The organism is Micromonospora sp. NPDC049081 (assembly GCF_040648835.1).
Taxonomy (GTDB): Bacteria; Actinomycetota; Actinomycetes; order Mycobacteriales; family Micromonosporaceae; genus Micromonospora; species Micromonospora antibiotica.
In genome coordinates, this window is sequence record NZ_JBEZEK010000010.1 from 1 (window position 1) to 230,686 (window position 230,686).

The window sequence follows — 230,686 nt, forward strand, 5'->3', positions numbered from 1 at the left end:
CACCCTCTCTCCCTCCCCGCCCCTCTACCCCTCCGCCCAGCTGCCGCCCCCCGCCCTGCTGCCGCCCCCCGCCCTGCTGCCGCCCCCCGCCCTGCTGCCGCCCCCCGCCCTGCTGCCGCCCCCCGCCGTGGGGCCGCCCCCCGCCGTGGGGCCGCCCCCCGCCGTGGGGCCGCCCCCCGCCGTGGGGCCGCCCCCCGCCGTGGGGCCGCCGCGCGCCCATGCGGCGACCCCGCCGACGGCTACGGGCGGGTCGACCGGGCGGTGCCGGGGCGGCCATGTGCAGACCGGCCGATGCCGTGGGCAGGTTACGAGCGGACCGACCAGACGGTGACGTCGACCGAGGCCGGCTGCGCCTGGTAGCGGTTGTGGTCGATCCGGACGTAGTTGACCACCGTCGGGTCGCCCGGGTCGGGCTGGCAGTAGGTGACCGGGGTGGGTTCGAGCTGTTCGAGGTCGATGCTCGAATACCGCTGCGCCTTCGGGTTGCGGCAGCCCTCGTAGCTGAGGTCGGTCGGGTCGTCGGTCCAGTCGTAGAGGGCGAGCTGGTGGTGCTGCGCCTGGAAGATCAGGGTGCCCGCGCCGGTGCCCTTCGCCAGTCGGGGCCTCGGCAGGAAGTAGACCGAGTCCCCGTCGAGCAGCTTCCAGTGCGGCGCGTCCTTTGGCGGCACCCAGTCCGGCCCGACCGGCCCGGGGGTGGGCGTCGGCCGGGCCGTGGGGGTCGGGCCGGGGCCGGCCGTGGGCCCGTCCGGGCCGGGGTCCGGGATCGCCGGGGTGGTGGTGGGCGTCGCCCCGGTCGGATCGACGGTGGGTGTCGGCCCGACCGGGGTCGCCGTGACGCTGGGGTCGGCCGAGGAGGCGTCGACGGAGGTCGTGGGGGAGGCGCTGCGCGCGTCCGGCGTGCGGTCCGTCGGCCAGGAGAGCACGGCCACCGTACCGACGATCACCAGCAGCAGCGCGGCGATCCCCGCCGGCAGCCGCCAGCGTCGCCAGCGGCGGCGCGACCCCGGGGCCGACGGAGTGGCGTCTGCTCCGGTCGGTGCGTCGGACGCGGGCGGGGTCGGCCCCGGCGGCAGGGCGACGGCGTCCGCCGCCGCCCGGGACAGCCGTGGGTCGATCGCGCTGAACAGGGACAACAGCCCGAGCGCGCTCGCGGCGAAGACGCCGGCCAGGCCCACCAGGGCATTGGCCTTGTCGACCCCGATCCGCCAGGCCAGCACCGCCACCCCGATGGCGGCCACGGTGAGCAACGTGTAGGCCTTTCGCGGTCCCGTCATGCGAATCATGGTGGCCGGGGGCGACGGGACACGGTGTCGGGTAGGCGACGCCGCGTGCTCGCCGGGTGACATCGGGACCTTCGGCCGACCGGAGGCACCCGGGTCGGCGTGACGACGGGACCTTTGGCCACCGTCGGACGGGTCCTTGCGCCCCACCGCCGAGACGGCCGTCGATGGATGCTGAGGGTGTCCGAGACGCCGCCAACCGCCGAGGTGAAACATGTCGACCGAACTCGCCACCACGATCGACGCCCTGGTCGCCGCCGGCCTCAAGGCCCTGGCCGACTACGACCGGTACGACCAGGAGCAGATCGACCACATCGTCCGCAAGGCGTCGGTGGCCGCGCTGGACCGGCACGCCGCCCTCGCCCAGCTCGCCGTCGCCGAGACCGGTCGGGGGGTGTTCGAGGACAAGGCGGTGAAGAACATCTTCGCCTGCGAGCATGTCACGCACAGCATGGCGAAGACCCGTACCGTCGGGGTGATCGCCCGGGACGAGATCAGCGGCATCGTCGAGATCGCCGACCCGGTGGGCGTGGTCGCCGGGATCACCCCGGTCACCAACCCCACCTCGACCACCATCTTCAAGGCGCTGCTGGCGCTCAAGACCCGCAACCCGATCATCTTCGCCTTCCACCCGGCGGCGCAGCGGTGCAGCGTCGAGGCCGCCCGCACGGTACGCGACGCGGCGGTCGCCGCCGGAGCGCCCGAGCACTGCATACAGTGGATCGAGGAGCCGTCGGTCGAGGCGACCACCGCGCTGATGCACCACCCCGGGGTCGCCACCATCCTCGCCACCGGCGGTAACGCCATGGTCCGGGCCGCCTACTCGGCGGGGAAGCCGGCACTGGGTGTGGGCGCGGGCAACGTGCCGGCCTGGATCGAGGCGAGCGCCAAGCTCAAGCGCGCGGTCAACGACATCGTGCTGTCCAAGTCGTTCGACAACGGCATGATCTGCGCCTCCGAGCAGGCCGTCATCCTCGACGCGGCGATCCACGACGCCGCCCTCGACGAGTTCCGCACCCTGCACGCCCACCTGGCCACCCCGGCGGAGAAGGAGAAGCTGGAGGCGCTGCTGTTCCCCGCCGGCAAGCTCAACCCCGACGTGGTGGGCAGGACGGCCGCCTGGATCGCCGACGCCGCCGGGATCACCGTCGCCCCGGACACCTCGATCATCCTGGTCGCGGTCGACCGGGTCGGCCCCGACGAGCCGTTGACCCGGGAGAAGCTCTGCCCGGTGCTGGCCGTGCTGCGCGCCGACAGCCGCGAGCAGGGCCTGCGGTACGCCGAGCAGATGGTCGAGTTCCACGGGCTCGGGCACAGCGCGGTCATCCATACCGCCGACGAGGAGCTGGTGGAGGAGTTCGGCCGCCGGGTCAAGGCGGTCCGGATCATCTGGAACTCGCCGGCCTCGCAGGGCGGCATCGGCGACATGTACAACGCGTTCCTGCCGTCGCTGACGCTGGGCTGCGGCAGCTACGGCCGTACCTCGGTGTCGGACAACGTGTCGGCGGTGAACCTGCTCAACATCAAGCGGATAGGCCGGCGGAACAACAACATGCAGTGGTTCAAGGTCCCGTCGAAAATCTTCTTCGAGGCGAACGCGATCCGCTACCTCGCCGAGATGCCCGACGTGCACCGGGTCACCGTGGTCACCGACGCCACCATGACCCGGCTCGGCTTCGTCGACCGGATCAACCGGGTGCTGCAACGCCGCCCCGAGCGGATCGCCCTGCAGATCATCGACGACGTGGAACCCGAGCCGAGCGTCGACACCGTCGACCGGGGGGCCGCGCTGATGCGGGCCTTCCGCCCCGACACCATCGTCGCCCTCGGTGGCGGCTCGGCGATGGACGCGGCCAAGGTGATGTGGCTGCGCTACGAGCACCCGGACGTGGTCTTCGACGACATGCGGGAGAAGTTCTTCGACATCCGCAAGCGCGCCTTCACCTTCCCCACCCTCGGCGCGCTGGCCCGACTGGTCTGCGTACCGACCACGTCGGGCACGGGCGCGGAGGTGACCCCGTTCGCGGTGATCACCGACCACCGGACCGGCAAGAAGTACCCGCTGGCCGACTACGCGCTCACCCCGACCGTGGCGATCGTCGACCCGGTGCTGACCGCCAGCATGCCGGCGACCATCGCCGCCGACAGCGGCTTCGACGCCCTCACCCACGCCATCGAGGCGTACGTGTCGGTGTACGCGAACGACTTCACCGACGGGCTCGCCCTGCACGCCATCCGGCTGATCTTCGGCAACCTGGAACGGGCGGTGGTCGACGCCGACCCCGAGGCGCGGGAACGGATGCACAACGCGGGCACCATCGCCGGGATGGCGTTCGGCAGCGCCTTCCTCGGCATCGTGCACGCCATGTCGCACACCCTCGGCGCGACGTTCCACATCGCCCACGGGCGGACCAACGCGGTGCTGCTGCCGCACGTGATCCGCTACAACGGCACCGTCCCGGCGAAGCTGTCCGGCTGGCCGCGTTACGAGAGCTACCGGGCACCGGAACGCTTCGCCGAGATCGCCGCCCAGCTCGGCCTGCCGGCGGGCACCCCGGCGCAAGGGGTGGCGTCGCTGGCCGAGGCGGTGGAACGGCTGCGCGACGCGGTCGGCATCGAACCGTCGTTCGCCGCGATCGGCGTCGACCGGGCGGCGTTCGAGGCGGCGCTGCCACAGCAGGCCCTCAACGCCTACGAGGACCAGTGCGCCCCGGCGAACCCCCGGATGCCGATGCTCGACGACATGCAGCAGCTCATGCGGGACGCCTACCAGGGCACGTCGCGCTGACCGGGTGGCCCGACAGCCCGCCCGGCCAGGGGGCCGGGCGGGTTCGGCGGGCGGCTCACTTCCCGGCGAGCAGTCCCCGGGGGCGGATCGAGCGGACCGGCTCGGTGGCGGCCCCCGCAGCACGCAGGATGTGGTTGGCGGCGATGATCCCGGTCGCCGCCGACCGTTCCATCAACGCGCTGGGGAAGTCGGTGCCGATGCCGTCCCCGGCCAGGTAGAGGCCCTCGGCGTCGGTGCGTACCCCCGGCCGGCCGGGGTGGCTGCCCGGGGTGAACGCCGGGGCCTGCGTCTCGACCCGGGCGCGCAGCTCACGGACGCCCAACCCGGCGACCTCCGGCCAGAGCGCGACCAGTTCGGTGCGCATCCGTTCGGCCAGCTCCTCGGCCGGCACCCCCTCGTCGCAGGCGTACGCGTGCAGCTCCACCACCGCGCCGCCGGTGCGCTGCGCCCACCGCCGGGACTCGTTCTCCAACCGGTGGTAGAGGGTCACCGAGTCCAGGGTGGGCTGGCGGGACACCCCGCTGAACACCGCCCGGTCGGCCCGGACGTCCCCGTCGAGCCAGTACCGCGCCACCGCGTACGGCGGGCCGGGCCGACCGAACGCGGGCATCCGCGCCACCAGTCCGGGCGCCACCGCGACCAGGCCGGGGGAGGCGTCGACCAGTGCCGCCAACGCGGGCGGGTCGACGGCCAGCACCACCTGCCCGGCGGGGTGGACCGTGCCGTCGGCGGTGGTCACCCGCCAACCGTCCGGCTCCCGGTCCAGCCGGGTGACGGCGGCCCCGGTGCGCACCCGGCCGCCGTGCTGCTCCACGTACCGGGTCAGTGGCTGCCAGATCGCCGTGGCGTAGTCCTCGTCGGGGCAGTCGAACGCCAACCCCTCCGGGTTGCCCAGCAGATAGAAGTGGAACTGGGCGATCATCTCGGCGGCCGACATCTCGGTCTCGTGGTTGAAGAACGAGTGCGAGAAGACCTCGAACAGCATGGCCCGCGCCCGGTCCGGCAGCTTCAGCGAGGCGAGCAGCGCGTCGGCGGTGGTGTCGTCGAACTCGGCGTAGGTGCGCACCGGGTCGTAGCTGAGCAGCGGCAGCGCGGCGTCCCGGTCCATGGTGCGCAGGTCGGCCAGGCGCAGGCTGGGGCTGCGCAGCAGTAACGCGAGCAGGTTGGCCGGCGGGGCCGGGGGCAGCCGGCCGAACTCCTCGGTGGGCCACTGCGCGGACAGGATCGGATAGCCGGGGATCGGCTTGAGGAAACCGAGCGTCGGGTCGACCCGCCGCAGGATCGACCGCCAGTTGTAGTACTGCCGGAAGAACGCGTGGAAGCCGTGCTCGTTGACCTGGCTGCCGTCGGCGAGCGCTTCCGGCCACGCGCCGAGCCGGCCACCCAACGTCGGCGCGGCCTCCAGCACCGTCACGTCCACCCCGCGTTCGGCGAGCACCACCGCCGCCGACATGCCGGCGATCCCGCCGCCCACCACCACGGCCGTGGTCGGTCGGGCCACCCGGGGGGTGCCACCCCCGCCAGGGTCCACCACATGCTCGCGTACGCCGATGAGCCGGCCCAGCTTCTGCGACAGCGCCATGTGCACCTTCCGACCCGAGGGACCCCCAGTCTGCCCGACCAGGCGCGATCCGGCCCGGTCAGGACGCTGGGCCGCCGTCGACCGGCCGTCCGGCGGCGAGCGGGGGACGGTCGGACGGCGGCCAGACGTACTCCAGATCGGACGGCACGTCGCCGAACTGCGGGCGGTAGTGCCCCGGGTCCTTGCGCAGCAGCGCCGACCGGTGACTGCGGTGCAGGTCCTCACGACCCAACCAGGGCGGCAGCTCACCGGTGGCGGCCAGCTCGGCCTGGCTGCGGACCCGGCCGTCGCCCCGGGCAGCGGTCAGGTCGGTGACCAGGGTCGACGCGCAGGTGTCCGCCCGGCCCGCCGCCGACCAGACCGCGCACACGTCCAGCCCGTACCGGGTCAACGCCTCCTCGTAGCCGGCCCACATCTTCACCGCCGGGTGGTTGCGCCAGCCGTACCCCGGCCGGGTCAGCCCGCGCAGCACCTGGAGCGCCTCCACCCGCTGCTTGCCCAGCCGCCGCTGGTCGAGGGACCGCGCGCTGGCCAGAAAGTCCGGGTACGGCAGGAACGTCTGCACGCCCGCTGCTCTACCCGCCGCCACGCCCACCATGCCTGCCCGACCGACCGGCACCGCCCGGTGCGCGCACCAGGGCTGCGTCCCCGGCGACCGGCTGGCTACCATCCGGGCATGGCCGAACCCCTGCGGGACCGGGCCCGGCGCGCGACCGGCTGGCGGTTACGGATGAACGGCGACACCCGTCCGCACTACGTGGTCTGCGGCAACGATCCGCTGGCGTACTGGGTGGTGCGGGCGCTGCTCGGCACCGACCTGCCGCACGGCCGGGTGCGGATCACCCTGGTGGTGCCGGAGCGCCGCCGCTCGGAGGGCCCCGACGGGCGGGACGTCGACGGTGTGCAGGTGATCCGGGCCGACCGGCTCGACGAGGCCACCTTCCACCGGGCCGGCCTGGCCGGGGCGGACGGGTTGGCCCTGCTGCACCAGGACGACGTGGGCAACATGCACGCCGCGCTCTGCGCGCAGGAGGTGGAGCCCCGGCTGCGCCTGGTGGTCCGGATGTTCAACACCAGCCTCGCCAACGGCCTGCGGCAGCTCTTCCCCGACTCGGCGGTCCTCTCCGACGCCTCCATGGCCGCCCCGGCGTTCGTCGCCGCCGCCCTCGGTGAGGTGGCCCCGACCCACTTCCGGCACGGCGGTCGCACCCTCTACGTGGCCCGCCGCGCCGACGTCCGCCCCGCCGACGTGGTCTGCGGGCTGGCCGTCACCACCGATCCGGACCTGGTCCGGGTGCTGCCCGCCGACGAGAAGGCCGCCGACGTGGTGCTCGCCGAGGCGACCGGGCAGCCCGCCGGCACCGAGCTGGCGGCCCGCCGGCTGGTCCGGGCCCGACGTCGCCGCCGCCCCCTGGCGGTGCTGCTGCGGGCGGTCCGCAGCTTCGCCACCCGCAAGATCGGCATCGCGGTGCTGACCCTGCTCGGGGTGATCGCCCTGCTCGGCTGGCTCAACGCCCGTGCGGTCGCGGTGAGCTGGACGGAGGCGCTCTACCTGACCCTGGTCACCACGCTCAGCGGCCAGGACCCGGACGTCACCAAACCGGCCGCCGCCCAGGTCATGCAGGTGGTGCTCAACCTGGCCGGGCTGGCGCTGATCCCGCTGATCACCGCCGTGGTGGTCGACGGCATCGTCAACGCCCGGCTGGCCCTGCACGCCGGGCGCATCCAGCCGGAACGCACCGGGCACGTGGTGGTCGTCGGACTGGGCAACATCGGTACCCGGGTGATGGCGCAACTGCACGACTTCGGCGTCGAGGTGGTGGCGATCGACCGCAGTGCCGAGGCGCGGGGTGCGGCGCTGGCCCGGCGGCTGGGCGTACCGCTGATCGTCGGGGACGCCGCCCGGGAGGAGACGCTGCTCTCGGCCTCGGTGGAACACTGCCAGGCGCTGGTGGTGGTCTCCACCGACGACGGGGTCAACCTGCGGGCCGCACTGAACGGCCGGGCGCTCAACCCGGAGCTGCGGGTGGTGCTGCGGCTCTTCGACGGCGACTTCGCCGAACGCATCCAGCGGGCGTTCGGCATCGGCATCTCACGCAGCGTGTCCTACCTGGCCGCCCCGTCCTTCGCCGCCGCCCTGCTGGACCGGGCGGTCATCGCCACCATCCCGGTCGACCGGCACGCCCTGCTGGTGGTGGAGGTGCCGGTGGTGGCCGGTGCCGCGCTGGACGGCCGCCCGCTCGGCGCGGTGGCCCGCCCCGGCGAGGTGCGCCTGCTGGCCCATTCCCGGGTCGGGCAGAAGACCGACTGGCGGGCGGACCCCCGGATGGTGATCTCGGCGGGGGACCGGCTGACCGTGGTGGCCCGCCGGGCCGGGCTGGCCGCCCTGCTCCGCGAGACCACCCCGCCGCCACCGGCCCCGCCGCCGCCCGCCGGGGTGCCGGCGTCGCGTGATCCGCAGGAGTGACTAGCGGGGGCGCAGGGCGTACCAGAGCGCGCCGAGGGCGAGCACCCCGAAACCGGCGAGGACGCTCGCGGTCGGCAGGCTGACCGCGAGCAGCAGGCAGCCGACCAGCCCCAGCGCGGCGAGCGCCCGGACGGGCAGCCGTCGGGCCGGGTCCGGGCCCAGGGTCCACGCGGCGGCGTTGGTGATCGCGTAGTAGACCAGCACCGTGCAGCTGGAGAAGCCGATCGCGCCCCGGACGCCGCCGAGCGCCACCACCGCGACCACCACGGCGGCCACGGTCAGCTCCGCGCGGTGCGGGACGGAGTGCACCGGGTGCACGGCGGCCAGCGTCCCCGGCACGTCCCGACGGCGGGCCATCGCCAGCAGGGTCCGGCCCACCCCGGCGAGCAGGGAGAGCAACACCCCGGTCACCGCCACCGTCGCCCCGGCCCGGACCACCCAGGCCAGGCCGGGCAGCCCCGCGACGGTCACCACGTCGGCCAGGGGCGCGGCGGAGGCGGCCAGCCGGTCGGGGCCGAGCACGCCGACGGCGACCACCGCGAGGAGCAGGTAGACCGCCAGCACCACCCCGAGGGCCAGCGGCACCGCCCGGGGGATCGTGCGGGCCGGGTCACGGACCTCCTCACCGAGGGTGGCGATCCGGGCGTACCCGGCGAAGGCGAAGAAGAGCAGCCCGGCGGCGGTGAGCACACCCCGGGCCGTACCGCCGCCCTCGGCGAGCCGGTCGAGCCGCACCTCCCCGGCGGTCAGGCCGGTCACCGCGACCAGGGCCAGCACCGCCAGCACCACGACCACCAGCACCTTCGTGGCGGCGACCGTGCGGGTGACGCCGCGCAGGTTCACCCCGGTCACCGCGAGCACCGCGCCGACCGCGACCAGCCGGGCCTGCCCCGGCCACAGGTACGCCCCGATGGTCAGCGCCATCGCCGCGCAGCTCGCCGTCTTGCCGACCACGAAACCCCAGCCGGCGAGGAACCCGGCGAACGGGCCGAGGCGTTCCCGGCCGTAGACGTACGTGCCGCCGGACTCCGGGTAGCGGGCGGCCAGCCGGGCCGAGCTGGTCGCGTTGCAGTACGCGACGAACCCGGCCAGCGCCAGCGCCACCAGCAGCCCGGTGCCGCCGGCCGCCGCGGCGGCCGGGGCGAAGACCACGAACACGCCCGCGCCGAGCATCGCCCCCAACCCGACCACCACCGCATCGGGTACGCCGAGCCGCCGCCGCAGTCGATCCACCCCGGCAGGTTACGGGGCGGAGGTGAACGGGCGGCCTCGACCGGGCGACCGGCCCGGGTCGGCGGTGAACGGGCGGTCCCGGCCGCGCAGCCGGGCCGGTAACGGCAGGTCGTCCCAGGGGACGCGGCGCAGCAGCCGGTCCAGCAGCAGCCCCAGCAGCAGCCCGGCCACCGAGTCGGTCAACCAGTGCCAGCCCAGGTAGGTGGTGGTGCACAGGACCACCAGCGGCGGCACCACCCGCACGGCGGTGACCAGTCGGGAGGGCATCCGCCGGCCCACCGTGCGCAGCAGTGGGACGAGCAGCAGGGCGAGCACGCCGTACCAGACGATCGCGTTGGCCACGTGCCCCGACGGGTACGACTGGGCATAGCGGACCGGCAGGTCGTGCTGGAACAGCGGCAGGGTCTGCTCCGGTGACAGGAAGGGTTCCTTGACGCTGGCGCTCGGGGCCGGCCGGGCCGTCCACACCTTGAGCGGGCCGATGGTCAGATAGGTGAGCGCGAAGGCGACCACCGGGGGCAGCACCGGGCGGACCGAGCGGAGCCGGACGGCCAGCAGCACCCCCAGGGCGGCGGCCAACAGCGTCAACGGGGTGCCCTGGCCGAGCAGGTTGAGCACCCGGGCCACCCAGTACGCGGCGGTCGGCCGGTGCGCGTCGGCCCAGTCGGCGACCGCCCGGTCGACACCGAACAGGTGGCCGGTGGCGAGCGCCCAGGTCAGCGCGACCAGGGCGGTGAGCAGCAGCAGGTCGAACCACCAGCCGGCCGGGCGGACCGGTCTGAGCCGCACCCCGCCGCGTACCGTCTTGGTTCGCTCCCGCACGCGATCACGCTACCGGCCGACCACCGGGGCCGTGGTGGCAAGGGGCGTGGCCAGCCCCGGCCAGGCCCCGCGTGGGACGGTGGCGCGGCCCCGGCGGGTGGTGGTACGGCCCCCGGCGGGTGGTGGTGCGGCCCCGGTCGATGTGTGTCGAACCACGAAGGGAGGCGCACGCCGGGGAGCACCCGGCACACTTGTCCCCGTGCGGATCACCTCGGCCCTCGTCGACCCGGCGCTGCTCGACCTCCCCTGGTCGACCCCGCTGGAGCAGTGGCCTGCCCGGCACCTGGTGGCGCTGCCGCAGGGCATCTCCCGGCACATCGTCCGGTTCGTCCGCCTCGGCGACTACGTGTACGCCGTCAAGGAGACCGGGGAGCGGGTCGCCGAACGCGAGTACGACCTGCTGCGGGCGCTGGAACGGATCGACTTCCCGTCGGTGGAGGCGATCGCGATCGTGGCCGACCGGCAGGCCGACGACGGCACCCCGCTGGACCCGGTGCTGATCACCAGGCACCTCCAGTTCTCGTTGCCCTACCGGGCGCTGTTCTCCCGCACGCTGCGCCCGGAGACGATGGGCCGGCTGCTCGACGCTCTCGCCGTGCTGCTGGTCCGGATGCACCTGACGGGCTTCTTCTGGGGCGACTGCTCACTGTCCAACACCCTGTTCCGGCGGGACGCCGGGGCGTTCGCCGCCTACCTGGTCGACGCGGAGACCGGCGCGCTGCACCGCGCGCTGTCCAACGGGCAGCGCGGTGAGGACCTGGAGATCGCCCGGGTCAACATCTTCGGTGAGGCGCTGGACCTCCAGGCCGCCGGGCTGCTGCACGAGTCGATCGACCCGGAGGTGGTGTGCGAGGAGGTCGTGCAGCGCTACGAGCGGCTCTGGCACGAGATCACCTACGAGCAGCAGGTCGAGCGGGAGGCCCGGCACGACATCGAGGGCCGGATCCGCCGCCTCAACGACCTGGGCTTCGACGTGGCCGAGGTGGCCCTGTCGACGGTCGACGACGGGCGTTACCTGGTCCGCCCGAAGGTCGTCGACGCCGGCTACCACACCCGGCGGCTGATCCGGCTCACCGGCCTCGACGCCGAGGAGAACCAGGCCCGTCGGCTCCTCAACGACCTGGACGCCTACCGGGTGGAGAGCGACCTTACCGACGAGCAGCAGGCGGCCCACCGCTGGCTCACCGAGGTCTTCGAGCCGGTCGTCCGGGCCGTCCCCGCGCACCTGCGGCACAAGCTGGAGCCGCAGGAGATCTTCGCGCAGATCATCGAACACAAGTGGCTGCTGTCCGAGCGGGCCCGCCGGGACGTGGGGATGGGCCCGGCGGTGCAGTCGTACCTGGCCGACGTGCTGGTGCACCGCCCCGACGAGCAGGCCGTCCTGGGCGTCGAGGTCCCCACCGCCTGACCGCCCCGCGTTCGGGCCGGGGGACGGTACTGCGTCGACCGGATGACCGGCCGGCTGGCACCGCAACACCGGCTCCGTCAACACCTCCGCCCGTCACACCTCCGCCGTCAACACCGCCGCCGGTCAGGATGTGTGTTGCGCGTCCTTTGGACCTGATGACGTAGACGACTCGGGTACCCGGTGCGGCGCGTTCGCCGCACCGGGTTCGATGCGTCGGTCCGCTGTCGTCGGCCTTCGGGCACCGGCGCCTTCGGGCACCGGCACCTTTGGGCACCAGCACCTTCGGGCACCAGCACCTTTGGGCACCAGCACCTTTGGGCACCAGCACCTTTGGGCACCAGCACCTTTGGGCACCGGCGCCTTCGGGTGCCCCGTGAACCGTTGACGTCATCAGCTTGAAAGGACGTGCACCGCACCCCCGGTGGTCGCCGGTCCGCACCTGTGAGTAGGTCGCCGGGAAGCCAGCGGGCCGCGTCACAAAGTGGCGGATGACCGGGGTCCCCGCCCAGGCCCGACGCGTCGCGTCGCCGCGTAGCACCAGCTGGGCGGGCGCGGCGGAGCGAGGATCCCGACGATTGTCGACGCCCGGCCGGTCAGTCGAGCCAGGTGCCGGCGCGCATCACCCGGACGACGTTCAGCTCGTCGTCGAGCACCACCAGGTCGGCGCGCAGACCCGCCTGGAGGGCACCGACCCGGTCGCCCAGGCCGATGGCGCGGGCCGGGGTGGTGGCGACCATGCGTACCGCGTCGGTGATCGGGATGCCGGCGGTGACGGCGTGCCGCAGCGCCGCGTCCATGGTGAGGGTGCTGCCGGCGATCGCCCCGTCGCGGGCCAGCCGGGCCACCCCGTCGGCCACGGCGACGGCCTGGCCGCCCAGCTCGTAGTCGCCGTCGGGCATGCCGGCGGCGGCCATCGCGTCGGTGATCAGCGCGACCCGTTCCGGGCCGGCCACGGCGGTGGCGAAGGTGAGCATCCCGTCGTGCAGGTGCACCCCGTCGGCGACCAGCTCACAGACCACGTTCGGGGCCTCCAGCAGGGCCACCACCGGGCCCGGTTCGCGGTGGTGCAGCGGGCGCATCCCGTTGAACAGGTGGGTGCCGACACTCGCCCCGGCCGAGACGGCGGCCCGGGTCTGCTCCCAGGTGGCGTCGGTGTGGCCGACGGCGGCGACCACCCCGTGCGAGGTGAGCAGCTTGATGGCGTCCAGCGCGCCGGGGCGCTCCGGGGCCAGGGTGACCATGCGGACCGTCCCCGCCCCCTCGGCGATGAGCTGCTCCAGCTCCTCGGTGGACGGGTCGCGGAGGAACTCCGGGTTCTGCGCGCCGCACCGGGCCGCCGACAGGTACGGGCCCTCGAAGTGGACGCCCGCCAGCACGCCCTCGCCGACCAGCGGCGCGAAGGCGGCGGTCGCCGTGCGCATCAGGTCGAAGGGGGAGCTGACCAGGCTGGCCAGCAGGGTGGTGGTGCCGTGTCGCCTGTGGAACGCGGCGGCCTCCCGGGCGGCGGCGGCGTCACCGGTGGTGAAGGTGTGCCCACCCCCGCCATGGGTGTGCATGTCCACGAAACCCGGCACGATCCAGTGCCCGTCGCGTTTGGCCGGGTACTCGGCGACCGCGGTGATCCGCTCGCCGTCCAGCTCCACGCACCCCTGTCGGACCACGCCGGTCGGGGTCACCACCTTGCCGGTCACCCGCTGGGTCATCGTCTCTCCAGAGTGTCGAGGGCGAGCAGGGCGGCACCGAGGCAGCCGGCCTCGTCGCCGAGGGCCGCCGCGACCAGGCGCGGCTCCCGATGGAAGGTCATCCGGTCGTGCAGGGCGGCGCGGAGCGGGTCGAGCAGTTGCTCGCCGGCCCGGGCCAGGCCGCCACCGATGACCATGGTGTCCACGTCGTAGAGGGCCTGCCCGGTGGCGAGCCCGTCGGCGAGCGCCTCGACGGCCTCCCGCCACACCCGCCCGGCCAGTGCCTCACCGGCCGCCGCGCGCCCGGCCACGTCGGCCGCACTCGCCGCGCCCCGGGCCGGCATGGTGCCGGTCGGGACTGCCACGGGGTCGGTCGCGGGCGGGTCGGGGGGTGTACCGGCGGCCAGTTCGGCGTAGCGGCGGGCGATGGCCGAGGCGGACGAGACGGCCTCCAGGCAGCCGGGCCGGCCGCAACCGCAGCGCGGGCCGTCGGGGCGTACCAGGATGTGGCCGATCTCGCCGGCCGCACCGTGTGCGCCGACGGCGGCCGACCCGGCGACCACGTGCGCGGCGGCGATGCCGGTGCCGATCGCGACGAAGAGCACGTGCCGGGCGTCCCGGCCGGCACCGAGCCGGGCCTCGGCGATCCCGCCCACCCGCACGTCGTGGCCGAGCGCCGCCGGCAGCCCGAGCCGTGCACCCACCAGCTTGCGCAGCGGTACGTCCCGGAAGCCGACGTTGGCCGACCAGACCGCCACCCCGGCGGCCTCGTCGACCACCCCGGGCACGGCGACGCCGCAGGCCACCGGGGTCGACCCGGCGGCGCGGGCCCGGTCGGCCAGCCCTTCGGCGACGGCCAGGACGGTCCGCACCACGGCGTCCGGGCCGCGCCCGGCGTCGGTCGGGTGCCGTTCGGCGTGCGCCACGCTGCCGTCCGGGCGGACCAGGGCGCACTTCATGCCGGTGCCGCCGACGTCCAACGCGACGACGACCCGGTCGTCGCCCGTCGACCCGTCGGTCATGCCAGCACCACTGAGCGGGTCAGGTGCCGGGGCGCGTCCGGGTCCAGTCCCCGGCTGGTCGCCAGGGCCACCGCGAAGCGTTGGGCGAGGATCAGGTCGGCCATCGGGTCGACCGGGGTCCGGCCGGCCGCCCAACTGCCCAGCACGGTGTGGCACCCGTGGTGCCGGCTGTGCACGAACGCCGCCCCGGTGGCCGCCACGTCCTCGGGCAGCCCGTCGGGCAGCTCACCGAAGGCCCAGACCAGCCGGCCGGGGCCGGCGATCGAGATGGGGCCGTGCCGGTAGTCCATCGCCGGGTACGCCTCGGCCCAGAAGGTGGCCGCCTCGCGGCACTTCAGCGCGGCCTCCTGGGCCAGCCCGACCGTCCAGCCGCGACCGAGGAAGGTGGCCTGGTCGATGCGGGCCGGGTCGAGCGGCAGCGGGGCCCGGACGGCGACCTCGGCGTCGGCGGCCAGCGCCTCGACGTTGTCGCCGAGGTGGGCGCGCAGCAGCGCCAGGGCGCTGGTGGCGAACCGGGTCTGCACCACCGAACGTTCGTCGGCGAAGGGCATCGGCACGGCCGTGTCGGCCAGCGTGGCGGCGGGTGAGGCGGGGTCACCGACCAGGACGGTGGTGGGGGTCCGGTCGCGCAGCGCGGCGAGCAGGTCGAGGACCTCGGTGGTGGTGCCGGAGCGGGTGACCGCGATCAGCCGGTCGTAGTGGCGGTCGGCGGGGAACTCGCTGGCCTGGAAGGCGTCGGTCTCGCCGTGGCCGGCGCGCTCGCGTAGCCCGGCGTACGCCATGGCCATGAACCACGACGTGCCGCAACCGACGACGGCGACCCGCTCGCCGGGGCGGGGGAGGCTGGTGGCGACGGTGCCGGCCAGCCGGGCGGCCTCCCGCCAGCAGTCGGGCTGGCTGGCGATCTCCGCGTCGACGTACGCCATGGGGAACTCCTCGCACAGGGGAGGGAGGTGCGCAATACGGCTCATTACCACCGTCTTTCGCGCGTTATTCTGCGCGAAACGGGGTGCGCGTGGCAACCTGCCCCGGGACCGCGCAGAGGCGGGTTTTGCGCACCGGGAGTTTCGCGCACTACTGTGCACGCCATCGATCACCCTTCGTGCAGAGTCGGAGGCCCCCCGTGGACCGGTACGCCAGGTGGAACGCTCTGCTCGAAATGCTCACCGGCAGCGGGCGGGTCAGCGTCGAGGAGGCCGCCGAGCGGCTCGACGTCTCGCAGGCCACCATCCGACGCGACTTCGACCAGCTCGCCCAGCAGCAGATGATCACCCGGACCCGGGGTGGCGCGGTCGCCAACGGCGTCTCCTACGACCTGCCGCTGCGCTACAAGACGGCCAAGCACTCCGCCGAGAAGCAACGGATCGGGGCCGCCGCCGCCGCACTCGTCTCCCCGGGCACCGTGGTCGGCCTCAACGGCGGCACCACCAGCACCGAGGTGGCGCGCGCCCTGGCCGTCCGCCCCGACCTGAACACCAGCGCCGAGGGCGCCCAGCTCACCGTGGTCACCAACGCGCTGAACATCGCCAACGAGCTGCTGGTCCGCTCCCGGATGAAGGTGGTGGTCGCCGGGGGTGTGGTGCGGCCGAAGTCGTTCGAGCTGGTCGGGCCGCTGGGTGGGGCGCTGCTGCGCGAGGTCACCCTCGACGTCGCCCTGTTGGGCGTGGACGCGCTCGATCCGCAGCTGGGTGCCGCCGCCCACCACGAGGGGGAGGCGGCGATGAACAACCTGATGGTGGCCCGGGCCAAGCGGGTCGTGATCATCGCGGACTCGTCCAAGCTGGGCGGTCACGCGTTCGCCCGGATCTGCCCCGTGGAACGGGTGGAGACCCTGGTGACCGACTCCGGGGCGGCCCCCGAGCTGGTCGATGCGTTCCGCGCCGCCGGAGTGGCCGTCATCTGCGCCTGAGTGACCCGTTGATACACCGTCGGTAGTAATTGAGCGCCGATGCATACCGGGTATTGCCCTGGCGGGTATACCGAGTATGGTGACCGCTGTCATCAGCCACCATCGGGGGAGGCGCAGCTTGTCGGCTGTCCTGGAGATCGAAGGTCTACGTAAGACGTACAAGAGCCGTCGGCGCGGTGTCCGCAACGCGCTGGACGGTTTCGACATGCGGGTGGAGGCCGGTCAGGTACACGGCTTCCTCGGGCCCAACGGGTCGGGCAAGACCACCACCCTGCGCACCCTGCTCGGGCTGATCCAGCCCGACGGCGGGCGGATGGCCATCCTCGGCCACGAGGTGCCCGGAGCACTGCCCACCGTCGCCGGCCAGGTCGGCGCGATCGTGGAGAGCCCGCAGTTCTTCCCGCACTTCTCCGCCCGGGACACCCTGTCCCTGCTGGCCGGGGCCGGCGACGTCCCCGCCGTACGGGTCGACGAGGTGCTCGAACTGGTCGGGCTGCGGGACCGGGCCGGTGAGCGGGTCAAGACGTACTCGCTCGGCATGAAGCAGCGGCTCGCCGTCGCGTCCGCCCTGCTCAAGAACCCCAAACTGCTGATCCTCGACGAGCCGGCCAACGGCCTCGACCCGGGCGGCATCCGGGAGATGCGCACCCTGATGCGCACCCTCGCCGAATCCGGGATGACCGTGGTGCTGTCCAGCCACATCCTCGGCGAGATCCAACTCATCTGCGACGAGGTCACCATCATCTCGCTGGGCCGTCGGGTCGCCGCCGGTCCGGTGGAGCAGGTGCTGGCCCAGCACTCGCACGGTGGCGTACGGGTACGCCTGGACGCCGCGGAGGACCTCGCCGCCGCCGCCGAACTGCTCGGCCGGGCCGGTGTCGCGGTCACCCGTCACCCCGACCACCTGATGCTGGCCGGCGTGGACAAGCCGGCCACGGTCAGCCGGCTGCTCGCCGAACAACACCTGTACGTCAGCGAACTGGCCCCGGTCGCGGTGGACCTGGAGAGCGTCTTCCTGGAGATCACCGCCACCGCGCCGGTCCCCGGTCAGCACCGGCAGGTCGACCAGTCCGCCAAGATCGGCGAGCCCGGCCACGCCGGCGGCACCACGGGAGGGTGGGGCGCATGAGCCTGTACGTCACCGAACTGCGTCGGCTGGCCAAGCGCCGGCTCACCCGGGTCATGCTGGTCCTGCTCGTACTCGGCCTGACCGGCATCGTCACCGCCTTCACCTTCTCCAGCCACAAGCTCTCGCCCGCGGTCATCGCCCAGGCGCAGGCCGAGTCGGACGCGAACTTCCGCGACGCCGTCAAGGACTGGGAACGCTCGATCGCCGACTGCGACGCGGCCAAGGCCCGTGGCGAGCAGACCGAGGACCGGTACGGCCCGAACTGCGGCCGGGACTGGAAGCCCACCCCGGAGATGTTCGACCCGAAGTGGAACCTGCCCTACCAGTTCGACTTCCGGGCCGAGTTCGGGGTCTTCATCGCCGTCTTCGCCGGGGCGGTGGCGCTGTTCGCCTTCCTGATCGGTGCCTCCTTCGTGGGAGCCGAGTGGAGCACCGGCGGGATGATGAACCTGCTGCTGTGGCGGCCGAAACGGCTCACCGTGCTCGGCACCAAACTGGCCGCCGTGCTCACCACCCTGACCGGGGTGACCGTGGTGCTCGGCGCGCTGTGGACCCTGGCCTTCTGGCTGATCGCCTCCAACCGGGGGACCACCGAGAAGGTCACCTCCGGGGTGTGGCAGTCCGCCGGGATCAGCGGTCTGCGGGCATGGGGGCTGATCCTCGCCGTCGGCGCGGTGGCCTTCGCGCTGGCCTCGCTGGGCCGGCACACCGCGATGGCGCTCGGCGTGGCCGTCGGCGTGGGAGTGGTCAGCGAGATCGGCATCCGGATCGCCATGACGATCGCCGGGGTCCGGTTCGGGGACCGCTGGGTGCTGTCCACCTATGCGCTCGCCTGGTTCGAAAAGAAGTGGACGCTGGTCGACTACCGCTCCTGCGAGCTCGTCCAGGGTGAGTGCACGCCGAAGGAAATGCTGGTGACCTGGCAGGACTCGGCCCTGGTGTTCGGCATCGGCACCGCCGTGGTGATGGTGGCCGCGTTCTGGATGATGCGTCGGCGCGACATCACCTGAGCCGGATGCCGCCCGGTTCGGGCGGTATCCCGACGCGGCGGGCCCGTGTCGACCGACGGTCGACACGGGCCCGCCCGTCGTCCGCGGTGCCCTCGCCCGTTGCGGGTGGAGCGTCACCCACCCTGGTTAAGCTGGGTTTACCCCGCCCAGCCGCCCACCCTGCCGAGGAGCGCCATGCCGCCCGCCGACGCCGTTCCCCGGTCCGACCCGTCACCGGAGCCGGTCGACACGCCGCCGCAGGTGCCCTCGCCACGGTCGGCCCCGGCCGCCGAGCGGGCGTCGACCCAGACGGCCGAACGGGCGTCGGCCCCGGCCGCCGAGCTGACCGGTGGGCAAGCGTCGGTTGACGGCGACGAGCAGACCGGTGCCGTGCGGGCCGGTGCGCGACCGTCGGTCGATGTCGACGAGCTGTCCGAGCGGGAGCTGCGCATCCTCGCCTTCGAACTGCAGTGGTGGCGGCACGCTGGAGCGAAGGAGCAGGCCATCCGGGACACGTTCGGGCTCTCCGCCACCCGCTACTACCAGTTGCTCAACGGGCTGCTGGACCGCCCTGCCGCACTGGTCGCCGAGCCGCTGCTGATCGGCCGCCTGCGTCGACTGCGCGCCTCCCGGGCCCGCAACCGACGCCGCTGAACCTCCCGGGACACCGATAGCCCATCGAGACGGCGTAATGCCCTACCGGCCGGCGGTCGGTCCCCGCTCCTGGGCCGCACGGTGGTCGGGGTCGCGCCTGCCGGGTCGCGCGGCGGTGGGTCCCCGCTCCCGGGCCGCTCCTGGGCCGCACGGTGGTCGGGGTCGCGCCTGCCGGGCCGCGCGGCGGTGTGACGCCGCTTCGTCGACCGGTGCGTGGAAGGGGTGTGGCGGACGCCTTTGACAGCGGAGCGTGAGGTGAGCTGCGCTGATGGGACGACCGGCCGAGACCTCCGACCAGACCGACAGTCACCTCCCAAAGGGGTGGACGACAGCCGGCAGGGGCGGCAGACTGCGGCACGTGGTAGGCGCGGTACGACTGGAACCGGTCGACGAGACGAACCTGGAGTCGTTGCTATCCGTAGCGGCGGCCGAGGCCGAGCCGAGTGATGTCATGCCCCCGGTGGACGCCCCTGCCGGCTGGTCGCACGCTCGTCGGGAGGCGTTCCGGGAGTTCCACCGGGCCAGCTTCGGTGGCCTGGACGGGCCGACCCGCACCCTGATGTTCGCCGTGTGCGTCGGCGGCGAGGTGGTGGGCATGGTGCGGATGGCCCGCTGCGACACCCCCGGGGTGGCGGAGACCGGGATGTGGCTCGGCCGGTCGGCCCGGGGCCAGGGCCTCGGCGCGGCGGCCCTGCGGGAATTGCTCAACGTCGCGGCGGCCGCTGGTATGCACTCGGTCGTCGCGGACACCACCCCGGACAACGGGGGAGCCATCGCGGTGCTGCGCAACTGCGGCGCGCAGCTGCGCGAAAGCGGTGGCAAGGTGTACGCGGAGATCTCGCTCGACGCGACCCCGCCCGCCGCCGGCTGACCCGCTTCCATCGGGAGTACCGTCGGCGCGGGCAGCGGAGCGCTGGTCGCGGGCGAACGCGACGCGGCCGGTGTGCCACACCGGGCGACGACGGAGCGTTTCGATTGCGGCCCATGGTCTTTGTGGCATACGGAATGCGTCAGCCGAAGCGCCGAAGCGCCGGAGGTGCGGTGCGGCGAAGCGTCGGTGCGGCGGTGCGGCGGTGCGGCGGTGCGGCGGTGCGGCGGTGCGGTGAAGCGTCGGTGCGGTGACGCGGCGGTGCGGTGACGCGGCGGTGCGGCCCGCGCGACACCCATGCTTCCCACGATCAGTGATATGCCAGGCTGTCATATTTATGCCGCTCAGGCATACCGCTCATTGCAGGATCTACTTGTCCGCGGCGACACGCCCGAACGGGTGGACCAGACACCCAAGCCGCCAGGCATCACCCGGCCGGCCAGGCTGGCGGCCGGTTGTCCGGCCCCGAGGTCCGCACCTTCCCGCCCGCAGGCCCCGGCGCGGTTCACCCGTGCGAAGCCCGCCGGCCCGGCCCACCGCCCACAGGCCCCCGGCCCGGTTCACCGTGCGAAGCCCGCCGGCCCGGCCCACCACGCCAAACCCGCCGGCCCGGAGCAGGCCCTGTTCAGCCCGCGTGCTTGTCGGCGTAGGCGGCGAGCCAGGCGACCTGCGCCGGGTCCAGGGAGGGGCGGACCCGGTCGCGGGCGGTGGCCACGTGCGCGGCGGTGACCGTGGCGGCGGACAGCGACTCCCGCATCGCGGCCAGCGCCGCCTCCCGCACCAGCGCCGCACAGTCCGCCGCCGAGAATCCGGTCAGCTCCTCGCCGAGCGCCGCCAGGTCCACGTCCTCGGCGAGTGGCACGGCGCGGGACGCGGCCCGGAGGATCTCCGCGCGGGCCGGTCCGTCCGGCGGCGGCACGTACACCAGCCGCTCCAGCCGGCCGGGGCGCAGCAGGGCCGGGTCGACCAGGTCCGGCCGGTTGGTCGCCCCGATCACCACCACGTTGCGTAGCGCCTCCACCCCGTCCAGTTCGGTCAGCAAGGCGGCGACCACCCGGTCGGTCGTACCGCCGTCGGTGGCCTGGCCGCGCACCGGGGCCAGCGCGTCCATCTCGTCGAGGAACACCAGCGTCGGGGCGGCCTCGCGGGCCCGGCGGAACAGCTCCCGGACCGCCCGCTCGCTCTCCCCGACCCACTTGGAGAGCAACTCGGCACCCTTCACCGACAACACGTTCGCCCGGCCGGTCCCGGCCAGGGCGGTCACCAGGTAGGTCTTGCCGCACCCGGGCGGCCCGTAGAGCAGCACCCCCCGGGGTGGTTGCACCCCCAACCGGGCGAAGGTGTCCGGGTAGGTCAACGGCCAGAGCACCGACTCGGTGAGGGTCTGCTTCACCTCACCGAGGCCGCCGACGTCGTCGAGGGTGACCGAGGCCAGTTCCAGCGTGGACGCCGCCATGGTGGTCGGCCGGACCACCTCCAGCGCCGCCGAGAAGTCGGCCATCGCCACCGTCGGTGTCTCGGCGGTCTTCTGCCGCAGCGCCGCCCGCACCCCGGCCTCACGGACCAGCGCGGCCAGGTCGGCGGCGACGAACCCGGGGGTACGCCCGGCCACCTCGTCGAGCCGGACGTCCTCGGCCAGCGGCACCTGCCGGGTCAGTACGGTCAACTGCTCCCGGCGCAACGCCGGGTCGGGCAACGGCACCGTGATCCGCAGCGACAGCAGGTCGGGCGCGCGTAACCCCGGGTCGACCGTCTCCGGGCGGGACGTGGTGCACACCACCGCCGTACCGGACCGGACGGCCCCGGCGAGCACCTGCCGGAACACGGTGGCCAACGGGCCGGCGTCCTCCGCCGGGGCCAGCGCCTCGACGTCGGTGACCAGCAACACGGCCGGGCCGCCGGCGGCCAGGTCGGCGACGGTCTCGCGCAACCGGCGGGCCGCCGCGTCGTTGGTCAGCGCGGCGAGTTCCGGGGCCCACAGCGGGCGGACCCGGGCCCCGACCGTCTTGGCCACCGCCCGGACCAGCGCCGACTTGCCCGATCCGGCCGGCCCGCTGAGCAGCACGCCGAGCGAGACCGTGGTGCCCAGCCGGCCCAGCACCTCACCGTGGTGGAAACCCAGGTCCAGCAGTTCGGTCAGTTCCTCGGCCTGGGCGCGTAACCCGGGCAGCTCGTCCACGTGTGGCACGTCGTCGTCCGCCGCCTCGGTGACGGTGCCGACCGGTGGCCCACCGGCCGTCGGGCCGGTCGGGGTCCCCGCCGCCGAAACGGAGGTCCCCGCCGCCGAAGTGTCGGTGGTCCGGCCGCCGGGCCGGGGACGGTCGGCACCTGCGGTGGCATCCCGGTGTGGTCGGGCCGGGCCGGAGGAGCCGTGCGTGACGTGGCCGTGTTCCCAGCCGACCACGGTGTCCATGGTCACCAGGGCGCCGGTCTCCGGTTCGGCGGCCACCACGGTCAGCAGGGTGCTCGTCCAGGCGTACCCGACGGTGTTGGCGAGGCTGCGCCGGGCGGCCTCGACCAGGCCGCGCACCGAGGCGTCGGGAAGGACGTCCTGGGGCAGCAGGGAGACGTTGTCACCTTCGGTGACGACCTTGCCGAGCAGGGCGAGTCGCAGCATCTCCGGGGACACCGCGGCGACCACCGCCACCGGGCCGGCCAGGGTCACCCGCCGGGCCGTGGTGACCGGGGCGGGCGCGACCGTCACCTGGCCGCCGTCGCGCAGCCCCAGGTTGCCCAGGGTGAGATCGTCGGCATAGAGCAGGGCGGCGCTCGCGGTCGGTTCGGCGGGCGCGACGATCCCGGCGGTCACCCGCCTGCCGGCCAGCCGTACCGGGTCACCCGGGCGCAGCGCCAGAGCGGTCAGCACCTCCGGGTGCAGCCGGACGATGCCGCGTCGGGCGTCCAGCGCGGCCGGGCGCAGACTGGCGGTCAGGGTCAGGTCCGGTTCGGGCATCGCCCGACAGTAGCCGCCCGCCGCCGCGGACGGTCCGCTGGTCAGCCGTCGTGGTCGAGCAACGTCGGGTCGCGACGGATCAGCTCGGCCAGCCGGGCCGCCGGGTCGACACCGGGCATCTCCCGGGCCGGCGTCCAGGCCGTTGGGGTCCGCTCCGCCAGCGGCCAGGCCGGCGGTGCGGTGTTCCGGGGGTCGCTGCCGCCCCGTACCCCGGGCTCCGCCCGCTCGTTGCGGGCACCGGGCTCGGTCCGCTCGTTGCGGGCACCGGGCTCGGTCCGTTCGATCCGCAGCGGGTACGTCCGCCCGGCGTACTCGACCCGCAGCGCCACGGTCAGCCCGGGGTGGGCGGCGACCACCCGACGTACCGCCTCGGCCACCTCCTCGACCGGGTCGGACCCGCCGGCGGCGGGCTCCCCCGACCCGGTCCACCCGGGCCCGGCCCGGACCAGTTCCGCCGGCGCGGCACCGGGACGCCCCGGACCGGCAGGTGGCACCGGGTGCGCTGGTCCGGTCGGTGCCGTCGCCGGGTGCACCGGTTCCGTCGTGGCCCGGCCGGTGGTCGTGAAGGCCAGGGTCGACACGCCGTCGTCGGCCTCCGCGCCCTGGTCGGTCGACCGGCGACGGCGGGCCTCCTCACGGCGTGCCAGCCGGGCCAGTGTCTCGTCCAGACCACCCCTCATGACGTCCCCCTCTCCCGTGGAAACGGCCCCGAGCGCCGATTCGTTCAGACGCCCTTCTCCCGCACCGCCCGGTCCAGTGCCCGGTCCAGGACGACCAGCAGGGCGTCCCGCACCGAGAGCCGGTCCCGGGCGTCGAACTGCACCAGCGGTACGTGGTCACCGATCGCCAGCGCCCACCGGATCGCGCCCAGCTCGTGCGTCAGCCTGCCGTCGAAGGTGTTCACCCCGACCACGAAGGGCAGGCCGGCCCGCTCGAAGAAGTCGATCGCCGGGTAGCAGTCGTCCAGCCGGGAGCTGTCCACCACCACCAGCGCGCCGAGCGCCCCCCGGGCCAGGTCGTCCCACATAAAGCCGAACCGGTCCTGGCCCGGTGTGCCGAACAGGTAGAGCTTCAGGCTCCGGTCGATGGTCACGCAGCCGAAGTCCATCGCCACCGTGGTGGTGGTCTTCGTGCTGCGGGTCCCCGGATCGTCCACGCCGATGCCGGCGCTGGTCATCTCGGCCTCGGTGGTGAGCGGGGCGATCTCGGAGATCGCGCCGACCGTGGTCGTCTTGCCCACCCCGAACCCGCCGGCGATCAGGAGCTTGACCGGGATCGGTGGGGCGGCGGCCGGCCCGGTACGGGTGTCCGGGGCGGGCACGGCCGTCGCCGCCGCCGGTCGGTACGCCGGTGGCGGCGACGGGTGCGGCGGTGCCGTCGGGGGGCCACCCACCGGCTGCCCGTAGCGGGCGGAGGCGCTGTTCGCGGCGAGCCCGCCGAGCGGGGCGACCGGCCATTCAGGAGATCGCACGGAGTCCATCAATCACTCGCAGGATGAGGTCGGGGTCAAATGCGTCGTCGACGGCGCCGACGTGCACGTCGAGGTGGCCGGCGGCCCGCAGGTCACCGACCAGCACCCGGGTCACGCCGAGCTGTAGCCGCATCCGGGCGGAGATCTCGGCCACCGAGATCGGTTCAGCGCACAGGGCGACGATCGCCTGTAGCTCGGGGGCGAGCAGGGCCGACAGCAGCGCCGCCCGGGCCGGCTCGGACCGGGCGGTGACCTGGGTTTCCAGGCCGATGGCCGGGTCCGCGCCGGCCACCCGTCCAGCGGTCAGTACGAACGGGCGGGGGCTGGCCGGTCGGTCGGTCTGCGGTTCGGGGGCGGGGACCGGTGTCGCTGTCCCGTCCCCCGTCGGGGCGCGCAGGTAGGGGCGGACCCGGACCGACGGTTCGGGTTCCGGTTCCGCACCGGCGGCGTCCCGGGTCATTGCTGAACGGCGTTCTTCAGCTCGGCGATGAGTCTCGGTGTCAGCGCCCCGCCGGCCCGGCCGGCGAAGAGCGTCATCTCGTACGCGACGGTGCCCAGGTTGGCCGACCGGTCGGCGATCACGCCGAGTACCGAGCCGCTGCTGATCGCGGTGATCAGCAGGTAACCGTCGGCCATGTCCACGATCACCCGGTTGAGCCCGCCGAGGGCGTACCAGCTGGCGGCACCGCCGGCCAGGCTGGTCATGCCGGAGACGACGGCCGCGAGGCGTTCCGCGTTGGACCGGTCCTTGATCGACGACATGGCCATCAGCAGCCCGTCGGAGGAGACCGCGATGGCCTCCAGGACACCGGCGGTGCTGGAGGTGAACGAGTCCAACAGCCAGTTGAAGGTGCGCGCCTCCGCGCTGAGATCCCCGGCCGGGTGGTTCTGGTAGTCGACGTTCTCATGTACGTGCGGGCTGGTCACCGTGTCGTTCCTTCTTCAGTGCGGTGGTCGGGACGGACTTCGCGTAGAGCCCGGGCGACGCCCGTCTCGAACGCGTTGATGAGATCGCGGACCTCGCCGGGATCTCCCGGATGCTGGCTGGGCGGTTGCCGAGGGGGTGAGATGGCCAGGTTGGCGCCCGGTACCCGTCGGGTCAGGCGGGGTGTCGCCGGCTCGGCTGGGGGTGCGGCGGCGGGCCTTGCCTGTTCGGCCCGCTGCACCCCGGACTGGAACTGCTCGACCAGGGCGCGGGCGGCGGCCGGGTCGGCCCGGGTGCCGTCCACCGGGCCGACGACGGGGGCGGTGTGCGGCAGGCTGGCCCCGGGAACCCGCTGCCGGATCCCGGGCGGCGGGGCGGGGCGGTCCGTGGGGAGCGGGGTGGCCTGCGTGACCGTGGGGAGCAGGGTGGCCTGCGGGACCGTCGTACGGGTCTGGTCGGCGTCTGCCGGGGTCACCGTGGCGGTGCCCCGGACCGGCAGGGTCGCCCCGGCGACGACCGGGTCGGTGTCGGCGGGCGCGGCCGGTTGCGGGTCGGCCGGCACGGTGCCGAACGCGTCCCAGGGGCCGGCGGATTCCATGCTGCGGGTCGCCTTGCTGAGCAGCGTCGGATCGAATCCGGGCAATGCCGTGGGGTCGACCAGTGGCCAGGTCGGCCCCGCCGCCACCAGCGGCCGGGTCGGCTCCGCGTCGACGGGTGGCCGGGTCGGCTCCGCGTCGATCACGGGCCAGGCGGGGGGTGGGGTCGGCCCCGCCGCCACCAGCGGCCGGGTCGGCGTCGTGTCGACCGGTGGCCGGGTCGGCTCCGCGTCGAGCACGGCCGGTGTCCGGCCGGTCCGGGCCGGTCCGTCGACACCGCGCGCGGCGGTGGTCCCGGCCCGGTCCCGCGACGGGAGTACGGCGGGGCCGGCCGTGGTGGGCCGGTCCCGGGAGGACAGGGCGGCGCGGGCGACGGGTTCCCCGTGACGCCCGTTGGTGGCGCGCACCAGGGCGGAACCGGGGAGCACCAGGCTGGCGGTCACCCCACCACCGGCGGTCGGGGTGAGTTCCACCGTCCAGCCGTGCCGGCGGGCCAGCCGACCCACCACGAAGAGCCCGAGCACCTCGGACGGGGCCAGGTCCAGCCGTTCCCGGCGGGTGAACCTGGCGTTCTCCTCGGCCATCCGCTGCTCGCTCATGCCGATGCCCTGGTCGATCACGGCCAACCGGGTACCGTCGTCGGTCGGTTCGGCGGCGACCACGACCCGGGTGTGCGGCGGGGAGAACACGGTGGCGTTCTCCATCAGCTCGGCCAGGGCCAGCACCAGGTCACCGATGATCGCCGGTACGGCGACCACCTCCGGGGGGACCCGCACGTCCACCCGGGTGTAGTCCTCGATCTCACCGAGCGCCAACCGGACCACGTCGGCCACCGGGACCGGTGCGACGTGTGCGTCGTCGCCCGCCGCACCGGAGAGCACCACCAGGCTGCCCGCGTTACGGCGCAGCCGGCTGGAGATGTGGTCGAGCCGGTACAGGTGCTCCAGCCGGCCCGGCTCGGTCTCCTGCTGCTCCAGCCGGTCGATCAGGGCGATCTGCCGGCCGACCAGGTTCTGGGTACGTCGGCCGACGTGACCGAACATCTGGGCCACGTTGCGTCGGCTCGCCACCTGCCGTTCCACCAGCCGGGCGGCGGTGTTCTGCACCCGTTCGAAGGCGCGGGCCAGGTCACCGATCTCGTCGCGGGCACCCACGTCGACCGGGTCGAGGCGGACCGGTGGGACGGTCTCCGACTCGTCGTCGGCGACCCGGACCAGCTCGGACTCGGCGACCCGGGCGACCCGGTCGGCGGAGCGGGTGAGCCGGGTGAGCGGCCGGGCCACCGCCCGGCCGACCGCGATGGTGAGCAGGATGACCGCGATCAGGATGGTCACGATCAGCAGGGTCACCCAGTACGCCCCGGCGAGCGCGACCTGCCGGTCGGCGCGCACCTCGGCGGTGACGTCGGCGGCGAGTTTCTTCTCCACGAACTGGCCCAGGGTGATCATCGAGGAGACGGTGGGGAAGAGGGTCGCCACGTCCAGCGCGCCGATCGCCGTGGCCGGGTCCAGCGCGCTCTGGTTGATGAAGTTCGGGCCGGTGCGGTTGGCGACCGCCACTTCCTCCAGGGTGAGCAGGTCGAGCTGCTCGGGGGTGACCAGGGCCTGGAGCCGGGCGCTCTCGTCGGAGAGGACGGCGAAGTTCGCCACGTAGGCGGTGACGGTCTGGGCGCTGGGCCGGGCGGCGACCAGCACGATCAGGGTGGCGCCGGCGCTGAGGCTCTCACCGGTGCGCAGCAGGCCGTCCAGGGCCAGCACCTGCCGCCCGGTCGGGGTGCGGGTGTCCGCGTTGAGGCGGAGCTGAAGCGAGTTGATCAGGGCGGTGTTCACCGGCCCGTACCCGGCCATGAGCTGGTCCGGGCCGGTCTGCCCGGCCACCGCCGCCGTCCGCAGGGCGGCCAGTTGGCGTACCCCGTCCAGGGCGGTGTCGACCTCTGCCGGCAGGGCGTCGCCGAACTCGGCGCGCAGGTCGGCGATCCGGTCGTCCACCTCGGCGACCTTCTGCACCAGGTCGGTGCGCTCGACCTGCTTGAGCAGCAGGCCGATGGCGAGCAGGCGTTCCTGCTGGAGGTGTTGGAGGATCGTGCCGACCCGGCTGGCGATCCGGACCCGGTCGGCGAGGTCGCCGGCCCGCTGCGCCACGGTGGCCCGGTCCCAGACCACCGGCACCGTGAGCCCGACCATGCAGAGCAGGGGGACGATCAGCAGCAGGGCCAGCTTGCCCCGGATCCGGAGCCTACCGAGCAGCATCGAAGGGCCTCCACCGGTCGGGTTCGGAGCTCTGGCCCACCGGCTGGAGCACCGGCACCGGTCCGGCCGGTGGCCGACCGGACCGCGTCGGCGGCTCCCACCGGGTGGCGGCGGTGGTTTCGGCCGGGTCGCCGGGTGCGGTGTCCCGGCCGGGCGGGGTGCCGGTGCGGCGCGGCAGCCAACCGCTCGCGCCGAGCGCCGCCAGGAGCAGCACGGCCACCCCGCCGGCGGCGAGGATCAGCAGGTCGTCGCGGTCGAGTTGGTCGATGCGCTGGCGGAGGAGCCGGTCCAGTTCGTCGAGGATGACCGGCTGGAGTTCCCGGGCAGCGGTCTGCGCCTGGCTCCGGGCAGCGGTGAGTTTCGTCAGGTCGACCGCTTGCGTACGGCTGTCGGGCTGGGACAGCGCCGCCAACGCCTCGACCGCCCGCTGGTAGTTGTCGAACGGGGTGAGCACGTCCGCGCCGATGCCGGCGCTCTCCGAGGTCTCCACCACCGTCTGGAGGTCGTCGACCAGGTCGCCCGCCGGTTGCAGGGCGGCGAACCGGAGGGTCGCCAGTTGGCCCAGGGAACGGGCCTGTTCGGCGGCGGGTCGTTGCGGCATCAGCACGGCCAGGTCGACGAGCCGGCCGGCGGCGACCACTGCTTCCGGCATCTCCTCGCCGACGCCGTCCTGGAGGAAGTACGAGTCGGAGCCGGGGTCCCGGATCAGGCCGGAGGTCTCCCGGATCTTGCCGTGCAGGGCCAACAGCAGATCGGTGACCTCGCCGTACGCGGTGAAGGCGACCTCCGGGTCGGTGAGTGACCGGCTCGGCAGTCCCTCCAGTTTGGCCCGCAGCCCGGCCCACCGCTCGGTGCTGCGCAGCTCGCCGCCGATGCGGGTGTCGACCGCCGCGGCTGCCTCCACCGCCCGGTCCAGGGCGTCGCGGGGCACCGACCGGCCGGCGACGGCGGCGGTCTGCGCGTTGACCAGCGCCTCGGTGACCGGGCCGAGGACGCGCAGGTACTCGACGCCGAGGCGCTCCCGTTCGGCCAGCTCCCGGTCGGCGTCCACCAACTGGTGGCCCCGTACGACGAGGAACGCCACCGGCAGCAGCAGCGCGGTGGCGAGTAGCAACGGCAACAGGCGGCCCGGTGTCCTGGGCCGTCGACGGACCCGCGAGGCGGGAACGGTCATGGTGGTCTCCTCCGGCGGCGGCGCAGGGGGTCGGGGATGGCGTGGAACTTCGGTCCCGTGCGTCGGACCGGAACCTAATCGAAGGGCGATCCCTGGCCGGAGGTCTGCACCGGTCAGTTTTGCGTCACTTCGAGTGATGTGACGCGACATCAACCTTCCCGACACGCTCCGTACTGTTGTCGGAGTGACATGCTCGTTTCCATTGTGATATAGCGCATTAAGCGTGAATTCACGGAGTCCGAACTCGTTCTGGGTGAACGCCGGGTGACCTTGTGCGTTTGACCTGTCCGGCCGACGATTGGCCGACCAGGACGGACGTACGGCGGATCTCAGCCAACGCTCAGGTTCCGGGCCGTACCGTGAGCCGAATGAAATCGCCGCTGTCGGCTGCCCGGCTCCGCCGTGCCCTGCCCACCGGCCGCTGCGCGGTCGCCGCGTCGGTGGGCGTCGTCCTGCTGGCGGGGGTCGTCGGCTGGGCGGTCTGGCCGGACCGGCCGGATTTCCGCACCGAGTCGACCGCGCTCACCGTGCGCTCCGGGCCCGGCGGCGACGAGCCCGTCGACCTGGACACCACGTTCTACCTGCCGAGCGGCGCGTCGGCTGACCGGAAGGTCCCGGCCGTGCTGCTGGCGCACGGCTTCGGCGGTACGAAGGACTCCGTCCGCGCCGACGCCGAGGACCTGGTGGGGCAGGGCTACGCGGTGCTGACCTGGACGGCGCGGGGCTTCGGCCGCAGCGGCGGGCAGATCCACCTGGACAGCCCCGACTACGAGGTGCGCGACGCCCAGCGGCTGCTGGACTGGCTGGCCGCCCGCCCCGAGGTGCGTACCGACGCCGCCGGTGACCCCCGGGTCGGGGTGGTCGGCGGCTCGTACGGCGGCGGACTGGCCCTGCTGCTGGCCGCGCAGGACCACCGGGTCGACGCGATCGTCCCCATGATCACCTGGAACGACCTGTCCCGCGCCTTCCTGCCGGAGAACACCGGCAAGCCGGCCACCGAGGGCGTGTTCAAGAAGGGCTGGGCCGGCATCTTCTTCGGCGGTGGCGGCAGCGCCGGTTCCGGGCCGGCCGGCCTGTCCGGCAACACCGCCGCCGCCCAGCCGGAAGGGGCACCCGCGTCGGCCGGTGCGCCCAGTCCCCGGCCCGGTGGCGGACCGGGCAGCGGATCGTCGCGCGCCCCGGGGGCCGCCGCCGACCCGTCCTGTGGCCGGTTCGCCGCCGACGTCTGCGCCGCGTACCTGCGGATCGCCACCACCGGGCGGGCCGACCAGGCGGCGGTGGACCTGCTCCGGCGTTCCTCCCCGGCCGACGTGCTGGGCCGGATCAAGGCCCCCGCCCTGCTGGTGCAGGGCGAGGCGGACACCCTCTTCCCGCTCACCGAGGCGGACGCCAACGCGCGCGGCATCGCCGCCGCCGGCACCCCCGTGCGGGTGGCCTGGTTCACCGGCGGCCACGACGGCGGCACCGGCCCGACCAGCGACTCCGACCGGGTGAAGTACCTGACCGTGCAGTGGCTGGACCACTACGTCAAGGGCACCGGCGCGGCCCCCGGCGACGACTTCACGTTCTCCCGGATCGCCGGTTTCGACGCCCTCGACCGGGGCCTCGTCGCCACCGGCTACCGCACCGCCGACTATCCCGGGGTGACCGGGGACGCCCGACGCGAGGTGCCGGTCACCGGGCCGGCCCAACCGGTCGCCAACCCGCCCAACGGCAACCCGGCGGCGATCTCGGCGATCCCGTTCGCCGGGTCGCTCGGCTCCCTGCTCGACGGGGTCGCCGGCGACGTACCCGGCCAGCACGCCCGGTTCGAGTCGACACCGCTGACCGAGGCGGTGGACGTGGTGGGTGCACCCACCGTCACCGTCCGGGCCGCGTCGGCGACCGGCGAGGCGGTCCTGTTCGCCAAGCTCTACGACGTCGACCCGGCCGGCGCGGCGACGCTGCCCGACGGGCTGGTCGCCCCGATCCGGTTGACCGGCCTGCCGGCCACCATCGACGCCGCGCAGCCGGTCCAGGTGACCCTGCCGGCGATCGTCCGCCGGGTCGAGGCCGGGCACCGGCTGCGGGTGGTGCTCGCCACCGCCGACCAGGCGTACACCACACCTGCCGAGCCGGCCGTCTACACGGTGGCGGTCGACGGGGCGGTGAGCCTGCCGACGGTCACCGCCACCCCGATCCCGACCACCGCCACGGTGTGGCGCTGGGTGCTGGTCGGCCTGCTGGCCGCGATCCTGATCGGGCTCGTCGTGGTCGTCGCCGTGGTCCGCCGTCGGCACCGCCGCCAGGACGACTCCGTCCATCCCGAGTACGCGGGCATCCCGCTCGCCGTCCGTGACCTGCGCAAGGAGTACGCGGACGGGTTCGTCGCGGTGTCCCGGGTGGACTTCGAGGTGCACCCCGGCCAGGTGATGGGGCTGCTCGGCCCGAACGGCGCCGGCAAGACCACCACCCTGCGGGTGCTGATGGGGTTGACCCAGCCGACCGCCGGGGAGATCTACGTCTTCGGACACCGGCTGGTGCCCGGCTCGCCGGTGCTGTCGCGGATCGGCGCGCTGGTGGAGGGGCCCGGCTTCCTGCCGCACCTGTCCGGCCTGGACAACCTGAAGGCGTACTGGCGGGCCACCGGCCGGCCGTGGGCCGACGCGCACTTCGACGAGGCGTTGGAGATCGCCGGCCTGGGTGACTCGGTGCACCGGCGGACCAAGAACTACAGCCACGGGATGCGGCAGCGGTTGGCCATCGCGCAGGCCATGCTGGGCCTGCCGGAGCTGCTGGTGCTCGACGAGCCGACCGACGGGCTGGACCCGCCGCAGATCGCCGAGATGCGCCGGGTCCTCCAGCGGTACGCCACCGACGGCCGGGCGGTGCTGGTCTCCAGTCACCTGCTGGCCGAGGTGGAGCAGACCTGCACGCACGCGGTGGTGGTCAACAAGGGCCGGATCGTCGCCTCGGGCCCGGTGGAGGAGATCGTCGGCGAGTCGCCGAGCACCCTGTTCGAGGTGACCGACCAGGCCGCCGCGCGGGCGGTGCTGAGCCGCCTCGACGGGGTCCGGGTGCTCGGCGCCGATGACGGCGGGGATGTTCCGCCGGGTGCGGGTGCGGGTGCGGGTGCGGGTGCGGGTGCGGTGGCCGGTGTCGGCACGGGGCCAGGTGACGGCGCTGCCGGTGCGGCGTCCGGCGCTGGTGACGGCGCTGCGGCGGGTGCTGGTGCCGCTGGTGGCGGTGCGGGTGGTGGGCTGGTGGTGGACACCAACGGGACCGCGCGCAGCGAGGTGGTGGCCGAGCTGGTCCGGGCCGGGATCGGGGTGGACCGGGTGGTGCCACGGCGTCGCCTGGAGGACGCGTTCCTCGCCCTGGTGGGCGAGAACTCTCGGGGAAGCGGTGACCGGTGATGGCAGGTTCTGCGGCGGGTTCGGCGTCGGGCCGGGGCCCGGACGGCGGCAGCGCCTCTGTCGGCGGGGCGTCGGGCGGCGGGACGGCAGGCGGCGGGGTCGCCGTCGGCGGGGCGTCGGGCGGGGCCGGGCGGGGATCGTTCGGGCCGGGTGGGGCGGCGGTCGGGTACCGGCCGGGGGCGACCCTGCCGTTCGGGGCGGAGTTCCGCCGGCAGGCGTCGCGGCGGCGTACCCAGTTGGCGCTCGGGTTCATGGTGCTGCTGCCGTTGATCATTCTGGTGGCGTTCCAGTTCGAGTCCGGGGACGACGACGGCAGCGGGCGCGGCGAGTTCTCCAGCCTCGCCGACCTGGCCACCTCGGGCGGGCTCAACTTCACCCTCTTCTCGATCCTGGTGTCGGCGTCGTTCCTGCTGGTCGTGGTGGTGGCGCTGTTCTGCGGTGACACGGTGGCCAGCGAGGCGAGCTGGGGCAGCCTGCGCTACCTGCTGGCGGTGCCGGTGCCCCGGGCCCGACTGTTGACGGTGAAGCTGCTGGTGGCGCTGGCGTACTCCGGGCTGGCCCTGCTGTTGTTGGCCGGCACGGCCCTGCTCGCCGGCACCCTGCGCTACGGCTGGTCGCCGCTGACCAGCCAGGTCGCCGCCGAGCTGACCCCGACCGAGGGGCTGGTACGGCTGCTGGCGGTGCTCGGCTACCTGGCGGTGGTCCTGCTGGTGGTGGCCGGGCTGGCGTTTCTGCTGTCGGTGGTCACCGACGCCGCGCTGGGCGCGGTCGGCGGCGCGGTACTGCTGTGGATCCTGTCCAGCATCCTGGATCAGATCACCGCGCTGGGGGCGCTGCGGGACTTCCTGCCGACCCACTACAGCAGCGCCTGGCTGGGCCTGCTGTCCACCCCGATGCAGACCGACGACGTGGTCCGGGGTGCGATCTCGGCGATCAGCTACGCCACCCTGTTCTGGGGGCTGGCCTTCTGGCGCTTCACCCGCAAGGACGTCACGAGTTGACCCGGCAGCCGCCCGATCGGCTGGCGAACGGGCCCGATGTTGCGTGGTCGCTGCCGGCCGGACCCGCCCTGCACCACCAGCACGTCTCCGCGCACACCCGCACACCCGCACACCCGCCCGCCCGCACGCCCGCCCGCCCGCCCGCACGCACGCACGCCGCACGCCGCACGATCGTGCTCGATCCAGGATGTAGTGGTCTCCCGGCGATGCGATGCCACTACATCGTGGATCGAGCACGATCTTGAGCAGTGCATCGCGAGCGCGATCTTGCGCCTACCCCGTCTCCTTGGCAACGGCAACGGCGGCGGTATTTGGCGGGGGTGGCGCGTTCAGGGGGTCAGTCGGCGGTGGGGAGGGAGACGGTGACCACCAGGCCGCCGTCGGGGCGGGGGACGGCCCGCACCGTTCCGCCGTGCGCCCGCGCCACCGCCCGGACGATGGACAGCCCCAGGCCGAAGCCCCGCTGACCGGCGACCCGTTCCCGGTTGAGCCGGCGGAACGGCAGGAACATCGTCTCGATCTCGTACCCGGGCACCACCGGCCCGCTGTTGCTGACGGTCAGGGTGGCCCGACCGTCGACCATGGCCGTGGCGACCGAGAGCCAGCCGTCGGTGTCGACGTTGTGCCTGACGGCGTTCTCCACCAGGTTCTGGGTGAGCCGTTCCAGCAGGACCGGGTCGCCGGCCGTCCGCGCCGGGGCCAGTTCGCGGGTGACGGCGAGCGTGGTGGACCGGCCGGTCTGTTCCGCGACGTGACCGGCGACCTCGGCGAGGTCCACCTCGGTGTGTTCGGCCAGCGCGTTCTCCGAGTCGGCGAGGGTGAGCAGCCCGTCGATCAGTCGTTCGTGGCGTTCGTTGACGGCCAGCAGGGTCTCGCCGAGCTGTCGTAGCTCGGGCGGGGCGTCCGGGCGGGTGATCGCCAACTCGACCAGGGACCGGTTGATCGCCAACGGGGTACGCAGCTCGTGGGAGGCGTTGGCGACGAAGCGCCGCTGCCCGTCGAAGGACCGGTCGAGGCGTTCGAGCATCAGGTCGAAGGTGTCGGCCAGCTCCTTCACCTCGTCGGTCGGCCCGGCCAGGGCGATCCGTTCGTGTAGTCCCCGGCCGGCCCCGTCGGCTCCGGCGATGCGGCGGGCGGTGCCGGTGATCTGCTGCAACGGCTGCAACGCCCGGCCGGCGACCAGCCAACCGAACGCGACCGCGGCGATGGTCACCACGGCCAGGGCCACTCCGCCCTGGGTGAGCAGCGAGTCGAGGGCGTCCCGGCGGGCGTCGTCCTGCACCTGGCGGACGATGGCGCGCAGGTGTTCGGCCTGGTTGGCGTTGATCTGGGTGCCCTGGGGCAGCGAGATCGACTCCTTGCCACCGGTCCCGCGCAGGTTGAACCCGAGACCGTGGGCGAGCCGCTGGTCCACCAGCACGTACGTCACGGCGAGCAGTACCGTGCCGGCGAGCAGGAACAGGCCGCCGTAGATGAGGGTCAGCCTGGCCCGGATGGTCGGTTTCCTCATCGGATCTGGTATCCCACCCCGGGCACCGTCTCGATGACGGGCGGGTCGCCGAGCTTGCGCCGCAGCTTCATCACGGTGACCCGCAGCACGTTGGTCATCGGGTCGATGTGCTCGTCCCAGGCCCGTTCGAGGAGGTCCTCGGCGGAGACCACCGCGCCGTCGGCGCGTAGCAGCTCGGCCAGCACGCCGAACTCCTTGCGGGACAGCGGCACGAAGTTCCCGTCCCGGGTGACCTGCAACCGGGACGGGTCGAGGACGATCCCGGCCCGGGTCAGCTGCGGTGGGGCGGCGGGGCGGGTGCGTCGGGTCAACGCGTGCACCCGGGCGCTCAGCTCGACGAACGCGAACGGTTTGGTGAGGTAGTCGTCGGCGCCGATGGCCAGGCCGGCGACCCGTTCCCGGACGGCGGCGGCGGCGGTCAGCATCAGGATCCGGGTGTCCCGTTCGGCACTGACCAGGGCGCGGCAGACGTCGTCGCCGTGCACGACCGGCAGGTCCCGGTCGAGCACGACCACGTCGTACCCGTTGACGCCGATGCGTTCCAGGGCGGCGTCGCCGTCGTAGGCGACGTCGACCGCGAACGACTCCCGGCGGAGCCATTCGGCGATCGCGTCCGCGAGCAGTTTCTCGTCCTCGCACACCAGTACGCGCACCGTTCCATCCTCGCCTATGCCGGGATAACCACCGCGTTAACGTTGCCGTTTACGCCCTGGATACCGCCTCAGGAGTTGAGTTATCCCTAATGCCGGCTGTCTGCCGGTCGGAAGGGAGACCAACGATGCGACGAAATCAGCTGAGCCTGCTCCTGGCCCTGCCCGTGGTGGCGGTCCTCGCCCTGAGCGGCTGTCAGTCCGATGCCGCCGACGACTCCGGGGTGGCCAGCGCCGGTGGTGGGGGCGCGGAGCCCTCGCTCTCCGCCGCCGCGGCGATGAGCGACGAGGAACGCCAGCTCAAGTTCACCACGTGTCTGCGGGAACAGGGGCTCGACGTGCCGGACCCGCAGCCGGGGCAGAAGGGGCCCCGGTTCAACGGCGGGTCGGACGTGGACCCGGCCAAGGTGCAGTCGGCGCTGCAGCAGTGCCGCGAGTTCGCCCCCAACGGCGGGCAGCCCCGGCAGCTCGACGCGGGCCAGGTCGAGCAGGTCCGCAAGCTGGCCCGGTGCATGCGGGAGAACGGTGTGCCGAACTTCCCGGACCCGGCCGCCGACGGGCGCATCCAGCCCGGTCGGGCCGACATCGACCTGAAGGACCCGGCGGTGCGGACCGCGTTCGACAAGTGCCGGGAGACCGTGCCCAACCTCGGTGAACGTCGGGGGACGTCATGACCGGCGCATCCCGATCGGCTGACCCGTCCGTCACCGGCCCGGCTGCCGTCGGCCCGGCTGCCGCTGACCCGTCCCTCGCCGGCCCGTCCGCGGCAGGTCCGTCCCGCACCGAACTGCCCGGCGGCCCGCTCTCCGGCCAGCCCAGCGGGCCGTCCGCCGGGTCTCCGGGCGGACCGTCCCCCGCCTCCGACCCGCCCTCCGACCCGCCCTCCGACCCGCCCTCCGACCCGCCCTCCGACCCGCCCTCCGACCCGCCCTCCGGGCCGCCCGGAGGGCCGGCTGCGTCTCCGGTCCGGCGGCGACGCCCGCGACCGGTGTTCCTGCTCGGGGCGGCGGGGCTGCTCGTGGTGGCGGTGGCGGCAACGGCGGTCACCTTCGCCAGTGACGGCCACGCCGACCGTGCGACGTCGTCCGACCGCAGGCCGCCGTCGTCCGCCAAGGTCACCCGGCAGACCCTGGTCGACCGGGAGACCAAGAACGGCGAGCTGGGGTACGGCACCCCGCGCGCCCGGGACAGCCGGCTGAGCGGGACGGTCACCTGGCTCGCCGAGGGCGGTGCGACGGTCAAGCGGGGTAAGACGCTCTACCGGATCGACGACGAACCGGTGGTGCTGCTCTACGGTGGCCTGCCCGCGTACCGGGTGCTGCGTTCCGGGGTCAGCGGCACCGACGTCAAACAGTTCGAGCAGAACCTCGCCGCGCTCGGGCACGACGGTTTCACCGTCGACGAGGACTTCACCTCGGCGACCGCCGACGCGGTCCGGGACTGGCAGGAGGACCTGGGCCTGCCGGAGACCGGGCAGGTCGAGCCGGGCCGGATCGTCTACGCCCCCGGCGAGGTCCGGGTGGACAGCCACGGCGTGGAGGTGGGCGACACCGTCGGTGCGGGCAAGGTGGTCCTCTCGACCACCGGTACCACCCGCCTGGTCACCTGCACCCTCGACGTGGAGGACCAGCGGTTGGCCCGCAAGGGCGCGGAGGTGACCATCACGCTGCCCGACGGCACCCGCAGCACCGGCAAGGTCGACACGGTCGAGACGGTGGTGCAGACCTCGGCGGCCACGACGGGCAAGGACGCGGAGACCGACACCAAGATCGAGGTGACCGTCACCGGGGACGACGCCAAGGCGTTGGCCGGCTACGACAAGGCGGCGGTGGACGTCGGCCTCGTCGCCTCGGAACGCGCCGACGTGCTCACCGTGCCGGTCGCGGCACTGCTCACCCTGGCCGAGGGCGGCTACGGGCTGGAGGTGGTCGAGGAGGGTGGTACCCGGATCGTCGCGGTGCGTACGGGCCTGTTCGCCGACGGCCGGGTGGAGGTCTCCGGCGACGCGGTCACCGAGGGGCTGACCGTGGGGATGCCCGGTGACTGAGCCGCCCCGGGCCGACCACCCCGACCACGTGGTCGAGCTGCGTGACGTGACGAAACGCTACGGCGACACGGTCGCCGCCCTCGGTGGGGTGTCGATGAGCGTCGACCGGGGGGCCCTGGTGGCCATCGTCGGCCCGTCCGGCTCGGGGAAGTCCACCATGCTCAACGTGATCGGCACCCTGGACCGGCCCACCTCGGGCGCGGTCCACATCGACGGGTACGACGCCGCCCGGTTGTCCGACCGGGAGTTGTCCGCGCTGCGGGCCAGCCGGATCGGCTTCGTGTTCCAGCAGTTCCACCTGGCTGCCGGCGTACCCCTGGTGGAGAACGTGGCGGACGGCCTGCTCTATGCCGGGGTGCCCCGGCGGGAGCGGCGGCGGCGGGCGGAGGCGGCGCTGCGACGGGTCGGCCTGGGACACCGGCTGGACCACCGGCCGCACCAGCTCTCCGGCGGGGAGCGGCAGCGGGCGGCGATCGCCCGTGCGGTGGTCGGTGAACCGCCGCTGCTGCTGGCCGACGAGCCGACGGGCAACCTCGACTCCAGCTCCGGCGCGGGGGTGATGGAGCTGCTGCACGAGCTGCACGCGGCCGGTACCACCATCGTGGTGATCACCCATGACCGGGAGATCGCGGCGAGCCTGCCCCGGCAGGTGCAGATGCGCGACGGGCTGATCGTGGCGGACTCCGCCGCCCTGACCGAGGGGGTGCTGCGATGACCACCACGCCGCTGCGGTCGACGGGCGCGGCCCGGCGAAGCGGTGCGGGGCGACCGGAGCGGCTGCGACCGGCCCGGATGAGCCCGCAGGACGTGCTGCGGGTCGGTGGCGTGGGGCTGCGGACCCGGCCGCTGCGGGCGTTCCTGTCCGCCCTGGGCATCGCCATCGGCATCGCCGCGATGATCAGCGTGGTCGGCATCTCCTCGTCGTCCCGGGCCGACCTGGACCGGACGCTGGCCGCCCTGGGCACCAACCTGCTCACCGTCGCGCCGGGGAGCACCCTCTTCGGTGCGGACGCCCAGTTGCCGGTCGAGGCGGTCGGCATGATCAGCCGGATCGGCCCGGTACGCCAGGTGTCGGCGACCGCCCAACTGGCCGACATGCCGGTCTACCGGTCGGACCGGATCCCGGCGGCGCAGACCGGTGGCCTCGGCACCCAGGCGGTGGAGCTGGACCTGCTCGACACCGTCGGCGCTTCACTGGCCAGCGGGACCTGGCTCAACGAGGCCACCGGGAGGTATCCGGCCACGGTGCTCGGGTCGGTGGCCGCGGAGCGGCTCGGCCTCGGCGCGGCCGGGCCGGACATCCGGGTCTACCTCGACGGGCGCTGGTTCACCGTGATCGGCATCCTGCGACCGGTCCCGCTCGCCCCGGAACTCGACTCGTCGGCCCTGGTCGGTTGGTCGGCCGCGACCACCTACCTGGGCCTGGACGGGCACCCGACCCGGATCTACACCCGCTCGGCCGAGCAGCACGTCGAGGCGGTCCGGGCGGTGCTGGCGGCGACGGCCAACCCGGAGCAGTCCAACGAGATCCAGGTTTCCCGGCCGTCCGATGCGCTCGCCGCCCAGCAGGCCACCGACGAGGCGTTCACCGGTCTGCTGCTCGGGCTGGGTGCGGTGGCGTTGCTGGTCGGCGGGGTGGGGGTGGCCAACACCATGGTCATCTCGGTGATCGAACGGCGGGCCGAGATCGGGTTGCGGCGGTCGCTGGGTGCCACCCGGGGGCAGATCCGCACCCAGTTCCTCGCCGAGTCGCTGCTGTTGTCCGCCCTGGGTGGGCTGGGCGGGGTGCTGCTCGGTGGCCTGGTCACCACCGGTTACGCCGGTTCACAGGGGTGGCCGACGGTGGTGCCGCTGTGGGTGGTGGCCGGCGGCATCGGGGCGACGATCGGCATCGGTGCGTTGGCGGGGCTCTACCCGGCGATCCGGGCCAGCCGGCTGGCCCCCACCGAGGCTCTCGCCACCCCCTGACCGCCCCGCCCGACGGGTGGCCCGGCGGCCGGTGGGGGACCTCACCGGCCGCCGGACCACGATCAGCCGGGCCGGCTCAACGCCGGCTCACCCGGATCAGTTCCCAGCCGCCCTTCGGGACGCCGGGCGTCGGGTCGGTGCGCAGGTTCATCGGGTTCGCCATCCCGAGGTAGAGCGTGGAGCCGTCCACCACCATGGTGCGGACACCCTGGTTGAGCGGGTTGCCGAAGCCGCCGGTGTCGACGGCGCGGGCCGGCCGGCCGGGCGCGTCGAACGACCAGAGGTCCGCCCCGAAGGTCGGCGGGCTGGGCGCCGTGCCGGCCGGGGGCGTCGGCATCTCACCTTCCAGCGAGATGTAGGCGAAGTCCATGGTGCCGACGTAGAGCCGGCCGCCGGCCACCGCCATCTTCCAGGCGTACAGGTTGAACGGGTCGCCGAAGCCGGAGCCGCCGTAGACCGGGGTCGCCCCGGTCGGGGCCGGGGCCCACGCGCCGACGCCGTTGTTCGCGGTCGGGTCGTACGCCGGCAGCGTCGACTCGCCGTAGAGCGTCTCGATCCGTTCGTGTGCGCCACCGAGGTCCTGGCCGCGGAAGACGGCGAACGCCCGCTGGGTGTTCTGCACGGTGGCCTGGAGCTGCGCCTGACTGCGCGGCGGGTACACCGACAGGTGCAGGGCGGTCGCCTGCAACGGCACGTGCATGGTCCCCCAGTGCAGCCGGCCGCCGTAGGAGGCGAGACCACCGAGGGCGTACGCCCGGCGGACCACCGGGTCGGGCTCGTAGTCGGCGGCGGACCAGACCTGCGCCCAGTTGCCGGCGTCCTCCGGGTTGAGTCCGGGTGCGCCGGCCGCCAGCGGCGGGCTCATCCAGATGCCGGCCAGGTCGGCCGGGTCGGTGTCGTCAACGGCACCGGTGCCCGCCGCCGGGGTGGTGCCGACGGCGCGCGGTGCCTGCTCGCCCACGTCGGAGTACGACGGGCCGACCGGGGGCGGCGTCGGGAGGATGCCGGCTGCGGCGCGTTCGGCCGCCGAGCCGTCGACGATCGCCTTGGGCCAGGTCGAGACGTAGAGCCGCCCCTGGTGCTCGGTGAGGTCGGCGACCTGGGTGGGCAGGTCGGCGACCTCGGTGAAGGCGAACGGGTCGGTGCGGTCGCCGGTCCAGCGCAGCACCCGGCCGGCCTCGCCGCCGTTGGCGCCCAGCCCGACCCCGGCGTAGAGCACGCCGCCGGCCACCACCCAGTGCCGGATGTTCTCGTACGCGGTGAGGTTGGTCGAGCCGAGGTAACGGCCGGTGACGGTGTCGAAGGCGAACACGTTCACCCCGCCGACCACGCTGGGGCCACCGAGCAGTACGACGCCCTGGTGGGCGGCGGCGCTACGCAGGCCGGCGGTGGTGTTCAGCAGGTTCGCGTCCGCCGGGGAGGCGGACGTGATGTCGGCGGTGCGTTCGGTGAGCCGTTCGGTGGCGAGGTCGTAGGTGTAGACCTCGGGGGTGCGGTGGTCGCCGAGGGTGGCGGGCAGGGCGGGGTTGCCCCGGGCCGGTTGGCTCTGACCGAACTCGCAGACGTAGTCCTCGTTGAGGATCGGTTCGCGGACCTGGTAGCCCTCGGGCTTCAGGCAGAGCACGTTCGCCCCGGTGCCGAACCAGAGTCGGCGGCCGGCCTGGGCGAGCCCCCAGACGTACGACTGGTTGACCTTGGGCTGTCCCACGGTGCAGGGCGGCCCGGGTGGATAGTCGACGCCGACGCCGGCAAAACACTCGTCAGCGGCTGCCTTGGCGAGCAGTCGTACCGTTTCGGGGCGAATGTCGGCGTGGGCCGGAGTGGCGAGCAGGGGCAGCAGGATCAGGGTGGCAAATGCGGGCAGCAGTCGTCCCGGTAGGGGTGGTCGACGTCGCACGGTGGTCCTTTCCGTAAACGACCGGTCGGGCTGGCGATAGCCGGGACGGGTGGGCTGGATCGCTCTCGACCAGGGGATATGGGTAATCGGCGGTGCACCCGGAGGGGTGGTGCAGGTTGCCGCATCGCGTCGGTCGACGGGAATGGCAAATTGCCGGCGCGAGGTTACGGGCCGGCTCGGTGGGGTGGTTTTGGCGGGTGATTCCGAGGGTGGTTGTCGCAGTTCCGGGGGCAACGTGGTGCCGAGGCTAACGTATTACGCAGCCCGTTATCACCGGAAAAATTGTTAAGGATTTTTGAACTGGCGGCCGTGCCGGCTACTGCCGTGAGTCGATGTCGAAGCGCGGCGCGGGGTGTCGGGACCGGGCCTCGTGAAAATTGCTGACGGGTGGGGCGTTCCGGGTGTCGCGGGTAAACCGCGCCAACCGCCTGCTGTCGTCTGAAGTTGGCGCGCAGTGCGGGCACCTCGCGCTGGCGGCGGTGTCGGGGCCGGTCCCCTCGCCGCTGGTCGGGTGGGCCGGGCCCGGTCGGGGTTCCCCGGTGACCTCCCGGTGGCTTCCCGCGCGAATTGCGTGCATATTCATTTTCCATAAACGCGGCGTATGAAATTCGTGACAGTTAATTCATAGTTAACAATCATTACATTCTGGCCGCTCCGGCTCGCGGCGGGGAGGTGGTCGGGGTCGACCGGTGGTGGTGGTCGCGGGCGCGTGGGCCCGGCGTCACTCCCGACGAGACGTAGGGGTGACGCCGGGACGTCGGGGTGGGGTAATGTCTCGCGCCGAGACCTTCCCAGTAACAAAGAATTTATCGATTTAACTGCTTCGATGCCTCATCATGAGGGGACGTAATCCCTTCCATGGAGGTTCCCATGAACGTGTCTCGGCTCGGCGGGCCGACCCTCTCGCTGTACCGCATCGTCATCGGCCTGCTGTTCATGCTGCACGGCCTGTCCTCGGTCTTCGGGTTGTTCGGCGGCAACCCCGTGACCGGCAAGGCTGTCCCGGTCGGTGCCTGGCCCGGCTGGTGGGCCGCACTGATCCAGCTCGTCTGCGGCGCGCTGGTGCTGGCCGGGCTCTTCACCCGGCCCGCCGCGCTCCTCGCGTCCGGCTCGATGGCGTACGCCTACTTCGTGGTGCACCAGCCGGAAGGGCTGCTGCCGCTGCGCAACGGAGGCGAGCTGTCGGCGCTCTTCTGCTGGTCGTTCCTGCTGATCGCGGTGCTCGGCCCGGGCTCCTGGGCGCTGGACACGCTGCTCGCCCGCCGCAGCGCCGACGCCCCGTCGGCACCGGTAACGGAGCGAAGCTCGGTGCCGGCCTGACGTACTGACCGGCGTCGCCGGAGCCGCAACGAGGCGGCTCCGGCGACGCGTGCGGTCAGGGGTTGTACGGCGCGTCGGTGTGACTCACCTCGGCGAGGGTGCTGCCGGAGAGCTTGTAGACCGACGTCCGCTTGATGTCCAGCTCGGCCATGCCCCGGCTGGGGCTGCGGGTCAGCCAGACCACGGTGGCCTTGCGCCCGGCCACGCTGATCGAGACGACCGGGGTCCGGTCGCCGAGGTCGGTCAGCGCGCGGAACACCGGCAGGCCACCGCTGTTGCGCCACGCCGCGAGCGTGTAGAAGGTGCCGCTGCCCCCGGTCTTGATCGCCACCGCGCCCACCGCGTCCTCCGCGCCGTCGCCGTCGAGGTCACCGATGCCGCAGGGCTTCTGGAGCGTCACGGTGGCCCCGTCCTCGCCCGACCACTGCCCCCCGGCCAGCGGCAGGTAGTCCGGGTAGCCGTTGTAGGGCGTCTTGCTGCTGCCGAGCCGGGCCTCCGCCAGATGGGCGCAGGTCAACGGTGCCTTGACCGGCGCGGCGGCGGTGGTGGTCGGGGCGGCGGCCGGCGGGGTGGTGGGGGTGGCCTTCTTCACCTCCGGCGAGGGAGCCCCGCTGGTGGGAGTCGCCTCGGGCGAGACCTGACTCAGCACCGAGGCGGTGGAGGGCCCGGTGGACGGGCCGACGGTGGACGCGGCCTCGTCCGTCCCGCCCTGCTCACCCCCGCAGGCGGCGGTCAGTAGGCAGACCATGGTGAGGGTCGCAAGGCTCGACGGGATCCGTCGCATGGGCGGGGGGTCCTCTCTCGACGTCAGGTCTCCCGCACCGTACTGATCGATGGCAATGTCGGTCATCGGCTCGTCGGCCGGCCCCCTACCGGCCTGTCGGAGCGCCGTCAGGGGCCGACCGGAGGGCCGGTGCGCGGATCCGCACAAGGGCGTACTGAGCTGGAAACTTGCCCGAAACATCAATGGCTTCCGGTGCGGCCGGCGCACGCCCCGCCGGCAGGTGGTTCACACCGTGGGAAGCAGACTGGGCGATGGCGGCGAAGCTGCCTAGACTCGACGGCACAACTGCATACCTCATCCAGAGGGGCTGAGGGATACGGCCCGACGACGCCCCGGCAACCACCCCGCGCGCTCATCGCTGAGCGTCCCGCGGGGCAGGTGCCAATTCCGTCCCCGCCGCAGGGTGCGATGCGGGGAAAGATGAGAGGAATCCGCCATGACGTCGACGCTCGCCGCCCCCGGTATCGACACCACCGCCAGCCCGGCCCGCGCCCTGGTCTGCCGCGCCTGCTCCGCCCGCTACCCGCTCGCCGCGCAGCACGCCTGTTACGAGTGTTTCGGCCCGCTGGAGGTCGACTACGACACCGCCGCACTGGCCGCCGTCACCCGGGAGCAGATCGAGGCCGGCCCGCAGAACATCTGGCGGTACGCCGCCCTCCTGCCCGCCGGCCAGGACCCGGCCACCCGGGTCACCCTCGACCCGGGGCTCACCCCGCTGGTGGCGGCCCCGAACCTCGCCGCCGAACTCGGCATCAGCGCGCCGCTGTGGGTCAAGGACGACAGCGCCAACCCGACCCACTCGTTCAAGGACCGGGTCGTCTCGGTGGCGCTGACCGCCGCGAAGGCGCTCGGCTTCACCCGGTTCGCCTGCGCCTCGACCGGCAACCTGGCCAACTCGGTGGCCGCCCACGCGGCCCGCGCCGGAGCGCCCTCGGTGGTCTTCATCCCGGGTGACCTGGAGCAGGGCAAGGTGATCACCACCGCCGTCTACGGCGGCGACCTGGTCGCCATCGACGGCTCGTACGACGACGTGAACCGGCTCTGCGGGGAGCTGGTGGAGACCGACGAGTTCGAGGACACCGCGTTCGTCAACGTCAACGTCCGGCCCTATTACGCCGAGGGCTCCAAGACCCTCGGGTACGAGGTGGCCGAGCAGCTCGGCTGGCGTATCCCGGCCCAGGTGGTCGTCCCGATGGCCTCGGGCGAGCTGCTCACCAAGATCGACAAGGCGTTCTCCGAGCTGGTCGAGATCGGGCTGGTCGAGGCGCCCGCCGGGGGTTGGAAGGTGTTCGGCGCCCAGTCGGCCGGCTGCAACCCGATCGCCGCCGCCCTGCACGCCGACACCGACACCATCACCCCGGTCCGGCCGACCGGCATCGCCAAGTCGCTCAACATCGGCGACCCGGCCGCCGGCCTGTACGCCCTGGAGGCGGTGCGGCGGACCGGCGGCTGGATGGAGTACGTCGACGACGAGGAGATCCGCGCCGGCATCCGGTTGCTGGCCCGCACCACCGGGGTCTTCGCCGAGACGGCCGGCGGGGTGACCGTTGCGGTGCTGCGCAAGCTCGTCGAGTCCGGCCGGCTCGACCCGACCGCCGAGACGGTCGTGTTCAACACCGGCGAGGGCCTGAAGACCATCGACGCGGTCGCCGGCCAGGTCGGCCCCACCCACCGGATCAAGCCGTCCCTGCGGGCCGCCCGCGACGCCGGCCTCCTCTCCTGATCCCCGGGCGAGTTGATCTCCGGGTGACCGGAATTTCGCGGTGAGTGGCGAAAACCCGCCGGGAAGGACTTGACGGCAGGAACCGGGCGGCGCAAGATGCTCCGTGCGGGAGGGCTTTCGCCGGAGACTTTTCAAGTTCTTGCGACCCAACGCCGGAGGCGTTGTGCGAACGTCCCTCCCGACCAACGTGCAAGGGGGCCAGCGGAAATCCGCTGGCCCCCTTCGTCGTCGACAGGCAGACTCCCGGCGTGACCGTGGACATCGCAGCAATCGATCCGACCGACCAGCCGGCCCTCGACGCGGTCTACCGGATCGCGGCCACGGTCGAAGCGACGGAGTCGCCCGACCTGCCGCCGCTGTGCCGTCGCCGGTTCGAGGCGCCGCTGCGGCACCCGATGCCCGGCATCGACACCCGCTGGTCGGTGGCGCGACTGGACGGCGTGGTCGCCGGCTGGGTCCGGCTCAACCTCCACCTGCTGGACAACACCGACAACGCCAGCGTCGAGCTGGTGGTGGACCCGGCGCACCGGCGGGCGGGAGTGGGGCGGGCGTTGTTCACGCACGCCCGCGAGCAGCTGCGGGAGGCCGGCGGCAAGCGGATGGTCGGCTCCGCCGTGGCCGCGCTGCCCGGCGAGCCGGGTGGACAACTGCCCGGGGCGGCCTTCGCGGCGGCGCTCGGCGCGAAGGCGGCGCTGGTCGACGTCCGTCGTCGACTCGACGTCACCGCGCTCGACCGGGACCGGCTGGCGACGCTGCGGGCCGGGGCGCGCTCGGCCGTCGCCGGCTACCGCACGGTCCGCTGGCACGGGCACCCGCCGTCGGAGCACCTCGCCGACCTCGCCTACCTGGAGGGCCGGATGATGACCGACGCACCCCTGGGTGACCTGGAGTGGGAACCCGAGCGGATGGACGCCGAGCGCATCCAGGGCATGGAGCGGGCGCTGGACGCGCGGGGCGTCCGCCGCTACAGCGTCGCCGCCGTGCACGAGTCGTCCGGCCGGTTGGTCGCGTGGACCGTGCTCAGCCTGGCCGCGAACACCACCCGGCACGCCTGGCAGCAGATCACCATCGTCGACCCGGCCCACCGGGGGCGCCGGCTCGGGCTGCTCTGCAAGGCCGAGAACCTCGAACACACCCTGGCGTACGAGCCGGAGCTGAGCGTGGTCGACACCTACAACGCGGCGGCGAACACCCACATGATCGCGATCAACGAGCTGCTCGGGTTCCGGCCGGTTGCCGGGTCCACGGAGTGGCAGTCGACCATCTGATCTGTGACACGCCCCTACTGATCTGGTCATCATCTGTTGCATGATGGCGGGCATGACGGAGACCCCGCACCCGCTGTACGACAGGCACGCCGACACCCTGCACCGCGCGCTGACCGCGATCACCGAACGCGGGTACTGGTCCGCCTACCCCGAATCGCCCAGCCCCCGGGTGTACGGCGAGACCGCCGCCGCCGACGGGAAGGCCGCCTTCGAGGCGTACCTCGGTGGCGACTTTCCGCTCGACCAGCCCGGCACGGCCGACCGGGTCGCCACCGAGACGAGCCCGTTCGGGGTGGCCCTGGACGTGCGCTACCCGCACCCGGGCGCCGACGAGGTGGTCGCCGCCGCCTCCGCCGCCCTGCCGGCCTGGCGCGACGCCGGCCCGCAGACCCGGGCGGGGGTGTGCCTGGAGATCCTCGACCGGTTGCACAAGCACGTCTTCGAACTGGCCAACGCGGTGCAGTTCACCAGCGGCCAGGCGTTCGTGATGGCCTTCCAGGCCGGCGGCGCACACGCGCTGGACCGGGCCCTGGAAGCGATCGCCTACGCGTACGCCGAGATGACCCGGCACCCCGGGACGGCCAGCTGGGAGAAGGCCGCCGGCAAGGGCGACCCGCTGCGGATGACCAAGACGTTCCACGTGGTGCCGCGCGGGGTGGCCCTGGTGATCGGCTGCAACACCTTCCCGACCTGGAACTCGTACCCCGGGCTGTTCGCCTCACTGGTCACCGGCAACCCGGTCGTGGTCAAGCCGCACCCCCGCGCGGTGCTGCCCCTGGCGATCACCGTGAAGTACGCCCGGGAGGTGCTCGCCGAGGCCGGCTTCGACCCCGACCTGGTGCTGCTCGCCCCCGAGGCCCCCGGCGAGAAGCTCGCCTCGATCCTCGCCCTGCACCCGGCAGTGAAGATCGTCGACTTCACCGGCTCCACCGGGTACGGCGACTGGCTGGAGGCCAACGCCCGGCAGGCGACCGTCTACACCGAGAAGGCCGGCCTGAACACCGTCGTCATCGACTCCACCGACGACTTCGCCGGCATGTGCCGCAACCTCGGTTTCACGCTGACCCTCTACAGCGGGCAGATGTGCACCACCTCGCAGAACATCCTCATCCCCGCCGCCGGCATCACCACCGACCAGGGGCACAAGAGCTTCGACGAGGTGGCCGCCGGCATCGCCGCCACCGTCGGCAAGCTCACCGCCGACCCGGCCCGGGGCGTCGAGCTGACCGGGGCGATCGTCAACGACGGAGTGCTGGAACGCCTCGACGAGGTCACCAAGGTCGGCGAGGCGGTGCTGGAGTCGCGTACCGTCACCCACCCCGCGCTGCCCGACGCGGTGGTCCGGACGCCGACCATCGTCAAGCTCGCCGCCACCGACACCGAGGTCTACGGCCGGGAATGGTTCGGGCCGATCTCCTTCGTCATCGCCACCGACTCGACCGCGCACAGCATCGAGATCCTGCGGTCCACCGTCGGAGAGTCCGGCGCGCTGACCGCCGCCGTCTACTCCACCGACGAGGCGGTGCTGGACGCCGTCGAGGCCGCCGCGATCGACGTCGGGGTGCACCTGTCGGCCAACCTCACCGGTGGGGTCTTCGTGAACCAGTCCGCCGCTTTCTCGGACTTCCACGGCAGCGGCGCGAACCCGGCCGCCAACGCCGCCCTCACCGACGGCGCCTACGTCGCCAACCGCTTCCGCATCGTCCAGTCCCGCCGCCCCGCCTGACCCCACCGTCCCCGTCCCACGCCCCTGCCTTCCCGACCACCCCCACCCCCGTCCGCGCTCCGGCTGCGGGCGGGGGTGTTCGGTGTTCGGTGGTCGGTGTTCCGTGTTCCGTGTTCCGTGGTCCGTGGTCGGTGATCAAGAGGTTTACGTCATCCTGAGTGGCTGATTTGACGTAAACCTCTTGATCACCGGCGCGGCCCGGCGCGGCCCGGCGCGGCCTGGCCCGGTCCGGCCCGGTCCGGCGCGGCCTGGCCTGGCCTGGCGCGGCGCGGTCCGGCCTGGCGCGGTCCGGTCCGGCGCGGTCCGGCCCGGGGTTTTGGGGGTGGGGGTCAGGCGGGGCGGCGCATCTGGAGTTCGTTGAGGGCGGGGATCTTGGGGTGCGGGACGCGGACGCCGGTGTCGGTGAAGCCCAGACGGTGGTAGGCCCGGTAGGCGCGGTCGTTGCCGACCACCACCTCGAGCATGAGCTGTGGTCGGCCGCAGGCGCGCGACCAGGCGGCGACCTCGTCGATCAGCGCGCCGAGTAGGCCGGTGCCCCGCCACGAGGGGTTCACGTAGACCGCGTAGACGACCGTCAGGTCCGGCTCGTCGGGGGAGACGGTGCCGCCCGCGTGGCCGACCAGCCGGCCGCCGGGATCGGCCACGAACTGGGCGGTGTGGCACCCCTGGGACACGTACGCGATCCGGGCCGCGTAGTCGGCGTGCGGGCGGGCGGCGGCCTCGGCGACGGTCTCCAGGAAGGCCAGCGGCGCATCCGCGAGCATCTCCAACCGCAGCGCCCGCATCCGGGCGGCGTCCTGCGGGCGCACCCGGTGCACGGGTGCCGTCCGGGTCACCGGTGGGGCCGGGGCAGATGTCATGTGCGCATGCATACCGCAGCGATGAACGCCGATGGGTAACCGGGTCGATACCCGTCCGATTTAGACCGATTTGAGGTCGTGCGCGGTCGTCACTCCTCGTGTAGCGTGCGATTTCGGTCACCGATTCAGCGGCCTTCACCGACCGCCGAAACGGTGGTTCTCCGCTGTCGGCCCGCCGGCATCCCGGGGTTGTGGAACGCCGCGCAGAGTGAGGAAGTGCACCGTGGCACAGGGCACCGTCAAGTGGTTCAACTCCGAAAAAGGCTACGGCTTTATCGCCGTCGACGGCGGGCAGGACGTCTTCGTCCACTTCTCCGCCATCGAGATGGACGGCTACAAGGCGCTCGACGACGGTCAGCGGGTGGAGTTCGAGATCGCCCAGGGTCAGAAGGGGCCGCAGGCCGAACGGGTCCGCGTCATCGCCTGACCTGTCCTGCGGGCCCCACCCGCCGGGCCGCCCGTGGGACGGTTGGCGGCGGGGGTCGGTGCGGGGAAAGATCGTGAACCGTCCAGGCGTCCTCGCTGAGGAGGGTTCATGTCCGACCAGTCACCTCCGGGTCCACCCGGCCCCGCTGCCGGGTCGCCGGGCGGACCATGGGGGCCGCCGCCCGGAGGGCCGCCGTCGGGCCAACCCTCGTGGGGGCCGCCGCCCGGGGGGCCGCCGTCGGGCCAACCCTCGTGGGGGCCGCCGTCGTGGGATCCGTCCGCAGCGGGGCCGCCGGGCTGGAGCTATCCGGCTCCCGGTGGCCCGTACCCGGGCTATCCCCCGGGTGCCGACGGCGGTTTCCCGCCGCTCGGGAGCTATCCGCCGCTCGGGGGCCATCCGCCGGTCGCCGGGGGCGGCTCCTGGGGGCCGGCGGACCCGCTGGTCAATCCGCCGTACGCCGGGCTGGAAGGCTGGTTCGCCCGGTGCACCGGCGCGTTGCGTCGAAGTTGGCGGACCCTGCTGCCGTTGATGCTGCTCACCCAGGTCGTGCCGGCGGTGGCGGTGTCCCTGCTCTCCCTCGGCACGGGGCCCGACGCCGCCCCGCTGCCCGCCGACGGCTCGATTCCCGACGGCTACCTCAGTGACCTGGTGATCTACGGGGTCTCGGTGCTCCTGGTCGCGCTGGCCTTCGGGGTGGTGCAGGGCATCGGCTGGGCGGGTGGCACCTGGGTGGTGGCCCGGCAGGCCGCCGGCCAGCCGGCCGACCTGCCCGGCGCGCTGCGCTACGGCGCGCGCCGCTGCCTCGGCCTGTGGGGCTGGATGCTGGTGCTGGGCCTGCTCATCGGCGTCGGTTTCTGCCTGTGCCTGCTGCCGGGCATCTACCTGGCGTTCGCCCTCGCCCTCGCCGGCCCGGTCTACCTGTTCGAGGGGCAGAACCCGATCGGGCGCTCGTTCCGCATGTTCCACGACCGGTTGGGCATGGTGCTCGGCCGGGTGGCGCTGGTCGCACTGGCGGTGCTGCTCGGCAGCGTGCTCGGCGGGGTGGTGGAGTCGGTCGGCACCGTGCCGTTCGGCACCGACCCGTTCACCGCGCCCGGCACCGCCGTGGGTGCGGTGGCGGTGATCCTGGTGAGCGCGGTGCTGGTCGTGCCGGTCTACCTGGTGCAGCTGGTCGGCCTGGTCGTGACGTACGCCGAGCAGCGCGCGCAGGAGGGGCCGGTGAACGTCGTGCGACTGGTGGCGGAACTCGGCTGACCGGCCCCATCGTGCTTGCACTCGGCAGGGGAGAGTGCTAAACAGGTCATTGGCACTCGCATACGGTGAGTGCCAATGGTCGGGGCGGTAGGGCCACGGTCACATCGGCGTCTCGATGGCGTCGGGTGGCACATGGCCGGTCGTCGCGGGCTGTCCGGCCCGACCGAGGAGGACGTCGTCGTCGCCAGGTGGCGACGTCCCCAAGGTGCGTACACCAGGCGGCCCGTCCGGGGACACAACCCCCGGGTGGCCCGTGAGTGTCCAGGAGGACAACGCCGTATGGCCAAGATGATCGCGTTCGACGAAGAGGCTCGCCGCGGCCTCGAGCGGGGCATGAACCAGCTCGCCGACGCCGTAAAGGTGACCCTCGGCCCCAAGGGCCGCAACGTGGTGCTCGAGAAGAAGTGGGGTGCCCCCACCATCACCAACGATGGTGTGAGCATCGCCAAGGAGATCGAGCTCGAGGACCCGTACGAGAAGATCGGCGCCGAGCTGGTCAAGGAGGTCGCCAAGAAGACCGACGACGTCGCCGGTGACGGCACGACGACGGCGACCGTCCTGGCCCAGGCCCTGGTGCGCGAGGGTCTGCGCAACGTGGCCGCCGGTGCCAACCCGATGGCCCTGAAGCGGGGCATCGAGGCTGCCGTGGCCAGCGTCTCGGAGGAGCTGTCCAAGCTCGCCAAGGACGTCGAGACCAAGGAGCAGATCGCCTCCACCGCCTCCATCTCCGCCGGTGACAGCACCGTCGGGGAGATCATCGCCGAGGCGATGGACAAGGTCGGCAAGGAAGGCGTCATCACCGTCGAGGAGAGCAACACCTTCGGGCTGGAGCTGGAGCTCACCGAGGGCATGCGCTTCGACAAGGGCTACATCTCCGCGTACTTCATGACCGACCCGGAGCGTATGGAGGCCGTCTTCGACGACCCCTACCTGCTCATCGTCAACAGCAAGATCTCCTCGGTGAAGGACCTGCTCCCGATCCTGGAGAAGGTCATGCAGTCGGGCAAGCCGCTGCTGATCATCTCCGAGGACATCGAGGGCGAGGCCCTGGCGACCCTGGTCGTCAACAAGGTCCGGGGCACCTTCAAGTCGGTCGCCGTCAAGGCGCCGGGCTTCGGTGACCGCCGCAAGGCCATGCTCGCCGACATCGCCATCCTCACCGGTGGCCAGGTCATCAGCGAGGAGGTCGGCCTCAAGCTGGACGCCGTCGGCCTCGACATGCTGGGCCGCGCCCGCAAGGTCGTGGTGACCAAGGACGAGACCACCATCGTCGACGGTGCCGGCGACGCCGACCAGATCCAGGGGCGGGTCAACCAGATCCGGGCCGAGATCGACAAGAGCGACTCCGACTACGACCGCGAGAAGCTGCAGGAGCGGCTGGCCAAGCTGGCCGGCGGCGTTGCGGTGATCAAGGTCGGCGCGGCCACCGAGGTCGAGCTGAAGGAGCGCAAGCACCGCATCGAGGACGCCGTCCGCAACGCGAAGGCCGCCGTCGAGGAGGGCATCGTCCCGGGTGGTGGCGTCGCGCTGGTGCAGGCCGGCAAGACCGCCTTCGACAAGCTGGACCTGGCCGGCGACGAGGCGACCGGTGCGCAGATCGTCAAGATCGCGCTGGACGCCCCGCTGCGGCAGATCGCCGTCAACGCCGGCCTGGAGGGTGGCGTGGTCGTCGAGCGCGTCCGCAACCTGGACGCCGGTCACGGCCTCAACGCCGCCAGCGGTGAGTACGTCGACCTGCTGGCCGCGGGCATCATCGACCCGGCCAAGGTGACCCGGTCGGCGCTGCAGAACGCCGCGTCGATCGCGGCGCTCTTCCTCACCACCGAAGCCGTCGTGGCGGACAAGCCGGAGAAGACCCCGGCCGCCCCGGCTGGCCCGGGTGGCGGGGACATGGACTTCTGAGTACAGCTCCAACGCCGAACGGGGCGGGCCGCGCGAGCGGTCCGCCCCGTTCCGTGTCCGGGGACCGTACCCAGCCGGGCCGGCTCACCCCGGCGACCGGGGGCCGGTCAGCGGCGGGCCGCCCGCACCGCCGCGTACGCGTCGACCAGACCGGCCCCGGTCGACGCCGCCACCGGGCCGCAGCTGAGGTCGGCGGGCCCGGCGGGTTGCGCGGTGTCCCGCAGGATGTTCCGGGTCCGGTCCAGGTCACCCACCAGCGCCGGGTTCGCCGACCACATCAGTGCCACCACTCCCGCCACCTGCGGGGTGGCCATCGAAGTGCCGTCCAGGGCGGCGTAACCGCCGCCGGGCATCGCGGAGAGGACCTCCGCGCCGGGGGCGACCAGGTCCGGCTTGGCCGCCCCACCGGCGGCGGGCCCCCGGCTGGAAAACTCGGTGACGCGCCGGTCGCGGCCCACGGCACCCACCGTCAGCACATCGGGGTACGGCGCCGGCGGGTCGACGATCGACCCGCAGTCCGGTCCGGTGTTCCCGGCGGCGGCCACCACCAGAATGCCCGCGGCCGTCAACGCGGCGGTCGCCGGGCGCAGCGCACGCGCGTCACAGCCCTCGACCGGTGGGCACCCCCACGAGTTGGTGAGCACGTCCGGGGCCCGCTCCGGCCGACCGTCGGTGAACGGGTCACCGCCAGCCGGGAACGGGGCCAACATGAACTGGAGGCAGTCCAGGTAGTGCGCCGGGCTGCCCAGGTTGCGGTCGAGGTTGACGCAGCCCACCCACTGCGCGCCGGGGGCGACCCCGATGCCGTCGCGTCCCACCGCGCTGGCCGTGGTGTGGGTGCCGTGACCGCCGGAGTCGGTGGGGGCGCGGGTGTGGTCCCACGGGTCGTACCAGGAGTCGTCGCCGCCCCGGAAGTTGGCGGCCAGCGTCGGATGGGTGCCGTCGACCCCGGAGTCCGAACTGCCGACCACCACCCCGGCCCCGGTGACGTCCAACTCCGACCAGACCCGGTCGGCGCCCAGCATCCGGATGTTCCACTCCGGCCCCGTCGGTCCGGCCCGGTCACCCCGGCTGGCCGGTGCCGGCGCGGGCAATGGTCGGAGCCGCTGGCTGACCAGCACCCGGGCCACCTCCGGCCGCCCGGACAGCCAGGCCCGCACCGCCGGCCCGCCGTCGGTCTCGATCGCGTTGACCAGGTAGTACGGCGTCGGGTCGAGGTGTAGCCGGGTCAGGTCCCGGCGCAACGCGCCCTGGGTGCGTTCGGCGGTGGACACCAGTCGGCGGTAGACCTCGGCGGTCCGCGCCTCCCGGCCGGCGCGACCTGGCGTACCGGCGGGGATGCCGGTGAGGTCGGCCGGCTCGCGGAGCACCACCAGCAGCCGTTCGCCGTGCAGGCCGGGCTGGCCGGCGACCACGTCGACCACACCGACGGTGAGCAGCAGGACGGCTGCGCTCGACGCGGCGACCAGCCGGCGCGGTGCGCGCCCGCGTGGCCGGGCGAGCAGCACCCCGTACCCGATGGCCAGCACGACCGCGACGGCGAACCCGACGCCGGATGCGACCGCGACCCAGTAGGGGACGTCGCGGGTGGTGGCCAGCAGGACCGAGATCTCCTCCGGGTCGGCGAGCGCCAACGGGCCGAACGCCGCCAGACCGACCAGCCACCGGACCGGCGCGGCACCGGCCGGTGCGCCGGCCCGGCGGGCCGCCACCTGGCACGCGCCCAGCACGAAACCGAGCGGCGGGACGAACAGCAACCCGGGCAGCTGGGCGCCGGAGTGGCCGGTGCCCGCGACGACCAGCAGCAGGACCACCCCGGCGACCAGGCCGCCGACCAGCACGGTCCGGGCGGCCCGGGGTGGCCCGTCGCCGGTGAAGGGGGACCAGAACCGGTCGCCCAGCAGCGCTGCGGCCAGCAGGCCGACCGCCGTCGCGGCGAGCGCGGCGAGCGCGGTCTCCAGCAGACCGCCCAGCGCGCCGAACCGCACCCACGGCAGCAGCAGGGCCAGTCCGGCCGCGATGGCCAACAGGGTGACCGCCCTGGGTCGGCCGGCACTGGCCGTGGCCGTGGGGGTGGCCGTGGCTGTGGGGGTGCCCGTGGGCTGGGGTGGGGTGGTGGCGGCCGAGCCGGGCAGTCGGGTGGTCAGCAGTGCGAGCAGGGTCGCGGTGGCGGCCAGCGCGGCCAGGTACAGCTCGTGGTGTACCTGGGGCAGCGCCCGCAGGGAGCCGAGGGCGAGCAGGGCGAGCGCCGCGCCGAGCCAACCCCACCCGGTGGCCCGTACCCGGGGTGAACGGGGGAGCAGGGCCAACAGCAGGGCGGGTAGGCCGACCAGCAGGGCGGTGGCCAGGCTGAGGGCCGGCCAGAGCCACGCCTGCCGGTCCCATCCCGCGGCCACCTGCAACTGCTCGACCGACCAGCCGACCGCCTGGAGCAGGACGGCGAGCACGACCGTCCAGCCGCCGGCCAGTGCGGCCGCCACCACCGGCCACGGGCTCGACGGACGGCCGGCGGCCGATGGTGGGCCGTAGCCCAGCGGAGGTGGTGTGTCGGCCAACATCCGGAAACAGTACGACGCACGTCGCCGTCCGACGGCTCTGCCGGTCCGACGGCGGTCCCCGCCCGTCACTGGTGGCCCCGGGGAAACGCGGACCTGCGCGGTCCCCGCCTCGCATGGGCTCGGCTCCGCGCTGTCCGCCGCTGCGTCCACCCCCCCGCGTTCCGTCGCTGCTCCCCGGTCGCCGGTACCGTCCCGTGGTCACGGAAAGTGACGGAAGGCGGGGGGTGTGGACCACCACCTTCGGATCCTTTGCTCTGCTGCCCTGGACGCACCGGTCACGGAACGTGCGCGTCGCGTGGAGAGCAGCAGAGCAAAGGATCGGAGGGAGGGATGCGGGGGTGGGCGGGGGATGCGGCGATCGGGCTGGTCACGGCGATGTGGAGGCGGTGTGAGGGGCGGAGGGGTCGGCGAGAAGCTGGTGACGGAGAGTCATCGAGCCGATCCGGAGGAGGCTTGCTCAGCGTTACCGGATCGGCGGTGCGGATCTCGGCGGGCTCCAGGCCTGCTGCGGGTGGGACCCGGCGGGTTACGGTGGACGGGTGCGTGACCCCAATGTGACCCGATCCGCCGCTGGTCAACTCTCGCCCGAGCGCCGTGCCGCCGACCTGCGCCGGCTGCGGTCCGAGCGGTTCGACGTGCTGGTCATCGGCGGCGGGGCGACCGGTGCCGGTGCCGCGTTGGACGCCGCCTCCCGGGGGCTCAAGGTCGCCCTGGTCGAGGCCCGCGACTTCGCCGCCGGCACCTCCAGCCGGTCCAGCAAGCTGATCCACGGCGGCCTGCGCTACCTGGAACAGTTGGAGTTCCACCTGGTCCACGAGGCGCTGACCGAGCGGGGGCTGCTCGCCACCCGACTCGCCCCGCACCTGGTCCGACCGGTCCCGTTCCTCATCCCGCTCCCCGCCGGCCGGGGGCTGCGCGACCTGCCGGCCCGGCTGTTCCGCCGCTCCTACTACGGGGCCGGGGTGGCCGCCTACGACGCCTTCGCCGGCCTCTTCGGCACCGGCCGGGGGATGCCGCTGCACCGGCACCTGACCCGGGAGGGTGCCCGCCGGGTCTTCCCCAGCCTGCGGGCCGACGCGCTGGCCGGGGCCATCCGCTACTACGACGGCCAGGTCGACGACGCCCGGCTGGTGGTGACCCTGGCCCGCACCGCCGCCAGCCTCGGCGCGACCGTGGTGACCAGCGCCCGCGCCGTCGGGCTGGTGCGGCAGGCCCGGGAGGTCACCGGGGTCCGGGTCCGCGACCTGGAGGCACCCCCCGGCTCCCCCGACGCCGAGTTCGAGGTACGCGCCCGCACCGTCATCGCCGCCACCGGCGTGTGGAGCGACGACATGTCCCGGATGCTCAACGACGTCGGGCTGCGCCCCGGCATCCGGGTCCGGGCGTCCAAGGGGGTACACCTGGTGGTGCCCCGCTCGGCGATCACCGGCGAGACCGGGCTGATCGTGCGGACCGCGACCAGTGTGCTCTTCGTCATCCCCTGGGGCGGGCACTGGATCATCGGCACCACCGACACCGACTGGCGGCTGGACCGCTCCCACCCGGCCGCCTCCGCCCGCGACATCCAGTACCTGCTCGACCAGGTCAACCTGGTGCTGGACCGGCCGCTGTCGAGTGCGGACATCGAGGGCGTCTACGCCGGGCTGCGCCCACTGCTGGCCGGCGAGGCCGACTCCACCTCCAAGCTCTCCCGGGAACACGCGGTCTTCGAGCCGATGCTCGGGCTGCTGCTGGTCGCCGGCGGCAAGTACACGACGTACCGGGTGATGGCCACCGACGTGGTCGACCGGGCCGCCCACCGGCTCGGCGGCGTACGACCCTCGCGCACCGCCGACCTGCCACTGCTCGGCGCCGACGGGTACGCCTCGATGTGGCGGGACCGGGCCGACCTGGCCCGCCGGCACGGGGTCCCCGTCGGTGTGGTCGAGCACCTGCTGGAGCGGTACGGCACGCTCACCCTGGAACTGCTGGCGCTGATCGCCGCCGACCCGCTGCTCGCCTCACCACTGGCCGGTGCCCCCGAGTACCTGGCCGCCGAGGTGACCTACGCCACCCGCTCCGAGGGGGCGTTGCACCTGGAGGACGTGCTGACCCGGCGTACCCGGATCTCCTTCGAGACGACCCACCGCGGGCTCGACTCGGCCGGGCACACGGCGGAGTTGATGGGGGCGGTGCTCGGCTGGGACGCGGCCACCCGGGACCGGGAGATCGCGCACTACCGGGCCCGGGTCGAGGCGGAGCGGGAGTCCCAGCTCATGCCGGACGACGCGACCGCCGACGCGGCCCGGTTGGGTGCGCCCGACGTCCGGGGTTTCGCCGCCGACCGGGGCGTCGACGGCGTCGAGGACGGCCACGTCGGACTCCCGACGTCCACCCGCTGACCGGTCCCGGGCGGCGGCACCCGTCGATGCCGGGACGGCGGTGGGTGGTCCCACCGGCTGGCGGCGGGCCGGTCGGCCGGTTCCGGACGGCACCCGGGTGGGATAGGTTCCGGCGCGTGGTTCCCCCTCAGTGGTCACGTGCGTTCCTCGTCCCCGCCGCCCTGACGGTCACCCTGGCCGGCTGCACGATGGTCGACCGGGACGGCGGTTCCACAGCGGAGGGCCGGGGCGGGACGACATCCCCGGGGGTGACCGCCAACCGGGTCAGCCTGGTGCAGAAACTCGGCGACGACGGTCCACTGCGGTCCTTGACCGTCGAGCCGGACGGCCGGTGGGAATGTGACGACTGTGCGGGCGACGGGGTCACCTCGACCGGCTCCCTCGACGCCGAGCAGGTGCAGCGGTTGCACAAGCTGCTCGCCGACCCGCGGCTGGCCCAGGAGACCGACCAGGCGCGCAGATACCGGGCGAGTTGCATCGACGCGCTGACCTCCAGCCTGCTCACCACGACCGGCCTGGTCACCTCGCAGGACTGCCCGGGCGAGGAACGACCGGCGGTGGCCGGGGAGATCCTGCTCCTACTCACCCAGGCCACCCCCGCCGAACCCACCCGCTGAACGATCCGGGCCCGCCGCGCCCGGTCCGGCGGGTCGGCTCAGAGCACCTTGCCCGGGTTGAACAGCCCGGCCGGGTCGAGCGCCGCCTTGATCGCCTGGTGCACCCGGACGCCGACCGGGCCGATCTCCCGGGCCAGCCAGTCCCGCTTGAGCAGCCCGACGCCGTGCTCACCGGTGCAGGTGCCGCCCAACTCCAGGCCGAGCCGGATGATCTCGTCGAAGGCCCGCCGGCCCCGTTCCAGGCTCGCCGGGTCGGCCCGGTCCACCACGATGTTCGGGTGCAGGTTGCCGTCCCCGGCGTGGCCGACCACCCCGATCGGCACCCCGCACTCGGCGGCGATCCGGGCCACCCCGTCCAGCAGGGTGGCGAGCGCCCCCCGGGGCACCGCCACGTCGTCGATGATCAGGCCGCCGTTGCCGTCCGGGTAGGTGTCGGCGGCGAACTTCTCCATCGCCGGGTGGGCCAGCCGCCGGGCCTGCAGCAGCGCCGCCGCCTCCACCGCGTCGGTGGCCGCATACACCTCCGCGGCGCCGGCCGCCGTGCAGACCTCGGCGATCCGGGCCAGGTCGTCCGCCGCCCGGGGGCCGGTGTCGGCGGCCGCGAGCAGCAGCGCCTCGGCGTCGGTCCGCAACCCCATCGGCCGGTACGCCTCGATCGCCCGCAGGTGCGTCCGGTCGAGCAGCTCCAGCAGGCTCGGGGTGAGCCCCCGCGCGGCGATCCCGGCCACCGCCGTACCCGCCCCGGCGGTCGAGCCGAAGACCGCCACCATGGTCAGTGACTCCTCGGGCACCGGCCGCAGCGACACGGTGACCTCGGTGATCACCCCGAGGGTGCCCTCCGCGCCGACGAAGAGCCGGGTCAGGTCGTACCCGGCAACCCCCTTGGCGGTACGCCGGCCGGTGCGCAGCACCTCACCGGAGGCGAGCACCACCTCCAGGCCGAGGACGTACTCGGTGGTCACCCCGTACTTGACGCAGCACATCCCGCCGGCGTTGGTGGAGACGTTGCCGCCGATCGTGGAGGACTCCCAGGAACCCGGGTCGGGCGGGTAGTACAGGCCCTGTTCCCGGACGGCGCGGGCCAGTGTGGCGTTCACCACGCCCGGCTGCACCACGGCGATGCGGGCCACCGGGTCGATCTCCCGGATCGCGGTCATCGCGACGGTGCTCACCACCACCGCGCCGTCCACCGCGTTCGCCGCGCCGGCCAGCCCGGTCCGCGCCCCCTGCGGCACCACGGGTACGCCGTGCCGGGCCGCCGCCCGGACCACCGCCACCACCTGTGCGGTGTCCCGGGGGCGGACGACCACCAGCGGCGTGCCGGCGGCGCAGAGGTCCGCCTCGTCGCGCCGGTGCAGCCGCAGCAGGTCCGGGTCGGTGAGGACGGCCTCGTCGCCGAGGGCCGCCCGCAGGTCGTCGAGGAGGGGGGAGCCAGCCATGCGGCCGAGGCTAACCGGCGGCTAGATTGGCCGCCATGCTCTACCTGGACCGGCCCGCCTGGCCGTGGCGCGGTCGGCTCTGGTCGCACCTGATCAGCGACGTCTCCCCGGCCGAGCTGCACGTGTTCGCCGAGACGCTGGGGGTGCCCCGGCGCGGGTTCGACCGGGACCACTACGACATCCCCGCCGACCGGTTCGCCGTGGCGGTGTGGCTCGGCGCCCGGGTGGTGCCCAGCCGGGAGATCGTCCGCCTGCTGTACGCCGCCGGCCTGCGCCGCCCCAAACACCTCAACCGCCCCGGCCTGCCCGGGGACCTCGCCCGCTGACGCCGGCCGGCCCGCACCTGGGGTGCCGGTGACGCCGGACGGTTAGTCAGCGCAGGGACGCCAGCTCGCGGTGGAGGTTGGCACGGGCCGGTTCCTCCCACCGGGCGGCCAGCGGGGGCAGCCGGAACAGGGCGGGCAGGGCGAGCAACCCGTCGAGGACCCGCGCCCGGCCGGTACGGAAGTCCGCCTCGGGCACATGCGCGTACTCGGCGCGGATCGCGGCGGCGTACCCGTCGTACACCTCGGGGGGTGTGGCCAGGATCGCCAGGTCGGCGTCGCAGAGCAGCGCGCCGTCGCGGTCGCCCGGGGTGACCCGGTGCCCGGCGGTGAGCAGCACCAGCCGGCGGACCTCGGCCACCGTGCCGGCCGGCACCCCCAGCCCGGTGAGCAGGGTGCCGGCCAGCGCGGCACTGGCCTGCTCGTTGGTGTCCCCGGCGGCGCGTGGGTCGTAGACGGCGTCGTGCGTCCAGGCGGCGAGCGCGACCCGCTCCGGCCGGGCGGCGAGGTCGGCGTGCCGGTCGACCACGTCCAGCACCGCCCGCAGGTGGCGCTCCGTGTGGTAGCGCCGGTGCGGTTCCCGCCAGCGGGCCAGCAGGTCGACCCCGGCGGCGGTCAGCGCCGGCCCGTCGGCGGCCCCGCAGGCGAGCGCCGCCGCCACCCACCTGTCGATCAGTCCGGTCACCCGGACGATTGTGCCGCAGGGATGAACCGGTGTGACGTGGGTAGTCCCCGCCATGGCGCTGGCCCGGGACCGACAACCGTCGCTGCTGCGTCGGGCCGGGCTGCGTGACGCCGGGAACGACGTCGACACCGCGCGGATCGCCGGTGCCATGGCCTACCTGCGCACCCGGGGCCGGGCCACCCTGCACGACCGGCTGCACCAGGTGCACCTGGCCCTGGGCCTGGCCGTGCAGGCGGGCCTGGCCGCCGCGCTGGCCTGGATCGTGTCGCACCACCTGCTGGGCAACCCGCAACCGGTGTTCGCGCCGATCTCGGCGGTCGGCACCCTGGCCGCCTCGGTGGGCCAGCGGCTGCGCCGGACCGTGGAGCTGATCGTCGGGGTGGCGGTCGGGGTGTTCCTCGGCGACGTGCTGATCTATTTCCTCGGCACCGGGGGCTGGCAGCTCGGGTTGGTGGTGACCGCGGCCATCGTGCTCACCACCTTCTTCGGGGCCAGTGTCGCGGTGGTGATCCAGGCCGCCGCGACGGCCGTGCTGATCGTCACGCTGAGCCCGTCCACCGAGGATCTGGAACTGCCCCGGTTCGTCGACGCGTTCGTCGGCGGCGGCATCGCCCTGCTGGTCACCGCGATCCTGCTGCCGCTCAACCCGCTCCGGGTGATCAACCGGGCGGCCCGGCCGGCGCTGGACCTGCTCGCCGGCCAGCTCGACGCCTGCGCCCAGGCGCTCCGCGACCGGGACCGGGGCGCCGCCCAGCGGGCGCTGGACCGGCTCCGGGAGAACAAGGAGGAACTGGCCACCTTCACCGAAGCGATCGAAGGAGCCAAGGAGACCAGCACGCTCTCCCCGGCCCGCTGGCACCGGCGCAGCGAACTGACCCACTACGCCGAGGCGGCCGACCCGATCGACCGGGCGATGCGCAACAGCGGCACCCTGATCCGCCGGTCGGTCACCATGATCGAGGACGACGAGCCGGTGCCGGAGCCGATGCCGGACGCGGTCGCCCACCTGGCCGAGGCGGTCCGCCTGCTGCGGCACGAGTTCGCCGTCGGAGACGAGCCGGAGCGGGCCCGGGAGCGGTCGCTGCGCGCGGTCAGCGAGGCCGGCCGGGCGTACGACCAGGGGGTCGGGTTCTCCGGCAGCGTGGTGATCGCCCAGGTGCGGACCACCGCCAGTGACCTGCTGGTCGCCTCGGGGATCGAGCAGGAGGACGCCAACCGGCTGATCCGGCAGGCGTTCGGCGACAAGGAGAAACCGGGCGGTAGCCCGGCCGAACAGCACGCCGCGCCGAAACCCCCGGCCGCGCCGCCGCTGGGCTGACCCGGCCCCGGACCGGGCCGACCCGCCGGCCGGGCCGGCCCACCGCGCACCGGGAGAGCCCGGCCGAACGGGCCGGGGATGACTACGCTGATCCGCATGGCCGACACCCCGCCCGGCGGGCCCCCGCTGCCCGCGCCCGCCGTACCGTCGCCGGACGCCGCCGCGCCCCGGATGCCGCTGCGCCGCCTCGGCTGGCGGCGGGTCCTGGCGCTGGCCGGGGTGGTGCTGTTGATCGCGGCCTGCGCGGTCTACATGCTCTACACGCTCGGCTCCAACCTGGGCCTGGACGCGCTGCTGGTCGGGGTGACGGCGGCGATCCTGCCGGTGCCGGTCCTGGTGGCCTGCTTCCTCTGGCTCGACCGGTACGAACCCGAGCCGCTGAAGTACCTGATCTTCTGCTTCGCCTGGGGCGCGTTCGTCTCCACCGCCGCCTCGCTGACCGTCAACAACAGCTTCGCCGCCCTGTTCAAGGAGTGGGGGGTGTCGTCGTCGCTGACCGGGGTGCTGGTGGCCCCGTTCATCGAGGAGCTGACCAAGGCGCTCGGCCCGATCCTGCTGTTGATCTTCCGTCGCCGGGAGTGGTCCGGGATCACCGACGGTCTGGTCTACTGCGGGCTCTCCGCCGTCGGGTTCGCCATGGTGGAGAACATCCTCTACCTGGGCGGCCTCGGCTACGCCTCGGGCGTCGACCAGTGGGGGCCGGCCACCGGCGTCCGCAACGTCATCGTCATCTTCATCTCCCGGATCCTCTTCTTCGGCTTCGCCCACCCGCTGTTCACCTCGATGACCGGGGTGGGGCTGGGCATCGCCGCCCGTACCGCCGACCGGCGGATCCGGGTGCTCGCCCCGATCGCCGGCCTGCTGCTGGCGATGATGCTGCACGGCACCTGGAACCTCATCCCGACGCTCGTGCAGGCCACCGGCCAGGCGGTGATCTTCTTCTACGGCATGGTCGCGGTGATGGTGCCGATCTTCTTCGGCATGGTCGGTTTCGCGGTCTGGTTGCGGGCCTGGGAGGGGCGGCTCACCGAGCGGACCCTGCCGGACTACGTGCGGGCCGGTTGGTTGAGCCCGCCCGAGGTGGCCGCCCTGGGCAGCCTGGCCCGCCGGCACGCCGCCCGGACCTGGGCCCGGCGGGTGGGTGGGGACGCCGGGTTGCGGGCGATGCGCGGTTACCAGTTCGCCGCGACCCGGTTGGCGTTGTTGCGCGACGGGATGCGGCGCGGGCTGGACCGTAAGCCGGCGGAGCGGGAGCGCACCCTGCGGGAGGAACGGCAGTTGCTGGAGACGATCGCTGCGTACCGGTCGTTTTTCGTCGGCCGGGACCCGCAGACGCCGGTGGGGGTCTGGGACGGTCAGCGTTACCACCTGCGGTTCCCGGACGGCAGCCAGCGGACGGTCGACGCCCCGGACTCGCCGGTGGTGCCGATTCCGGTGGTGCTGACCCCACCGCCGCCCCCGGCCTACCCGGCGGGCTACGGCCCGCCCGGCTGGTACGGCCCCCGTCCGGCCGCCCCGTGGCCGCCCGGCCGGTACTGACCGCCGAACGCCGCCCGCGACCGGCAGCTGGCGCCCGTCGGCGTTGAGGCCCGGAGGCGGGTCTGGGCGCGAGGGCCGGCTGCGTGGATGTCCTCCGATTGTGGCTGAAACCCACCTCACGGGTGAACCAGTCGAATACGCTACGAATCGCCCATAGGTGACTTTAGGTCACCGAAAGGTGATTTTAGGTATTCGGGCGGCTCTCTGGAGGGGTTCATGGGTAACAGCCGACGGCTGCGGCGAGGACTGAAGGGTGCTCGCGCCGCTTCAGGGCTGAGTTCTGCCCTGATGGTGGTCGGGATGACGGGGGGACCCGCCGCCGCAGCGCAACCGATGGAAACCGCCTCCTCCACCCAGGGCGTGCGCACCGGCACCCCCGGGCCGCTGGGCCAGCACGGCGGGTGGCCGTCGTCGTGGTCGGCTGTCCGCCTGGACGTTGGCGGACCCGACGACTCGTGGGAAAGCTACCCCGACGAGACACCGGACTGCGGTCCGCAGGGCTGGCAGGGTCCGTGGGGTGGGCACGACGGGGACAAGGGATACCCGCATGGCATCAAGGGTCCCCAGGGCCCGCAAGGTGCTCAAGGGGCCCAGGGTGAGAGCGGTGCTCGCGGCCCGCAAGGGGCCCAGGGCGAGAGCGGTGCCCCGGGGAGTCAGGGCCCGCAAGGTACTCAAGGTACTCAAGGGCCGCAGGGTGTCGCGGGTGCTCAGGGGTTCCAGGGCGCGCAGGGGTCTCCGGGCGCGCAGGGCGAAACCGGTGCTCAGGGGCCTCAGGGTGATACCGGTGTGCAGGGGGCGCAAGGCGTTCAGGGTGATACCGGTGCGCAGGGGCCTCAAGGTACGCAGGGCTTCCAAGGTGCTCAGGGCGCTACCGGTCAGACCGGTGCTCAGGGTGCTCAGGGGTCTCCCGGTGAGACCGGCGCGCAGGGTGCGCAGGGGCCTCAGGGTGAGACCGGTACCCAGGGTGCGCAGGGGGCGGTGGGCGCTCAGGGCGCGCAGGGTTTCCAGGGCGCGCAGGGTGATGCCGGTGCTCAGGGCGTGCAAGGTGAGACGGGCGCGCAGGGTTTCCAGGGCGCTCAGGGCTCTTCCGGTGAGACCGGTGCTCAGGGCGCGCAGGGTGCTCAAGGGCCGCAGGGTGTGACGGGCGCTCAGGGGTCTCCGGGCGAGACCGGCGCGCAGGGTGCGCAGGGTGCGCCGGGGGCGGTGGGCGCTCAGGGTGCGCAGGGTTTCCAGGGCGCGCAGGGTGATGCCGGTGCTGCCGGTCCTCAGGGCGCGCAGGGTGACACAGGTCCTCAGGGCGCGCAGGGTCAACCCGGCGAGACGGGTGCCCAGGGTGTGCAGGGGCCTCAGGGTGACACGGGCGCCCAGGGACCTCAGGGCACGCAGGGTGCGACCGGTGCGGCCGGCGCGCAGGGAGCCCAGGGCGTCGCCGGTGAGACGGGTGCCCAGGGTGTGCAGGGTTTCCAGGGTGCGCAGGGCGACATCGGCCCGCAGGGCCTCCAGGGTGCCCAAGGCGCTCAGGGGCCTCAGGGTGACACGGGTGCCCAGGGACCCCAGGGTGCGGCGGGCCTGCAGGGCGTACAAGGGCCGCAGGGCGACGCGGGGGCGCAGGGTGCCCAGGGCGTAGCGGGCAACGGGATCCAGGCGGCCTACGTCCAGGGCCCGTTGACCGTGATCGCGGACACCCCGGTCGACTTCGGGTGCGTACCCGGAGACATCGCTGTCGGCACCGGTTACCAGCTCTCGGGCGCGGGCGTGAATCCGGTGCTGATCCAGCCGCTGTCGATCAGTGGCTACCAGTTCACCTTCACCGGCGGGGGTGCCGACATCTGGGTGTCCTGCATCTCGCCCAGCACACCGGTGGCGTTGGCCGCCCCTGCGGTCGGCAAGTCGGATCGGGCGACGGCCAAAGGTAGCCGTACCAGCCGACCGAACCGTACGTCGGACCGCCCCGGAACCGTCAAGGAGGAAAAATGAGCACGCGTCAGATTCTGGGTTCACTCGCCTGTGGTGCGGTCCTGCTTGCCGGCGTACCGGCATGTAGTGCCAAACCGGCCGACAAGCCGCAGCCCAGCAGCTCCGGTGGCAGTGACAGTGCGAAGGATGGTTCCCGTGCCGGCACCACCCCGGCGGACCTGCTGAAGCTCGGTGTCGAGCAGGGCCAGGCCGGAGACTACGACGCGGCGAAGGCCAGCTTCGAGAAGGTGGTGGCCGCCGAGGCCGACAACAAGTTCGCCTGGTTCAACCTGGGCTTCATCGCCCAGTCGCGCAACCAGGCGGACGAGGCGATCAGCAACTACGACAAGGCGTTGGCGGCTGACGCGGACTACAAGCCGGCCCTCTACAACAAGGCTATCGCCCTGGAGGGCAAGGAGCCGGCGACGTCGATGGAGATCTACCGCAAGGTCGTGTCGATCGACACGACGTCGTCGACCGCCTATCTCCGCCTGGGCATGCTGCTGTCCAAGTCCGGTGACGAGGCAGCGGCGCGGGACGCCTTCAAGGCGGCCATCCGGTTGGACAAGGAGCTCACCTCTGCGGTGCCGGCGAAGTACCGCCCGACTTCGACCGCCCGGTCCTCCGCCCCGGCGGGCAGGTGACCGGCCCGATGCACACACCGCGCGTCACGGTCTTCACCGGGAGCAACCGTACCCGGTTCATCGACGAGTGCTTCCGTTCGCTGGTGGCGCAGACCTTCACCGACTGGGAGTGGGTCGTCGTTCTCAACCAGGGGTCCCGGTGGCGGCCCGAGACTCACGACGATCGCATCCGGCTCATCGTCCAGGACGACCTCAACGGTGTGGGTGCCGTGAAGGGGTTCGCCTGCGCCGAGGCCGTCGGGGACATCCTGGTCGAACTCGACGACGACGATCTGCTCAGCAGCGACTGCCTGCAGGAGATCGTCGATGCCTTCGATTCCCACCCGGAGGTGGGGTTCGTCTACAGCGACACCGCCCAGATCCAGGAGGACGGTGGTCGCTGTGAGGACCGCTTCGCGAGTTCGTTCGGCTGGCGGCACTACGACGAGAAGGTGGACGGCCGCGAGGTGCTGGTCTGCCGGGCGTTGCCGCCGACGCCGCACAACGTGAGCTACATCTGGTACGCGCCGAACCACGTGCGGGCCTTCCGTCGGGACATCTACGAGAAGGTCGGCGGATACGACGAGTCGCTCGACGTCGCGGACGACGCCGACCTGATGGCTCGGATCTACCAGGTCAGCGAGTTCCACCACATCCAGAAGTGTCTCTACCTGCAGCGCATGCACGCCAAGAACACGCAGCGCATGCCGGAGTTCAATGCCCGCATCCAGCAGCGCACGGTCGAGATCTACGACCGGAACGTCCAACACAACGCGTTGGCCTGGTCGCGGCGACAAGGACTTCTGGCACTCGACCTGGGTGCGGCCCACAACAAGCCGGAGGGTTATCTCGGCCTGGACTGTCGCGACGGGCCGGGCGTCGACCTGGTCGGCGACGTGACGAAGGGGGTCGACCTGCCGGACGGGAGCGTCGGGGTCATTCGGGCCGTGGACTTCCTGGAGCACATCCCGGACAAGATCGCGCTCTTCAACGAGCTGTACCGGCTGCTCGCCCCGAACGGGATGCTGTTGTCGCTGACCCCCAGCACCGACGGCCGGGGTGCCTACCAGGACCCGACACACGTGGCGTTCTACAACGAGAACTCGTTCTGGTATTTCACGGACGCCAACTACTCCCGTTTCGTGCCGGAGATCCGGTGCCGATTCCAGGCGTCGCGGTTGGTCACGTACTTCCCCAGCGAATGGCACCAGGCGCACAACATCCCGTACGTCTCGGCGAACCTCATCGCGATCAAGGACGACGCCCTGCGCAACGGCGGCCTGCTGAACATCTGACCCCGCGTCCCGCGCCGGCGATCGGGTCGTGCCCGGCCGGGACCGGTCAGGTCATCAGGGTGGTGAGGAAGTCGCCGAGGCCCTGGGCCATCGCCATCAGGGCCGCCCCGATCCCCTTGAACAACTGTGCCGCCCCGTCCGGGCGGAACGCCATGAAGTAGATCAGGAAGGCGACGCTGCCCCAGAGCAGCACCTTCTTCACGAGAACCGGCATCGTCCCTCCCCAGGGCACCTGGACGTGCCTGGCTTCCCGCCAGGAAGCCGGACAAACCGGGAAGCAGACCGGGTCGGGGAGACCGCGACGAACCGGGAGGCCGGCCGGGCCGGTGGGGCCGCGATGAACCGGGAGGCCGGTCGAGCCGGGGAGGCCGTTCTACAGGTAGAGGCCGGTGCTGCCGGTGGACTCGCTCTCCACCCGCTCGGCGGCGACCGCGTGCACGTCCCGCTCGCGCAGCAGGACGTACCCCCGGCCGTGCAGTTCGACCTCGGAGCGGTCGTCAGGGTCGAAGAGCACCCGGTCGCCGGCCACCACGGCCCGCACGTGCGGGCCGACCCCCACGGCGGTGGCCCAGGACAGTCTCTTTCCGACGGCGGCGGTGGCCGGGATGACGATGCCTGCGGTGGAACGGCGTTCGCCCTCGCTGCCGTCCACCTTCACCAGCACCCGGTCGTGCAGCAGGCGGATCGGCAGGCCGGTGTCGAGGTTCGGGTCGACGGTCACGCCAAGACGCTACCGTGTGCTGCGGCGGCGTTCACCTGGTGGTGGAGCCGACGGGGTGCGGGCGGTGGGGCCGAGGCGGGCGCGGGTGGCTGGAGATGGTGCGGTTCGGGCAGGTTGAGCCGGTGCCGCGCGGGGCATTGGGTGGCGGAACTGCCCTACGGTGGCGGGCATCCGGGCGTACCCTGTCCGGGCCGTCGCCGTCGGTGATCCGGCGTCGTTCTTCAGGAGGTGCGCTTGAGCCGCTTCGAGCGGGTACGCGGCCGGCTCCGCCGCGCGTACGAGTCCGGACGGGAGTCGGTCCGCGCGGGGCGTGCCGATCCGGTCGACGTACCCGAGGGCGCCGCAGTGGCCACCCCCGCGTCGCCCGGCCCGCCGGCCGCCCCGTCGGCGACGGTGGTCGGGGTCGAGCCTCCGGCGGCCATGCACAACTCCACCTCCAGCCGCGACGACGCGGACGTGCCGCACGCGCTGCGGATCGCCGCCGCCTGGTCGTGGCGGTTGATCGTGATCGGCGTGGTCACCTGGGCGCTGCTGAGGATCGTCGGGACGATCAGCATCGTGATCATCCCGCTGGCGGTGGCGCTGCTGCTCTCCGCGCTGCTCGCCCCGGCGGTGGGCTGGCTGCTGCGGGCCCGGTTCCCCCGCTCGCTGGCCACCGCGGTGGTGATGGTCGGCGGCCTGGTCGCGGTCTTCGGCACGCTGACCCTGGTGGTCAACGAGTTCATCCAGGGTGTGCCGGAGCTGAGCGAGAAGTCGTCGCAGGGGGTGCGGCAGATCCAGGACTGGCTCAAGACCGGCCCGTTGCACCTGTCCGACAGCCAGCTCAACCGCTACATCGAAGAGGCGCAGGGCTGGATCAACGGCAACACCGAGAAGTTCACCAGCGGGGCGCTCGCCACCGCCACCACCCTGGCCGAACTGCTCACCGGTGCCGTCCTGGTGCTCTTCGCCACCTTCTTCTTCCTGCGTGACGGCAACCGGATCTGGCGGTTCCTGGTCCGCCTGCTGCCGGTCGCCGCCCGGTGGAAGGTCGACGACGCCGGTCGGGCGTCCTGGGCGACGCTCGGCGCGTACGTGCGGGCCACCGTGCTGGTGGCGTTCATCGACGCGGTGGGCATCGGCATCTTCCTGGTGGTCTTCGACGTCCCGTTCGCGTTCCCGCTGGCCGCCCTGGTGTTCCTCGGGGCGTTCATTCCGATCGTCGGCGCGTTCCTCTCCGGGGTGGTGGCGGTGCTGGTGGCGCTGGTCGACAGCGGCCCGGTGACCGCCCTGATCATCCTGGGCGTGGTGATCGGTGTGCAGCAGGTCGAGGGGCACCTGCTCCAGCCGTTGATCATGGGGCGGGCGGTGGCCATCCACCCGCTCGCGGTGATCATCGGGATCGCCGCCGGGGTGGTGCTCGCCGGCATCACCGGTGCGCTGGTCGCGGTGCCGCTGATCGCGGTGCTCAACACCGCCGTCCGTCGGCTCGCCGCCCGCAGCGTGCCGGACACCCCGCCCGACGCCGTGGTGGTCGCCGCCCAGGCCCCCTGACCGCAGACCGACGACACCCCGACAGCCGCCCGTCCCCCTGTGGGGCGGGCGGCTGTCGCGTGGTCAGAGCTTGGCGAGACGCTCCAGGGCGCCCTGGGCCACCTCGGGCCGGGTGGTGTACCAGAACGGTGGCAGCGAGCGGCGCAGGAACGGGCCGTAGCCGCGCGCCGTCTCCAGCCGCGAGTCGAGCACCGCCACCACCCCCCGGTCGCCGGTGGCCCGGATCAGCCGCCCCACGCCCTGGGCCAACCGGACCGCGGCGATCGGCACGCTGACCGCCGAGAAGCCGGAACCGCCGCCCGCGTCCACCGCCGCCGCCCGCGCCGCCGCCAGCGGCTCGTCGGGGCGCGGGAAGGGCAGCCGGTCGATCACCACGAGCTGGCACGCGTCGCCCGGCACGTCCACCCCCTGCCAGAGCGACATCACCCCGAACAGGCAGCTCGACCGATCCTCGCGGAACCGGCGCACCAGCAGCGGCAACGCCTCCTCGCCCTGGAGCAGCACCGGCAGGTCGGTGCGCGCCCGGACCAGCTCCGCGGCCTGCTGCGCGGCCCGCCGGGAGGAGAACAACCCGAGGGTACGACCACCGAGCGCGCCGACCAGCCGCAGCAGCTCCTCGCCGGCCGCCTCGGGCAGCCCGGAGACGCTGGGCCGGGGCAGGTGCGCGGCGACGTACAGGATGCCCTGCCGGGCGTAGTCGAACGGTGAGCCGACGTCGAGGGACGACCAGCCCGGCCCCGACGTGGCCGGTACGACGCCGGTGGCGGCCCGGCTGCCCGGTGTGGTGGCGACCCCACCGGCCTGCGGTGCGGCGGACGCGGTGCCCCCCGGGACGACGCCGGTCGACCGGCCGGCGGCGGCGGTGGCCAACGCGGCGGCGGCCGGGGACGGTGGGGCGGGCGGCGGCGCGTCCAGGCCCAACGCCCGGGCCACCGTGTCGAACCGGCCGCCCAGCGCCAGGGTCGCCGAGGTGGCGACCACGGTGCGCTCGTCGTACAGGTGGGTGGCGAGGGTGCCGGCGACCGACAGCGGCGCGACCACCAGCGCCCGGCGGCTGCCGTTGTCCGGCTTCTCCACCCAGGCCACGTCGTGGTCGCCCTCCTCCAGCAGCCGCTGCGCGGTGGTCGACAGCTCGTCGAGCACCGCCTTGGCCTGCTGCTTACGGACCGGGTCCGGGTCGTCGGCCTTGACGTCGCCGATCGCGTCGAGCGCGGCCCGGGTGGCCGCGTCTAGCAACGTGCACGCCTCCCGTAACGGGCCGGGCAGCCCGCCGGTGAGCCGACCGGCGGGGGCCTCGGCGAGCCCGACGGCGAGCGCGTCACCGGCCTCGGTGAGCCGGTCGGCGACGTCCGGTCGCAGCAGCGGGCGGGCCCGCCGGGCGGACCGGTCGATCAGCTCCGGCACCAGCTCGGCCTGCGCGGCCGAGGAGACCCGGTCGGCCAGCTCGTGCGCCTCGTCGACGATCAGCAGCTTGTGCGGCGGGACGATGTGCCGGCCGGCCAGCATGTCCACCGCGAGCAGGCTGTGGTTGGTGACCACCACGTCGGCCTCCCGGGCGCGGGCCCGGGACGCCTCGGCGAAACACTCCTGGCCGAACGGGCAGCGCGACGCCCCCACGCACTCGCGGGCGGGCATCGAGACCAGCCGCCACGCCTGGTCGTCGACGCCCGGGTCCAGCTCGTCCCGGTCGCCGGTGTCGGTCTTCTCGGCCCAGTCGCGCAGCCGTTGGATCTGCTTGCCCATCCGGCCGGCCTCGCCGAGCCACTTCGTCCCGCCGGCGGGCCGCTCGGCGGGGGCGTCGAAGAGGGTGTCCTCCGGCTCGTCCTCGGTGGAGTTGTCCAGCCGGGCCAGGCAGAGGTAGTGGTGCCGCCCCTTGAGCACGGCGAAGGTGGGACGGCGACCGAGCAGCGGCTCGACCGCGTCGGCGAGCCGGGGCAGGTCGTGCTCGACCAGCTGGGACTGCAACGCCAGGGTGGCGGTGGAGACCACCACCGGCCCGTCCACGGTCAACGCCGGGGCCAGGTAGGCAAGCGACTTGCCGGTGCCGGTGCCCGCCTGCACCAGCAGGTGCTCGCGGGCGGCGACGCTGCGCTCGATCGCCTCGGTCATCTGCTGCTGGCCCGGCCGGGTCGCGCCGCCGGGGACCGCGCCGACCGCCGCCGCGAGCAGTTCGGTGCCGCTCGGTCGGCCCCCGCGCCGTCGGCCGGAGCGGGCCGACGGGGTGCTGGGGCCGGCGGCGGTACGGGGCGGAGTCACCGTGCGACGGTACCCGCCGCCGCCGACAGTGGACGCGCCGCTGCCCCCCGCGTGGCGCGGTCACTGTCCGGATTGTCGTGACCTCGGACGGGTCAACTCGCTGCGGCGGGGAGGGGTCGGAATCGGCTAGGGTGCGATTCATGCCGAGCGACGTGGTCCGTGTGATCTACCGCAAGTACGACGGCAGCGCCCACCGTGACTACCCGGCCCGCCGGCTGGCCGAGGACGACCTCGGGGTGTGGCTGGGGGTGACCGAGGGCACCGAGTCGGTCTACCACGGCCGCCCCTCGGTGGAGCGGATCCCCTTCGTCCTGCTGGTGCCGCACCGGGCCTGGTGGACGGGGATGTTCAACCCGCCGCCACGGACCAGCGAGGTCTACTGCGACATCGCCACCCCGGCCCGCTGGGAGGGCGACGACACCGTGCACCTGATCGACCTCGACCTGGACGTGGTGCGCCGCCGGGGCACCGGGCTGGTGGAGTTGCGCGACGAGGACGAGTTCGCCGAGCACCGGGTCCGGTTCGGCTATCCGGACGAGGTGGTGGTGCAGGCCCAGGCGGCGGCGGCCCGGCTGCTCACCGCCCTCGGTGACGGCACCGAGCCGTTCGCCTCGGCGTACCGGAAGTGGCTGGCCCTGGTGGTCTGATCCGGGGCCGGCGGGTCCGCCCGGGGCCGGCCGGTCGACGGGGGCGGGTCACCAGCGCGGTGGCCAGGTGGCGTCGGGGGCCAGCTCGGGCAGCCGGGGGAGCTTGTCCGGGTTGAGCTGGTGGAACAGGCCGGTGACCCGGCCGTCGTGCACGGCGAACCCGGTGACCATCCGCAGCAGCCGACCGTCGGGCTGGACCGTCTCCAGGTGCAGGCCGAGCACCCCGTCGACCAGCACCGGCGCGGCCCGCAGGCGTTGGCCGTACCGGCCGGCCCGGGCGAAGAGGCCGAGCAGGAAGCGGGCCACCGGGTCGACGCCGACGATCGGTCGCCGGGCCGTCGGGAAGTGCCCGCCGCTGTCGCCGATCAGCACCACGTCCGGGGCGAGGACCCGGACGAGCGCGTCGAGGTCGCCGGATTCGGTCGCGGCGGCGAAGGCGGCCAGCACCCGGCGCTGCTCGGCGGGGTCGGCGGTGTGCCGGGGCACGTCGTCGGCGGTGACCGCCCGGCGGGCCCGGGAGGCGTGCTGGCGGGCCGCCTCGGGGGTGCTCGCCAGCACCTCGGCGATCCGGGCGAACGGCACCGCGAACACGTCGTGCAGGACGAAGGCGACCCGCTGTTCGGGGCTGAGCCGTTCCAGGACGACCAGCAGGGCGGTGCCGACCTGGTCGCGCCGGACGGCCCGGTCGGCCGGGTCGGGGGCGAAACCGTCCGGCCCCGGCACGCCACCGCCCAGCGGGGTGACCACCGGCTCCGGCAACCACTGCCCCGGGTACGTCTCGCGGCGGACCCGGGCCGAGCGGAGCACGTCGAGGCAGATCCGGGCGCAGGTGGTGGTGAGCCAGCCGCCCAGGTGCCTGATCTCGGCCCGGTCGGCCGGGTCGGCGAGCGCACCGGAGTACCGCAGCCAGGTTTCCTGGACGGCGTCCTCCGCCTCGCTGCGGCTGCCGAGCATCCGGTACGCCACCGCGGTGAGCCGCCCGCGTTCGGCCTCGAACTCCGTCACCAGGTCCACCGTCACCACAACCTCCCCGGGGTCGAGCGGATTCTCCCCCACCCACCGGACGGGCCGGCCCCGGCGGATGTGACACCGCCCCCGGCCGCGCCCGGGAGGCGGTGGGTGCGGTGGTGGGCGAGGATCGGGGGATGCGCGCAGACGAGCAGACGGAGATCGTCGTACCCGAGGGTGGGACGGTGCGGGAGTTGTTGCGGGTGCCCTCCGGCGACGGGCCGGTCGACCTGGGGGCGGTCGACCCCCGGTCCACCCCGGGTCTGCCGGCGGCGGCGGGCGGGGGGAAGGACCGTAAGCCCTGGGCCCGCCGGCAGGTCGAGCTGATCGGTGCCGGGTTGGCCCGGCAGCAGGAGATGCTCTTCGCCACCGCCAAGGCGGCCGGTGAGCCGGATGCGCCCACCTCGGCTCCGAGCGGTGGCGGGTCGAAGTTGCGGCCGGGGCGGCCGGGGCGGCTGCTGCTGGTGCTCCAGGCGATGGACTGCGGGGGCAAGGACGGCACCGTGAAGCGGGTGGCCGGCGCGATGAACCCGCTCGGCCTGCACATCCGGTCCTTCGGCCCGCCGACCCGGCAGGAGCTGCGGCACGACTTCCTGTGGCGGATCCGCCGGGCGCTGCCCCCACCCGGGTACGTCGGCGTCTTCAACCGGTCGCACTACGAGGACGTGCTGGTGGCCCGGGTCGACGCCCTGGTGCCGGAGGAGACCTGGCGGGCCCGGTACGACCGGATCAACGCCTTCGAGCGGGAGCTGACCGACGGCGGGGTGACCCTGGTGAAGGTGATGCTGCACATCTCCCCGCAGGAGCAGGCGCGGCGGTTGGCGGATCGGTTGACCGACCCGACGAAGTTCTGGAAGTACCAGCCGAGCGACCTCGACTCCCGGGCCCGCTGGGGCGACTACCAGGCCGCGTACGCGGAGGCGCTGGGGCGCTGCGACACGGATGCCGCGCCGTGGTTCCTGGTGCCGGCGGACCGTAAGTGGTACCGGGACTGGGCGGTGGCGCATCTGCTGCGGGAGACGTTCGAGGGTCTTGATCTGGGGTATCCCGCTGCGGCTTTCGACGTGGAGCGGGAGCGCCAGCGGTTGGCGAGTGGCGGCGGTGGCGGCCGAGGTGAACAGCAGGTGAACGAGCGGTGAATCGGGTCTGACCAGGGGTGGGCCGACGGAGGCCCGCTCCGGTGGGGTACCTAGCATGCTTCAGCGGGCGCCCCCTGGGGCGGCGGCCACCCTTCCACCGACACGACGAGGTCCGTGCTGTGAAGTTTTCCTTCCGTCCCACCGAGGGCGCTTTCTACGAGCTCTTCACCAGGGCCGCGCAGAATCTGGTGAAGGGCACCGAGCTGCTCAACGAGCTGGCCCTGCCCGGCGTCGACGTGCAGTCGGTCAGCGAGCGGCTGACCGAGGTCGAGCACGACAGCGACCAGATCACCCACGATCTCTACAAGAAGATCAACTCCACCTTCATCACCCCGTTCGACCGGGAGGACATCTACCGGCTGGGCTCGCTGCTCGACGACGTGATGGACCACCTGGAGGCGGTCGGCAACCTGCTCTACCTCTACGGCCTCACCAAGCTCCCGTCGCTGCCGCGCGAGCTGCACGAGCTGGTCAACGTGCTCGACCTCCAGGCGAAGCTGACCGCCGAGGCGATGCCCCGGCTCAAGTCGATGAAGGATCTCGAGGACTACTGGATCGAGTGCAACCGGCTGGAGAACGACGGCGACCAGGCGTACCGGATGCTGCTGGTCCGGCTCTTCTCCGGCGAGTACGACGCGCTGACCGTGCTCAAGATGAAGGAGGTCGCCGACGAGCTGGAGGCCGCCTGCGACGCCTTCGAGCACGTGGCGAACACAGTCGAGACCATCGCGGTCAAGGAGTCCTGATCCTGTGAGTCCCGAACTCATCGCCGTGCTGGCGGTGATCGCGGTGGCCCTGGCGTTCGACTACACCAACGGCTTCCACGACGCCGCCAACGCGATCGCGACAAGCGTCTCCACCCGGGCGCTGACCCCCCGGCTCGCCCTGGGCCTCGCCGCGGTCGGCAACTTCGTCGGCGCGCACTTCGGTGCCGGCGTGGCAAAGACCGTCGGCGACGGCCTGGTCACCCTGCCCACCGGGGTGGGCAGCCTCGGAGTGGTCTTCGCCGGGGTGCTCGGTGCCATCGCCTGGAACCTGATCACCTGGTACTTCGGCCTGCCCTCGTCGTCCTCGCACGCGCTGTTCGGCGGGCTGGTCGGGGCGACCCTGCTCTCCACCGGCGGTGTGGTGCAGTGGGTCACCATCGGCGAGAAGGTCATCCTGCCGATGGTCCTGTCGCCGATCGTCGGCCTCACCCTCGGTTACCTGCTGATGCTGGCCATCCTGTGGGCGTTCCGCAAGGGGCAGCCGGGCAAGCTCAACCGGGGTTTCCGCTGGGCGCAGACCGCCTCGGCGGCGGCCATGTCGGTCGGCCACGGCATGCAGGACGCCGCGAAGACCATGGGCATCGTGGTGCTGGCCCTCTACACGGGCGGTTTCCAGGACGACAAGACGCACATCCCGGGCTGGGTCTTCTGGACCTCGGCGACCATGCTGGCGCTCGGCACGTACGCCGGTGGGTGGCGGATCATCCGGACCCTCGGTCGCAAGATCATCGACCTGGGCCCGCCGGAGGGCTTCGCCGCCGAGACGGTGGCCAGCGCGGTGCTCTACTTCAACGCCCTGGTGCTCAAGGCCCCGATCTCCACCACCCACACGATCACCTCGGCGATCATGGGGGTGGGTGCCACCAAGCGGCTCTCCGCCGTGCGCTGGAACGTGGCCGGCAACATCGTGCTCGCCTGGATCATCACCTTCCCGGCCGCCGCGCTGATCGCCTGCCTCACCTACCTGGTGGTCCGCCCGCTGTTCTGACCGCCGTCGGGAGGGGCGCCCCGGACCGGGGTGCCCCTCCCGATGTCGTTCTCAGGCGTACTCGACGCCGATCCGGGCCCGGATGTCGTCCAGCAGGGCCATCACCTCCAGGGTGACGGCGTGCGGCACGAGCGGGCTCTCGGTCAGCCCGGCGGCCAGGCAACGCTGCACCTCGGCGGCCTCGTACTGGTAGCCGCCGCCGGCCGGGTCGTCGGTGAGCGTCTCCGGCTCGGCCCCGGCCCGGTGCAGCACCGCCGACCCGGGGCGGAAGAACGGCTCGGGCAGTTCGATCCGGCCGGTGGTGCCGGTGATCGCGGCGGTCAACGGGGTCGCCCCCACCATGCCGCAGCCGAGCGTGGCGACCGCACCCGAGTCGTACCCGAAGACGATGCCGGTGTTCTCGTCCACCCCCTCCGGGCTGAGCTTCGCCCAGGCATGCACGTGCTGCGGCGCACCGAGCAGCAGGTGGGCCAGGCTCACCGGATAGACGCCCAGGTCCAGCAGTGCGCCGCCGCCCAGCGCCGGATTGCGCATCCGGTGCTCCGGCGGGAACGGCCCGGCCACCCCGAAGTCGGCCCGTACACCGGTCACCTCGCCGATCGCCCCGGCCCGGACCAGCTCGACCAGGCGCAGGATCAGCGGGTTGGTCCGCATCCACATGGCCTCCATCAGGAAGACCCCCCGGGCCCGCGCCAGGTCGACCAGCTCGGTGCTGGTGGCCAGGTCGAGGGTGAACGGCTTCTCCAGCAGCACCGCCCGCCCGGCCTCCAGGCAGACCCGGGCGGCCTCGTGGTGGGCGGCGTGCGGGGTGGCCACGTAGATCGCGTCCAGCTCGTCGTCGGCGGCCAGCTCCGCCCAGGAGCCGTACGCCCGGCCGGCGCCGTACCGGGTGGCGAACCGCTCGGCGCTCTCCGTCGTCCGTGAGCCGACCGCGACCAGCTCGGCCCCGGGCACCAGCCGTAGGTCCTCGGCGAACCGGCCGGCGATATGGCCGGTGGACAGAATCCCCCAACGTGTCATGGGTTCACGCTAACCCGCCGCCCAGGCCGGCCCGCCGCCACTGTCCGGTCCGCCCGCCGCCGTCGCCCGGGCCCGCCCCTGCCCCTGCCGCTGCCACTGCTTGGCTCGGCCTACCGCCGCTGTCGGGCCTGCCCGCCGCTGTCGTCTGCCCGCTCGCCGCCGTTGGTCCGGTCGCTGTCCGCCCAACCGTCACCCCGGCTGCGGCCCGGTCGCTGGTCCGCCCGGCGGCGGCGTACCACCGGGGGTCGTCGGCCCCGGGGTGGTCGGTGTGTCGGAGCTAGGCTCGGCCCATGACGATCGACAGTCCCGGTTTTCCCGCCCCGCCGGCCCTGGTCGAGCACGCCCGTCGGTTCCACGCCGAGGGGGCCACCCCGGTGACGCCCCGGGTCGCGGCCACCGTGCTGCTGCTCCGCCCGGCCGGCACCGACTTCGAGGTGTACGTCATCCGCCGGGTCGCCGCGATGGCCTTCGGCGGGGTGTACGCCTTCCCCGGCGGTGGCGTGGACCCGTCGGACTCCGAGGCGCACCTGGACTGGGCCGGTCCCGGTCCGGCGGCCTGGGCGGAACGGCTGGGCGTCACTCCCGACGCCGCGCAGGCGGTGGTGTGCGCCGCCGCGCGGGAGGTATTCGAGGAGGCCGGCGTGCTGCTGGCCGGACCCGGCGGCGGCCCGGCGGTCGCTGGTGTCGGCGGGGGCGGTGCTGTGGGTGGGGCCGGTGCTGCGGGTGGGGCCGGTGCTGCGGGTGGGGCCGGCGTCGGTGGCCCGGTGACCGGCGGGACCGGTGGGCGGGCGAGTGGTGGGGCCGGTGGTGTCGGCGGCCCGGTGACCGGCGACGTCGGCGGTTCGGTGGTGGGCGACGTCAGCGGGGACGACTGGGAGACCGCGCGGCAGGACCTGGAGGCACGTCGACGGGGCTTCGCCGGGCTGCTCGCCGAGCGGCAGCTCACCCTCCGGTCCGACCTGCTGCTGCCCTGGAGCCGGTGGATCACCCCGGAGTTCGAGCCGCGTCGCTTCGACACGTACTTCTTCGTTGCTCTGCTGCCCGAGGGGCAGCGGACCCGGGACGTCTCCGGCGAGGCCGACCACACCATGTGGGTCCGCCCGGCGGATGCCCTGGCCCGCGCACGGGCCGGTGAGCTGACCATGCTCCCGCCCACCCTGGTCACCCTGGCCGAGGTCGCCGCCGCTGCTGCCGACGGCGCTGCCGGTGCCGGCGCCGGTGTTGCCGCCGGTGATGGTGCCCGTTGCATTGCTGCGGTGGCGCGTGCCTCGGCGGCCCGGGACGCGGCCACTCCGGTGACCCCCCGCCTCCACGTCCCCGAGGACGGTACCCCGTACTTCACCCTCGCCTGACCGGCCACGTTCCGCGTCGGGCGGGCGGTCCAGCGGCTGCCGACCTCCACCCGCAGCTGGCCGGTGTGGGCAAGCCTGCCCCGGTCGGTGTGGGTCGCCGTGGTCCGGCCGGGTGTGGGCCAGCCTGTTTCGGCCGGTGTGGGTCGCCGTGGTCCGGTCGGTGCGGGTCGGTGCCGCTGTGCCCCCGCCGCAGCCGGTTCCCGCCGTAGCTGGTGCCGCTGCGCCTCCACCCGTGTAGGTCCACCTCGGGCCCTGTCGAGCTGATGACGCTGGCGGCTCACCAGCACCGCCGGTGCGGGCAGCTCGCCATGACACCGGGGCGGGCCCTCGTCAGGGCGGTGGTACCGGTGACGTCGCCGGGCGGGTGAATCGTCGACGTCATCAGCTCGACAGGGCCCGAAGGAGTGTTCCGAGACCCCGCCCCCACTGCTCCGGCGGTCGTCCCGCAGGGACTCCCACCCCCGCAGCACGCCCCACCCCGCACGCCTTCACCCCCGCAGGCCCCACCCCCACCCCCGCTCGCACCGGCGCAGCGGAGCGGCCGGGGTCAGCCGAAGCGGCCGGTGATGTAGTCCTCGGTCTTCTTCTGGCTGGGGTTGCTGAAGATCTTCTGGGTGTTGTCGTACTCGATGAGCCGGCCGGGGTCGCCGGTCTTCTCGATCGAGAAGAAGGCGGTGCGGTCGGAGACCCGGGCCGCCTGCTGCATGTTGTGGGTGACGATGATGATGGTGAACTTGTCCTTGAGCTGGAACATCAGGTCCTCGATGGCCAGCGTCGAGATCGGGTCCAGCGCCGAGCAGGGCTCGTCCATCAGCACCACCTGCGGCTCGACCGCGATGGTCCGGGCGATGCACAGCCGCTGCTGCTGACCACCGGACAGGCCCGCGCCGGGCTTGCCGAGGCGGTCCTTGACCTCGTCCCACAGGTTCGCCGCGCGCAGCGCCTTCTCGGCGGCCTCGTCCAGGATGGACTTCTTGCGCACCCCGTTGAGCCGCAGCCCGGCCACCACGTTCTCGAAGATGCTCATGGTGGGGAACGGGTTGGGGCGCTGGAACACCATGCCGATCATGCGGCGGACGGCGGTCACGTCGACGTCGCGGTCGTAGACGTCCTGACCGTCGATGGTCAGGCTGCCCTCGACCCGGGCGCCCGGCAGCACCTCGTGCATCCGGTTGATCGACCGCAGGAAGGTCGACTTGCCGCAGCCGGACGGGCCGATCAGGGCGGTGACCGTCTTCGGCTCGACCGTCAGGTTGATGTTCTCGATCGCCTTGAAACCGCCGTAGTAGGCGGTCACGTCGGTGGCGTCGATGCGCTTGGCCATGGTGGTACCTCCGGGGTTCATCGGCCGAGCCGGTTGCGGCGGGCCAGCAGCTTCGCGGCGACGGTGAGCACGAGCACGAGGACGACCAGGGTCAACGCCGCCGTCCAGGCCCGTGCCGGTGAATACTTCGACGCCTCGCCGGCCTGCTGGTAGACGAACAGGGCCAGCGACGACTGGTTGTTCTCGAACGGGTTGAAGTTGATCGCCGCACCGCCACCGGCGACGAGCAGCACCGGGGCGGTCTCCCCGGCGGCCCGCGCGATGGAGAGCATGATGCCGGTGACGATGCCGGGCAGCGCGGTGGGCAGCACCACCCGCAGGATGGTCTTCCACTTCGGCACGCCGAGGGCGTACGCCCCCTCCCGCAGCGGCGCGGGGACCAGCCGCAGCATCTCCTCGGTGGAGCGGACCACCGTCGGGAGCATCAGCACGCTCAACGCGAGTGCGGCGGCGAAGCCGGAGAAACCGGGCTGGCCGTCGTTGAACCACGGGGACACGATCAGTACCCAGAAGGCCAGCACGAACAGGCCGGTGACGATGGACGGGATGCCGGTCATCACGTCGACGAAGAACCGGATGGTGAAGGCGAACCGGCCCCGCCCGTACTCGACGATGTAGATTGCGCAGAGCACGCCGAGCGGGACGGTGATCGCGGTGGCGATGCCGACCTGCTCCAGGGTGCCGACGATGGCGTGGTACGCGCCGCCGTTGGCGTCGCGGGCCCCGATGTTGTTCATCGAGCTGCCGAAGAAGTCGCCGTCGAGCCGGGCGGTGCCCTTGCTGAACAGCGTCCACACCACCGAGGCCAGCGGCAGCACGGCCAGCACCAGGGCGGAGTGGATCAGGGCGCTCCAGAACCGGTTGCGGGCCGACCGGCGGCCCTCCACCGCGTTGGCGGCGGCGAACAGGCCGGCCAGGTAGAGCAGCGCGCCGAGCACCACGACCAGGACCGGGCCGCCGAGGTCGACGCCGTAGACGAGGCCGGCGGAGACCAGCAGGGCCAGCACCGCCAGGGCGGGGGCGGCGTACCCGGGCAGGCGTTTCGCCCGCAGGCTGTCCGGCTGGGCCGGTGGGCGGGAACGGCGGGGGGTGAGGGTGGTGGTCATGCGGCCGACTCCGTGAACTCGCGGCGGCGGTAGATGATCGCCCGCGCGGTGATGTTGACGACCAGCGTGATGGCGAAGAGCACCAGGCCGGACGCGATGAGCGCACCCCGGCCGGTCTCGTTGGCCTCCGCGAACCGGTTGGCGATGTTCGCGGCGATGCTGTTGCCGCCGTTGGCGAGGATGTTGAACGAGATGGCGTACGTCGAGCCGAGGGTGAGCGCGAGCGCGATGGTCTCGCCGAGCGCCCGGCCGAGGCCGAGCATGACGGCGGCGATGATGCCGGGCCGGCCGTACGGCAGGACCGCCGTGCGCAGCATCTCCCAGCGGGTGGCCCCCAGCGCGATGGCGGCCTCCTCGTTGGCGGTCGGGGTCTGGAGGAACACCTCGCGGGAGAGTGAGGTGATGATCGGCAGCACCATGATCGCCAGGACGAGGGACCCGAGCAGGATCGAGTTGCCGTACGGGCCGTCACCGAAGATCGGGATCCAGCCGAAGTACCGGTTCAGCCAGGCCGACAGGTCGGCGACCGGCCCGACGAGGTAGTCCCGCCCCCACAGGCCGAACACCACGCTCGGCACGGCGGCCAGCAGGTCGATCACGAAGCCCAGGGCGGTGCCGAGCCGCCGTGGCGCGTAGTGCGACAGGTAGAGGGCGATGCCCAGCGCCACCGGCACCGCGACCAGCAGGGCCAGCAGCGCGGTGAGCAGGGTGCCGAAGGCGAGCGCGCCGATGCCGAACGTGGGTGGATCGTCGTTGGGGAACCAGCCCTCGAAGGTCCAGAAGTTCGCACTGTTGGCCCGCAGCGCCGGCACGGCCTTGGCGACCAGGAAGACCGCGATGGCCGCGATGACGACCAGCACGGTGACACCGGCGGCCAGGGTCACGCCACGGAACGCCCGTTCCGCGCCGAACGCGCGGGCCCGGGGCAGCCCGCCGCCCCCGCCCAGGCCGTGGTCGTCGTCGTGGGGGGTACGGGTGCTGACTGGTGCCTCGGCCACACGCGCCGAGGCACCGGCGGACCGCTCGTGACCCTGGGTCACGGCATGCCCGCCGGTGCCGGCGTGTGCCGAGCGGTGAGGGGTTTCACCCATCTGCTCGCTCGCTTCGACTTGAGGAGGTGTTGTCGCTCGGGAGGGTCAGCCGAGGTTCTTGACTGCGGTCTCGACCTTGGTGCGGACCGAGTCGGGCAGCGGGGCGTAGCCCAGCTCCACCAGCTCGGCCTGGCCCTCGGTGCTGGCGGCGTGGCCCAGCAGGCCCTTGACCAGTGGCAGCTTGTCGGCGGCGATGCCCTTGCTGCAGACGATCTCGTAGGTCACCAGGACGATCGGGTACGCCCCGGCCTCCTTGGTGGCGTAGTCGATCGACATCTTGAGGTCGTCGCCCTGGCCCTCGATCTTTGCCCCGGCGATGGTCTTGCCGGCCGACTCGGCGGTCAGCTCGGCGTACTCGCCGGCACCGTTCTGCACCTTGGCCTTCTTGAGGCCGGAGTTCTCGGCGTACGACCACTCGACGTAGCTGATCGTGCCCTCGGTGCTCTTGACCTTGGCGGCGACACCGTCGGACTTGGGGGCGCCGAGCCCGCCCGGGGCCTTCCACGCCTTGTTGTTGCCGAAGGTCCAGTCCGTCGCGGCGGTCTTCGACAGGAACTTGGTGAAGTTGTCGGTGGTGCCCGACTCGTCGGAGCGGTGCACCGTCTGGATCGCGGTGGAGGGGAGCGTGGCGTTCGGGTTGTCGGCCTTGATCGCCGGGTCGTCCCACTTGGTGACCTTGCCGGCGAAGATCTGCGCCAGGGTGGCCGGCTTGAGCTGGAGGTTGTCCAGGCCGCCGACGTTGTAGACGACCGCGACCGGGCCGATCACCATCGGCAGGTTGAGCGCCGCGCCGCCGGTGCACTTGGCGTCGGCCTGCGGCTGCTCCTCCGGCTTGAGGGCGGAGTCGGAGCCGGCGAAGTCGGCGGTGCCGGCGATGAACGCCTGGATGCCCGCGCCGGAGCCGCTGGCCTCGTAGTTGATCGTGGTGCCGGCGCACTTCTGCTGGTAGGCCTTGATCCACTCGGCCATGGCGTTCTTCTGCGCGGAGGAGCCCTGCGCGTTCAGGGTGCCCTTGCCACAGTCGGCCGCGCTGGCCGAGCCGGAGGCGGAGGCGCTGGCCGGCTCGTTGTTGTCCGAGCCGCAGGCGCTGAGGCCGAGGACCGCGGTAAGAGCGAGGCAGGCAATGGCGCCGTGCCGCTGGAGCTTCACCTGAGGGGTTTCCCTTCACGTCTTTGGTCAGGTCGCCCGGATTGGGGCCCGAGTGCCGGCGCGCTGACCGGCTGACACGAAAGCTAGAAGTGCCAGGTAGACGGTTCGCCGGTCGGAAGTGAACGGGGCATGAACAGCCCCGGCCGGGAAGGTGACCGCTGCCTGAGGGAGGGTTGTCCGTTAGGTGAACTGCCGTCCCGGTATCCGCATTGATGCGATATATCCGGGCAGCCGTTATCCGGGCGTGGCCCCGCCGTTACCGCACGGAGACCGCACCGGTCGTGCCCCGGCCGGTCACCGGCCGGGGTGGAGTGGACGGGAGAGCGTCAGCCCAGGTGGTAGTTCACGTGCCCGCACCAGCGGGCGAAACCGAGCCGCTCATAGAGCGAGACGGCCGCCGTGTTCGACTCGTCGACGTAGAGCATCACCCGGTCCAGCCCGCGCCGGTCCCGCAGGTAGGCCAGCCCGGCGGTGGTGAGCGCCCGGCCCAGGCCGCCACCGTGCGCGTCCGGGTCCACCCCCACCACGTAGACCTCGCCGATGCGGGCCGAGCCGGGCCGCTCGTGCACCTTGGTCCAGTGGAAGCCGAGCAGCCGCCCGGCAGCGTCGACGGCGAGCAGGAAACCGGCCGGGTCGAACCACGGCTCGGCCAGCCGGGCCCGTAGGTCGGCGGTGGTCCACCGGCCCTGCTCCGGGTGCCCGGCGAAGGCGCGGGCGTTGAGCGCGAGCCAGGCGTCGTCGTCCTCGCCGGGGCGGAAGGACCGCAGTGTCGCCCCGGCGGGCAGGTGGGGTTCCGACACCGGGTCGGTCAACGAGCGGCGCAACTGCCAGAGGACCCGGGCCCGCGCGAAGCCCAGGTCGACCGCGAGGGCCGCGGCGGACGGGTGGTCGCCGTGCGCCCAGGCCCGCACCGGTCCGGGAGTCGCCGCGAGTACGCCCCGGGCCAGCGCCCGTCCGGTGCCCCGCCGCCGGAAACCCGGGCGCACCACCAGCTCCACCCCGACACCGGACGTCGGGTCGGTGGTGTCCAGGTGGGCGTACCCGGTCAGGGTGCCGTCGAGGGCGTGGGTGGTCAGGTGCCGGGCTGCCGCCTGCGGGTCGCGCAGCCGCAGCAGGGTGTGCTCGTCGAAGGGGTCGGCTCCGTCGGTGTCGCCCGCGAGGCGGGCCAGGGCCAGCACCTCGGTCACCTCGGCCGGGGTGAGCCGGTCGCTCTGGGTCAACCGGTCGGTCGTCGACTCGCCGCTGCTCATCTGATCACCGTAGCGGGATCCGCCCGGTCGTCCCGCCCGTCGATCGGTTCAGTTGGCCCCGCCGGGCGGCAGCGCCTCCAGGCGGAACCGGGCGAGCAGGTCGGGCAGGATCCGGCGCAGCGCGTCCACGGTGCCCTGCCGGTCGCCACCGGCGTCGTGCATGAGCACGACCGCGCCCGGCCCGGTGTCCCGGGTGACCACCGTGGTGATCTTCGCGGCACCGGGGACCTGCCAGTCGTTGGGGTCGACGGTCCAGTGCAGCGGGGTCATCCCCAGCCCCTCGGCGACCGACACCACCGGGTACGTCCAGGCCCCGCCGGGCTGCCGGAAGTAGCTGATCCGGGCGTCCGGCACGGCGGCGTGGATGGCCTCGTTGGTCCGGATCAGGTCGGCCCGGATCAGGGCGGGGGAGCGCTTGCCGAGCAGCACGTCGTGGTGCCACGAGTGGTTGCACAGGGTGTGCCCGTCGGCGACGATCGCCTGGAGCAGCTCCGGATGGTCCTGGGCGTTCTCGCCGACCACGCAGAACGTCGCCTTGACCCCGTACGCGCGGAGCACGTCCAACACCTGCGGCGTGTACGTCGGGTCCGGCCCGTCGTCGAAGGTCAGCGCGACCTCGCCGGTGCCGGTGCTGGCGTGGCTGCCGAACGGGCCGTCGCCGCCGCTGGCCGGCTGGGCCGAGTCCGGGTCGGTCCCGTCGGCGGTGGGGGCGCCGGTGGGGCCGGTGCCGTCCGGGCCGGTCGGTGCAGCGTCCGGGTCGGCGGGTTGCTCGCCGTACTGGGCGCCGCCGATCTGCGTCGACGCGCCGATCGGCTGCCGGGGTGGGGCCGGGGTCATGCTGCGCCCGAGGGCGTAGGTGGACCCGAGCAGGGCGGCCAGCACCAGGGTGACGACGCCGACGGTCCCACCGGTCGACCGGGGGCGCATCAGTGCCCCCACCGGTCAGGATGACGGGACGGCCCTCTCGTCGCCCCCGTGGTCAGTGCACGCACCGTCGCCCCTTTCACTCCCGCTGATTACGGCAATAAGAATAGAGCCGACAACAGGTGCAAAAGGGGCGTATCGGAAACAGTGCTACCGGCCGGGGGTGCTGTGGACCGGGATCAGACCGGCAGCGGCGCGGGCTCGGACTCCGGCAGGGACCGGGACGACGGCGGGACGACGAACTTGTAACCCACCTGGCGCACGGTGCCGATCATCGACTCGTACTCCGAGCCGAGCTTGGCCCGCAGCCGTCGGACGTGCACGTCCACCGTGCGGGTGCCGCCGAAGTAGTCGTAGCCCCAGACCTCGCGGAGCAGCTGGTCCCGGGTGAACACCCGGCCCGGGTGCTGCGCCAGGAACTTCAGCAGCTCGAACTCCTTGTAGGTGAGGTCGAGCGGCCGGCCCTTGAGCTTGGCGGCGTAGGTGTCCGGGTCGATGTTCAGCTCGCCGGCCCGGATCGAACCGCCGGCCCCGGAGGTGGCGTTGCTCAGCCGGCCCACCGCGAGCCGCAGCCGGGCCTCCACCTCGGCCGGGCCCGCGCCGGCCAGGATCACGTCGTCGACGCCCCAGTCGGCGTTGAGGGCGATCAGGCCGGCCTCGGTGACCACCGCGACCAGCGGCACACCCAGGCCGGTGGCGTGCAACATGCGACAGGTGGCACGGGCCTCGCTCAACTCCGACCGGGCGTCGACCAGCACCGCGTCCGGGCTGGGCCCGGAAACCAGGGTGCGCACGTCGCGCGGCGCGGTACGCACCGAATGTGGCAACAGGTCGAGTGCCGGCAGCACCGCCGAGGGCTCACCTGCACGCGCGGTCACCAGCAGCAGGAGCTCCACACGATCACCTCCGTCCCGGCGGCTCAATGGCCGCACGCGACCAGCTGACCCGCCGGTGGGCGGGGCGCTGAGAACTTGCGTGGGTCCCGGCGTCGCTGACGGGCGGGTAACGGCTTGAGCGTAACCGATCGCCCCGTCGTCACCCCGGCGTCCTTTCCTGTTTGTCGGATCTGCCCGTGATCACCGCCCAGGTTTTAACGTCGCCGAAACCGTGATCCCCCGCCGGACGCCCCGTGATCCCCGCCGGACCCCGTCGGTCTGGCACGATCGGGGCGTGTTTCCCTCCACCTCGCCCGACACCGGCCGTGACCCGTGGGCCGACGGCGCCCCCGACGGGCCCGTCGGCCCGGCCGGCGGACCCGCACCCGCACCCGGGCCGCGCCCCGCCCCGGACGACGACACCGGGAGCCGCCGCGAGCGTGGCCCGCGCCGGTTCCGTAAGGGCGGTGCCCCGCGCCGGAGCGAGGACGACGACGTCGAGCCGGACGAGGAGCCGATCGAGCCGGTCGAGGTGCACCGGCCGCTCTCGCTGACCGTCGCCGGCTTCGCGGCGCTGCTCGGCGTCGGCCTGGTGCTCGGTGCGCAGACCGCCGGGCCCGGACACCGGCTGCCGTTCGCGGTCATCGTGTTCGGCGTCCAACTGCTCTTCGTGCTGGCCTGGACCATGGCCATGCGCCCACCCGCGCTGCTGCTGGTCGCGCTGACCAGCGGCGTGGTCGCCGCGGCGGCCGACGTCGCCGCGGTGCAGACCGACGTCGCCGGGCTGGCCCCGCTCGGGTTCGTGGCGCTGGGCGGGTTCCTGCTCGGCGTGCTCGGTCAACTCGTCCGCCGGGTGGACCGGGTCCGGGTGACCGACTCGCTCGGCACCACGCTGCTGATCGTGGTCGGCGTGGTGGCGTTCGCCACCCTGATCACGCTCAGCCGGATTCCCGCCGGCACCCAGGCGATCACCGTCTGCCTGGTCGCCACCGGCGTCGCCCTCACCGTGGCCCGGCTCACCGACGCCGTGCTGGCCTGGCCCCGGCTGGCGCCGCAGGTGCCCCGGGGTGCCGCCGGGGTGGTGGTCGGCGCGATGGCCGGCACCCTCACCAGCGCCCTGCTCGGCAGCTACCTGGTGGGCTTCACCCCGACCAGCGCCGCGCTGATCGGGCTGGTCACCGCGGCCACCGCCGTGCTGGCCGACCTCGCCGTCGGCTACGCCGAGGCGGGCCGGCTGATGGCGGGCGAACCACCCACCATGTGGATCGCCCGGCACATGCAGGGCCCGCTGGGTGGCTTCGCGTTGGCCGCTCCTGCGGCGTACGCCATGTGTGTGCTCTTTCTCTGACGCCGGTTGACGGCGGCGGGCGCGCGGCGCGGTTGGGCGCGACGGCGCTCGGGTAGTAGCGGTGCGCCGCGGGCGGCGGCATCGATGACGGCACGTCGCGGGACCGCGACGGCCACGACGGCACGTCGCGGGACGGCGACGGCGACGACGGACGGAGACGGGCGTGGCGCAGACGTACGAGGAGCGGCCCCGGCGGCGCGGGCGCAGGTGGCTCGTCGTACTGGTCGTCCTGGTCCTGATCCTGGGTGGGCTGCTGGTGGTGGCCGACCGGGTGGCGGCCGGCCTGGCCGAACGGGCCATCGCCGACCAGGTCACCCAGGAGGTCGCCAAGCAGAACGCCAGCTCCGCGCCGCCCCAGGTGGACGTGGGCGGGTTCCCGTTCCTCACCCAGGTCGTCGACGGCCGGTACGAGCGGATCTCGATCGTGCTGACCGACGTCAAGGGCTCCGTGGAGGGCAACGCGGTCAGCCTGCCCCGGCTCGACGTGGACGCCCGCAACGTGCGCGCCTCGCTGGACACCATCCGCTCGGGGCAGGGTGAGGTGGTGGCCGAGACGGTGGCCGGCACCGGCACGGTCACCTACGACAGCCTGGCCAAGCTGCTGGACCGGCCGGGGCTCAAGCTCGGTGAGCAGAACGGCAAGCTGGCCGTCACCGCGCCGGTCGACATCCTCGGCCAGAAGCTCACCGTCACCGGCACCGCCGAGGTGGCCGTGGCCGACGGCGGCAAGGTGGCGTTGAAGTTCAGCGACCTGAACGCCCAGGGGCTGCCGAACGTACCGCTGGCCCGGACCCTGCTGAACAACTACGCCCGGGGCATCTCGGTCGACGTGCCCCTGCCGGAGTTGCCGTTCCAGCTCAACGTCCGCAAGGTCGAGCCGCGCCCGGAGGGGCTGACGGTGACCGCCGACGCGAAGGACGTCCCGATCAACTCGGCAAGCTGACCCACCGCTCAGTTCTGAACGCGGCCCGGCCCCGGGGTTCCCCGGCAGGCCGGGCCGCGTCCCGTATGGTGGTCGACCCCTGGCACTCTCCGGGACGGCTGGTAGGCTCCGAAACCATGGGGACGCACCTCACCAAACGGCGCGCGGTCGACCTGTGCCGCGTGGCCACCTGCCTGTGTCGCTCCGTCATCTGACGGCGGGGCTGTCTCCGGCCGCCCAGCGGCCACTGCACCCGGGGTCCCACTGACCCTGCGGTGCCCACCCTCCGAAACGCCCGGCAGCGGCGCCGTCGCACGAACCCGTGATCCGTTCCTCTATGGGTCCCGCGCATGGTGCGACATCACCGATCTCCACCACCCGCGCTGGCTCACCACCCATCCTCACCAGGGAGTGATCTGATGAGTCGCGACACCGCACTCGTCTCGGCCGAATGGGCCGAGAAGAACCTCGACGCCCCGGGCGTCGTCTTCGTCGAGGTCGACGAGGACACCTCCGCCTATGACACCGGCCACATCGCCGGTGCCATCAAGCTCGACTGGAAGACCGACCTCCAGGACCAGGTCCGCCGGGACTTCGTCAACAAGGCCCAGTTCGAGGCGCTGCTCTCCGAGCGGGGCATCGGCAACGACGACGTCGTGGTCCTCTACGGCGGCAACAACAACTGGTTCGCCGCGTACGCGTACTGGTACTTCAAGCTCTACGGCCACCGCGACGTCAAGCTGCTCGACGGCGGTCGCAAGAAGTGGGAGCTGGACGCCCGTCCGCTGGTCAAGGACGCGGTGACCCGCCCGGCCACCCAGTACGTCGCGCAGGAGCCGGACACCTCGATCCGCGCGTTCCGCGACGAGGTCGTCGCCGCGATCGGCACCAAGAACCTGGTCGACGTGCGCAGCCCCGACGAGTTCGCCGGCCGGCTGCTGGCCCCCGCGCACCTGCCGCAGGAGCAGGCGCAGCGGGCCGGGCACATCCCGACCGCGATCAGCGTGCCGTGGTCCAAGGCGGCCAACGAGGACGGCACCTTCAAGTCCGACGACGAGCTGCGCAAGATCTACGCCGACGCCGGGCTGGACGACGGCAAGGAGACCATCGCCTACTGCCGGATCGGCGAGCGTTCCTCGCACAGCTGGTTCGTCCTGCAGGAGCTGCTCGGCCACCCCAACGTGAAGAACTACGACGGTTCCTGGACCGAGTACGGCTCGCTGGTCGGTGTGCCGGTGGCGCTCGGCGACGAGCCCGGGGAGGCCTGAGCCATGACCGCTCCCACCGCCGCCGGTTGCGCCGCGCCGGACCAGTCCGCGCCCCTGCCGGCCAGCCTGGACCTGGAGAAGGAAACCGTCATCACCGGCCAGGTGCTGGCCGAGTCGGGCGACGTCGTGCCCGGCGCGTACGTCCGGTTGTTGGACTCGACAGGTGAGTTCACCGCCGAGGTCGTCACCTCGCCGACCGGGCAGTTCCGGTTCTTCGCCGCGCCGGGCAGCTGGACCCTGCGGGCGCTGTCCCGGCACGGCAACGGCGACACCGCCGTGACCGCCAACCGGGGCATCAACGAGGTCTCCGTCACGGTGGCCTGACCCACGCATCGATCGGCCCGGGGCCGGTCACCCCACCCGGGGTGACCGGCCCCGGGCCGTCGCACCCTCCGGCGGCCCGCCCGGCACCCGGGTGGCGCGGGGTGCCCGCCGCCCGGCACCCGGGTGTCCGCGCCCGGCAGGCGCGAGTGCCCGCCGCCCGGCAGGCGCGAGGTGCCTGTCGCCCGGCAGCCCACCGGGCCGTCGTCGCCCGGCCGGTGGTGTCACGAGGTGCAGCCGCCCTGGTGATCGACCCGCCGGACGCAGCGGCGACGCCCACCGAGCCGCCGGTCGCAGAAGACCTGATGCTGCGGTTGCGACCCGCCCTCCTCGGAGACGGTCGTCTCACCGAGCACCAACTCCGGCAGGAACGCCAGCGACCTGCCGATCGCACGGGCCAGCAGCCGCGCCGCCGGCAGGTCGTCGGCGGCGACAGTCAGGTGTACGACGTACCGCTCGCGCTCGGTCGCGGTGGTCACGCCCGCACCACCCGGGGTGCGAACCGGGACTGCCAGTCGCGCAGCGCACCCTTGATCCGCGCGTTCTCCTCCCGGGTACGGGCCAGCTCGGCGTGCAGCACCGCCAGCTCGTCGGCGACCAGGTGCAGGAACCCGTCCACCTCGGCCGGGTCCAGCCCGTGCCGGGACCGCCGGAACCGTTGCTGCCGCACCTGGCTCGTGCAGAGCGGCCGGTCCGCCACCGGTTGGTGGTGGTGTGCCGCCGGCCCGTGGTGGTGGCCGGTGTTCTGCCGCCCCGCTGCCCCGACCCACCCGGCGGTGGTCATCGGGGGTCGATGGAACGCCCTGCGCCGGTTGGTTCTCGTCGCCCCGGGCCAGTTGGTGGTGACTGCCCTGGGCTGGTCGGTCGTGGTCGACCGGGGCCGGTCGGTTGTGGTCTCGCTGGGTCGGTTAACGGTGACTGCCCTGGGCTGGTCGGTCGTGGTCGACCACGACCAGTCGGTTGTGGTCTTCCTGGGCCGGCCGGCACCGGTCGACCGGTGCCGGCGGAGGAGTCGGAGGAACCTGCACATGATGGGCCACCTTTCCCGCAGGGGCAGCGGGATGGCGCTGCCGTGGAAGGTGGTCGGGGCGGGCGGGTTCCCTTCCAGCGTCGTCACCCGCCCCGACCGGGGGAGAGCCCTGCTCGTTGCCACGCGAGGAGTGCTCGCCGACCAACTTATTTGAGGAACTTGAAAGAGTCAACGACTGGTTGCAGTGCGTAGTTGCGTGCCGTGATGAGAGCGTGATCGAATCGCGGGTGCCACGCGAGGAGTGCCATGCCTGCGACCCCGGACTACATCCGGATCTCCGACGAGATCGTCGCCGACGTCAGGTCGGGTAAGTACAAACCGGGCGACAAGCTGCCCTCGATCAGCGAGCAGTGCAGCCGGTTCAGCGTCAGCCCGTCGACGATCAACCTGGTCAACGTGCGGCTGGAGGCGCTCGGGGTGATCAGCCGGCACCAGGGCAAGGGCATCTACATCACCGACCCGGCGACGTGGCTGCGTAAGCCCTGACGGCGGTTGACGCTTCCTCGGGCCGTGGTATGTCCCCTCCACGGCGGGATGCCCCCTCGCGGCCGGATGCCCCCTCCACGATCGACTCAATTTCATGGTTGTAGTGGTATCCGCCCGCTCTGATGCCACTACAACCATGAAGTAGTGGCGCCTCGGTCGCTGGACCCCCTCGCGCCCCGGTCGCCGGTGGACGTGGCGGTGGCCGCCGACCCGGGAGGGGTCGACGGCCACCGTCAGTGCGGCTGTCCGGTCAGAGGCCGGACGCCCGTGCTCCCGCACAGGTCGACATCGGAGCCAGGCGGAAGTCGAGCGTGCCGACGATGCCTGCTTCCACGACGGCCCGCTGGACCTGGGGCACCCAGCTGTCCTTTGCCACGATCACCTCGTACCTGCCCTTGGGCAGCCACCAGGCGTAGCGGCCCTGGGCGTCGGCGGTGAGCGTGGTGCCGGTGGTCGAGCCGACCAGGTTCAGCCGGATCGTCGCCGGGACGCCGACGGTCTGGCCGCCGCAGGTCACCCCGGTCACCGTGCCCTGGATCTTGCCCCAGTTGTTCGGCGGCGAGACGTTCATCTCGACCCCGACCGACGACACCGGGTACGGCGTGTCCGAGGTGATCCCCAGCTCACCCGAGTATGCCCCGGGCTGGAGCACCCCGGCCGCCGCCGTGGCGGTCAGCGTGACGGTGACCGTCTGGGACGCCCCCGGGGCCAGCGTGAAGCTGGTCGGTGCGGTGGACAGCCACGGCAGGTCACTGGCGTCGGCGCAGCCTTCCAGCCCACCGAGCCGCTCGCTGTCCGCCGAGCCGACGAACGAGCTGGGCGAACCACCGATCTTGTACGCCCCGCAGGCGGCAGCGCCCCGGTACCTGTTGAACTGGGCGTTCGGCAGGTTCCGCCACGCCCCGGCGACCGGGTCGAAGCCGACCGTCCGGTTGGTGACCGACGTCGAGCCGCCCGTCACCCCGCCGGCCAGCACCAGCATGCCGCCGGCCGACGCGTACTGGGAGCCCCACAGGTCGACCGGGAGGTTCGGCAGCGGGCTCCAGGTGTCCGACGCCGGCTCGTACCGCCAGGCGTCGGTGTACTCGTCGTCGGCGACGCCACCGGCGCAGTACACCTGGGCGCCGATCCCGCCGCAGGACAGCCAGGAGACCGGGTGCGGGTAGGCCGCGCCGGCCCGGAACGTCCCGGTACGCGGATCGAACACCACCAGCTTGTTGCTCTCCGTGCAGGTGGTGTCGACGCAGCCACCGACCAGGTACACCTTGCCACCCGCCACGGCGGTGCCGGCTGCGGCGGCAGGGGCCGGATTGACCGCCCCGGCCAGGGTGCTCCACGAACCGCTGGCCGGGTCGAAGACGTCCACCGTCGGCTCGGCACCGGTGCCGTCGCCCCAGCCGCCGAGCACGTACAGCTTGCCGCTGATGCCCACGGCGGACGGCTTGGAACGGGCGTGCGGCAGGTCGGGCAGCGCCGTCCAGACGCCGGTGGCCGGCTCGAACACCCAGGCCTTGCGCTCGTTGCCGGTGTCACCACCGCCGCCGACCGAGTAGACCTTGCCGTCCAGGTTGGCCGCCGCGTTGTCGTAGATCGCGGCGGGCAGGTTGGTGATCCGCGTCCAGGCGTCGTCGGCCTGCGGCGCGGCGTCGGCGTTCCCGCCGCCGTACCGGGCACCGGTACGGCCGGTGCTGATCCCCTTGACCACCTGCTCCCGCAGCGGTGCGCCGCCGGTGGACAGCACCTCGAACCCGCCACCGCGTTCCAGCAGCTCCACGGTCGCCGGGGCGGAGCCCGTGTTGCGGACCGTCACCTTGGCGTTGCGGGTGCTGCCGTACGGCTGGTGGGCCTCGATCGTGGTGGTGCTGACGGTGAGCCGCCCCGCGGCCAGGGCCAGGTCGGCCCGGCGGGTGCTGTCGGCCACCACCGTCACCTGCTGGGTGACCGGGGTGTACGGCGGCCGGGACGCGGTGAACGGGTGGGCGCCGGTCAGCCCCGAGAAGAGGTGGTAGAAGCCGTCCGGCAGGTTCGGGTCGTCCGAGGTGGCCGCCGAGACGGCCGTGTCGGTGGGCCGGTCGACGCTGGTCACCGTCACCCCGTTGACGGCCGCGCCGGTGTTGCGGTCGGTGGTGTTGCCGACCACCAGGCCACCCTGCACGGGGGTGCAGTCCCGGTTGACCAGCTGGACGTCGTCCACCTGCCACCACCAGGCGAAGGTGCCCTTGAACCGGAAGCGCACCAGCGCCCCGGTCGCGCCGGCCGCCGGGGTCAGCGGCACCTCCTCGACCCGGGGGCCGCGCCGGCTGGCGGTCTGGTGCCACACGTTCGTCCAGCTCGCCCCGGCGTCGGTGGAGACGTCCACGTCGGCGGTGTCGCTGATCCCGACCGCCCGCCAGTCGCTGCGGAACCGCAGCAGCGGAGCGGCCGAGGCGGACAGGTCGACCGGCGGGGCGATCAGGTCGGTGTCCTGGGTGTTGCCGGTGCCGAGCTTGTCGCTGTCGACGATCGCGAACCCGCCGGTGCCGCCGGTCAGGTTGCCCCGCGCACCCGGGTCGTTGAAGACCCAGCCGCCCTTCTCGGTGCGGTTGCGCACCGACCAGCCCTCCGGTGCGGTGGTGCCGTCGAAGCTCTGCGACAGCAGCGGCGCGCTGAGGCTGCCGGTGTAACCGGCGGCGACACAGGCCGCCTCGACCGGGACCGGGATGTCCGCAGTGGTGGCCGTCGCGCCGACGGTCAGGTCCTTGGTCACCGTCCGGTAGCCCGGGTACTTCGCGGTGACGGTGAGCTTGTAGTCGGAGTTGCCGGCCACGGTGAAGGAGTACCGGCCGGTCACCGGGTCGGTGAAGACCGGTGCGCCGGGCCGGCCGGCGACCTCGATCGTGGCGTACAACGGCCAGCCGTGCCCGGAGCCGTCGGTGACCCGACCCGAGACGGTGACCGTCGGGGTCGCCGTCAGGGCGAAGTCCCGGGTGACCGTGCCGTCCGCCGGGACGGTCACGGTGCCGGTCGCGGTGCGGAAGCCGTACGCGGACACGGTCAGCGTGGTCTCGCCGGCCGGCACGGTCAGGGTGTACCGGCCGTCCGTGCCGGTGGTGGTGCTGCGGTCGCCGTCGGCGACGGTGGCACCGGCGACCGGGTCACCGTCGGCGGTGTCGGTGACCGTGCCGCTGATCCGGCCCACCGGCCCGCGCGGGGCCTGCCGGACCGCCTCGTACGCGTTGAGCCGACCCTCGCCGAAGACGTTGTTGTCGGCGGCGGTGCCCCCGCAGGTGGTCGCGTCGACGTCGGTCGCGGTGCGGTCGAGCAGTGCCTCCGTGGCGCCGATGTCACCGCGCAGGCTGGGCGCGGCCGACCAGACCAGGGCGATCGTGCCGGCCACGTGCGGGGCGGCCATCGAGGTGCCGTTGAACGACGCGTACCCGTTGCCGGGGACGCTGGAGCGCACGTTGCTGCCGGGTGCGGCGATGTTCGGCTTCAACCCGGCCGGGTCGGTGGCGTTGCCCCGGCCGGAGAAGCCGGAGATGTTGTTGTTCACGTCGTACGAGCCGACCGCGTACGCGTTGGAGTTGTCACCGGGGGAGCCGGCACTGCCACAGGCCGGGCCGTCGTTTCCGGCGGAGAAGACCGGGAACATCCCGGCGGCCCGCCAGGCGGCCACGGTCTGCTGGTACCACAGGTCGCCGCCGTCGCCGCCCCAGGAGTTGTTGACGATGTCGGGGCGCAGGTCGGGGCGGGGGTTCTGGCCGTTGAGGTCGGTCGGGGCGAGCACCCACTGGCCTGCGGCCAGCAGTGAGGCGTCCGAGCAGTTGTTGGACTCGCAGCCCTTGGCGGCGATCCACTTCGCGCCGGGGGCGACCCCCACCTGGTTGGCGGACCCGTCGGTGCCGACCATCGTGCCCATGGTGTGGGTGCCGTGGTCGTTGTTGTCGCAGGGGGCGTCCTGCGGGCAGATGCCGGCCGGGTCGTACCAGTCGTAGTTGTGGTCGAAGGTGCCGCCGCCGAGGTTGCCCCGGTAGGAGTTGACCAGCGCCGGGTGGTCGAACTGGACGCCGCTGTCGATGTTGGCGACGACCAGGCCCTCACCCCGGTCGCCGAACTCGTCCCAGACCCGGGGCGCGCCGATGTTGGTCAACCCCCACTCGACGGCGTCGGTGCCGGCCCGCGCGGCGGTGCTGCGGACCGGGCGGATCAGCGGGTAGCTGCGGGTCGGGGAGATCCGGGCGACCTCGGGACGGGCGGCGACGACGTCCAGCAGCGCCCGGTCGCCGGTCACCCGGAGCGCGTTGGCGATCCAGTACGCGGTGTAGGTGGCCTTGCGGTCGTCGAGCACCGCGCGCAGGTCGCGCTGGGTCCGCTCGGCGGTGGTGGTGAGCAGTCGGTGGACCTCACCGGCGCGGGCGTCCGGGCTGCGCAGCCGGGCCGCGTCGGCGAGCGGGGCCTGCTCGCGCAGGTAGACCAGGAAGGTTTCGGTGCCGTCGGCGAGTCCGTCGAGGACCTGCTGGTCCACGGTGGCCCGGGGCGTGGCCGGTGCGGCACCGGCGGGTAGTGCGGGCTGGGCGGTGAGGCCCAACAGTCCGGCCGCGAGCGCGGCCACCAATCGCCACCGGGACGGTCGTCCGGTCGGTCGTCTGAGCACGCTGTTCCTCCCCACGTCGTCGGGCCCGATCGGTTCGGACCCGGCCGCGTGTGCCGTGGTGGTGGCCACGCGGAGCGGCTGGGGGAGACGGCCGGTGGTGGGTGCTGGAGGGCCGGCCCCCCACGGCCGCTGTGCATCATGCTCAGCCGGAGAACCATACTGATCAATGGATCGGGTCGGTCAGTATTTGGTCAGTAACCAGGCGCCACGCTGACCGTTAGGCTGAATCCAGCCGCGTCGGCACCTGTCGTGGGCGGACGGGACCGTCGGCAGCGGGCGGCAGGTGCGCTCCTGGGGAGGACGTGTGACCGGTGTCGACATCCCGTTCGTGGTCTGTGTGAGCGCCGACGTCTCGGTCCGGGAGCGGGTGGTCCGCCGGCTCGACGACCTCGGCCCGGTGGTGATCTGTGCCGACCTGGCCGAACTACGCGCCATGCTCTTCCCGACCCCGTCGGCGTTCGCCGCGCCACCGACCGGGCCGACCCCGGTGCGCTGCGGCGACCTGGTCGTCGACCCGGCCGGTCACCTGGTCACCTGGCGGGGGGAGCCGTTGGCGCTGACCCGGTTGGAGCGGGAGCTGCTGTCCCGGCTGGCCGGTGACCCGGGGGCGGTCTGGAGCTACGAACGGATCTTCGGCTCGGTCTGGGGCGGTGCCTGGCTGGGTGACGCGGCGATCCTGCACTCGGCGGTCAAGCGGCTGCGCCGCAAGCTGCGCGCGGTGCCGGGCTGCCCGCAGGTGCAGACCGTGCGCGGTGTCGGCTACCGGCTCGGCGTACCGCCCGGCCGGCCTGCGGTGGGGCCGTGACACGATGATCCGGTGAGTGGTGCCGTCCATCCGGGGTACGCCCCACCGCCCGGCCCGTCCGCGCCGCGCCGCCGGTTGCGCTGGCTGCTGGCGGTGACCGTGGCCTGGGCGGTGCTGCTGGGCGTGCTCACCTGGTGGTCGGCGCGCAACGACGCGCCGACCGTGCGGGAGCAGCGCACCCTCGCCGAAGCCGGCCCGGTGGTGGACCGGGCCCTCGGTCAACTCGTCGCGGCGGTCGGCGACGGGGCCTGGGCGCTGACCGGGCCACAGGTCGAGCGGGGCTGCCGGATCACCCCGATGTCCGCCGGCGCGACCCTGAGCCGGGGGCTGGACGTGCTGGTCGCCGAGGGTGGCGAGCGGGCGTTGCTGGACCGGGTCGCCGACCGGCTGCCGGCCGACTGGCGGGCCGGGGTGCGCGCCGGTTCGGCGGGGCCCCGGCTGCGCGCCGACGCGGGGGGGTTCGTCACCGTGCAGGGGCGGGTCACCAGCGGCGGCCGGGTCCGGTTGACCGCCGACACCGGGTGCCGCCCGGTCGGCGCCGGCTATCCGCAACCCCCGGCTGCGTCGGCCGATCCGACGCTGGACGCCGCACTGGCGGCCCTGGGCCGCGCGGCGCAGACCGCCCCGCAACCGGTCACCGCCCCCTGCCCGGGCGGCGGCACCGCCCGTACCGTCGCCGTCACGGCCGGGGCCGCACCGGCCGCGCTGACCGGCCTGCGCCCGTTGGCCGCCGGCCCCCCGGTGGTCGACCTCCCCGAGGTGTACGCCTACCGCAGCGGCCCGACCACCGTGCTGGCCGACGGCACCGGCGCGCAGCTGCGGCTCTCCGCCTCCACCGGCTGCCCGGCCTGACCGCCCGGCTGCCCCGCCTGCCGCCCGGCTGCCCGCCTGGTCCGGTCGACGCCTGCCCGGCTGCCCCACCTGATCGGGCCGACGCCCGCCCCACCTGATCGGGCCGTGGCCCGCCCGGCCCGCCGGTCCGTCCGTTGCCGGGTCAGTCGCGGTGGTCGTGGTCGTGCGGGGTGCGGCTGCGGCCCAGGGCGTCGACCCGACCCCACCGGCCCGGGATGTCCAGCAGCTCGACCCGGCCCATCCCCTCCGGCACCAACGGATCGATGATCAGATGCTCGCCCTGCGGTTCGAGGCCGAGGATCACCCGCAACAGCAGCAGCGGGGTGCCGGCCGACCACGCCTGCGGACTGCACGCCGTCGGGTACTGCACCGGATAGTCGGTGAGGGTGCGGTCGAAACCGGCGAACGCCTCGGGCAACCGCCCGTCGAAGTACCGCGAAGCGTTGATCATCGCCTCGCAGATCCGGCCGGCCTCCTCACGGAAGCCGTACCGGCTCAGACCCCAGGCGATGAAGGCGTTGTCGAACGGCCACACCGTGCCCACGTGGTAGCCGATCGGGTTGTAGCGGCCCTCGTCGGTGGCCAGGGTGCGTACCCCCCAACCCGAGAAGAGTCTCGGGCCGAGCAGGTGCTCGGCGACCATGGCGGCCCGGGGCTCGTCGACGATGCCGCTCCACAGCAGGTGACCGATGTTGGAGGTGAGCGAGTCGACGTGCCGGCCGTCCGGGTCCAGGGCGAGGGCGTAGTGGTTCTTCTCGGGAATCCAGAAGTCCCGGTTGAAGCGTTCCTTGAGCGCCTTCGCCTCCCGTTCCAGCCGGTCGGCGTACTCCGGGTCGTTCCAGAACAGCCGGGCCATCCGCGCCCCGCGCCGCTTGGCGTCGTAGGCGTACCCCTGGATCTCGCAGGTGGCGCGGGGGAAGCCGGGCAGCCGGCCGTCGGCGTAGGAGATGGCATCCCAGGAGTCCTTCCAGCACTGGTTCTCCAGGCCGGTCTCCGGGTTGCGGCTGCGGTACCAGACGTAACCGGTGCCGAGCAGGTCGCCGTAGGTGTCGATCCAGTGCAGCGCGGCCCGGACCGGGGTTTCCAGTTGCTTGACCAGCGTGGCGTCCCCGGTCCAGCGCTCGTACTCGTCGAGCAGGATGACGAACAGCGGGGTCGAGTCGGCCGCACCGTAGTAGGGGGAGTGCGGCTGCTCCTCGAAGCCGGCGGTCTCGCCGTACCGCAGCTCGTGCAGGATCTTGCCGGGTTCCTCGTCGCGGAAGTCGTCGAGCCGGTAACCCTGGAGCCCGGCCAGCATCAGGATCGTCGGCGGGACCAGCTCCGGCAGGAACGGCAGCACCTGCAACGAGGTGAGCATGCTGTCCCGCCCGAACAGGGTCATGAACCAGGGCAGACCGGCGGCGAGCAGCCGGACGCCCAACGTGATCGACTCGTACCGCAGCGCCGCCAGGTCGTGCAGACTCTGCCGGTACGCCCCGGCGAGCGGTTCGCAGTCGCAGCCGAGTTGCGGGGCCCGACCGACCAGCGCCTCCTGCTCGTCACGGATGACGGCCGGGCCGCGCGCGGCGCCCAGCGCGGTGATCGCCCGGACGTCCTCGCCCCGGGCCCCGTGGATGATCGGCGTCACGGTCACGCAGGTGCTCCACCCGGAGTGCGGCTCGACGGTGATCGACCAGGTCATCCCGCGTTCGTCGACGTGGGCGTCGGTGCTGCTGACGATCAGCGCCTCCCGGTGGAAGGCTTCGCGGCGGTAGGTCAGCCGCAGCTTGTTCTCACCGGCCTCCGCGCTGGTCCGACCCTTCTTCGGCCGCTGGTGCTTGATCTCGAACAGGTCGGCGAAGTCCGAGCCCATCTCCAGCCGCAACTGGAACCGCGCCTCCCGGCCGGAGTGGTTGAGCACGGAGAGTTCCTCGGTGAAGACGCCGCCGATCGACCGGCTGCGGATGATCGACACCTTGGCGTCGAGGTAGTGCGTCGGCTCGCCGGGGACGAGGAAGAACCGGGTCTGGTAGGAGTGCGCGTCGTCGACCGAGAGGGCGTGCAGGCGCTCCCCGTCGAGGGTGAGCAGCCAGGTGGAGAGGAACCGGGTGTCGAAGGAGAACATCCCGGTGGGAAAGTCGAACGACGGCTCGACGTCCCCGCTGCTGTCGCAGACCAGGAAGGTGTTGCCGTCGAGGATGCTCACCCGCTGCTGCATCAGGCCCGCCCGGTCTGCTCGCGGGCGGTCTCCCGGGGGTCGCGGACGCCGGGCGGGGTGGGGAAGAACTGCCGGAAGACCAGGAACAGCATCACGTTCCCGCTGAACGTGGACTCGTTGCGCAGCACCGCCGAGATGCTCTGGGCGGTGCCGGTGGCCAGCCGTTCGAAGAGGTCGGCGCTGCTGCTCCACACCGCGTCCGCCGGGCCCCGGGCCCGGTCCACCACGGCCCTGCCGGGGCTGAGCCGTACCAGCCAGTGGTCGGTGCGGTTGTCGGTGGTGAGATCGATCTGGAGGGTGCCGGTGACCGGGGCGCGCAGGATCGCCGGGGCGCGCGCCGGCAACGATGCGAAGAACTCCTCCGTCGCCTGGCTCACCCCCGAATGGTAGGCAGCAAAACGACAATTGGGCTCAGTATCGGCAGTGCGTGCATAACAGGCGAACGGTGTCGGCCGAACGGTGGACGTCGGCGCGGTCGGCGGACCGGTGGGCTCGCGGCGCCGGTCAGGGCGCGGCGGGCCAGCGGGTCGGTGAGGCCGGCGGGTGGGCTGGTCAGTAGACCAGCGCCTGCGCGCCCTCGGCCATCGCCTCCTCGACGAAGACGGCCGCCCCGGCGATCCGGACGCCGGGCAGCACGTCGTTTGGGCCGATGTCCCGGCGGGCGACGCACTGCGTGCAGGCGGTGACCTGCCCGGTGGCGAGGATGACGCCCAGCAGGTCGGCCAGCGGCGCGGAGTGCGGCAGGGTGAACTGCTCGGCCCGGCCGGGCACGGCGAACCAGGCGGACTCACCGGTCAGCCAGAGCGACACCGGCACCCCGGCGGCGGCGGCCGTGGCGGCCACCGTGAACGCCTGCGCGCACCGCTCCGGGGCGTCCGCTCCGGCGGTGGCCTTGACGACGAGAGTGCGGCCCATGGGACCCAGCATAGGATGACCATGATGGTTACCGAGATCGGGTTCGTCAGCCTGCTGGTCGCCGGCCTCGGCGCGCTCGCCGGTGGCCTGGTCTACCTGGCCGTACGCCTGTCGAGAGGTAAATGGTGAGCGAGAATCCCCTTCAGCCGCCGTGGTTGAACGCGCCGCCGGTCGAGGAGTACCCCTACCAGGAGAGCCACGACCTGCGGGTCGGTCCGAAGCTGCACCCGGCGCTGGACGGCCTGCTGCCGTACGTCGGGGTGTGGCGGGGTCGGGGTCGGGGCGGGTTCCCCACCATCGAGGACTTCGACTACGCCCAGGAGATCCGGATCAGCCACGACGGCCGGCCGTTCCTGTTCTACGAGTCGCGGGCGTGGCTGCTCGACGAGGAGAGCCGGCCGATCCGTCCGGCCGGGCGTGAGGTGGGCTGGTGGCGTCCGGTGCTGGACGGTGAGCGGGTCACCGACGAGTTGGAAGCGCTGATGACCACCCCGACGGGGATCATGGAGCTGCACATCGGCAAGCGCACGGGCACCCAGATCGAGTTCGCCACCGACGCGGTGGTGCGTACCGCCACGGCCAAGGAGGTGACGGCGGGCGCCCGGCTCTTCGGCATCGTGGAGGGGGCGCTGCTCTACGCCCAGGAGATGGCGGGTGTGGGTCACAGCCTCTCCCCGCACCTGTCGGCCCGCCTGGTCCGGGTCGCCGGCTGACCCTCCGCCACCCCGCCAACCGGACTCAGCCGCCCGGCGGTTGACCTCCGCCAACCCCAGGTCGGGCCGGTCAGGCGAAGCCCAGCAGTTCCTGGAGGTGGGGGGTGTGCGGGGCGGGTGGGCGGCCGGTGCCGTCGAGGGACCTGACCTCGACCAGACCGCGTACCGACGAGGTCAGCCAGATCCCGGCGGCGGCGTGCAGCCCGGTCGGGGTGACCATCCGTTCGGCCCGCCCCAGGCCCAGCCCGGCGGCGTGGTCGAGCAGCCAGCCGCAGGTGGTGCCGGGCAGGATGCCGGTACGCGCGGCCGGGACGGTGCAGAGCGTGTCGCCGTCCAGCCAGACGACGTTCGCGCTGGGCCCCTCCAGCACGTAGCCGTCGGTGGAGACCCAGAGCACGTCGTCCACCCCGCTGCGGGCGGCCCAGCGGCGGGCGGCGCTGTTGGTCGCGTACGAGATCGACTTGATGCCCGCCGGGAGCCAGGACAGTTCGGGGCGGGCGGTCGCCGGCACCCCGAGGGGCAGGGTGGCGACGGTGACCCCGACGTCGCGGAGCCGTTTCGTGGCGGCCGGCACCTCGGTCAGGGTGGCGTACACGGTGGGCAGCCCGCCCCCCTCCGGCCCCCGCGTGCAGACCAGGCGCAATGCGCCCTCGACCTCGGTGGGCCAGCCGGTGGCGATGCCGTCCAGCAGTTCCACGAGCGCCCCGTCCGGGGGCAGCGGGAGTTCCAGGGCGGCGGCCCCGGCCCGCAGCCGGGCCAGATGGGCGGTACGCAACCAGGGGTTTCCGCCGCGCAGGTGCATCGTCTCGAACAGCCCGTCCCCGCGCAGCACACCCAGGTCGTTCCCGCGTAGCACCGGCTCTGTCGCGGGGACGACGCCCCGACCGAGCACGGCGACCCTCGATGCCACCATGACCGCCGAGCCTAACGGCGTGACCCGTCGCACCCCCGAACCCGGTGACGTGACCCGCCCGGCGGCCCGGTGGCGGGCGGGCGGTGACCGGCGCGGGCCGAACTATGATCGGACGGTGTCCGAATCCTCCCTGGCGGAAATGCTCCGCTCGCGTGGGCTGCGACTGACGGCGCAGCGGCAACTGGTCCTGCAGGCCGTGCTCGACCTGGGGCACGCCACACCCGAGCAGGTGCACACGGCGGTCCGGGAGGTCGCCGCCGGGGTCAACATCACCACCATCTACCGGACGTTGGAGCTGCTGGAACGGCTCGGCCTGGTGACCCACACCCACCTGTCGCACGGCTCGCCGACCTATCACGCGGCGGGTGAGCACCAGCACATCCACCTGGTCTGCCGGGAGTGCGGCGCGGTCGACGAGATCGACCCGGAGCTGATGCGCCCGCTGGCCGACCGGCTCGCCGCCGACCGGAACTTCCAGGTGGACATCGGGCACGTGGCGCTCTTCGGCGTCTGCGGCAACTGTGAGGACGGGGAACCAACATGATCGACATCGCGGGAGCGGTGGCCGTCGAGGCGATCGACGAGGCCAGCCGGGACCAGCCGGACGCCGGCCACCGGGCGGCCGGGGTGCGGGGCGTCGCCGCGCACTACGGCGACCCGATGCGCGAGCAGCGCACCCTGGCCACCGGGGTCGGTCTGGTGGACCGCTCGCACCGGGGTGTCATCGCCGTCACCGGCCCGGAGCGGATCGGTTGGCTGCACACCCTGACCAGCCAGCACCTCGCCGCGCTCGGCCCCGGCCAGGGCACCGAACTGCTGGTGCTCAGCCCGCACGGGCACGTCGAGCAGCACGCCATAGTCGCCGAGGACGGCACGACCACCTGGCTGGACACCGAGCCGGGGATGACCGCCGACCTGCTGACGTACCTGGAGAAGATGCGGTTCTTCAGCCAGGTCGAGCCGCGCGACGCCACCGCCGGCCACGCGCTGCTGTCGCTGGTCGGGCCGCAGGCCACCGACGCCGTCGCCACGCTGGGCGTCACCGGCCTGACCGCCCCCGAGGTGCTCGCGGTGCCGGGTCCGAAGTTCCGCTCCGGCGAGCTGCCCCCCCGCCCCACCGTCTCGTACGACGTCCAGCCGCTGACCGGTGGTGGCTGGGCCCGTCGGGTCCCGCTGGGGGTGGACCTGCTGGTGCCCCGGCCCGCCCTGGACGAGGTCGTCGCCGCGCTGCGCGAGCACGGTGTCCCCCCGGCCGGTCTGTGGGCGTACGAGGCGGTGCGGGTGGCCGCCCGACGGGCCCGGGTCGGGGTGGACACCGACCACCGGACGATCCCCGCCGAGGCGGGCCTGATCGCCCCGGCGGTGCACCTGGACAAGGGCTGCTACCGGGGGCAGGAGACCGTGGCCCGGGTGCACAACCTGGGCAGGCCGCCGCGTCGGCTCGTCCTGCTGCACCTGGACGGGGTGACCACCGATCAGCTGCCGGCGTCCGGCACCCCGGTCACCCTGGACGGCCGGACGGTCGGCTTCGTCGGCACCGCCGTGCACCACTACGAGCTGGGTCAGGTCGCGCTCGCCGTGGTCAAACGCAACCTCGCCGACGACGCCCGGCTGTCGGTGGGCGACACCGCCGCAGCCATCGACCCGGAGTAGCCCGTCGCGGCCGGTGGTCCGTGCTTCCCGGCGTGGTCCGGCCGGTGGGTCCGTGCTTTCCGACATCGCCCGGCCGGGGTCCGCCTCCGGTCGTGCTCGTCGGTGAAGTAAGGATGCCTACCGCCAGCCGGTTCGGCGGGAATTTCTTCGCGTCCTTCTCTCCTGATGTGCGGTTCTTCCTGTCGGGTCGGCCTGCGGCGTCGACCGGGGGCGGCCGGGGCGGCTACCATCGCCGGCATGACGACAGGGACGTTGATCACGGTTGCCCCGACGGGCGCGGAGTCGGCCAAGGAGCAGGTGCCGGCGCTGCCGGTGACCCTCGACGAGTTGCTGCTCACCGCCAAGGAGTGCGAGGCGCTCGGCGCTTCCGTGATCCACGTCCACATCCGCGACGACCAGGCCCGGCCCACCCTCGACCAGGGGCGGCTGCGGGAGACCGTGGCGGCGCTGCGGGAGAGCACCGACCTGATCGTGCAGCTCTCCTCCGGTGGGGCGGTGACCGATCCGGAGGCCGACCGGCTGGCCGTGCTGGACGCCGCGCCGGACATGGCCTCCTGCACCATGGGCACGGTCAACTTCGGCGACGACGTCTTCCTCAACCGGTGGGAGTTCATCGTCGACCTGCACACCCGGATGCAGGAGCGCGGCATCCTCCCCGAGTACGAGATCTTCGACCTCGGTCACCTCACCGCCCTGCAACGCCTGTTGGACCGGCACGGCCTGCCGCACGGCGGGCACGTGCACGTCGACTTCGTGATGGGGGTGCCGGGCGGGATGCCGGGCACCACCGCCACCCTGGTCGCCGCCCAGCAGATGCTGCGTGACCTGCCGGCGGGCACCACCTTCTCGGCCACCGGCGTCGGTCGCAGCACCATCGCGGTGCTGCTGGCTTCGCTCTCCACCGGCGGTCACCTGCGGGTCGGCATGGAGGACACCGTGACGTACGCCAAGGGTCGCCCGGTGGAGTCCAACATGCAGCTGGTGGCGCGCGCGGTCGGGTTCGCGCAGCTCGCCCAGCGCCCCCCGCTGACCACCACCGAAGCCCGTCAGCTGCTGTTCCGCTAGCCGCCCGCCCGGCGGACCGGTCCGGCCGGTGCTGCGGTTCCGGGTCGGGGCCGCCGGGGGCCCGGCCGGGGCAGGTCCGCCCGGTAAGCCGCGCCTGCCCCGGCACTCCTGTACGCCGGTGGTCGACGTCGCAGGTCACCCGGGTGTCGGGGGTGCCGGACCCCGTCGGTACCTTCGCCAGGTGTCCAAGACGTACGAGGGTGGCGAGCCGCTCGCCGAGGTGGTCCGGTCCGGGTTCGTGGAGGGTGTGCACCGGGGCTCGGTGGTGGTGCTCGACGCCGCCCAAGCGACGGTGGCCGGTGCCGGGGACGGCGTCTCGCCGATCTTTCCCCGGTCGGCCAGCAAGCCGTTGCAGGCGCTCGGGATGCTCCGGGCCGGGCTCGCGGTGACCGACCCCGCCGACGTCGCGGTGGTCTCGGCCAGCCACGCCGGTGAGGAGTTCCACCTGGCCCGGGTGGCGGCGCTGCTGGGCTCCGCGGGCCTGGACCCGGGGGCCCTGCACTGCCCGCCCGACCTGCCGTTCGGCGAGGCGGCCCGGGAGGCCGTGCTGCGGGCCGGTGGTGGCCCGAGCCGGTTGGCGATGAACTGCTCCGGTAAACACGCCGGGATGCTGCTGACCTGCCTGGCGGCCGGCTGGCCGGTGGACGGGTACTGGCGGCCGGAGCACCCGTTGCAGCAGCGGCTGACCGCCACGATCGAGGAGTTCACCGGCGAGCCGGCGGCGGCGGTCGGCGTGGACGGTTGTGGTGCGCCCGTGCTGGCGGTCTCGCTGACCGGGCTGGCCCGGGCCTACCTGCGGCTGGTGGCCGCCGAGCCCGGCTCCCCGGAGCGCACGGTGGCGGACGCGATGCGGGCGTACCCGGAGGTGGTCGGCGGCACCGTGGCGGACGACACCCGGCTGATGCGTGGCGTACCCGGAATGCTGGCCAAGATCGGCGCGGAGGGGGTGATCGCGGCCGCGCTGCCCGGCGTCGGCGCGGTCACCCTCAAGATCGACGACGGTGCCACCCGCGCCCGGATGCCGGTGCTGGTCTCCGCGCTGCGCCGGCTCGGTGTGCGGGCCCCCGTCCTCACCGAGTACGCCGAGGTTCCCCTGCTCGGCGGTGCCCTTCCGGTCGGTGGAGTGCGTCCCGTCTGGTGAGCTGCGGGCGATCCGTGGCCGGGCCGCACCGGGATGTGGGACGGGCCCGGGGTGCGGGGCCGGTCAGGGCAGGAAGGCGCGGAGGGCCTCGGCCACCTCGGTGGGGCGTTCCACCGGGACCAGGTGTGCGGCCTCGGGGATGTCGGGCAGGCGGACGGCCCGGGGAGCCTCGGCGGCGATCCGGTCGGCCAGCCGGATGATGTCCGGGATGTCGACGGCACCGGCGGTGACGAGGACCGGCAGGTCCAACTCGTCGAGGCGGCCGATGGCGGGCGGGTCGAGGTCGACGACGTCGACCGCGCTCAACGCCTGCTCGGCGGCGAGGGCCCGTCGGTCCGACTCCTCGGCGAAGGCGATGAGCGCCGGGTCGAGATCCTCCGGACGGCGGTGCGGGCCGACCACCCAGAACCGGACCTCGCCGGCCGCGCTGGCCGCCAGGTCCTCCTCGTCGACCTCACCGACCAGCCGGTCCCACAACTCCTCGGTGTCCGGCGACCACTCGTGCCCGGAGACGGCGGTGCCGAACAGCGCCAGGGCCGACACCCGCTGCGGGTACGCCAGCGCGGTGTCGATCGCCACCGCCCCGCCGAAGGAGCAGCCGACCAGGGCGGCCCGGTCGATGCCGAGCGCGTCCAGCACGGCCACCACGTCGTCGCGGTGGGCGAAGGACTCCGGCGGCAGCGCCGAGTCCCCGTAGCCGCGCAGGTCCAGCGCGATCGTCCGGTGCCGGTCGGCGAGGGCGGCGCACACCTCGCGCCACATCCGCCGATCGGCGATGCCCGCGTGCAGCAGGAGCACCGGCGTGCCGGTGCCGACCTCGTCGTAGCCGAGGGTGGTGCCGTTGACAGCGATCTGTTGGGTCACGCCGTGCAAGTTACGACCGGACATCCCGGGCCGCAACGTACTTTGCCTCCTGTTACCTTGCTAACTCTGGCTAGCGTTTTGCTTGCTGGAGCTAGCAGCGCGGACTACCGTTGGGGTATGGCCGCACCCAAGGATCTACCCGACGTCGGCGGATTCATCCGTGACCTGCGGCGGAACGCCAAGATCTCGCTCCGCCAGCTCGCCGAGCAGGCCGGCGTGAGCAACCCCTACCTCAGTCAGATCGAGCGGGGCCTGCGCAAGCCCAGCGCCGAGGTGCTCCAGCAGCTCGCCAGCGCGCTGCGGGTCTCCACCCCGGCGATGTACCTGCGGGCCGGGCTGCTCGACGACAAGGAGGGTCAGGGAGTGCTCGCCGCCATCGCGGTCGACCCCGACCTGACCATGGCGCAGAAACAGTCGCTCAGCCAGATATACGAGACCTTCCGGCGGGAGAACACCCGGCTGTCCGAGGCCACCGCCGACCAGCCCGCCCCGGCGGAACCCGGCACGGACGAGCCGGCCGGCACGAACCGCCCCGGCACCGACCAGACGGTCACCGACGGGGCCGCCGGCACGGATCAACCGGTCGTCACCGATCGGACCGCCGCCGCGGTGGACCGACCGGACGCCGGCCCCGGACCGGCCGCCCCGACCTCGGCGTACGCCGTACCGACGCCGACCGGGCCGACGGAGGCGGCGGCCACGGTGACCCCGGCCGCCACCGGACCGGTCACCCCGGAGGGCACCCCGACCGAGGCCGTCCTCGAATCGGTCGCCGTCACCGAGGCGGGCACCGCCCCCGCCCCCGCGACCGGTGGGACGCGTACCGCGCCCACCGCCAGCGGGACGCGCACCGCGCCCACCGCCGGCACCCATGACGGCACGGCGGATGCCGCGCCCACGACCAGCAACGACAAGGCCGCCGGAGCGGCCGAGGAGGAGTTGTCATGACCCAGCCGAAGACCAACCGCATTCCGGCCCCCGTCTACGCCGCCGCCGGTGCCGGGGAACTGGCCATCCAGCAGCTGCGCAAGCTGCCGACCGTGGTGAGCGAGCTGGGCAACCGGGTCGTCGCCGACGGCACCAAGGTCGCCGCCGAGTGGGGCGGCAAGGCCGTCGTGACCGGGTTCGAGCTGCGCCAGAAGGCCACCGAGACCCTCCGTACCGCCAACCTGACCGCCACCGGCCTGCGCGAGAAGGCCACGCCCACCGAGCTGAACCTGGACAAGCTCCGCGCCGAGCTGGACCTGGACAAACTCCGCGCCGAGCTGGACCTCGACAAGCTGCGCGGTGCCGCCACCCGCAACGCCGCCGTGGTGCTCGCCGGGGCGCAGGCGGCCCAGGAACGGGCACTGGCCGCGTACGGCGCGTTGATCGCCCGGGGTGAGCGGGTGGTCGGTGCCGGGGTGCTGGAGGCCGCCGAGACCGTCAACGCCGACATCGAGGCGACCGACGCCACCGTCCCGGCCGCGGCGCAGGCCGGAACCGACCAGGACCGCACCCCGACCCCGGCCGCCGTGGCGCAGGCCGACACGGACCACCCGCCGACCCCGGCGGACGTGGCGCAGGTCGTCGAGGCCAAGCCGGCCGCAGCCAAGGTCACCCGGCCCCGGGCCACCAAGGCCGCGACCAAGCCGGCCGCGACCAAGGCCGCCGCCACCGACCCGACGGCGAAGCAGCCGAAGACCACGAAGCGGACCCGCCCGGCCGCCGAGTGACCGTCGCCGACACCGGCCCCGGGGGCGTCCTGACGGACGTTTCCGGGGCCGTCGGCATATGCTGGCCGGCATGGCCATCGCCGCGCCGATCTTCGTGTTCCACCTCGTCTACGTGATCGATCTGATCCTGCTCGTGTTCGCCCTGGCTGTGCAGGGCATCTCGCTGGTGCACGCGTTCACCCAGCGCTCGGACGCCTTCCCGGCCATCGGCACCCTCCCCAAGGGCGGCTGGATCGCCATCCTGGCCGTCTGCATGCTGCTCACCCTGCTCGGTTTCGGCGCGCTGAGCATCTTCGGGCTGATCGGCATCGCCGCCGGCCTGATCTACCTGCTGGACGTCCGGGTCGGGCTGCGTGACCTGCACGACGGCAAAGGGTTCTGGTGAGGGGTTTCCGCTGGCCGCCACCGCCGGACGGCGGACCCCGCACCTGGGGACCCGGGCCCGGCGCACCGCGTACCGGGCGACCCGCCCTGCCGGAACCGGAGACCGAGCTGGTCGCCACCCCGCACGACGTGCAGCTGGAACGGCTGGTCACCGGCGTCGGTGACCCGGTCACCGTGTTCGCCCACGGATTCGGCAACGGCATCGCCACCACCCGCCCGTTCGGCAGCGCCGTCACCGGCCGACGGGTCTTCTTCCAGTTCCGGGGGCACGGCCGCTCCGACGCCCCGCCCGGCCCGTGGAGCTACCTCGACCTGGCCCGCGACCTGCGGGCGGTGGCGGACCTCAGCGGCGCCACCCGGGCGTTCGGCGCCAGCCTCGGCGCGGGCGCGCTCTGCCGGCTGCTCGTCGAGAGCCCGGACCGGTTCGAGAAACTGGTCTTCCTGCTGCCCGCCGTCCTCGACCGGCCGCGTGGCCCGGTCGCCCGGCAACGACTGGCCGACCTGCTCGACGCGGTCGCCGGGGGCGACGCCTCGGCCGTGGCGGACGTGGTCGCCCTGGAACTACCGCCGTCGGTCCGCAACACCCCGGCCGGTTGGGCCTACCTGCGTCAGCGACTCGACCAGCTGCTGCGGGACGGGCTCGCCGCCGGTCTGTCCGACCTGCCGGAGCAGTCTCCGCTGGCCGACCTCGCCGCCCTGGCCGGGGTGACCGCACCGGCCCTGGTGATCGGCTGCGTCGGCGACGACCTGCACCCGACCCACATCGCCGCCGAGCTGGCCGACGCGTTGCCGCAGGCGACACTGCACGTCTACGACCGCCCCGGGTTCGCCTGGACCGACCGCGCCGACCTGCGGGACCGGATCTCCACCTTCCTCAACGACTAGCCCCGGGCCGGGCCCGGGACGAGTCCTCTCCGCCCGTGGCCTCCGCCCGGTCGGGATCCGGCGGTCCCCCGGGTCCGAGCTAACAGTCCGGTGTGGACGGATGTCCCCGGTGCCGGCCCCGGCAAGCTCGTTCCAGGCGTTCGCCCGCCTCCGGCCCGCCCGGCCGCCTGTGCGGCCCCGCCTGCCGCCGTTGCCGCCCGTGTGCCCGGACCGGCAGGCCCGCGATCGCCCCGCCACCACTCCGCTACTCCGCTCGTGTTGACGTCAAATCACTGTAGTTATAGGCTATAACTAAAGCGAGCCGATCTCATTGATGGAGGAGTCATCATGAACCGCAGGTCCACCGTCACCCTCACCGCGCTCCTGATCGCCGGTGGCGTGCTGACCGGCAGCAGCGTTCCCGCGCTGGCCGGCGGCACCGCCACCACCCACCCGCGGCCCGACAGGCCCGACGACACCCGCCGGACGCAGCAGCAGGTGACCCGCGACTGGGTCCAGCTCTGGAACGGCGACTACGCGCTGGCCGAGCACCTCATCGCGCCGGACGTCCGGGTCCGGGCCGCGCTGCTCGACGGCGGCGACGGCAGTGCCGTGCACGGCCCGGCCGGCATGGTCGACCTGATCGGCCAGATCCGGGGAGCCTTCCCCGACCTGCGCTTCACCGTCGAGGTCGGCCCGATCATCGACGGCAGCCACGTGGTCGTGCGGTGGGTCGCCGACGGCACGTACGGCGGAGGATTCCCCGGGGCGACAGCCGCGCCCGGCACCACGGTCCGCTTCACCGGCACCGACACGCTGCGGACGAGGCACGGCCTGATCACCGACTACTGGCTCAACGCCGACACCCTGCTGCTCACCACCCAGCTCGGGGTGGAAGCAGTCTGATCGCCTCGTCGCGGGCCCGGCACGGACCCCGGCAACGGCTGCCGTGGGTCAGTCCGGCGGCGGCAGGTGGGCGGCGCGGACGGCACGCAGCCAGCGTTCCACCGTCGCCTCGTCGGGCCGGTCGGGCAGCGGGGTGCGGAGCCGGTCAAAGTCCCGTTCCGCCTCGGCGACCAGCGCTTCCGCCTCGGGGAGCGCGCCGCCCGCGACCCGCTCACCGAACGCCCGGAACCACGCCGGGTCGGCCAGCCGGATCTCCAGCACGCCGGTGGCGTAGAGGGTCCGCCCCTGGTGCAGCAGCCGGGCCAGGTGCCGGGCGTGCTTGGCCGAGCGCCGCCGGCCGCCCACCGTCGAGTCTCGGGTGGTCAGCTTGCGGAACTGCTGGCTCGCGTACCCGAGGTAGGCGTCGCGGACACGCGGTGCGCTGAGGAACGCCGACCGGATGGCGATCAGGCGGTCACCGAGCTCCGTGCGGGTCTCGTAACAGTCGTCGGGCAGCCAGATCAGCTCGGTGGCCGTCGGATTGCCGCTCAGCGCCAGCCGGGCGTACTTGCCGGCCTCGTGCAGGGTGACGTCCGGGTCGGTGGTGACCACCGACTCCCGGGGTGGCCGCAGCCCGTGGAAGTCCACCGTCGGGGCGGCGAAGACACCGATCCGGTCCACGTCGGAGCCGGGGCCGGCCAGCCCGTAGGCGACCGAACCGACGATCCCGGAGAGCAACAGGTGCATGCCGGGAGCATGCCGGACCGAACTGCTCCGCGAAACCGGACTTCGGTTGTCAGGTATCACTGCCACCCTCGACGGTATGACGACGACACCGTTGGAAGGAAAGGTCGCGCTGGTGGCCGGCGCGACCCGGGGCGCGGGCCGGCAGATCGCGGTCCAGCTCGGCGCGGCCGGGGCGACGGTCTACGCCACCGGCCGTAGCAGCCGGGCCGGCCGCTCCGAGCTGGACCGCGCCGAGACCATCGAGGAGACCGCCGAGCTGGTCACCGCCGCCGGAGGCACCGGCATCGCGGTCCGGGTCGACCACCTGGTGCCCGAGCAGGTACGCGACCTGGTGGCCCGGATCGACACCGAACAGGGCCGGCTCGACGTGCTGGTCAACGACGTGTGGGGGGCCGACCCGCTGATCACCTGGGAGAAGCCGGTCTGGGAGCAGCCGCTGGACGCCGGGTTCCGCACCCTGCGGCTGGCGGTGGACACCCACATCGTCACCAGCCACTTCGCGCTGCCGCTGCTGATCCGCCGCCCCGGCGGGCTGGTCGTCGAGATCGGCGACGGCACCCGGGCGTACAACGACACGCACTACCGGCTGTCCGTCTTCTATGACCTGGCGAAGGTGTCGGTGACCCGGCTCGCGTACAGCTGGGGGCACGAGCTGGCGCCGCACGGGTGCACCGCCGTGGCGCTCACCCCCGGCTGGATCCGCTCCGAGGCGATGCTGGAGCACTTCGGGGTGACCGAGCAGACCTGGCGCGACGGCGCGGCGACGGACCCGCACTTCCTCATCTCGGAAACCCCGGCCTTCGTCGGGCGGGCGGTCGCCGCACTGGCCGCCGACGAGGACCGGGCCCGCTGGAACCAGGCGTCCGTCTCGGCCGGCGAACTGGCCCGGGTGTACGGCTTCACCGACCTCGACGGCAGCCGGCCGGACGCCTTCCGCTACCTCACCGAGGTGGTCGAGACGGACCGGCCCGCCGACGTCACCGGCTACCGCTGACGGCTCGTCGGCCCGGTCGCCGTCAGCGGGTCGGGTGGTCCGGGCCGACGCCGTAGCGGGCGGCTGAGCGGGCCGCCGCGTCGGCGAGCAGGGCACGCAGCTGCGGTGGGTCGAGCACCTCCACCTCGGGGCCGAGGCCGAGCAGTTGCGGGTACGCCACCTCGACGGACTCGACGGGCAGCTCGGTCACCACCCAACCCTGCCTGTCGGGTGTGCCGGCGGCGGCCACCGCCTCGTCGTACGCGAAGGGGGTGTCGGCGAGGAAGCGGAGCTGGCGCAGACCGGCGGGGCTGAGCCGCACGGTGACCCGGGCGGCGAGCATGTCCCGCAGGAACGCCTCGGCCTGCTCCCGCCAGTAGCCGCCCAGGTCGAAGCCGTCGTCCCGGGTGAAGGTCGCCGGGTCGGCGACGACGTCGAGCACCCGGTCCACCCGGTAGGTGCGCATCGTGTCGTCGACCCGGCCCACGAGATACCAGGTGCCGCTCTTGAGCACCAGCCCGTACGCCTCGACCCGGCGGGTCACCTCCCGGTCGCCGCGCCGGTACCGCAGGGCGACCACCCCGTCCCGCCACACCGCCCGGGCGAGCTCGGTCAGCCAGCGGGGCGGGGTGGACTCGTGGAACCAGCCCGGGACGTCCAGGTGGAACCGCTGGCCGGTACGGGCCGGGGCGTCACGCAGGCCCGGTGGCAAAGCGGCGAGCATCTTCAGCTCGGCGGACGCCACCGCGTCGGCCAATCCCAGGTCACCGGCGGGGCCGGGCAGCCCGGTGAGGAAGAGCGCCTCCGCCTCGTCCCGGGTCAACCCGGTCAGCCGGGTCCGGTAGCCGCCGAGCAGCCGGTAACCCCCGGCCCGCCCCCGGTCGGCATAGACCGGCACCCCGGCGGCGGAGAGCGCCACCACGTCCCGGTAGACGGTCCGCTCGGAAACCTCCAGCTCACGGGCGAGTTCGGCGGCGGTCATCGTCTCGCGGGACTGCAACAGCAGCACCAGGGAGATCAACCGGGCGGCGCGCACCCCCGTATCCTGCCGGCCCGACCCGTCGGGCGGTGCCGTCGGGTGCCCGGTGGCGGTGGCCCCCGGCCAGTAGGCTCTGCGGTCGTGAACGGACCCCGTACCCTCGCCGCGCCGGTCACCGGTGCCACCCGCAGCTTCTTCGGCGGCGTGGGCCTGCTCGTGCGTGGCCTCGGCCTGTATGTCCGCAGCCCGGGGCTGATGTTGCTCGGCGTGGTGCCGGCGTTGTTGTCCGCCGCGCTCTTCGTCACCGCGTTCGCCACCCTGGTCTACTTCGTGGACGAGTTGGCGGCGTGGGTGACCCCGTTCGCCGACGACTGGTCGGACACCCCGCGCAGCCTGGTCCGGGTGATCGCCGGGTTGGCCTTCCTCGGGTTGGGTGGGCTGCTCACCGTGGTCGGCTTCACCGCGGTCACCCTGGTCATCGGGGACCCGTTCTACGAGAAGATCTCCGAGCGGGTGGAGGACCGCCTCGGCGGCACCCCGGGCGCGGTGGAGGTGCCGTTCGGGGCGTCGTTGCGGCGCAGCATCGTCGACTCGCTGCGGCTGGTCGGGCTCTCGGTGCTGTTCGGCATTCCGCTCTTCGCGGCCGGTTTCATCCCGGTGGTCGGGCAGACCGTGGTGCCGGTGGTCGGCGCGGCGGTGGGCGGCTGGCTGCTCGCCGTGGAGCTGGTCGGTGCGCCGTTCTCCCGGCGCGGGCTGCGGCTGCCGGACCGGCGGGCCCGGCTGAAGGCGGACCGGGCCACCTCGCTCGGTTTCGGTGTGGCGGTCTTCCTGTGCTTCCTGATCCCGCTGGGTGCGGTGCTGGTGATGCCGGCCGCCGTCGCCGGGGCCGCGCTGCTCGCCCGCCGCTCGCTGGGCCAGCACATCGAGGAGAGTCGAGCCGGCGGCCGGCCGACGGCGTGACCGTGGTGAGCGGCCCGCCGGTCGTGGTCGGGCCTCTCAGCGCAGGTCGCGCAGGCAGGACCAGGCGGAGGCCACCGGCCGGTAGCCGAGGCGGGTGTTGACCGCCAGCATCGGCGCGTTGGCCTCGTCGTTGGAGGTGTAGGCGGTACGCACTCCGTTGCCGGCGGCCCGGTGCAGCGCGGCCTGCTTGGTCAGTCGGGCCAGCCCCCGCCCCCGGTACTCCGGCCGGGTCGCGGTGAAGTCGGACCACATCCGGTCGCCGTCCCGCTTGACCAGGCTGAGCGCGACCAGCGTGCCGTCGACCTCGGCGACCGTGCCGGCGTCCCGGTCCAGCCCCGGGTTGTCCCAGCACTCCGACCGCCACAGCGAGTAGCTGGTCGCGTCCACCGGCACGTCACCCGGCTCGCCCGTCGCGGCGGCGGCATCGAGGAGGTAGATCTGGTACGGGTCGCGACCGGTGAGCGGGAGCAGCCGTACCCCGGCGGGCGGCTCGGGCATCGGTGGGGCCGGATGCAGGTCGAGCGCCGAGTAGCGCAGCTCCCGGCTGGGGGTGAACCCGTGCCGGCGGGCGTACGACAGCGAGTCGGTCTGCACCCAGGTCCGCACCCGGCGGACCCGCAGGGATGCCAGGTGGGCCAGCGCGGCGGTGAGCAGTGCGGTGCCGGCACCCCGGCCCCGGTACTCCGGATGCACGTGCAGGGTGGAGATGTCCCCGAAGTCCGGCACGGAGGTGTGCGCGTTCCGGTACGCCGAGGCCCAGCCGACGAGCTGATCGTCCGCCTCGACCACCCAGGCCGTCCAGCTCTCCTCGGGTGGTGGCTGGGCGATCATCTGCCGGGTCGACACGACGCCCCGCACCAGGTACGGATGGACCAGGGACCGCAGCGCCACCACCCCGGGCGCGTCGTCGGGCCGGGCGGTGCGGAGGTGCCACCCCACCCCCGGTTGGCCGGTGGACCGTGTGGCGTGGTCGCGGGCGGGCGGCAACTGGGGCCGGCGCTCCCGCTCGGTGCTGGTCGGCACGGGCTGCGGTGCAACGGCGTCAGGCATGCCCGCGAGCGTAGGTACCGGCCGGAGTCCACAGCCACACCTTTTCCCCACCGGTCGTCCCGATGACTCTGGGTAACACCTTTCTCTGGCTGCGACTTTCCTACTCTCCGTAATCCCCAGTCGACCCCTGCCCTGTCGCCCTCGCCCCCTTTGCTCTGCTGCCACGGAGGCGACAGGCGTTTGAGCTGCTGCTTAGCATTTATTGCTCGGGCGCATGTACGTCAAGTCGGTCACCCTCGGTGCCTGTCGCGTGGATGGCAGCAGAGCAAAGTGGGTGAACCTGGGTGGGGTGGGGTCGACGAAATGTTGCTGAGGGTGATGGTTGCGGTCGACGTTCAGCCGTCGCGTGTGGGTGCCCGGTGGGCAGGGGCGGCCCGGCTCACGTGGCCGGGGCGTGCGGCCCAGGCCGGAAACCGGGCGGCGCAGGCCGGAAACCGGGCGGGGCAGGCCGGTGCAGGGGTCAGGCGGACTGCCGGATCACCAGCTCCGTCGGCAACACCACCGCCCGCTCCACCTCCGCACCGTCGGCGAGGGCCAGCAGCAGCCGGGTCATCTTCCGGCCCAACTCGACGATCGGCTGCCGCACGGTGGTCAGCGGCGGCTCGGTGTAGGCGGCCGTCTCGATGTCGTCGAAACCGATCACCGCGACGTCCTCCGGTACCCGCCGGCCCGCCTCGTGCAACGCCCGCAGGGCGGCGTGCGCCATCAGGTCAGAGGCGGCGAAGACCGCATCCAGATCGGGGTACGCGGCGAGCAGCCGACGCATCGCGATGGTCCCCGACTCGCGGGTGAAGTCGCCGTACTCGATCATCTGGGGCAGGCCGGCGGCGACGACGGTGTCCCGGTAGCCGGCGAGCCGTTCGATGCCGGCGACCATGTCCTGCGGGCCCGCGATGGTGGCGATCCGGCGGCGACCGTTGTCGATCAGGTAGCGGGTCGCCCTGGCGACCCCCCCGATGTGGTCCACGTCGATGTACGGCACGTCGGCGGCGTCCAGCGGCCGGCCGCTGCACACCACCGGTATCCCCAGCCGGGCGAGTCGGCCGGGCAGCGGGTCCTCCCCGTGCAGCGAGGCGAACAGCACCCCGTCGACGTGCCGGCCAGTGGTGTACCGGGTGACCCGGTCGTGCCCGGCGGGCGAGCCGGCCAGCATCAGCACCAACTGCTTGTCGGCGGCCTCCAACTCCTGGGCCGCACCCCGGATGAGCCCGGGGAAGACCTGGTCGTCGGAGAAGACCCGGGTGGCCGCCTCCGGCAGCACCAGGGCGACCGAGTCGGTCCGCTGGGTGACCAGGCTGCGGGCGGCCAGGTTCGGCACGTACCCCAGCTCGGCCACCGCCCGACGGACCGCCTCCTGGATCGGCTCGGCGACCGTGGTGGAGCCGTTCACCACCCGGGACACCGTCGCCCGGGACACGCCGGCCTGCCGGGCGACCTCCTCCAGAGTGGGGCGCTGTGCCGCCGTCATACCCGTTACCACCGCCTCGTCACAGCCCGTTCCGGGAGATCACCTCCTGGTACCACCGGGCGCTCGACTTCGGGGTGCGCCGCTGGTTCAGATAGTCGACGTGGACGATCCCGAACCGCTTCCGATAGCCCTCGGCCCACTCGAAGTTGTCCAGCAACGACCATACGAGATAGCCGCGCAGGTCGACGCCGCGGGAGATGGCCTCGTGCGCGGCCCGCAGATGCCCGTCGAGGTAGGAGATCCGGTCGGTGTCGTCGATCCGGCCCGATCCGTCGGCGTCGAGGCCGGCACTGTCGTCCGGGAACGCGCCGCCGTTCTCCGTGATCATCAGTGGCAGCCCGGGATAGTCGGTGCCGATCCGCACCAGCAGCCGGGTCAGCCCGGCCGGCTCGATCTGCCAGCCCATGTCGGACACCGGCCCGCTGGCCGGCAGGAACTCCACCGCCCCCTCGGTGCCCGGGTAGGCGCTGCTGCCGCCCCCGTCCGGGCGGCCCGCGACATAGGTCGGTGAGTAGTAGTTGATCCCGAGCAGGTCCAGCGGCGCCGCGATGATCTTCTCGTCGCCGGGCCGGATGAACGTGGGCTCCACCATCCGGGCGACGTGTTCGAGCACGTCGGCGGGGTAGCCGGCCCCGGTCAGCGGGTCCAGGAAGATCCGGTTCTGGAGGCCGTCGACGAGACGTACCGCGGCGGCGTCGGCGGCGCTGTCCGGGTCGGCCGGTGCGACGTCCGCCGGGTTGAGGGTGATCCCGACCGTCTGCGCGCCCGCCGACCGCAGCGCCCGCGCCGCCAACCCGTGCCCCAGCAACAGATGGTGTACGGCCCGGAACGCCGCCCCCGCGTCCTGCTCACCGGGGGCGTGCACCCCGTTGCCGTACCCCAGGTACGCCGAGCACCACGGCTCGTTGAGCGTCGTCCAGGTGCGGATGCGGTCACCGAGCCGGGCGTGCACGGCCAGGGCGTAGTCGGCGAAGTGCTCGGCGGTCTCCCGGCTGGTCCAGCCGCCCCGGTCCTGCAGACCCTGGGGCAGGTCCCAGTGGTAGAGCGTGACGATCGGGTCGATGCCCCGGTCGAGCAGCGCGTCGGTCAACCGGTCGTAGAAGTCCAGGCCGCGCGGGTTGACCGGGCCGGTGCCGTCCGGCCTGATCCGGGGCCAGGCCACCGAGAACCGGTACGCGGCCAGGCCCAGCTCGGCCATCAGCGCCACGTCGTCGGCGTACCGGTGGTAGTGGTCGCAGGCGACGTCACCGGTGTGCCCGGCGAACACCTTGCCCGGCGTACGGCTGAAGGTGTCCCAGATGGACTCACCGCGACCGTCGTCGCGGGCCGCGCCCTCGATCTGGTACGCGGCGGTCGCCGCGCCCCACACGAAGCCCTCCGGAAATCGAACCTCATTCACGCGGCTACCTCCTTCGTTCGCGACTGCGGGGCTCGCAAAACCGGCTCACTCCTCGCGCTCACGCGGTGCTCCCTTTCGTTCGCGACTGCGGGGCTCGCAAAACCGGCTCACTCCTCGCGCTCACGCGGTGCTCCCTTTCGTTCGCGACTGCGGGGCTCGCAAGACCGGCTCACTCCTCGCGCTCACGCTTTGACCGCACCTTCCATGATGCCGCCGATGATCTGGCGACCGAACACGACGAACACCAGCAGCAGCGGCAGCGTCGCGATCGCCGTGCCGGTGAACACCTGCGACATGTCCTGGTAGTAACCGTCGGAGAGGGCCCGCAACGACAACTGCACGGTCGGGTTCTCCGGGTCGTTGAGCACAGCGTACGGCCAGAGGAAGTCGTTCCAGGTGGTCATGAACGTGAGCAGGCCGAGCACGGCGGCGGCGGGCCGCAGCGCGGGCAGCACCACGTTCCAGTAGATCCGCAGCGTGTGGCAGCCATCGACCCGGGCCGCCTCGATCAGCTCGGTGCTGACCGCCTGGGCCGCGTACTGGCGCATCATGAACACGCCGAATCCGGTGACCAGGGCCGGGACGATCACCGCCGGCAGCCGGTCGTTCCAGTTCAGCTTGGTCATCAGCAGGTACAGCGGGATGACCCCGAGCTGGGTGGGCACCATCATGGTGGCAATGATGATCATGAGTAGCGCGTTGCGTCCCCGGAACCGCAGCTTGGCGAAGGCGAACCCGGCCAGGGTGGAGAAGAGCACCACCGAGAAGGTGACGCTGACCGCGACGATCGTCGAGTTGACCAGGCCGGTGAGGAAGTGCGCGTCGGGGTTGGCGAAGAGCCGGGTGATGTTCGCGCCGAGGTTGCCGCCGGGGGTGAGCGGTGGCGGCACCTGGCCCATCGCGTCGCTGCTGCGGCTGGCGACCACGAACATCCAGTAGATCGGGAAGATCGACAGCAGGGCGGTGAGCGTCAGTGCCGGGTAGGTGAGCCGGCCGGCCGACCAGATGCGGTTCATCGGTCCCCCTTGCGGGCGCCGCCGCCGAGCCGGCGCAGGATCAGTACGTTGATCGCCGCGACCACCGCGATCAGGGCGAAGAGCAGCCAGGCGACGGCCGAGCCGTAGCCGAAGTTGTAGTGCGGGGCGAAGGCGTTCTCGAACATGTACATGGTCATCGTCTGGGATTCGCGCAGCGGCCCGCCCCGGATCGCGTTGGTGCCGGAGTTGAACAGCCGGGGCTCGGTGAACAGTTGCAGTCCGCCGATGGTGGAGATGATCACCGCGAAGATGATCGTGGGTTTGAGCAGCGGCACGGTGATCGACCAGAACTGCCGGGCCCGGCCGGCCCCGTCGATGGAGGCGGACTCGTACAGGTCGCGGGGGATGGCCTGCATCGCGGCCAGGAAGATCAGCGCGTTGTAGCCGGTCCACCGCCAGTCGACCATGGCGGAGATCGCCGTCCAGGCGGCGAACCGGTTCGCCTTCCAGTCGATCGCGTCGACGCCGACCAGGTCGAGCAGCCAGTTGATCATGCCGAACTCGCGGCCGAAGAGCACCGCGAAGACGATCGCCACCGCCGCCGTCGAGGTCACGTTGGGCACCAGCACCGCCATCCGCCAGGTGGTCCGCGCCCGCAGCCGGCGGTTGAGCAGGTTGGCCAGCCACAGGGCGGCGAGCAGCTGCGGCACCGTGGAGAGGACGAAGATGCCCAGCGTGTTCACCACCGAGTTCCAGAAGTCGGCGTCGGCCAGCAGCTGGGTGTAGTTCTGCGTGCCCACGAAGGCCGGGTCCACCCCCAGCAGGTCCCAGTCGTGCAGCGACACCCAGAACGTGTACGCCAGTGGATAGAGCCCGAAGATCGCGAAGAGCAGGAAGAACGGCGTCACGTACAGGTAGGGCGAGTACCTGACGTCGAGCCGGGCCAACCGGTGCTCCCGCTCGGGCCGTCTGCTCCGGGTCCGTACCGCCCCCGGCGGCGGACCGTCGACCTGAACAACCATCTCCCGTGCTCTTCCTCTCGTGGTCCCGGCCTGCACCTGCCCGCCCGTCCGGGGGCGGGGCCACGGCGTGGACCCGTGACCCCGCCCCGCACGGGGTTACTTGGCGGCGGCCTTGCGGGCGTTGGTGGTGGCGTCGGTCCAGCCCTGGGCGGGATTGCGCTGACCCAGCTCGACGGTGCGCACGGCGTTCTCCACCTCGGTGCGGACGGCCTGGTTCTTGGGGCCCATGTAGACCGGCTTGAGGCTCTTCGCGCCGGCGGCGAAGATCTTGCCGACCGGGGCGTCGGAGAAGTACGCGTTGGTCGAGCCGACGACCGCCGGGTCGTCGAGCGCCTGCGGGGACGACGGCAGCGGCCCCTTCTCCTGGAACGCGCCGATCTGGCCCTTGGCGCTGGTCAGGAACTTGGCCAGCTCGATCGCCTCGGCCTGGTGCCGGCTCTGCTTCGGCACCGCCAGGTAGGAGCCGCCCCAGTTGCCGCCGCTGCCGGGCACCTGGGCGATGTCCCACTTGCCCTTGGCGTCCGGGCCGGCGTTGCCCTCGATCACCCCGGTCATCCAGGCAGGGCAGGCGATGGTGGCGAACTTGGCCTGCTTGAAGGCCGACACCCACTCCTCCGACCAGGCCCCGTACCGGCCGGAGAGCCCGGAGTCGATGATGTCGACGGTGGTGTCGTACGCCTGGCGTACCGCCGGGTTGCTGTCGACCACCAGCTTGTCGGCGGTGTCGTAGTAGCTGTAGCCGGTGGTGTTGCCGGCGGTCTGCAACAGGATGGTGTTGAAGGTGTTGGTGGCGGCGTCGAGGAAGGCCGCGCCGGTGTTCCTGGCCTTGAACTGCTCGCCGACCCGCACGTAGTCCTGCCAGGTGGGCCAGAGCTTGGACACGGCCTCCCGGTCGGTGGGCAGGCCGGCGGCGGCGAAGAGGTCCTTGCGGTAGCAGATCGCCATCCCGCCGACGTCGGTGCCCAGCCCGATGAGCTGCTTGCCGTCGGCGGTCAGCCCGCCGTTCCACTTCCACTCCAGGAAGTTGCCCTTGAGGTCGGCGGCGCCGTGGTCGAGCAGGTTGACGAAGTTCTGCGGGTTGGCCTTGTACTCGACCAGCAGCCCCTCCTCGATGGCGACCACGTCACCGGCGCCCTTGCCGGCGGCGAGCCACTGGGTGAGCTTGGGGGAGTACTCGTCGAGGTTGCCGCCGGTGCCCCGCTCCACGATCTTGATGCCGGGGTGGTCGGCCTCGTACTGCCGGTAGAGCTTCTCGTAGCCGAACTGGCCGAACACGTCGACGGTCAGCGTGACCGGTCCGCCGTCGGCGGCCTCGTCGCCGCCGCCGCAGGCGGTGGTGGTGAGCAGTGCGGTGGTGGCCACCAGGGCGATCGCCGCGAGACGGCGGCGGGTAAAGACACCCATGGGTCGGACCCCTCTCAGGTCGGGTGGTGGGGTGTGGACCTGCGTATGAGCGGGCCGTACGGATCGTCGGCCCGGATTCGATCTCTGCGAGAGAGCGCTCTCACGACAGGGTGGTGGGTCGATGGACTCCTGTCAAGAGAGCGCTCTCTCGGGTCGTCGCCGAACTGCGGGGCCGCCCGCCCGAGCTACACCGGGAACGCCGAGAGCGGCCGTCCCGGAGCTACGCCGTGCGCAACGACCCCGATCCACGCCGGGAACGCCGAGAGCGGCCGTCCCGGTCGGAACGGCCGCTCTCGGTACACGGCATGTGGTGGCGGGCGGGCGTCAGCCGACGCGCAGGCCCTCCAGCAGGGAACGGTCCCCCGCCACCCCGAGGGTGTCGAAGCTGACCCGGCCCCACAGCGCCAACAGCAGGTCGCTGGCCGAGCCGGTGACCTGCACCCGGGCGTGGTGGTCGTCGTGCCCGAAGACCGTCGCGGTGTCCAGCAGGGCCACCCCCTCGCCGCGCATCCGCAGGTACCAGTCCTGGGCGGCGTCGGTCGCGGTCAGGTGCACCACCCCCTGCCACTGCCCCCGGTTGCGCCGACGGCCGGACGGCAGCCAGGTGTCCAGCACCTCGCTCACCCCGTCGGCGGCGAGCTTCGTCTCGATCGGGTCACCGGCGGCGATGGCGAGCTGGGCGTCCCACCGGTGCACCGCCGTCTCGTGCGCCACCCGACGCGGCCAGAAACCGGCCTTCTTCGGCTGCGGCATCGGGTTCCAGGCCGGGGCCTCCGGGTCGAGCGTGTCGAACAGGGTCACCAGCTGGTCGTACTCGTGCTGCCAGAGCTGGAGCGGGGACACCCCGGCGGGCAGCTCGGCGGTCTCGTCGCGGCGGGCCGGCTGGGCGGTGTCACCGGCACCGGCGAAGGAGTGCACCCAGTGGTAGAGGCCGGCCAGGTGCAGGGCGAGATCGGACACCGTCCACCCCGGGCAGGACAGCACGGGTGTCTCCGGCGGGGCCTCGGCCACGGCCGCGGCGAACGCCGGGCCGTCGACCCGGAGCGCTCCCAACCAGAAGTCCTTCGTAGCGTGCAGTCTGCTCATCGCAATCCTCCCCGGGGTGACCCGGCGACCAGTGGGTGCCGTGGCTACCCCTCAGCCTAGGGTGAAAGGCGTGTCAGACGTCTACGCCAAACCGACAACGAGCGCCGAACCCGCCGATCCGGCCGCCCTGGCGGAATACACCACCCTGCGCCTCGGTGGCCCCGCCGCCCGGTTGGAGACCGCGACCAGCGCCGACGAGATCGTCCGCCGGGTCCGCGAGGCGCACCGCCGCGACGAACCGGTGCTGGTCCTGGCCGGTGGCAGCAACGTGGTCGTCGGAGACGCCGGCTTCCCCGGCACCGTCGTGCTGGTCCGGTCGCGGGGGTTCACCGTGGTTGCCGAGGACACCGACACCGTCACCGTACGGGTCGAAGCCGGCGAACCCTGGGACCACCTCGTCGCCGCCACCATCGGCAACGGCTGGTCCGGCCTGGAGTGCCTCTCCGGCATCCCCGGCTCGGCCGGCGCCACCCCCATCCAGAACGTCGGCGCGTACGGCCAGGAGGTCGCCGAACGGATCACCGCCGTCCAGGTGTACGACCGCGCCGAGGACCGGCTGACCACCGTCGCCGCCCCGGACTGCGGGTTCGCCTACCGGGGCAGCATCTTCAAGTACAGCGACCGCTGGGTGGTGCTCTCGGTCGACTTCCGGCTGGACCGCTCGCCGCTGTCCGGGCCGGTCCGCTACGCCGAACTGGCCCGCTCGCTCGGCGTCGAGGTCGGTGACCGGGTGCCGTTGACCGCCGCCCGGGACACGGTGCTGACCCTGCGCGCCGGCAAGGGCATGGTGCTCGACCCCACCGACCCGGACACCTGGTCGGTCGGCTCGTTCTTCACCAACCCGGTGCTCGACCGGGCGGCGTACGACCTGCTGCGGGAGCGCGCCGCCGACCTCGGTGACCCCCCCTCCTGGCCCTGCCCCGGTGACCTGGTGAAGGTCAGCGCCGCCTGGTTGATCGACAAGGCGGGCTTCGCCAAGGGCCACCCCGGCCCCGGTGGCACCGCCATCTCGGGCAAGCACACCCTGGCCCTGACCAACCACAGCGGCACCGCCCGTACCGCCGACCTGATCGCCCTCGCCCGCGAGATCCGCGACGGCGTGCACACCCGCTTCGCCGTCCCCCTCCACCCCGAACCCGTCCTCATCAACTGCACCCTCTAACCCACCCCACCCGGCCCTCCCACCCCACCCGGCCCCGCCCGCCCTGCCCGTGTTGATCAAGAGGTTTACGTCATCCTCGCCCGCCCCCGTGACGCAATCCTCTTGATCACCGAGCCCATCCCGTGGGGGCGGCGTGCGTGGCGGAGTGGCCGGTGCCGGTGGGCGTGATCAAGAGGTTTGAGTCGTTCTCGGGTGGGCGGCTGACGCAAACCTCTTGATCACCGGTGCCGCCCCCGTCGGGGCGGGCCGGGGCGGGCCGAGTGGTCGGGTGATCAAGAGGTTTGCGTCACGCTGCTGGCGGATTTTGACGCAAAGCTCTTGATCAACACGGGCAGGCGCGGGGTGGGTGGGGCGGGGCGGGGTGCGGGGCGGGGTGGGTGGGGGGTCAGGTGGGGGTGAGGGTGGGCCAGGGGAGGGTTAGTTCGCCGTGGCGCCAGCGGTGGGGGCGGTCGAGGACGGGCCAGCCGGTGGACCGGAGGGTGTGGACGGCGGCCAGCCAGCGTTGGCGGGGGCCGAACGGGGCCAGCCCGGCGGCGGCGTGCCAGGCGTCGTCCAGGGCGCGGAGCAGGGCGTGGATGCGTTCACCTGGCACGTTGCGGTGGATCAGCGCCTTCGGTAGGCGCTCGGCCAACCGGGCCGGGCTCTCCAGCGTGGCCAGCCGGGCGGCCAGGGTCAGCGTCCGGGGGCCGGTGGAGTCGATCAGCAGCCAACCGGCCAGCCGGCCCAACTCGTCGCAGGTGCCCTCGACCAGCACCCCGCCGGGGGCGAGCCGGTCGGTGACCGTCCGCCAGGCGTCGGCGACCTCGCGCTCGTCGTACTGGCGGAGCACGTTGAACGCCCGGACCACGGTGGGCCGCAACCCGGCCAGTTCGAAGCCGCCCCGGGCGAACGTCAACCCCGGTGGGTCGGCGGCCGGCGCGGCGGCGGCCACCCGTACCGGATCGATCTCCAGGCCGACCACCCGGACGTCGGGGCGGACCCGGGCGGCCAGCCGGCCGCGCAGCTCGACGGCGGTGACCGGGGTGGCGCCGTAACCGAGGTCCACCACCAGCGGGTCGGCGGCGGCCCGTAACCGGTCGCCGCAGGTCTCGACGATCCAGTTGTCGACCCGGCGGAGCCGGTTCGGGTTCGTCGTCCCCCGGGTCACCAACCCCACCGGCCGCTGCCTGCCCCGGTCAGCCATCCCGGGTCACTGCCCGGCCCGGTGCACCTTGTGCTGGGCGGCCTGGGCCAGCGGGCGGACCACCAACCGGTCCACGTTGACGTGGTGGGGGAGCGTGGCGCACCAGGCGATGCACTCGGCGACGTCCTCGGCCACCAGCGGCTGCGCGACCCCGGCGTAGGTGGCGTCGGCCTTCCCGGCGTCCCCGCCGAACCGGTTCAGGCTGAACTCGTCCGTGCGGACCATCCCGGGGTCGATCTCGACCACCCGCACCGGCCGGCCGCACAGCTCCAGCCGCAGGGTGCCCGCCACGGCGGTCTGCGCGTGCTTGGCCGCGCTGTAGCCGCCCCCACCCTCGTAGACGGTGAAACCGGCGGTGGACGAGACCACCACGACCGTCCCGGTCCCGGAGCGCTCCAGGGCCGGCAGCAGGGCCTGGGTGACCCGCAGCGTGCCGAGCACGTTGACGTCGTACATCCACTGCCAGTCGGCGACCGAGCCGGACTCCACCGGGTCGAGCCCGCGGGCCCCACCGGCGTTGTTGACCAGCAGGGTGACCGGCCCGGGGGCGTCGGCGGCGGCGCGGGCCAGCCCGGCCACCGAGTCGTCGGAGGTGACGTCGCAGGCCACGGCGGTGGCGCTGCCGCCGGCCGCCACGATCCCGGCGACCAGGTCGGCGAGCCGGTCGGTGCGGCGGGCGGCGGCGAGCACGTGGAAACCCTCGGCGGCGAGCCGGCGGGCGGTGGCCGCGCCGATCCCGCTGGACGCCCCGGTGACGATCGCGACAGAGGTCATCCGGCCATTCTTACCCTGGCGGTGGGGCTGGCCGCCCCGGGTCCCGTGATGAGGTCCGTCACGCCTGCGACCCGGGGCGAAGTATTTCCGAAGCCCGATGGGGAAGATTGCATCCGGCGTGAAGGTTGACCGAGGAGCGCCGGTCGTGCGGGACGGCATCAACCGTGACAGAGGGAGCGGACGTGGCGGATCAGCACATCGGTGTCGGTCGTCAGCGAGGTGCCCTGCCGTGGCCCCGGCCCCGTCGCATCGCCACCCTGTCGGTGCACACCTCGCCGCTGCACCAACCGGGCACCGGCGACGCGGGCGGCATGAACGTCTACATCCTGGAGGTCGCCAGGCGGCTCGCCGAGGCGAACGTCGAGGTGGAGATCTTCACCCGGGCCACCTCGGGTGACCTGCCACCGGTGGTGGAGATGGCCCCCGGGGTGCACGTCCGGCACGTCACCTCCGGCCCGCTGGAGGGGCTGACCAAGGAGGAGCTGCCCGGTCAGCTGTGTGCCTTCACCGCCGGGGTGCTGCGCGCCGAGGCGGCCCGCCCACCGGGGCACTACGACCTGATCCACTCGCACTACTGGCTGTCCGGGCAGGTCGGCTGGCTGGCCAAGGAGCGCTGGGGGGTGCCGTTGGTGCACACCGCGCACACCCTGGCCAAGGTGAAGAACGCCCAGCTCGCAGCCGGTGACCGGCCGGAGCCGAAGGCCCGGGTGATCGGTGAGGAGCAGGTCGTCGCCGAGGCCGACCGGCTGGTGGCGAACACCCGGGTGGAGGCGTCCGACCTGATCGACCGCTACGCCGCCGACCCGGCCCGGGTGGCGGTCGTCGAACCGGGGGTGGACCTGGACCGGTTCCGTCCCGCCGTCGGGGACCGGGCCGCCGCGACCCGCGCCGCCCGCCGCCGGCTGGGCCTGCCCACCGGGGGGTACGTCGTCGCGTTCGTCGGCCGGATCCAGCCACTGAAGGCCCCCGACGTGCTGGTCCGTGCGGTCGCGGCGTTACGCGAGCGGGATCCGGCCCTCGCCGAGCAGGTGACCGTGGTGATCTGCGGTGGCCCGAGCGGCAGCGGCCTGGACCGGCCCACCTCACTGATCGAGCTGGCCGCTTCGTTGGGGGTCGCCGACCGGGTCCGGTTCCTGCCGCCGCGCACCGGGGACGACCTGCCCGCCCTCTACCGGGCCGCCGACCTGGTGGCGGTGCCCTCGCACAACGAGTCCTTCGGGCTGGTGGCCCTGGAGGCGCAGGCCTGCGGCACCCCGGTCGTGGCCGCCGCCGTGGGTGGCCTGGTGACCGCCGTGCGGGACGAGGTCAGCGGCGTGCTCGTGCACGGCCACGACCCGACCGACTGGGCCCGTACGCTGGCCCGGCTGCTGCCCGACCGGGAGGGCCGGGAGGCGTTGGGCCGGGGGGCGGCCCGGCACGCCCGCAGCTTCTCCTGGGAACGCACCGTGTCCGGGCTGCTCGCCGTGTACGGCGAGGCGGTCACCGGGCACCGGGCACGGTTGGCGGCCCGGCTGGCCGAGGGGCCGGCCCTGACCGGATCCTGGTGACCGGGCCGGATCCGTGGCGCGGTAACCGGACCGGGGGTGCGGTGACCGGGCGCTGTCCGGTGGGTTCGTCACCCCGGCCGTAGAGTGGGTCCGATGAGCGCGAAGAGCGAGCTGGCGGCCCTGATCGAGGCGGTCTGCACCGAGCGGGAGCTGGAGTGGGAGGCCACCGGCGAGGGGTCGTACGCGGTCACCCTGCCCGGCACCCACAAGCTCAAGACGATCTGCAACCTGATCGTCGGGGAGCACGCGCTGCGGGTCGAGGCGTTCGTGATGCGTCAGCCCGACGAGCGGCGCGAGGAGCTGTGGGCGTGGCTGTTGCAACGCAACGCCCGGATGTACGGCGTCGCGTTCTCGATCGACGCGGTCGGGGACGTCTACCTCACCGGCCGGGTCAACCCGTCCGGGGTCGACGCCGACGAGCTGGACCGGTTGTTCGGTGCGGTGCTCAGCTATGCCGACGAGTCCTTCGACACCATGTTGGAGATCGGTTTCGGCAGTTCGATCCGCCGGGAGTGGGAGTGGCGGGTCAAGCGGGGCGAGTCGACCGCTAACCTCGCCGCCTTCGCCCACCTCTTCACCCCGTCCCCGGGAGGTTCGGACCGGTCCTGACGGGTATGCCGCACCGCTGCGGTGCGGCAGTGTGGGACCCGCCGCAGGCCGAGGACGGACTGTCGAGGAGCGTGTCATGGCTCAGCGGAACAGCTCAGGTCGCGGCGCGTCGGCGACCAGGACCACGCGTCAGGCCGGCAACCAGACCCCGAACACGCCGGGTATCTCCGAGTCGGAGATCTCCCGGATGAGGGTCGACGACATCCGGGGTCAGTTGCGCCGCCGGGGAGTCTCCGGGATCTCCGCGTTGCGCAAGCCGGACCTGGTGAAGACGCTCGCGCGGACGTTGCGCGCGGAGGGTCGGGCCGGCGGCGCCGCCCGACGCAGCACCGGCCCGTCCGGCCGGGCGCCGGCCAGGAAGAGCGCCGGGCCGACCGGTGCCGGTAAGGGCACCTCCACCCGGCGGGGGACCTCGGCACGGGCCAAGGCGGCTCCCGCCCCGGCCCGTAAGGCGACCCCCATCGCCGCCCGGCGGCCGGCGGCCTCATCCTCCCGGGCCAAGGCGACTCCTTCCCGGGCCAAGGCGATTCCCTCGCGGGCCAAGGCGACGCCGACCGCACGGGCGAAGACGTCGGCGGCGTCCCGGGCGAAGACGTCGGCCCCGTCCCGGGCGAAGGCGACGGCGGCGTCCCGGTCGGGACGAGCCGCCCTGTCGCGGCCGGGAGCGAAGGCGGCACCGGCAAGGGCCGCCACCCGCGCTGCGGGCGTGCGTACCGGGCGGTCCACCTCGCGGTCGGTACGGTCCTCACAGCTCATCACCTCCCCGGCGGACCGGCCGGAACGCCCGGGGCGCAGCCTGGTCACCACCAACCACCAGGTGATCCGGAACTGGGCCGCGGCACGCGGGGCCCGGCCGGCCACCATCGTCGGCACCGAGCGGGCGGGCCGGCCGGGGGTGCTCACGTTCGACCTCCCGGGTTACCGGCAGAGCCGGCAGGTGCGGGTGGTCAGTTGGGACGACTGGTTCCGGACGTTCGACAGCCGCAGGCTGAACCTGATCTTCCAGGAGCAGCTGCGGGACGGCCGGCAGAGCAACTTCTTCCGCACCGAATCACCCGATCGGGAAGACGGCTGAAGGGTTTGCGGGAATCGCTGCCGGGTAGCCGCGTGTTGGCAGTCACGAGACCCGGAAACGGCGTCAGCGCAGCTGGGACGGCCGGTGCTGTGACCGGCGGAACAGTGCTCGCGGGTTGAATCCGGAATCTGGGCGAACTAACTTTATTGCACCGCGTCACGCTCGGAAACGTTCGGGGGAGCGGCGGATCGATCAGATCCGTGCACCGGGCGAGGCGCGCATCGGGTGGAGCACACCGTTGGGGGACGGTGCCACCCGGGAACCGGCGGCGCGAGCGGGCGACGCTTACGGGGGTGAGGGTCGCCCGCCGCCGCCGGGCAGGCGGTACGAGCGCCCACCGCGACTTCCGGTCGCGGTGGGCGCTCTGCCGTTGCCGGTTCCTTCGTGGGCGGGCGGTGCCAGGCCCGGGTGGGCGGGTAGCGCCACGTCGTGGTGTCCGCCGGACCTGTATGGGCGGGCGGTGCCAGGTCCGGAGCGGGTAGCGAGCAGATGACCTGCCCACGAGATCGCTGGGCCTGTGTTGCCGGGCCGTCGCCCGGGTACGGGTAGCCCCGGGTCCGGCTGCGGCCACCCGGTACCCGTCTCCCGATGCTCGTTGCGTCCTTTCGAGCTGATGCCGTTGACGATTCAGGGGCGGTGGCACCTCACCCACGTGGTCCGCCTGCCCGATGCGGGGTACACACCTCCCGGTGAGGTGAGTCGTTTGCGTCATCAGCTCCAAAGGACGCTGATGGGGTATGCCTACGCTCTCGCGACTGCCCGGTGTGCGGTCCCGGGCGGGTCCGGGTCGTCGACCCGGGTGAGCCGCCGTGTTCGGGCCGGCTCGGGTGGGCGCGCTGGTGTCGTACTCAGGCGGGGGTGCGGGCGCCGACCGGCTCGGCGGGTGCGGTCGCGGCGGCCTCGGCCGACTGCGGGGGAGGCGGTTGGACGGCGGTGACCGGCACGACCGGGGCCCCGGGGTGGCGCAGGCGGGCCGCCCGACGTTCCCGGGCCGGCCCGGAGAGCAGGTGGGCCAGCGCGGTCGCCATGCCGATCGCGGCGCAGCCCAGCCAGAGCGCGCCGTTGCCGGCGTGTTCCCGGACCACCCCGCCGAGCACCGGGGCGACCGCCCCGGCCACCTGCCAGGACAGCGAGAAGACGCCCTGGTAGCGGCCCCGCAGCTCGGCCGGGGAGAGTTCGGCGATCAGGGTGGCGTTGGACGGGGAGTTGAGCATCTCGCCGAGCGTCCAGATCAGCACGGTGAGCCCGAAGAACCAGGCGGCGTCGGCGAACGCGGTCAGCCCGAAGCCGACGCCCATCACCACCGAGGCGAGGGCGAGCACGTGCGAGCGGCTCCGGCCCCGGATCAGCCGGGGGACGAAGAGTTGGCCCGCCACGATCAGCACCCCGTTGAGCGCGATCACCGAGCCGTAGGTGGCGGGGGAGAGCCCGGCGTCGCCCATCGCGATCGGCAGCATCGAGATGTGCTGGAGGAAGACCAGCGCGCCGAACAGGTTGAGCACGACGAACCCCAGGAATACCCGGTCGGCGGCGATGGTGCGCAGCGCACCCACCCGGGGCGGGCCGCTCGTCGCACCCTTGACGGCGCTGGTCGTCGGGGCGCGGCGGGTCTCGCCGACCTTGACGAAGATGATCAGCGCGGTGACCAGCGTGGTGGCCGCGTCGACCACGAACAGCAGCAGGTAGCCGGCCTCGGCGGCGAGGCCGGCTAGCACTGCGGCGCAGGCGAAGCCCAGGTTGATCGCCCAGTAGTTGAGCGAGAACGCGCGCAACCGGTCCCGCTCCGGCACCACGTCGATCATCATGGCCCCGAACGCCGGCCGGGCGGCCTCGGCGAACGTGCCGAGCAGCAGCGCACCCACCGCCACCGCCCAGAGGGGCCGGGCGAAGCCGAGTGACAGCATCATGGTGGCCGCGCCCAGGTGGGCGGTGAGCAGGGTCGGCCGCCGCCCCCACCGGTCGACCAGGGTGCCGCCCACGGTGGTGCCGACCGCGCCGCCGACCCCCCACAGGCCGATCACCAGGCCGGCCTGGGCGGCGGAGAAGTGGCGGGCCTGGGTCAGGTAGATGGCGAGGAAGACCAGCACGAACGAACCGAGCCGGTTGATCAGGGTGCCGGTCCAGAGGTACCAGAAGGTCCTCGGTAGCCCGCCTGTGGTCTCCCGGAACCAACCCCGTACCGTCCGCACGCCCGCGCCCCCGCTCAGGTAATGACTGTTGCCCTCGTAGCGCCTTACAACCTAGTTCCGGGGTCTGACACCGGTCACCCGGTTTTCCACGTGGTGGTCGTCACCACCACTGCCCGCGTGTCCCCGCGCCGCGTGCGGCAGGATGATCGGCATGACTGCGAGCGAGGGACCCACCGTCGGGACGCTGGTCCTGCTGCGGCACGGTGAGAGCGACTGGAACGCGAAGAACCTCTTCACCGGCTGGGTGGACGTCGACCTGACGGCCAAGGGCGAGTCGGAGGCCCGCCGTGGCGGCGAGCTGCTGCGGGAGCACGACCTGCTGCCGGACGTGGTGCACACCAGCGTGATGCGCCGGGCGATCCGCACCGCCGAGTTGGCGCTGAACGCCGCCGACCGGCACTGGATCGCGGTGCGCCGGTCGTGGCGGCTCAACGAGCGGCACTACGGCGCCCTGCAGGGCAAGAACAAGAAGCAGACCCTGGACGAGTACGGCGAGGAGCAGTTCATGCTCTGGCGTCGCTCGTACGACACGCCGCCGCCGCCGATCGCCGACGACGACGAGTTCTCCCAGGTCGGCGACCCGCGGTACGCGTTGCTGCCGACCGAGCTGATGCCGCGCACCGAGTGCCTCAAGGACGTGGTGGAGCGGATGCTCCCCTACTGGTACGACTCGATCGTGCCGGACATCCTCGCCGGCCGCACCGTCCTGGTGGCGGCGCACGGCAACTCGCTGCGCGCCCTGGTCAAGCACCTCGACCAGATCTCCGACGAGGCGATCGCCAAGCTGAACATCCCCACCGGCATCCCGCTGCGCTACGACCTCGACCCGCAGCTGCGCCCCATCACCCTGGGCGGGGCCTACCTCGACCCGACGGCCGCCAAGGAGGCCGCCGCCGCGGTCGCCAACCAGGGCCGCTGACCCGCAGTGAAGTGCTCCCCGCCCGGCGGAGGTCGCCGGGCGGGGAGCACTTCCCGTCGCGCGGTGCGGGTCAGCTCGTGGCGGGGACGGTCTCCCCGGTGATCAGGTAGACCACCCGCTCGCCGGCGTTCACCGCGTGGTCGGCGAACCGCTCGTAGAACCGGCCGAGCAGGGTGGCGTCGATGGCCGTCTCCACCCCGTACGGCCACCCGTCGCCGAGCAGCACCCCGAACAGGCTCTTGTGCAGGTCGTCCATGACGTCGTCGTCGCGGTCCAACTCGGCGGCGATGTCGGCGTCGGGGCTGGCCAGCACCTTGCCGATCTTCTCGGCCATCCGGTCGGCGACCGACGCCATGTCGGTGAAGACCGGCCGCAGCTCGGCCGGCACCGCCGGGGACGGGTGCCGGCGCAGGGCGGTCTTCGCCACGTGGTCGGCCAGGTCGCCCATCCGCTCCAGGTCGGCCGCGACGTGCAGGGCGGTGATCATCGCGCGCAGGTCGGAGGCGACCGGCGCCTGCCGGGCGAGCAGGTCGCAGACCCGCTCCTCGACGTGTTGGTAGAGGTCGTCGATCTCGGCGTCCCGCGCGATCACGGTCTCGGACGCCTCGCGGTCGGCGGTGAGCAGCCCGCGGGTGGCCTGGCGCATCGCGGCGCGCACCCCCTCCGCCATGTCCACCAGCAGTTGGCTGACAATCTGCAGGTCGGCCCGGAACTCGTCGCGCATCGTCACTTCCTGGGGTCGGTGCCGCCGGCAGCCCCCAGGGCCGTCGGCGTACGGGTTGAGCAGGTGCGGGACCCACCGTAGGCGGGGGCGACGGACCGCAGATGAACCCGGGTGAACGACGCGGGGCCCGGGAGTGAATTTCTCCCAAAGCGAGTGTGGTTCGTCCTGTTATGGGCGATAGCCAGGTTAACAATGACCCTACGATCGCCGGGTGGAGTGGGCGGTGGCGATCGTGGTGGCCCTGGGGACCGGACTGGTCGCCGGGCTGCTGCTGGCCCGACCCGTCCACGACTGGCGGCGTCGGATGACGCCGTCCGGGAGCGAGGGCTCCCGCTGGAACCTGGGGAGGCGTGCGATTCCCGACGACCAGTCCGGCGGGCTGACCGGGCTCGGCCGCAAGACCATCGACTCACTCCGCGCCGGTGTCGTGGTGCTCGGCCCGGACGACGTGCCGGTGCTGGTGAACCCGGCCGCCCGGGCGATGGGACTGCTCCGTACCGGCGCCACCCCCGGCACCATCGCGGCCCATCCGCTGATCCGTACCCTCGCCGGGCAGGTCCGGCGGACCGGGGTGCGGCGCGAGATCGAGCTGGACCTGCCCCGGGGTCGCGACAACGCCGGGGAGAACCCGCTCGGCGTGCACCTGCGGGCGATGGGCATCGGCGGCGGGTACATCGCCGTCGAAGCCGCCGACGTCACCGAGTCGCACCGGCTGGCCCGGGTGCGGCGGGACTTCGTGGCCAACGTCAGCCACGAGCTGAAGACCCCGATCGGCGCGCTGCAACTGCTCGCCGAAGCCCTCGTCGACGCCACCGAACCGGCCGACGGCGCACCCGACCTCTCCGAGGACATGCTGGCCGCCCGCCGGTTCGCCGAACGCATCCAACACGAGTCGACCCGGCTCGGCCGGCTGGTGCAGGAGCTGCTGGAACTGACCCGGCTCCAGGGCGCCGAGCCGCAACCCGCGCCGGAACCCGTCGCGGTCGACTGGGTGATCGCCGAGGTGCTCGACCGGACCCGCACCTCGGCCGCCGCCCGCCGGGTCCAGGTGATCACCGAAGGACAGCGGGGGCTGACCGCGTACGGCAGCGACAGCCAGCTCGCCACCGCCGTGTCCAACCTGGTGGAGAACGCGATCACCTACTCCGGCGAGGACACCACCGTCCGGGTCACCACCCGGGCGGACGACGACCACGTCACGCTCTCCGTCACCGACCAGGGCATCGGCATCGCCCCCACCGACGTCGACCGGATCTTCGAGCGGTTCTACCGGGCCGACCAGGCCCGGTCCCGCGCCACCGGTGGCACCGGCCTCGGCCTGGCCATCGTCAAACACATCGCCAGCAACCATGGCGGCCGGGTGGAGGTGGCGAGCACCCTGGGAGGGGGCTCGACGTTCACCCTCCGGCTACCCGCCGGCCCGCCGGACGCCCTGGAGACGATACTGCCGTCCGCTGGGATCGAGCCCGGCCCGGCCGAACTGCGCCGGTCCTGACCGTAGGAAAGGAAACACCCCGTTGAGCCGCGTACTGGTGGTCGAGGACGAGGAGTCGTTCTCCGACGCCTTGTCGTACATGCTCCGCAAGGAGGGATTCGAGGTCTCCGTCGCCGCGACGGGCACCTCCGCCCTCACCGAGTTCGACCGGACCGGCGCGGACATCGTGCTGCTCGACCTGATGCTTCCGGAGATGTCCGGGACGGAGGTCTGCCGGCAGCTGCGCCAGCGCTCGCACGTGCCGATCATCATGGTGACCGCCCGGGACAGCGAGATCGACAAGGTGGTCGGGCTGGAGATCGGCGCCGACGACTACGTCACCAAGCCGTACTCGCCCCGGGAGCTGGTGGCCCGGATCCGGGCGGTGCTGCGCCGGCAGAGCCCCGAGGTGACCGAGTCGGGTGCGCCGACGTTGGCCGCCGGCCCGGTCCGGATGGACATCGAGCGGCACGTGGTGACCGTCGACGGGACGACCGTGCAGCTCCCGCTCAAGGAGTTCGAGCTGCTGGAGCTGCTGCTGCGCAACGCCGGCCGGGTGCTCACCCGGGGGCAGCTCATCGACCGGGTCTGGGGTGCCGACTACGTCGGTGACACCAAGACCCTGGACGTGCACGTCAAGCGGCTGCGATCCAAGATCGAACCGGAGCCGTCCGCGCCCCGGTTCATCGTCACCGTGCGCGGGCTGGGCTACAAGTTCGAGCCGTAGGCCGGCGGCGCACGGCGTTCACCCCTGCGGGCTGGCCGGGTGCGGGGCGATCTGACCCTGGCCCAGCCGGGCCGCGCACAGCTCGGCCAGCCTCGCGTACGCGGGTGCGCCGATCAGCGCGGTCAGCTCCGGGCCGTACGACAGGTACATCGGCTCGGTGCCGACGTGCGCGTCGGTCGACGAGGTGCACCACCAGTCCAGGTCGTGCCCGCCGGAACCCCAGCCCCGCCTGTCGAACTCGGCGAGCGTCGACACCAGCACCTTGGTGTCGTCGGGCCGCTTGGTCCACTCCTGGTCCCGGCGGATCGGCAACTGCCAGCACACGTCCGGCTTGTATTCCAGCGGGTGCACGCCGTCGCGCAGCGCCTGGCCGTGCAGGGCGCATCCGCCCCCGCCGGGGAAGTCGGCGTCGTTGAGGAACACGCACGGGGCGTCCTCACCCCGGGTGGCGGTACGCCGGGCCGGGTTCTTGCCGTCGATGGTGTCGGTCGCGGTCCAGTTCTTCGTACCCCTGCGGAAGTGCTGCCAGGTCTGCGGGGTGAGCCGCTTGACGGCCGCGCGGACCCGCTTCTCGTCGTCGGTGTCGGTGAAGAACGCGCCGTGCGAGCAGCAGCCATCAGCGGCCCGGCCGGCGACGATGCCGTGGCAGCCCTGGCCGAACACGCACGTCCAGCGGGACAGCAGCCAGGTGAGGTCGGCGCGGACCAGGTGCCGCTCGTCGGCCGGGTCGACGAACTCGATCCACTCCCGGGGAAAGTCCAGCCCCACCTCCCGGCTGCGGGGGTCGCCGGGGTCGTCCACCAGCACGTGCAGCTCCACCTGGCTCGTCACCCGGACCAGCGTACGCGCGCCCGGTGCGGCCGGCCGGCGTGCCACCGAAACCCGGTGGCCCTAGGGTCTTCCCATGCGGCTGGGTGTGCTCGACGTCGGTTCCAACACGGTTCATCTGCTGGTGGTCGACGCCCACCACGGCGCGCACCCGTGGGCGGCGCACTCCGAGAAGGTGGTGCTGCGGCTGGCCGAGCAGATCGGCCCGGACGGCGCGCTCACCCGGGCCGGCGCGGACGGGCTGGTCGAGGCGGTCGGCGCGGCGCGCGCGTCGGCCACCGCGCTGGCCGCCGACGATCTGCTGGCCTTCGCGACCAGCGCGGTGCGGGAGGCCACCAACGCGGCCGAGGTGCTCACCCGGGTGCGGGAGGAGACCGGCGTACGGCTGGAGGTGCTCTCCGGTGCGGACGAGGCGCGGGCGACGTTCCTCGCGGTGCGACGGTGGTTCGGCTGGTCGGCGGGGCGGTTGCTGGCGATGGACATCGGCGGCGGCTCGTTGGAGTTGGCGGCCGGCATCGACGAGGACCCGGAGGTGGCGGTGTCGCTGCCGTTGGGGGCCGGCCGGTTGAGCCGGGACCGGCTGCACGTCGACCCGTCGGGGCTGACCCCACCGACCGCCGAGGCCGTGGAGGAGCTGCGGGAGTACGTCGACGCGCAGCTCGACCCGGTGGTGGAGAAACTGGCCGGGGTGGGCTGGGAACGGCCGGTCGCCACCTCGAAGACCTTCCGGACGCTGGCCAGGTTGGCCGGGGCGGCCCCCTCCTCGGCGGGGCTGTGGGCGCGGCGCAGCCTCACCCGCACGGGGGTGCGGCAGGTGTTGGGGTTCGTCCGGCACATCCCACCGGGCAAGCTCTCCGGGCTGGAGGGGGTCAGCGCCGGGCGGGCCCACCAACTGCTGGCCGGGGCGGTGGTGGCCGAGGCGGTGCTGCGCCGGTTCGACGTGCCGGCGGTGGACATCTGCCCGTGGGCGCTGCGTGAGGGCGTCATCCTCAGACGGTTGGATCAGCTGGCACCGATGTGACGTACGCCGGTGGTTGCGCGGCTTTTGCGGTTGCTCGTCCGGAACTGTGGTGGCGGGCCGGGCTACCCTCGGAGATGTGACTTCCCGCGTCCCGGTGCTCCTGTCCAGTTCCTCGGTCTTCCCTGAGCGGACCGCGGCGGCGTTCCAGCTCGCCGCGGCACTCGGCTACGACGGGGTCGAGGTGATGGTCTGGACCGACGCCGTCAGCCAGGACGCCGGCGCGCTGCGTGGCCTCGCCAAGCACTACGGCGTCCCGGTGCTGTCGGTGCACGCCCCCTGCCTGCTGGTCACCCAGCGGGTGTGGAGCCCCGACCCGTGGGAGCGGCTGCGGCGGGCCGCCGAGCTGGCCGACACGCTGGAGGCCCCGACGGTGGTGGTGCACCCGCCGTTCACCTGGCAACGCGACTACGCCCGGACCTTCGCCGACGGGCTGGCCACCGTCGCCGCCCGGTTCACCGGGCTGCACCTGGCGGTGGAGAACATGTACCCGGTGCGGATGGCCGGCCGGCAGTTCGTCCCGTACGCGCCCGGTTGGGACCCGACCGACGTCGGCTATCCCGCGTACACCCTCGATCTGTCGCACTGCGCCGCGTCGCACAGCGACCCGCTGGCGATGGCCGACCGGATGGGTGCCGGCCTGGCCCACGTCCACCTGGGCGACGGCACCGGCGAGGGCCGCGACGAGCACCTGGTCCCCGGCCGGGGCACCCAACCCTGCGCCGAGCTGCTCCGCTCCCTGGCCGGCCGCGGCTTCACCGGCTCGGTCGCGGTGGAGGTCACCACCCGGGGCGCCAAGAGCCGCGCCGTCCGCGAGGCCGACCTCCGCGACTCCCTCACCTTCGCCCGCGCCCACCTGACCGCCCCCACCCCCCTAAACGCCTAACCCCCCCACCTCCCCTCCCACCCCACCCCCGCCCCACCCCCACTTCGCCCCGGTGATCAAGAGGTTTGCGTCATGTTCGGGCGTGAATCTGACGTAAACCTCTTGATCAACTGACGTAAACCTCTTGATCACCGAGGCGGAACGGGAGGGCGGGCGCGGGAGGGGGAGAGCGCGGGGGAGGGGTCAGGGGACCGGGGTGAGGGTGGGTTGCTCGGCGGCGCGTTTGCGGGCGCGGTGGGCGGCGACGTGGGAGCGGGTGGCGCAGCGCTCCGAGCAGAACCGGCGGCAGCAGTTGGACGAGGTGTCCAGGTAGACGTTGCGGCAGCGTTCGTCGGCGCAGACCCCGAACCGGGCGCTGCCGTACTCGCAGAGCCACACCGACAGGCCCCACGCCGCGCCGGCCAGGTATTCGGCGCTGACCGACGCGCCCCGGCTGGTCACGTGCATGTGCCAGTCGCTGGAGTCGTGACCCGAGATGCGCGGCTGCACCGGGAACGCCTCCAGCATGGCGTTCAGTTCGGCCACCGCCTGGGCGTCGCGCCCCGAGGTGCCGTACTCGAAGACGTCGCGCAACCGCTTCTGCGCCCGCCGGAAGATTGCCAGGTCCCGGTCGGCGACCTCGTCGCGCATCCACGCGTTGTCGTCCGGAAAGAGGGCCCGCAGGTCGTCGAGGTCGTCCAGGTGGGCGTTGACTAGGTCAACCCCGGTCCTGGCGTACGCGTCGAAGTTCACCCGACCAACGGTAGACGACTCATGCGGCACGCGGCGCGTCGATGTAGTGCGGCAGGAAGCGTGCGTAACCGTCGGTGATCAGACTTTCGCTCTCCCGGATGCCGACGCCTGCGGACTCGCCGTCGACGATCCAGCTGCCCAGCACCATCCGACCCCCGTCGAACTGCGGCAACGCCCGGAACTCCTGATAGCAGAAGCCCTCGTCACCATAGATCCCCGGATTGCTGATCTCCGTGTCGCCGGTGACGATGCGTACCGAGCCGCCCTCCCGGCCGAGCAAGGGCTTCGCCACGTACTCCGGCATTCCGCGCGGTGAGTCCAGGTAGGCCGGGAGCAGCAACTCGTGCCCCGGGTACAGCTCCCAGAGCACCGCCAGCAGCGCCTTGTTCGACAGCAGCAGCTTCCAGGCCGGTTCGATCCAGGTGGTCGGGGTGCCCGGGTCCAACGCCGGTCGGCCGTACGGCTCGGCCAGCATCCACTCCCACGGGTAGAGCTTGAAGCAGGTGGTGACCGGCCGGTCGGCGGCGTCGACGAAGCGCCGGCCGTCCCACCCGACGTGCTGGATCGGCAGCAGCGTCACGTCGAGCCCGGCCTGCCGGGCCGTCTCGGCCAGGTAACCGGCGGTGATCTGGTCCTCGCCGGACTCCTCCTCGTTGGACCAGCACACGTGCACCCGCCGGTCGTGCAGCCCCGACCCGATCTTGGCCCACGCCCCGACCAGCCGCTCGTGCAGGCTGTTCCACTGGTCGGCGTCGGGCCGGGTGTCCTCCAGCCAGTACCACTGCACGATGCTCGCCTCGACCAGGGCGGTCGGGGTGTCGGCGTTGTACTCCAGCAGCTTCGGCGGCCACGAGCCGTCGTAGGCCAGGTCGAACCGGCCGTACAGGGTGGGTGGGCGTTCGTGCAGCGACCGGGCCACCGCCTGCGCCGCCCAGTCGGGGATGCCGAACTCGGCGTACCGGTTGCGGGCCACCACGTGCTCGGCGGCGGCCACCGACATCCGGTGCAACTCCTCGGTCGCCTCCTCCAGCCGCAGCACCTCGTCGAGGTCGAAGACGTACGCGGCGGACTCGTCCCAGTACGACATGATCTCGCCGTCGGGCAGTTCGGTGTCGACGTACACCAGGCCCTGGGTGCGGATCACCGAGTCGAAGTCCGGGCGGGGGGTGACCCGCTCCCGGCGCACCGTCAGCCGCCGCAGGAGGCGAGGTGGGTGCCGAAGCCGCCGCGCTCCGGCAGCGCGCCGGCCACCGGGTCGGGTGCGGCGGCCCGGGGGGCGATGCCGACGGTCGGCACCTGCATGGCGAGCGCCACGGTGTCCCCGCCGCCGACCGGCCCGAGGGCGCAGTCGTCATCGTCGTCGTCGGAGGTGAGGTTGCAGCCGGAGAGGGCGAGTGCCAGCGCGGTGAGCGCGCCGAGCTGCACGGAGGCCGACCGCAGCCGGCGGCGGGGGTGTCGTTCCACGTTCATGGTTGTAACTGATCCACGCCACCGGCGCGTCTCCTGACCGGCCCGTACCGTGGCCGGAACCGGTCCGCCCCGCCGCCGGGCACGGTGCGCCCCGCAGCCGGAACCGGTCCGCCCCGCCGCCGGGCGCGGTCCCACGGTCGGACGTTACGCTCGGCTCATGCTCCGTTCCGTCATCCTCGCCGCCTCCCGGTCATCCCAGGTCGAGCGGCTCGTCGCGACGGCCCCCCTCACCCGGGACGTCGTCCGCCGGTTCGTCGCCGGCACCGGCACCGACGACGCGTTGCGCGCGACCCGCGAACTCGTCGCCGACGGCCTGACGGTCACCCTCGACAACCTCGGCGAGGACACCGTCACCCCCGACCAGGCCACCGCCACCCGGGACGAGTACCTCGCCCTGCTGCGGGCACTCGACGCCGCCGGGCTCACCCCGGCCGCCGAGGTCAGCGTCAAGCTCTCCGCCCTCGGTCAGCGCTTCGACGAGCAGTTGGCCTACGACAACGCGCGGGCGATCTGCGTGGCGGCCGACGAGGCGGGCACCACGGTCACCCTGGACATGGAGGACCACACCACCACCGATTCGACCCTGGACACGCTGGTCAAGCTGCGTAAGGACCACCCGTCGACGGGGGCGGTGCTCCAGGCGTACCTGCGGCGCACCGAGTCGGACTGCCGGGAGCTGGCCGGTGCCGGGTCGCGGGTCCGGTTGTGCAAGGGCGCGTACGCCGAGCCGGAGTCGGTGGCGTACCAGTCGGCCCGCGAGGTGGACAAGTCGTACGTGCGCTGCCTCAACGTGCTGATGTCCGGGGCGGGCTACCCGATGCTGGCCACCCACGACCCGCGCCTGATCGCCATCGGCGAGGACCGGGCCCGCTGGTTCGACCGGGGCCCCGGCGAGTTCGAGTTCCAGATGCTGTACGGCATCCGCCCCGACGAGCAGGCCAGGCTGGCCGGTGAGGGCTACACGGTGCGCACCTACCTGCCGTACGGGGAGGACTGGTACGGCTACCTGATGCGCCGCCTCGCCGAGCGCCCCGCGAACCTGGTCTTCTTCGGTCGGGCCCTGGCCTCGAAGAAGTAGGCCATCCGGGAACACCAGGTCACGACCGGGTGAACGACGCCCGGTGCGCGATGAGTTGTGGGAAGGGATCGCGCAGGTCACAGCCGCCCCGCTACCGTACTGGTAACACGCGCGTTGCCGGCCCGTGCGGAAGCTCCGTCGGGTGGCGCGCGCCGGGCATGGGATGGGTCGGGTGAGCCATGGCCGGGTCGCAGTCCTCCGACGGTCGGCTGTCGGATGTCAGGTTCCTCACGGTCGCCGAGGTCGCCGCGGTGATGCGGGTGTCCAAGATGACGGTCTACCGCCTGGTGCACAGCGGTGAACTCACCGCCGTCCGGGTGGGCCGCTCGTTCCGGGTGCCCGAGCACGCCGTACACGACTATCTGCGTGGGGCGTTCCAGGAGACCGCCTGATCGCGCCGGTCGCGGCCGTACGACCGCACCGATCGCGACGTAACGGGCATCGGCTGGGGGCGCGTTGGTCCTGCTGACGCTCTCCGGCTACCCTGGAGCCGATCCTGAACCGTGCGCCGGTGTGCCCCGCCGCCACCAGGCTGGGTCCAGGTCCGTTGTCCGCAGAGCGGCCACCGGCGTCACCATCTCGACGCCGGGCGTCCGTGCCGAACGTTGCATCGAAAGGCTGTCGTATGGGCTCGGTGGTCAAGAAGCGCCGCAAGCGCATGGCTAAGAAGAAGCACCGCAAGCTGCTGCGCAAGACCCGCGTCCAGCGTCGCCGTCTCGGCAAGTGACCGACGCCGGGTCACCACCCGGCGTCCGGCACCACTTGCCATCTGTCGACCCCCGGAGGCTCAGGTGATCAGGCCGCGGACATCCCGGCTCGATCTCGCCTGCCGGTCAGGGCGTGCGCGATGACCCCCGGTGGCACCCCAGGTGCTCCGGGGGTCGTCGTCGTGACCGGGGTCGGTCGTTATCTGGGGGCGCACGTCGCCGCCCGGCTCGCCGCCGACCCCCGCATCGAACGGGTGATCGGCGTCGACCCGGCCACTCCCGGCCCCGAGTTCGCCGGCCTGCTCGACCGGGTGGAACGCATCCGGCTGGACCTCGACTCGCTCGGCGGCCTGCTGGCCGACCTCGACGTCGCCGCCGTGGTCCATCTCGCCCTGGTCACCGCCCCCGACCCGCAGCAGGGCGGCCGGTCGGGGATGAAGGAACAGAACGTCATCGGCACCATGCAGCTGCTCGCCGCCTGCCAGCGGGCACCCCGGCTGCGCAAGCTGGTGGTCCGGTCGTCGACCGCCGCCTACGGCGCGTCCTTCCGCGACCCGGCGGTCTTCACGGAGGAGACCGAGCCCCGCGAGGTGCCGCGCGGCGGTTTCGGCCGCGACATCCTCGACATCGAGGGGTACGTGCGCGGCTTCCGTCGCCGTCGACCCGACGTGACGGCGACGGTGCTGCGCTTCGCCCCGTTCATCGGCTCCACCGCCGACACCACACTCACCCGGTACTTCTCCCAGCCGGTGGTGCCCACCGTCTTCGGCCGCGATCCCCGGCTCCAGTTCGTGCACTTCGACGACGCCCTGGAGGTGCTGCACCGGTCGGTCGCCGAGGACCACCCGGGCACGTACAACGTCGCCGGGCCGGGGGTGCTCTCGCTGTCCCAGGCGATCCGCCGGGCCGGTCGGGTGGCCGTGCCGGTGTGGGAGCCGGGGCTGTCCGGGGCCGCCGCGATCGCCCGTAACCTCGGTTTCGGCCGCTACGGCCTCGACCAGGTCGACCTGATCGTGCACGGCCGGGTGGTCGACACCCGCCGACTGACCCGGGAGTACGGCTTCACCCCGCGCTCCACCGCCGTCGCGTTCGACGACTTCATCCGCGCCCACCACGGTGGTGCCGTCCTCAGCCGGGACCAGCTCGCCATGGCCGAGCAGATGGTGCTGGAGAGCATCCGGCAGGTCCGTTCCGCGGTCCGGGACCGTACGTGACCGAGCAGAACGGCCACCGTCGGCTCACCACGCCGCCCGTCCCCGCCCCGCCGTCGCGCAACGGGGCCCGGCCCGAGCCCACCGCCCCCGACCTGGCCCGACCCGCGCCCAAGTCCGCGCCTGCGCCCACGCCCGCGCCTAAGTCCGTGCCCGTGCCCGTGCCCGTGCCCGCCGAGCCTGACGTGGCCGGCCCCTCGGTGGCGGACCGGCCCGGTGACCAGTGGGACCGTCGGGTCGCCTCCGGCCTGGCGTTCCTGCGCCGCCGCCTCTCCGGCCAGTACGAGGTGGACGAGTTCGGGTTCGATCCGGAGCTGACCGGGGCGGTCTTCCATCCGCTGCTGAGGATGCTCTACCGCGACTGGTTCCGCACCGAGGTGACCGGCCTGGAGCACGTGCCCACCGACGGGGCCGGCCTGGTGGTCGGCAACCACTCCGGCACGGTGGCCCTGGACGCGCTGATCCTCTCCGCCGCCCTGCACGACCAGCACCCCGCCCGCCGCTACCTGCGGCTGCTCGGTGCGGACCTGGTCTTCCGGATGCCCGTCGTCTCCGAGCTGGCCCGCAAGACCGGCGGTACGGTCGCCTGCAACCCGGACGCCGAGCGGCTGCTCGGCAACGGCGAGGTGGTGGGCGTCTTCCCCGAGGGGTTCAAGGGCATCGGCAAGCTCTACTCCGACCGCTACAAGCTGCAACGCTTCGGCCGGGGTGGTTTCGTCTCGGCGGCGTTGCGCACCGGCACCCCGATCGTCCCGGTCGCCATCGTCGGCGGCGAGGAGATCTATCCGATGCTGGCCGACATCAAACCGTTGGCCCGGCTGCTCAAGCTCCCCTACTTCCCGGTCACTCCGACGTTCCCGTGGCTGGGGCCGCTGGGCATGGTGCCGCTGCCCAGCAAGTGGCTGATCGAGTTCTGCCCGCCGATCCCGACCGCCCACCTGACCGACTCGGCGGACGACCCGCTGGTCGTGTTCAACCTCGCCGACCAGGTCCGCGAGACCATTCAGCAGACCCTGCACCAGCTGCTGGAACGCCGCCCCGACCCGTTCGGCCCCTGAGCCTGCGGCTCCGGCCGCCCGGCGCGGGGGTGTGGCGCGGTGGCCCGGTCCGGTCCGGAGAGGGTGCGGTGCGGCGCGGTGGCCCGGCGCGGGGAGGGTGTGGCGCGCGGTGGCCCGGTCCGGGGAGGGCGCGGCGCGGTGGCCCGGCGGGTCGGCTGCGGTCCGGGTGGCGCCGGGGTCAGGCCGGGTGGCGGCGTCGGTGCAGCGCCCGGCCGGCGGAGACCGCGCCGGCCAGCAGCCCCAGCGCCGCCGTCGACGGTACGGCGATCCGGGCGGCCCGGCGCCCGGTGCGGAAGTCCCGGACCTCCCAGCCCCGGTCCCGGGCGGTACGCAGCAACGCGCCGTCCGGGTTGACCGCCACCGCCCGGCCCACCGCGTCGAGCATCGGCAGGTCGTTGCAGGAGTCGCTGTAGGCGGTGCAGCGGGCCAGCTCCAGCCCTTCGACCGTGGCGAGTTGGAGGACCGCCTCGGCCTTCGCCGGCCCGTGCATCAGGTCACCCACCAGCCGGCCGGTGTACGCGCCGTCGACCACCTCGGCGACGGTGCCGATCGCGCCGGTCAGGCCGAGCCGGGCGGCGATCACCCGGCCGATCTCCACCGGCGCGGCGCTGACCAACCAGACCCGCTGGCCGGCGTCGAGGTGGCGTTGGGCGAGCCGTCGGGTGCCGACCCAGATCCGTGGTGCCATCAACTCGTCGAAGATCTCCTCGGCGAGTCGTTCGACGTCACCGACCCGCCAACCCTCGACGAAGGCGAGGGCGGCCTGTCTGGCCTTCGACATGTCGCCGGCGTGCTCGGTGGCCAGCAACCGGAACCGGGCCTGCTGCCAGGCGAACCGGGCCAGGTCACCGGTGGTGAAGTAGCGGCGGGCGGCGAGCCCACGGGCGAACCAGTAGATCGACGCGCCCTGCATCATGGTGTTGTCGACGTCGAAGAACGCAGCGGCGCGGGAATCCGCCGGCCCGGGCGCCGGCGTCGCGTCCGCCCAGCCGGCGGTGTGCCCGTGGGCGTCGGTGCTGACGGTCACCTTGCGGGTGTCGGCCATCGCACCTCCTCCCGCGCCGTCGAGCGTGCCTTCGTTGACGAGCCTAGTCGGGCCGGGACGCCGGTCGACCGGTCCACGCAGGAACTGTGGCGGGTGACTCTGCCGCCGGTCAGCGGCCGATCGGGCAGCCGGCCGGGACAGGGCCGAGGGCGTCGCTGTCGACCGGGGCGGGTGACGCGCAGCCGATCGCGGCGCGCAGCGCGTCGGAGCGCTTGCGGATCGCGTCGAGCAGGGCGAGGGACTGCCGGGTGCGTTCCCGCTCGGCGGAGCCGGCCCCGTCGAGCAGGCCGGCCACCGCCCGACGTTGCCCGGTGACGAAGGTGTTCACCGCGTCCAGCGCCGCCGGATCGGTGTGCTGCGCGGCACCGGTGGTGAGCAGCCGTACGCCCTGCCGGGTGTCGGCGTCCATGTCGTCGAGGACCGCGCTGAACCCGGTCGCGTCGTCGCGGAGCGTCGCCGCCTCGTCGAGCCGGGTCCGGGCGAAGTCGAGGAAGAGTTGCCCCCGGCTGAGGTCCGACTTGGCCAGGGCGAGCTGGGCCCGTTCGGTGGAACGCTTCATGCCGTACAGGGCGTCGCCGGGCACCGCGTTCTCGCTGGCGGCGGAGATGCCGGAGACGGCTACCGCCCCGGCCGCGATGCCCACCAGGATGGCGCCCCGGGCCCGGGCCCGGCGGGCGGTCGCCCCGCCCAGCAGCGAACTCCGGCCGGTGGCCTGCGGGGTGCCGGCCGCAGCCGGGTCGGTGGTGTGTTCCCGCTCGGCGGCGGCCACCAGCATGGCCCGCAGGCCGGCGCGGAACTCGACGTCCACCTGGATGTCAGGTCGCTCGGCGACGAGTCGCTGCCCGACCGCCACGAGCCTGGTGAGCTGGTCGTCGGCGCGGGATCGGACGTGGTGGCGTCGGCCGCCGTTGGCCTCGTCGAGAAGCTGGGCGAAGCGTACGGCCCGACGACGGGAGAAAAGGTCGCTGTCCACCGTAGGCACCCCCTCTCGCTGGTCACGGCCGGTCGGCCGCGGTGGTTCCCAGCGACCGGCGGCGGCGTGCACCGTCGTACCAGGGTCGTGGTCGGCGGCGCTGCCCTGGACCGGGACGGATCCGGGGGCGCCGGGACAACCACCGGCCGCACCCGGAGAAACGCTCCGTGCCGGGCACCGGTTACGGGGCGGCCGGCAGCGAAATCACGAAGAGTGATCGTTGCCGCAGGTCAGGGCTGGAAACCGTCGGGTAGCAGACGGGCCAGCGCGCGGACCGCGCGGTACTGCAACGCCTTGATCGCTCCCTCGTTCTTGCCCATCGCCCGGGCCGTCTCCGCCACCGAGAGGCCCTGGAGGAAGCGGAGCACGATGCACTCCTGCTGTTCCGGGTTGAGCCGGGTGACGGCGGTGAGCAGCGCGACGTTGGTGATGTGCTCGACCACCGCCGCCTCGGGGCTGCCCTCCGGTCCGCGGTCCTCCCGGTCGGCGTCGAGTACGTCACCGGTGGTCACCTCCAGCCGGTAGCGGCCGGACTTGAAGTGGTCGGCGACCAGGTTGCGGGCGATGGTGACCAGCCAGGCGCCCAGGTCGCGGCCCTGCCAGGTGAAGCTGCCGATCCGTTTGAGGGCGCGCAGGAAGGTGTCCGAGGTGAGGTCCTCCGCCAGTTGGCGGTTGCCGACCCGGAAGTAGACGAACCGGAAGACCGTGTCCACGTACCGGTCGTAGATCAGTCCGAACGCCTCGGCCTCGCCGGCCTGCGCCCGTTCGACCAGCGTCCAGACCTCGGTGGCCGGGTCGGACGGGTCGGGTCGGCTCGGAAAGCCGGTGGGCGGGGTGCCGGTGGGCGTCGCAGTGGTACCGGGCGGGGCGGGGGCCGGGACCGTCGGGCGTGCGGTGCCCTCGGTCGGTACGGCCGGGACCAGTGCGGTGTCGTCGGTCGGCACGGCCGGGATCAGTGCGGTGTCGTCGGTCGGTACGGCCGGGATCAGTGCGGTCTCGTCGGCCGGTACGGCCGGGATGACGGCGGTCTCCCCGCCGGTCGGATCGGTCACGGCGGGGGGGTCGCCGACCCGGCGGCTCTGCGTGGGCATGGTGGGTGGCCGGGCGGGTGAGGTCACCCGGCCGGCCGGGGTGGCGTTGCCACCGGGCGCGGCGGGCCGGGGTGCCGCCTCGTTGGGGTGTGGACGCTGGTGCACCCGGCGGGACGCCGCCTCCGGGCGGGCCGGGTCCAACCGTTCGTTCACCGATGCGCGGGGCGTCGGCCCGGTCAGCCCGGTGGGATGATCCGGGTAGCCGAAGGCGGTCATCGGGCCTCCCGAGGGCGCGACACGGCCGGGCCCGGACGGCGGCGGGCAGCCGCCGCGCCGGGTCTGTCCCTGTCGGACAGGGCCGTGTGGTGGGGTGCCGACGCGCGGCAGATCCCCTTGAGGTGCTGGTCCAATGCGCGCACAGGCACGGGGGCCTCCTCGGGCTGAGGGGTGTCGACTCACGGCAAATGGGGTGAGCCGACCCGAGTGATGATAGGGCCAACGTCACCCGTGTGTGCCAAGTCCGTTACACAGGGCCAAAGTATTTGCCGGGGCCGCACAGCCTTGGCGGACCGGTTGTCCGTCGTGGTCGGTTGACTTTCACGTCGCGACTTGATCCGGGGTGGAAATTGCAGCTCAGTGGGGTGGTGGGCGGTCGACGACACGCCGCGGCGCCGGTCCGTCCACCGGTGTTCCCGGCCCCGTCCCGGCGCGGTCGGGGACCCGGATCGGCCCTCCGTTCGGGCGGGCCCGTTGACGCTGCGTGACCGTACGGTGTGTGGGCCTGGCCGGGCGGTCGGGGGCGTGCCAGACTCAGCCACCGCGCGACCGGCTCGGCCGTCCCGGGTGTGGCGCACCGGTGGACGGGCGAGACTGGGCGGGCGTGCCCGGCGCGTGTCGCCGGGCATCCGGCACCCGTGCGCACCGGTCCGTCCACCGCGCGCATCCCCGTCGCGGCCGAGTTCGGCCGCCCGTACCCGGAGGTCCCGATGTCCACTGCCGCCCGGCTCGCCCTGATCACCCGACCCGGTTGTCACCTGTGCGAGGACGCCAAGGCCGCCCTGGAGCGGGTGGTGGCGGTCACCGGCGACCGGTGGGTCGAGAAGGACGTGACCGGCGACGTCGAGCTGGAGCGCGAGTACGGCGACCGGCTGCCGGTGGTGCTGCTCGACGGCAAGGAGCACGGGTACTGGCGGGTGGAGGAGGAGCGGTTGCTCAAGGATCTGACCACTCCCCAGCTCTAGGGTGGCGCGGATCACGGTGGGTCAGCAGTCGCGCGCGATTGGTGAGGGAAGTCGGGATTGCGCAATAATCGCGCGGCGGCACCCTTGGCGTGCCGGATCGATCTTGCGGGATGGGGGAGCTGGTGGAGGAGTGCCGCGATTCAGCAAGATCGCGATTTGTGCACGTCTTCACAAGCGCCTACTCTGTAGTTTCGACGCGCCCTGCTAGCACGGCCGGCTCACCCGGCCACCGGCGGGGGTCCCCCAACGGGCGGGCACCGGAGCCGGCCGAGGATCGCACCGCACGGAGTCTCATGAGTCAGCACCGTCACCCTGGCGTGCCCGGCCGCGCCGGTGCCGTACCGGCGCTCCCGGACCTCCCGGAGGCGACCGTCGCGCGGCTCCCCGAGTATCTCCGCGCCCTGCACAACCTCGCCGACGCCGGCCACGAGACGGTCTCCAGCGAGGGCCTGGCCGGGGCGGCCGGGGTCAACTCCGCCAAGCTCCGCAAGGACCTCTCCCACCTCGGCTCGTACGGCACCCGGGGCGTCGGCTACGACGTCGCCCTGCTGATCGACCAGATCGAGTTCGTGCTCGGGCTCACCCAACGGCGGGCCGTCGCCCTGGTCGGGGTGGGTAATCTCGGTCACGCCCTGGCCGGCTACGCCGGCTTCGCCGGCCGGGGTTTCCGGATCGCGGCCCTCTTCGACGCCGACACGTCCCGGGTTGGCGAGATCATCAACGGGTTGGTCGTCCGGCACGTCGACGAGCTGCCCCGGGTCGCCGCCGAGGAGGCCATCTCGATCGGCGTGATCGCCACCCCGGCCCCGGCCGCCCAGGCGGTGGCCGAGCAACTGGTCGCCGTCGGCGTCACGAGCATCCTCAACTTCGCGCCGTGCGTACTCTCGGTGCCGGACGGGGTCGACGTGCGCAAGGTCGACCTCGCCATCGAGCTGCAGATCCTGTCCTTCCACGAGCACCGCAAGGCGTCGCTGACCGCGCTGCCCGCCACCGGCGGCTCCGCCCTCACCGCCCTGCCCGGCGGGCTCACGACCCCCGACACCCAGGAGGCGATCGGCACGTGAAGCTGCTCGTCGTCGGCGCGTCCTACCGCACCGCTCCCGTGGCTACCCTGGAGCAGTTGGCAGTCGCCCCCGCCGACCTCACCCGCACCCTGGACCGCCTGGTCGCCCAGCCGTACGTCGCCGAGGCGGTGCTCGTCTCCACCTGCAACCGGGTGGAGGTCTACGCCGCCGTGTCCGGTTTCCACGGCGGCCTGGGCGACATCTGCGCGGTCCTCGCCGAGCAGGCCGGCGCCCCACCCGCCGCGTTCGCCAACCACCTCTACGTGCACTACGACGCCGCCGCCGTCGACCACGTCTTCCGGGTCGCCGCCGGGCTGGACTCGATGGTCGTGGGCGAGGCGCAGATCCTCGGCCAGCTCCGCGACGCCTACCACTGGGCCTCCGGCGCGGACACCGCCGGGCGGCTGCTGCACGAGCTGATGCAGCAGGCGCTGCGGGTCGGCAAACGGGCCCACGCCGAGACCAACATCGACCGGGCCGGGCAGAGCGTCGTCACCGCCGCCCTGGACCTCACCGCCGAGTTGCTCGACGGTGGCCTCACCGGCCGGCCGGCCCTGGTGGTCGGCGCGGGTGCGATGGGCGCGCTGAGCGTGGCGACGCTGTCCCGCCGGGACGCCGGCCCGCTCACCGTCACCAACCGGGGCGTCGACCGGGCGGTCCGGTTGGCCGAGTCGTACGGGGCGAACGCCGTCCCGATCGCCGGACTCGTCCCCGCGCTCTCCACAGTGGACATCGTAGTGGCCGCCACCGCCGCCACCGAACCGGTCCTCACCGTCGACGTGGTGACCGGGGCGCTCGCCCGCCGCGACCCCGACCGGGGGCCGCTGGTCCTGCTCGACCTCGCCGTCCCCCGCGACGTCGCACCCGAGGTGGCCGGGCTGCCCGGCGTCGAGGTGATCGACATCGACCGGATGGCCACCCTGCTCGCCGACGGCCCGGCCGCCGCCGACGCCGCCGAGGTCGGCCGGATCGTGGCCACCGAGGTCGAGGCGTTCCTGAGCTGGCTGCGCGGCGCCGACGTGGCACCCACGGTGGCCGCCCTGCGTGGACGCGCCGACGACGTGGTCGCCGCCGAGCTGCGCCGGCTCACCCAGCGTCGCCCCGACTTCAGCGACGACCAGCGCGCCGAGGTCGCCCGGACCGTGCACCGGGTGGTGCAGCGGCTGCTGCACCAGCCCACCGTCAAGGTCCGCCAGCTCGCCGCCGAACCGGGTGGCGACCAGTACGCCGCGCTGCTGCGCGAGCTGTTCGACCTGCAGGTGCCGCAGACCTCGCCGGTCGACTCGGTGCCCGACGTGGTCGAGACCGGCCATGGATCGTTCGAGGTCGCCGACCTGCCGGCGACCGACACCGACCAGCCGCCCACCGGAGGTGAGCGATGAGTACCCCCCTGCGCCTCGGCACCCGGGGCAGCGCCCTGGCGATGGCCCAGTCCGGCCACGTCGCCGCGGCGATCACCGCGGCGACCGGCCGCGCCGTCGAGCTGGTCGAGGTGGTCACCGCCGGGGACCGGTCGTCCGCGCCGGTGCAGCGCCTCGGCGTCGGCGTCTTCGTCTCGGCGCTGCGCGACGCGTTGACCGCCCGCACCATCGACCTCGCCGTGCACTCCTACAAGGATCTACCCACCGCCGAGGCGAGTGGGCTGCACGTCGCGGCGGTGCCGCCCCGGCAGGACCCGCGCGACGCGCTGGTCGCCACCGGTGGTCGTACCCTCGCGGAGTTACCGCCCGGCGCCGTGGTCGGCACCGGCGCGCTGCGCCGCATCGCCCAGCTGCACGCCCTCGGCCTGCAACTGGAGGTCACCCCGATCCGGGGCAACGTCGACACCCGGCTCGGCCGGGTGCTCGGCCCGGACGCCGACCTCGACGCGGTCGTGCTGGCCCGGGCCGGGCTGGCCCGGCTCGGCCGGACCGACGTGATCACCGAAACGCTCGACCCGATGCTGATGCTGCCCGCGCCCGCCCAGGGCGCGCTGGCCGTGGAGTGCCGGGCCGACGACTCCGACCTGGTCGAGCTGCTCGCCGTGCTCGACCACGCACCGTCGCGGGCCGCGGTCGTCGCGGAACGGGCGCTGCTGGCCACCCTGGAGGCCGGGTGCTCCGCCCCGGTCGCCGCCTACGCCGAACTCGCCGAAGGTGAGAACGGTGACGAGATTTACCTGCGCGGGGCGGTGATCAGCCCGGACGGTTCCCGAGACCTCCGGCTGTCCCGCACCGGAACGCCCGCCGACGCGGCGGAGATCGGCAAGGCACTCGCCGCCGAACTCCTCGAACTCGGCGCCGACTCGATCCTCGGCCACGAAGGAAGCACCGGCCCGGGGACCCAGCAATTTGGGAGCACAGAATGACCCGCACCCGTAAGCCCGTCGGCCGCATCGCGTTCGTCGGCGCCGGACCCGGTGACCCGGGCCTACTGACCCGCCGGGCCCACGACGCCCTGACCGACGCCGACCAGGTGGTGTACGACCGGGGAGTCCCCGAGTCGCTGCTCGACGTCGTGCGCGCCCAGGCCCGGGCCGACGCCCAGTTCAGCCCCGCCGAGGGCGTACCGGGCGACGTGGCGAAGATGCTCATCAGCGCGGCCCGCTCCGGGCTCAACGCGGTGCACCTGGTCGCCGGTGACCCGTTCGGCCACGACTCGGTGGTCAAGGAGGTGCAGGCCGTCGCGCGGACCGCCGCGCACTTCGAGGTGGTGCCGGGCGTCGGCCAGGCCGAGGGCGTCGCCACCTACGCCGGGGTGCCGCTGCCCGGGGTACGCACCGCCGCCGACGTCGAGGACGTCAGCGCGCTGGACTTCGACGCGCTCGCCGCCGCCGTCGCCCGGGGCTCGCTGGCCCTGGCGGTCGACGCCGGTGACCTGGCCGCCGTGCGGGACGGTCTGCTGGCCGCCGGGGTGGACGGCACCACCGGGGTCGGGGTGACCGGCGACGGCACCGGTGAGACGCAGTACACCACCACGTCGAGCGTGGACTCGTTCGTCGCGGCGGCGCTCGGCTTCACCGGCCGGGTGGTGCTCACCGTCGGCGAGGGCGTCGGCCAGCGGGATCGGCTGAGCTGGTGGGAGAACCGCCCGCTGTACGGCTGGAAGGTGCTCGTCCCCCGGACGAAGGAGCAGGCCGGGGCGATGAGCGCCCGGCTGCGCGCGTACGGGGCGATCCCGTGCGAGGTGCCGACGATCGCGGTCGAGCCGCCGCGTACCCCCGCCCAGATGGAGCGGGCGGTCAAGGGGCTGGTCGACGGCCGGTACGCCTGGGTGATCTTCACCTCGGTCAACGCGGTCCGGGCGGTCTGGGAGAAGTTCGCCGAGCACGGGCTGGACGCCCGGCACTTCGGCGGCGTCAAGATCGCCTGCATCGGTGAGGCCACCGCCGACGCGGTACGCGCCTTCGGCATCCAGCCGGAGCTGGTGCCCGCCGGGGAGCAGTCCTCCGAGGGGCTGCTGGCCGAGTTCTCCCCGCACGACGAGATCCTCGACCCGGTCGGCCGGGTGCTGCTGCCGCGCGCCGACATCGCCACCGAGACGCTCGCCGCCGGGCTCACCGAGCGCGGCTGGGAGGTCGACGACGTGACCGCCTACCGGACGGTCCGGGCCGCCCCGCCGCCCGCCGAGATCCGCGACGCGATCAAGTCGGGCGGGTTCGACGCGGTGCTCTTCACGTCCTCCTCCACGGTGCGCAACCTCGTCGGTATCGCGGGGAAGCCGCACGCGCGTACCGTTGTCGCTGTCATCGGGCCCAAGACGGCGGAGACCGCGACGGAGTTCGGCCTGCGGGTCGACGTGCAGCCGCCGCACGCCTCGGTGCCCGACCTGGTCGAGGCGCTCGCCGCCTACGCCGTCGAACTGCGCGAGAAGCTCGCCGCTATGCCGGCGAAGCAGCGTCGGGGTTCGAAGGTGCAGGGGCCGACCGCGCTCAGGTTCCGCTAGTCGTACTGGGAGGCCCCTCATGCCGTACCCCGAGATCCGGCCCCGCCGGCTGCGCCGTAACGCGGCCGTGCGGCGGCTGGTCTCCGAGACCCGCGTCGACCCGGCCGAGCTGGTCGTGCCGATGTTCGTCAAGGAGGGGCTGACCGGGCCACGGGCCATCGCGTCGCTGCCGGGGGTGCTCCAGCACTCCCGGGACTCGCTGCGCAAGGCGGCGGTGGAGGCGGTCCAGGCCGGAGTCGGCGGGATCATGCTGTTCGGGGTGCCCGAGCAGCGGGACCCGACCGGCTCCGGCGGCACCGACCCGGCCGGCATCCTCAACGTCGCCATCCGCGACGTGGTGGCCGAGGTCGGCGACGCCACCGTGGTGATGAGCGACCTGTGCCTCGACGAGTTCACCTCGCACGGGCACTGCGGGCTGCTCACCCCCGACGGCGGGGTGGACAACGACGCGACCCTGGCCGCGTACGCCGAGATGGCGGTGGCGCAGGCGGACGCCGGGGTCGGCATGGTCGGCCCGTCCGGGATGATGGACGGCCAGGTGGGCGTGGTCCGCCGGGCCCTCGACGCCGCCGGTCACGCCGACGTGGCGGTGCTGGCGTACGCGGCGAAGTACGCCTCCGCCTTCTACGGTCCGTTCCGCGACGCCGTCGAGTCGGCGCTCGACGGCGACCGGCGCACCTACCAGCAGGACCCGGCCAACCTGCGGGAGTCCCTGCGCGAGGTCGAGCTGGACGTGGCCGAGGGCGCCGACCTGGTGATGGTGAAGCCCGCGCTGCCCTACCTCGACGTGGTGGCGGCGGTCCGGGCCGCGGTGGACGTACCGGTCGCCGCCTATCAGGTCTCCGGCGAGTACGCGATGGTCGAGGCGGCCGCCGCGAACGGGTGGATCGACCGCGAGCGGGTGATGCTGGAGACGCTCACCTCGATCCGTCGGGCCGGCGCGCAGGTCATCCTCACCTACTGGGCGGTGGAAGCCGCGACGCTGCTCCGTCAGCGTTACTGACTCCCGGGGCGGCTTGGCCCGTGCCGCGAGCGCCGTGGCCCACCCTCGTCGGCGTCCCCCGCCCCCGGCCCGCCCTCCGTGCCCAGCCCTGACCCCCTGTTTCCTGCCCTGCCCTCTGGGCTTGTGGCCCTCGCTCCTTGCTCCGGTCCTCGTTCCTTGACCTGGCCCCCTGTTTCCTGCCCTGGCTCCTCGTTCCCTGCCCTGGCCTCTGGACTTGTGGCCCCCGTTCCTTGCTCCGGCCCCCGTTCCTTGACCTGGGCCTCCCGGTCCTCGCCTAGGCACCCGGTCCCGCTCTCCTGACCCGGTCCCCGCTGCGGCCTCGACCCTGGTCCACGCCCCCCGTCCGGGATCCGGCCCCCGGCCCAAGCTCCCTGGCCCGAGGTCCCGCCCTGCCGTCGGTGAGCGGCTGTCGCTGGCGATGCTGGGTCTAAATTCGGCGGCACCGTCCGTTTGGCGGGCAGCCGCCTTGATTACTCTCCGCATTTTCTGGCCGCTCTCCGCCTACCCTCATTCGCACACTTTGCTCTGCTGCCACCCGCGCGACGCTCGCCCTGGGTGCCTGTCGCGGATGGGGCAGCAGAGCAAAGCGTCGGTGGGGCAGTGGGGTGGGATGGAGAGGTGTTAGACGTTCTTGCTGTTCAGGGCGTTTTGATGGATCTTGGCGGGCGGTGGGGCCGTCCAGGCTTGCGTTACCCACGGTAATTGAGGTGATGAGGCGACCAGATAACCCAGAGTGATTGGAGGAGGTCTGTGGAGGGTGGGGGTTTTCCACAGGTCGCGGAGTTGTCCACAGGTGACGACGGCGGGGTTGCGGCAGGGCCTGGCCGGGCGCGACGGTGGCGCCATGACCGACCCCGCGCTGCCGCCCGAACCCGCTGCCCACCCCACCCCGGGCTCTGGTCCGGCTTCGGCGTCCCACCCCGCCCTGGGCTCCGCTCCGGCGCCGCCTGCTCCGGCGCCGCCTGCTCCGGCGCCGCCTGCTCCGGCGCCGCCTGTTCCGGCCCCGTCCGCCCCGGCTCTTGCAGCTCCGTCCGCCCCGGCTGCGGCCCCCTCTCCCGCTCCGGAGGGGAAAGGGGACGAGCCGCCGACCTTCCTCAGCAGGCCGTTCGACCTGCCCTGGCCGGCGGCGGGCATCGTGCGGGCGGTCCGGCGGCGTGCCGACGCGAGTCAACGGGAACTGGCCCGCTGGGCGGGGGTGCACCACGGCACGGTCGGGCGGATCGAGGCGGGTGCGCTCACCCCGAGCATCGCCCTGCTGCGCCGGATCATCGCGGCGGCCGGCTTCCGGCTGGCCGTGGTCGACGAGTTCGGCCGGGTGCTCACCCCGATGCGGGACCGCGACGACACCCGGGACGGTGCCGAGCGCCGCTACCCGTCGCACCTCGACACGATTCTCGACCCTGAACCGGGGGAGTGGTGGGCGGACGTCTACGGGCTCGCCCGACCGCCGGAGACGTTCCGCCGTAACCGGGCCGTCCGGGACGCGATGCGCCGCCGGAGCCAGTGGGAGGTGCGGGTGGCGAAGTACCGCAACGTGCCACCGCCGCCCCGCGTGGTGCGCCCGCAATGGTGACGGCCCGCCGATCCGGCGGGAAGCCGGACCGACGGGCCGTCGGAGGTGCGCAACCGTCAGTCGTCGTCGGTGATGGTGCCCGTCGCCAGCAGATCGGCGAACCGCAGGTTCAACGGGCCGGCCACCGCGAACGCGATCTTCTCGTCCGCCTCCCGCTTCCGGTCACCGCGGACGGTCACCGGGAACGCCAACGAGGTCTGCCCGGCGGGCAGGGTCCGGCAGCCGACGTACGGGGTGAAGTCCAGCACGACCGTCGCGGTCAGCCCCACCGTGGCGGCGCAGAGCGTGGTCGGCTGGGACAGCGGACGGGACACGGTGACCTGGAACGTCATCGTGCTGCCACCCTGGTCGCCCTCCACCACGGTGGCGTCGGCCACCCGCAGCGACGGCTGGCTGCGGAACCGGGCCACCTGCGGGTCGTGGTCGCTGGCCCCCCGGGTGCCGTCCCCGGTGAACTCCGCCGGCCAGTCCGCGTTGACGTGCGCCGCCCGGATCTGCACCAGGTCGGCGTGCAGCGCGTCGTTGACGAACAGGTTGTCCAACGTCTGCGCCGCCCCCTGGAAGCTGTACGAGTACGCCGCCGACGGCACGTCGGCCACCAGGTCGTCCCAGAGGTTGTGCAGGCCGGCCCGGTAGAGCGGCCCGAGCTGGTCCGACGGGGTCGGGTTCGCGCCGGTCGCGATCGGGTCGTCCGGGCGGGGGAAGACGTTCAGGTCCCCGCCGTACACCACCCGGGCGTCCGGGTCGGCGGCCTCGATCGCGGTGACGATCGCCGCGCCGTACGCGGCCTGCTCGGTGCGCTGCCCGACCCGGCTGTCCGGCCCGGACGAGTAGTGGTTGCTCAGCGCGTACAGCAGGTAGGACTCCGAGCCGCCGGGCGTCGACTTCACCACGAACTTGCCCAGCTGCGGGGCCCGGGTGAAGACGTTGTTGCCGTCCTTGCCCGTCGAGGTGTCGGTGTCGGCCGGCAGCACCGCGTTGAGCGCCTTCGGGTTCTGCACGTCCGCGTTGGACGCCAGCCCCGCCGACCGGTACTGCACCGTGGGCGCGGAACCCAGCAGCGGATCGGTGGCGCTCGCCCCGGCCAGCGACAACCGGTCCGTGCGGTACAGGAACGCCGAGGTGATGCCCCGGGCGTCCGCGCCGGTGCGGTCGTACGCCGCCGTGTAGGCGGGACCACCGGCGGCCCGGATCGCCAGCGCCAGATCCTGGAGGGTGTCCGGAGCGCCGTCGGCGTTGTCGGTGGTGCCGCAGACCAGGCTGCTGCCGGAGACCGAGCAGATGTCCTGGTCTTCGGCCTCCTGCACCAGGATCAGATCCGGGGCGTGCAGGTCGGTGCGGATCTGCGCGGCCAGCTCGGACAGGTGCTCCCGGTAGTCGGCCTCGCCCGCCGGCACGTAGTCGAACGGCGGGGACACCCCTGGGCAGCCCGCGTTGCCGGTGAAGTCGCAGCCGTCGAACGGGTCGTCGCGGAAGTCGTACAGGTTCTCCACGTTGTAGGTCGCCACCGCGACCTCCCGGGCCCGGTCCGCCGGGCGCGGCGGGTTGTTCGCCGCCGGGTCCACCCCGGCGGTCAGGGCCAGCGACTCCGGCTGCACGCTGAACTTGCTGAAGCCGTACGACACCGCACCGAACGCGTCGGCGGTGAGGGTGTCGAAGGTACGCGCGGGCGGGAGCAGCGCCGTCGAATCACCGGCGGTGGCCTTCACGCCGCCACCGCCGAGCAGGATGCGCTGCCCGTTGCCGTTGTCGAAGACCTGCCCCGGCACGTCGTCCAGCGGGTGGGCGTCCCGGAAGACCCGGCGGGCGTACGGGTCGGCCCGCGTCAGCAGCGGATCCGCCCGGTCCACCACCCACACCTCGGAGTCGGCGGTGGAGCCGAACACGTCCCGGGGGCCGGTGACGCCGGAGCCGCTGCGGACCCGCAGCCGGGCCCCCTCGTGCCGCTCCCAGAACCGGTCGGCCGCCGCCGCGTCGGCCGGCGGGACCGCGTCGTCCACCGTCACGGCGGTGTTCACGTCGAGTCCGGTGTCGAGCCGGCGGACCAGCGAGGCACCGGAGAGCTGGGTCTGGTCGAAATACTCCGACACCCGGCCGCGCAGCACCACCTCGTCGCCGACGGTCGGCGCGTAGCCGCCGATCAGCGTGGTGAACGCGCCCATGAAGACGAAGATCCCGTCCGAGCTGAGCGGGTCGCCGTCCTCGGTGCCGGTACGGCTCTGCAGGTAGAAGCCGTACTGGTCGGCACCGGCCGAGGTGCGGGTCAGCGACTTCTGGGTGATCACGCCCCGCACGTCGTACAGCAGCGGGCTGGTGCCGGTGCCGGTGGGCGGGGCGAGCGGCGACCGGTCGGTGCGCGGGTTCTCGTCGTCGCGGGTCGGGCCCTGCACCTGGCCCACCGACAGCACCCCGTTGGCCTGCACGGTGAGCGGGCAGCTGGCGGTGCCGCCGTCGGCGTCCGTCGCGGTCACGGTGACCGCGTAGGTGCCGGCGGGCAGGCCGGTGGCGGTGACCGTCGCGGTCGCCGTGCCCCCCGGCGCGGTCGCCGGGGTGAACGCGGTACGGCTGATCGAGCCGCCCGCCGGGGCCGGGGTGACCGCGGTGACCGCCAGGTCGACGACCGTGTCGTCCGGGTCGGTGCCGGTCACCTGCCGGGTGCCGGTCGCGCCGGCCTCGATGGTCAACGTCCCGCCGCAGGTCAGCACGGCCGGCTGGTCGACCGGGCCGCCACCGTCGAGGGTGTGCGCGCCCAGCCCGTCGAAGGTGTCGGTGGCGAACCCGGCCCACTGGGCGGCCGGGTCGAACGCGTCCGACGGGTCGGTGTCCCCGCTGGACACCGCCGGCAGCCGGCGCAGCGTGTTGTCGGCGGTGCTGGTCAGCCCGCTGCCCCACTCGCTGCCCGGGTCGACGCCCACCTGCCCGATCGCGTCGAGCACGACGGCACCCCGACGCAGCACGATCGCGTCGTCGCCGTTGAACAGGCTCGCGCCGGTGGTCTGGTCGGCCTGGGCGAGGATCGCCGGCCCGGCCGAGGCGGCGGCGAAGACGAAGACGTCCCCGGCGGCGACGGTACCGGTGAGGGCGATGGTGGTGGCCGTTGTGGACCCGTTGAAATAGAGCTGGAGCTGGTAGCCACCGGCGGTCAGGTCGACCGCCGCGCCGGTGCCGTTGTACAGCTCGATCGCCTTGTTGTTGGACGATCCTTCGACGTACTCGGAGATGAACAGGTCGGTGGGCGCGGCGGTGGCCGCGGTGGGCGCGACGCCGAGCACCGGTACGGCGACGACGGCGACGGTGGCGAGCGCGGCGAATCTGCGGCGCAGGCGCATGGGGCCTCCACGATGGGTGGACGGGAACCAACGCACGTTAAGGTGCGTCGCTGTCCGCCGTCCATCCCCCCGGGGGCGATGTGGTGAATTCGCGACAGTGCCGACCGACGCCCCCGATCGGACGCCGCCGGCAGCCCTGCTCAGCGTTGGGCGTCGAGCCGGTGCACCAGCTCGGCGACGTCCACGCTGTATTCGCACCAGTCCCGGTCGGGCTGGTAGCCCAACTCGGCGTTGACCTTGAGCATCGCCTCGTTGGCCTGGGCGTTCCAGGTCTGCACCTCGGTCAGCTCCGGCTCGGCGGACCGCAGCTCCAGCAGCATCCGCGCCTTGATCGCCCGGTCGATGCCGTAGCCCTGGTGGTCCCGCACCACGATGGTGTCGTACTGGTCGGCGCGGGTGGGGTGCTGGACCGGCACCACCACCTCGGTCAGGCCGGCCACCGTGCCGGTGCGCTCCTGGAGGGCCAGCACGATGTACGGCTTCATGCCCCGGCGGTGCAGCGTGTCGAGGCTGTCCCGCAGCCGCTGCGGATCGTACGAGCTGGGGCGCAGTTCGCCGTCGTCGACGTCGCGCACCTCGGCCTTGGCCCGCGCGTACGCCTCGATCAGGTCGTCGGACGGCCCACCCGGGTAGAACTCCAGGTGGTAACCCGGGTCGACGCCGGCCGCCATCTCGGTGAGCGCCGTCCAGTCGACCGTGCCCAGGTCGAGCACGCTGCGGGTCTCGACGTACTCGCGGGTGAAGCCCAGCGACGAGTAGAAGCCGATCGCTGGGGTGTCCCCGACGACCTCGACCCCGATCGACTGGAAGCCCTCCTGGTAGACCCGTCGGGCGGCGGTGCGCACCAACTCCCGGCCGAGCCCGCTGCGGCGCACCGCCGGGTGCACCAGGACCTCCATTACGCCGATGTCCCCGAGCAGCAGCACGTGCACGTGCCCGAGGATGGTGCCGTGGCCGCCCCCGGCCGGCGGATCGTCCTCCGCCACCCAGGAGATGCGTCGTTCGCCGGGCATCACCTCGGAGAGGTACTCCCGCAGGGAATCCTCCCGCCAGGGCGGGTCCTGCGGGAGATCGGCGGCGAGGACCGCGTTCAGCGTGTCCAGTACGGAGCCGATCTCGGCGGACGACGCGGTTCGGGGATCCCACTCGCGCACCATCACGCGTCTAGCTTGCCGTCAACGGCTCTTCGGGGGAAGTGTCCGGTCCGCCAATGTATGCGAACGATCACCTCACGTACGGCTTGCGCGCCCGTACTCGTGGGCCTTGTCGAAGACGTCCTGTGCGTACCGGCGGACGTCGTTGTAGGAGAGGATGGCCCCCCACCAGTCGCCGGGGATGGTCATGTTCCGGCCGCCCTGGCACAGGTAGTTGCCGGCGGCGAGCGCGGTGTCGTCCAGGTCGTGCGGGTCCTTGCGGCCGTCGTTGTCGGCGTCCGCCCCGACCTGCTCCCAGGTGGTGGGGATGAACTGCATCGGTCCGATCGCCCGGTCGTAGACGGTGTCCCGGTCGAACAGCCCGCCGTCGGTGTCCCGGATCAGGGACCGCCCGCCCTTGCCGTCGAGCGGATCACCGATGATCTCCGGTACGGCCCGGCCGTCCGGTCCGAGCGTCGCGCCGTTGGCCTGCCCGTGCCGGGACTCCACGTAGCCGATCGCGGCGAGTGTGGTCCAGCTCAGCCGGCAGCTCGGGTTCGTCCGGGCGAGCACCAGCTCGGCGTAGCCGTACGCCTGCATGGCGATCGGGGAGACGCCCACCTTGGTGCCGGTGACCCGGGCCCAGTCACCCAGCGCGTCGGCGGGCCGGCCGGCGGCGGTGGGGGCGACCGGTCCGGTCGGCGCGACCCCGCCCGGTGGGAAGCCGGTCGGCGGCAGGGAGGGGACGCCTCCGCCCGGGAGCACCGGGATCCCGGTGGTCGTGGCGACCGACGGCAACCCGGAGCCGGTGGTGGCGGGGTCGTCCACCGCCACCGGTCGGGGGGCCCGGACCGCGCCCGGCACCACCACCGCGCCGACGGCGGCGGTCGCCGCGACCAGCGCGAACAGGAACAGGGCGGGCAACGTCAGCCGGCCGCTGGGACGACGGGACCAGGCCCGGGTGGCCCGGGTCGCGGCCCCCACCGCCTGCCGTGGTGGCGGCAGGCGGACGGCGTGCGCGAACGGGATCCGCCGCCGCCGACCCGCCACCGCGCCGCCACCCGCCGGCGGCTGCGTACCCGGCGTGGCCTCGTCGTCCCCGTCGCCCTTCGCGGCTGACCCGCCCTCGTCACCGGGACCGGTCTTCGCGGCCGGCTCGGCGTCGGTCTTTACAGCTGGTTCGGCATCGGTCTTCGTGGCCGGTTCGGCGTCTTCGGCGTCGGTCTTTGCGGTCGGTTCGGGATCGGTCTTCGCGGCCGGTTCGGGTGTGCCGTCGGTGCCGGCCGTCGGGGCCGACTCCGACCCGGGCATCGTCGGCTGCGGTTCGGGCGTCGGCTCCGAACCGGGCGTCGTCGGCTCCGGCCGGACCTCGGGGGTCCGGGGTTGAGCGGCGGCGTCGGCCGTCGGGGAGACGGGGGCGGTAGGGGCCGGCGTGGACGAGGGGGCCCGGTGGGGTCGGCGGGGCCGGGGGATCCAGCCGCGCCGCGGAGCGGGGGGTACGTCCTCGGGTGGGGTCGCCGCCCGCAGGGGCCGTACCGTCGAATCTTCGCCGCTCACCACTGTTTGAGTATCACCCATGTCGGCCAGGGAGTCAGGTCCGGCCGTAGGGTGGGGGCATGCCCCGGTACGAGTTCCGCTGCCGCGCCTGCGGCGACACCTTCGAGGTCAACCGGCCGATGGCCGAGGCCGGTGCGCCGGCCGACTGCCCCCAGGGGCATGCCGACACGGTCAAGCTCCTGTCCACCGTGGCGGTCACCGGCCGTGGTGGCGTCTCCGGCGCCGGTGGCGCCCCTGCGGGTCCCGCCTCCGGTGGCGGTTGTTGCGGGGGCGGCTGCGGCTGCTGACCGGATCGTCCGGCGACCGGACCGGCTGGTGACCGGGTCGGAAACGACCCGATGTAACGGTGTGGCGCGTCGGTGCGCCAGGATCAGTGACCCCTTGGGTCCGATATCGCCCAACCGTTCTCACGATGCGTGACCGGTTGACCATAGGGCAGCATGAACCCCGACGTCAGGGCGGAGGTGCCACGAATGTCGCCACGGATCCACCTCCCGAGCGGTTGGGTGACCTTCGTGTTCACCGACATCGAGGGTTCCACCCGGCTGGCCCAACTGCTCGGGTCGGACTATCGCCCGGTGCTCTGGGAGCACCGTCGCCTGCTGCGTGACACGCTGGCCGAGACCGACGGCGCGGAGCTGCTGACCGAGGGGGACTCGTTCTTCCTGGCCTTCCCGGACGCGTCGGCGGCGCTGACCGCCTGCCTGACCGCGCAGCGGGCGTTGTCCACCCACGAGTGGCCCAACCCGGAGGCAGCCCCGAAGGTGCGGATGGGACTGCACACCGGCTACGCGGAACCCCGCGACGGCGAGTACGCCAGCCCCGAGGTGCACCGGGCCGCCCGGGTGGCCGCCGCCGCGCACGGTGGGCAGGTGCTCTGCTCGGCGTCGACCGCACGGCTGGCCGAACCGCTGCCCACCGGGGCCACCCTGATCGACCTGGGCCTGCACCGGCTCCGGGGCTTCGACGACCGGGAACGGCTGTTCCAACTCGTCGCGCCGGGGCTCGGGCGGCAGTTCCCCCGCCCGCGTACCGCCGAGGCGTTGGCGCACAACCTGCCCACCCAGGTCACCTCGTTCGTCGGCCGGGAGACCGAACGGGTCGAGCTGGATCTGCTGATCCGTCGGCACCGGCTGGTCACCGTGGTCGGTGCGGGTGGCGCCGGCAAGACCCGGCTCGCCGTCGAGGTGGCGTCCGGCCAGGTGGAGGCGTACCCGGACGGGGTGTGGTTCGTCGACATCGCCACGGTCACCGACCCGGGTCTGGTGGCGTTCGCGATCGCCGCCGTGCTCGGGGCCCGTCCGGAACCGGGCCGCCCGATCCTGGACACCCTGGTCGAGTACGCGGCCGTCCGGCGGATGCTGGTGGTCCTCGACACCTGCGACGCCCAGCCGGCGGCCTGTGCCGAGGTGATCTCCCGGCTGCTCGCCGGTGGCAGCGGACTGCGGGTGCTGGCCACCAGTCGGGAGGCGTTCGGCCTGCTCGGTGAGGTGGTGTGGCGGATTCCGCCGCTGGCGGTCGACCCGCAGCCGGGGCGTACCGAGAGCGACGCGGTGGCGTTGCTGCTGGACCGGACGGCGGCGGCCCGGGGCGGTCGCCCGCCGGAGTGGACGGAGGCCGCCGACCTGCGCCGGGTGGTGCAGCGGCTGGACGGGCTGCCATTGGCGATCGAGTTGGCCGCGGCCCGGCTGCGGGTGCTCTCCGCCGGTCAGTTGGCCGCCCGGCTGGACGACATGCTGGGCACCCTCGACGCCGGGCGGGACGCCCCGGAACCACCCGCCGAGCGGGGTTGGGCGGGCAACCAGCAGGACACCGTGGACCTGGTCGCAGCAGCCTCCGGGCAGACGCCGCCGAGCCCTGCGCACCGGGCGGTGCAGCGTTCCGCCACCGAGCGGCACCTCACCATGCAGGCGACGGTCACCTGGTCGTACCGGACGTTGGGGCCCCGGTCCGCCCGGTTGCTGCGCTGGTTGGCGGTCTTCGCCGGGCCGGTGGACCTGGCCACGGTGGAGTGGCTGCTCGCCGACGACCCGCTCGATCCGCTGTCGGTGCTGGTGGACAAGTCGATGGTGCTGGCCGAGCCGCACGCCTCCGGCAGCACCTACCGGATGCTCGACCCGATCCGGGCGTACGCGGCGCGTCGGCTGGTCGAGACCGGCGAGGAGCAGGCCGCCCGGGACCGGCATGTGGCCTGGGCCCAGCACGCGCTGCACCGGGCCCACCTCGGGGCGGACGGCCGCCCGGTCACCCTGTCGCTGTACGCGGTGGACCCGCTGGCCCGTGAGTTGCGGGCTGCGTTGCGTTGGTCGGCCACCGGGGGCAGTGCGCGGGCCGGGCTGCTGCTGGCCGGTGGGCTGGACCAGTGGTGGCGGGAGCGGGGGCTGTCCCGGGAGGCCCGGCTGTGGCTGTTCCGGCTGTACGGGCGGATCGCCGAGACCGGGGAGGCGATCCCCGAGGCGGAGCTGGCGGCGGCGTACCACCTGCACTCGCTGCACGCCGGTGCGGACGGCGAGTTCGCCGAGGAGCTGCGGTTCTCGCAGCGGGCGGAGGCGGCGGCCCGGCAGGCCGGTGACGCGGGGCTGCTGGCCCGGGTGCTCGCCGGGCGGGCCGCGCCGTTGGTCGACATGGGGCAGTTCGCCGAGGCGGAGCGGGTCTGCCGGGAGGTCATCGACTGGGCGGGCGAGTTGGAGGTCAGCGGGGACGCCCTGCTGGCCGTCTACAACCTGGCGGAGCTGCTGTGGCGGCGGGGTGCGTTGGCGGAGGCGGCGGAGCTGCTCGGGGCGGCCCGCCCGGCGGAGGCGGCCCGGCCGGTGGAGCGGGGCTACCGGTCGGTGGACATGCTGCTGGGCATGGTGGCGTTGGCCCGGCACGACTTGGTGGCCGCGCACGACCATCTGTTGGTGGCGCTGCGGGCCCGGATGGGGCACGGCTACCACGGGCGGGCCTGCGACACGGTGAACGCGGTGGCGGTGCGGTGTGCGCTGGGCGGGGAGCCGGTGACGGCGGCCCGGTTGTTCGGCGCGGCCCAGGCCACCCGGGCCCGGTTGCGGGGCACTCCGGGCATCTTCGCCACGTACTGGCAGGAGCGGCAGGTCGAGCTGCGGCGCACCCTCGGCGACGCGGCCTTCGACGCGGCCTACGGCGAGGGCGGCGAGTTGGGTCTGGAGGAGGCGGCGGCGTTGGCGTTCGCCGTGGAGCACCCGGATCTGGCGGCGGACTCGGTCCGGTTCCGGGCGACGGGTGTGGTGACGCCGCGACCGACCGGCACGGCCACCCCCCGACCGGCCGGCGCGGTCACCCCTCGACCGCTGGCCCGCCGCGATGCGGAACGTCGGGAGGAGTGGGCCTGACCCGCCGCGCCGTCCGACGGGCGCGGCGGCGATCCACGACGAGCCCGCCCGGCGGGTACGGGCTGCGGGGGACCCGGTGCGGCCTGCGGGTCCAGGCGTTCGGCGGACACGAGCGCGGCGTGGCAGACCGACCGGTGGGCGTGGGCGTCCGGCGGCGCTGCCCGCGCCGCCGGACGCCCGGCTGCCGGTGGGTCAGCCGCGTCGGGCGGCGGCCCGCTCGGCGTCGGCCTTCATCCGGGCGGCCCGGTCGAGGTCGGCCTGCGAGACGGCGGCGACCGAACCGAAGATGCTGACCGCCTGGTAGTACGTCCAGGCGAGGCTGGTGCAGGCCGGGCGGACGACGGAGTTGTAGGTGGCGCAGACCCGCTTGAGGTCCTCGTAAAAGGCGCTGTCCAGGCGGGCCTTGTTGGCGGAGAAGATCCCCATCGCCTTGTGGTTGCGGTAGCCGAAGTCGTGCCGGTAGCAGGAGAGGTTGAAGGTGAAGCCGAGCGGGTTGTCCGGGCTCGACGAGCAGTAGTCGGTGGACCAGTCGAAGCCGTAGTCCGCCCAGGCGGCCTGGTTGAGGCGGCCGGAGTTCCAGGCGTTGTAGCTGCTGGCGCTGGTCTGGGTCCAGCTGCTCAGCACGCTGAGCTTTTGCGAGGTGCTCACCGCGGCGGATGCGGGTGAGCCGACGCCGAGCACGCTGAGCAGGGCGAACGTGCCGGCGGCGAGGGCGGTGGCGAGACGACGGGACAAGTTTTCCTCCGCGGGATGGGCGGTACGGTGTGTCACCGGCTGGTCACCGGAGTTAGATCAGTCTCGATCAATGTCCCGTCGGTGGGGCGTGGCGGAGGCGACGTATTGGTGACATACGTCGAAACAGACGAATGCCCCGGATGCCGGAGCACCCGGGGCGTCCGAGGACGATCAGCGCACCACCCGCGCCGACGAGGCGGCACTCTCGTTCCACGACCGGTCCAGCGCGGTCACCTGGTAGGTGTACGCCCGACCCGGCTCAGCGGTGCCGTCCACCCAGGACTGCGGCTGCCCCGGGGCGGCCCGGACCGTGCCGACCAGGTGTGTCGCGTCGGCCCGTCCGCACCCCTCGACCGGGCCGGGCCCGTCGAAGCGGTAGACCGCGTACGACGTGGCGGTGCCGAGCGGGCCCGTCCCGTCGGCCGGCTGCCGCCAACGCAGACGTACCCCCTCGGTGGTCCGCTCGGCCCGGGTGAGTGCCGGACGCAGCAGCGGCTTCGCCGGCAGGTGCGCCATGGTCGGCACCAGCGCCGGACGGGAGTAGTGCGCGGCGGCGTAACTGCTCGTCGCGCCGAGCCGGTCGGCCCGCACCTGCACCGCCGAGAAGTGCACGTTGCCGAGCACCTCCGGGTAGGCCCGGTTCAGCGTCAGGTGGTCCGACAGTTCCTGCGGGTTCATCCAGTACGTGCCGTAGGCCGGGTCGCCGCTCTTGTAGTCCGCCTGGCCGATGTAGAGCTGCACCCGGGTGCCGCGTACCGTCTGCGCCCACCAGGGCACCAGTCGGGCGTAGTCGGCGGCCGGATACTGGCCGATGTACCAGTAGAGCTGCGGCACCACGTAGTCGATCCACTCCTGCTTGACCCACCTGCGGGTGTCGGCCGAGATGATGTCGTACGACTGGCTGCCGGTGGTGTCCGAGCCGTCCGGGTCGGCGCTGGCGTTGCGCCAGATGCCGAACGGGCTCACCCCGAACTTCACCCACGGCTTGACCGCCTTGACCCTGATCCCCATCTCCTGGATCAGCAGGTCGATGTTGTCCCGCCGCCAGGCCGCCCGGTCGGTGAACCCCCGGTGGTACGCGGCGAACGTCGCGTCGTCCGGTACCGGGTACGTGCCGCTCGGGTACGGGTAGAAGTAGTCGTCGAAGTGCACGCCGTCGATGTCGTACCGGCGGACCGCGTCGAGTATCGCGGTCTGGACGAACTCACGGACCTGCGGGACGCCCGGGTCGTAGTAGAGCCGGCTACCCGCGACGCCGGCCGGCGGGTAGGCGAAGGTCCACTTCGGATGCTGCCGGGCCGGATGGTCCGGGGCGAGCTGTCCCAGGTCGGCGCCCGCGCCCCCGGGTGCCGGCATGGAGATCCGGTACGGGTTGAACCAGGCGTGGAACTCCAGGTTCCGCAGGTGTGACTCGGCGACCAGGAAAGCCAGCGGATCCCAGCCCGGGTCCTGCCCCCGCACCCCGGTCAGGTACTCCGACCACGGCTCGTACGGCGACGGCCAGAACGCGTCGGCGGTCGGCCGGACCTGCACCACCACCGCGTTGTGGTGCAGTCGCTGCGCCAGGTCGAGCCAGCCCCGGTACTCCGCCTGCTGGGCGGCGATCCGGTCCGGGGCGGTACGGGAGGCCGCGCTCGGCCAGTCGATGTTCACCACCGACGAGATCCACATCGCCCGGAACTGCCGCTTCGGCACCGCCGGATCGACCACGCAGGCGTCACCCACCCCGCCCGTCGCGGCACCACCCCCGCTGCCCGCGCCACCCGCGCCGTCTCGGCCGGTGGCCGCCGCCGACCCGGTCCCCCCGAGCCCGCCGACCACCACCAGCACCAAGCCGACCGCACCGATCCCGAGCCTTCGCACCACGCTCTCCCTCCGCCGCTCCCGCCCGCCCGCACCCCACCCGCCGCCGCCGCTCCCTCCGCCTCCGGCGTCCCGCCCCTCGCCCCTTCCCCCTCCCCTCCGGCGTCCCGCCCGGGTGATCAAGAGGTTTACGTCAGTTGATCAAGAGGTTCGCGTCATCCGACGCGCTGGGATTGACGTAAACCTCTTGATCGCCGGGGACGGGTGGGTGAGGGGAGGAGGGGAGGGGCGGGAAGTGGCGGGGTGGGTTAAGGGATGGGAGGAAATTTTCATACTGGGGTGAGGGTGCAAGGCGTGGGGTCGGGTGGTGGTGACCGAAAGTGGTTAGCGGGGGACTGGGTGTAGATGTGGTGGGGTTGATTGGGGTGGGGTTGGGGTGGGTAGCAACGCGCGGCACCGGTCGTCAGCAGGGCGGTCGCGGTGGTGGGAGGGGTGAGTACGGTGTCTGTGCTGCGAACCAAACCGATCAAGGATGTGGTTGCCCAGGGCAACGCGGACGGCAGCGACGGCAGCCCCGGTCTCAAACGCCGGCTCGGTGCCCGCGACCTCACCGGCTTCGGCATCGGCATCGTGATCGGCACCGGCATCTTCACCCTCACCGGCATCGAGGCACGCGACAGCGCCGGGCCGGGCGTGGTGATCTCGTTCGCCATCGCCGGGGTGGTCGCCCTGCTGGCGGCCCTCTGCTACGCCGAGTTGGCGTCCAGCGTGCCGACCGCCGGCAGCGCGTACACCTACGCGTACGCCACGATGGGTGAGATCGTCGCGTGGATCATCGGGTGGGACCTGCTGTTGGAGTTCGCGCTCGGCGCGGCGGTGGTGGCCCGGGGCTGGTCCGGTTACCTGGCCGAGCTGTTCGGCCTGCCCAGCACCTGGTTCGCCGAAGAGGGCAGCGTGGTCAACCTCGGGGCGATCGGCATCGTGCTGCTGCTCGGTGTGGTCGCCGTCATCGGCATCCGCGAGTCCGCCCGGATCACCAACATCCTGGTGCTGGTGAAGGTCGCCATCTGCATCTTCGTCGTGGTCGCCGGGCTGTTCTTCGTCAAGGCCGCCAACCTCAGCCCGTTCATCCCGCCGGCCGAGCCGGCCGGTGCCGGTGACGACGGCATCAAGCAGCCGGTCGTGCAGGCGTTCTTCGGGCTGGAGCCGTCCGTCTTCGGTTTCGTCGGGGTGCTCAGCGCCGCCGCCGTGGTCTTCTTCGCGTACACCGGGTTCGAGGCGGTGGCGAACCTGGGTGAGGAGACCAGGCGGCCCAAGCGGGACCTGACCCTGGGGTTGTTCGGCACCCTGTTGATCTCCACCGCGCTCTACGTCGGCGTCTCGCTGGTCGTGGTCGGCATGGTGCCGTACGGCGAGATCGACCGGGGTGCCCCGATCGCCGCAGCCTTCAACGCGGTCGGTGCGAGCTGGGCCGGGGTGCTGGTCTCCATCGCGGCCGTGGCCGGCCTGACCAGCGTGATCCTGGTCGACCTGGTGGCCATGGGCCGGATCGGGTTCGCCATCTCCCGGGACGGGTTGATCCCGCCCGCCGTCGCCAAGATCCACCCGCGTTGGGGGACCCCGTACCGGATCTCCGCCGTGATGACGGTGGTGGTGGCGCTGCTCGCCGGGTTCCTGCCGCTGTCCGCGTTGGCCGACCTGGTCAGCATCGGCGCGCTCTGCGCCTTCATGATCGTCGCCATCGCGGTGCCGATCCTGCGCCGTAAGCGCCCCGACCTGGAGCGGCCGTTCCGGGTCCCGTTCTCCCCGGTGCTGCCGATCTTCACCGCGCTGGCCTGCCTGTACCTCACGCTCAACCTGTCGATCGAGACCTGGATCAGGTTCCTCATCTGGATGGCGCTCGGCGGGATCATCTACTTCGGCTACGGCTACCGCCGCAACCGGCTCGCCACCGGCGAAGCCGAGGACCGGGCCAAGGAGCGTGCCCCGGCCTGACGACCCGGGGGTGCCGGCCACCCCGGGCCGCCGGTCGGTCGTTCCGGTGGCCCGGGGTGGTCAGGGTCGGGGGGCGAAGCGCAGCAGGTTCCAGGAGATCGCCGGCAGGCGTACGGAGCAGCGGTCGCCGTCGACGGTGGCGGTGGGCAACTCCCGGGGCGTCACCCGGTCGGGCTCCGCCTCGGTGTTGACCGCGTCCGGGTCGTCCCCGGCGGCCAGGCTGAGGTGCTGCACCTGGTGCAGCCCGGACAGGCCCCGCAGGTCGATCTCCACCGGGAGGGCGTCGGTGCCCCGGTTGACCGCGAACACGGTCAGCCCGCCGGACTCCTCGTCGTGCAGCGCGACGGTGTCCAACACCGGCACGTCGCCGTACCGCTTCGTGGCGTAGTGCGGCGAGACCGGCTCGGTGCGCAGCACGGTGCCGGTGGCGTGGCGGGCGGTCAGGGCGAACGGGTGGAAGATGCTCTGCCGCCAGGCCGGCCCGCCGGTGCGGGTACGGATCGGGGCGATCACGTTGGCCAGCTGCGCCTGGGCGGCGACACCGACCCGGTCGGCGTGCCGGAGCAGGGTGATCAGCAGGTCGCCGACCACCACCGCGTCGACGGCCGTGTAGTCGTCCTCAAGCAGCGCGGGTGCCTCGACCCAGCCGCGCGCGTCCAGGTCGCCCTGGACGCGGGACTGGTACCAGACGTTCCACTCGTCGAAGGAGATCTTCAGCTTGCGGGTCTGGCGCAGCCGGGCGGCCACGTGGTCGGCGGTGGCGACGACCTCGGTGATGAACTGGTCCATGTCGACGGCGGAGGCGAGCAGGCTGGCCCGGTCGCCGTCGGTCGGGTCGTAGTAGGAGTGCGCGGAGATGTAGTCGACCTGCTCGTAGGTGTGTTCCAGCACGGTCGCCTCCCAGGAGGCGAAGGTGGGCATGCCCCGGCCGGAACTGCCGCAGGCGACCAGGCTGATCGAGGGGTCGATCAGCTTCATCGCCCGCGCGGTCTCGGCGGCGAGCCGGCCGTACTCCTCGGCGGTCTTGTGGCCGACCTGCCACGGGCCGTCCAGTTCGTTGCCGAGGCACCACAACCGCACGCCGTACGGCTGCTGCGCGCCGTGTGCGCGACGCAGGTCGGACAGCCGGGTGCCGCCCGGATGGTTGGCGTACTCCAGCAGGTCGCACGCCTCCTGGACGCCCCGGGTGCCGAGGTTGACCGCCATCATCGGCTCGACCTGCGCGGCGGTGGCCCAGGCCATGAACTCGTCGAGGCCGAACGCGTTGGTCTCGATGGTCTTCCAGGCCAGGTCCAGCCGGCGGGGGCGGTCGTCGACCGGGCCGACACCGTCCTCCCAGCGGTAGCCGGAGACGAAGTTGCCGCCGGGGTAGCGGACCATCGAGACGCCCAGTTCCCGGGTCAGCTCCAGCACGTCGCGGCGCAGGCCGAGCGGGTCGGCCCCGGGGTGCCCCGGCTCGTAGATGCCGCCGTAGACGCAGCGGCCCAGGTGTTCGACGAAGGAGCCGAAGAGCCGGCGGTCCACCGGGCCGACCGTGAAGGCCGGGTCGATCGTCAACCGTGCTGCACGCACGGGCCCACCTCTTCCCCTGAGCTGCTCGGAGCGACTACGGTCGATGCGCTGCTCCGCGTTTGTATACCGTTGTCGCCAACGTTGTAAAGGATCTCTCGCGCGATTCGGTCCGGTGGCGGACGCGGGAAGGAGCCCACGTGCGGCACCGACTGAAGGACGTGGCCGAACGGGCCGGGGTGTCGGTCAAGACCGTGTCGAACGTGGTCAACGGCTACCAGCACGTCCGCCCGGACACCCGGGCCAGGGTCGAGGCGGCCCTCGCCGAACTGCGCTACCGGCCCAACCTGTCGGCCCGCAACCTGCGCAAGGGCCGTACCGGCGTGATCGCCCTCGCCGTGCCGGAGCTGGACATCCCCTACTTCGCCGAGTTGGCCCGGCACGTGGTGGCCGCCGCCGCCGACCACGGCTGGACCGTGCTCATCGACCAGACCGGCGGTGGCCGGGAACGGGAACGGGTCGCCGCCGCCGGCATCGGCGACCACCTGATCGACGGTCTGATCTTCAGCCCGCTGTCGCTGACCGCCGACGACCTCACCGACCTCGACGGCGTACCGATGGTGCTGCTCGGCGAGCGGGTGGACCACGGCCCCGCCGACCACGTGGTGATCGACAACGTGACCGCCGCCCGGGAGGTGACCGCCCACCTGATCGGCCTCGGCCGCCACCGGATCGCCGCCGTGGGCGCGCAACCCACCCCCGAGGGGGCCGGTGCCCGCCTGCGGCTGGCCGGCTACACCGCCGCCCTGACCGAGGCCGGCATCGGGTACGACGAACGCCTCGTCGCCGCCACCCCGGCCTGGCGTCGCGCCGACGGCGCCGCCGCCCTGCGCCACCTGCTCGCCTCCGGAACCCGCCCGGACGCGGTGTTCTGCTTCAGCGACACCCTCGCCCTCGGCGCGCTGCGCGCCCTGCACGAGGCCGGCCTGCGGGTCCCCACCGACGTCGCCGTCGCCGGCTTCGACGACATCGAGGACGGGCGGTTCAGCGTCCCCACCCTGACCACTGTCGCCCCGGACAAGGAACGGATCGCCCGGCTCGCCGTGGACCTGCTCGCCGGCCGGCTGGGCGGGGACCGGGACGCGCCACCCCGGGAACTCACCGCCCCACACCGCCTGACCCCCCGGGAGAGCACCGCCTGACGCCCGCCCTGCCCGCTCGGCCGAACCTGCCCGCTCGGCCGAACCTGCCCGCTCGGCCGAACCTGCCGTTCGGGGCGGATCTGCTGTCCGGGCCGGGTCGGGTCGCTGGGCCGGAGCCGTGGCCCGGCCGGTCAGTCGAAGAAGCGGGCCAGGTGGGCCGGTGCCGGCGGTGGGGCGTCGACGGGCAGCGGGGTCAGATCGGCGAAGATGGACGCGCCGTCGCAGCCGGCGTGCAGCGGATGCCAGCGCGGGGTGCCCGGCGGGCGCTGACCGCAGACCCCCTTGATCGTCTGTACGTCCAACAGCCGGACGTGGGTCGGGTCCGCCACCGCGTTGACGTGCCCCCACCAGGGGCTCATCACGTGCAGCACGCCACCCGGGCGGAGCACCCGGTGGCACTCGTCCAGCAGCGGCAGGAAGTCGATCAGGTGCTCCAGGATGTGCACGGTGAAGATGACGTCGACGGAGTCGTCGGCCAGCGGCAGCGACCCGGACAGGTCCGCCACCGCGTCCACCCCGGGGGCCGGGAAGATGTCCAACCCCAGGTTCGTCGGGTACTGCTTCTGGCCGCCGCAGCCCAGGTCCACCACCACCGGGTCCCGGCCGTCGACCCGCACCCGCCCCCACACGCCGTACACCCCGGCCAGCCGGCCGACCAGCTCGCGGACCAGCCGCAACTGATCAGGTTCGGCCACCTCCCCGCTCAGGTGGGCGACCCCCCGGTCGAACCGCACCTCGACGCGGAGCCCACGTAACCGCTCGTCGTGGCGGGCCTGCTCGGCCCAGGCCGCTTCGAGGAACCCGTCGAGCGCCCGCAGCCGTTCGGCCGAGGGCGGTGCCTGCGCCAACGCGACCATGGCCACCTCCCGCCGGCCGTTACCCGCTCTCCGGCCCCGCACACCAGTCGCCGCCAACTCTCGCCGCTCTGCTGCCCACCACCGCTCTGCTGCCTGTCGCCGAGCCGGTGTCCGGGGCGGACCCCGCCGTGACCGTGACCGTCCAGCCGGGCGATGGCTCCGCGCGCGGAGCGCGTACCCGTGGGTCAGCCGCCGGTGCGGCGGGTGGGCCGGCCGACGGCCCGGATGCGCTGCCGGGGCGCACCGGCCGCCTTCGGCCGCTTGAGGTGATAGCGGTGCAGCTCGTTGTGGCCCTCCAGGGACGGGTCCTCGCTCATCCCGACAAGTTCCCAACCCTGGTCACCGGCCCGGTTCAGGTGCGCCAGCGCCGTGTCGCCGTAGGCGGTCACGTCGGTCATCGAGCCGTCCGGGCCGTACCAGACGAAGACGACCTCCCAGCTGAGGTCGGAGGCGGTCGGCTGGCGACGGCGCACCAGCAGCGCGTACTCCCATCTGAGCATGACCCATTGTCACCCGGCGGTCGTCGGGCGGCACGGATCAGTCCTCGGCGATCCGCCCGTCGGTGACCCGCAGCCGCCGGTCCACGCTGACCGCCTCCAACATCCGCCGGTCGTGGGTGACCAGCAGCAGCGTCCCCGGATAGCCGGCCAACGCCGACTCCAACTGCTCGATGGCCGGCAGGTCGAGATGGTTGGTCGGCTCGTCGAGCACCAGCAGGTTGACCCCCCGGCCCTGTAGCAGCGCCAGCGCCGCCCGGGTCCGCTCGCCCGGCGACAGCGTCGCCGCCGGCCGCAGCACGTGCGCGGCCCGCAGACCGAACTTGGCCAGCAGCGTCCGCGCATCCGCCGGCATCATCTCCGGTACGGCGGCCCCGAACGCCTCCAGTAGCGGCTGGTCGCCGAGGAACAGCCCCCGGGCCTGGTCGACCTCGCCGACCACCACCCCCGGCCCGAGCGCGGCGTGCCCGGCGTCGAGCGGCAGCCGACCCAGCAACGCGCCGAGCAGGGTGGTCTTGCCGGAACCGTTCGCCCCGGTGATCGCCACCCGGTCGGCCCAGTCGATCTGGAGGTTCACCGGCCCCAGGGTGAAGTCGCCCCGGCGGACCACCGCGTCGCGCAGCGAGGCCACCACCGCACCGGCCCGGGGCGCGGCGGCGATCTCCATCCGCAGCTCCCACTCCTTGCGGGGCTCCTCGACCACGTCGAGGCGTTCGATCAGCCGCTCGGTCTGCTTCGCCTTGGCCGCCTGCTTCTCCGTCGCCTCGGCCCGGAACTTCCGGCCGATCTTGTCGTTGTCGGTGGCCTTGCGGCGGGCGTTCTTCACACCCTTCTCCATCCAGGCCCGCTGGGTGCGGGCACGGGCCTCCAACGCGGCCCGGGTGTCGGCGTACTCCTCGAAGTCGGCGCGGGCGTGCCGGCGGGCCACCTCCCGCTCCTCCAGGTAGGCGCCGTAGCCGCCGCCGTAGTGCCGCACCTGCTGCTGCACGAGGTCCAGCTCCAGCACCCGGGTCACCGTCCGGGTCAGGAACTCCCGGTCGTGGCTGACCAGCACCGTGCCGGCGCGCAGGCCGGTGACGAACCGTTCCAGCCGGTCCAGACCGGCCAGGTCCAGGTCGTTGGTGGGCTCGTCGAGCAGGAAGACGTCGTACCGGCTGAGCAGCAGCGAGGCCAGCCCGGCGCGGGCCGCCTGACCACCGGACAGGCCGGTCATCGGGTGGTCCAGGTCGACCGTCAGCCCCAACTCCGCGGCCACCTGCTCGGCGCGTTCCTCCAGGTCCGCCCCGCCGAGGTCGAGCCACCGCTCCAACGCCGCGGCGTACGCGTCGTCCGCCCCGGCCGTGCCTGCGGTGAGCGCCTCGGCGGCGGCGTCCAGGGCCGCCTGCGCCCCGGTCACCCCGGTCCGTCGGGCCAGGAAGTCGCGGACCGTCTCGCCCGCCCGCCGTTCCGGCTCCTGCGGCAGATAACCCACCGCGGCCCCCGGCGGGCTCACCGAGACGTTGCCCTCCTCCACACCCTGCAACCCGGCCAGCGTACGCAGCAGCGTCGACTTGCCCGCCCCGTTGACCCCGACCAGCCCCACCACGTCCCCGGGTGCGACCACCAGATCAAGGTCACTGAAGAGCATCCGCTCCCCGTGCCCGGCGGCAAGTCCTTTGGCGATCATCGTGGCGCTCATGAGGCCCCGAGCCTATCGCCCGCCGCTCCCGCCGCTCCCGCCGTTCCCGCCGCTCGTCACCACCGTCATCGGGTCTCCCGGGCCGGTGGTCGGGGTCGGGGCTGGGTCGGTGGTCGGGGGCGGGCTGTCGGCGCCGGTCGGCAAAAGGTGGGGGAGGGGCGGGAGGAACGGGGCGGGTGGGGCAAGGTGAGGGGGTGGGATTGACGCTGGCGGTCGACTGCGGTGGCGGAGGCATCAAGGGATCGGTGCTGGACGGGGGTGGCAACCTGCGGGCACCGGTGATCCGGGTGGACACCCCGTACCCGTTGCCGCCGGAGCTGTTCGTCAAGACGCTGCTGGAGCTGGCCGGCCGGCTGCCCCCGGCGGACCGGGTCACGGTGGGGATGCCGGGCATGATCCGGCACGGGGTCGTGGTGGCCACGCCGCACTACGTGACCCGGTCCGGGCCGCGCAGCCGCGTCGACCCCGACCTGCTCGCCGAGTGGTCCGGGTACGACGCCCGCCGGGCCGTCACCGAGGCGTTCGGGATGCCGGCGCTGGTGCTCAACGACGCCGAGGTGCACGGTGCCGGGGTGGTCGCCGGCACCGGCTGCGAACTGGTGCTGACCCTCGGCACCGGGCTGGGCAGCGCGCTCTTCGACGGTGGGCGGCTCGCCCCGCACCTGGAGCTGTCGCACGCCCCGGTCCGCTGGGGCACCACCTACGACACGTACGTGGGGGAGCCGGAGCGGCGGCGGCTCGGCGACGCCTTCTGGTCCCGACGGATCCGGCAGGTGGTGGACGGGCTGCGGCCGGTGTTCCGCTGGGACCGGCTCTATCTCGGCGGCGGCAACTCGCGGCTGATCCGCCCCGAACAGGTGGCCCGGATGGGCGACGACGTGGTGATCGTGCCCAACACGGCCGGAATCGTCGGCGGTGTCCGGGCCTGGCAGTTGACCGGCGAACGGGACGCCCCGGCCTCCTGAGCCACAAGTCGACCCCCAGGAACACTCGCGGTGCGCCCGGTGTTGTGCCAGCGTCGGAGCAATGGCGACGTGACGCGAGGGGGTGGGTCGGGATGGATCTTCTGGCGGAGTACCGACGGGCGACCATGTACTTCGAGATGGGTGACCCGAGCGGAGCGGTCCGGCTGCTGGAGCCGATCGTGGCGGCCGAGCCCGGCAACTCCTCCGTGCGTCAGCTGCTGGCCCGGGCGTACTTCCAGACCGCCCAGCTCGGCCGCGCCGAGGAGCAGTTGCGGGAGCTGGTCGACCGGGACCCCAGCGACCACTACGCCCACCACGTGCTGGGCCGGACGCTGGAGCGGCTCAACCGCTACCCGGACGCGCTGCGTCACCTGCGTATCGCGGCGGCCATGCACTCGACCAACGACGACTACGTGACCGCGCTGCGCCGGGTGGAGAGCCGGGTCGGCAACGGTCGCTGAGTCCTGGCCACGCCGCACCGGGGGCGGGGTTCCTACCCTTCTCCCGGCCCGGTTCCGCGTCTGGTCCAGGCCAGGAAGCGGTCGAACAGCTCCGCCGGGGTCGGTACGGCGTTCGGGTTGAGGGTGACCAGGTCGCCGGTGGCGTCGAACAGCATCCCGGCCATGTGGACGGACAGCCCGACCCGGTCCCGCCGGTATTCGAGGAGCAGCAGCAGCCGGGCGGGCTGACACGGCCAAGGGGCGGCGCACACCCGGCACAACCAGAGCGGTCGCATCGGTACGTGCGCCCGTACGGCCCCGCCTGGGCGGGCATGCACCTGGGAAACGTTCAGCGGTTTCACCGTCTCAGGGTGGTCGCTACGCTACCTACTAGTCAAGGCCCTAGTTGGGTGTTGCCCAACTAGGGCCTTGCCCAGTGGGGAGGTGTCTAGCCTCGCGTTCATGGGCCGGCATCTCATGGGCGCGTACGAGATCCGGATGCGGCTGGGCGTGAGCAGGCAACGCGTCGAGCAGTTGATGAAGCGCCCCGACTGGCCGAAGCCCTACGAGTCGCTCGCCACCGGTCGGATCTGGCGTACCGAGGACATCGAGGCCTGGATCCGTGAGCACCGGCCGAACCTGCCCGACGAAGCCTGAGCCTCGCCCCGACGCCTGTCGGCCTACGATGGGCCTGCCATGGCGGCTGCGCAGGTGGGGGAGGCGGGATGAAGCTCAAGCTGGACCTGCACGACATCTTCAATAAGGGCCACGACATCGACCGCGCCCTGCGCGGGATCATGGACGAGGCGGTGGCGAAGAAGGCCACCCTGGTCGAGATCATCCCTGGCAAGGGCTCCGGCCAGCTCAAGAAGAAGGTGCTGCGCTTCCTCGATCAGAAGGACGTGAAGCAGCTCTACCACCGGGTCGAGAAGGACTCCAAGAACTTCGGCCGCCTCTTCGTCCATTTCCGCTGGAAGTAGCGTGCCCTAGAAGGACCGGTACACCTCTCTGCGGTGGGCGATTCGTACGACTGCTATCAAAACCTGGTCGTCCAGGATCAGGTAGACGATCCGGAAATCGCTGACCCGGATTCGCCACTTGGTATCGCCACCGGACAGCTTCACGCAACCAGCGGGCCGAGGGTCCACTGCCAGCTGATCGATCGCGGCGCCGATGCGGACCTGGGTGGGGCGATCGAGCTTGGCCAGTTCGCGCGCCGCAGCATTGGTGAGCTCGATCTTCCATGTCACAGGTCGAGTTCCCGCCTGACCGCGCTCCACGGCTGCGTCGACTCACCAGCACGCATCGACGCCAGTGCGTCGTCGCAGGCCTGGGCGTCCTCCTCGTCGATCACCTGTTCCAGGATCTCGTCGAGCCGCGCAAGCTCCTCACGAGCCGAGGCGCGCAGAGCGGGTGTCCGGTTCGGGTTTCTGGCCACCGCTCCCAGATACTGTCTGATCTTCTCAAGACCCTGCGGATCGAGGGCCGTCGGTGGCCCCATCGCCGCCACCCGCTGCCCCTGACGAGTCAGGTAGACGACGTTGCCATGCTCAGCCGCCTCGACGGCCTCGGACGGCGGACCGGCATGAGGCGGAACCTCATACTCGAACGCGTGTGCGGCGGTCATGGAGGTCATGGTAACGCTGGACTGCCCCGGAGCTGGACAACCAGCTGAGGCGGTGTCGGCTGGAATCCGTCAGAGGGTTGAGTCAGCCCAGCCGGGTGACCCGCTCCTACATCCTCACTGTCAGAGGTCCAGGACGGCGACCGTCTCCCCCTCGCTCTGCTCGCCGGTCGGCCGGAAGCCCAGCTTCAGATAGAAGCCCTCCGCCCCGCCCTCGCGGGGCACCCAGGTGACGTACGCCCGGTTGCCGCCGCGGGCGCGGATCTCCCCGCACACCGCCTCGACGGCGAACCGCCCGTAACCCTTCCCCTGGTCGTCGGCGGCGATGTTGAGTTTCCAGAGACCGGACCGGACGTCATCGGGATTGTCGCCCCACGCGTAGTCGAGGAAGGCCATCAGGAAGCCGACCAGCCGGTCGCCGTCGAAGATCAGCCTCGGCCAGGCGATGTCCGGGAAGACGTACGCCTCGGCGAGTGACTTGACCACCGGTCCGACCAGATCCTCCTGATCGGGGCGCACCGACAGCTTGAGCGCTGCCTCGTAGTTCTCCGGGGTGACCTTCTCCAGCCGCATCCTGCGGACCGTAGTCCGCCCCGCCGGTCCAGGCGACCCATTATCTGCGGTCATCGGTAATCGGCTGCCTTCGCCCACGTCGTCAGAGCGGATAGGTGCGGGCAACCACACGCATCGCCGAGTTGTGACTTCACCACCCCTAGGTTGTCGCCGAGACCCCGAAGCAGGAGTTCGGGAGTGATAGATGCGAGAGGGTGAAGCCAGGGATTCCCGAATTGCTTGGACTATGCGCCCCTCGTGATGTGAGCTGCGGCGAACTGGGCGCCAATGAAAAGTATCCCTGTGGGCAGTAGGATGAGTAGCACCTTGTATGCGGCGGTGCGCCGGCCGACCGTTTCGCCGAACACTGCAGTCAAACTTATGAGGGTGACGATACTGGTGTAAGTGAGAAGAACGGTCGTCGGGACCCAGTGAGGCATGGCAGTATCTCCGTCCTGAACAGCTCTGGGGCTGCCTGTCTGGTTGGTCCGAACCGGGGAGCCCTGTGAGTCGTTTTGTGAGGCATGGAGGTCGTCAGCGACGCCTTGCAGTTCATGGATTGGTTCGGCGGCGTCCAATCCAACGCAGCGTCAATGCTTGTTTTGGAACGCTGCGTAGAATGTCCAGCACGTAGGCGGCGCGATGCCACCAACGGGCGTTCTCGGCACTTAGGTCGTATAACTCACCTTGCCACTCCTCCAGCCATCGTGTTCGTACTGAAGCGGGTAGTAGAAAGCTCAGCAAGCCCAAGATCGAGGCTCCCAGTGGAGTTGCCGAGGCGGCTCCAGCCGGACCTAGGCGCGGACCTTCCGCTGCCTTCCTACCCCTCGTTGCAATTGCCAGGGAAAGTGGCCTACGTGGCACCCGCCGTCTGCCGCGATACCTATCGGGCTCGCTACTAAGCCGTTGGCGCATTACTTCGACCCCCCGCTAATGCGGTGTATCCCTAAGATGCGACAGGACCTCGTCAAGGCGGGCACATCAGTAGCCCGGTTGAGGACGAAGTCGCCCAGTAGTGGAGACGTCTCTGGCGCGGGTGGAGGTATCGGCTAGAGCGAGGCGGGCGGTTTCGACGCCCCCCGGGGCGAACTGGTAGTACCGTCGCCGAGGCCGCCCTTGATCCTCGTGCTCAGCGGGATCTTCCCAATGGGATTCCACCCAGCCGGCCTGCTCAAGACGGGCGAGAATTGGATGGAGGGTGCCCGACTTGAGGCCGGTCTCGCGAGCAATGTCACGGCCCCATCGCGGGTCGGCGGGCGTGGCAAGTAGGGCGCGAATCACTGCCACGGTCTGCGGTGTGAGGCGTGGCGTTTCTGGCATGGCTCGACTCTACCTAGATAGGGTATCGATGTCTACCTAGGTTGCTTGCTTCGGTGCGCCAGGCCAGCCCTGTGCGCGAATTTGGCGAGATGATCGAGGCCTGGCACCTGCTGAAGGACGCTCCTATGCCGCGTCAAGTGGGTGGGGTGGGGTTTCGAGGCGTCGGTAGAGGTCTCGGGCGACGTAGCGTTTGAGGCAGCGTTTGATCTCGCGGTCGGCTTTGCCTTGAGCACGGCGGCGTTCGGCGTAGGCGCGGGTGGTGTGGTCGCGTTGGAGGCGGGTCAGGACGATGGTGTGTAGGGCGCGGTTGAGTTGGCGGTCGCCTGAGCGGTTGAGCCGGTAGCGGGTGGTCTTGCCCGACGATGCGGGGATGGGGGGCGGTGCCGGCGAGCATGGCGAACGCTGCGTCGTTGCGGCAGCTTCCGGGGTGGGACCAGGCGGTGAGCACGGTGGCGGCGACGATCGGTCCGACGCCGGTCAGGTGCAGCAGGTCCGGTCGCCAGGAACGCACGATCGTCCGGATTGCCTTCTCGTGCTCCAGGGCTTCGGCTTCGAGGAAGCGGACGCGGCGGGCGAGGTCACGTAGGACGGTCAAGCTCCTGAAGACGTCCACCTCCGCGCTGGTGGTGGGACGTAGTCGGGTGGCGGTGGTGAGCATGAGGCGGGTGCTCTGGCCGCGGAAACAGGCTCGCACGACCTCGGGTGAGGTGATCATCAACGCGTGCAGTTGCCGCTGGGCGTCGGCGCTGGCTCACAGTCAGGTCAAGGGGCGTCGCCGATGTTGGTGCCAAGCGTCAGAAGGAATAGGTGCGGGCGACCGCCAGCATCTCCGAGGTGTGCGACCCGGCCACCCCCACCCCCGCCGGCCGTGCCCGGAACCCCGGCAACGCCGTCAACCCGTCGCTGGCGTCCATCGCCCGCAGCGCCACCTTGGCTGCCCGGGGCCGCACGGTCAGGGTGATCTCGACACCCTCCGGCGGCGGGGCGTGGAAGACGATCCCGAAGCCCCACCGGTCCAGCGACGCCTCCTCGACGGTCGGTTGCCGCCCAACGGGCACGTCCCGGCCGGCCACCTCGGCCCGGGTCACCTCGGCGGTGGTGGCGTCCACGTGCAGGGTGGCCAGCCGGACGGTGCGCTGGGGGAGCAGTCGTAGCCGCAGGGTGCGCAGTCCACCGGCGGTGGTGTCGGCCAGCACCTGCACCGTCGGCGCGGGCAGGTTCGCCGCCGGTGCCACCCCGGTACGCATCGACTCCCTACCCAGGCCGGGGAACGCTGCGCCCAGGTACTCGCTGAAGTGTGAACCGGCGTGCTCCTTGGTCCACGGCTGAGGTTCCTCCTCGCGGGTGATCCACTGCGCCTCGTTGGTGTCGGCGTCGAGGGCGTACATCAGGTGGGTGGGGACCGGGTGGTCGGCGTCGAAGCGGTCGACCGCCAGGCCGACTCCGGCGAACAGGGTGGCGGCGAGCGCGGCGGCGACGGCCGGCAGCGCGCCGAGCCGACGGCCATGGGCGGCGACCCGGCGTCGCTCGTCGTGGGCGGCCGGGTCGACCGCGCCGTGTTCGTCGGCGGTCGGGCCGGGGAGTCCGGCTGCCGGGTGCAGCAGGTCGAGCACCGGCAGCGCGGCCAGCCCCAGCAGCACCGCGAACAGGGCCGCCACCCCGCCCATCGCCATCCCCAGCGCGGGGAAGAGCAGCACCACCGTGGGCAGCAGGATCACCACGGCGACCGCGCCGGCCAGGGCCGTCGCGACCACCGGCCACGGGCCGTCGATCCGGCACCGTAGCGCCACCAGGCCGGCGAGCGCGCCGGCCAGCGCCGGCAGGGTGGCCAGGTACGCCCCGCCGGGCACCAGCGTGGCCAGCACCACCCCGAGCAGGGCCAGCCAGCCCAGCCCGCCGACGGCCAGCGCCGCCGGGCCCACCCGGCGGCGGGTCAGCGCGTACCAGGCGAGCAGGATCGCGGCGGCGAGCGCCACCACCGCCAGCCGGTACCAGACCGGCCGGTACGGGTCGAGCAGCTCGGCGTAGCCGGGTCGCAGCGCGGTGATCCCCGCCCAGAGTAGTTGGGCGGCGATCGGGGCGGCCACGATCGGCACCAGCGCCAGCCCGAACCCGGCGAACAGGCGACCGGTGCCGGCCCGGCCGGTGTGCCGGACCTGCCAGCCCAGCACCAGCACCCCGAGCACCGCCAGGGCGGCCAGTGGCCAGGTCAGCCAGCCGGGGTAGCGGACCAGCCCGCCCGGCACCGGGAAGTAGGTGGCGTCGTGGCCGGACTTCAGCGCCGTCAGGTCGGCGCGGCCGAACTCCCGGGCCAGCCCGAGCGCGTTGTCGCCGTGCATCTGGAGGCTGCCCCGGTCCATCGCCGCCGGGGTGTCCAGCGGGGTGTGGTAGATCGCGCCGCCGTCGATGTACGCCGCGTTCAACCCGACGAAGTCGTTGTCGAGGAAGGCGGTGAAGTCGGTGTCGTTGGGCAGCGCCCGATAGATCTCCACGGCGAACGAGGTGCCCACCGGGTGCGGGGCGCCCCGGCCGAAGGCGGCCACCAGCTCGGCGTTGTTCCGGGACGTCTCGAACATGATCACCGGGCCGGTGGAGCCCCGCGCCTCCAGGTTGAGCACCACCCCGCCGTCGGCGGCCAGCGGGTGACTCGCCGCGAACGCCGCCGCCCCGCACAGGCAGGCCTCCTCGGCGTCGGTCAGCACGAACACGACGTCGTTGCGGGGCCGGGGACCGGCGGCCAGCGCCCGGGCCACCTCCAGCACGGTGGAGGTGCCGGCCGCGTCGTCGTTGCCACCCGGGCCGGTCTGCACCGAGTCGTAGTGCGCCACCAGGAAGACCCGGCCGGTGGAGGCGGTCCCGGGCAGTCGGGCCACCACGTTGCGGACCCGGGCGAAGGTGGCCCCACCGGCCGCCCCGCTGAGCTGCCCGGCCTCCGGGGCGACGGTGTCCTGCACCTCGGTCTGCAGGCCCAGCCCGCTCAGCACCCCGACCAGGTGCTCACGGACCTGGTCGTTGGCGGCGCTGCCGGCCGGGTGCGGGCGTTGCGCCACCGTCTGCACCGTCCGGTACGCCCGCCCGGCGCTGAACTCGTCGGCCGGGGCGTCGACCGGCCGGGGCGTCGGGGTGGCCAGGGTGACCAGCATCGCGGCACTCACCGCGACCAGCGCCAGCAGGGCGGCCAGGGCGGCGAGCGGACGACGCCGGGGCCGGGCCAGCGCCCGGTCGGCGGCGGAGGCGGGGGGTGCGCCCACGGGAACTCCTCGGAGGTGGTGCGGAGGTGGTGCACCATCCTGCCCCCGCCGGGGCGCAGCCGGGGCGTACCGGAACCGAACCGTGACGCTGGCCGCTGCCCGGACGCTCACCTGGTGACGGCCTTGCCCGGGAACGCCCGGACCGGGCGGACCGTGTTGTGTGCGACCGTTGTCTAATACAGGATCAGCAGGGCACTCGGAAGGAGCCCGACATCACCAGCGAACTCCCGCGTCTCGCGGCGGTGACCCGGTCGCACCGGGGGCCTGGCTCGGCCGGGCCCTCCGTCGCGCCGTACCCGCACGGCGGGCTGGGGCCGCACCCCAACCTGCCGCCGGGTGAACGGCTGCGGGTGCTGCTGGTCGAGGACGACGAGGGCGACGCCTTCCTGGTCGGCGAGCTGCTCGCCGAGACCAACTCGATGATCGACCTGCTGGTCGCCACCAGCCTCAGCGAGGCCCGGCGGCGCATCGCCGGCGTCGACTGCGTGCTGCTCGACCTCGGGCTGCCCGACGCGCAGGGCCTCGACGGGCTGCGCCGGGTGCTGGAGATGTCCAGCGGCGCGGCGGTCTGCGTGCTTACCGGCCGCTCCGACGAGCACCTCGGCATCGTCGCGGTCGCCGAGGGCGCCCAGGACTACCTGGTCAAGGGGCAGGTCGACGGGGTGCTGCTGACCCGCGCCCTGCGCTACGCGGTGGAGCGCAAACGGGCCGACGAGAACGCCCGCCGGCTGCGCGAGGTCGAGCTGCGCCAGGCCGAGTCGGCCCGCCTGGAACGGGGCCTGCTGCCCCAGCCGCTGATGACCACCGACGAGGTGGCGGTGCACACCTTCTACCGGCCGGGCCGGCACGCGGCGCTGATCGGCGGGGACTTCTTCGACGTGGTGCAGACCCAGCCGGACCGGGTCGACCTGATCGTCGGCGACGTCTGCGGGCACGGGGTGGACGAGGCCGCGCTCGGCGTCGAGCTGCGGGTCGCCTGGCGGGCGTTGATCCTGGCCCGGGTGCCCGACGACGAGGTGCTGCCCGCCCTGGAACAGGTGCTGATGAGCGAGCGCCGGCTCCAGGAGATCTTCGCCACCGTCGCCACCGTCCGGCTCGACCTGGCCGCCAACCGGGCCACCGTCCGGCTGGCCGGTCACCCGCCGCCGCTGCTGCTGTCCGGCGGCAAGGTCGCGCCCGTCCCGGCCCGTGGGGGCCTGCTGCTCGGCGTACGACCCCGCCGTCCCGTCGCGTTCGACCTGGAGTTCGACACCGATGACTGGTCCCTGTTGATGTACACCGACGGTCTCATCGAGGGGCGGGTGGGTGACGGCGACGACCGGTTGGACGTCGACGGGCTGACCGGCCTGCTCCAGGAGCGCGCCAACCACGCCGTGCCGCTGTCCGAGCTGCCCGCCTGGCTGGTCGGTCGGGCCGAGCAGATCAACGGGGGGCCGCTCGCCGACGACGTCGCCATGCTGCTGGTCAGCCGGGGCGGTGGCCGGTGAACACGTACCGCCGGGGGTGGACCCTGCGTCGTCGGGTGCTGGCGTTGCTGGCCGTGGTCGGTGTGCTGCTGGTCGGGTTGGCCGTGGCCGAGGCGGTGGTGGCGGCGAAGAACCGCTCCTACACCGACGCCGTGCTCACCCGCACCGGCCCGCTGCGGGTGCAGGGGCAGGAGCTGCTCAACGCACTGCTCGACCAGGAGACCGGCATCCGGGGGTACGCGGTCAGCGGCAACCGTGCCGACCTGGCCCCGTACGAGCAGGGGGTGCGGCAGGAGCGCGACGTGGCCGCCACGATCGCCGACCTGAGCCGTGACTATCCGGCGGTCGCCGGTGCGCTGCGCACCGCGCAGCAGCAGGCGGCGGACTGGCGGCGGACGGTGGCCGAGCCGGTGATCGCGACCACCGGGAGTAGCGGCACGGCCGCCGGCCAGGCGTTGATCACCGCCCAGGCCCGGCAGGAGTTCGACCAGATCCGGGCGTCGGTGGGTGACCTCCAGGCGGCGATCCTGGCCGAGCGGGAGAAGGGCGCCCGGGACATCGAGCGGACCGGCAACATGCTGGTGATGCTGCTGATCGTCGCGGCGGTGGTGGTGGTGCTCGCCGGCACCCTGATGCTGCTCTCCCTGGAGCGGATGGTGATCCGGCCGCTGACCGGCCTGGCCCAGCAGGTGCGGGAGGTCGCCGCCGGTGACTACCAGCACCACATCGCCGGGACGGGGCCGCCGGAGTTCCGTCGGCTCGCCGACGACGTGGACGTGATGCGGCAGAAGATCGCGAAGGACCTGGCGGAGGTGCGGGCCGCCCGGGAGAACATCGAGTGGGTCAACAGCCAGTTGCAGAAGCAGGCCGAGGAGCTGACCCGCTCCAACCGTGACCTGGAGCAGTTCGCCTACGTCGCCTCGCACGACCTGCAGGAGCCGTTGCGCAAGGTGGCCAGCTTCTGCCAGCTGCTCCAGCGGCGGTACGCCGGTCAGCTCGACGAGCGGGCCGACCAGTACATCGCGTTCGCCGTCGACGGCGCGCAGCGGATGCAGCGCCTGATCAACGACCTGTTGGCGTTCTCCCGGATCGGCCGGCTCACCACCGGTTTCGTCGACGTCGACCTCAACCGGGTGATGGGCGACGTGGCCAGCCAGACCGAGCCGGGCCGGCAGTACGCCGACGCCGAGCTGACCTGGGGCGAGCTGCCGGTGATCCGGGGCGAGGAGCCGCTGCTCACCAACCTGCTGGTCAACCTGGTCAGCAACTCGGTGAAGTTCCGCCGCCCGGACGTCACGCCGAAGGTGCGGGTCTCGGCCCGGTTGGTCGACGCCGAGTGGGAGATCACCTGCGAGGACAACGGCATCGGCATCGAGCCCGAGTTCGCCGACAAGATTTTCGTGATCTTCCAGCGGCTGCACGCCAAGGACGCCTACCCGGGCACCGGCATCGGCCTGGCCATCGTCAAGAAGATCGTCGAATATCACGGCGGTCGGGTCTGGGTGGACACCGACCGGGCCGAGGGGACCGCGATCCGGTTCACCCTCCCGGCCCGGCCGGAGGACGTCGAGGCGGCGAAGGCCGCCGAGGCGGGCCCGGCGGCGGCAACCGGTGCGGACGCCCCAGCAGGGCCCGACGGGGACGCCACGGTGACGCCCGAGGGAGACGCCCCGGCAGGCTCCGACGGGGACGCCACGGCAGCGCCCGACGGGGACGGCACGGCGACGACGGCCGACGACGACGCCGCGTCCCGCCCGGCCGGGGACACCGGGCCGGCGGACCGGCCGATCCCGGTCGGCCGACAGCCGGGCGGCACGCAGGACGAGGACCCACCCGGCGGGCCGCCGGGGCACGGCACCACGGGTGGTACGAAGGAGGGGGTGGGATGACCGCGCCGGCGGACGGCAAGAGCCCGATCGAGGTCCTGCTGGTCGAGGACGATCCGGGTGACGTGCTGATGACCCAGGAGGCATTCGAGGAGCACAAGCTCCGCAACCGGCTGACCGTCGTCTCCGACGGCGCCGAGGCGCTGGCCTACCTGCGGCGCGAGGGCCGGTACGCGGACGCGGTGACCCCGGACCTGATCCTGCTCGACCTGAACCTGCCGCGCCGCGACGGCCGGGAGGTGCTGGAGGAGATCAAGAACGACGAGGTGCTGCGCCGCATCCCGGTGGTGGTGCTCACCACCTCCCAGGCCGACGAGGACATCCTGCGCAGCTACCAGCTGCACGCCAACGCCTACGTGACCAAGCCGGTGGACTTCGAGCGTTTCATCTCGGTGGTCCGTCAGATCGACGAGTTCTTCGTCAGCGTGGTGAAGCTGCCGCCTCGTGGCTGACCAACTGCTCGCCGACGTCGGCACGCTGCTGCGGGAGACCGCGGCGGACGTGGTGTTGCCGCTGTTCCGCAAGCTGGACGACGCCGACGTCACCGAGAAGGCACCGGGTGACCTGGTCACCGTCGCCGACCAGCGGGCCGAGGAGCGGATCTCGGCGGAGTTGCGCCGGCTGCTGCCGGGGTCGCTGGTCGTCGGCGAGGAGGCGGTGGCCGCGGACGGGTCGTTGCTGCGGCACCTGCGCGGCGGCGGCGACGTGTGGGTGGTCGACCCGATCGACGGTACGGGCAACTTCGCCGCCGGCCGCCGGCCGTTCGCGCTGATGGTGGCCCTGCTCACCGACGGTGAGCCGGTCGCCTCGTGGGTGTTCGACCCGCTGGCGGAGACGATGGCCGTGGCCCGGGCCGGGGCCGGGACCCGGTTGGACGGCCGGCCGGTACGCAGGACCCCGGTCGTGCCGCCGGAGCGGTTGCGGGGCACCGCGATGGTCCAGTACCTGCCCCGGGCCACCCGGGACCGGGTGGCGGCGGGCGAGGGCCGGGTCGGGGAGCTGCTGCCCGGTCAGCACTGCGCCGGCCGGGAGTACCTCGACCTGCTCACCGGTGACCAGCAGTTCGTCCTGTTCTGGCGGACCCTGCCCTGGGACCATCTCCCCGGTGCGCTGCTGGTGCGCGAGGCGGGTGGGGTGGCCCGCCGCTTCGACGGCACCGACTACCACCCGGCCGACGACGGGCACGGGCTGCTGGTCGCCTCCGACGAGCAGACCTGGCACGAGGTCCGCGCCGCCCTGCTCGGCGACTGACCGCCCACCGCCTGCACGTTCGTGGGTGCCGGGCGGTGGGCCGCCCGGCCGGTGTGGCGGGTCGCCGGGCGGGGGACGGGCGGGCCGCCGGGCCGGTGTGGCGGGGTCGGTCGAGCCGGGCGGTGGGCCGCCCCGGGGGTGGCTGAGGGATCGATGAGATGGACTCTCGGCGACGGGTTCGACACGCCGTGTCGAGCGTTGCTGTCCGGTGTCGTCACGGGCCTGGTCACCGGGCGTGATTGCGGTAGTGTGACCGGCGGTCTCCGCCCCCAGGCCGCCAACCGGGGCCGGCGGGACCGCCGCCGTACCGGCCCTGTGGCGGGCGTCGGCGGCAGAGGGAAGGACAACCTCCGTGCCCAGGACCAGCCTGACCCGGCCAGGCGTGCGTCGGCCGTTGACCGTGCTGCTCGCCGCGCTGGCGCTGCTGCTCGGTGTCGGTGCGGTGCCCGCCTCGGCGGAGCCCGGTGAGGGTGGCACCAAGCAGCTCAAGGATGCGCTGACGGCGGCGGCGAAGGGGCACATCGAGGCCAAGGCCAAGCTGGACAGCTCCAAGCGGCGGCAGACCGCGCTGGCCGCCGAGTTGAAGGTGGTCGAGGGCCGGTTGGGTGAGCTGACCGTCCAGGTGGGCGAGGTGGCCGCGCAGTCCTACCGGGTGGGCCGGTTGACGCCGACGTCGATGCTGCTCAACACGGCAAACCCGGAGGCGTTCCTCAAGCGCGCCGCCGACCTGGACATGATGGCCCAGCGGGACGGCAAGCAGCTCCGTGCCCTCGCCGAGGCGCGGCAGACCGCCGCCGAGGCCACCCTCGCCATCAACGCCGAGGTCCGCGAGCAGCAGAAGCAGCTCGCCACGCTGGCGAAGAAGAAGCGGGACGCCGAGCGCGCCCTGGCCACCGTCAGCTCGGGCAGCAGCGCCGGCTTCAGCGGCGGGTCGAGTTCGGCCGCGCCGGCCCCGCGCAACTCCGACGGGTCGTGGCCGGGCGAGTCGTGTTCGGTGAACGACCCGACCACGTCCGGTTGCATCACCCCGCGCACCCTGCACGCCATGCAGCAGGCCAAGGCGGCCGGCTACAAGCGGTTCGTGTCCTGCCACCGCAGCGGCGGGGGCGGCGAGCACCCGAAGGGTCGGGCCTGCGACTTCTCGGCCGCCACCAGTGGCTTCAAGGACGAGACGGCCACCGGCGGGGACAAGGCGTACGGCGACAGCCTGGCCAACTACTTCAAGAACAACGCCAACCGGCTCGGCGTGCTCTACGTGATCTGGTACCGGCAGATCTGGATGCCGAACACGGGTTGGCGGGCGTACAGCGGGTCGGGCAGCCCGGCCGCCGACCACACAAACCATGTTCATCTTTCGATGTACTGACCGTCCGGCCCAGGAACGGGACGTAGCATCGCGACGGTGAGCAGCTCATCGTCCGACGTCGTGACCGCTCCGACGCCTCCCGCGCCGGTTCCCTCCCGCGCCCTGCCCAACGGGCTCGCCGCGTTCCTGGTCTTCTTCGCAAGCGGTGCGGTGCTGGTGTTGGAGACGGTCTCGTTGCGCCTCGTCGGCCCGTACGTCGGGGTGACCCTCCAGGTGACCAGCTCGGTGATCGGCATCGCGTTGGCCGCCATCGCGTACGGGGCGTGGACGGGCGGTTGGCTGGCCGACCGGCGGGACCCGCGCGGGCTGCTCGCCCCGGCGCTGATCCTGGCCGGCATCGCCGCCGCCGTCACCCTGCCGGTGGTCCGGTACGCCGGTGAACTGCTGCGCGGCGGTGCGGTCAGCGGCATCCTGCTGCTCACCGCGTTGGCCGTGTTCGTGCCGGCGGCGCTGCTGTCGGCGGTCACCCCGCTGGTGGTGAAGCTGCAACTGGCCGACCTGCGGCGCACCGGGCAGGTCGTCGGGCGGCTGTCCGGCATCGGCACCCTCGGCGGCATCACCGCCACCCTGTTCACCGGGTTCGTGCTGGTGGCGGCGCTGCCCAGCACCGTCATCCTGATCGGGTTGGCGGCGGCGCTCGGGGTGGTCGGGCTGGCGCTCGGGGTCTACCTGCGCCGGCAGGAGGCGGCGGGGTTGCCCGGTCCGGCCCGGCTGAAGGCCACCCTGGCGGTGCTCGGGTTGGTCGCGGCGGGGCTGAGCGCGGTCGCGCCGAACCCGTGCGACGTGGAGACCGCGTACCACTGCGCCCGGGTGGAGCGTGATCCGGCCCGCGACGGTGGGCGCACCCTCTATCTCAACTCGGCCCAGCACTCGTACGTCGACCTGGACGACCCGACCCACCTGGAGTACGAGTACACCCAGTGGATCGGCGCGGTCGCCGACGTGGCCGCCCCGAAGGGGCAGCGGCTGGACGCGCTGCACCTGGGCGGGGGCGGGTTCACCATGCCCCGCTACCTGAGCGCCACCCGGCCGGGCACCGACAACGTGGTCTTCGAGATCGACGGCGAACTGGTCGAGCTGGACCGGCGCGAGCTGGGCGTCCGCACCGGGCCGGGGCTGCGGGCGGAGGTGGGCGACGCCCGGATGCTGGTCGCCGGGGAGCCGGCGGACAGCCGGGACCTGGTCGTCGGGGACGCCTTCGGGCACCTGGTGGTGCCGTGGCACCTGGCCACCCGGGAGATGGCGGCGGAGGTCGACCGGGTGCTGCGCCCCGGCGGGATCTACGTGCAGAACGTCATCGACTACCCGCCGGGCCGGTTCATCCGCTCGGAGCTGGCCACGGTGGCCGCCGAGTTCGAGCACGTGGCGCTGGTCGCGCCGCCGGAGGCGATCGCCGGGCGGCAGGGCAGCAACTTCCTCATCGTCGCCTCGGACGCGCCGCTGCCGCTGGACGCGCTGCGGACCCGGCTGGGCACCGTGGCGAAGATCCCCGACATGGTCGCCGGCAGCGAGGTGACCCGGTTCGTCGACGGGGCACTGGTGTTGACCGACGACTACGCCCCGGTGGACCAACTGCTCGCGACCGCCTGATCGGGTGACTTTCCTGACCGATTACGACCATCGAGGTGTAGGTCGGGCCGTCCCGGGCAACTCGGTCGACCATGGGTGCAGGAGTCCGGAACGCAGCCCAGCTCCTCGGTGAGCGGTACCGGCTGATCGAGCAGCTCGGCGCGGGCGGCATGTCCGTGGTGTGGCGCGGCTACGACCAGGTGCTGGGCCGGCAGGTCGCGGTGAAGGTGCTCGCCTCCCGGCTGGCCACCGACCGGGCCTTCCGGCACCGGATCAGGATCGAGGCGCAGGCCGCCGCGCGGCTCTGCCACCCCAACATCACCAACGTGTACGACTACGGCGAGTCCGAGCAGGTCGGGCTGACCGTGCCGTACGTGGTGATGGAGCTGGTGGACGGCGGTCCGCTCACCGCGCGGCTCGGCCGCGACGGGCAGCTGCCCTGGCGGGAGGCGGTGACCATCGGGGCCGAGGTGACCTCGGCACTGGCCACCGCGCACGCCCGGGGGGTGGTGCACCGCGACGTCACCCCCGGCAACGTCATGTTGACCGCGACCGGGGTGAAGGTGGTCGACTTCGGCATCTCGGCGCTGGTCGGGGAGAGCGAGAAAGGGCCGGACGGCACCCTGCTCGGCACCCCCGCCTACCTCGCCCCGGAGCGCCTCGACAACGGCCAGGTCTCCCCGGCCACCGACGTGTACGCCGTCGGGCTGCTGCTCTACCGGATGCTCACCGGGCGGTTGCCCTGGCAGGCCAGCACCACCACGCAGATGCTGCGGGCGCACATGTACCACGACCCGGAGCCGATGCCCCCGGTACGCGGGCTGCCCGACGAGGTGGTCGAGCTGGTCGGCCGCTGCCTGGCCAAACGCCCGGAGGACCGGCCGGCGACCTCGGAGGTGGCGCGTACCCTCGCCTCGGCGGCCGGGATGGTCGCGGCCGTGCCGGTGTCCCCGGCCCCCGGGCGGCTCGACCCGGCGTTGCTCGCCAACGCCGGCACCACGATCCTGCCCTGGTCGGCCGACACCGACGCGTTGCCCTTCTCGGGTCGGCCCCGGAGCCGCCGCGCCGCCACCCGCCGCCGCCGGATCGAGGCCGGGGTGGCCGCCGCGAGCCTCGTCGCCGTCACCGCGGCGATCTGGGGGGTGACCTCGCGCAGCCCGGCCAGCGGCGGTGTCGAACCGCCCACCGAGGCCCGGATGGGGTTGCCCGACACCATCCCCTGCGAGGTCGAGTACGCGCTGCGCAGCGACTCCGGCAAGGACTTCGCCGCCCAGCTCACGCTGACCAACACCGGCCCCCGGGAACTGCGGGACTGGACGGTGAGCTTCGCCTTCCCCGGCCAGCAGGTCGTCACCGGGCCCACGCCCCAGGTGCGCCAGGAGGGGCGTCTGGTCCGGGTCACCGCGGCGGCCGGCCGTGCCGCGCTGGCCCCGGGCGGGTCGGAGAAGCTCGCCCTGACCGGCCGGTACACCGGCGGCAACCCGTTGCCGTTGGAGTTCGCCGTCGGCGATTCGAGCTGCGGGGTGCGGGTCTCCGGGGTGGCCGGCAGCGCGCCCGTGGTGAAGCCGCCGACGGTGAAGAAGCCACCGGCGAAGAAACCGGCGAAGACGTCCGGCAAGGGTGGGTCCGGCGCTGCCGGCCCGGCGAAGCCCAAGCCGAAGTCCGAGAAGCCCGCCAAGGGGCCCGACCCGGCGGCGGGCAAGGGGGCGGGTGCGACCAAGGGAAAAGCGGGAAGGTGACGGGGAAGGGAGGCAAGGGCGCAGGTGGCGGCTCCTTCGGGGGCCCGGGTGGCGGTCCCGGCACGGGGCCCCGGGGCTGAGGCCGAGGGCTGCGACCTGGTCGCGGCGGGCGGACGGCGCGGTCAGCGTAGGGCCGCGAACCGCTGCACCTGGGCGATCCCGCCCTCCACGACGAGGATGCTGCCCGGCCCGAGCACCGTGTCCGGGTCGGCGTACCGGAAGCGTTCCCCGGCCGGCTTCGCGCCGACCACCATCACCCCGTAGCGTTCCTGCACCGCCAGGTCCCGCAGCCGGTGACCGACCAGCGGCGGGGGGACCGGCACCTTGGCGATGGCGAAGTCGTCGCCGAACTCCATGAAGTCGAGCATCCGGCTGACGATCAGGTGGGCCACCCGTTCCCCCGTCTCCGCCTCGGGGAAGACCACGTGGTGGGCGCCGACCGAAGCCAGGATCTTCGCGTGCTTGCGGGAGGTGGCCCGCGCCCACACCTGCGGTACGCCCACCTCGGTCAACGCCAGCACGGTGAGCACGCTGGCCTCCACCGAGGCGCCGATGGCGACCACCACCCGGGAGAACTCGCCGACGCCTAGCTGCCGCAGCGCCTGCTCCTCGGTGGCGTCGGCCTGCACCACCCGGTCCAGCGACGCCGACCAGCGTTGCACCCGGTCGGGGTCGCGGTCCACGGCGAGCACCTGGTGGCCGAGCCGGGTCAACGCCCCGGCCAGGTGGCAGCCGAACCGGCCCAGCCCGATCACGGCGATGTCGCCGTCGCCCTCACCCCTAGCCGACAACGGGTTGCTCCTTCGGGTAGCGGTACAGCCGGTGCCGGGTGTTCAACGCGATCGCCGAGCCGAGGGTGAGCGGGCCGATCCGCCCGATGTACATCAGCACCGTCAGCACCAGTTGCGCCGACGCGGGCAGGTGCTGGGTGAGCCCGACGGTGAGGCCGGCGGTGCTGAACGCCGAGGTCACCTCGAACAGCGTCTCGTTGGCCCGGACGTCGGTGGTGAGCACCGTCAGGCCGAGCGTGCCGACCGTCACCAGTGCGACGCTGAGCAGCGCCACCGTCAGCGCCTGACGTTGGCTGGCCACCGCGATCCGGCGGCGGCCCACGGTGACGTCCGGCTCGCCGCGCAACTCCGCCCAGATGACGAAGCCGAGCAGGAAGAACGTGGAGACCTTGATCCCACCGGCGGTGCTGGCACTGCCACCGCCGATGAACATCAGGGCGACGAGCAGCGGGTAACTCTCCTCACGCAGCGCGGCCACGCCGATCACGTCGAATCCGCCGGTACGGCTGAGCGCGATCTGGGTGAACGTGGCGAGCAGCTTGCCCGGGGTGTCGTAGGTGCCGATGGTGAACGGGTTGTCCCACTCGGCGGCGAGCAGCCCGACGAAGCCCACGGCCACCAGCACCACACTGCCCCAGATGGTCAGCTTGGTGGCCACCGCCCAGCGGGCCGGCCGGCGGCGTCGGCGGAACGCCTCGAACAGCGCGGGGAAGCCCAGCCCGCCGACGATCCCGCCGAACGCCAGCGGCAGCGCCACCCACGGATCACGGGCGAAACCGACCAGCCCGTCGGTGTAGAGGGTGAAACCGCCGTTGTTGAACGCCTGGATCGAGTGGAACGTCCCCGACCACAGCGCCCGGCCCGGCGGGTAGTCGTAGGCGAGCCGGAGCCGGGCGGTCACCACCGCGGTCATCACCAGCTCGCAGCCGAGCACCGTGCCGGCGATGCGCATCAGCAGGCGACGCAGGTCGGCGGAGCCGTACTCGGCCGTCTCTGCCTGCACCAGCAGCCGGTTGCGCAGCCCGAGCTGCCGGGTGACCGCCAGGCTGACCAGGGCCGCACCGGTGAGGATGCCCAGCCCGCCGACCTGGGTGAGCACGGTGATCATCACCAGCCCGAACCCGTTCCAGTAGTTCGGGGTGTCGGTGACGGCCATGCCGGTGACCGAGACCGCCGAGGTGGCGGTGAACAGCGCGGTCACCAGCGGGGTGTAGCGGTGCTCGCTGGTGGCCCAGGGCAGCATCAGCAGGCCGGTGCCGATCGCGATCGTCACCAGGAAACCGAACGGCACCAGCCGGACGGGGTGACGAAGGAACCGGCGCACCACACAATCCTGTCGACTACGGCGCGACCGGGCCGGTGAATCGCGTATCCCGGGCCGGTGCCGGCTTCCGCGCTCGTCTCCCCGCAGGGTTCACCTGGCGGCCAGTCGACGACCAACTGGCGGTCAGCCGCGCCCGGTCTGCTGGCATCGCCCCATCGGCACCTGCCGGGGCGTCCCGGGCTTCGACCGGGGTGCCCCCCGACGAAGGAGACCGCGTTGCGACGTACCCTTTCCGCCCTCGGTGTGGCCGGCGCGCTGCTCGCCGTGGCCGTCGCCGTCCCGGTGGCCGTGCCCGGCGCGGCCTCGGCCCGCGAGGACGACGCCGACCGCGCGGACCGGGCCACCCACCGGCCCCTGGTGATCGGCCACCGGGGAGCCAGCGGCTACCGCCCGGAGCACACCCTGGAGGCGTACCGGCTGGCGATCCGGATGGGCGCCGACTACATCGAGCCGGACCTGGTCTCCACCCGGGACCGGGTGCTGGTCGCCCGGCACGAGAACGAGATCTCCGGTACGACCGACGTGGCGACCCGCCCCGAGTTCGCCGGCCGCAAGGCCACCAAGACCATCGACGGGGTACCGGTCACCGGCTGGTTCACCGAGGACTTCACCCTGGCCGAGCTGAAGACGCTGCGGGCCAAGGAGCGGCTGCCCCAGGTGCGGGTGGCGAACACCGCCTTCGACGGCCGGTTCGAGGTGCCCACCTTCCAGGAGGTGCTGGACCTGGCCCGCGCCGAGTCCAAGGCGCGGGGCCGCACCATCGGCGTCTACCCGGAGACCAAGCACCCCAGCTACTTCGCCTCGATCGGGCTGCCCCTGGAGGAGCCGCTGGTCGCGGTGCTGCGCCGCAACAAGCTGACCCACCGCAACGACCCGGTCTTCATCCAGTCCTTCGAGACCGGCAACCTGCGCAAGCTCGACCGGATGATCGACGTGCCGCTGGTGCAGCTCCTCGACGCCACCGGCCAGCCGTACGACCTCGCCGCCGCCGGTGACCCGCGCACCTACCAGGACCTGGCGACCGCCGCCGGCCTGCGCGGGATCGCCCGGTACGCCGACGGGGTCGGCCTCAACAAGAACCTGATCGTCCCCCGGGACGCCACCGGGAAGCTGCTCGCCCCGACCACGGTGATCCGCGACGCGCACCGGCACCAGCTGGTGGTGCACGCCTGGACGTTCCGCGCCGAGAACCAGTTCCTCCCGGTCGACTTCCGGATCGGCACCGACCCGAACGCCCGGGGCGACATCACCGCCGAGTACGAACTCTTCCTCGGTCTCGGCCTGGACGGCGTCTTCGCCGACCAGCCGGACACCGCCGTCGCCGCCCGCGCCGGCCTGTCCACCCGCTGACCCTGCGCCCTGGTCTGGCCTGGCCTGCCCGGGCCTGGCCTGGCCTGGCCTGCCCGGGCCTGGCCTGGCCTGGTCGGGCGCTTGATCGACTCAATGTCGTCCAGGTAGCGGTGTCCCGTCGCCCGGGACACCGCTACCTCGGCCCCCGGAAGTAGATCAACCGGCCAGGCGCGATCCCGGACCGGCCAGGAGTCGCCCGGCCGTGTTACGCATGGTCTCGCTGGCACGTGGTCACGGCCGGAACCTACAGTCGGGCCATGGGCATCGACGGGCCGCCGCCGGCAGGAACTACCGGCCGGGTACGCGTGCGTGCCGTCTATCCCGGCAGCTTCGACCCCTTCACCCCCGGTCATCTGGACGTGGTGGACCGGGCACGCACCCTCTTCGACGAGGTGGTCGTGCTCGTCGCGGTCAACGGCAGCAAGCATCCGGGCGTCGACGAGGAGCGGCGGGCCGCCGCTGTCCGGGCGAGCCTGCCGATGGGATGGACCTCCGTCACCGTCGCCGCCTGGCGTGGGTTGACCGCCGAATACTGCCTCCGCCACGGGGCGGGAGTGATCGTCCGGGGCGTACGGAACACCACCGACCTCCAGACCGAATGCCGGCTCGCGGCGATGAACCAGTCGCTGGGCGTCCCCACGGTGTTCCTGCCCGCCCAGCCCGAACTGGCGGCGATGTCGTCGACCGCCGTACGCACGCTCGGGAAGTCGCTGTCGCGACCGGGGTAGCGCGGAGGCCGGGCGACCGGGGCGTACCGACTGTGGAGGGTTGTTGTCGCCTGGGCCGCTGTCGCCTGGGCCGTAATAACTCTGCACGATCCAACGGTCCGGCTGGTGGAGGCCGGCCGGATACCGCTGTATCGGCTCAGGGGAGTGGCGTGACCCCGGGTCTCGGGCTCGGGAGTCCGATCAGAGACTTCCGCCCCCGGTGCTGCGGAGGTTGCTGCCGTCCGTCGGGTTCCGGTGGTCGTCCAGGCGGCGGCGGGCCTGCTCCGATGCCGCCAGGTCACGTACCTTCTGGTCCCCGTCGGTCACGGACCGGCGGCCACGACGCCACCATGTCACGGCTGCGAGGGCCAGGAGTACGACGACGAGGATGATGAGCCAGCGCATGTCTGCCTCCAGCGGGTGAGAACTCTGCCGTCCAGGGTGGACCCCCAGGTCAAGGACTGCCGACAACGGGGCGGTGCGGATCTTCACGCCTGTCGGGTGCGCCGGGGCGGTAGCCGGTGACGTGTGCACCCGATTGCCCGCGCACCCGGTGGTGGCTGTCGGGTGGGTTCCCCTGCACCCAGAGTAGCCGCCAGGCGAGTCACCGTATATCCCGGCCGCCTCACACCGTATTGCCGTGGGCCGGACTACCGGGACGATCTGCCCTGCCCGGGGTTGCCCGCCCTCCCCCGCCGCCGCCCACGCCCCGGCCTTGCCCCCCCCACGCCCGTAGCAACGCACTCCCTCCCCTCCCGCCGTCCCCTCCCTCCCCGGTGATCAAGAAGTTTGCGTCACCCTGAGGCCGATTCATGACGTAAACCTCTTGATCAACTGCGCAGGGGGCCGGGGTTACCTGCCGGGCTGGTAGACATGTCGGATGAGCGGGGATCGGGCGGCGGTGCGGGAGCGGGCCGAAGGGGTGCTGCGGCGGCTGGCCGGTGAGCACGCCCGGCTGCGGGAGGACCAGTGGCGGGCGATCGAGGCGCTGGTGGTGGACCAGCGGCGGGTGCTCTGTGTGCAGCGCACCGGGTGGGGCAAGTCGGCGGTCTACTTCGTGGCCACCGCACTGCTGCGTGAGCGTGGCGAGCACGGCCCGACGGTCATCGTCTCGCCGCTGCTGGCGCTGATGCGCAACCAGGTGGAGGCGGCGGCCCGCGCCGGCATCCGGGCCCGCACCATCAACTCCGCCAACCTCGACGAGTGGGACGAGATCACCGCCGAGATCCACGCCGGGGCGGTCGACGTGCTGCTGATCAGCCCCGAGCGGCTCAACAACCCCGACTTCCGGGACACCGTCCTGCCGAGGCTGGCCGCCACCACCGGACTGCTGGTGGTCGACGAGGCGCACTGCGTCTCCGACTGGGGGCACGACTTCCGGCCCGACTACCGCCGGCTGCGTACCTTCCTGGGCAACCTGCCGGAGCGGACCCCGGTGCTCGCCACCACCGCCACCGCCAACGAGCGGGTGACCCGGGACGTCGCCGAGCAACTCGGCACCGAACCCACCCCACCCCCCACCGACCGCCACGCCCGCCGCGCCGAACTCTCCGCCGACCGTGCCGTGTCGCCCGCCGGACCTCGCGCCGACGGGAGTGCACCGACCGGCGATCCCGCCGCGTCGCCCGCCGACCCTGCCGCGTCGCCCGCCGATCCTGCCGCGTCGCCCGCTGGTCCTGTCGCGTCGCCCGCCGACGCCGGTGGACGACGGGCCGACGTGCTGGTGCTGCGGGGCACCCTGGACCGGGAGTCGCTGCGGCTGGGCGTGCTCGACCTGCCCAGCCCGGCGCACCGGCTGGCCTGGCTCGCCGATCACCTGGACGCGCTGCCCGGTTCGGGGATCATCTACACGCTGACCGTCGCGGCGGCCACCGAGACCGCCGAGTTCCTGCGTGGTCGCGGCTGGTCGGTGGCCTCCTACACCGGTCAGGCCGACGACGCCGACCGTCGCGCCGCCGAGCAGGACCTGCTCGACAACAAGATCAAGGCGCTGGTGGCGACCAGTGCGCTCGGGATGGGGTTCGACAAACCCGACCTCGGTTTCGTGGTGCACCTCGGTGCGCCGCCCTCGCCGATCGCCTACTACCAGCAGGTCGGCCGTGCCGGTCGCGCCGTCGAACACGCCGAGGTGCTGCTGCTGCCCGGGGTCGAGGACGCCGCCATCTGGCGCTACTTCGCCTCGCTCGCCTTCCCGCCCGAGGACCAGGTGCGCACCGTGCTGGCCGCCCTGCACACCGACCGGCCGCTCTCCACCCAGGCCCTCGAACCCATCGTCGACCTGCGCCGGACCCGCCTGGAGTTGATGCTCAAGGTGCTCGACGTCGACGGCGCGGTCCGCCGGGTCCGTGGTGGCTGGCTCGCCACCGGCGAACCCTGGACCTATGACGAGGCCCGGTTGCGCCGCGTCGCCGAGGCCCGCACCGCCGAGCAGCAGGCCATGCGCGAGTACGCCAGCACGCCTGGCTGCCGGATGCGATACCTGCGGGACTGCCTGGACGACAGCGGTGCCGGCGACTGCGGCCGGTGTGACCGCTGTGCCGCGCCGCTGTTCACCGCCGACGTGTCCGGTCCCGTGTTGACCGCCGCGCAGACCTTCCTCGGCCGCCCCGGCGTGCAGATCGCCCCCAAGAAGCTCTGGCCGACCGGTCTCGACGCGGTCGGCGTACCACTGAAGGGGCGGATTGCCCCGGCGGAGCAGGCGTTGCCCGGTCGGGCCGTGGGGCGGCTGTCCGACCTGGGCTGGGGCGGGCGGCTGCGCGGCCTGGTCGGCCCGGACACGGCCGACGGGCCGGTCCCCGACGACGTGGCGGCGGCCGTGGTGGAGGTGCTGAAAGCCTGGGCACACGGCGACGACCCGTGGCCGCGCCGCCCGGCCGGCGTGGTCGCGGTCGGCTCCCGCAGCCACCCGACCCTGGTCGCCTCGCTCGCCGAGCGGATCGCCACGGTCGGCCGGCTGCCGCTGCTCGGCCTGGTCACGCCCACCGGCCCGGCCGGGGCCGGCGGGCCGCGTGGCAACAGCGCCCAGCGGGTACGCGCCCTGCACGACGCCTTCACCGTCACCGACGAGGTGGCCGGCGCTTTGACCGGGCTGGACGGCCCGGTGTTGCTCGTCGACGACCTGGTCGACTCCGGCTGGACGATGACGATGGCCGCCCGGCTGCTGCGCCGCGCCGGTGCCCCCGACGTCCTGCCCCTCGCCCTCGCCGTCGCCGGCTGACCCGGCCCGCTCGACCGTGGCGACGAGCAGTCACGTCAGACGGTCGACCCCGTTGATCAGTGGGCGGTCACGGCGGGCGGTCGACCCGGGAGCGGTCACGGCCGGCGGTCGAACACCGGCTGACCCGGCCCAGTCGATCGGGGCGACGAGCCACCATCGCAGGTCACCGGCAGCCGGTGGGTCGACCCGGGGTCGCGGGCCGGCCGGCGGCTGCCGGGCCGGGCGGAAAGTTCCCCGGCCGGCCGAGGTGCGACCGTCGCCACGGTGCCCGGCCGCCACCCCGACGCCGCCGGGGTCGACGGTACGGTGGGCAGATGGCCGACCAGCGATCCGTCACCCGGCCCGCCGGCCCGGCAGGTAGCGGCGGCCCGGCCACCGACCGGGGCACCCCGCAGCCGGTGGACCGGCAGGACCGGGGTACCCCCGACGCGGAACCGGGGAACCGGCCGGGACCAGGCGACGCGGAGCCCGGCGGATGGGTGCTGTCCGCCGGGGGGACGCCGGCCGGGGGCGGGGGGTCGACCGTCGGACCGGACCGGGCCACCCTGCGGATGGCGCTGGTGGTCGGCGGTCTGGTGCTGGCCGTCCTGCTCGGCTTCGGCCTCGGTCGGGCCAACGGGCGGCCGACCGACCGTACGACGGCGACTGTCGCCACCGCCGCAGGGGACCACACCCACGCACCGGGCACCGGGGCGCACCAGCACGACGCCACCGGTGGGGACTCCTCCGGTGACGGGGCCACCGGCCTGTCGGTCACCGCCGGCGGCTACACGCTCACCCCGTCGGGTGGGGAGTTCGTCGCCGGACGGGCAGGGGAACTGCGGTTCCAGATCCGCGACGCCCAGCGCCGGCCGGTCACCCGGTTCGCGATCGTGCACGACAAGCCGATGCACCTGGTGGTGGTACGCCGCGACCTCACCGGGTTCCAGCACCTGCACCCCACGATGGCCGCCGACGGCACCTGGTCGATCCCGCTGACCCTGCCGCAGCCGGGCGTCTGGCGGGCGTACGCCGACTTCACCGCCCTCGCCGACGACGGCCAGCAGACCCCGGCCACGTTGGGCGTGGACCTGGTCGCACCGGGGGACTACACGCCCCGCGCACTGCCCGCCCCGGCCAACCGGGCTTCCGTGTCCGGCTTCACCGTCGACTACTCGGGTACCCCGCAGGTGGGTGCCGCCGTACCCCTGCGGTTCCAGGTCCGGGACGCGGCGGGACAGCCGGTGGTCCTGGAGCGTTACCTCGGCGCGTACGGGCACCTGGTGGCCCTGCGCGAAGGCGACCTGGGCTACCTGCACGTGCACCCGGGCCCGGGGCCGACCGCCGACACGGTGACGTTCTGGCTGACCGCGCCCGGCCCCGGCAGCTACCGGATGTACCTGGACTTCCAGGTGGCGGGCGTGGTGCGGACCGCCGAGTTCACCCTCACGGTCCGCTGACCCCCGGCCACCGGCACACCCGGCCCGGTGCGGCGGTGCCGACCCGCGTGCCCGGCCGGCCGTCGAGACGGCTCAGCCGGAGCTGCTCACCTGGAGGGGCCTACCCGGCCCGGTTCACCCGGCCCGGTTCACCCGGCCCGGCTCAGCCGGCCGGCTCACCCGGAGGGGGTCTACTCGGAGCCGCTCAGCTGGAGCGGCTCAGCCGGCCCGGCGGACCGGGCGGCGGGCGAGGTAGCGGAGCAGGTCGCGGATGTGGTGCTTCTCCTCGGCCGGCACCGCCGGATCGGCCAGCCGGTCGAGGATCACCCGGACGTCCGCCTCCACCGGGCCGTCGTCGGCGCGGCGGCGGGGGGCGGGTCCCGCGTCGGGCAGGCCGAGGGCCCGGAAGGCCGCCGCCACCGGCAGGTCGAGGGCGGCGCAGAAACCGCGCACCTTGGCCAGCTCGGGATAGTCCTGCCAGTCACCGGCGAGCCAGCGGAAAACGGTGGATCGACCGACCCCGGTGTGGGCAGCGAGGTCGCTCACCGTCCAACCCCGCTCGTCACGGGCGTCGTCGATGGCTCGTCGCACGAACCGTGCGAATGCCATCTGGGGTGATACCTCTGTCGAACCCATGCCGGTGAGATCGTCCCTTCCGGTGGGAGTCGGGTGTCCGGTGCGCCCTTCGAGGGTAGTACGGCGGGACGTCGTGACAATTGCCCGACCGTCCGTCCCTTTCGCGCCGACGGCGTCGCCGCACCCGGGGCAGCTGGCGGACGGGTGCGGACTGCCACAGTTGTCACCAACCCAGGACGGTCGGTGGGGCCCCCGACCCGTCCCGTACGCCGAGGAGGAGCCATGGCCGAGCCCGACCGTCCGGTGCCGCACCGCCCGGGTGCGGTCAGTCTCTTCTTCGTCGCCAAGGCGGGGGTGTTCGCCCTGGGCTTCTGGAGCTGGCTGCTGGTGCTGGTGGTGACCGGTGGCGGGGTGACCGGCGGGCACGTGCTGGCCGCCGCCGGGGCCGTCACCACCACGCTGGTGGGGGTGGTGCTGGGCGTGTGGCTGGCCCTGCAACGCAGCGCCGCCGCCCGGCACGCCGAACTCAAGCGGCTCCTGGTCGACATCTCGTGGAACGCCTTCGCCGCCGCCGGCAACGCCGAGTCGGCCGGCACGGTGGTGCCGTTCCCCACCACGTCCGTCGAGGGCGAGCGTGGGGAGCGTGATCGGGTCCCTACGGTCTTCGCCCGAGGGCCGGGGGAGTGGCCCGGCGGGCGACGTCGCTGAGCCCGGTCACGCCCTGCCGACGGGTGCGGGCCGGTCGTCCAACAGGATCGACAGGCGCGGGGTGACCTGCCACTGGTCGACCAGCTGCTGATATTCGGCCCGCTGCGGCCCGGTGTCGGTGCCGGACCCGGTGCGGCGGGCGCGGATCAGCAGGTTGCGGGGGGTGTGCCGGGAGTCGACGAACTCGACCACCTCGGCCCGGTAGCCGTGCACCCGCAGCAGCCCGGCGCGTAGCGCGTCGGTGAGCACGTCGGCGAAGCGTTCCCGCAGGATGCCCTGCCGGGTCAGCAGCTCGTACGGGGCCGGCGTCGGCCGGGAACGCAGCTGTGCCGCCAGGTCGTGGTGGCAGCACGGCGCGGCGAGGATCCACCGGGCGTCCCAGCGCACCGCCCGGGCCAGCGCCTCGTCGGTGGCGGTGTCGCAGGCGTGCAGCGCGAGCACCAGGTCGGGGGCGGGTTCCACCACCGCGTCGGCGATGGTGCCGGCCACGAAGGAGACCCGGTCGGCCCAGCCGAGGCGGGCGGCCAGTTCGCTGTTGCGCTGCCGTTGATCCTCCCGGACGTCCACCCCGACCAGTTCCACGTCCAGCCCGCGACCGGTGAGGTACCGGTAGGCGGCGAAGGTCAGGTAGGCGTTGCCGCAGCCCAGGTCGACCACCCGCAGCCGGCCGGTGAGATCGTCGGGCAGGGTGGCGGCCAGCGCGCGGAGGAAGGCGTCGACCTGCCGCCGTTTGGCCGCGTTGCCGCCGATCGTCGCGAAGATCGGGTCCCCCGGATCGAGCAGGTAGTCCTTCACCCGGTCGTGGCCCTCCGGTCCGGCCACCGGTCGGTCGGCGGTGGCCCGGTGCACCTGGGCCTCACCGGACTTGGTCACCCGCAACTGGAGGGTCGCCCCGGCGGTCTCCACGTGCCAGTTGCCGAACGGCTCGGCGAGCAGCGCGTCGACCGCCGCGTCGGCCTCCGCGCCCGGCGACACGTTCCGGGTGTACGGCCGGACGCCGTCGGACGTGGAGATCTGCAACCGGGGGCCGGTCTTGAGGGCCACCGGGCGTAGTTCGGCCCGGACCAGGGAGGGGCGCTGCCCACGGCGTCGACCGGCGGCGACGGCGCGGGTCAGGGCGGGGTCGAGCAGCAACGCCCGGACCTCGGTGAGGGCGGCGTCCAAGGGTTCCGGCATCGTTCCATCATCCTTCCCGGCCGATCGTTGCCGCGATCGGGCCAACCCGAGGTGTCCCGCACCGCCCCGCACCCCTGCGCCGCGCACCCCACCCACCGGCTCACCCCACCGCACCGGCCCCACCCACCGGCTCACCTCACCGCACCGGCCCCACCCGGCAACATCTCGCGGCAGACCCGCAGTCGGTCTGCCTTACCCACACAGACCCGGGGTGGCCTCAAGATCAGATTGCAGTTTTGCAGACGACACGCCGATGCGAGTACGCGAAATCGCAATCTGATCATGGTGACCCCCTCGCCAGCCGGAGTCCGGGGATGGCCTGGGTCTGCTCGTGTCGGGGACCACACGGAGACTGACGGCCCGACTACGGCCCGACCCGACTGCGGTCCGGGTTCGGCCCGGTTCGGGGCCGGATGGGGGTGACGCGGGTCCGCACCACCGCCCCGCTGACGCCCGTACCGGGGCGGAAACGCGACATCCCCCGGGCCGTCCGTACGGGCCGGGGGATGTCGGTGGTGCCGGTCAGTCGGCGGTGGCCTCGGCCGGCGTGTCCGTGCCGGAACCGCCGCCACGGCGACGCCGCCGACGACGGGGCCGGGTCGACTCGCCCTCGCCGGCCGGCCCGGAGGCTGCGACTGCCGGCTCGGCGGCTGCGGCGGCCGGCTCGCCCGCCGTACCCGCCGGGGTGTCGGTGGACTCCCCACCGGTCACGGTGGTCGGCTCGCCCACGACGACCTCGCCGGCCCGGCGGCGACGCCGGTGGCGCGGGGTACGGGGGCCTTCGTCGGGGGACTCCACGGGCGTCTCGGCGGCGCCCGGCGCGTCGGTGTCGGGGCGGCCCCGTCGGCCCTCGCCGCGACCGCCGGTGGTGCCCCGACCGCCGCTGTCACCGCGGCCTCGGCCCTCGCCGCGCCGGGGGCCCCGGCCGCCGCCGCTCTCACCCCGGCGGGAACGGCCACCGAGGTCCTCCTCGACCTCGGCGGAGAGCCCGGCCCGGGTCCGCTCGGCGGTCGGCAGGGTGCCGGTCATCTCGGACGAGATGTCCAGGTCGGTGTAGAGGTGCGGGGAGGTGTGGTAGGTCTCCGGCGGCTCCGGCATGTCCAGGCCGAGGGTCTTGTCGATGATCCGCCACCGGGGCATGTCGTCCCAGTCGACGAAGGTGACCGCGACGCCGGTCGCCCCGGCCCGACCGGTACGACCGATCCGGTGGGTGTAGGTGTCCTGGTCTTCGGGGCAGTCGTAGTTGATGACGTGGGTGACGCCGCTGACGTCGATGCCCCGGGCGGCCACGTCGGTGGCGACCAGCGTGTCGATCTTGCCGGCCCGGAACGCGCGCAGCGCCCGCTCCCGCGCGCCCTGGCCCAGGTCACCGTGCACCGCGGCCACCGCGAAGCCGCGGAAGTCGAGATCCTCGGCGACCCGGTCGGCGGCCCGCTTGGTACGGGTGAAGATCATGGTGAGCCCGCGCCCCTCGGCCTGGAGGATCCGCGCCACGATCTCGATCTTGTTCATCGAGTGGGTGCGGTACGCCAGCTGCTGGGTCTGCGGCGACGGGCCGGTCTCGGCGGTGTGCCCGGCGTGGATCGTCACCGGCCGACGCAGGAACCGCCGGGAGAGGGTGACGATCGGGTCCGGCATGGTGGCCGAGAAGAGCATGGTCTGCCGGTCGTCCGGCAGCATCGCCAGGATCTTCTCGACATCGTCGAGGAAGCCCAGATCGAGCATCCGGTCGGCCTCGTCGAGCACGAGCGCGCGGACCCGGTCGAGCCGCAGGTGCTTCTGCTTCTGCAGGTCCATCAGCCGGCCGGGGGTGCCGACCAGGATCTCCACGCCCTTGCGCAGCGCGTCGATCTGCGGCTCGTAGGCCACGCCGCCGTAGATCGGCAGCACCCGCACGCCCCGGGTCCGCCCGGCGGCGGCGAGGTCCTTGGCGACCTGGATGCCCAGCTCGCGGGTGGGTACGACGACCAGCGCCTGGGGCACGCCGTCGCTGCCCTCGGCCGGGGCCAGGACCCGTTCCAGCAGCGGTACGCCGAAGCCGAGGGTCTTGCCGGTGCCGGTCGGGGCCTGGCCGATCATGTCGGTGCCGCGCAGCGCGATCGGGATCGCGTACTCCTGGATCGCGAAGGCGCGGGTGATGCCCGCCGCGGCCAGGGCCTCGACGGTCTCGGGCCGCGCGCCGAGCGCGGCGAACGTGGGGGCCTCCGGGCGGACCGGGGCGGTGGGGACCAGTTCCTGGCCCTCCAGTTGGTCGAGAATCTGTTCGCTCATCTGGATCTGGGGGTGCCCTCTCGTGGTGCGCCCCGTTTTGTCCTCAGGGCGCGTTCGGTGTGACGCGGGCCACGCGATCGGCGGCGGAGAATCGCCGCGCCGGACCGGGCCGCACGCGCGCCGTGGGCAGGACTTCGATCAGATCGGCGCCCACGGCAACTACCTCATCCTACCCGAGCAGGTCGGCACACGCTCCTGACCTGGACCCACGGCTTTTCGCCGGGGGTGGGAATTGTGACCTGAGTCACCGTTAATGTCGTCGGTGGCGCCGTCGGCACCGGGGTGGGCCAGCGCGGCGACCGGATTCGACACGGTCGGTGACCCGAAGCCCACCGGGCCCGGCCTGCGACGGGATCACCCGCCGCAGGGGCCGGACCGGTTCAGCGGACGGTGAACCCGACCGAACGGGGAGACGCCTCGGCGATCTCGACGTAGGCGACCTTGCCGACCGGCACGATGACCCGTCGACCCTTCTCGTCGGTCAGGGACAGCGTCCCCTCGACCTTGGCGAAGGCGTCGGTCACGATCTGCTCGATCTCGGCCGGCGACTGCGCGCTCTCCAGTACCAGCTCGCGCGGCGCGTACTGCACGCCGATCTTGACCTCCACTGTGCCTCCTCAGGTGGGCGAGATAGCCGCCGGTCCGAAGGCTATCCGATCTCGGGGCGGGATGTTCAGGCTGACTCACCCTGGAGCGGGAAGCTCGCGATGCCCCGCCAGGACAACGCCGCGACCAGCGCCTCGGCCTCGGCCTTCGGCACCTGCCGGCCACCGGCCAGCCAGAACTGGGCCGCCGTCTCCGCCGCACCGACCAGGCCGGAGGCGAGCAGCTCGGCGTGCGACCGGCTGACCCCGGTGTCGGAGATGATGGTGTCGGTGATCGCCGCGATGCAGCCCTGCTCCACCCGCTCCACCCGCTGCCGGACCGCCGGATCGTTGCGCAGGTCCGACTCGAACACGAGCCGGAACGCCTCGCTCTCGTGGTCGACGAAGTCGAAGTAGGCCCGCACCGACGCGCCGACCCGCTCCTTGTTGTCGTTGGTGCCCCGCATCGCGTCGTGCACCTTGGCGACGATGGCGTCACAGTGCGTGTCGAGCAGCGCCAGGTAGAGATCCATCTTTCCGGGGAAGTGCTGATACAGCACCGGCTTGGAAACCCCGGCCCGCTCGGCGATGTCGTCCATCGCCGCGGCGTGGTACCCCTGGGCTACGAACACCTCCTGAGCCGCCGCGAGTAGCTGCTTACGGCGTGCTGAGCGGGGCAGCCGGGTGGGCCGGCCGGTAGTCTGCGCACCGTTCCCCACAGCGGTCATGGGAACCTCCGAGTTTCGTCATCCAGCCGGCACTTTTACCCCGTACCGGTCAGGGCACTCACCCCGGCCCCGGAATTGGCCCGCCGCTGTAACTTATCGCCACTGTCACCACACGGTAGCCTCAGCGGGGGCGACCAAGGAGCGCGCGGTGAGTGAATCAGGGCAACCCGGTGCCGCCACCCCGGGAGAGCATGACGACGGTACGGGTCAGCAGGACGACCTGGCCCGTTCCGTCAGTGGGTGGGCACCTGCGACCGGGTGGTCCGGCGGAACCGACGCCCCGGGTTACCGGGAGTCGGCCTCACCGTGGAACCGGCCCGATCCCACCGCCGGCTGGGGTGGTCAGCCGTCCCGGCACGGTGACCTGCCTGCGCCGTTCCCCGTTCCCCCGGCCGGCGACGAGGTCCCCCGCAACGGGCGGGCCCACCGCAATGGTCACGACTCGGCACCGGAATTCCCGGCCCCGCTGCGTCGCCCGGTGAGCGCCCCGCCCGGCGGGCCGGGTCACCCCGCCGACGACCCCGGATTCACCGACGGTGACCGGCTGGTCGTGCCGGCCCAGCGGCCGGCGTCCCCGCCCGAGCCACCGCACGATCCCGAGTCCGCCCGGCACTCCTCGGACGATCCCGCCGCGCCCCGGCGCGGCCACTGGCCCGACAGCGGCCTGCCCACCTCCGCCCCGCCGGCCGTGCAGGTCCCGCCGGTCGGCACCGCCGCCTCCGGGTTCGAGGTGCCCCCCGGTTTCCACGCCCCCGAGCGGGGCGAGGCCGGGCCGCCGCCGACCGACGCCCCCCGCGACTGGAGCAACCGCCTGCCCGTCGAGGGCGGCCCGCGCGGGGCCGGCCGGTTCGCCCCCGCCGAGCCCACCGCCGGCACCGAGCAGCCCGGTGCCGAGCCACGTGGTGCCGATCCGTACGGCACCGATCCGTACGGCACCGGGCCGCGTGGTGCCGGGCAGTACAGCGGGGAGCAGTCCGCCGCGGGGCGTCGGCCCGCCCCCGGAGCGGACGAGCCCGACTGGTCCGGCCCGAGCTGGAACCGGCCCAGCTGGGGCGGCAGCTGGGCACCCGCCTGGTCATGGGACGAGGAGCCACCCGCCGGCCGACCGACCCGCGCCGAACGGACGGCCGAGTGGTCGGCCGAGCCCGCCCGCCCCTACGAGCCGGTCCGTGCCGAACCCGCCCGCCCCTACCAGCCGGTGCGCGCCGAGCCCGCCCGGCCGTACGAGCCGGTGCGCTCGGAGGTGCCCCGCCCGTACGAGCTGACCCGCTCCGAGCCGGTCACCCCACCGGCGCTGCCGGAGCCCGCGCCGTCGGTGGTCGCCCGGCCCGGCCGGGACCAGCCGCCCGTCGCGCCGGTCGTCGACCGGGTCGCCCCGGGTCGCCCCGGCACCGACCACCCCGAGCCCGACTGGTCCGACCGCACCGGTCACGACCGCGACCGGCCCGAGCGGGACTGGTCCGGGCGTACCGGCCGGTCCGAGCGGGACCTCCCGACCCGCACCGACCGGCCCGAGGGGGACTTCTCCGGCCGGTCCGAGCGGGACTTCCCGGACCGGGTGGACCGCAGCGGTCGAGCGGAGCGCTCCGAGCGGGACTGGACCGCCCCCATGAAGCGGGACTGGACCGACCGCCCCGAGCAGGACCGGTCCGGTCGGGACTGGACCGACCGGTCCGGGCGGGACTGGCCGGAGCCCGTCGAGCGGCCCGACCGCGGCCGGCCGGCCGGTGAGTCCGCCACCGAGGGGTCGCCCACGCCGGACCGACCGGCCGAGCGACGCCCCTGGGCGGTGGGCCCGCCCGCCGACGCGCCACCCGTACCCCCCGAGACGTTCACCGGCCCACCCCCGGCGGCCCCCGAGACGTTCGCCGGCCTGCCCCGCGACGAGCCGGCCGGTCTGTCGCCCACCTCGCGGGCCGAGCCGCCCGCCGTGCCGGCCCTGCCGGGGCCCGAACCGGTCGGGCCGGTGGCCGCCTCCGGCCCGGAACGGGGCACCGGACTGCCGCCCGCCGTCCGGGCCGACCAGCCGTTCCGGCTCCCCCGCGACGAGCCGGCCGCCCGTCCCGTCGGCCGCGCCGACCAGCCGTTCCGACTCCGGTCGGTGCCGACCGAGCCGGCCACCCCCACCGATCCTCCCGGCCACCCGCCGGAGCCTCCCGTCTCCGCCGTCGGTGCCCCCGCCACGAGCGGGCCACACCGCCTGGACCGGATTCCCCCCGCGCCCGTCCCGACGAGCGCTCCCCCCTACGCGGCCCGCCGATCCGCCCCTGACCCGCTGACCGCCACCGAGCCGGTGGTGGACGAACGGCAGCCGGACCGGGGCACGGCGGTGCTGCCGCAGCGCGTCCCCGCCGAACCGGACGTGCCCGTCGTGCCGGAGCCGCCAGCCGTGGAGCCCCCCGCAGAGACCCCGGAGCTCGCCCGAATCGCCACCCACCTGCGTCGTGACGACGAGCCCGCCCCGCTGCGGGAACGCCCCGAGGGCTTCGACGTCAACGCGATCCTGGACGCCGTACGGGAGGTGGCCGGGGTGCGGGACGCGGCGCTGCGTCGTACCCCCGCCGGGGCGCACAGCCTGCGCCTCGACCTGTCCGACGGGGCGGACCCGGCGGAGGTGAGCCGACTGGTGGCCCGCCTGCTCCAGGAACGGATGGGCCTCGCCGCCGCGCCGCAGAACCTGTCCGGTGAACCCAGCGCCCCGGTGCCGCCGCCGCTGCGTCGGCGTACCGGTGAGCCGCGTCCGGCTGCCGGCGAGCGCCCGGGTGACGCCCGGGGCCGTGACGAGTTCGGCCCGGCCGACCGGCGGGATCCGAACCGGGGCGGTGCCCCGACCGGCCGGGCCCGCGCCGTCGAGCCACCCGCCGCGTCGCCGGTGGTCTCCCCGTCCGCTGCGGCACCGCCCGTCGTCGCGTCGTCCCCGGTCGAGGACCACCCGGTCGGTGACCCCGCCCGACCGGCGGGTGAGCCGACGGCCCGGTCGACCGCCGCGGCCCGTGCCGACGGGGTGTCCCGCGCCGACGGTCCGGCCTGGGACGGCGAGGAGCACCCCGCCGAGGAGTCGCCGACCGCGTCCGGGGTGCCCCGGCGACGTCGGCAGCCCGTCCACCGGGGTCGGGCCAGCGTGGAGGAGGCACCCCCGGGGGCGCTGCTGGTGCCGACCGGCAGCCCGGCGACGCTGAACGCGTCGTACTCCGGTGGGCAGATGACCACGACGGAGACGGCGCCGTCGCGACCGCTGGACACCGGCGGTGTGCCGGGGCCCCGGGTGGTGATCGACCACGTCCAGGTGAGCACCTTCGGCCTGGACGCCAACGTCGAGGTACGCCTGCTCACCGCCGGTGAGCCGGCCGCCGGTCACGCCACCGGGCCGGCCGTGGACGGGTACGTGCTGCGGCTGTGCGCGGTGGCCGCCGCGGCGGCCGTGGACGAGTTGCTGCGCCACGCCGAGCGCACCGCCGAACGGGGACGTTGCTTCGTCGAGCACGCCGCCGTGGTGCCGTTCGGCAACTGCGAGGTGGCGACCGTGGTGGTGCTGCTGGTCTGCGACGGCTGGGTGGAGCAGTTGGCGGGGTCGGCGCTGGTCGCCGGTGATCCGCGTCAGGCGGTGGTCCGGGCGACCCTGGCGGCGGTCAACCGACGCCTCGAAGCGTTGCTCGCCTGACCTGGCACGTTGTCGGCGAGGGGTCGGGGCGGTAACACTGCCGGTATGAAGCGCGCCGCCCTCTGGCCCGAGGAGCACCTGCCCCCGCACCGGCTGCCCCCACCGTGGCCCGGCCGGGCGGTACGCCTCGACGGCACGGTCACCTACGTCCGGGACACCCCGGCCACCGGGCCGGACGCGGAACCCGCGCTGTACGTGCACGGGCTGGGTGGTTCGTCGCAGAACTGGACGGACCTCGCCGGCCTGCTCGCCGGCCGCCTCGACGGGCAGGCGATCGACCTGCCCGGTTTCGGGCGCAGCGAGCCGGGGCTGCGCTACACCATCCCGGCGTTCGCCGACCGGGTGGTGCGCTGGATCGAGCACTCCGGCCGGGGCCCGGTGCACCTGTTCGGCAACTCGTTGGGCGGGGCGGTCTCGGTGTACGTCGCCGGTCGCCGGCCGGACCTGGTGCGGACCCTGACGCTGATCTCGCCGGCCCTGCCGTTTCTGAACTTCGGCCGTTCGTTGCAGGGCCGGATGCTGCCGCTGCTGGCCATCCCGCGGGGGGAGCGGTTGGCCGCGTGGCGGCTCGCCCAGCTCGCCCCGGAGGTGATGGCCCGGCAGGCGATGGAGGCGTGCGTGGCCGACCTGAGCCGGATCAGCGAGCAGCGTCGGCAGGAGGCGCTTGAGGAGATCCGGGTCCGCTACGAGGCGACGCACTACGCCGCCGCGTACGTCCGGACGTTCCGGGGGCTGGTGGCCAGTTTCCTGCGGTCGTACCTGCCGGGGCCGGGGTCGCTGTGGCGGATCGCCGCCGCGATCGAGGCGCCCACCCTGGTGGTGGGGGGCATGAAGGACCGGCTGGTGGACGTCCGGGTGGCCCCGCAGACCGCCCGGATCATCCCGGACAGCCGGTTGATGATGCTGGCCGGCGTCGGGCACGTGGCCCAGTTGGAGGTGCCGCGTACGGTGGCCCGCGCCGTGCTGCACCTGCTCGCCGAGACGGCGGGGTCCACGCCGCCGGCCCGGCCCGGCAGGCCACCGGCCGGCGGTGCGGACCTGACGTCTGCCGGGGCCGCGGCGCCGACGACCGGCGGTGGGGCGGACGTGCCGTCAACCGGTGCGGGTGCCGCGCTTGAGTTCGGCGGGGGCGACGCGCCGGAGTCCGGTGGTGACGTGGCGTGCCGGCCGGGGGTGGCATCCTGACCCGGATGACTGCCCTCCTGCGCCACGGCCTGCGATGGGCCCGTGGCATCCGCCGCCCCGGGACGGTCCTGCGCCGTCCGTCCGTCTTCACCGGCCGGCCGCGTCCGGCGGTGTCGGCGACCGTGCTGCTGTTGGTGGTGGTCTCCGGCGGGCTGGCGGTGACCACGGGTGCGGGGTCGGGCACCGGTCGGTTGGTCGCCCGGCCGGTGGTGACACCCGGCGGGTCGGCCGCGACCGGCAACGCGTCGGACGCCGTGGGGTCGGCCGGCGACTTCGGGCGGGCCGGGCCCGCCGACGGTGCGGGTCCGCCGGATGCGGCCGGGCCGGTGCCGCCGGTCGCGGTGCCGTCGGCGGAGCAGGCCGGCGCGGATGGCCCGACCACGGCCGTGCCGCCGTTGGCGTTGTCCGGGCCGGTCCCGGCGACCGGCCGGGGCACCTTCGCCTACGACGACCGGGCCGGGGCGACGCTGGGCCGGTCCGGTGTGCTGCGGCGGTACCGGGTGGCCGTGGAGGTCGGCTCCGGTGAGGACGTCCGGGACTTCTCCGACCAGGTGCAGGCGGCGCTGGCCGGGCCGGGTAGCTGGGTGGACGGCGGGCGGTTGCGGCTGCGCCGGGTGCCGGGGGACGCGCCGTACGACTTCACGGTCCAGTTGGCGACCCGGAACACGGCGGGTCGGTTGTGCCGGGCCGGTGGGGTGGACATCCGGGTCGGTGGGGTGCCGTTCACGTCGTGCCGCGCGCCGGGGAAGGTGATCATCAACCTGGACCGGTGGCGGACGTCGGTGCCGCATTTCGTCCGGGCCGGGGTGCCGTTGGCGCTCTACCGGACGTACGTGGTGAACCACGAGGTGGGGCACCAGTTGGGGCACCGCCACGAGGGGTGCCCGGGGGCGGGCCGGCCGGCGCCGGTGATGCAGCAGCAGTCGTTGTTCCTGCGGGGGTGCACGGCGAACCCGTGGCCGTACCTGGATGGGCGTCGGTACGCCGGCCCGGCGCGCTGAACCCGCCGGCCCGGAACGCTGAACCCGCCGGGGCGGGTCGTTCCGGGGGATGTGAAACATCCTCTCGTAAGAAGTGGCAATAACGCTGATATGCCCGATTAGTCTGCCATGCTGGACGGGTGACCACCCCGACCGACTCCGCCGGGCGTCCGGAGCCGCCGGCCGCCGGCCCACCCGACCCATGCCCGAGCGACTGCGCCGCGTGGCAGCCCGGCGACCCGCGCCACCGCGACCCGCACACCGAGCCGCACCACGGCGGGCGAAGCCACACCGGGCCGAGCCACGGCGGGCCGAGCCACCCCACGGCGGGGCGGCGAGGGTCGTACCGCAGTCGCCGGTTGCGGCGTCGGCGTCGCCGGGCCGTGCTGCTCGGCCTGGTCCTGCTCGGCGCGGGCGGGTTCGTCGGCCTCTACCCGGACGACCCCCCGGGAGACCCCGCGCCGGTCGCCGGGCGGCTGGCCGACGGGACGGGCGGTGGACGACCGACCGGCGGACCCGACGGCGGGCAACCCCCCACCGGCTACCCGCGCAGCGGACCCGGACGCTTCACCGCCGCAGACGGCCGCTCCGAGGTGTACGGCTCCGACGGCCCGCTGCACCGCTACCGGATCGAGGTGGAACAGGGCACCGGTCAGGACGTGGACGCGTTCGCCGCCGCCGTGGACGCCACCCTGGGTGACCCGAACAGCTGGATCCGCTCCGGCGAACTACGGTTCCAGCGGGTGCCGGAGGTGGCCGCCGCCGACTTCACCATCTATCTCGCCACCCCGGCCACCTCCGAGCGGATCTGCGCGGAAGGTGGGCTGGAGACCGAGGGCTACACCTCCTGCCGGCTGCCCGGTCGGGTGGTCATCAACCTGGCCCGCTGGATGGACGCCGTGCCGGACTACGGGGCACCGCTGTCGGTCTACCGGACGTACGTGGTCAACCACGAGGTGGGGCACGAACTGGGCGAGGCGCACCAGGCCTGCCCCGGGCTCGGCGAGCCGGCCCCGGTGATGCAGCAGCAGACGTACGGGCTGGACGGCTGCGTGGCCAACGCCTGGCCGTACGTCGACGGCTCCCGCTACTCCGGCGAGCTGATCCCCGGCGCCTGAGTTATTCCCCTCCCGTATGTCGGACGGGGTGTCACTGCTCATGGCCGAGGGGTGGTCGGCCGAGCAACAATGGCTCGGTTCGCCATCAGCCGATCACCGGGGAGTCCACCGTGTCGTTGCCCCCGCTCGTCGAACCCGCCGCCGAGCTGACCGTTGACGAGATCCGTCGTTACTCCCGTCACCTGATCATCCCCGATGTGGGGGTCGAGGGGCAGAAGCGGTTGAAGAACGCCCGGGTGCTCTGTGTGGGTGCCGGTGGTCTCGGCTCGCCGGCCCTGATGTACCTGGCCGCCGCCGGGGTCGGGACGCTCGGCATCATCGACTTCGACACCGTCGACGAGTCCAACCTCCAGCGCCAGATCATCCACGGCGTCTCCGACATCGGCCGGTCCAAGGCCGAGTCCGCCGCCGCGTCGATCCGCGAGATCAACCCGCTGGTCCAGGTGGAGATCCACAACACCGCCCTCGACCGGGAGAACGTCCGGGACATCTTCGCCCGGTACGACCTGATCGTCGACGGCACCGACAACTTCGCCACCCGCTACATGGTCAACGACGCGGCGGTGCTGCTCGGCAAGCCGTACGTCTGGGGGTCGATCTACCGGTTCGACGGTCAGGCGTCGGTCTTCTGGGCCGAGCACGGCCCCTGCTACCGCTGCCTCTACCCGGAGCCCCCGCCGCCCGGCATGGTGCCGTCCTGCGCCGAGGGTGGCGTGCTCGGCGTGCTCTGCGCGTCGATCGGCTCGATCCAGGTCAACGAGGCGATCAAGCTGCTCGCCGGGATCGGCGAGCCGCTGGTCGGCCGGCTGATGGTCTACGACGCGCTGGAGATGGAATACCGCAAGATCAAGATCCGCAAGGACCCGAACTGCGTGCTCTGCGGGGAGAACCCCACGGTCACCGACCTGCTGGAGGACTACGAGGACTTCTGCGGCGCGGTCTCCGAGGCGGCCCAGGAGGCGATCGTCGACTCGACCATCACCGCCACCGAGCTCAAGGAGTGGCAGGACGCCGGCAAGGACATCTTCCTGGTCGACGTCCGGGAGCCCGCCGAGTACGAGATCGTCCGGATCCCCGGCTCCACCCTGATCCCCAAGGGCGAGATCATCTCCGGTGAGGCGCTGGCGAAACTCCCGCAGGACAAGCAGGTCGTGCTGCACTGCAAGTCCGGGGTCCGCTCGGCCGAGGCGCTCGCCGCGCTGAAGGCCGCCGGGTTCCGCGACGCGGTGCACGTCCAGGGCGGGGTGCTCTCCTGGATCAAGCAGATCGATCCCTCGCTGCCCGCGTACTGACCGGTGACCGGGGCCGGGGGCGGCGACGAACCGCCCCCGGCCCCGACCGATTCCCCGAGGCGGGATCGCGTCCGCGCCGGTAGCGTCTGCGCCGTGGTGGACTTGGATGCGGCGATAGGTTTCGTCGTGGCGCACGGCGACGCGGTGGACCGCGCCCGGCTGTCCCGGCTGCGCACCGGTGCCCCCGTGCCCCCCGACCTGCTCGACGCGGCCGAGGTCGGGCAGACCGTCGACGGCGGCTGGCCGGCGGTGCTCGGCGGTGAGGTCCCGTCCATCGACGCCACCTGTTTCCGCCTGGCCGAACTGGACGATCTCGGCGCGCTCGGCCGGCCCGCCGCCCGGCACGCCCTGGACTGGCTGGCTGCCCGGCAACTGCCCGACGGCGGCTGGGACGAGGACCCGAGGCTGGCCGGCAGCGCCCCCGAGTGGGCCACCCCGGGCGACCCGGAGGCCCGGCTCTACCTCTCGGCCAACGCCGCGTTCTGGCTCAGCGTCGCCGGTCGGGACGCCCGTGCCGCAGGCCCGCTGGACAACCGCGTCGGCGGCGCGTACGCCGGGGTGGTGCAGGCGGCGGCGCAGGCCCTGGCCGGGCAGCTCGCCCCGGACGGCAGCTGGCCGTCCTTCCTCGCCGCCGGCTGGCTGAGCGCGGCGGTGCTGCACCGCCAGCAGCTCTACTACGAGTCGGCCCGGATCCAGGCGGTGCTGGCCGAACGGATGCCGCAGCTGTCCCCGGCGGACACCGCCGCGCTGGCCGCCACCCTGCGCCGGGTGGAGGTGGGCGAGGAGCAGTGGGTGCTGGTGTCGGCCCGCAAGCGGCTCGCCGAGACCCAGCGCAGCGACGGCGGCTGGGACAGCGACGACGGCCACCAGTTCGACGTGCACACCACGCTGACCGCGATCCGCGCCTGCCGGCCGATCGGCCCGGTCCTGCCGCCGGGCTCCCCGAGCGCCCCGATGGGCTCGCCGCTGACACCGCCCGGCTCACCTGTCGTGCGCCGGGCCCGGCCGGTCCCACCGCCGACGGACGACGAGCCCGGCACCTGGTGACCCCGGCCCCGGGCGTGACCCGGGGGCCGGGGGCCGGGGGCCGGGGGGCCGGGCGGCTCAGCGCAGGTGACCGTCGCCGGTCACCACGTACTTGGTGGAGGTCAGCTCGGGCAGCCCCATCGGCCCCCGGGCGTGCAGCTTCTGGGTGGAGATGCCGATCTCCGCACCGAAGCCGAACTCGCCGCCGTCGGTGAACCGGGTGGAGGCGTTGACCATCACCGCCGCCGCGTCGACCCGGGCCACGAACTCCCGGGCGGCGGCCTGCGAGTCGGTGACGATCGCCTCGGTGTGCCCGGTGCCGTAGCGGCGGATGTGCGCGACCGCCGCGTCGAGCGAGTCGACCACCGCGACGGAGATGTCGGCCGAGAGGTATTCGGTGGCGAAGTCCTCGTCGGTGGCCGGCACCACGGCAGGGGAGTGGGCGGCGACCTCGGGGGAGCCGTGCACGGTCACCCCGGCCTCGGCGAACGCGGCCAGCACGACCGGCAGGAACGCGTCGGCGACGTCGGCGTGCACCAGCAGCGACTCGGCGGTGTTGCAGGTGGAGAGGCGCTGGGTCTTGGCGTTCAGGGCGATCGCCACCGCCTTGGCCGGGTCGGCGGCGGCGTCCACGTAGACGTGGCAGTTGCCCACCCCGGTCTCGATCACCGGCACCGTCGACTCCTCGACCACGGTGCGGATCAGCGACGAACCGCCGCGCGGGATCAGCACGTCGACCAGGCCCCGGGCCCGCATCAGCTCCTTGACCGAGTCGCGGGAGGCGGCGTCGAGCAACTGCACCGCGTCGGCCGGCAGACCCGCACCGGCCACCGCGTCGCGCAGCACCGCCACCAGCGCCGCGTTGGAGTGCGCGGCCGAGGACGACCCGCGCAGCAGCGCCGCGTTGCCGGACTTCAGGCAGATGCCGGCGGCGTCCACCGTCACGTTCGGCCGGGCCTCGTAGATGATGCCGACCACCCCGAACGGCACCCGCACCTGCCGCAGCTCCAGCCCGTTGGGCAGGGTCGAGCCCCGGACCACCTCACCCACCGGGTCGGGCAGCGCGGCCATCTCGCGCAGCGCGTCGGCGATGCCGGCCACCCGGCCCGCGTCGAGGGCGAGCCGGTCCAGCACGGCCGCGCTCAGCCCGGCCTCCCGCCCGGCCGCCAGGTCCGCCGCGTTCGCGGTGAGGATCTCCGGCGTACGCGCCACCAGCGCGTCGGCCATCGCGTGCAGCGCGCCATCCTTGACCGTACGGGTGGCCACGGCAAGGGCCTCCGCCGCGTCCCGGGCCCGCCGGGCCTGCTCGACGACGCTCATTGCGTACTCCTTCGGATCTTCCGGAAGCGTCCGTGCGGGACGCCTGACGTCACAGCAGCACCAGGTCGTCGCGGTGGACGACCTCACGTTCGTACGCCGGGCCGAGCGCCGCGGCGAGTTCCCCGGTGGACCGGCCGAGCAGGCCGGGCAGCTCCACCGCGTCGTAGTTGACCAGTCCCCGGGCCACCGACGCCCCGTCGACGTCCACCAGGTCCACCGGGTCGCCGGCGGTGAAGGTGCCGTCCACGGCGGTGATCCCGGCCGGCAGCAGCGACTTGCGCCGGCCCACCACGGCCTGCACCGCGCCCGGGTCGAGGTGCAGCCGCCCCCGGGGTGCGGTGGCGTGCGCCAGCCAGAACAGCCGGGCCGCCGGGCGTCGCCGGGCCGGGTGGAAGAACGTGCCCACCGGTTGCCCGGCCAGCGCGTCGCCGGCCAGCGGGGCGGCGGTCAGCACCACCGGGATGCCGAAGCCGGTGGCGATCCGGGCCGCTTCCACCTTGGTGACCATGCCGCCGGTGCCGACGCCGGCCCGGCCGGTCCCGCCGATGTCGACGCCGGCCAGGTCGGCCTCGCCGCGTACCTCGGTGATCCGGGTGCTGCCGGGGCGGGTCGGGTCGCCGGTCCACAACGCGTCGACGTCGGAGAGCAGCACCAGCAGGTCGGCGTCGACCAGGGCGGCGACCAGGGCGGCCAGTCGGTCGTTGTCGCCGAACCGGATCTCCTCGGTGGCGACCGTGTCGTTCTCGTTGACGATCGGCACCGCCCGCAGGTCGAGCAGCTTGCGCAGGGTCCGGTACGCGTTGCGGTAGTGCGCCCGCCGGGTCACGTCGTCGACGGTGAGCAGGACCTGCCCGACGGTGAGCCGGTGCCGGGCGAAGCCGGCCGCGTACCGGCCGATCAGCAGGCCCTGGCCGACGCTGGCGGCGGCCTGCTGGGTGGCCAGGTCACGCGGACGGCGGGGGAGCCCGAGCGGGGCGAGCCCGGCGGCGATCGCCCCGGAGGAGACCAGCACCACCTCGCGGCCGGCGGCGGCGAGCGCGGCGAGGGCGTCCACCAGGGTGTCCACCCGGGTCTCGTCCAGGCCGCCGGTGGCGGTGGTCAGCGAGGACGAACCGATCTTGACGACGATCCGCCGGGCCTGGGTGACTGCTTCACGCACCCGCCCATTCTGCGTGGTCGGTGCCGGCGGACCCCGCCGCGTTCCCATATCCTGGCCGGTCGTGACGCCTGAGGAGTACGTGGAGGCGGTGCTCGCGCTGGTCGAGCGGATACCGCCGGGCCGGGTGATGTCCTACGGGGCGATCGCCGACGCGCTGGCCGAGCGGTCCGGGCGGGCCTCGGCCCGGCTGGTCGGCTCGATCATGGCCCGGCACGGCGGCGGGGTGCCCTGGCACCGGGTGGTGAACGCGGCGGGCCGACTGCCACCCGGGCACGAGGTGCGGGCGCGGGCCCTGCTGCGCGCCGAGGGCTGCCCGTTGCGGGGTGCCGGGGTGGATCTGGATGCCGCCAAATGGTGGCCGGATGAGGGGCGGTGACCAGGCGGTAACGTGAGTAGCATTCGGCCGCATGGACGTGCCACCGGCCGAGCCCGGCTCCCCACCCGCCGGCCCGCCCGCGCCGGTCACCGGGGTGCCCGCGTCGGCCACCGGCCTGCCCGCGTCGGCCGGCGGGGTGTCCGCGTCGGTCGCCGGGGTATCTGCGTCGGCCGGCGGCCTGCGTGCGTCGGCTGCCGGGGTGTCCGCGTCGGCCGGCGGGTCGGCCCGGTCGGCCGGTGCCGGCGGGGTCGGGTTGCCGCGTCGGGTGCATGCCGGCTACGCGCTCGGCTCGTTGGCCACCGGGGCGTTCGGCACGGTGCCCGGGTTGCTGCTGCTGCCCTACCTGACCGACACGCTCGGGGTGGCCGCCGGGCTGGCCGCCCTGCTGGTGCTGTTGCCCAAGGCATGGGACGTGCTGGTCAACCCGGTCGCCGGGCGCATCTCCGACCGGACCCGCTCCCGGTGGGGGCCACGCCGGCCGTGGCTGCTCGGTGCCGGCATCGCCCTGGCGGTGCTCTTCGCCGCCATCTTCGCCGCGCCCTTCGGCGTCGGGCCGGCCGCCGGGGCGTACGTGGCCGTCGCGTTCCTCGCCACCGCCACCGCGTTCGCCTTCTTCCAGGTCCCGTACGTGGCGATGCCCGCCGAGCTGACCGACGACGCGGCGGAGCGTACCCGGCTGATGGGCTGGCGGGTCGCGGTGCTGGCGCTGGCCATCCTGATCTCCGGGGCGGTGGCCCCGATGGTGGTGACCGCCGGTGGCGAGGGGGTGGCCGGGCACCGCTGGATGGGGGTGTTCGTCGCCGCGCTGATCGCGCTCGGCGCGCTCGGCGCGTTCCTCGGCACCCGGTCGGCGGCGACCGGCACGGTGACCGCCACCGAGCCGACGCTGCGCGCCCAACTCGCGGTGGTCGCCGCGGACCGGCCGTTCCGGGCACTGCTGCTCTGCTTCGTGATCCAGTCCGCCGGGGTGGCGACCATCCTGGCCGGGGTCAGTTACTTCGCGGCCCAGATCCTGCGGGACCCGACCACCGGGCCCACCGTGCTGTTCGCCTGCTTCGTCGGGCCGGCGTTGCTGGTGATGCCGCTGTGGACCCGGCTCGGCACGCGCCTGGGCAAGAAGACCGCGCTGGTCGCCGCCTCGCTGCTGCTGGCCGCCGGTGCGGCGACGCTGGTGGCCGCGCCGGTGCTGCCCGCCGTCGCCGTCTACGCGGTGGTCGCGCTCCTCGGCGTCGGGTACGCCGGGCAGCAGGTCTTCGCGCTGGCGCTGCTGCCCGACTGCGTGGCCGCCTCGACCGCGCGCACCGGTCGCCGACAGGCCGGCGTCTTCACCGGCCTGTGGACCGCCGGCGAGACCTTCGGTCTGGCCCTCGGCCCCGGCCTCTACGGCCTGGTCCTGGCCCTCTCCGGCTACGTCTCCTCAGCCACCGGCACCGCCGCCCCCCAGACCCCCACCGCCCGCCTGGGCGTCCTCCTGGGCTTCACCCTCGTGCCGGCCCTCCTCATCGCCCCCGCCACCCTCCTCCTCCGCCCCCACCCGTACCTCCCCCCACCCCCACCCCCCGCCCCCACCCACCTCGTCGATCATGGAGTTGTGGCGGGGACGAAAGCCGCGAAAACCCACGGAAAGGCCACGACAAGTCCATGATCGACAAGAACGGGGTGCCTGCGGAGCGGGTGCTGGATGAGATTCGGCAGCTGCGGGCGGGGGACCGGCCGGTGCACGGGGGGCGGTTGTTCGCCTATGTGTACGACCCTGGTGTCGGCGGGCTCGACGCGTTGGGGGCGGCGGCCCACGCGGAGAGCGCCCACGTCAACGGGCTCGATCCGACCGCCTTTCCGTCCCTGCTGGCGATGGAGAACTGGCTCGTCGGGGCGGCCGGCGGGCTGCTCGGTGGCGGACCGGGCAGCGCCGCGCCGGACGTGGTCGGCAGCGTCACCAGCGGCGGGACCGAGTCGCTGATCCTGGCCGTCAAGGCCGCCCGGGACGCCCGCCCGGAGCTGACCGCACCCCGGATCGTGGTGCCGGCCAGCGGGCACGCCGCCTTCGCCAAGGCCGCCCACCTGCTCCGGGTCACCCTGGACACGGTTCCCGTCGATCCGGTCACCCTGCGCCCGTCGGTCGCCGACGTGGCCGCCGCGATCCGCCCGGAGACGGTGCTGGTGGCCTGCTCCGCCCCGTCGTACGCGCACGGGGTGATCGACCCGGTGGCCGGGATCGCGCAGGTGGCGGCGGCGGCCGGGGTGCGCTGCCACGTGGATGCCTGCTTCGGCGGCTGGACCCTTCCCTACCTGCGTCGCCTCGGCGTGCCGGTGCCACCGTTCGACTTCACCGTCGACGGGGTCACCTCGATCTCCGTCGACCTGCACAAGTACGCGTACGCCCCGAAGGGGGTGTCGGTGCTGCTGCACCGGGACGCGACGCTGCGCGCCCCGCAGTTCTTCGCGTACGCCGACTGGCCCGGCTACACCATGGTCAATCCGGTGCTCGCCTCCACCCGCTCGGGTGGCCCGATCGCCGCCGCGTACGCCACCCTGCGGCACCTCGGCGACGACGGCTACCTGCGGTTGGCCGCCACCACCCGGGACGCGGTCGACACCCTGGCCGCCGCCGTACGCGGGGTCGACGGGTTGCGGCTGATGGCCGAACCGGAGTCCACCGTGGTCTGCTTCACCAGCACCGACCCGGCGCTCGACCTGTTCGTCCTGGTCGACGAGCTGACCGCCCGGGGCTGGCACACCCAACCCCAGCTGCGGTACGCCGACCTGCCCGCCAGCGTGCACCTCACGGTGACCGCCTCGGTGGCCCCCCGGGTGGCCGAGTTCGGCCCAGATTTGGCCGCCGCGGTGGCCGCCGCCCGCCGGGCCGGGCCGGTCGAGCTGCCGGCCGAACTGGTCGCCCTGGCCGGCTCGTTGACTCCGCAGGCGCTCACCCCGGAACTGATCGGTGGACTTGCCGCCGGCCTCGGGCTGGGTGCCGGACCGCCGGACCGGATGGCGATGGTGAACACCCTGCTCGACGCCGCCCCCGCCGCGTTGCGCGAATGCCTGCTGGTGGAGTTCGTCGGCCTGCTGCAACGCCCCACCTGGTGACCGGTCCCGGGGCCGCCGCCGACGGCCCCGGGACCTACTCCGGTCCACCCACAGTCTGCTGCGACCCCGGGCGACCTCGGGCGACCCGGGGTGGCCCCGGGGTGGCCCGGGGTGGCCCCGGGCGGGCACGGGCGACCCCGGGCGACCCGGGCGGGCGGTCACCGGTAGGGCAGCGGGGTGACGTTGTCGAATTCGACGACCTCCGCGACGATCCGGTGCCCGGCGTCCAGCGCCTGCGCGGTCAGCTCGGCCGTGCCCGCGCCGAGCGGGTCGTCGGCCGCCACCCGTAGGCCCAGGACCAGCCGGAACTCGGCCCCCGGGGCCAGCGCGCCCAGCTCGCAGCGCACCGGCCCGCCGGTCGTCGCCGGGGCGGTCCGGCAGGCGGCCCAGCCGTCGCCGTCCGGGCGCAGCGCCACCGGCAGGTCGAACCGGAGCGCCACGGCCCGGGCCGGCCCGGTGCCGGTGTTGCGGACCCGCACCGTCGTGTTTCCGGCCCGGGAGCCGTCCGGTGCGACGCCGAGCACCAGGTCGGTGGCGGTGACCACGAGATTCACCTCGTGCGGGTTGGGCGGGAACCCGGTCGGCCCGGAGACCTGGCGGAAGGACCCGCCGTCCCAGCGGTAACCGCGCCACTGCCGCTGCGACCACTCGCCGGCCCAACCACCACCCGGGTAGATGTCCCCGACCTGCACCCGGACCACCCCGTCGCCGCGTACCTGCATCCCGATCAGCCACTGGGGCCGCTCCCGGGCGCTGACGACCACCCGCCCGACGGTGACGATCCGGCCGGCGACGTCCCGGTCGAAGGCCACCACCTGCTGCCAACCGTGGGTGCCGAAGACACACTGCACCAACGCCACCGTCTCCTGCGCCCCGTCGGCGTCGACGTCACCGTGGTCCACGGCGAGGAGGGCGTTCTGCCCCTCGTGGCCGTCCGCGGTCAACCGGACGCCCCCGGTGCGGCACTGCGCCCCGGCCGGCCACCCCGGCAGCGTCACCGTGGTGGCCAGCAGTTCGTTGCGGCCGATCCGGCCGTCGGGTGGCGTCGTCGGGGCCGCACCGGTCGGCGTGGGGCTGCCGGTCGGGGTCACCGGTCCACCCGGCGTCGGCGTACCGGTCGGTTCGGGTGCGGGCAGCACCGGGCCGGGCCGGGGCTCCGGACGGTGCAGTGCGACGTACCCCAGGGTCGGTCCGGTGAACAACGCCAGCACCGCCGCGACCAGCGCGGCCCACCGACGCCGGCGCCGCGACCGCACGGTCCGCCGGACCGCGGCCGGGCCGGGCACCACCACCTCCGCCAGCACGGTACGGCGGTAGCGGGCGAACTCCACGGTCGGATCGAGGATCTCCGGGTCAGGCATCTCGCACCTCCCCGGTGCTCTCACGCAGTTGGGTGGCCAGGGCGGCCCGGCCCCGGTGCAGCCAGGACTTGACCGTTCCCTCGGCGACCCGCTCCTGGGCGGCGATCTCACTCACCGACATGTCAGCCAGATAGTGCAGGACGACCGCCCGGCGTTGCTTCGGTGGCAGCTGCGCCAACGCGACGTCGACCGCGACCCGGTCCGGTGTCGGTCCGGCCACGTGGGTCTCCCGTTGCCGGGACAACCACGCCTGGGCGGTCCGCAGCCGCCGCCACCGGTGGTGGCCCAGGTTCCAGGCGACCTTGCGGACCCACGCCAGCGGGTCGTCGTAGCCGGACACCCGGTCCCACCGCGCGTACGCCCGGCAGAACGCCTCCTGCACCAGGTCCTGCGCCTGACCGAGGTCGCCGGTGTAGGCGGTGAGCTGGACGACCAGCCCACGGAAATGGGCATGGTAGAACCCGTCGAAGCTCAGCTGCGGGGCTGCGGGCCGGGGGTCCGGTGGTGGATCACCGACCCGCGCGCTTCTCGTCACCGTCACTCGTCCTCCCCGTGGTCGCCCGACGGCCCGCACCCCGGGACACGGCCCGCCGTCACACGGGTAAGAGCCCGCTGCCTGCGCACAGGGTTGCGTCCGTCGGCTGTGGTTGACTGTCCGTTGGGAGACAGCGCAGCGGCCACGGCGACGTAACGGTCGTCGACCGGCCGGACGAGGAGGCGGTCGTGCAGTTGCCGGCAGTGCTCGGCGAGCCGATCCGGTTCGTCCTCAACTGGGGTCGCCGCTACTCGCTCTGGGTGTTCAACTTCGGCCTGGCCTGCTGCGCGATCGAGTTCATCGCCACCAGCATGGGCCGCCACGACTTCATCCGGCTCGGCGTCATCCCGTTCGCCCATGGGCCCCGGCAGGCCGACCTGATGGTGGTCTCCGGCACGGTCACCGACAAGATGGCCCCGGCGATCAAGCGGCTGTACGACCAGATGCCCGAGCCGAAATACGTCATCTCCTTCGGGGCCTGCTCCAACTGCGGCGGCCCGTACTGGGACTCGTACTCGGTGACCAAGGGGGTCGACCAGCTCATCCCGGTCGACGTCTACGTGCCCGGCTGCCCGCCCCGGCCCGAGGCGCTGCTGCACGGCATCCTCCGCCTCCAGGAGAAGATCGCCGCCGAGCAGTCCGGCATCGGTGGCGTCGACCGCACCGACCCCCTCGCCCCCCTGGCCGACGTCACCCCCTCCGACGGAACCCCCCCACGCCCAGCCGACTCCCTGACCACCCCCCTGATCCACCCCCCCACCCCCTGACCCCCTCTCCCCCCGCCCCCGCTGCCCCTCCGCCTCGCGCTCCCTCCGCCTCGCCCCGGTGATCAAGAGCTTTACGCCATCTCCACCCGGATTCTTGACGCGAACCTCTTGATCACCGACCCGTACCCGTCCGGACGCGCGGGCCGTGCTCCAGCCGTCACTTTCTCCGGGATCCCTGCCCGTCGGGGCGTGCGGGCTTGCGCCCAGCCGCCGCTTTCTCCGGTGATCAAGAGGTTTGCGTCAGCATCCCGGCCGGAATTGACGCGAACCTCTTGATCACCGGGGCGAGGGTGGGGTGGGTGCGAGGGTGGGGTGGGGGAGAGCGGGGTGGGGGGAGAGTGGGGCAGGGGGGTGGGGGGGTGGTGGGTGGGGGTTAGCGTGCGGGGCATGAACGACTCTGGGGACCGGCGGTCCGCCTTCATCGTCGACGTGTTGACCGAGGAGTTCGGTGCGTCGATGGCACTCGATCCGGCGGCATTCCGCCGCAAGTTCCGCAAGATGGCTGCGTCACCGTTCGCCTTCTACCGGGGCAGCGCCGCACTGTTCTACGCCGACCAGCGTGGGGACTTCGCCGACGACGCGTTCCTCGACAAGGAGACCAGCCGGGTGTGGATCCACGGCGACCTGCACGCCGAGAACTTCGGCACCTACATGAACGGTTCCGGGCACCTGGTGTTCAACGTCAACGACTTCGACGAGGCGTACGTCGGGCCGTTCTCCTGGGACCTGAAGCGACTCGCCGCCAGCGTGGCATTGCTCGGCTACGCCAAGGCCCTGTCCGACCAGGCGATCGGTGAGCTGGTCACCGGGTTCGCCCGGTCGTACCTGACCGAGTTGCGGGCGATCGCCGCCGGTGGGGACGACGCGATCGGGTCGATCACCCTGGACAACGCCGACGGGGTGTTGCGCCGGGTGCTCCAGGAGGCCCGCCTGAACACCCGGGTCGACCTGCTGGCCGCGCAGACCACCGTCGACAACTACGAGCGGCGGTTCTCCCTCGGCGACGGGGTCTACGAGATCGACGGGGAGACCCGGGAGCGGGTGTGCGCCGCGTTCACCGGCTACCTCGCCACGCTGCCCGAGGCGACGGCCCGGCTGCGTCCGGTCGCCACCCAGATCAAGGACGTGGTGCTACGCAAGGGCGTGGGCATCGGCTCGGCCGGGCTGCCGTCGTACAACCTGCTGCTGGAGGGGCACACCGAGGCCCTGGAGAACGACGTGGTCATCTACATGAAGCAGGCGCAGGTGCCGGCGGTGGCCCGGTACGTCGACGACGAGCGGGTCCGGGGCTACTTCCGGCACCAGGGTCACCGGACGGCCGAGTCGCAACGGGCGTTGCAGGCGCACGCCGACCCGTGGTTGGGCTTCACCGAGCTGGACGGGGCCGGTCAGCTCGTCGCCGAGGTCTCCCCCTACGCCGCCGACCTGGACTGGTCGGACGTCAACGAGCCCGAGGAACTGGCCGGGGTGCTCGCCGACCTGGGTCGGGCGGTGGCCCGGATGCACTCGGTCGCCGACGACGAGTCCAGCCACGACCTGGTCGACTACTCCACCGAGGAGGCGATCGTCGCGGCGATCGGCGACGACACCGACGGCTTCGTCGGGCACCTGGTCGAGTTCTCCCACGCGTACGGCGTCCGGGCCCGCACCGACCACCAGCTCTTCGTCGACCTGTTCCGCAACGGCCGGCTCCCCGGCATCTGAGCCGGCCGGTCGGGGTTCACCTGTCGAACTCCAGCACCACCTTGATGTCCTCGTCGGCGTGGGCGTACGCCTGTGCGTACGCCGACACCGGCACCCGGCGGGTGATCAGCGAGTTCAGCCACGACTGGTCGGCCCGGGCGAGCGCCTGGGCGGCCAGTTCCCAGTGCCGCCGGTTGGCGTTGACCGAGCCGAACACCACGTTGTTCTCCAGCACCAACTCCCGGTTGAGGGCCCCGGCGTCGAAGTCGATGGTCCGGCCCCCGCTGGACACCCCGGTGAGGCAGACGATCCCGGTCGGGCCGACCTTGCACATGGCGTCCAGCACCACCGTCGGAGCTCCGGTGCACTCGACCACCACGTCCGGCTCGACGTCCAACTCGTTCACCGACTCCGTGTGGTAGGTCGCTCCGAGCGCCCGGACCAGGTCCGGTTTCGGGCCGGTGGTGCTGCGGTCCAGCACGTGCACCGACAGCCCCCGCTGGACGGCCAGCAGAGCCGCGAGCAGCCCGATCGGCCCGGCACCGGTGATCAGCGCGGTCTGCGGTTCCCACCTGGCCCGGGTGCCGATCCGCCCGATGTGGTCCCACGCTTTCGCCACCACGCTGGTCGGTTCCAGCAGCATGCCCACCGGAGCGAGGACCGGGTCCAGCCCGATGGCGAACTTGGGTTGCACCCGCCACCGGTCCCGGGCGAAGCCGGGCAGCGCCTTGATCCCGTGCTCGGTGTACCGGCCGTTGCGGCACATGTCCCACTCGTCGACGGCGCAGTTGGGGCAGGGCACCGGATCGGGGTGGCGGACGATGCCGGCCACGAGGTCACCGGGTTGCAGGGTGCCGGACGGGTCTTCCAGCACCCGGCCGAGCGACTCGTGGCCGAGCACCAGCTCCCGCTGGCCGGGTGGGGCCTCGCCGTAGTGCCCGGCGATGATCTCCTGGTCGGTGCCGCAGATGCCCACGGCGAGCGCCTCGACCAGGATGACCCCCTCTTCGGCTGCCGGCTCCGGCCAGTCCTGTACCAGCCGCAGCGAGTCACGGACCTTGGGAGTCACCGTCACAGCGCGCACGGCCCCATCTTTCCCCGCCCCGTCCCGCCCCGCCCGGCAAAGCGCCAGATGCCCGCCCCGCCCCCGCCCGGCTCAGCCCCGAACGCCCGCCCCGCACAGCGTCGGACGGACCGTCCGGGTTGATCCGCGACACGGCGGAAGGCTGTCCGTTCACCTCATCCAGGTGTCCGCCGGGCGCGTACGACCGGGAGGGCGGGCCCGGCGTCGGGGCGGCGGCCATAGGATCAACCGCATGACTCCGGAAGAGGTCGGTCGGCGGGTGGTCGCGCTGCTCACGCCGGTCGAGGCGACCGCGTCGGTGTCCGGCGGGCAGGCCCATGCCCGGGCCACCGTCGACGTACCCCCGGCGGCCTGGCCGGACTCCCTCCGCGCGGTCCGCGACGACGCCGAGCTGGCCTGCGACTTCTTCGACTGGCTCTCCGCCGTCGACGAGCTGGCCGGCGGCTTCGACATCGTGGCCCACCTGTGGTCGACCCGGCACCGCCACGGCGTGCTGCTGCGGACCCGGGTGCCACGGCAGGCGCCGACGGTGGGATCGGTGGTCGACGTCTTCCCGGGCGCGGCCTGGCACGAGCGGGAGACCCACGAGATGTTCGGTGTCGATTTCGCCGGCCACCGGGGGCTGGCCCCGCTGCTGCTGCCCCCCGAGTTCGAGGGGCATCCGCTGCGTAAGGAGTTCGTGCTCGCCTCCCGGGTGGCGAAACCGTGGCCGGGTGCGAAGGAACCGGGTGAGTCCGAGGCCGGTGGTGGTCGCCGGGCGGTCCGTCCACCCGGGGTGCCCGCCCCGGGGGAGTGGGGTGTGGTGCCCGCCCCGGCCGGTCCGGTGACGGTGGGCGACGGGCCGCGCGGCGGCGCCCCGGCCCGCCCGCCCAGGGACCGTCCGGCCCGGCCCGCTGCGGGGGCCCGTCCGCCGCGTACCCCCGCCTCCGGCGCGACCGGCGACGCCCCGCCGGCAACCGGACGCCCGGCCCCCGACGGCCCGGCCGGCGACGGCCCGGCCGGCGACGGCCCGGCCGGCGACGGTCCGGCGCGCGGTGACCAGGG

195 protein-coding genes, 8 pseudogenes and 1 riboswitch (1 of these 204 cut by a window edge) are annotated in these 230,686 nt (G+C 73.2%); of the genes and pseudogenes, 110 read left to right on the forward strand and 93 right to left on the reverse strand.

The window, feature by feature from the left end; all coding sequences use genetic code 11:
* Positions 1-305: 305 nt before the first annotated feature.
* Positions 306-1,274 carry a hypothetical protein gene (locus AB0B63_RS16440; RefSeq protein WP_357019201.1) on the reverse strand — a complete coding sequence of 323 codons (969 nt, stop codon included), beginning with the start codon at positions 1,272-1,274 and terminating at the stop codon, positions 306-308.
* Positions 1,275-1,494: 220 nt separating this feature from the next.
* On the opposite strand from AB0B63_RS16440, the gene adhE reads away from it, so the two are divergent.
* Complete coding sequence (gene adhE, locus AB0B63_RS16445; protein WP_357019204.1) at positions 1,495-4,068, forward strand: bifunctional acetaldehyde-CoA/alcohol dehydrogenase; 2,574 nt, start codon at positions 1,495-1,497, stop codon at positions 4,066-4,068.
* Between the two features lie 55 nt (positions 4,069-4,123).
* Here the strand turns inward: adhE and AB0B63_RS16450 are convergent, their stop codons facing one another.
* Both AB0B63_RS16450 and AB0B63_RS16455 read right to left on the reverse strand, forming a co-directional pair.
* Positions 4,124-5,650 (reverse strand): FAD-dependent oxidoreductase, encoded by a 1,527-nt coding sequence (locus AB0B63_RS16450; RefSeq protein ID WP_357019207.1) that lies wholly within the window; start codon positions 5,648-5,650, stop codon positions 4,124-4,126.
* A 58-nt stretch (positions 5,651-5,708) separates the two neighbouring features.
* Entirely contained in the window at positions 5,709-6,215 is a 507-nt protein-coding gene (locus tag AB0B63_RS16455; protein WP_357019210.1) for an MSMEG_6728 family protein, read from the reverse strand.
* 111 nt (positions 6,216-6,326) lie between these two features.
* Between AB0B63_RS16455 and AB0B63_RS16460 the strand changes: the two genes are divergently transcribed.
* Positions 6,327-8,117 (forward strand): NAD-binding protein, encoded by a 1,791-nt coding sequence (locus tag AB0B63_RS16460; RefSeq protein ID WP_357019214.1) that lies wholly within the window; start codon positions 6,327-6,329, stop codon positions 8,115-8,117.
* On the opposite strand, the gene AB0B63_RS16465 is transcribed toward AB0B63_RS16460, so the two are convergent.
* Together AB0B63_RS16465 and AB0B63_RS16470 are read right to left on the reverse strand one after the other, a co-directional pair.
* Positions 8,118-9,350, reverse strand: a complete 1,233-nt coding sequence (locus AB0B63_RS16465; protein WP_357019217.1) for an APC family permease — start codon at positions 9,348-9,350, stop codon at positions 8,118-8,120.
* Positions 9,351-9,359: 9 nt separating this feature from the next.
* Entirely contained in the window at positions 9,360-10,139 is a 780-nt protein-coding gene (locus AB0B63_RS16470) for a phosphatase PAP2 family protein (RefSeq protein WP_357019590.1), read from the reverse strand.
* Between the two features lie 232 nt (positions 10,140-10,371).
* Here AB0B63_RS16470 and AB0B63_RS16475 point away from each other — a divergent pair, with 232 nt between their 5' ends.
* A complete protein-coding gene (locus AB0B63_RS16475; protein WP_208567824.1) occupies positions 10,372-11,580 on the forward strand; it encodes a DUF4032 domain-containing protein in 1,209 nt (402 codons plus the stop codon).
* Positions 11,581-12,173: 593 nt separating this feature from the next.
* Here AB0B63_RS16475 and nagA read toward each other — a convergent pair.
* Genes nagA through AB0B63_RS16490 form a run of 3 tightly spaced genes read right to left on the reverse strand, consistent with a single transcriptional unit; the run spans position 12,174 to position 15,210 of the window.
* Positions 12,174-13,283 (reverse strand): N-acetylglucosamine-6-phosphate deacetylase, encoded by a 1,110-nt coding sequence (gene nagA, locus AB0B63_RS16480; RefSeq protein WP_208567825.1) that lies wholly within the window; start codon positions 13,281-13,283, stop codon positions 12,174-12,176.
* Entirely contained in the window at positions 13,280-14,284 is a 1,005-nt protein-coding gene (locus AB0B63_RS16485) for an ROK family protein (RefSeq protein WP_357019221.1), read from the reverse strand. Before AB0B63_RS16485 ends, nagA begins: the two co-directional genes overlap by 4 nt.
* Positions 14,281-15,210 (reverse strand): sugar isomerase, encoded by a 930-nt coding sequence (locus AB0B63_RS16490; RefSeq protein ID WP_219464984.1) that lies wholly within the window; start codon positions 15,208-15,210, stop codon positions 14,281-14,283. Before AB0B63_RS16490 ends, AB0B63_RS16485 begins: the two co-directional genes overlap by 4 nt.
* A 197-nt stretch (positions 15,211-15,407) precedes the next feature.
* Here AB0B63_RS16490 and AB0B63_RS16495 point away from each other — a divergent pair, with 197 nt between their 5' ends.
* From AB0B63_RS16495 to AB0B63_RS16515, 5 genes are all read left to right on the forward strand, one after another.
* Complete coding sequence (locus AB0B63_RS16495) at positions 15,408-16,193, forward strand: DeoR/GlpR family DNA-binding transcription regulator (RefSeq protein WP_208567828.1); 786 nt, start codon at positions 15,408-15,410, stop codon at positions 16,191-16,193.
* Between the two features lie 118 nt (positions 16,194-16,311).
* Positions 16,312-17,322 (forward strand): ATP-binding cassette domain-containing protein, encoded by a 1,011-nt coding sequence (locus tag AB0B63_RS16500; protein WP_357019226.1) that lies wholly within the window; start codon positions 16,312-16,314, stop codon positions 17,320-17,322.
* Positions 17,319-18,332, forward strand: coding sequence for an ABC transporter permease (locus AB0B63_RS16505; protein WP_357019229.1), 1,014 nt, complete (start codon positions 17,319-17,321; stop codon positions 18,330-18,332). Before AB0B63_RS16500 ends, AB0B63_RS16505 begins: the two co-directional genes overlap by 4 nt.
* Positions 18,333-18,506: 174 nt before the next feature.
* Positions 18,507-18,965 (forward strand): DUF3263 domain-containing protein, encoded by a 459-nt coding sequence (locus AB0B63_RS16510; protein ID WP_357019232.1) that lies wholly within the window; start codon positions 18,507-18,509, stop codon positions 18,963-18,965.
* Between the two features lie 358 nt (positions 18,966-19,323).
* On the forward strand, positions 19,324-19,836 hold the full coding sequence (locus AB0B63_RS16515) for a GNAT family N-acetyltransferase (RefSeq protein ID WP_208567931.1): 513 nt from the start codon (positions 19,324-19,326) through the stop codon (positions 19,834-19,836).
* 622 nt (positions 19,837-20,458) lie between these two features.
* On the opposite strand, the gene AB0B63_RS16520 is transcribed toward AB0B63_RS16515, so the two are convergent.
* From AB0B63_RS16520 to AB0B63_RS16550, 7 genes are read right to left on the reverse strand one after another with little or no spacing between them, the layout of a single operon-like run.
* Positions 20,459-22,786 carry an AAA family ATPase gene (locus AB0B63_RS16520; RefSeq protein WP_357019235.1) on the reverse strand — a complete coding sequence of 776 codons (2,328 nt, stop codon included), beginning with the start codon at positions 22,784-22,786 and terminating at the stop codon, positions 20,459-20,461.
* A gap of 41 nt (positions 22,787-22,827) precedes the next feature.
* A complete protein-coding gene (locus AB0B63_RS16525; protein WP_357019238.1) occupies positions 22,828-23,466 on the reverse strand; it encodes a hypothetical protein in 639 nt (212 codons plus the stop codon).
* Between the two features lie 44 nt (positions 23,467-23,510).
* Entirely contained in the window at positions 23,511-24,266 is a 756-nt protein-coding gene (locus AB0B63_RS16530; protein WP_208567833.1) for an ATP/GTP-binding protein, read from the reverse strand.
* Positions 24,244-24,717, reverse strand: a complete 474-nt coding sequence (locus AB0B63_RS16535) for a DUF742 domain-containing protein (RefSeq protein ID WP_208567834.1) — start codon at positions 24,715-24,717, stop codon at positions 24,244-24,246. The genes AB0B63_RS16530 and AB0B63_RS16535 overlap by 23 nt, the downstream gene beginning before the upstream one ends.
* Positions 24,714-25,184: a roadblock/LC7 domain-containing protein gene (locus AB0B63_RS16540; RefSeq protein WP_208567835.1), complete on the reverse strand. Its 471-nt coding sequence runs from the start codon at positions 25,182-25,184 to the stop codon at positions 24,714-24,716. Before AB0B63_RS16540 ends, AB0B63_RS16535 begins: the two co-directional genes overlap by 4 nt.
* The gene (locus tag AB0B63_RS16545; protein ID WP_357019243.1) at positions 25,181-28,027 is read right to left on the reverse strand and encodes a nitrate- and nitrite sensing domain-containing protein; all 2,847 of its coding nucleotides are present in this window, start codon (positions 28,025-28,027) and stop codon (positions 25,181-25,183) included. Before AB0B63_RS16545 ends, AB0B63_RS16540 begins: the two co-directional genes overlap by 4 nt.
* Positions 28,014-29,201 carry a hypothetical protein gene (locus tag AB0B63_RS16550; RefSeq protein WP_357019246.1) on the reverse strand — a complete coding sequence of 396 codons (1,188 nt, stop codon included), beginning with the start codon at positions 29,199-29,201 and terminating at the stop codon, positions 28,014-28,016. The genes AB0B63_RS16545 and AB0B63_RS16550 overlap by 14 nt, the downstream gene beginning before the upstream one ends.
* Positions 29,202-29,569: 368 nt before the next feature.
* Between AB0B63_RS16550 and AB0B63_RS16555 the strand changes: the two are divergent.
* Together AB0B63_RS16555 and AB0B63_RS16560 are read left to right on the forward strand one after the other, a co-directional pair.
* Positions 29,570-32,263 (forward strand): annotated as a pseudogene (locus AB0B63_RS16555) (alpha/beta fold hydrolase); the annotation flags it as partial.
* A gap of 332 nt (positions 32,264-32,595) precedes the next feature.
* Positions 32,596-33,597: an ABC transporter permease subunit gene (locus tag AB0B63_RS16560; protein WP_357019249.1), complete on the forward strand. Its 1,002-nt coding sequence runs from the start codon at positions 32,596-32,598 to the stop codon at positions 33,595-33,597.
* A 337-nt stretch (positions 33,598-33,934) separates the two neighbouring features.
* Here the strand turns inward: AB0B63_RS16560 and AB0B63_RS16565 are convergent, their stop codons facing one another.
* Together AB0B63_RS16565 and AB0B63_RS16570 are read right to left on the reverse strand one after the other, a co-directional pair.
* Complete coding sequence (locus tag AB0B63_RS16565) at positions 33,935-35,107, reverse strand: HAMP domain-containing sensor histidine kinase (protein ID WP_357019252.1); 1,173 nt, start codon at positions 35,105-35,107, stop codon at positions 33,935-33,937.
* Positions 35,104-35,760, reverse strand: coding sequence for a response regulator transcription factor (locus AB0B63_RS16570; protein WP_208567840.1), 657 nt, complete (start codon positions 35,758-35,760; stop codon positions 35,104-35,106). The genes AB0B63_RS16565 and AB0B63_RS16570 overlap by 4 nt, the downstream gene beginning before the upstream one ends.
* Positions 35,761-35,885: 125 nt before the next feature.
* Here AB0B63_RS16570 and AB0B63_RS16575 point away from each other — a divergent pair, with 125 nt between their 5' ends.
* The 4 genes from AB0B63_RS16575 (at position 35,886) to AB0B63_RS16590 (ending at position 39,772) form a co-directional block, all read left to right on the forward strand.
* Positions 35,886-36,431: a hypothetical protein gene (locus tag AB0B63_RS16575; RefSeq protein ID WP_208567841.1), complete on the forward strand. Its 546-nt coding sequence runs from the start codon at positions 35,886-35,888 to the stop codon at positions 36,429-36,431.
* A 314-nt stretch (positions 36,432-36,745) separates the two neighbouring features.
* Positions 36,746-37,804, forward strand: a complete 1,059-nt coding sequence (locus AB0B63_RS16580; protein ID WP_208567842.1) for a peptidoglycan-binding protein — start codon at positions 36,746-36,748, stop codon at positions 37,802-37,804.
* A gap of 28 nt (positions 37,805-37,832) precedes the next feature.
* Positions 37,833-38,519, forward strand: coding sequence for an ABC transporter ATP-binding protein (locus AB0B63_RS16585; protein ID WP_208567932.1), 687 nt, complete (start codon positions 37,833-37,835; stop codon positions 38,517-38,519).
* A gap of 77 nt (positions 38,520-38,596) precedes the next feature.
* On the forward strand, positions 38,597-39,772 hold the full coding sequence (locus AB0B63_RS16590; protein WP_357019593.1) for an FtsX-like permease family protein: 1,176 nt from the start codon (positions 38,597-38,599) through the stop codon (positions 39,770-39,772).
* Positions 39,773-39,848: 76 nt separating this feature from the next.
* On the opposite strand, the gene AB0B63_RS16595 is transcribed toward AB0B63_RS16590, so the two are convergent.
* Complete coding sequence (locus AB0B63_RS16595) at positions 39,849-41,669, reverse strand: hypothetical protein (RefSeq protein WP_357019257.1); 1,821 nt, start codon at positions 41,667-41,669, stop codon at positions 39,849-39,851.
* Between the two features lie 870 nt (positions 41,670-42,539).
* Here AB0B63_RS16595 and AB0B63_RS16600 point away from each other — a divergent pair.
* Positions 42,540-42,989: a DoxX family protein gene (locus tag AB0B63_RS16600; RefSeq protein WP_208567843.1), complete on the forward strand. Its 450-nt coding sequence runs from the start codon at positions 42,540-42,542 to the stop codon at positions 42,987-42,989.
* A gap of 55 nt (positions 42,990-43,044) precedes the next feature.
* Here AB0B63_RS16600 and AB0B63_RS16605 read toward each other — a convergent pair whose 3' ends face one another.
* The gene (locus AB0B63_RS16605) at positions 43,045-43,773 is read right to left on the reverse strand and encodes a hypothetical protein (protein WP_357019261.1); all 729 of its coding nucleotides are present in this window, start codon (positions 43,771-43,773) and stop codon (positions 43,045-43,047) included.
* 291 nt (positions 43,774-44,064) lie between these two features.
* Positions 44,065-44,200, forward strand: a riboswitch (SAM riboswitch).
* A gap of 9 nt (positions 44,201-44,209) precedes the next feature.
* On the opposite strand from AB0B63_RS16605, the gene thrC reads away from it, so the two are divergent.
* The 3 genes from thrC (at position 44,210) to paaN (ending at position 48,490) form a co-directional block, all read left to right on the forward strand.
* On the forward strand, positions 44,210-45,496 hold the full coding sequence (gene thrC / locus AB0B63_RS16610; protein WP_208567845.1) for a threonine synthase: 1,287 nt from the start codon (positions 44,210-44,212) through the stop codon (positions 45,494-45,496).
* Between the two features lie 248 nt (positions 45,497-45,744).
* Positions 45,745-46,764: a GNAT family N-acetyltransferase gene (locus AB0B63_RS16615; protein WP_357019265.1), complete on the forward strand. Its 1,020-nt coding sequence runs from the start codon at positions 45,745-45,747 to the stop codon at positions 46,762-46,764.
* 52 nt (positions 46,765-46,816) lie between these two features.
* Complete coding sequence (paaN, locus tag AB0B63_RS16620) at positions 46,817-48,490, forward strand: phenylacetic acid degradation protein PaaN (RefSeq protein ID WP_357019268.1); 1,674 nt, start codon at positions 46,817-46,819, stop codon at positions 48,488-48,490.
* Between the two features lie 329 nt (positions 48,491-48,819).
* Here paaN and AB0B63_RS16625 read toward each other — a convergent pair whose 3' ends face one another.
* Positions 48,820-49,350 carry a GNAT family N-acetyltransferase gene (locus AB0B63_RS16625; RefSeq protein WP_208567848.1) on the reverse strand — a complete coding sequence of 177 codons (531 nt, stop codon included), beginning with the start codon at positions 49,348-49,350 and terminating at the stop codon, positions 48,820-48,822.
* Between the two features lie 223 nt (positions 49,351-49,573).
* Here AB0B63_RS16625 and AB0B63_RS16630 point away from each other — a divergent pair, with 223 nt between their 5' ends.
* From AB0B63_RS16630 to groL, 3 genes are all read left to right on the forward strand, one after another.
* A complete protein-coding gene (locus AB0B63_RS16630) occupies positions 49,574-49,777 on the forward strand; it encodes a cold-shock protein (RefSeq protein ID WP_067305333.1) in 204 nt (67 codons plus the stop codon).
* 495 nt (positions 49,778-50,272) lie between these two features.
* Positions 50,273-51,031: a hypothetical protein gene (locus AB0B63_RS16635; protein ID WP_357019273.1), complete on the forward strand. Its 759-nt coding sequence runs from the start codon at positions 50,273-50,275 to the stop codon at positions 51,029-51,031.
* Between the two features lie 279 nt (positions 51,032-51,310).
* The gene (gene groL, locus AB0B63_RS16640) at positions 51,311-52,933 is read left to right on the forward strand and encodes a chaperonin GroEL (RefSeq protein ID WP_208567850.1); all 1,623 of its coding nucleotides are present in this window, start codon (positions 51,311-51,313) and stop codon (positions 52,931-52,933) included.
* Between the two features lie 107 nt (positions 52,934-53,040).
* On the opposite strand, the gene AB0B63_RS16645 is transcribed toward groL, so the two are convergent.
* Complete coding sequence (locus tag AB0B63_RS16645; protein ID WP_357019277.1) at positions 53,041-55,491, reverse strand: S8 family serine peptidase; 2,451 nt, start codon at positions 55,489-55,491, stop codon at positions 53,041-53,043.
* Positions 55,492-56,045: 554 nt separating this feature from the next.
* On the opposite strand from AB0B63_RS16645, the gene AB0B63_RS16650 reads away from it, so the two are divergent.
* Both AB0B63_RS16650 and AB0B63_RS16655 read left to right on the forward strand, forming a co-directional pair.
* On the forward strand, positions 56,046-57,872 hold the full coding sequence (locus AB0B63_RS16650) for a glycerol-3-phosphate dehydrogenase/oxidase (protein ID WP_357019596.1): 1,827 nt from the start codon (positions 56,046-56,048) through the stop codon (positions 57,870-57,872).
* Positions 57,873-57,988: 116 nt separating this feature from the next.
* On the forward strand, positions 57,989-58,489 hold the full coding sequence (locus AB0B63_RS16655; RefSeq protein ID WP_357019280.1) for a hypothetical protein: 501 nt from the start codon (positions 57,989-57,991) through the stop codon (positions 58,487-58,489).
* A 38-nt stretch (positions 58,490-58,527) separates the two neighbouring features.
* Here the strand turns inward: AB0B63_RS16655 and AB0B63_RS16660 are convergent, their stop codons facing one another.
* Positions 58,528-59,928 carry an FAD-linked oxidase C-terminal domain-containing protein gene (locus AB0B63_RS16660; RefSeq protein ID WP_357019283.1) on the reverse strand — a complete coding sequence of 467 codons (1,401 nt, stop codon included), beginning with the start codon at positions 59,926-59,928 and terminating at the stop codon, positions 58,528-58,530.
* A 35-nt stretch (positions 59,929-59,963) separates the two neighbouring features.
* Between AB0B63_RS16660 and AB0B63_RS16665 the strand changes: the two genes are divergently transcribed.
* Positions 59,964-60,254 carry a DUF4031 domain-containing protein gene (locus AB0B63_RS16665; RefSeq protein WP_357019286.1) on the forward strand — a complete coding sequence of 97 codons (291 nt, stop codon included), beginning with the start codon at positions 59,964-59,966 and terminating at the stop codon, positions 60,252-60,254.
* A gap of 46 nt (positions 60,255-60,300) precedes the next feature.
* On the opposite strand, the gene AB0B63_RS16670 is transcribed toward AB0B63_RS16665, so the two are convergent.
* The gene (locus AB0B63_RS16670; protein ID WP_357019289.1) at positions 60,301-60,936 is read right to left on the reverse strand and encodes a metal-dependent phosphohydrolase; all 636 of its coding nucleotides are present in this window, start codon (positions 60,934-60,936) and stop codon (positions 60,301-60,303) included.
* A 58-nt stretch (positions 60,937-60,994) separates the two neighbouring features.
* On the opposite strand from AB0B63_RS16670, the gene AB0B63_RS16675 reads away from it, so the two are divergent.
* From AB0B63_RS16675 to AB0B63_RS16695, 5 genes and pseudogenes are all read left to right on the forward strand, one after another.
* Positions 60,995-62,254 (forward strand): FUSC family protein, encoded by a 1,260-nt coding sequence (locus AB0B63_RS16675; protein WP_357019599.1) that lies wholly within the window; start codon positions 60,995-60,997, stop codon positions 62,252-62,254.
* Between the two features lie 59 nt (positions 62,255-62,313).
* Positions 62,314-63,793: pseudogene (locus AB0B63_RS16680) on the forward strand (PrsW family intramembrane metalloprotease); the annotation flags it as partial.
* Positions 63,794-64,771: 978 nt separating this feature from the next.
* Entirely contained in the window at positions 64,772-65,770 is a 999-nt protein-coding gene (locus tag AB0B63_RS16685; RefSeq protein ID WP_357019292.1) for a hypothetical protein, read from the forward strand.
* Positions 65,767-66,393 carry a tetratricopeptide repeat protein gene (locus AB0B63_RS16690; protein WP_208567858.1) on the forward strand — a complete coding sequence of 209 codons (627 nt, stop codon included), beginning with the start codon at positions 65,767-65,769 and terminating at the stop codon, positions 66,391-66,393. Before AB0B63_RS16685 ends, AB0B63_RS16690 begins: the two co-directional genes overlap by 4 nt.
* An 8-nt stretch (positions 66,394-66,401) precedes the next feature.
* Positions 66,402-67,667: a glycosyltransferase gene (locus tag AB0B63_RS16695; protein ID WP_357019295.1), complete on the forward strand. Its 1,266-nt coding sequence runs from the start codon at positions 66,402-66,404 to the stop codon at positions 67,665-67,667.
* A gap of 46 nt (positions 67,668-67,713) precedes the next feature.
* Here AB0B63_RS16695 and AB0B63_RS16700 read toward each other — a convergent pair whose 3' ends face one another.
* Both AB0B63_RS16700 and AB0B63_RS16705 read right to left on the reverse strand, forming a co-directional pair.
* The gene (locus AB0B63_RS16700) at positions 67,714-67,881 is read right to left on the reverse strand and encodes a hypothetical protein (RefSeq protein ID WP_208567860.1); all 168 of its coding nucleotides are present in this window, start codon (positions 67,879-67,881) and stop codon (positions 67,714-67,716) included.
* 159 nt (positions 67,882-68,040) lie between these two features.
* Positions 68,041-68,388 carry a co-chaperone GroES gene (locus AB0B63_RS16705; RefSeq protein WP_208567861.1) on the reverse strand — a complete coding sequence of 116 codons (348 nt, stop codon included), beginning with the start codon at positions 68,386-68,388 and terminating at the stop codon, positions 68,041-68,043.
* Between the two features lie 228 nt (positions 68,389-68,616).
* Here AB0B63_RS16705 and AB0B63_RS16710 point away from each other — a divergent pair, with 228 nt between their 5' ends.
* Positions 68,617-69,921, forward strand: coding sequence for an AI-2E family transporter (locus tag AB0B63_RS16710; protein WP_307799318.1), 1,305 nt, complete (start codon positions 68,617-68,619; stop codon positions 69,919-69,921).
* Between the two features lie 63 nt (positions 69,922-69,984).
* On the opposite strand, the gene AB0B63_RS16715 is transcribed toward AB0B63_RS16710, so the two are convergent.
* Complete coding sequence (locus AB0B63_RS16715; protein WP_357019300.1) at positions 69,985-72,177, reverse strand: ATP-dependent DNA helicase; 2,193 nt, start codon at positions 72,175-72,177, stop codon at positions 69,985-69,987.
* Positions 72,178-72,317: 140 nt separating this feature from the next.
* Here AB0B63_RS16715 and AB0B63_RS16720 point away from each other — a divergent pair, with 140 nt between their 5' ends.
* A complete protein-coding gene (locus AB0B63_RS16720; protein WP_357019303.1) occupies positions 72,318-72,824 on the forward strand; it encodes a DUF402 domain-containing protein in 507 nt (168 codons plus the stop codon).
* A gap of 48 nt (positions 72,825-72,872) precedes the next feature.
* Here AB0B63_RS16720 and sigJ read toward each other — a convergent pair whose 3' ends face one another.
* Entirely contained in the window at positions 72,873-73,829 is a 957-nt protein-coding gene (gene sigJ / locus AB0B63_RS16725) for an RNA polymerase sigma factor SigJ (protein ID WP_357019306.1), read from the reverse strand.
* Between the two features lie 140 nt (positions 73,830-73,969).
* Between sigJ and AB0B63_RS16730 the strand changes: the two genes are divergently transcribed.
* From AB0B63_RS16730 to AB0B63_RS16740, 3 genes are all read left to right on the forward strand, one after another.
* Positions 73,970-74,971, forward strand: a complete 1,002-nt coding sequence (locus AB0B63_RS16730; protein WP_357019309.1) for a PPK2 family polyphosphate kinase — start codon at positions 73,970-73,972, stop codon at positions 74,969-74,971.
* Positions 74,972-75,090: 119 nt separating this feature from the next.
* The gene (locus tag AB0B63_RS16735) at positions 75,091-75,717 is read left to right on the forward strand and encodes a DUF47 family protein (RefSeq protein ID WP_067311399.1); all 627 of its coding nucleotides are present in this window, start codon (positions 75,091-75,093) and stop codon (positions 75,715-75,717) included.
* A gap of 4 nt (positions 75,718-75,721) precedes the next feature.
* On the forward strand, positions 75,722-76,726 hold the full coding sequence (locus tag AB0B63_RS16740) for an inorganic phosphate transporter (protein WP_208567867.1): 1,005 nt from the start codon (positions 75,722-75,724) through the stop codon (positions 76,724-76,726).
* A gap of 51 nt (positions 76,727-76,777) precedes the next feature.
* Here the strand turns inward: AB0B63_RS16740 and AB0B63_RS16745 are convergent, their stop codons facing one another.
* Positions 76,778-77,746, reverse strand: coding sequence for a Gfo/Idh/MocA family oxidoreductase (locus AB0B63_RS16745; protein WP_208567868.1), 969 nt, complete (start codon positions 77,744-77,746; stop codon positions 76,778-76,780).
* Positions 77,747-78,036: 290 nt separating this feature from the next.
* Between AB0B63_RS16745 and AB0B63_RS16750 the strand changes: the two genes are divergently transcribed.
* Positions 78,037-79,098: an NUDIX hydrolase gene (locus tag AB0B63_RS16750; RefSeq protein ID WP_357019314.1), complete on the forward strand. Its 1,062-nt coding sequence runs from the start codon at positions 78,037-78,039 to the stop codon at positions 79,096-79,098.
* A 547-nt stretch (positions 79,099-79,645) separates the two neighbouring features.
* Here the strand turns inward: AB0B63_RS16750 and pstB are convergent.
* The 7 genes from pstB to AB0B63_RS16785 form a co-directional block, all read right to left on the reverse strand.
* Positions 79,646-80,422 (reverse strand): phosphate ABC transporter ATP-binding protein PstB, encoded by a 777-nt coding sequence (gene pstB, locus AB0B63_RS16755; protein WP_208567870.1) that lies wholly within the window; start codon positions 80,420-80,422, stop codon positions 79,646-79,648.
* A gap of 17 nt (positions 80,423-80,439) precedes the next feature.
* Positions 80,440-81,528, reverse strand: a complete 1,089-nt coding sequence (gene pstA / locus AB0B63_RS16760; RefSeq protein WP_208567871.1) for a phosphate ABC transporter permease PstA — start codon at positions 81,526-81,528, stop codon at positions 80,440-80,442.
* A complete protein-coding gene (gene pstC, locus AB0B63_RS16765; RefSeq protein WP_219464917.1) occupies positions 81,525-82,619 on the reverse strand; it encodes a phosphate ABC transporter permease subunit PstC in 1,095 nt (364 codons plus the stop codon). Before pstC ends, pstA begins: the two co-directional genes overlap by 4 nt.
* A 45-nt stretch (positions 82,620-82,664) precedes the next feature.
* Positions 82,665-83,768: a phosphate ABC transporter substrate-binding protein PstS gene (pstS, locus tag AB0B63_RS16770; RefSeq protein ID WP_357019320.1), complete on the reverse strand. Its 1,104-nt coding sequence runs from the start codon at positions 83,766-83,768 to the stop codon at positions 82,665-82,667.
* A gap of 326 nt (positions 83,769-84,094) precedes the next feature.
* Complete coding sequence (gene mshD, locus AB0B63_RS16775) at positions 84,095-85,018, reverse strand: mycothiol synthase (RefSeq protein ID WP_357019323.1); 924 nt, start codon at positions 85,016-85,018, stop codon at positions 84,095-84,097.
* A 48-nt stretch (positions 85,019-85,066) separates the two neighbouring features.
* Complete coding sequence (locus AB0B63_RS16780; protein ID WP_357019326.1) at positions 85,067-85,945, reverse strand: polysaccharide deacetylase family protein; 879 nt, start codon at positions 85,943-85,945, stop codon at positions 85,067-85,069.
* Between the two features lie 176 nt (positions 85,946-86,121).
* Positions 86,122-86,838 carry a response regulator transcription factor gene (locus tag AB0B63_RS16785; RefSeq protein ID WP_088643167.1) on the reverse strand — a complete coding sequence of 239 codons (717 nt, stop codon included), beginning with the start codon at positions 86,836-86,838 and terminating at the stop codon, positions 86,122-86,124.
* A gap of 274 nt (positions 86,839-87,112) precedes the next feature.
* On the opposite strand from AB0B63_RS16785, the gene AB0B63_RS16790 reads away from it, so the two are divergent.
* From AB0B63_RS16790 to AB0B63_RS16810, 5 genes are all read left to right on the forward strand, one after another.
* Positions 87,113-88,165 (forward strand): hypothetical protein, encoded by a 1,053-nt coding sequence (locus AB0B63_RS16790; RefSeq protein WP_357019330.1) that lies wholly within the window; start codon positions 87,113-87,115, stop codon positions 88,163-88,165.
* Positions 88,166-88,328: 163 nt separating this feature from the next.
* Positions 88,329-89,108 carry a DUF2993 domain-containing protein gene (locus AB0B63_RS16795; protein ID WP_208567876.1) on the forward strand — a complete coding sequence of 260 codons (780 nt, stop codon included), beginning with the start codon at positions 88,329-88,331 and terminating at the stop codon, positions 89,106-89,108.
* 116 nt (positions 89,109-89,224) lie between these two features.
* Entirely contained in the window at positions 89,225-89,302 is a 78-nt protein-coding gene (locus AB0B63_RS16800) for an Ms5788A family Cys-rich leader peptide (protein WP_323135737.1), read from the forward strand.
* 204 nt (positions 89,303-89,506) lie between these two features.
* Positions 89,507-90,355: a sulfurtransferase gene (locus AB0B63_RS16805; RefSeq protein ID WP_208567877.1), complete on the forward strand. Its 849-nt coding sequence runs from the start codon at positions 89,507-89,509 to the stop codon at positions 90,353-90,355.
* A 3-nt stretch (positions 90,356-90,358) separates the two neighbouring features.
* Positions 90,359-90,679 carry a DUF1416 domain-containing protein gene (locus AB0B63_RS16810; RefSeq protein ID WP_357019335.1) on the forward strand — a complete coding sequence of 107 codons (321 nt, stop codon included), beginning with the start codon at positions 90,359-90,361 and terminating at the stop codon, positions 90,677-90,679.
* Between the two features lie 221 nt (positions 90,680-90,900).
* On the opposite strand, the gene AB0B63_RS16815 is transcribed toward AB0B63_RS16810, so the two are convergent.
* Positions 90,901-91,155 carry a hypothetical protein gene (locus AB0B63_RS16815; RefSeq protein ID WP_208567879.1) on the reverse strand — a complete coding sequence of 85 codons (255 nt, stop codon included), beginning with the start codon at positions 91,153-91,155 and terminating at the stop codon, positions 90,901-90,903.
* A complete protein-coding gene (locus tag AB0B63_RS16820) occupies positions 91,152-91,460 on the reverse strand; it encodes a DivIVA domain-containing protein (protein WP_357019339.1) in 309 nt (102 codons plus the stop codon). The genes AB0B63_RS16815 and AB0B63_RS16820 overlap by 4 nt, the downstream gene beginning before the upstream one ends.
* A 492-nt stretch (positions 91,461-91,952) precedes the next feature.
* Here AB0B63_RS16820 and AB0B63_RS16825 point away from each other — a divergent pair, with 492 nt between their 5' ends.
* Positions 91,953-92,192 (forward strand): winged helix-turn-helix domain-containing protein, encoded by a 240-nt coding sequence (locus AB0B63_RS16825; protein ID WP_208567882.1) that lies wholly within the window; start codon positions 91,953-91,955, stop codon positions 92,190-92,192.
* A gap of 250 nt (positions 92,193-92,442) precedes the next feature.
* Here AB0B63_RS16825 and AB0B63_RS16830 read toward each other — a convergent pair whose 3' ends face one another.
* A complete protein-coding gene (locus AB0B63_RS16830; RefSeq protein WP_357019343.1) occupies positions 92,443-96,825 on the reverse strand; it encodes a S8 family serine peptidase in 4,383 nt (1,460 codons plus the stop codon).
* A 304-nt stretch (positions 96,826-97,129) separates the two neighbouring features.
* Here AB0B63_RS16830 and AB0B63_RS16835 point away from each other — a divergent pair, with 304 nt between their 5' ends.
* Complete coding sequence (locus AB0B63_RS16835) at positions 97,130-97,630, forward strand: response regulator transcription factor (RefSeq protein WP_357019346.1); 501 nt, start codon at positions 97,130-97,132, stop codon at positions 97,628-97,630.
* 75 nt (positions 97,631-97,705) lie between these two features.
* Entirely contained in the window at positions 97,706-98,482 is a 777-nt protein-coding gene (locus AB0B63_RS16840; protein WP_208567939.1) for a hypothetical protein, read from the forward strand.
* 142 nt (positions 98,483-98,624) lie between these two features.
* Here AB0B63_RS16840 and AB0B63_RS16845 read toward each other — a convergent pair whose 3' ends face one another.
* The 3 genes from AB0B63_RS16845 to AB0B63_RS16855 all read right to left on the reverse strand — a co-directional run bounded on the left by AB0B63_RS16845 (position 98,625) and on the right by AB0B63_RS16855 (position 101,606).
* Positions 98,625-100,679, reverse strand: coding sequence for an amylo-alpha-1,6-glucosidase (locus AB0B63_RS16845; RefSeq protein ID WP_208567883.1), 2,055 nt, complete (start codon positions 100,677-100,679; stop codon positions 98,625-98,627).
* Positions 100,679-101,056, reverse strand: a complete 378-nt coding sequence (locus tag AB0B63_RS16850; RefSeq protein ID WP_219464904.1) for an SCP2 sterol-binding domain-containing protein — start codon at positions 101,054-101,056, stop codon at positions 100,679-100,681. The genes AB0B63_RS16845 and AB0B63_RS16850 overlap by 1 nt, the downstream gene beginning before the upstream one ends.
* Before the next feature lie 175 nt (positions 101,057-101,231).
* Positions 101,232-101,606 (reverse strand): DsrE family protein, encoded by a 375-nt coding sequence (locus AB0B63_RS16855; RefSeq protein WP_357019350.1) that lies wholly within the window; start codon positions 101,604-101,606, stop codon positions 101,232-101,234.
* A 12-nt stretch (positions 101,607-101,618) separates the two neighbouring features.
* Here AB0B63_RS16855 and mtfM point away from each other — a divergent pair, with 12 nt between their 5' ends.
* Both mtfM and AB0B63_RS16865 read left to right on the forward strand, forming a co-directional pair.
* Entirely contained in the window at positions 101,619-101,723 is a 105-nt protein-coding gene (mtfM, locus tag AB0B63_RS16860) for a small membrane protein MtfM (RefSeq protein ID WP_067315095.1), read from the forward strand.
* Positions 101,717-102,307, forward strand: a complete 591-nt coding sequence (locus AB0B63_RS16865; protein WP_357019354.1) for an FABP family protein — start codon at positions 101,717-101,719, stop codon at positions 102,305-102,307. The genes mtfM and AB0B63_RS16865 overlap by 7 nt, the downstream gene beginning before the upstream one ends.
* 70 nt (positions 102,308-102,377) lie before the next feature.
* Here the strand turns inward: AB0B63_RS16865 and AB0B63_RS16870 are convergent, their stop codons facing one another.
* Positions 102,378-103,220 carry an aminotransferase class IV gene (locus AB0B63_RS16870; RefSeq protein ID WP_357019357.1) on the reverse strand — a complete coding sequence of 281 codons (843 nt, stop codon included), beginning with the start codon at positions 103,218-103,220 and terminating at the stop codon, positions 102,378-102,380.
* Positions 103,221-103,359: 139 nt separating this feature from the next.
* On the opposite strand from AB0B63_RS16870, the gene AB0B63_RS16875 reads away from it, so the two are divergent.
* From AB0B63_RS16875 to AB0B63_RS16890, 4 genes are all read left to right on the forward strand, one after another.
* Positions 103,360-103,764 (forward strand): Fur family transcriptional regulator, encoded by a 405-nt coding sequence (locus AB0B63_RS16875; RefSeq protein ID WP_208567940.1) that lies wholly within the window; start codon positions 103,360-103,362, stop codon positions 103,762-103,764.
* Entirely contained in the window at positions 103,761-104,873 is a 1,113-nt protein-coding gene (locus AB0B63_RS16880; protein ID WP_357019361.1) for a folate-binding protein, read from the forward strand. Before AB0B63_RS16875 ends, AB0B63_RS16880 begins: the two co-directional genes overlap by 4 nt.
* Positions 104,874-105,110: 237 nt before the next feature.
* A complete protein-coding gene (locus AB0B63_RS16885) occupies positions 105,111-105,938 on the forward strand; it encodes a 3-keto-5-aminohexanoate cleavage protein (protein WP_208567889.1) in 828 nt (275 codons plus the stop codon).
* 181 nt (positions 105,939-106,119) lie between these two features.
* Complete coding sequence (locus AB0B63_RS16890; protein WP_357019364.1) at positions 106,120-107,079, forward strand: asparaginase; 960 nt, start codon at positions 106,120-106,122, stop codon at positions 107,077-107,079.
* 63 nt (positions 107,080-107,142) lie between these two features.
* Here the strand turns inward: AB0B63_RS16890 and AB0B63_RS16895 are convergent, their stop codons facing one another.
* Positions 107,143-107,943: an alpha/beta hydrolase gene (locus AB0B63_RS16895; RefSeq protein ID WP_357019367.1), complete on the reverse strand. Its 801-nt coding sequence runs from the start codon at positions 107,941-107,943 to the stop codon at positions 107,143-107,145.
* Positions 107,944-108,060: 117 nt separating this feature from the next.
* Here AB0B63_RS16895 and AB0B63_RS16900 point away from each other — a divergent pair.
* The 5 genes and pseudogenes from AB0B63_RS16900 to AB0B63_RS16920 form a co-directional block, all read left to right on the forward strand.
* A pseudogene (locus tag AB0B63_RS16900) lies at positions 108,061-108,420 on the forward strand (helix-turn-helix transcriptional regulator); the annotation flags it as partial.
* A 467-nt stretch (positions 108,421-108,887) separates the two neighbouring features.
* Complete coding sequence (locus tag AB0B63_RS16905) at positions 108,888-109,658, forward strand: hypothetical protein (RefSeq protein WP_357019370.1); 771 nt, start codon at positions 108,888-108,890, stop codon at positions 109,656-109,658.
* 70 nt (positions 109,659-109,728) lie between these two features.
* Positions 109,729-110,043 carry a DUF2516 family protein gene (locus AB0B63_RS16910; RefSeq protein WP_091242743.1) on the forward strand — a complete coding sequence of 105 codons (315 nt, stop codon included), beginning with the start codon at positions 109,729-109,731 and terminating at the stop codon, positions 110,041-110,043.
* Positions 110,040-110,927, forward strand: a complete 888-nt coding sequence (locus AB0B63_RS16915; RefSeq protein ID WP_219464891.1) for an alpha/beta hydrolase — start codon at positions 110,040-110,042, stop codon at positions 110,925-110,927. The genes AB0B63_RS16910 and AB0B63_RS16915 overlap by 4 nt, the downstream gene beginning before the upstream one ends.
* A 327-nt stretch (positions 110,928-111,254) precedes the next feature.
* Positions 111,255-111,812: a nuclear transport factor 2 family protein gene (locus AB0B63_RS16920; RefSeq protein ID WP_357019375.1), complete on the forward strand. Its 558-nt coding sequence runs from the start codon at positions 111,255-111,257 to the stop codon at positions 111,810-111,812.
* Between the two features lie 48 nt (positions 111,813-111,860).
* Here AB0B63_RS16920 and AB0B63_RS16925 read toward each other — a convergent pair whose 3' ends face one another.
* Positions 111,861-112,538, reverse strand: a complete 678-nt coding sequence (locus tag AB0B63_RS16925) for a nucleotidyltransferase domain-containing protein (protein WP_357019378.1) — start codon at positions 112,536-112,538, stop codon at positions 111,861-111,863.
* Positions 112,539-112,614: 76 nt separating this feature from the next.
* On the opposite strand from AB0B63_RS16925, the gene AB0B63_RS16930 reads away from it, so the two are divergent.
* Positions 112,615-113,532: an SDR family oxidoreductase gene (locus AB0B63_RS16930; protein ID WP_208567896.1), complete on the forward strand. Its 918-nt coding sequence runs from the start codon at positions 112,615-112,617 to the stop codon at positions 113,530-113,532.
* 22 nt (positions 113,533-113,554) lie between these two features.
* Here the strand turns inward: AB0B63_RS16930 and AB0B63_RS16935 are convergent, their stop codons facing one another.
* Positions 113,555-114,547, reverse strand: coding sequence for a YafY family protein (locus AB0B63_RS16935; RefSeq protein ID WP_357019382.1), 993 nt, complete (start codon positions 114,545-114,547; stop codon positions 113,555-113,557).
* A gap of 84 nt (positions 114,548-114,631) precedes the next feature.
* Here AB0B63_RS16935 and AB0B63_RS16940 point away from each other — a divergent pair, with 84 nt between their 5' ends.
* Positions 114,632-115,450: an EI24 domain-containing protein gene (locus AB0B63_RS16940; RefSeq protein ID WP_357019385.1), complete on the forward strand. Its 819-nt coding sequence runs from the start codon at positions 114,632-114,634 to the stop codon at positions 115,448-115,450.
* Positions 115,451-115,486: 36 nt separating this feature from the next.
* Here AB0B63_RS16940 and AB0B63_RS16945 read toward each other — a convergent pair whose 3' ends face one another.
* From AB0B63_RS16945 to AB0B63_RS16975, 7 genes are all read right to left on the reverse strand, one after another.
* Positions 115,487-116,500: a GNAT family N-acetyltransferase gene (locus AB0B63_RS16945; RefSeq protein WP_357019388.1), complete on the reverse strand. Its 1,014-nt coding sequence runs from the start codon at positions 116,498-116,500 to the stop codon at positions 115,487-115,489.
* A gap of 460 nt (positions 116,501-116,960) precedes the next feature.
* The gene (locus tag AB0B63_RS16950) at positions 116,961-117,968 is read right to left on the reverse strand and encodes a LacI family DNA-binding transcriptional regulator (RefSeq protein WP_208567900.1); all 1,008 of its coding nucleotides are present in this window, start codon (positions 117,966-117,968) and stop codon (positions 116,961-116,963) included.
* A gap of 19 nt (positions 117,969-117,987) precedes the next feature.
* The gene (locus AB0B63_RS16955; RefSeq protein WP_357019392.1) at positions 117,988-119,367 is read right to left on the reverse strand and encodes a GH1 family beta-glucosidase; all 1,380 of its coding nucleotides are present in this window, start codon (positions 119,365-119,367) and stop codon (positions 117,988-117,990) included.
* 182 nt (positions 119,368-119,549) lie between these two features.
* Entirely contained in the window at positions 119,550-120,383 is an 834-nt protein-coding gene (locus AB0B63_RS16960; RefSeq protein ID WP_208567902.1) for a carbohydrate ABC transporter permease, read from the reverse strand.
* Complete coding sequence (locus AB0B63_RS16965) at positions 120,380-121,366, reverse strand: sugar ABC transporter permease (protein WP_357019396.1); 987 nt, start codon at positions 121,364-121,366, stop codon at positions 120,380-120,382. The genes AB0B63_RS16960 and AB0B63_RS16965 overlap by 4 nt, the downstream gene beginning before the upstream one ends.
* A gap of 96 nt (positions 121,367-121,462) precedes the next feature.
* Positions 121,463-122,770, reverse strand: coding sequence for an extracellular solute-binding protein (locus tag AB0B63_RS16970; RefSeq protein ID WP_357019399.1), 1,308 nt, complete (start codon positions 122,768-122,770; stop codon positions 121,463-121,465).
* A 324-nt stretch (positions 122,771-123,094) separates the two neighbouring features.
* On the reverse strand, positions 123,095-123,856 hold the full coding sequence (locus AB0B63_RS16975; RefSeq protein ID WP_208567905.1) for a maleylpyruvate isomerase family mycothiol-dependent enzyme: 762 nt from the start codon (positions 123,854-123,856) through the stop codon (positions 123,095-123,097).
* A 70-nt stretch (positions 123,857-123,926) separates the two neighbouring features.
* On the opposite strand from AB0B63_RS16975, the gene AB0B63_RS16980 reads away from it, so the two are divergent.
* On the forward strand, positions 123,927-125,018 hold the full coding sequence (locus AB0B63_RS16980; protein WP_357019403.1) for a UDP-N-acetylmuramate dehydrogenase: 1,092 nt from the start codon (positions 123,927-123,929) through the stop codon (positions 125,016-125,018).
* 385 nt (positions 125,019-125,403) lie between these two features.
* Here AB0B63_RS16980 and AB0B63_RS16985 read toward each other — a convergent pair whose 3' ends face one another.
* Together AB0B63_RS16985 and AB0B63_RS16990 are read right to left on the reverse strand one after the other, a co-directional pair.
* Complete coding sequence (locus AB0B63_RS16985) at positions 125,404-126,201, reverse strand: class I SAM-dependent methyltransferase (protein WP_208567907.1); 798 nt, start codon at positions 126,199-126,201, stop codon at positions 125,404-125,406.
* 6 nt (positions 126,202-126,207) lie between these two features.
* Positions 126,208-126,975 carry an SDR family oxidoreductase gene (locus AB0B63_RS16990; protein ID WP_357019407.1) on the reverse strand — a complete coding sequence of 256 codons (768 nt, stop codon included), beginning with the start codon at positions 126,973-126,975 and terminating at the stop codon, positions 126,208-126,210.
* A gap of 182 nt (positions 126,976-127,157) precedes the next feature.
* Here AB0B63_RS16990 and mshA point away from each other — a divergent pair, with 182 nt between their 5' ends.
* The 3 genes from mshA to AB0B63_RS17005 all read left to right on the forward strand — a co-directional run bounded on the left by mshA (position 127,158) and on the right by AB0B63_RS17005 (position 130,206).
* On the forward strand, positions 127,158-128,522 hold the full coding sequence (mshA, locus tag AB0B63_RS16995) for a D-inositol-3-phosphate glycosyltransferase (protein ID WP_357019410.1): 1,365 nt from the start codon (positions 127,158-127,160) through the stop codon (positions 128,520-128,522).
* A gap of 93 nt (positions 128,523-128,615) precedes the next feature.
* A complete protein-coding gene (locus tag AB0B63_RS17000) occupies positions 128,616-129,131 on the forward strand; it encodes a YbjN domain-containing protein (RefSeq protein WP_357019413.1) in 516 nt (171 codons plus the stop codon).
* Positions 129,132-129,318: 187 nt separating this feature from the next.
* Positions 129,319-130,206: a hypothetical protein gene (locus AB0B63_RS17005; RefSeq protein WP_357019604.1), complete on the forward strand. Its 888-nt coding sequence runs from the start codon at positions 129,319-129,321 to the stop codon at positions 130,204-130,206.
* 848 nt (positions 130,207-131,054) lie between these two features.
* On the opposite strand, the gene AB0B63_RS17010 is transcribed toward AB0B63_RS17005, so the two are convergent.
* The gene (locus tag AB0B63_RS17010; RefSeq protein ID WP_357019416.1) at positions 131,055-132,395 is read right to left on the reverse strand and encodes an MFS transporter; all 1,341 of its coding nucleotides are present in this window, start codon (positions 132,393-132,395) and stop codon (positions 131,055-131,057) included.
* A gap of 151 nt (positions 132,396-132,546) precedes the next feature.
* Between AB0B63_RS17010 and AB0B63_RS17015 the strand changes: the two genes are divergently transcribed.
* A complete protein-coding gene (locus AB0B63_RS17015) occupies positions 132,547-133,314 on the forward strand; it encodes a phosphoglyceromutase (RefSeq protein ID WP_208567913.1) in 768 nt (255 codons plus the stop codon).
* A 70-nt stretch (positions 133,315-133,384) separates the two neighbouring features.
* On the opposite strand, the gene phoU is transcribed toward AB0B63_RS17015, so the two are convergent.
* Complete coding sequence (phoU, locus tag AB0B63_RS17020) at positions 133,385-134,038, reverse strand: phosphate signaling complex protein PhoU (RefSeq protein WP_357019420.1); 654 nt, start codon at positions 134,036-134,038, stop codon at positions 133,385-133,387.
* 211 nt (positions 134,039-134,249) lie between these two features.
* Here phoU and AB0B63_RS17025 point away from each other — a divergent pair, with 211 nt between their 5' ends.
* Positions 134,250-135,533: an ATP-binding protein gene (locus AB0B63_RS17025; protein ID WP_357019423.1), complete on the forward strand. Its 1,284-nt coding sequence runs from the start codon at positions 134,250-134,252 to the stop codon at positions 135,531-135,533.
* Between the two features lie 22 nt (positions 135,534-135,555).
* Positions 135,556-136,239 carry a response regulator transcription factor gene (locus AB0B63_RS17030; protein ID WP_091242387.1) on the forward strand — a complete coding sequence of 228 codons (684 nt, stop codon included), beginning with the start codon at positions 135,556-135,558 and terminating at the stop codon, positions 136,237-136,239.
* An 18-nt stretch (positions 136,240-136,257) separates the two neighbouring features.
* Here AB0B63_RS17030 and AB0B63_RS17035 read toward each other — a convergent pair whose 3' ends face one another.
* Positions 136,258-137,070: a hypothetical protein gene (locus AB0B63_RS17035; RefSeq protein WP_208567916.1), complete on the reverse strand. Its 813-nt coding sequence runs from the start codon at positions 137,068-137,070 to the stop codon at positions 136,258-136,260.
* Positions 137,071-137,143: 73 nt separating this feature from the next.
* Between AB0B63_RS17035 and AB0B63_RS17040 the strand changes: the two genes are divergently transcribed.
* Positions 137,144-138,088 (forward strand): Ppx/GppA phosphatase family protein, encoded by a 945-nt coding sequence (locus AB0B63_RS17040; RefSeq protein ID WP_357019427.1) that lies wholly within the window; start codon positions 137,144-137,146, stop codon positions 138,086-138,088.
* A 76-nt stretch (positions 138,089-138,164) separates the two neighbouring features.
* Entirely contained in the window at positions 138,165-138,971 is an 807-nt protein-coding gene (locus tag AB0B63_RS17045; RefSeq protein ID WP_357019430.1) for a sugar phosphate isomerase/epimerase, read from the forward strand.
* A gap of 183 nt (positions 138,972-139,154) precedes the next feature.
* Here the strand turns inward: AB0B63_RS17045 and AB0B63_RS17050 are convergent, their stop codons facing one another.
* From AB0B63_RS17050 to AB0B63_RS17060, 3 genes are read right to left on the reverse strand one after another with little or no spacing between them, the layout of a single operon-like run.
* Complete coding sequence (locus tag AB0B63_RS17050; protein WP_208568315.1) at positions 139,155-139,703, reverse strand: CGNR zinc finger domain-containing protein; 549 nt, start codon at positions 139,701-139,703, stop codon at positions 139,155-139,157.
* A gap of 19 nt (positions 139,704-139,722) precedes the next feature.
* A complete protein-coding gene (locus tag AB0B63_RS17055; protein WP_357019433.1) occupies positions 139,723-140,889 on the reverse strand; it encodes a glutathionylspermidine synthase family protein in 1,167 nt (388 codons plus the stop codon).
* 2 nt (positions 140,890-140,891) lie between these two features.
* Positions 140,892-141,173 (reverse strand): hypothetical protein, encoded by a 282-nt coding sequence (locus AB0B63_RS17060; RefSeq protein WP_244252654.1) that lies wholly within the window; start codon positions 141,171-141,173, stop codon positions 140,892-140,894.
* Between the two features lie 157 nt (positions 141,174-141,330).
* Here AB0B63_RS17060 and AB0B63_RS17065 point away from each other — a divergent pair, with 157 nt between their 5' ends.
* The 5 genes from AB0B63_RS17065 to AB0B63_RS17085 all read left to right on the forward strand — a co-directional run bounded on the left by AB0B63_RS17065 (position 141,331) and on the right by AB0B63_RS17085 (position 145,227).
* Positions 141,331-142,251: a proline dehydrogenase family protein gene (locus tag AB0B63_RS17065; protein WP_208568313.1), complete on the forward strand. Its 921-nt coding sequence runs from the start codon at positions 141,331-141,333 to the stop codon at positions 142,249-142,251.
* A gap of 179 nt (positions 142,252-142,430) precedes the next feature.
* Positions 142,431-142,643: a helix-turn-helix domain-containing protein gene (locus AB0B63_RS17070; protein ID WP_091242358.1), complete on the forward strand. Its 213-nt coding sequence runs from the start codon at positions 142,431-142,433 to the stop codon at positions 142,641-142,643.
* A gap of 233 nt (positions 142,644-142,876) precedes the next feature.
* Entirely contained in the window at positions 142,877-142,978 is a 102-nt protein-coding gene (locus AB0B63_RS17075; protein WP_007465623.1) for an AURKAIP1/COX24 domain-containing protein, read from the forward strand.
* A gap of 120 nt (positions 142,979-143,098) precedes the next feature.
* Entirely contained in the window at positions 143,099-144,172 is a 1,074-nt protein-coding gene (locus AB0B63_RS17080; protein WP_357019438.1) for an NAD-dependent epimerase/dehydratase family protein, read from the forward strand.
* A gap of 182 nt (positions 144,173-144,354) precedes the next feature.
* Positions 144,355-145,227, forward strand: coding sequence for a lysophospholipid acyltransferase family protein (locus AB0B63_RS17085; RefSeq protein WP_357019607.1), 873 nt, complete (start codon positions 144,355-144,357; stop codon positions 145,225-145,227).
* A 178-nt stretch (positions 145,228-145,405) separates the two neighbouring features.
* Here AB0B63_RS17085 and AB0B63_RS17090 read toward each other — a convergent pair whose 3' ends face one another.
* From AB0B63_RS17090 to AB0B63_RS17100, 3 genes are all read right to left on the reverse strand, one after another.
* Complete coding sequence (locus tag AB0B63_RS17090) at positions 145,406-146,272, reverse strand: HAD-IB family hydrolase (RefSeq protein ID WP_208568311.1); 867 nt, start codon at positions 146,270-146,272, stop codon at positions 145,406-145,408.
* Between the two features lie 109 nt (positions 146,273-146,381).
* The gene (locus AB0B63_RS17095) at positions 146,382-147,245 is read right to left on the reverse strand and encodes a DUF5667 domain-containing protein (protein WP_208568310.1); all 864 of its coding nucleotides are present in this window, start codon (positions 147,243-147,245) and stop codon (positions 146,382-146,384) included.
* A 230-nt stretch (positions 147,246-147,475) separates the two neighbouring features.
* A complete protein-coding gene (locus AB0B63_RS17100; RefSeq protein WP_357019443.1) occupies positions 147,476-148,552 on the reverse strand; it encodes an ECF subfamily RNA polymerase sigma factor, BldN family in 1,077 nt (358 codons plus the stop codon).
* Positions 148,553-149,262: 710 nt separating this feature from the next.
* On the opposite strand from AB0B63_RS17100, the gene AB0B63_RS17105 reads away from it, so the two are divergent.
* The 7 genes from AB0B63_RS17105 (at position 149,263) to AB0B63_RS17135 (ending at position 157,081) form a co-directional block, all read left to right on the forward strand.
* The gene (locus tag AB0B63_RS17105; RefSeq protein WP_208568308.1) at positions 149,263-149,517 is read left to right on the forward strand and encodes a glutaredoxin family protein; all 255 of its coding nucleotides are present in this window, start codon (positions 149,263-149,265) and stop codon (positions 149,515-149,517) included.
* A 293-nt stretch (positions 149,518-149,810) separates the two neighbouring features.
* A complete protein-coding gene (locus AB0B63_RS17110) occupies positions 149,811-150,581 on the forward strand; it encodes a redox-sensing transcriptional repressor Rex (protein WP_357019447.1) in 771 nt (256 codons plus the stop codon).
* On the forward strand, positions 150,578-151,963 hold the full coding sequence (locus AB0B63_RS17115; protein WP_357019450.1) for a glutamyl-tRNA reductase: 1,386 nt from the start codon (positions 150,578-150,580) through the stop codon (positions 151,961-151,963). Before AB0B63_RS17110 ends, AB0B63_RS17115 begins: the two co-directional genes overlap by 4 nt.
* Entirely contained in the window at positions 151,960-152,928 is a 969-nt protein-coding gene (gene hemC, locus AB0B63_RS17120; protein ID WP_208568305.1) for a hydroxymethylbilane synthase, read from the forward strand. Before AB0B63_RS17115 ends, hemC begins: the two co-directional genes overlap by 4 nt.
* Positions 152,925-154,505, forward strand: coding sequence for a uroporphyrinogen-III synthase (locus AB0B63_RS17125; RefSeq protein WP_208568304.1), 1,581 nt, complete (start codon positions 152,925-152,927; stop codon positions 154,503-154,505). The genes hemC and AB0B63_RS17125 overlap by 4 nt, the downstream gene beginning before the upstream one ends.
* A gap of 19 nt (positions 154,506-154,524) precedes the next feature.
* Complete coding sequence (gene hemB / locus AB0B63_RS17130) at positions 154,525-155,508, forward strand: porphobilinogen synthase (RefSeq protein ID WP_357019455.1); 984 nt, start codon at positions 154,525-154,527, stop codon at positions 155,506-155,508.
* A gap of 1,135 nt (positions 155,509-156,643) precedes the next feature.
* On the forward strand, positions 156,644-157,081 hold the full coding sequence (locus AB0B63_RS17135; protein ID WP_307799405.1) for a helix-turn-helix transcriptional regulator: 438 nt from the start codon (positions 156,644-156,646) through the stop codon (positions 157,079-157,081).
* 56 nt (positions 157,082-157,137) lie between these two features.
* Here AB0B63_RS17135 and AB0B63_RS17140 read toward each other — a convergent pair whose 3' ends face one another.
* The 3 genes from AB0B63_RS17140 to AB0B63_RS17150 all read right to left on the reverse strand — a co-directional run bounded on the left by AB0B63_RS17140 (position 157,138) and on the right by AB0B63_RS17150 (position 163,121).
* Complete coding sequence (locus AB0B63_RS17140) at positions 157,138-160,410, reverse strand: lamin tail domain-containing protein (protein WP_357019459.1); 3,273 nt, start codon at positions 160,408-160,410, stop codon at positions 157,138-157,140.
* A gap of 140 nt (positions 160,411-160,550) precedes the next feature.
* Positions 160,551-161,567, reverse strand: coding sequence for a GNAT family N-acetyltransferase (locus AB0B63_RS17145; RefSeq protein WP_357019610.1), 1,017 nt, complete (start codon positions 161,565-161,567; stop codon positions 160,551-160,553).
* 72 nt (positions 161,568-161,639) lie between these two features.
* Positions 161,640-163,121 carry a lytic murein transglycosylase gene (locus AB0B63_RS17150; protein ID WP_357019462.1) on the reverse strand — a complete coding sequence of 494 codons (1,482 nt, stop codon included), beginning with the start codon at positions 163,119-163,121 and terminating at the stop codon, positions 161,640-161,642.
* Between the two features lie 38 nt (positions 163,122-163,159).
* Between AB0B63_RS17150 and AB0B63_RS17155 the strand changes: the two genes are divergently transcribed.
* The gene (locus AB0B63_RS17155; protein ID WP_357019465.1) at positions 163,160-163,387 is read left to right on the forward strand and encodes a zinc ribbon domain-containing protein; all 228 of its coding nucleotides are present in this window, start codon (positions 163,160-163,162) and stop codon (positions 163,385-163,387) included.
* Between the two features lie 186 nt (positions 163,388-163,573).
* Positions 163,574-166,450, forward strand: a complete 2,877-nt coding sequence (locus tag AB0B63_RS17160; RefSeq protein WP_357019468.1) for an adenylate/guanylate cyclase domain-containing protein — start codon at positions 163,574-163,576, stop codon at positions 166,448-166,450.
* Positions 166,451-166,642: 192 nt separating this feature from the next.
* Here the strand turns inward: AB0B63_RS17160 and AB0B63_RS17165 are convergent, their stop codons facing one another.
* Together AB0B63_RS17165 and AB0B63_RS17170 are read right to left on the reverse strand one after the other, a co-directional pair.
* Positions 166,643-167,185, reverse strand: a complete 543-nt coding sequence (locus AB0B63_RS17165; RefSeq protein WP_208568298.1) for a phospholipase — start codon at positions 167,183-167,185, stop codon at positions 166,643-166,645.
* A 171-nt stretch (positions 167,186-167,356) separates the two neighbouring features.
* Entirely contained in the window at positions 167,357-169,048 is a 1,692-nt protein-coding gene (locus tag AB0B63_RS17170) for a family 10 glycosylhydrolase (protein ID WP_357019472.1), read from the reverse strand.
* Between the two features lie 441 nt (positions 169,049-169,489).
* Between AB0B63_RS17170 and AB0B63_RS17175 the strand changes: the two genes are divergently transcribed.
* Positions 169,490-170,983, forward strand: a complete 1,494-nt coding sequence (locus tag AB0B63_RS17175) for an amino acid permease (RefSeq protein WP_208568296.1) — start codon at positions 169,490-169,492, stop codon at positions 170,981-170,983.
* A gap of 60 nt (positions 170,984-171,043) precedes the next feature.
* Here the strand turns inward: AB0B63_RS17175 and AB0B63_RS17180 are convergent, their stop codons facing one another.
* Positions 171,044-172,555 (reverse strand): alpha-N-arabinofuranosidase, encoded by a 1,512-nt coding sequence (locus AB0B63_RS17180; RefSeq protein ID WP_357019475.1) that lies wholly within the window; start codon positions 172,553-172,555, stop codon positions 171,044-171,046.
* 137 nt (positions 172,556-172,692) lie between these two features.
* Here AB0B63_RS17180 and AB0B63_RS17185 point away from each other — a divergent pair, with 137 nt between their 5' ends.
* Positions 172,693-173,694: a LacI family DNA-binding transcriptional regulator gene (locus tag AB0B63_RS17185; RefSeq protein WP_357019479.1), complete on the forward strand. Its 1,002-nt coding sequence runs from the start codon at positions 172,693-172,695 to the stop codon at positions 173,692-173,694.
* Positions 173,695-173,825: 131 nt separating this feature from the next.
* Here the strand turns inward: AB0B63_RS17185 and AB0B63_RS17190 are convergent, their stop codons facing one another.
* From AB0B63_RS17190 to AB0B63_RS17200, 3 genes are all read right to left on the reverse strand, one after another.
* On the reverse strand, positions 173,826-174,551 hold the full coding sequence (locus tag AB0B63_RS17190) for a methyltransferase domain-containing protein (RefSeq protein WP_208568293.1): 726 nt from the start codon (positions 174,549-174,551) through the stop codon (positions 173,826-173,828).
* Positions 174,552-174,736: 185 nt separating this feature from the next.
* On the reverse strand, positions 174,737-175,051 hold the full coding sequence (locus AB0B63_RS17195; protein WP_208568292.1) for a hypothetical protein: 315 nt from the start codon (positions 175,049-175,051) through the stop codon (positions 174,737-174,739).
* A gap of 37 nt (positions 175,052-175,088) precedes the next feature.
* The gene (locus tag AB0B63_RS17200) at positions 175,089-176,726 is read right to left on the reverse strand and encodes an ABC-F family ATP-binding cassette domain-containing protein (protein WP_357019484.1); all 1,638 of its coding nucleotides are present in this window, start codon (positions 176,724-176,726) and stop codon (positions 175,089-175,091) included.
* A gap of 194 nt (positions 176,727-176,920) precedes the next feature.
* Here AB0B63_RS17200 and AB0B63_RS17205 point away from each other — a divergent pair, with 194 nt between their 5' ends.
* Positions 176,921-177,691 (forward strand): ROK family protein, encoded by a 771-nt coding sequence (locus AB0B63_RS17205; protein WP_357019487.1) that lies wholly within the window; start codon positions 176,921-176,923, stop codon positions 177,689-177,691.
* A 92-nt stretch (positions 177,692-177,783) separates the two neighbouring features.
* Positions 177,784-178,152: a tetratricopeptide repeat protein gene (locus tag AB0B63_RS17210; protein WP_088644718.1), complete on the forward strand. Its 369-nt coding sequence runs from the start codon at positions 177,784-177,786 to the stop codon at positions 178,150-178,152.
* A 32-nt stretch (positions 178,153-178,184) separates the two neighbouring features.
* Here AB0B63_RS17210 and AB0B63_RS17215 read toward each other — a convergent pair whose 3' ends face one another.
* A complete protein-coding gene (locus tag AB0B63_RS17215; protein ID WP_357019489.1) occupies positions 178,185-178,403 on the reverse strand; it encodes a hypothetical protein in 219 nt (72 codons plus the stop codon).
* 190 nt (positions 178,404-178,593) lie between these two features.
* On the opposite strand from AB0B63_RS17215, the gene AB0B63_RS17220 reads away from it, so the two are divergent.
* On the forward strand, positions 178,594-178,788 hold the full coding sequence (locus AB0B63_RS17220) for a regulator (RefSeq protein WP_067315487.1): 195 nt from the start codon (positions 178,594-178,596) through the stop codon (positions 178,786-178,788).
* Positions 178,789-178,856: 68 nt separating this feature from the next.
* Positions 178,857-179,111, forward strand: coding sequence for a Smr/MutS family protein (locus tag AB0B63_RS17225; protein ID WP_067315484.1), 255 nt, complete (start codon positions 178,857-178,859; stop codon positions 179,109-179,111).
* A gap of 6 nt (positions 179,112-179,117) precedes the next feature.
* Here the strand turns inward: AB0B63_RS17225 and AB0B63_RS17230 are convergent, their stop codons facing one another.
* From AB0B63_RS17230 to AB0B63_RS17260, 7 genes and pseudogenes are all read right to left on the reverse strand, one after another.
* On the reverse strand, positions 179,118-179,381 hold the full coding sequence (locus tag AB0B63_RS17230; protein WP_208568288.1) for a type II toxin-antitoxin system RelE/ParE family toxin: 264 nt from the start codon (positions 179,379-179,381) through the stop codon (positions 179,118-179,120).
* Entirely contained in the window at positions 179,378-179,758 is a 381-nt protein-coding gene (locus tag AB0B63_RS17235) for a hypothetical protein (protein ID WP_208568287.1), read from the reverse strand. Before AB0B63_RS17235 ends, AB0B63_RS17230 begins: the two co-directional genes overlap by 4 nt.
* A 120-nt stretch (positions 179,759-179,878) precedes the next feature.
* Positions 179,879-180,328 (reverse strand): GNAT family N-acetyltransferase, encoded by a 450-nt coding sequence (locus AB0B63_RS17240; protein ID WP_357019495.1) that lies wholly within the window; start codon positions 180,326-180,328, stop codon positions 179,879-179,881.
* Between the two features lie 960 nt (positions 180,329-181,288).
* Positions 181,289-181,627, reverse strand: a complete 339-nt coding sequence (locus AB0B63_RS17245) for a MarR family transcriptional regulator (RefSeq protein WP_357019499.1) — start codon at positions 181,625-181,627, stop codon at positions 181,289-181,291.
* Positions 181,628-181,750: 123 nt separating this feature from the next.
* Positions 181,751-181,999 carry a transposase gene (locus tag AB0B63_RS17250; RefSeq protein ID WP_357019613.1) on the reverse strand — a complete coding sequence of 83 codons (249 nt, stop codon included), beginning with the start codon at positions 181,997-181,999 and terminating at the stop codon, positions 181,751-181,753.
* A 43-nt stretch (positions 182,000-182,042) separates the two neighbouring features.
* Positions 182,043-182,342: pseudogene (locus AB0B63_RS17255) on the reverse strand (hypothetical protein); the annotation flags it as partial.
* Positions 182,343-182,421: 79 nt separating this feature from the next.
* Entirely contained in the window at positions 182,422-184,878 is a 2,457-nt protein-coding gene (locus AB0B63_RS17260) for a M28 family peptidase (protein ID WP_357019502.1), read from the reverse strand.
* 242 nt (positions 184,879-185,120) lie between these two features.
* On the opposite strand from AB0B63_RS17260, the gene AB0B63_RS17265 reads away from it, so the two are divergent.
* From AB0B63_RS17265 to AB0B63_RS17295, 7 genes are all read left to right on the forward strand, one after another.
* Complete coding sequence (locus tag AB0B63_RS17265) at positions 185,121-186,365, forward strand: fused response regulator/phosphatase (RefSeq protein WP_208568282.1); 1,245 nt, start codon at positions 185,121-185,123, stop codon at positions 186,363-186,365.
* Positions 186,362-188,233: an ATP-binding protein gene (locus AB0B63_RS17270; RefSeq protein ID WP_357019506.1), complete on the forward strand. Its 1,872-nt coding sequence runs from the start codon at positions 186,362-186,364 to the stop codon at positions 188,231-188,233. Before AB0B63_RS17265 ends, AB0B63_RS17270 begins: the two co-directional genes overlap by 4 nt.
* The gene (locus AB0B63_RS17275) at positions 188,230-188,682 is read left to right on the forward strand and encodes a response regulator (RefSeq protein WP_357019509.1); all 453 of its coding nucleotides are present in this window, start codon (positions 188,230-188,232) and stop codon (positions 188,680-188,682) included. Before AB0B63_RS17270 ends, AB0B63_RS17275 begins: the two co-directional genes overlap by 4 nt.
* On the forward strand, positions 188,675-189,481 hold the full coding sequence (locus tag AB0B63_RS17280) for an inositol monophosphatase family protein (RefSeq protein ID WP_357019512.1): 807 nt from the start codon (positions 188,675-188,677) through the stop codon (positions 189,479-189,481). Before AB0B63_RS17275 ends, AB0B63_RS17280 begins: the two co-directional genes overlap by 8 nt.
* Before the next feature lie 352 nt (positions 189,482-189,833).
* Positions 189,834-190,847 carry a hypothetical protein gene (locus tag AB0B63_RS17285; protein WP_357019515.1) on the forward strand — a complete coding sequence of 338 codons (1,014 nt, stop codon included), beginning with the start codon at positions 189,834-189,836 and terminating at the stop codon, positions 190,845-190,847.
* A gap of 36 nt (positions 190,848-190,883) precedes the next feature.
* A complete protein-coding gene (locus AB0B63_RS17290) occupies positions 190,884-192,437 on the forward strand; it encodes a fused MFS/spermidine synthase (RefSeq protein ID WP_357019518.1) in 1,554 nt (517 codons plus the stop codon).
* Between the two features lie 71 nt (positions 192,438-192,508).
* Positions 192,509-194,155 carry a serine/threonine-protein kinase gene (locus AB0B63_RS17295; protein WP_357019521.1) on the forward strand — a complete coding sequence of 549 codons (1,647 nt, stop codon included), beginning with the start codon at positions 192,509-192,511 and terminating at the stop codon, positions 194,153-194,155.
* Between the two features lie 122 nt (positions 194,156-194,277).
* Here the strand turns inward: AB0B63_RS17295 and AB0B63_RS17300 are convergent, their stop codons facing one another.
* A complete protein-coding gene (locus tag AB0B63_RS17300) occupies positions 194,278-194,946 on the reverse strand; it encodes a TrkA family potassium uptake protein (RefSeq protein WP_244252651.1) in 669 nt (222 codons plus the stop codon).
* Positions 194,936-196,270 carry a potassium transporter TrkG gene (locus AB0B63_RS17305; protein ID WP_357019525.1) on the reverse strand — a complete coding sequence of 445 codons (1,335 nt, stop codon included), beginning with the start codon at positions 196,268-196,270 and terminating at the stop codon, positions 194,936-194,938. The genes AB0B63_RS17300 and AB0B63_RS17305 overlap by 11 nt, the downstream gene beginning before the upstream one ends.
* Before the next feature lie 216 nt (positions 196,271-196,486).
* On the opposite strand from AB0B63_RS17305, the gene AB0B63_RS17310 reads away from it, so the two are divergent.
* Together AB0B63_RS17310 and coaD are read left to right on the forward strand one after the other, a co-directional pair.
* On the forward strand, positions 196,487-197,620 hold the full coding sequence (locus AB0B63_RS17310; RefSeq protein ID WP_357019528.1) for a glycerophosphodiester phosphodiesterase: 1,134 nt from the start codon (positions 196,487-196,489) through the stop codon (positions 197,618-197,620).
* A 257-nt stretch (positions 197,621-197,877) separates the two neighbouring features.
* Positions 197,878-198,348 (forward strand): pantetheine-phosphate adenylyltransferase, encoded by a 471-nt coding sequence (coaD, locus tag AB0B63_RS17315; protein ID WP_357019531.1) that lies wholly within the window; start codon positions 197,878-197,880, stop codon positions 198,346-198,348.
* Positions 198,349-198,528: 180 nt separating this feature from the next.
* On the opposite strand, the gene AB0B63_RS17320 is transcribed toward coaD, so the two are convergent.
* A complete protein-coding gene (locus AB0B63_RS17320; RefSeq protein WP_357019534.1) occupies positions 198,529-198,732 on the reverse strand; it encodes a hypothetical protein in 204 nt (67 codons plus the stop codon).
* A 475-nt stretch (positions 198,733-199,207) separates the two neighbouring features.
* On the opposite strand from AB0B63_RS17320, the pseudogene AB0B63_RS17325 reads away from it, so the two are divergent.
* The 3 genes and pseudogenes from AB0B63_RS17325 to AB0B63_RS17335 form a co-directional block, all read left to right on the forward strand.
* Positions 199,208-199,825, forward strand: a pseudogene (locus AB0B63_RS17325) (DEAD/DEAH box helicase); the annotation flags it as partial.
* A 93-nt stretch (positions 199,826-199,918) separates the two neighbouring features.
* Positions 199,919-201,544: pseudogene (locus AB0B63_RS17330) on the forward strand (helicase-related protein); the annotation flags it as partial.
* Positions 201,545-201,858: 314 nt separating this feature from the next.
* Complete coding sequence (locus AB0B63_RS17335; RefSeq protein WP_357019537.1) at positions 201,859-202,983, forward strand: hypothetical protein; 1,125 nt, start codon at positions 201,859-201,861, stop codon at positions 202,981-202,983.
* A gap of 198 nt (positions 202,984-203,181) precedes the next feature.
* Here AB0B63_RS17335 and AB0B63_RS17340 read toward each other — a convergent pair whose 3' ends face one another.
* The gene (locus AB0B63_RS17340; protein ID WP_208568271.1) at positions 203,182-203,598 is read right to left on the reverse strand and encodes a helix-turn-helix domain-containing protein; all 417 of its coding nucleotides are present in this window, start codon (positions 203,596-203,598) and stop codon (positions 203,182-203,184) included.
* A gap of 222 nt (positions 203,599-203,820) precedes the next feature.
* Between AB0B63_RS17340 and AB0B63_RS17345 the strand changes: the two genes are divergently transcribed.
* Positions 203,821-204,246, forward strand: coding sequence for a hypothetical protein (locus AB0B63_RS17345; RefSeq protein ID WP_357019540.1), 426 nt, complete (start codon positions 203,821-203,823; stop codon positions 204,244-204,246).
* A 6-nt stretch (positions 204,247-204,252) separates the two neighbouring features.
* Here the strand turns inward: AB0B63_RS17345 and AB0B63_RS17350 are convergent, their stop codons facing one another.
* From AB0B63_RS17350 to AB0B63_RS17365, 4 genes are all read right to left on the reverse strand, one after another.
* Positions 204,253-205,422, reverse strand: a complete 1,170-nt coding sequence (locus AB0B63_RS17350) for an SAM-dependent methyltransferase (RefSeq protein ID WP_357019543.1) — start codon at positions 205,420-205,422, stop codon at positions 204,253-204,255.
* A 522-nt stretch (positions 205,423-205,944) separates the two neighbouring features.
* Entirely contained in the window at positions 205,945-207,693 is a 1,749-nt protein-coding gene (locus AB0B63_RS17355) for a DEAD/DEAH box helicase (protein ID WP_357019546.1), read from the reverse strand.
* 380 nt (positions 207,694-208,073) lie between these two features.
* Positions 208,074-208,301 carry a DUF3107 domain-containing protein gene (locus tag AB0B63_RS17360; protein ID WP_091242202.1) on the reverse strand — a complete coding sequence of 76 codons (228 nt, stop codon included), beginning with the start codon at positions 208,299-208,301 and terminating at the stop codon, positions 208,074-208,076.
* 65 nt (positions 208,302-208,366) lie between these two features.
* A complete protein-coding gene (locus tag AB0B63_RS17365; protein ID WP_208568268.1) occupies positions 208,367-209,005 on the reverse strand; it encodes a TetR/AcrR family transcriptional regulator in 639 nt (212 codons plus the stop codon).
* Between the two features lie 148 nt (positions 209,006-209,153).
* On the opposite strand from AB0B63_RS17365, the gene AB0B63_RS17370 reads away from it, so the two are divergent.
* The 6 genes and pseudogenes from AB0B63_RS17370 to AB0B63_RS17395 all read left to right on the forward strand — a co-directional run.
* Entirely contained in the window at positions 209,154-212,666 is a 3,513-nt protein-coding gene (locus tag AB0B63_RS17370; protein ID WP_357019550.1) for a hypothetical protein, read from the forward strand.
* A 45-nt stretch (positions 212,667-212,711) separates the two neighbouring features.
* A pseudogene (locus AB0B63_RS17375) lies at positions 212,712-213,650 on the forward strand (alpha/beta hydrolase); the annotation flags it as partial.
* A gap of 206 nt (positions 213,651-213,856) precedes the next feature.
* Complete coding sequence (locus AB0B63_RS17380; RefSeq protein WP_357019553.1) at positions 213,857-214,852, forward strand: DUF3152 domain-containing protein; 996 nt, start codon at positions 213,857-213,859, stop codon at positions 214,850-214,852.
* 119 nt (positions 214,853-214,971) lie between these two features.
* Positions 214,972-215,949 carry a DUF3152 domain-containing protein gene (locus AB0B63_RS17385; RefSeq protein WP_357019556.1) on the forward strand — a complete coding sequence of 326 codons (978 nt, stop codon included), beginning with the start codon at positions 214,972-214,974 and terminating at the stop codon, positions 215,947-215,949.
* 110 nt (positions 215,950-216,059) lie between these two features.
* Complete coding sequence (moeZ, locus tag AB0B63_RS17390) at positions 216,060-217,241, forward strand: adenylyltransferase/sulfurtransferase MoeZ (protein WP_219464807.1); 1,182 nt, start codon at positions 216,060-216,062, stop codon at positions 217,239-217,241.
* A gap of 3 nt (positions 217,242-217,244) precedes the next feature.
* A pseudogene (locus AB0B63_RS17395) lies at positions 217,245-218,153 on the forward strand (prenyltransferase/squalene oxidase repeat-containing protein); the annotation flags it as partial.
* Between the two features lie 192 nt (positions 218,154-218,345).
* On the opposite strand, the gene AB0B63_RS17400 reads toward AB0B63_RS17395, so the two are convergent.
* Complete coding sequence (locus AB0B63_RS17400) at positions 218,346-219,587, reverse strand: glutamate-5-semialdehyde dehydrogenase (protein ID WP_357019561.1); 1,242 nt, start codon at positions 219,585-219,587, stop codon at positions 218,346-218,348.
* Between the two features lie 49 nt (positions 219,588-219,636).
* Positions 219,637-220,794 (reverse strand): glutamate 5-kinase, encoded by a 1,158-nt coding sequence (proB, locus tag AB0B63_RS17405; protein ID WP_357019564.1) that lies wholly within the window; start codon positions 220,792-220,794, stop codon positions 219,637-219,639.
* 13 nt (positions 220,795-220,807) lie between these two features.
* Between proB and AB0B63_RS17410 the strand changes: the two genes are divergently transcribed.
* Genes AB0B63_RS17410 through AB0B63_RS17420 form a run of 3 tightly spaced genes read left to right on the forward strand, consistent with a single transcriptional unit; the run spans position 220,808 to position 224,212 of the window.
* On the forward strand, positions 220,808-221,122 hold the full coding sequence (locus tag AB0B63_RS17410; RefSeq protein WP_088644748.1) for an MGMT family protein: 315 nt from the start codon (positions 220,808-220,810) through the stop codon (positions 221,120-221,122).
* A 31-nt stretch (positions 221,123-221,153) separates the two neighbouring features.
* Entirely contained in the window at positions 221,154-222,767 is a 1,614-nt protein-coding gene (locus tag AB0B63_RS17415) for an MFS transporter (RefSeq protein ID WP_357019567.1), read from the forward strand.
* Positions 222,764-224,212, forward strand: a complete 1,449-nt coding sequence (locus AB0B63_RS17420; protein ID WP_357019570.1) for an aminotransferase class V-fold PLP-dependent enzyme — start codon at positions 222,764-222,766, stop codon at positions 224,210-224,212. The genes AB0B63_RS17415 and AB0B63_RS17420 overlap by 4 nt, the downstream gene beginning before the upstream one ends.
* 158 nt (positions 224,213-224,370) lie before the next feature.
* Here the strand turns inward: AB0B63_RS17420 and AB0B63_RS17425 are convergent, their stop codons facing one another.
* Together AB0B63_RS17425 and AB0B63_RS17430 are read right to left on the reverse strand one after the other, a co-directional pair.
* Complete coding sequence (locus tag AB0B63_RS17425; RefSeq protein WP_208568260.1) at positions 224,371-225,573, reverse strand: hypothetical protein; 1,203 nt, start codon at positions 225,571-225,573, stop codon at positions 224,371-224,373.
* Complete coding sequence (locus tag AB0B63_RS17430) at positions 225,566-226,108, reverse strand: SigE family RNA polymerase sigma factor (RefSeq protein ID WP_357019574.1); 543 nt, start codon at positions 226,106-226,108, stop codon at positions 225,566-225,568. Before AB0B63_RS17430 ends, AB0B63_RS17425 begins: the two co-directional genes overlap by 8 nt.
* A gap of 188 nt (positions 226,109-226,296) precedes the next feature.
* On the opposite strand from AB0B63_RS17430, the gene AB0B63_RS17435 reads away from it, so the two are divergent.
* Together AB0B63_RS17435 and AB0B63_RS17440 are read left to right on the forward strand one after the other, a co-directional pair.
* On the forward strand, positions 226,297-226,875 hold the full coding sequence (locus tag AB0B63_RS17435; protein WP_357019577.1) for an NADH-quinone oxidoreductase subunit B family protein: 579 nt from the start codon (positions 226,297-226,299) through the stop codon (positions 226,873-226,875).
* Positions 226,876-227,262: 387 nt separating this feature from the next.
* The gene (locus AB0B63_RS17440) at positions 227,263-228,579 is read left to right on the forward strand and encodes a DUF2252 domain-containing protein (protein WP_208568257.1); all 1,317 of its coding nucleotides are present in this window, start codon (positions 227,263-227,265) and stop codon (positions 228,577-228,579) included.
* 16 nt (positions 228,580-228,595) lie between these two features.
* Here the strand turns inward: AB0B63_RS17440 and AB0B63_RS17445 are convergent, their stop codons facing one another.
* Positions 228,596-229,642 (reverse strand): glucose 1-dehydrogenase, encoded by a 1,047-nt coding sequence (locus tag AB0B63_RS17445; protein ID WP_208568256.1) that lies wholly within the window; start codon positions 229,640-229,642, stop codon positions 228,596-228,598.
* Positions 229,643-229,874: 232 nt separating this feature from the next.
* Between AB0B63_RS17445 and AB0B63_RS17450 the strand changes: the two genes are divergently transcribed.
* Positions 229,875-230,686, forward strand: the 5' portion of a protein-coding gene (locus AB0B63_RS17450; protein ID WP_357019581.1) for an NADH-quinone oxidoreductase subunit C. 25 nt of this gene lie beyond the right edge of the window; only the first 812 of its 837 coding nucleotides appear in the window; it begins with the start codon at positions 229,875-229,877; its stop codon lies off the right edge, out of view.

Bases quoted from the DNA above. Each gene is read 5' to 3' on its own strand.
- AB0B63_RS16440 (WP_357019201.1), bottom strand. From the start codon at position 1,274: ATGACGGGACCGCGAAAGGCCTACACGTTGCTCACCGTGGCCGCCATC.
- adhE (WP_357019204.1), top strand. From the start codon at position 1,495: ATGTCGACCGAACTCGCCACCACGATCGACGCCCTGGTCGCCGCCGGC.
- AB0B63_RS16450 (WP_357019207.1), bottom strand. From the start codon at position 5,650: ATGGCGCTGTCGCAGAAGCTGGGCCGGCTCATCGGCGTACGCGAGCAT.
- AB0B63_RS16460 (WP_357019214.1), top strand. From the start codon at position 6,327: ATGGCCGAACCCCTGCGGGACCGGGCCCGGCGCGCGACCGGCTGGCGG.
- nagA (WP_208567825.1), bottom strand. From the start codon at position 13,283: ATGACCCAGCGGGTGACCGGCAAGGTGGTGACCCCGACCGGCGTGGTC.
- AB0B63_RS16485 (WP_357019221.1), bottom strand. From the start codon at position 14,284: ATGACCGACGGGTCGACGGGCGACGACCGGGTCGTCGTCGCGTTGGAC.
- AB0B63_RS16490 (WP_219464984.1), bottom strand. From the start codon at position 15,210: ATGGCGTACGTCGACGCGGAGATCGCCAGCCAGCCCGACTGCTGGCGG.
- AB0B63_RS16505 (WP_357019229.1), top strand. From the start codon at position 17,319: ATGAGCCTGTACGTCACCGAACTGCGTCGGCTGGCCAAGCGCCGGCTC.
- AB0B63_RS16510 (WP_357019232.1), top strand. From the start codon at position 18,507: ATGCCGCCCGCCGACGCCGTTCCCCGGTCCGACCCGTCACCGGAGCCG.
- AB0B63_RS16520 (WP_357019235.1), bottom strand. From the start codon at position 22,786: ATGCCCGAACCGGACCTGACCCTGACCGCCAGTCTGCGCCCGGCCGCG.
- AB0B63_RS16525 (WP_357019238.1), bottom strand. From the start codon at position 23,466: ATGAGGGGTGGTCTGGACGAGACACTGGCCCGGCTGGCACGCCGTGAG.
- AB0B63_RS16530 (WP_208567833.1), bottom strand. From the start codon at position 24,266: ATGGACTCCGTGCGATCTCCTGAATGGCCGGTCGCCCCGCTCGGCGGG.
- AB0B63_RS16535 (WP_208567834.1), bottom strand. From the start codon at position 24,717: ATGACCCGGGACGCCGCCGGTGCGGAACCGGAACCCGAACCGTCGGTC.
- AB0B63_RS16545 (WP_357019243.1), bottom strand. From the start codon at position 28,027: ATGCTGCTCGGTAGGCTCCGGATCCGGGGCAAGCTGGCCCTGCTGCTG.
- AB0B63_RS16550 (WP_357019246.1), bottom strand. From the start codon at position 29,201: ATGACCGTTCCCGCCTCGCGGGTCCGTCGACGGCCCAGGACACCGGGC.
- AB0B63_RS16560 (WP_357019249.1), top strand. From the start codon at position 32,596: ATGGCAGGTTCTGCGGCGGGTTCGGCGTCGGGCCGGGGCCCGGACGGC.
- AB0B63_RS16565 (WP_357019252.1), bottom strand. From the start codon at position 35,107: ATGAGGAAACCGACCATCCGGGCCAGGCTGACCCTCATCTACGGCGGC.
- AB0B63_RS16575 (WP_208567841.1), top strand. From the start codon at position 35,886: ATGCGACGAAATCAGCTGAGCCTGCTCCTGGCCCTGCCCGTGGTGGCG.
- AB0B63_RS16590 (WP_357019593.1), top strand. From the start codon at position 38,597: ATGAGCCCGCAGGACGTGCTGCGGGTCGGTGGCGTGGGGCTGCGGACC.
- AB0B63_RS16600 (WP_208567843.1), top strand. From the start codon at position 42,540: ATGAACGTGTCTCGGCTCGGCGGGCCGACCCTCTCGCTGTACCGCATC.
- AB0B63_RS16605 (WP_357019261.1), bottom strand. From the start codon at position 43,773: ATGCGACGGATCCCGTCGAGCCTTGCGACCCTCACCATGGTCTGCCTA.
- thrC (WP_208567845.1), top strand. From the start codon at position 44,210: ATGACGTCGACGCTCGCCGCCCCCGGTATCGACACCACCGCCAGCCCG.
- paaN (WP_357019268.1), top strand. From the start codon at position 46,817: ATGACGGAGACCCCGCACCCGCTGTACGACAGGCACGCCGACACCCTG.
- AB0B63_RS16625 (WP_208567848.1), bottom strand. From the start codon at position 49,350: ATGACATCTGCCCCGGCCCCACCGGTGACCCGGACGGCACCCGTGCAC.
- groL (WP_208567850.1), top strand. From the start codon at position 51,311: ATGGCCAAGATGATCGCGTTCGACGAAGAGGCTCGCCGCGGCCTCGAG.
- AB0B63_RS16645 (WP_357019277.1), bottom strand. From the start codon at position 55,491: ATGTTGGCCGACACACCACCTCCGCTGGGCTACGGCCCACCATCGGCC.
- AB0B63_RS16660 (WP_357019283.1), bottom strand. From the start codon at position 59,928: ATGGCTGGCTCCCCCCTCCTCGACGACCTGCGGGCGGCCCTCGGCGAC.
- AB0B63_RS16665 (WP_357019286.1), top strand. From the start codon at position 59,964: ATGCTCTACCTGGACCGGCCCGCCTGGCCGTGGCGCGGTCGGCTCTGG.
- AB0B63_RS16690 (WP_208567858.1), top strand. From the start codon at position 65,767: ATGAGCACGCGTCAGATTCTGGGTTCACTCGCCTGTGGTGCGGTCCTG.
- AB0B63_RS16695 (WP_357019295.1), top strand. From the start codon at position 66,402: ATGCACACACCGCGCGTCACGGTCTTCACCGGGAGCAACCGTACCCGG.
- AB0B63_RS16700 (WP_208567860.1), bottom strand. From the start codon at position 67,881: ATGCCGGTTCTCGTGAAGAAGGTGCTGCTCTGGGGCAGCGTCGCCTTC.
- AB0B63_RS16720 (WP_357019303.1), top strand. From the start codon at position 72,318: ATGCCGAGCGACGTGGTCCGTGTGATCTACCGCAAGTACGACGGCAGC.
- AB0B63_RS16730 (WP_357019309.1), top strand. From the start codon at position 73,970: ATGCGCGCAGACGAGCAGACGGAGATCGTCGTACCCGAGGGTGGGACG.
- AB0B63_RS16745 (WP_208567868.1), bottom strand. From the start codon at position 77,746: ATGACACGTTGGGGGATTCTGTCCACCGGCCATATCGCCGGCCGGTTC.
- AB0B63_RS16750 (WP_357019314.1), top strand. From the start codon at position 78,037: ATGACGATCGACAGTCCCGGTTTTCCCGCCCCGCCGGCCCTGGTCGAG.
- pstB (WP_208567870.1), bottom strand. From the start codon at position 80,422: ATGGCCAAGCGCATCGACGCCACCGACGTGACCGCCTACTACGGCGGT.
- pstA (WP_208567871.1), bottom strand. From the start codon at position 81,528: ATGACCACCACCCTCACCCCCCGCCGTTCCCGCCCACCGGCCCAGCCG.
- pstC (WP_219464917.1), bottom strand. From the start codon at position 82,619: ATGGGTGAAACCCCTCACCGCTCGGCACACGCCGGCACCGGCGGGCAT.
- mshD (WP_357019323.1), bottom strand. From the start codon at position 85,018: ATGAGCAGCGGCGAGTCGACGACCGACCGGTTGACCCAGAGCGACCGG.
- AB0B63_RS16780 (WP_357019326.1), bottom strand. From the start codon at position 85,945: ATGCGCCCCCGGTCGACCGGTGGGACCGTCGGCGTCGTCACCCTGGTG.
- AB0B63_RS16800 (WP_323135737.1), top strand. From the start codon at position 89,225: ATGGGGACGCACCTCACCAAACGGCGCGCGGTCGACCTGTGCCGCGTG.
- AB0B63_RS16805 (WP_208567877.1), top strand. From the start codon at position 89,507: ATGAGTCGCGACACCGCACTCGTCTCGGCCGAATGGGCCGAGAAGAAC.
- AB0B63_RS16810 (WP_357019335.1), top strand. From the start codon at position 90,359: ATGACCGCTCCCACCGCCGCCGGTTGCGCCGCGCCGGACCAGTCCGCG.
- AB0B63_RS16820 (WP_357019339.1), bottom strand. From the start codon at position 91,460: ATGACCACCGCCGGGTGGGTCGGGGCAGCGGGGCGGCAGAACACCGGC.
- AB0B63_RS16825 (WP_208567882.1), top strand. From the start codon at position 91,953: ATGCCTGCGACCCCGGACTACATCCGGATCTCCGACGAGATCGTCGCC.
- AB0B63_RS16845 (WP_208567883.1), bottom strand. From the start codon at position 100,679: ATGCAGCAGCGGGTGAGCATCCTCGACGGCAACACCTTCCTGGTCTGC.
- AB0B63_RS16855 (WP_357019350.1), bottom strand. From the start codon at position 101,606: ATGCTGGGTCCCATGGGCCGCACTCTCGTCGTCAAGGCCACCGCCGGA.
- mtfM (WP_067315095.1), top strand. From the start codon at position 101,619: ATGGTTACCGAGATCGGGTTCGTCAGCCTGCTGGTCGCCGGCCTCGGC.
- AB0B63_RS16865 (WP_357019354.1), top strand. From the start codon at position 101,717: ATGGTGAGCGAGAATCCCCTTCAGCCGCCGTGGTTGAACGCGCCGCCG.
- AB0B63_RS16870 (WP_357019357.1), bottom strand. From the start codon at position 103,220: ATGGTGGCATCGAGGGTCGCCGTGCTCGGTCGGGGCGTCGTCCCCGCG.
- AB0B63_RS16875 (WP_208567940.1), top strand. From the start codon at position 103,360: ATGCTCCGCTCGCGTGGGCTGCGACTGACGGCGCAGCGGCAACTGGTC.
- AB0B63_RS16880 (WP_357019361.1), top strand. From the start codon at position 103,761: ATGATCGACATCGCGGGAGCGGTGGCCGTCGAGGCGATCGACGAGGCC.
- AB0B63_RS16885 (WP_208567889.1), top strand. From the start codon at position 105,111: ATGACGACAGGGACGTTGATCACGGTTGCCCCGACGGGCGCGGAGTCG.
- AB0B63_RS16905 (WP_357019370.1), top strand. From the start codon at position 108,888: ATGACCCAGCCGAAGACCAACCGCATTCCGGCCCCCGTCTACGCCGCC.
- AB0B63_RS16910 (WP_091242743.1), top strand. From the start codon at position 109,729: ATGGCCATCGCCGCGCCGATCTTCGTGTTCCACCTCGTCTACGTGATC.
- AB0B63_RS16920 (WP_357019375.1), top strand. From the start codon at position 111,255: ATGAACCGCAGGTCCACCGTCACCCTCACCGCGCTCCTGATCGCCGGT.
- AB0B63_RS16925 (WP_357019378.1), bottom strand. From the start codon at position 112,538: ATGCACCTGTTGCTCTCCGGGATCGTCGGTTCGGTCGCCTACGGGCTG.
- AB0B63_RS16930 (WP_208567896.1), top strand. From the start codon at position 112,615: ATGACGACGACACCGTTGGAAGGAAAGGTCGCGCTGGTGGCCGGCGCG.
- AB0B63_RS16945 (WP_357019388.1), bottom strand. From the start codon at position 116,500: ATGCCTGACGCCGTTGCACCGCAGCCCGTGCCGACCAGCACCGAGCGG.
- AB0B63_RS16950 (WP_208567900.1), bottom strand. From the start codon at position 117,968: ATGACGGCGGCACAGCGCCCCACTCTGGAGGAGGTCGCCCGGCAGGCC.
- AB0B63_RS16960 (WP_208567902.1), bottom strand. From the start codon at position 120,383: ATGAACCGCATCTGGTCGGCCGGCCGGCTCACCTACCCGGCACTGACG.
- AB0B63_RS16965 (WP_357019396.1), bottom strand. From the start codon at position 121,366: ATGGTTGTTCAGGTCGACGGTCCGCCGCCGGGGGCGGTACGGACCCGG.
- AB0B63_RS16970 (WP_357019399.1), bottom strand. From the start codon at position 122,770: ATGGGTGTCTTTACCCGCCGCCGTCTCGCGGCGATCGCCCTGGTGGCC.
- AB0B63_RS16975 (WP_208567905.1), bottom strand. From the start codon at position 123,856: ATGAGCAGACTGCACGCTACGAAGGACTTCTGGTTGGGAGCGCTCCGG.
- AB0B63_RS16985 (WP_208567907.1), bottom strand. From the start codon at position 126,201: ATGGCTGACCGGGGCAGGCAGCGGCCGGTGGGGTTGGTGACCCGGGGG.
- AB0B63_RS16990 (WP_357019407.1), bottom strand. From the start codon at position 126,975: ATGACCTCTGTCGCGATCGTCACCGGGGCGTCCAGCGGGATCGGCGCG.
- AB0B63_RS17000 (WP_357019413.1), top strand. From the start codon at position 128,616: ATGAGCGCGAAGAGCGAGCTGGCGGCCCTGATCGAGGCGGTCTGCACC.
- AB0B63_RS17005 (WP_357019604.1), top strand. From the start codon at position 129,319: ATGAGGGTCGACGACATCCGGGGTCAGTTGCGCCGCCGGGGAGTCTCC.
- AB0B63_RS17015 (WP_208567913.1), top strand. From the start codon at position 132,547: ATGACTGCGAGCGAGGGACCCACCGTCGGGACGCTGGTCCTGCTGCGG.
- phoU (WP_357019420.1), bottom strand. From the start codon at position 134,038: ATGCGCGACGAGTTCCGGGCCGACCTGCAGATTGTCAGCCAACTGCTG.
- AB0B63_RS17040 (WP_357019427.1), top strand. From the start codon at position 137,144: ATGCGGCTGGGTGTGCTCGACGTCGGTTCCAACACGGTTCATCTGCTG.
- AB0B63_RS17060 (WP_244252654.1), bottom strand. From the start codon at position 141,173: ATGAACGTGGAACGACACCCCCGCCGCCGGCTGCGGTCGGCCTCCGTG.
- AB0B63_RS17065 (WP_208568313.1), top strand. From the start codon at position 141,331: ATGCTCCGTTCCGTCATCCTCGCCGCCTCCCGGTCATCCCAGGTCGAG.
- AB0B63_RS17070 (WP_091242358.1), top strand. From the start codon at position 142,431: ATGGCCGGGTCGCAGTCCTCCGACGGTCGGCTGTCGGATGTCAGGTTC.
- AB0B63_RS17075 (WP_007465623.1), top strand. From the start codon at position 142,877: ATGGGCTCGGTGGTCAAGAAGCGCCGCAAGCGCATGGCTAAGAAGAAG.
- AB0B63_RS17080 (WP_357019438.1), top strand. From the start codon at position 143,099: ATGACCCCCGGTGGCACCCCAGGTGCTCCGGGGGTCGTCGTCGTGACC.
- AB0B63_RS17090 (WP_208568311.1), bottom strand. From the start codon at position 146,272: ATGGCCGACACCCGCAAGGTGACCGTCAGCACCGACGCCCACGGGCAC.
- AB0B63_RS17100 (WP_357019443.1), bottom strand. From the start codon at position 148,552: ATGACCGCCTTCGGCTACCCGGATCATCCCACCGGGCTGACCGGGCCG.
- AB0B63_RS17105 (WP_208568308.1), top strand. From the start codon at position 149,263: ATGTCCACTGCCGCCCGGCTCGCCCTGATCACCCGACCCGGTTGTCAC.
- AB0B63_RS17110 (WP_357019447.1), top strand. From the start codon at position 149,811: ATGAGTCAGCACCGTCACCCTGGCGTGCCCGGCCGCGCCGGTGCCGTA.
- hemC (WP_208568305.1), top strand. From the start codon at position 151,960: ATGAGTACCCCCCTGCGCCTCGGCACCCGGGGCAGCGCCCTGGCGATG.
- AB0B63_RS17125 (WP_208568304.1), top strand. From the start codon at position 152,925: ATGACCCGCACCCGTAAGCCCGTCGGCCGCATCGCGTTCGTCGGCGCC.
- hemB (WP_357019455.1), top strand. From the start codon at position 154,525: ATGCCGTACCCCGAGATCCGGCCCCGCCGGCTGCGCCGTAACGCGGCC.
- AB0B63_RS17140 (WP_357019459.1), bottom strand. From the start codon at position 160,410: ATGCGCCTGCGCCGCAGATTCGCCGCGCTCGCCACCGTCGCCGTCGTC.
- AB0B63_RS17145 (WP_357019610.1), bottom strand. From the start codon at position 161,567: ATGGTGCGCGAGTGGGATCCCCGAACCGCGTCGTCCGCCGAGATCGGC.
- AB0B63_RS17150 (WP_357019462.1), bottom strand. From the start codon at position 163,121: ATGGGTGATACTCAAACAGTGGTGAGCGGCGAAGATTCGACGGTACGG.
- AB0B63_RS17155 (WP_357019465.1), top strand. From the start codon at position 163,160: ATGCCCCGGTACGAGTTCCGCTGCCGCGCCTGCGGCGACACCTTCGAG.
- AB0B63_RS17160 (WP_357019468.1), top strand. From the start codon at position 163,574: ATGTCGCCACGGATCCACCTCCCGAGCGGTTGGGTGACCTTCGTGTTC.
- AB0B63_RS17190 (WP_208568293.1), bottom strand. From the start codon at position 174,551: ATGGTCGCGTTGGCGCAGGCACCGCCCTCGGCCGAACGGCTGCGGGCG.
- AB0B63_RS17195 (WP_208568292.1), bottom strand. From the start codon at position 175,051: ATGCTCAGATGGGAGTACGCGCTGCTGGTGCGCCGTCGCCAGCCGACC.
- AB0B63_RS17200 (WP_357019484.1), bottom strand. From the start codon at position 176,726: ATGAGCGCCACGATGATCGCCAAAGGACTTGCCGCCGGGCACGGGGAG.
- AB0B63_RS17210 (WP_088644718.1), top strand. From the start codon at position 177,784: ATGGATCTTCTGGCGGAGTACCGACGGGCGACCATGTACTTCGAGATG.
- AB0B63_RS17220 (WP_067315487.1), top strand. From the start codon at position 178,594: ATGGGCCGGCATCTCATGGGCGCGTACGAGATCCGGATGCGGCTGGGC.
- AB0B63_RS17225 (WP_067315484.1), top strand. From the start codon at position 178,857: ATGAAGCTCAAGCTGGACCTGCACGACATCTTCAATAAGGGCCACGAC.
- AB0B63_RS17235 (WP_208568287.1), bottom strand. From the start codon at position 179,758: ATGACCGCCGCACACGCGTTCGAGTATGAGGTTCCGCCTCATGCCGGT.
- AB0B63_RS17240 (WP_357019495.1), bottom strand. From the start codon at position 180,328: ATGCGGCTGGAGAAGGTCACCCCGGAGAACTACGAGGCAGCGCTCAAG.
- AB0B63_RS17245 (WP_357019499.1), bottom strand. From the start codon at position 181,627: ATGCCAGAAACGCCACGCCTCACACCGCAGACCGTGGCAGTGATTCGC.
- AB0B63_RS17275 (WP_357019509.1), top strand. From the start codon at position 188,230: ATGACCGCGCCGGCGGACGGCAAGAGCCCGATCGAGGTCCTGCTGGTC.
- AB0B63_RS17295 (WP_357019521.1), top strand. From the start codon at position 192,509: ATGGGTGCAGGAGTCCGGAACGCAGCCCAGCTCCTCGGTGAGCGGTAC.
- coaD (WP_357019531.1), top strand. From the start codon at position 197,878: ATGGGCATCGACGGGCCGCCGCCGGCAGGAACTACCGGCCGGGTACGC.
- AB0B63_RS17320 (WP_357019534.1), bottom strand. From the start codon at position 198,732: ATGCGCTGGCTCATCATCCTCGTCGTCGTACTCCTGGCCCTCGCAGCC.
- AB0B63_RS17335 (WP_357019537.1), top strand. From the start codon at position 201,859: ATGGCCGACCAGCGATCCGTCACCCGGCCCGCCGGCCCGGCAGGTAGC.
- AB0B63_RS17340 (WP_208568271.1), bottom strand. From the start codon at position 203,598: ATGGGTTCGACAGAGGTATCACCCCAGATGGCATTCGCACGGTTCGTG.
- AB0B63_RS17345 (WP_357019540.1), top strand. From the start codon at position 203,821: ATGGCCGAGCCCGACCGTCCGGTGCCGCACCGCCCGGGTGCGGTCAGT.
- AB0B63_RS17350 (WP_357019543.1), bottom strand. From the start codon at position 205,422: ATGCCGGAACCCTTGGACGCCGCCCTCACCGAGGTCCGGGCGTTGCTG.
- AB0B63_RS17355 (WP_357019546.1), bottom strand. From the start codon at position 207,693: ATGAGCGAACAGATTCTCGACCAACTGGAGGGCCAGGAACTGGTCCCC.
- AB0B63_RS17365 (WP_208568268.1), bottom strand. From the start codon at position 209,005: ATGACCGCTGTGGGGAACGGTGCGCAGACTACCGGCCGGCCCACCCGG.
- AB0B63_RS17380 (WP_357019553.1), top strand. From the start codon at position 213,857: ATGACTGCCCTCCTGCGCCACGGCCTGCGATGGGCCCGTGGCATCCGC.
- AB0B63_RS17400 (WP_357019561.1), bottom strand. From the start codon at position 219,587: ATGAGCGTCGTCGAGCAGGCCCGGCGGGCCCGGGACGCGGCGGAGGCC.
- proB (WP_357019564.1), bottom strand. From the start codon at position 220,794: ATGGGAACGCGGCGGGGTCCGCCGGCACCGACCACGCAGAATGGGCGG.
- AB0B63_RS17415 (WP_357019567.1), top strand. From the start codon at position 221,154: ATGGACGTGCCACCGGCCGAGCCCGGCTCCCCACCCGCCGGCCCGCCC.
- AB0B63_RS17420 (WP_357019570.1), top strand. From the start codon at position 222,764: ATGATCGACAAGAACGGGGTGCCTGCGGAGCGGGTGCTGGATGAGATT.
- AB0B63_RS17425 (WP_208568260.1), bottom strand. From the start codon at position 225,573: ATGCCTGACCCGGAGATCCTCGATCCGACCGTGGAGTTCGCCCGCTAC.
- AB0B63_RS17440 (WP_208568257.1), top strand. From the start codon at position 227,263: ATGAACGACTCTGGGGACCGGCGGTCCGCCTTCATCGTCGACGTGTTG.